206 protein-coding genes, 3 riboswitches and 1 other annotated feature (2 of these 210 cut by a window edge) are annotated in these 230,686 nt (G+C 27.1%); of the genes, 34 read left to right on the top strand and 172 right to left on the bottom strand.

Annotated elements, in window-relative coordinates; translation table 11 throughout:
* The 28 genes from ABDZ71_RS12570 to ABDZ71_RS12705 form a co-directional block, all read right to left on the bottom strand.
* Nucleotides 1-231, bottom strand: the beginning of a protein-coding gene (locus ABDZ71_RS12570) for a hypothetical protein (protein ID WP_343762004.1). Its footprint begins 693 nt before the window's first position; the window shows 231 of its 924 coding nt (coding positions 1-231); the start codon lies at nt 229-231; the stop codon falls past the left edge of the window.
* 226 nt (nt 232-457) lie between these two features.
* Nucleotides 458-907, bottom strand: coding sequence for a DUF1499 domain-containing protein (locus tag ABDZ71_RS12575; RefSeq protein WP_343762005.1), 450 nt, complete (start codon nt 905-907; stop codon nt 458-460).
* Nucleotides 908-1,033: 126 nt separating this feature from the next.
* On the bottom strand, nt 1,034-2,419 hold the full coding sequence (locus tag ABDZ71_RS12580) for a dihydrolipoyl dehydrogenase family protein (protein WP_343762006.1): 1,386 nt from the start codon (nt 2,417-2,419) through the stop codon (nt 1,034-1,036).
* 872 nt (nt 2,420-3,291) lie between these two features.
* The gene (locus ABDZ71_RS12585; RefSeq protein ID WP_343762007.1) at nt 3,292-4,548 is read right to left on the bottom strand and encodes an MFS transporter; all 1,257 of its coding nucleotides are present in this window, start codon (nt 4,546-4,548) and stop codon (nt 3,292-3,294) included.
* A gap of 593 nt (nt 4,549-5,141) precedes the next feature.
* A complete protein-coding gene (locus ABDZ71_RS12590; protein ID WP_343762008.1) occupies nt 5,142-6,317 on the bottom strand; it encodes an iron-containing alcohol dehydrogenase in 1,176 nt (391 codons plus the stop codon).
* Between the two features lie 30 nt (nt 6,318-6,347).
* Nucleotides 6,348-7,148 (bottom strand): HAD-IIA family hydrolase, encoded by an 801-nt coding sequence (locus ABDZ71_RS12595; protein WP_343762009.1) that lies wholly within the window; start codon nt 7,146-7,148, stop codon nt 6,348-6,350.
* A 5-nt stretch (nt 7,149-7,153) separates the two neighbouring features.
* Nucleotides 7,154-9,340 (bottom strand): beta-galactosidase, encoded by a 2,187-nt coding sequence (locus ABDZ71_RS12600; protein ID WP_343762010.1) that lies wholly within the window; start codon nt 9,338-9,340, stop codon nt 7,154-7,156.
* Between the two features lie 273 nt (nt 9,341-9,613).
* Nucleotides 9,614-10,957, bottom strand: coding sequence for an L-fucose/L-arabinose isomerase family protein (locus tag ABDZ71_RS12605; RefSeq protein WP_343762011.1), 1,344 nt, complete (start codon nt 10,955-10,957; stop codon nt 9,614-9,616).
* On the bottom strand, nt 10,954-11,811 hold the full coding sequence (locus ABDZ71_RS12610) for a class II fructose-bisphosphate aldolase (RefSeq protein ID WP_343762012.1): 858 nt from the start codon (nt 11,809-11,811) through the stop codon (nt 10,954-10,956). The genes ABDZ71_RS12605 and ABDZ71_RS12610 overlap by 4 nt, the downstream gene beginning before the upstream one ends.
* A gap of 13 nt (nt 11,812-11,824) precedes the next feature.
* A complete protein-coding gene (locus tag ABDZ71_RS12615) occupies nt 11,825-12,829 on the bottom strand; it encodes a dihydroxyacetone kinase subunit DhaK (RefSeq protein ID WP_343762013.1) in 1,005 nt (334 codons plus the stop codon).
* Nucleotides 12,830-12,853: 24 nt separating this feature from the next.
* Complete coding sequence (gene dhaL / locus ABDZ71_RS12620) at nt 12,854-13,489, bottom strand: dihydroxyacetone kinase subunit DhaL (protein ID WP_343762014.1); 636 nt, start codon at nt 13,487-13,489, stop codon at nt 12,854-12,856.
* Between the two features lie 3 nt (nt 13,490-13,492).
* Nucleotides 13,493-14,344 (bottom strand): sugar phosphate isomerase/epimerase family protein, encoded by an 852-nt coding sequence (locus ABDZ71_RS12625; protein ID WP_343762015.1) that lies wholly within the window; start codon nt 14,342-14,344, stop codon nt 13,493-13,495.
* A gap of 98 nt (nt 14,345-14,442) precedes the next feature.
* Complete coding sequence (ulaA, locus tag ABDZ71_RS12630; RefSeq protein ID WP_343762016.1) at nt 14,443-15,738, bottom strand: PTS ascorbate transporter subunit IIC; 1,296 nt, start codon at nt 15,736-15,738, stop codon at nt 14,443-14,445.
* 28 nt (nt 15,739-15,766) lie between these two features.
* Nucleotides 15,767-16,060 (bottom strand): PTS sugar transporter subunit IIB, encoded by a 294-nt coding sequence (locus tag ABDZ71_RS12635; RefSeq protein WP_343762018.1) that lies wholly within the window; start codon nt 16,058-16,060, stop codon nt 15,767-15,769.
* 13 nt (nt 16,061-16,073) lie between these two features.
* Entirely contained in the window at nt 16,074-18,161 is a 2,088-nt protein-coding gene (locus ABDZ71_RS12640) for a BglG family transcription antiterminator (RefSeq protein WP_343762019.1), read from the bottom strand.
* Between the two features lie 507 nt (nt 18,162-18,668).
* Entirely contained in the window at nt 18,669-19,673 is a 1,005-nt protein-coding gene (locus ABDZ71_RS12645; protein WP_343762020.1) for a sugar kinase, read from the bottom strand.
* Between the two features lies 1 nt (nt 19,674).
* Nucleotides 19,675-20,322, bottom strand: a complete 648-nt coding sequence (locus ABDZ71_RS12650) for a bifunctional 4-hydroxy-2-oxoglutarate aldolase/2-dehydro-3-deoxy-phosphogluconate aldolase (protein WP_343762021.1) — start codon at nt 20,320-20,322, stop codon at nt 19,675-19,677.
* A gap of 51 nt (nt 20,323-20,373) precedes the next feature.
* Nucleotides 20,374-22,089 (bottom strand): dihydroxy-acid dehydratase, encoded by a 1,716-nt coding sequence (gene ilvD / locus ABDZ71_RS12655; protein ID WP_343762022.1) that lies wholly within the window; start codon nt 22,087-22,089, stop codon nt 20,374-20,376.
* A 123-nt stretch (nt 22,090-22,212) separates the two neighbouring features.
* Nucleotides 22,213-22,686 carry a PTS sugar transporter subunit IIA gene (locus ABDZ71_RS12660; RefSeq protein WP_343762023.1) on the bottom strand — a complete coding sequence of 158 codons (474 nt, stop codon included), beginning with the start codon at nt 22,684-22,686 and terminating at the stop codon, nt 22,213-22,215.
* 15 nt (nt 22,687-22,701) lie between these two features.
* Nucleotides 22,702-24,036, bottom strand: coding sequence for a 6-phospho-alpha-glucosidase (locus tag ABDZ71_RS12665; RefSeq protein ID WP_343762024.1), 1,335 nt, complete (start codon nt 24,034-24,036; stop codon nt 22,702-22,704).
* A 371-nt stretch (nt 24,037-24,407) separates the two neighbouring features.
* Nucleotides 24,408-25,988, bottom strand: a complete 1,581-nt coding sequence (locus ABDZ71_RS12670; protein ID WP_343762025.1) for a PTS transporter subunit EIIC — start codon at nt 25,986-25,988, stop codon at nt 24,408-24,410.
* Between the two features lie 121 nt (nt 25,989-26,109).
* The gene (locus tag ABDZ71_RS12675; RefSeq protein WP_343762026.1) at nt 26,110-26,871 is read right to left on the bottom strand and encodes a MurR/RpiR family transcriptional regulator; all 762 of its coding nucleotides are present in this window, start codon (nt 26,869-26,871) and stop codon (nt 26,110-26,112) included.
* A gap of 76 nt (nt 26,872-26,947) precedes the next feature.
* A complete protein-coding gene (locus ABDZ71_RS12680; protein ID WP_343762027.1) occupies nt 26,948-27,829 on the bottom strand; it encodes an alpha/beta hydrolase fold domain-containing protein in 882 nt (293 codons plus the stop codon).
* 197 nt (nt 27,830-28,026) lie between these two features.
* Nucleotides 28,027-28,722: a GntR family transcriptional regulator gene (locus ABDZ71_RS12685; RefSeq protein WP_343762028.1), complete on the bottom strand. Its 696-nt coding sequence runs from the start codon at nt 28,720-28,722 to the stop codon at nt 28,027-28,029.
* 216 nt (nt 28,723-28,938) lie between these two features.
* Nucleotides 28,939-30,297, bottom strand: a complete 1,359-nt coding sequence (locus tag ABDZ71_RS12690) for an FAD-dependent oxidoreductase (RefSeq protein ID WP_343762029.1) — start codon at nt 30,295-30,297, stop codon at nt 28,939-28,941.
* Between the two features lie 16 nt (nt 30,298-30,313).
* Nucleotides 30,314-31,600, bottom strand: coding sequence for a benzoate/H(+) symporter BenE family transporter (locus tag ABDZ71_RS12695; protein ID WP_343762030.1), 1,287 nt, complete (start codon nt 31,598-31,600; stop codon nt 30,314-30,316).
* 345 nt (nt 31,601-31,945) lie between these two features.
* Nucleotides 31,946-32,833: a hypothetical protein gene (locus tag ABDZ71_RS12700; protein WP_343762031.1), complete on the bottom strand. Its 888-nt coding sequence runs from the start codon at nt 32,831-32,833 to the stop codon at nt 31,946-31,948.
* 192 nt (nt 32,834-33,025) lie between these two features.
* Nucleotides 33,026-34,045 (bottom strand): M28 family metallopeptidase, encoded by a 1,020-nt coding sequence (locus ABDZ71_RS12705; protein WP_343762032.1) that lies wholly within the window; start codon nt 34,043-34,045, stop codon nt 33,026-33,028.
* Nucleotides 34,046-34,348: 303 nt separating this feature from the next.
* On the opposite strand from ABDZ71_RS12705, the gene ABDZ71_RS12710 reads away from it, so the two are divergent.
* Nucleotides 34,349-35,152 carry an MBL fold metallo-hydrolase gene (locus tag ABDZ71_RS12710; RefSeq protein ID WP_343762033.1) on the top strand — a complete coding sequence of 268 codons (804 nt, stop codon included), beginning with the start codon at nt 34,349-34,351 and terminating at the stop codon, nt 35,150-35,152.
* Between the two features lie 13 nt (nt 35,153-35,165).
* Here ABDZ71_RS12710 and ABDZ71_RS12715 read toward each other — a convergent pair whose 3' ends face one another.
* The 3 genes from ABDZ71_RS12715 to ABDZ71_RS12725 form a co-directional block, all read right to left on the bottom strand.
* The gene (locus tag ABDZ71_RS12715) at nt 35,166-36,116 is read right to left on the bottom strand and encodes a DegV family protein (RefSeq protein WP_343762034.1); all 951 of its coding nucleotides are present in this window, start codon (nt 36,114-36,116) and stop codon (nt 35,166-35,168) included.
* Nucleotides 36,117-36,545: 429 nt separating this feature from the next.
* Entirely contained in the window at nt 36,546-40,442 is a 3,897-nt protein-coding gene (locus tag ABDZ71_RS12720) for a DUF4073 domain-containing protein (RefSeq protein WP_343762035.1), read from the bottom strand.
* Between the two features lie 397 nt (nt 40,443-40,839).
* Entirely contained in the window at nt 40,840-41,394 is a 555-nt protein-coding gene (locus ABDZ71_RS12725; protein ID WP_343762036.1) for an NUDIX hydrolase, read from the bottom strand.
* A gap of 472 nt (nt 41,395-41,866) precedes the next feature.
* Nucleotides 41,867-42,122 (top strand) — a binding site (T-box leader).
* Nucleotides 42,123-42,294: 172 nt separating this feature from the next.
* Between ABDZ71_RS12725 and asnB the strand changes: the two genes are divergently transcribed.
* Nucleotides 42,295-43,884 (top strand): asparagine synthase B, encoded by a 1,590-nt coding sequence (asnB, locus tag ABDZ71_RS12730; RefSeq protein ID WP_343762037.1) that lies wholly within the window; start codon nt 42,295-42,297, stop codon nt 43,882-43,884.
* Between the two features lie 112 nt (nt 43,885-43,996).
* Here the strand turns inward: asnB and ABDZ71_RS12735 are convergent, their stop codons facing one another.
* The gene (locus ABDZ71_RS12735) at nt 43,997-45,373 is read right to left on the bottom strand and encodes an MATE family efflux transporter (RefSeq protein WP_343762038.1); all 1,377 of its coding nucleotides are present in this window, start codon (nt 45,371-45,373) and stop codon (nt 43,997-43,999) included.
* Nucleotides 45,374-45,678: 305 nt separating this feature from the next.
* Here ABDZ71_RS12735 and ABDZ71_RS12740 point away from each other — a divergent pair, with 305 nt between their 5' ends.
* Entirely contained in the window at nt 45,679-46,665 is a 987-nt protein-coding gene (locus ABDZ71_RS12740) for a helix-turn-helix domain-containing protein (RefSeq protein ID WP_343762039.1), read from the top strand.
* Nucleotides 46,666-46,715: 50 nt separating this feature from the next.
* On the opposite strand, the gene ABDZ71_RS12745 is transcribed toward ABDZ71_RS12740, so the two are convergent.
* The 12 genes from ABDZ71_RS12745 to ade form a co-directional block, all read right to left on the bottom strand.
* Nucleotides 46,716-48,155: a sodium:solute symporter family protein gene (locus ABDZ71_RS12745; RefSeq protein ID WP_343762041.1), complete on the bottom strand. Its 1,440-nt coding sequence runs from the start codon at nt 48,153-48,155 to the stop codon at nt 46,716-46,718.
* A 189-nt stretch (nt 48,156-48,344) separates the two neighbouring features.
* Nucleotides 48,345-49,553: an aldo/keto reductase gene (locus ABDZ71_RS12750; protein ID WP_343762042.1), complete on the bottom strand. Its 1,209-nt coding sequence runs from the start codon at nt 49,551-49,553 to the stop codon at nt 48,345-48,347.
* A 294-nt stretch (nt 49,554-49,847) separates the two neighbouring features.
* The gene (locus ABDZ71_RS12755; RefSeq protein ID WP_343762043.1) at nt 49,848-50,681 is read right to left on the bottom strand and encodes a 5'-methylthioadenosine/S-adenosylhomocysteine nucleosidase; all 834 of its coding nucleotides are present in this window, start codon (nt 50,679-50,681) and stop codon (nt 49,848-49,850) included.
* Between the two features lie 122 nt (nt 50,682-50,803).
* A riboswitch (purine riboswitch) is annotated at nt 50,804-50,905 on the bottom strand.
* A 149-nt stretch (nt 50,906-51,054) separates the two neighbouring features.
* Nucleotides 51,055-52,170: a hypothetical protein gene (locus tag ABDZ71_RS12760; protein ID WP_343762044.1), complete on the bottom strand. Its 1,116-nt coding sequence runs from the start codon at nt 52,168-52,170 to the stop codon at nt 51,055-51,057.
* Between the two features lie 3 nt (nt 52,171-52,173).
* Complete coding sequence (locus tag ABDZ71_RS12765) at nt 52,174-53,400, bottom strand: ABC transporter permease subunit (protein ID WP_343762045.1); 1,227 nt, start codon at nt 53,398-53,400, stop codon at nt 52,174-52,176.
* 2 nt (nt 53,401-53,402) lie between these two features.
* Nucleotides 53,403-54,266: an ABC transporter ATP-binding protein gene (locus ABDZ71_RS12770; protein ID WP_343762047.1), complete on the bottom strand. Its 864-nt coding sequence runs from the start codon at nt 54,264-54,266 to the stop codon at nt 53,403-53,405.
* Between the two features lie 265 nt (nt 54,267-54,531).
* A complete protein-coding gene (locus ABDZ71_RS12775; RefSeq protein WP_343762048.1) occupies nt 54,532-55,644 on the bottom strand; it encodes a sensor histidine kinase in 1,113 nt (370 codons plus the stop codon).
* A complete protein-coding gene (locus ABDZ71_RS12780; RefSeq protein WP_343762049.1) occupies nt 55,634-56,326 on the bottom strand; it encodes a response regulator transcription factor in 693 nt (230 codons plus the stop codon). Before ABDZ71_RS12780 ends, ABDZ71_RS12775 begins: the two co-directional genes overlap by 11 nt.
* A gap of 86 nt (nt 56,327-56,412) precedes the next feature.
* On the bottom strand, nt 56,413-57,801 hold the full coding sequence (locus tag ABDZ71_RS12785) for a sigma-54 interaction domain-containing protein (protein ID WP_343762050.1): 1,389 nt from the start codon (nt 57,799-57,801) through the stop codon (nt 56,413-56,415).
* A gap of 105 nt (nt 57,802-57,906) precedes the next feature.
* Nucleotides 57,907-59,169, bottom strand: a complete 1,263-nt coding sequence (locus ABDZ71_RS12790; protein ID WP_343762051.1) for an MFS transporter — start codon at nt 59,167-59,169, stop codon at nt 57,907-57,909.
* 25 nt (nt 59,170-59,194) lie between these two features.
* On the bottom strand, nt 59,195-60,523 hold the full coding sequence (locus ABDZ71_RS12795) for an acetyl-CoA hydrolase/transferase family protein (protein WP_343762052.1): 1,329 nt from the start codon (nt 60,521-60,523) through the stop codon (nt 59,195-59,197).
* Nucleotides 60,524-60,872: 349 nt separating this feature from the next.
* Nucleotides 60,873-62,666 (bottom strand): adenine deaminase, encoded by a 1,794-nt coding sequence (gene ade / locus ABDZ71_RS12800; protein WP_343762053.1) that lies wholly within the window; start codon nt 62,664-62,666, stop codon nt 60,873-60,875.
* Between the two features lie 77 nt (nt 62,667-62,743).
* Nucleotides 62,744-62,845: riboswitch (purine riboswitch) on the bottom strand.
* 306 nt (nt 62,846-63,151) lie between these two features.
* On the opposite strand from ade, the gene ABDZ71_RS12805 reads away from it, so the two are divergent.
* A complete protein-coding gene (locus ABDZ71_RS12805) occupies nt 63,152-63,916 on the top strand; it encodes a PHP domain-containing protein (protein WP_343762054.1) in 765 nt (254 codons plus the stop codon).
* Nucleotides 63,917-64,429, top strand: a complete 513-nt coding sequence (locus tag ABDZ71_RS12810) for a DUF3189 family protein (RefSeq protein ID WP_343762055.1) — start codon at nt 63,917-63,919, stop codon at nt 64,427-64,429. It begins immediately after the preceding gene.
* A 241-nt stretch (nt 64,430-64,670) separates the two neighbouring features.
* On the opposite strand, the gene ABDZ71_RS12815 is transcribed toward ABDZ71_RS12810, so the two are convergent.
* The 5 genes from ABDZ71_RS12815 to ABDZ71_RS12835 all read right to left on the bottom strand — a co-directional run bounded on the left by ABDZ71_RS12815 (nt 64,671) and on the right by ABDZ71_RS12835 (nt 69,608).
* Nucleotides 64,671-65,636: a ketopantoate reductase family protein gene (locus ABDZ71_RS12815; RefSeq protein ID WP_343762056.1), complete on the bottom strand. Its 966-nt coding sequence runs from the start codon at nt 65,634-65,636 to the stop codon at nt 64,671-64,673.
* A 266-nt stretch (nt 65,637-65,902) separates the two neighbouring features.
* Entirely contained in the window at nt 65,903-67,264 is a 1,362-nt protein-coding gene (locus ABDZ71_RS12820) for an NAD(P)H-dependent oxidoreductase (protein WP_343762057.1), read from the bottom strand.
* Nucleotides 67,265-67,419: 155 nt separating this feature from the next.
* The gene (locus ABDZ71_RS12825) at nt 67,420-67,971 is read right to left on the bottom strand and encodes a TetR/AcrR family transcriptional regulator (RefSeq protein ID WP_343762059.1); all 552 of its coding nucleotides are present in this window, start codon (nt 67,969-67,971) and stop codon (nt 67,420-67,422) included.
* A gap of 228 nt (nt 67,972-68,199) precedes the next feature.
* The gene (locus tag ABDZ71_RS12830) at nt 68,200-69,030 is read right to left on the bottom strand and encodes a GNAT family N-acetyltransferase (protein ID WP_343762060.1); all 831 of its coding nucleotides are present in this window, start codon (nt 69,028-69,030) and stop codon (nt 68,200-68,202) included.
* A 317-nt stretch (nt 69,031-69,347) separates the two neighbouring features.
* Entirely contained in the window at nt 69,348-69,608 is a 261-nt protein-coding gene (locus tag ABDZ71_RS12835) for a PD-(D/E)XK nuclease domain-containing protein (protein WP_343762440.1), read from the bottom strand.
* Between the two features lie 80 nt (nt 69,609-69,688).
* On the opposite strand from ABDZ71_RS12835, the gene ABDZ71_RS12840 reads away from it, so the two are divergent.
* From ABDZ71_RS12840 to xdhC, 6 genes are all read left to right on the top strand, one after another.
* The gene (locus ABDZ71_RS12840; protein WP_343762061.1) at nt 69,689-71,464 is read left to right on the top strand and encodes a multicopper oxidase family protein; all 1,776 of its coding nucleotides are present in this window, start codon (nt 69,689-69,691) and stop codon (nt 71,462-71,464) included.
* Nucleotides 71,465-72,265: 801 nt separating this feature from the next.
* Nucleotides 72,266-72,562: a PQ-loop domain-containing transporter gene (locus ABDZ71_RS12845; RefSeq protein ID WP_343762062.1), complete on the top strand. Its 297-nt coding sequence runs from the start codon at nt 72,266-72,268 to the stop codon at nt 72,560-72,562.
* A 26-nt stretch (nt 72,563-72,588) separates the two neighbouring features.
* Nucleotides 72,589-72,885, top strand: a complete 297-nt coding sequence (locus tag ABDZ71_RS12850; RefSeq protein ID WP_343762063.1) for a hypothetical protein — start codon at nt 72,589-72,591, stop codon at nt 72,883-72,885.
* Between the two features lie 57 nt (nt 72,886-72,942).
* On the top strand, nt 72,943-75,240 hold the full coding sequence (xdhA, locus tag ABDZ71_RS12855) for a xanthine dehydrogenase molybdenum-binding subunit XdhA (RefSeq protein ID WP_343762064.1): 2,298 nt from the start codon (nt 72,943-72,945) through the stop codon (nt 75,238-75,240).
* 12 nt (nt 75,241-75,252) lie between these two features.
* Nucleotides 75,253-76,137, top strand: coding sequence for a xanthine dehydrogenase FAD-binding subunit XdhB (xdhB, locus tag ABDZ71_RS12860; RefSeq protein WP_343762065.1), 885 nt, complete (start codon nt 75,253-75,255; stop codon nt 76,135-76,137).
* A 28-nt stretch (nt 76,138-76,165) separates the two neighbouring features.
* Nucleotides 76,166-76,642 (top strand): xanthine dehydrogenase subunit XdhC, encoded by a 477-nt coding sequence (gene xdhC / locus ABDZ71_RS12865; protein WP_343762066.1) that lies wholly within the window; start codon nt 76,166-76,168, stop codon nt 76,640-76,642.
* Between the two features lie 196 nt (nt 76,643-76,838).
* Here the strand turns inward: xdhC and ABDZ71_RS12870 are convergent, their stop codons facing one another.
* The 29 genes from ABDZ71_RS12870 to ABDZ71_RS13010 all read right to left on the bottom strand — a co-directional run bounded on the left by ABDZ71_RS12870 (nt 76,839) and on the right by ABDZ71_RS13010 (nt 103,868).
* Complete coding sequence (locus ABDZ71_RS12870) at nt 76,839-77,510, bottom strand: GNAT family N-acetyltransferase (protein ID WP_343762067.1); 672 nt, start codon at nt 77,508-77,510, stop codon at nt 76,839-76,841.
* Nucleotides 77,503-78,249 (bottom strand): Bax inhibitor-1/YccA family membrane protein, encoded by a 747-nt coding sequence (locus ABDZ71_RS12875; protein ID WP_343762068.1) that lies wholly within the window; start codon nt 78,247-78,249, stop codon nt 77,503-77,505. Before ABDZ71_RS12875 ends, ABDZ71_RS12870 begins: the two co-directional genes overlap by 8 nt.
* Before the next feature lie 133 nt (nt 78,250-78,382).
* Complete coding sequence (locus ABDZ71_RS12880) at nt 78,383-79,843, bottom strand: sensor histidine kinase (protein ID WP_343762069.1); 1,461 nt, start codon at nt 79,841-79,843, stop codon at nt 78,383-78,385.
* 118 nt (nt 79,844-79,961) lie between these two features.
* The gene (locus tag ABDZ71_RS12885) at nt 79,962-80,654 is read right to left on the bottom strand and encodes a response regulator transcription factor (RefSeq protein WP_343762070.1); all 693 of its coding nucleotides are present in this window, start codon (nt 80,652-80,654) and stop codon (nt 79,962-79,964) included.
* 368 nt (nt 80,655-81,022) lie between these two features.
* Nucleotides 81,023-81,523, bottom strand: coding sequence for a nitroreductase family protein (locus ABDZ71_RS12890; RefSeq protein ID WP_343762071.1), 501 nt, complete (start codon nt 81,521-81,523; stop codon nt 81,023-81,025).
* 386 nt (nt 81,524-81,909) lie between these two features.
* Nucleotides 81,910-82,287, bottom strand: a complete 378-nt coding sequence (locus tag ABDZ71_RS12895; protein ID WP_343762072.1) for a PH domain-containing protein — start codon at nt 82,285-82,287, stop codon at nt 81,910-81,912.
* A 166-nt stretch (nt 82,288-82,453) separates the two neighbouring features.
* A complete protein-coding gene (gene eutM, locus ABDZ71_RS12900; protein ID WP_343762073.1) occupies nt 82,454-82,744 on the bottom strand; it encodes an ethanolamine utilization microcompartment protein EutM in 291 nt (96 codons plus the stop codon).
* Between the two features lie 62 nt (nt 82,745-82,806).
* Nucleotides 82,807-83,457 (bottom strand): phosphate propanoyltransferase, encoded by a 651-nt coding sequence (locus tag ABDZ71_RS12905; RefSeq protein WP_343762074.1) that lies wholly within the window; start codon nt 83,455-83,457, stop codon nt 82,807-82,809.
* Nucleotides 83,457-85,100, bottom strand: coding sequence for an acetaldehyde dehydrogenase (acetylating) (locus tag ABDZ71_RS12910; RefSeq protein WP_343762075.1), 1,644 nt, complete (start codon nt 85,098-85,100; stop codon nt 83,457-83,459). The genes ABDZ71_RS12905 and ABDZ71_RS12910 overlap by 1 nt, the downstream gene beginning before the upstream one ends.
* A 34-nt stretch (nt 85,101-85,134) precedes the next feature.
* Nucleotides 85,135-85,953: a BMC domain-containing protein gene (locus tag ABDZ71_RS12915; RefSeq protein WP_343762076.1), complete on the bottom strand. Its 819-nt coding sequence runs from the start codon at nt 85,951-85,953 to the stop codon at nt 85,135-85,137.
* A 12-nt stretch (nt 85,954-85,965) separates the two neighbouring features.
* Nucleotides 85,966-86,634 (bottom strand): cupin domain-containing protein, encoded by a 669-nt coding sequence (locus ABDZ71_RS12920; RefSeq protein ID WP_343762077.1) that lies wholly within the window; start codon nt 86,632-86,634, stop codon nt 85,966-85,968.
* A gap of 80 nt (nt 86,635-86,714) precedes the next feature.
* Nucleotides 86,715-86,978 (bottom strand): EutN/CcmL family microcompartment protein, encoded by a 264-nt coding sequence (locus ABDZ71_RS12925; RefSeq protein WP_343762078.1) that lies wholly within the window; start codon nt 86,976-86,978, stop codon nt 86,715-86,717.
* The gene (locus tag ABDZ71_RS12930; RefSeq protein ID WP_343762079.1) at nt 86,975-87,277 is read right to left on the bottom strand and encodes a BMC domain-containing protein; all 303 of its coding nucleotides are present in this window, start codon (nt 87,275-87,277) and stop codon (nt 86,975-86,977) included. The genes ABDZ71_RS12925 and ABDZ71_RS12930 overlap by 4 nt, the downstream gene beginning before the upstream one ends.
* A 13-nt stretch (nt 87,278-87,290) precedes the next feature.
* Nucleotides 87,291-88,139, bottom strand: a complete 849-nt coding sequence (gene eutJ / locus ABDZ71_RS12935) for an ethanolamine utilization protein EutJ (protein WP_343762080.1) — start codon at nt 88,137-88,139, stop codon at nt 87,291-87,293.
* Entirely contained in the window at nt 88,121-88,846 is a 726-nt protein-coding gene (locus ABDZ71_RS12940; RefSeq protein WP_343762081.1) for a cobalamin adenosyltransferase, read from the bottom strand. Before ABDZ71_RS12940 ends, eutJ begins: the two co-directional genes overlap by 19 nt.
* Before the next feature lie 6 nt (nt 88,847-88,852).
* The gene (locus ABDZ71_RS12945) at nt 88,853-89,299 is read right to left on the bottom strand and encodes a EutP/PduV family microcompartment system protein (RefSeq protein ID WP_343762082.1); all 447 of its coding nucleotides are present in this window, start codon (nt 89,297-89,299) and stop codon (nt 88,853-88,855) included.
* Nucleotides 89,296-89,649: a BMC domain-containing protein gene (locus ABDZ71_RS12950; RefSeq protein WP_343762083.1), complete on the bottom strand. Its 354-nt coding sequence runs from the start codon at nt 89,647-89,649 to the stop codon at nt 89,296-89,298. The genes ABDZ71_RS12945 and ABDZ71_RS12950 overlap by 4 nt, the downstream gene beginning before the upstream one ends.
* Before the next feature lie 39 nt (nt 89,650-89,688).
* Complete coding sequence (cutD, locus tag ABDZ71_RS12955) at nt 89,689-90,642, bottom strand: choline TMA-lyase-activating enzyme (RefSeq protein WP_343762084.1); 954 nt, start codon at nt 90,640-90,642, stop codon at nt 89,689-89,691.
* A gap of 212 nt (nt 90,643-90,854) precedes the next feature.
* Nucleotides 90,855-93,395, bottom strand: a complete 2,541-nt coding sequence (gene cutC / locus ABDZ71_RS12960) for a choline trimethylamine-lyase (RefSeq protein ID WP_343762085.1) — start codon at nt 93,393-93,395, stop codon at nt 90,855-90,857.
* A gap of 49 nt (nt 93,396-93,444) precedes the next feature.
* Nucleotides 93,445-94,941: an aldehyde dehydrogenase family protein gene (locus ABDZ71_RS12965; protein WP_343762086.1), complete on the bottom strand. Its 1,497-nt coding sequence runs from the start codon at nt 94,939-94,941 to the stop codon at nt 93,445-93,447.
* Nucleotides 94,942-94,973: 32 nt separating this feature from the next.
* Nucleotides 94,974-95,282 (bottom strand): BMC domain-containing protein, encoded by a 309-nt coding sequence (locus ABDZ71_RS12970; protein WP_343762087.1) that lies wholly within the window; start codon nt 95,280-95,282, stop codon nt 94,974-94,976.
* Nucleotides 95,283-95,431: 149 nt separating this feature from the next.
* Complete coding sequence (locus ABDZ71_RS12975; protein WP_343762088.1) at nt 95,432-95,728, bottom strand: BMC domain-containing protein; 297 nt, start codon at nt 95,726-95,728, stop codon at nt 95,432-95,434.
* Nucleotides 95,729-95,748: 20 nt separating this feature from the next.
* A complete protein-coding gene (locus ABDZ71_RS12980; RefSeq protein WP_343762089.1) occupies nt 95,749-96,015 on the bottom strand; it encodes a hypothetical protein in 267 nt (88 codons plus the stop codon).
* Nucleotides 96,002-97,117 carry a hypothetical protein gene (locus tag ABDZ71_RS12985; RefSeq protein ID WP_343762090.1) on the bottom strand — a complete coding sequence of 372 codons (1,116 nt, stop codon included), beginning with the start codon at nt 97,115-97,117 and terminating at the stop codon, nt 96,002-96,004. Before ABDZ71_RS12985 ends, ABDZ71_RS12980 begins: the two co-directional genes overlap by 14 nt.
* A gap of 473 nt (nt 97,118-97,590) precedes the next feature.
* Nucleotides 97,591-98,421 carry a MerR family transcriptional regulator gene (locus tag ABDZ71_RS12990; protein WP_343762091.1) on the bottom strand — a complete coding sequence of 277 codons (831 nt, stop codon included), beginning with the start codon at nt 98,419-98,421 and terminating at the stop codon, nt 97,591-97,593.
* Nucleotides 98,422-98,531: 110 nt separating this feature from the next.
* The gene (locus ABDZ71_RS12995; RefSeq protein ID WP_343762092.1) at nt 98,532-99,674 is read right to left on the bottom strand and encodes a 1-propanol dehydrogenase PduQ; all 1,143 of its coding nucleotides are present in this window, start codon (nt 99,672-99,674) and stop codon (nt 98,532-98,534) included.
* 209 nt (nt 99,675-99,883) lie between these two features.
* A complete protein-coding gene (locus tag ABDZ71_RS13000) occupies nt 99,884-100,612 on the bottom strand; it encodes a hypothetical protein (protein WP_343762093.1) in 729 nt (242 codons plus the stop codon).
* On the bottom strand, nt 100,599-101,435 hold the full coding sequence (locus ABDZ71_RS13005) for an ATP-binding cassette domain-containing protein (protein ID WP_343762094.1): 837 nt from the start codon (nt 101,433-101,435) through the stop codon (nt 100,599-100,601). Before ABDZ71_RS13005 ends, ABDZ71_RS13000 begins: the two co-directional genes overlap by 14 nt.
* Nucleotides 101,436-101,681: 246 nt before the next feature.
* Entirely contained in the window at nt 101,682-103,868 is a 2,187-nt protein-coding gene (locus tag ABDZ71_RS13010; RefSeq protein ID WP_343762095.1) for a type IA DNA topoisomerase, read from the bottom strand.
* Between the two features lie 580 nt (nt 103,869-104,448).
* Here ABDZ71_RS13010 and ABDZ71_RS13015 point away from each other — a divergent pair.
* Complete coding sequence (locus ABDZ71_RS13015) at nt 104,449-105,768, top strand: APC family permease (RefSeq protein WP_343762096.1); 1,320 nt, start codon at nt 104,449-104,451, stop codon at nt 105,766-105,768.
* A gap of 165 nt (nt 105,769-105,933) precedes the next feature.
* Here the strand turns inward: ABDZ71_RS13015 and ABDZ71_RS13020 are convergent, their stop codons facing one another.
* Both ABDZ71_RS13020 and ABDZ71_RS13025 read right to left on the bottom strand, forming a co-directional pair.
* Entirely contained in the window at nt 105,934-106,353 is a 420-nt protein-coding gene (locus ABDZ71_RS13020; RefSeq protein WP_343762097.1) for a hypothetical protein, read from the bottom strand.
* 177 nt (nt 106,354-106,530) lie between these two features.
* Nucleotides 106,531-107,478, bottom strand: coding sequence for an MYG1 family protein (locus ABDZ71_RS13025; RefSeq protein WP_343762099.1), 948 nt, complete (start codon nt 107,476-107,478; stop codon nt 106,531-106,533).
* A 250-nt stretch (nt 107,479-107,728) separates the two neighbouring features.
* Between ABDZ71_RS13025 and ABDZ71_RS13030 the strand changes: the two genes are divergently transcribed.
* Together ABDZ71_RS13030 and ABDZ71_RS13035 are read left to right on the top strand one after the other, a co-directional pair.
* Entirely contained in the window at nt 107,729-108,988 is a 1,260-nt protein-coding gene (locus ABDZ71_RS13030; RefSeq protein ID WP_343762101.1) for an aminotransferase class V-fold PLP-dependent enzyme, read from the top strand.
* 141 nt (nt 108,989-109,129) lie between these two features.
* Nucleotides 109,130-109,453 (top strand): hypothetical protein, encoded by a 324-nt coding sequence (locus tag ABDZ71_RS13035; RefSeq protein ID WP_343762103.1) that lies wholly within the window; start codon nt 109,130-109,132, stop codon nt 109,451-109,453.
* A 75-nt stretch (nt 109,454-109,528) separates the two neighbouring features.
* On the opposite strand, the gene recQ is transcribed toward ABDZ71_RS13035, so the two are convergent.
* The gene (recQ, locus tag ABDZ71_RS13040) at nt 109,529-111,658 is read right to left on the bottom strand and encodes a DNA helicase RecQ (protein WP_343762105.1); all 2,130 of its coding nucleotides are present in this window, start codon (nt 111,656-111,658) and stop codon (nt 109,529-109,531) included.
* A 98-nt stretch (nt 111,659-111,756) separates the two neighbouring features.
* On the bottom strand, nt 111,757-112,152 hold the full coding sequence (locus ABDZ71_RS13045) for a DUF6979 family protein (RefSeq protein ID WP_343762106.1): 396 nt from the start codon (nt 112,150-112,152) through the stop codon (nt 111,757-111,759).
* Between the two features lie 433 nt (nt 112,153-112,585).
* Between ABDZ71_RS13045 and ABDZ71_RS13050 the strand changes: the two genes are divergently transcribed.
* The gene (locus tag ABDZ71_RS13050) at nt 112,586-114,694 is read left to right on the top strand and encodes a methyl-accepting chemotaxis protein (protein ID WP_343762442.1); all 2,109 of its coding nucleotides are present in this window, start codon (nt 112,586-112,588) and stop codon (nt 114,692-114,694) included.
* A gap of 196 nt (nt 114,695-114,890) precedes the next feature.
* On the opposite strand, the gene ABDZ71_RS13055 is transcribed toward ABDZ71_RS13050, so the two are convergent.
* Complete coding sequence (locus ABDZ71_RS13055; protein WP_343762108.1) at nt 114,891-115,901, bottom strand: SPL family radical SAM protein; 1,011 nt, start codon at nt 115,899-115,901, stop codon at nt 114,891-114,893.
* Nucleotides 115,902-116,191: 290 nt separating this feature from the next.
* Between ABDZ71_RS13055 and ABDZ71_RS13060 the strand changes: the two genes are divergently transcribed.
* The gene (locus tag ABDZ71_RS13060) at nt 116,192-116,536 is read left to right on the top strand and encodes a hypothetical protein (protein ID WP_343762110.1); all 345 of its coding nucleotides are present in this window, start codon (nt 116,192-116,194) and stop codon (nt 116,534-116,536) included.
* 23 nt (nt 116,537-116,559) lie between these two features.
* Nucleotides 116,560-116,994 (top strand): hypothetical protein, encoded by a 435-nt coding sequence (locus tag ABDZ71_RS13065; RefSeq protein ID WP_343762112.1) that lies wholly within the window; start codon nt 116,560-116,562, stop codon nt 116,992-116,994.
* Between the two features lie 97 nt (nt 116,995-117,091).
* Here the strand turns inward: ABDZ71_RS13065 and ABDZ71_RS13070 are convergent, their stop codons facing one another.
* The 4 genes from ABDZ71_RS13070 to ABDZ71_RS13085 form a co-directional block, all read right to left on the bottom strand.
* On the bottom strand, nt 117,092-117,769 hold the full coding sequence (locus tag ABDZ71_RS13070; RefSeq protein ID WP_343762114.1) for a fructose-6-phosphate aldolase: 678 nt from the start codon (nt 117,767-117,769) through the stop codon (nt 117,092-117,094).
* A 121-nt stretch (nt 117,770-117,890) separates the two neighbouring features.
* Nucleotides 117,891-118,760 carry an SDR family oxidoreductase gene (locus ABDZ71_RS13075; protein WP_343762115.1) on the bottom strand — a complete coding sequence of 290 codons (870 nt, stop codon included), beginning with the start codon at nt 118,758-118,760 and terminating at the stop codon, nt 117,891-117,893.
* Between the two features lie 25 nt (nt 118,761-118,785).
* Nucleotides 118,786-119,610: a [formate-C-acetyltransferase]-activating enzyme gene (locus tag ABDZ71_RS13080; RefSeq protein ID WP_343762116.1), complete on the bottom strand. Its 825-nt coding sequence runs from the start codon at nt 119,608-119,610 to the stop codon at nt 118,786-118,788.
* Nucleotides 119,611-119,626: 16 nt separating this feature from the next.
* Complete coding sequence (locus tag ABDZ71_RS13085) at nt 119,627-121,927, bottom strand: formate C-acetyltransferase (RefSeq protein ID WP_343762117.1); 2,301 nt, start codon at nt 121,925-121,927, stop codon at nt 119,627-119,629.
* A gap of 387 nt (nt 121,928-122,314) precedes the next feature.
* Here ABDZ71_RS13085 and ABDZ71_RS13090 point away from each other — a divergent pair, with 387 nt between their 5' ends.
* Together ABDZ71_RS13090 and ABDZ71_RS13095 are read left to right on the top strand one after the other, a co-directional pair.
* Entirely contained in the window at nt 122,315-123,085 is a 771-nt protein-coding gene (locus ABDZ71_RS13090) for a DeoR/GlpR family DNA-binding transcription regulator (protein ID WP_343762118.1), read from the top strand.
* A 41-nt stretch (nt 123,086-123,126) separates the two neighbouring features.
* Entirely contained in the window at nt 123,127-124,026 is a 900-nt protein-coding gene (locus tag ABDZ71_RS13095) for an NAD(P)-dependent oxidoreductase (RefSeq protein WP_343762119.1), read from the top strand.
* Nucleotides 124,027-124,135: 109 nt separating this feature from the next.
* Here the strand turns inward: ABDZ71_RS13095 and thiM are convergent, their stop codons facing one another.
* The 13 genes from thiM to ABDZ71_RS13160 form a co-directional block, all read right to left on the bottom strand.
* Nucleotides 124,136-124,933 (bottom strand): hydroxyethylthiazole kinase, encoded by a 798-nt coding sequence (gene thiM, locus ABDZ71_RS13100; RefSeq protein ID WP_343762444.1) that lies wholly within the window; start codon nt 124,931-124,933, stop codon nt 124,136-124,138.
* Nucleotides 124,911-125,480, bottom strand: a complete 570-nt coding sequence (gene thiW / locus ABDZ71_RS13105; RefSeq protein WP_343762120.1) for an energy coupling factor transporter S component ThiW — start codon at nt 125,478-125,480, stop codon at nt 124,911-124,913. The genes thiM and thiW overlap by 23 nt, the downstream gene beginning before the upstream one ends.
* 307 nt (nt 125,481-125,787) lie before the next feature.
* Nucleotides 125,788-125,891: riboswitch (TPP riboswitch) on the bottom strand.
* A gap of 215 nt (nt 125,892-126,106) precedes the next feature.
* A complete protein-coding gene (locus ABDZ71_RS13110) occupies nt 126,107-127,174 on the bottom strand; it encodes an HD-GYP domain-containing protein (protein WP_343762121.1) in 1,068 nt (355 codons plus the stop codon).
* Nucleotides 127,175-127,389: 215 nt separating this feature from the next.
* Complete coding sequence (locus tag ABDZ71_RS13115) at nt 127,390-128,028, bottom strand: copper homeostasis protein CutC (RefSeq protein ID WP_343762122.1); 639 nt, start codon at nt 128,026-128,028, stop codon at nt 127,390-127,392.
* A gap of 261 nt (nt 128,029-128,289) precedes the next feature.
* Complete coding sequence (locus tag ABDZ71_RS13120) at nt 128,290-129,375, bottom strand: ArsR/SmtB family transcription factor (protein ID WP_343762123.1); 1,086 nt, start codon at nt 129,373-129,375, stop codon at nt 128,290-128,292.
* A 151-nt stretch (nt 129,376-129,526) separates the two neighbouring features.
* Nucleotides 129,527-130,477 carry a carbamate kinase gene (gene arcC / locus ABDZ71_RS13125; RefSeq protein ID WP_343762124.1) on the bottom strand — a complete coding sequence of 317 codons (951 nt, stop codon included), beginning with the start codon at nt 130,475-130,477 and terminating at the stop codon, nt 129,527-129,529.
* 45 nt (nt 130,478-130,522) lie between these two features.
* Entirely contained in the window at nt 130,523-131,758 is a 1,236-nt protein-coding gene (locus ABDZ71_RS13130) for an MFS transporter (protein WP_343762125.1), read from the bottom strand.
* A gap of 272 nt (nt 131,759-132,030) precedes the next feature.
* On the bottom strand, nt 132,031-133,020 hold the full coding sequence (argF, locus tag ABDZ71_RS13135) for an ornithine carbamoyltransferase (protein WP_343762127.1): 990 nt from the start codon (nt 133,018-133,020) through the stop codon (nt 132,031-132,033).
* A gap of 44 nt (nt 133,021-133,064) precedes the next feature.
* A complete protein-coding gene (gene arcA, locus ABDZ71_RS13140; RefSeq protein WP_343762128.1) occupies nt 133,065-134,291 on the bottom strand; it encodes an arginine deiminase in 1,227 nt (408 codons plus the stop codon).
* 504 nt (nt 134,292-134,795) lie between these two features.
* Nucleotides 134,796-135,911: a threonine synthase gene (gene thrC, locus ABDZ71_RS13145; protein ID WP_343762446.1), complete on the bottom strand. Its 1,116-nt coding sequence runs from the start codon at nt 135,909-135,911 to the stop codon at nt 134,796-134,798.
* A 38-nt stretch (nt 135,912-135,949) separates the two neighbouring features.
* The gene (locus tag ABDZ71_RS13150; protein ID WP_343762129.1) at nt 135,950-136,594 is read right to left on the bottom strand and encodes a helix-turn-helix transcriptional regulator; all 645 of its coding nucleotides are present in this window, start codon (nt 136,592-136,594) and stop codon (nt 135,950-135,952) included.
* A 255-nt stretch (nt 136,595-136,849) separates the two neighbouring features.
* Complete coding sequence (locus ABDZ71_RS13155) at nt 136,850-137,590, bottom strand: MEDS domain-containing protein (RefSeq protein WP_343762130.1); 741 nt, start codon at nt 137,588-137,590, stop codon at nt 136,850-136,852.
* A 177-nt stretch (nt 137,591-137,767) separates the two neighbouring features.
* A complete protein-coding gene (locus tag ABDZ71_RS13160) occupies nt 137,768-137,947 on the bottom strand; it encodes a hypothetical protein (protein ID WP_343762131.1) in 180 nt (59 codons plus the stop codon).
* A gap of 492 nt (nt 137,948-138,439) precedes the next feature.
* Here ABDZ71_RS13160 and ABDZ71_RS13165 point away from each other — a divergent pair, with 492 nt between their 5' ends.
* The 3 genes from ABDZ71_RS13165 to ABDZ71_RS13175 all read left to right on the top strand — a co-directional run bounded on the left by ABDZ71_RS13165 (nt 138,440) and on the right by ABDZ71_RS13175 (nt 141,129).
* A complete protein-coding gene (locus ABDZ71_RS13165; RefSeq protein ID WP_343762132.1) occupies nt 138,440-139,630 on the top strand; it encodes an aminotransferase-like domain-containing protein in 1,191 nt (396 codons plus the stop codon).
* A gap of 59 nt (nt 139,631-139,689) precedes the next feature.
* Nucleotides 139,690-139,851: a hypothetical protein gene (locus ABDZ71_RS13170; protein ID WP_343762134.1), complete on the top strand. Its 162-nt coding sequence runs from the start codon at nt 139,690-139,692 to the stop codon at nt 139,849-139,851.
* Between the two features lie 84 nt (nt 139,852-139,935).
* Complete coding sequence (locus ABDZ71_RS13175) at nt 139,936-141,129, top strand: pyridoxal phosphate-dependent aminotransferase (RefSeq protein ID WP_343762136.1); 1,194 nt, start codon at nt 139,936-139,938, stop codon at nt 141,127-141,129.
* A gap of 43 nt (nt 141,130-141,172) precedes the next feature.
* Here the strand turns inward: ABDZ71_RS13175 and ABDZ71_RS13180 are convergent, their stop codons facing one another.
* From ABDZ71_RS13180 to ABDZ71_RS13230, 11 genes are all read right to left on the bottom strand, one after another.
* The gene (locus ABDZ71_RS13180) at nt 141,173-142,039 is read right to left on the bottom strand and encodes a GNAT family N-acetyltransferase (protein ID WP_343762137.1); all 867 of its coding nucleotides are present in this window, start codon (nt 142,037-142,039) and stop codon (nt 141,173-141,175) included.
* An 87-nt stretch (nt 142,040-142,126) separates the two neighbouring features.
* A complete protein-coding gene (locus ABDZ71_RS13185; protein ID WP_343762139.1) occupies nt 142,127-143,182 on the bottom strand; it encodes a CotS family spore coat protein in 1,056 nt (351 codons plus the stop codon).
* Between the two features lie 99 nt (nt 143,183-143,281).
* The gene (locus tag ABDZ71_RS13190) at nt 143,282-145,192 is read right to left on the bottom strand and encodes a bifunctional 4-hydroxy-3-methylbut-2-enyl diphosphate reductase/30S ribosomal protein S1 (RefSeq protein WP_343762141.1); all 1,911 of its coding nucleotides are present in this window, start codon (nt 145,190-145,192) and stop codon (nt 143,282-143,284) included.
* Nucleotides 145,193-145,223: 31 nt separating this feature from the next.
* Nucleotides 145,224-145,874 (bottom strand): (d)CMP kinase, encoded by a 651-nt coding sequence (gene cmk / locus ABDZ71_RS13195; protein ID WP_343762143.1) that lies wholly within the window; start codon nt 145,872-145,874, stop codon nt 145,224-145,226.
* Nucleotides 145,875-145,962: 88 nt separating this feature from the next.
* The gene (locus tag ABDZ71_RS13200) at nt 145,963-147,180 is read right to left on the bottom strand and encodes a BaiN/RdsA family NAD(P)/FAD-dependent oxidoreductase (protein ID WP_343762146.1); all 1,218 of its coding nucleotides are present in this window, start codon (nt 147,178-147,180) and stop codon (nt 145,963-145,965) included.
* A gap of 250 nt (nt 147,181-147,430) precedes the next feature.
* Entirely contained in the window at nt 147,431-148,696 is a 1,266-nt protein-coding gene (locus ABDZ71_RS13205; RefSeq protein WP_343762148.1) for a Glu/Leu/Phe/Val family dehydrogenase, read from the bottom strand.
* A 287-nt stretch (nt 148,697-148,983) separates the two neighbouring features.
* Complete coding sequence (locus tag ABDZ71_RS13210; RefSeq protein WP_343762150.1) at nt 148,984-149,868, bottom strand: MurR/RpiR family transcriptional regulator; 885 nt, start codon at nt 149,866-149,868, stop codon at nt 148,984-148,986.
* A gap of 300 nt (nt 149,869-150,168) precedes the next feature.
* Nucleotides 150,169-150,879 (bottom strand): pseudouridine synthase, encoded by a 711-nt coding sequence (locus ABDZ71_RS13215; protein WP_343762153.1) that lies wholly within the window; start codon nt 150,877-150,879, stop codon nt 150,169-150,171.
* 209 nt (nt 150,880-151,088) lie between these two features.
* Complete coding sequence (locus tag ABDZ71_RS13220) at nt 151,089-152,381, bottom strand: lactate racemase domain-containing protein (protein ID WP_343762155.1); 1,293 nt, start codon at nt 152,379-152,381, stop codon at nt 151,089-151,091.
* A gap of 155 nt (nt 152,382-152,536) precedes the next feature.
* Nucleotides 152,537-153,820, bottom strand: a complete 1,284-nt coding sequence (locus ABDZ71_RS13225; protein ID WP_343762158.1) for an L-cysteine desulfidase family protein — start codon at nt 153,818-153,820, stop codon at nt 152,537-152,539.
* A 216-nt stretch (nt 153,821-154,036) separates the two neighbouring features.
* On the bottom strand, nt 154,037-155,440 hold the full coding sequence (locus ABDZ71_RS13230; protein ID WP_343762160.1) for a glycosyltransferase family 2 protein: 1,404 nt from the start codon (nt 155,438-155,440) through the stop codon (nt 154,037-154,039).
* A 327-nt stretch (nt 155,441-155,767) separates the two neighbouring features.
* On the opposite strand from ABDZ71_RS13230, the gene ABDZ71_RS13235 reads away from it, so the two are divergent.
* Nucleotides 155,768-155,941 (top strand): hypothetical protein, encoded by a 174-nt coding sequence (locus tag ABDZ71_RS13235; RefSeq protein WP_343762162.1) that lies wholly within the window; start codon nt 155,768-155,770, stop codon nt 155,939-155,941.
* A 183-nt stretch (nt 155,942-156,124) separates the two neighbouring features.
* On the opposite strand, the gene ABDZ71_RS13240 is transcribed toward ABDZ71_RS13235, so the two are convergent.
* Complete coding sequence (locus ABDZ71_RS13240) at nt 156,125-156,571, bottom strand: hypothetical protein (RefSeq protein ID WP_343762165.1); 447 nt, start codon at nt 156,569-156,571, stop codon at nt 156,125-156,127.
* Between the two features lie 32 nt (nt 156,572-156,603).
* Nucleotides 156,604-158,235 carry a thiamine pyrophosphate-binding protein gene (locus tag ABDZ71_RS13245; RefSeq protein WP_343762167.1) on the bottom strand — a complete coding sequence of 544 codons (1,632 nt, stop codon included), beginning with the start codon at nt 158,233-158,235 and terminating at the stop codon, nt 156,604-156,606.
* Nucleotides 158,236-158,485: 250 nt separating this feature from the next.
* On the opposite strand from ABDZ71_RS13245, the gene ABDZ71_RS13250 reads away from it, so the two are divergent.
* Nucleotides 158,486-159,562 (top strand): 2,3-butanediol dehydrogenase, encoded by a 1,077-nt coding sequence (locus tag ABDZ71_RS13250; RefSeq protein WP_343762169.1) that lies wholly within the window; start codon nt 158,486-158,488, stop codon nt 159,560-159,562.
* A 201-nt stretch (nt 159,563-159,763) separates the two neighbouring features.
* Here the strand turns inward: ABDZ71_RS13250 and ABDZ71_RS13255 are convergent, their stop codons facing one another.
* Nucleotides 159,764-160,585, bottom strand: coding sequence for a carbon-nitrogen hydrolase family protein (locus ABDZ71_RS13255; RefSeq protein WP_343762172.1), 822 nt, complete (start codon nt 160,583-160,585; stop codon nt 159,764-159,766).
* 30 nt (nt 160,586-160,615) lie between these two features.
* A complete protein-coding gene (locus tag ABDZ71_RS13260) occupies nt 160,616-161,173 on the bottom strand; it encodes a DUF5673 domain-containing protein (protein WP_343762175.1) in 558 nt (185 codons plus the stop codon).
* Between the two features lie 223 nt (nt 161,174-161,396).
* Between ABDZ71_RS13260 and ABDZ71_RS13265 the strand changes: the two genes are divergently transcribed.
* Nucleotides 161,397-162,833 (top strand): cation:proton antiporter, encoded by a 1,437-nt coding sequence (locus tag ABDZ71_RS13265; RefSeq protein WP_343762177.1) that lies wholly within the window; start codon nt 161,397-161,399, stop codon nt 162,831-162,833.
* Nucleotides 162,834-162,940: 107 nt separating this feature from the next.
* On the opposite strand, the gene ABDZ71_RS13270 is transcribed toward ABDZ71_RS13265, so the two are convergent.
* From ABDZ71_RS13270 to ABDZ71_RS13285, 4 genes are all read right to left on the bottom strand, one after another.
* Complete coding sequence (locus ABDZ71_RS13270; RefSeq protein WP_343762180.1) at nt 162,941-163,903, bottom strand: YbgA family protein; 963 nt, start codon at nt 163,901-163,903, stop codon at nt 162,941-162,943.
* Nucleotides 163,904-164,165: 262 nt separating this feature from the next.
* Entirely contained in the window at nt 164,166-164,453 is a 288-nt protein-coding gene (locus ABDZ71_RS13275; RefSeq protein ID WP_343762182.1) for a DUF6637 family protein, read from the bottom strand.
* Nucleotides 164,454-164,525: 72 nt separating this feature from the next.
* Complete coding sequence (locus ABDZ71_RS13280; RefSeq protein WP_343762184.1) at nt 164,526-165,023, bottom strand: GNAT family N-acetyltransferase; 498 nt, start codon at nt 165,021-165,023, stop codon at nt 164,526-164,528.
* Between the two features lie 97 nt (nt 165,024-165,120).
* The gene (locus tag ABDZ71_RS13285; protein WP_343762185.1) at nt 165,121-165,315 is read right to left on the bottom strand and encodes a hypothetical protein; all 195 of its coding nucleotides are present in this window, start codon (nt 165,313-165,315) and stop codon (nt 165,121-165,123) included.
* Between the two features lie 181 nt (nt 165,316-165,496).
* On the opposite strand from ABDZ71_RS13285, the gene ABDZ71_RS13290 reads away from it, so the two are divergent.
* From ABDZ71_RS13290 to ABDZ71_RS13305, 4 genes are read left to right on the top strand one after another with little or no spacing between them, the layout of a single operon-like run.
* Entirely contained in the window at nt 165,497-165,751 is a 255-nt protein-coding gene (locus ABDZ71_RS13290; RefSeq protein WP_343762186.1) for a (2Fe-2S) ferredoxin domain-containing protein, read from the top strand.
* Nucleotides 165,752-167,470 carry a [Fe-Fe] hydrogenase large subunit C-terminal domain-containing protein gene (locus ABDZ71_RS13295; RefSeq protein WP_343762188.1) on the top strand — a complete coding sequence of 573 codons (1,719 nt, stop codon included), beginning with the start codon at nt 165,752-165,754 and terminating at the stop codon, nt 167,468-167,470. It begins immediately after the preceding gene.
* Between the two features lies 1 nt (nt 167,471).
* A complete protein-coding gene (locus ABDZ71_RS13300; protein ID WP_343762189.1) occupies nt 167,472-168,644 on the top strand; it encodes a SpoIIE family protein phosphatase in 1,173 nt (390 codons plus the stop codon).
* Between the two features lie 37 nt (nt 168,645-168,681).
* Nucleotides 168,682-170,409 carry a [Fe-Fe] hydrogenase large subunit C-terminal domain-containing protein gene (locus tag ABDZ71_RS13305; protein WP_343762190.1) on the top strand — a complete coding sequence of 576 codons (1,728 nt, stop codon included), beginning with the start codon at nt 168,682-168,684 and terminating at the stop codon, nt 170,407-170,409.
* Between the two features lie 103 nt (nt 170,410-170,512).
* Here the strand turns inward: ABDZ71_RS13305 and ABDZ71_RS13310 are convergent, their stop codons facing one another.
* Nucleotides 170,513-171,322 (bottom strand): DUF1189 domain-containing protein, encoded by an 810-nt coding sequence (locus ABDZ71_RS13310; protein WP_343762192.1) that lies wholly within the window; start codon nt 171,320-171,322, stop codon nt 170,513-170,515.
* A gap of 306 nt (nt 171,323-171,628) precedes the next feature.
* Entirely contained in the window at nt 171,629-172,882 is a 1,254-nt protein-coding gene (locus ABDZ71_RS13315) for a dicarboxylate/amino acid:cation symporter (RefSeq protein ID WP_343762193.1), read from the bottom strand.
* 415 nt (nt 172,883-173,297) lie between these two features.
* Between ABDZ71_RS13315 and pcp the strand changes: the two genes are divergently transcribed.
* Complete coding sequence (gene pcp, locus ABDZ71_RS13320; RefSeq protein ID WP_343762194.1) at nt 173,298-173,939, top strand: pyroglutamyl-peptidase I; 642 nt, start codon at nt 173,298-173,300, stop codon at nt 173,937-173,939.
* The gene (locus tag ABDZ71_RS13325) at nt 173,939-174,373 is read left to right on the top strand and encodes a gamma-glutamylcyclotransferase family protein (RefSeq protein ID WP_343762196.1); all 435 of its coding nucleotides are present in this window, start codon (nt 173,939-173,941) and stop codon (nt 174,371-174,373) included. The genes pcp and ABDZ71_RS13325 overlap by 1 nt, the downstream gene beginning before the upstream one ends.
* A gap of 73 nt (nt 174,374-174,446) precedes the next feature.
* Here the strand turns inward: ABDZ71_RS13325 and helD are convergent, their stop codons facing one another.
* From helD to nadA, 10 genes are all read right to left on the bottom strand, one after another.
* Nucleotides 174,447-176,735 carry an RNA polymerase recycling motor HelD gene (gene helD, locus ABDZ71_RS13330; RefSeq protein ID WP_343762197.1) on the bottom strand — a complete coding sequence of 763 codons (2,289 nt, stop codon included), beginning with the start codon at nt 176,733-176,735 and terminating at the stop codon, nt 174,447-174,449.
* 345 nt (nt 176,736-177,080) lie between these two features.
* A complete protein-coding gene (locus tag ABDZ71_RS13335; protein WP_343762198.1) occupies nt 177,081-178,814 on the bottom strand; it encodes an NADH-dependent [FeFe] hydrogenase, group A6 in 1,734 nt (577 codons plus the stop codon).
* 21 nt (nt 178,815-178,835) lie between these two features.
* Nucleotides 178,836-180,734: an NADH-ubiquinone oxidoreductase-F iron-sulfur binding region domain-containing protein gene (locus ABDZ71_RS13340; RefSeq protein WP_343762200.1), complete on the bottom strand. Its 1,899-nt coding sequence runs from the start codon at nt 180,732-180,734 to the stop codon at nt 178,836-178,838.
* A 12-nt stretch (nt 180,735-180,746) separates the two neighbouring features.
* Nucleotides 180,747-181,226, bottom strand: a complete 480-nt coding sequence (nuoE, locus tag ABDZ71_RS13345) for an NADH-quinone oxidoreductase subunit NuoE (RefSeq protein WP_343762202.1) — start codon at nt 181,224-181,226, stop codon at nt 180,747-180,749.
* Nucleotides 181,227-181,535: 309 nt separating this feature from the next.
* Nucleotides 181,536-183,251, bottom strand: coding sequence for an NADH-dependent [FeFe] hydrogenase, group A6 (locus tag ABDZ71_RS13350; protein WP_343762204.1), 1,716 nt, complete (start codon nt 183,249-183,251; stop codon nt 181,536-181,538).
* Between the two features lies 1 nt (nt 183,252).
* Nucleotides 183,253-184,545, bottom strand: coding sequence for a complex I 51 kDa subunit family protein (locus ABDZ71_RS13355; RefSeq protein WP_343762206.1), 1,293 nt, complete (start codon nt 184,543-184,545; stop codon nt 183,253-183,255).
* On the bottom strand, nt 184,529-185,026 hold the full coding sequence (locus tag ABDZ71_RS13360) for an NADH-quinone oxidoreductase subunit NuoE family protein (RefSeq protein WP_343762208.1): 498 nt from the start codon (nt 185,024-185,026) through the stop codon (nt 184,529-184,531). Before ABDZ71_RS13360 ends, ABDZ71_RS13355 begins: the two co-directional genes overlap by 17 nt.
* Nucleotides 185,027-185,500: 474 nt before the next feature.
* A complete protein-coding gene (nadC, locus tag ABDZ71_RS13365; RefSeq protein WP_343762211.1) occupies nt 185,501-186,334 on the bottom strand; it encodes a carboxylating nicotinate-nucleotide diphosphorylase in 834 nt (277 codons plus the stop codon).
* The gene (locus ABDZ71_RS13370) at nt 186,312-187,619 is read right to left on the bottom strand and encodes an L-aspartate oxidase (protein ID WP_343762213.1); all 1,308 of its coding nucleotides are present in this window, start codon (nt 187,617-187,619) and stop codon (nt 186,312-186,314) included. The genes nadC and ABDZ71_RS13370 overlap by 23 nt, the downstream gene beginning before the upstream one ends.
* Nucleotides 187,620-187,634: 15 nt before the next feature.
* On the bottom strand, nt 187,635-188,540 hold the full coding sequence (gene nadA / locus ABDZ71_RS13375) for a quinolinate synthase NadA (protein WP_343762215.1): 906 nt from the start codon (nt 188,538-188,540) through the stop codon (nt 187,635-187,637).
* Nucleotides 188,541-188,835: 295 nt separating this feature from the next.
* On the opposite strand from nadA, the gene ABDZ71_RS13380 reads away from it, so the two are divergent.
* Nucleotides 188,836-189,957 (top strand): AI-2E family transporter, encoded by a 1,122-nt coding sequence (locus ABDZ71_RS13380; protein WP_343762217.1) that lies wholly within the window; start codon nt 188,836-188,838, stop codon nt 189,955-189,957.
* Between the two features lie 350 nt (nt 189,958-190,307).
* Here the strand turns inward: ABDZ71_RS13380 and ABDZ71_RS13385 are convergent, their stop codons facing one another.
* On the bottom strand, nt 190,308-191,459 hold the full coding sequence (locus ABDZ71_RS13385; RefSeq protein WP_425544712.1) for a D-alanyl-D-alanine carboxypeptidase family protein: 1,152 nt from the start codon (nt 191,457-191,459) through the stop codon (nt 190,308-190,310).
* A 158-nt stretch (nt 191,460-191,617) separates the two neighbouring features.
* Between ABDZ71_RS13385 and ABDZ71_RS13390 the strand changes: the two genes are divergently transcribed.
* Nucleotides 191,618-192,145 (top strand): DUF2953 domain-containing protein, encoded by a 528-nt coding sequence (locus ABDZ71_RS13390; protein ID WP_343762219.1) that lies wholly within the window; start codon nt 191,618-191,620, stop codon nt 192,143-192,145.
* 174 nt (nt 192,146-192,319) lie between these two features.
* The gene (gene ytfJ, locus ABDZ71_RS13395; protein WP_343762220.1) at nt 192,320-192,766 is read left to right on the top strand and encodes a GerW family sporulation protein; all 447 of its coding nucleotides are present in this window, start codon (nt 192,320-192,322) and stop codon (nt 192,764-192,766) included.
* Nucleotides 192,767-192,901: 135 nt separating this feature from the next.
* Here the strand turns inward: ytfJ and scpB are convergent, their stop codons facing one another.
* The 40 genes from scpB to ABDZ71_RS13595 all read right to left on the bottom strand — a co-directional run.
* Nucleotides 192,902-193,501: an SMC-Scp complex subunit ScpB gene (scpB, locus tag ABDZ71_RS13400; RefSeq protein WP_343762221.1), complete on the bottom strand. Its 600-nt coding sequence runs from the start codon at nt 193,499-193,501 to the stop codon at nt 192,902-192,904.
* Nucleotides 193,494-194,237: a segregation/condensation protein A gene (locus ABDZ71_RS13405; RefSeq protein WP_343762223.1), complete on the bottom strand. Its 744-nt coding sequence runs from the start codon at nt 194,235-194,237 to the stop codon at nt 193,494-193,496. Before ABDZ71_RS13405 ends, scpB begins: the two co-directional genes overlap by 8 nt.
* Nucleotides 194,238-194,524: 287 nt before the next feature.
* Nucleotides 194,525-195,739, bottom strand: a complete 1,215-nt coding sequence (locus ABDZ71_RS13410; RefSeq protein ID WP_343762224.1) for a D-alanyl-D-alanine carboxypeptidase family protein — start codon at nt 195,737-195,739, stop codon at nt 194,525-194,527.
* A 202-nt stretch (nt 195,740-195,941) separates the two neighbouring features.
* Entirely contained in the window at nt 195,942-196,922 is a 981-nt protein-coding gene (locus ABDZ71_RS13415; protein WP_343762225.1) for a YeiH family protein, read from the bottom strand.
* 208 nt (nt 196,923-197,130) lie between these two features.
* On the bottom strand, nt 197,131-198,126 hold the full coding sequence (locus tag ABDZ71_RS13420; RefSeq protein WP_343762226.1) for a polysaccharide deacetylase family protein: 996 nt from the start codon (nt 198,124-198,126) through the stop codon (nt 197,131-197,133).
* Nucleotides 198,127-198,222: 96 nt separating this feature from the next.
* Entirely contained in the window at nt 198,223-199,134 is a 912-nt protein-coding gene (locus ABDZ71_RS13425) for a LysR family transcriptional regulator (RefSeq protein WP_343762228.1), read from the bottom strand.
* A gap of 68 nt (nt 199,135-199,202) precedes the next feature.
* Nucleotides 199,203-199,895 carry a DUF5714 domain-containing protein gene (locus ABDZ71_RS13430; RefSeq protein WP_343762230.1) on the bottom strand — a complete coding sequence of 231 codons (693 nt, stop codon included), beginning with the start codon at nt 199,893-199,895 and terminating at the stop codon, nt 199,203-199,205.
* A gap of 331 nt (nt 199,896-200,226) precedes the next feature.
* The gene (gene pfkB, locus ABDZ71_RS13435; RefSeq protein ID WP_343762231.1) at nt 200,227-201,153 is read right to left on the bottom strand and encodes a 1-phosphofructokinase; all 927 of its coding nucleotides are present in this window, start codon (nt 201,151-201,153) and stop codon (nt 200,227-200,229) included.
* Nucleotides 201,150-202,001 (bottom strand): tagatose bisphosphate family class II aldolase, encoded by an 852-nt coding sequence (locus ABDZ71_RS13440; protein ID WP_343762233.1) that lies wholly within the window; start codon nt 201,999-202,001, stop codon nt 201,150-201,152. Before ABDZ71_RS13440 ends, pfkB begins: the two co-directional genes overlap by 4 nt.
* Nucleotides 202,002-202,106: 105 nt before the next feature.
* On the bottom strand, nt 202,107-203,264 hold the full coding sequence (gene nagA, locus ABDZ71_RS13445; protein ID WP_343762234.1) for an N-acetylglucosamine-6-phosphate deacetylase: 1,158 nt from the start codon (nt 203,262-203,264) through the stop codon (nt 202,107-202,109).
* 18 nt (nt 203,265-203,282) lie between these two features.
* Entirely contained in the window at nt 203,283-203,705 is a 423-nt protein-coding gene (gene agaF, locus ABDZ71_RS13450) for a PTS galactosamine/N-acetylgalactosamine transporter subunit IIA (protein WP_343762236.1), read from the bottom strand.
* 92 nt (nt 203,706-203,797) lie between these two features.
* Nucleotides 203,798-204,619, bottom strand: coding sequence for a PTS system mannose/fructose/sorbose family transporter subunit IID (locus tag ABDZ71_RS13455; protein ID WP_343762237.1), 822 nt, complete (start codon nt 204,617-204,619; stop codon nt 203,798-203,800).
* On the bottom strand, nt 204,609-205,388 hold the full coding sequence (gene agaW, locus ABDZ71_RS13460; RefSeq protein WP_343762240.1) for a PTS N-acetylgalactosamine transporter subunit IIC: 780 nt from the start codon (nt 205,386-205,388) through the stop codon (nt 204,609-204,611). Before agaW ends, ABDZ71_RS13455 begins: the two co-directional genes overlap by 11 nt.
* 88 nt (nt 205,389-205,476) lie before the next feature.
* Complete coding sequence (gene agaV / locus ABDZ71_RS13465; protein WP_343762242.1) at nt 205,477-205,953, bottom strand: PTS N-acetylgalactosamine transporter subunit IIB; 477 nt, start codon at nt 205,951-205,953, stop codon at nt 205,477-205,479.
* A 141-nt stretch (nt 205,954-206,094) separates the two neighbouring features.
* Entirely contained in the window at nt 206,095-207,273 is a 1,179-nt protein-coding gene (locus ABDZ71_RS13470; RefSeq protein ID WP_343762243.1) for an SIS domain-containing protein, read from the bottom strand.
* Nucleotides 207,274-207,477: 204 nt separating this feature from the next.
* Nucleotides 207,478-208,191, bottom strand: coding sequence for an EcsC family protein (locus ABDZ71_RS13475; protein ID WP_343762245.1), 714 nt, complete (start codon nt 208,189-208,191; stop codon nt 207,478-207,480).
* 299 nt (nt 208,192-208,490) lie between these two features.
* Nucleotides 208,491-209,219, bottom strand: coding sequence for a glucosamine-6-phosphate deaminase (nagB, locus tag ABDZ71_RS13480; protein ID WP_343762247.1), 729 nt, complete (start codon nt 209,217-209,219; stop codon nt 208,491-208,493).
* 20 nt (nt 209,220-209,239) lie between these two features.
* Nucleotides 209,240-210,382, bottom strand: a complete 1,143-nt coding sequence (gene nagA / locus ABDZ71_RS13485; protein WP_343762249.1) for an N-acetylglucosamine-6-phosphate deacetylase — start codon at nt 210,380-210,382, stop codon at nt 209,240-209,242.
* A gap of 37 nt (nt 210,383-210,419) precedes the next feature.
* Nucleotides 210,420-211,145: a GntR family transcriptional regulator gene (locus ABDZ71_RS13490; protein WP_343762251.1), complete on the bottom strand. Its 726-nt coding sequence runs from the start codon at nt 211,143-211,145 to the stop codon at nt 210,420-210,422.
* A 239-nt stretch (nt 211,146-211,384) separates the two neighbouring features.
* Nucleotides 211,385-212,479, bottom strand: coding sequence for an ABC transporter permease (locus ABDZ71_RS13495; protein ID WP_343762252.1), 1,095 nt, complete (start codon nt 212,477-212,479; stop codon nt 211,385-211,387).
* Between the two features lie 2 nt (nt 212,480-212,481).
* Entirely contained in the window at nt 212,482-213,648 is a 1,167-nt protein-coding gene (locus tag ABDZ71_RS13500) for an ABC transporter permease (protein ID WP_343762254.1), read from the bottom strand.
* Nucleotides 213,649-213,660: 12 nt separating this feature from the next.
* On the bottom strand, nt 213,661-214,599 hold the full coding sequence (locus tag ABDZ71_RS13505) for an ABC transporter ATP-binding protein (protein ID WP_343762256.1): 939 nt from the start codon (nt 214,597-214,599) through the stop codon (nt 213,661-213,663).
* Nucleotides 214,600-214,844: 245 nt separating this feature from the next.
* On the bottom strand, nt 214,845-215,495 hold the full coding sequence (locus tag ABDZ71_RS13510) for a response regulator transcription factor (protein ID WP_343762257.1): 651 nt from the start codon (nt 215,493-215,495) through the stop codon (nt 214,845-214,847).
* 38 nt (nt 215,496-215,533) lie between these two features.
* Nucleotides 215,534-216,703: a sensor histidine kinase gene (locus ABDZ71_RS13515; protein WP_343762259.1), complete on the bottom strand. Its 1,170-nt coding sequence runs from the start codon at nt 216,701-216,703 to the stop codon at nt 215,534-215,536.
* Nucleotides 216,704-216,968: 265 nt separating this feature from the next.
* A complete protein-coding gene (locus ABDZ71_RS13520; protein ID WP_343762261.1) occupies nt 216,969-217,613 on the bottom strand; it encodes an SIMPL domain-containing protein in 645 nt (214 codons plus the stop codon).
* A 113-nt stretch (nt 217,614-217,726) separates the two neighbouring features.
* A complete protein-coding gene (locus ABDZ71_RS13525) occupies nt 217,727-219,097 on the bottom strand; it encodes an MATE family efflux transporter (protein WP_343762262.1) in 1,371 nt (456 codons plus the stop codon).
* A 27-nt stretch (nt 219,098-219,124) separates the two neighbouring features.
* Entirely contained in the window at nt 219,125-219,682 is a 558-nt protein-coding gene (locus ABDZ71_RS13530; protein WP_343762264.1) for a TetR/AcrR family transcriptional regulator, read from the bottom strand.
* Between the two features lie 164 nt (nt 219,683-219,846).
* Nucleotides 219,847-220,095: a CPF_0552 family protein gene (locus tag ABDZ71_RS13535; RefSeq protein WP_343762265.1), complete on the bottom strand. Its 249-nt coding sequence runs from the start codon at nt 220,093-220,095 to the stop codon at nt 219,847-219,849.
* Nucleotides 220,096-220,285: 190 nt separating this feature from the next.
* Nucleotides 220,286-221,104, bottom strand: coding sequence for a purine-nucleoside phosphorylase (locus ABDZ71_RS13540; protein WP_343762266.1), 819 nt, complete (start codon nt 221,102-221,104; stop codon nt 220,286-220,288).
* 32 nt (nt 221,105-221,136) lie between these two features.
* Nucleotides 221,137-221,952, bottom strand: coding sequence for a purine-nucleoside phosphorylase (locus tag ABDZ71_RS13545; RefSeq protein WP_343762268.1), 816 nt, complete (start codon nt 221,950-221,952; stop codon nt 221,137-221,139).
* A gap of 97 nt (nt 221,953-222,049) precedes the next feature.
* Nucleotides 222,050-222,925, bottom strand: coding sequence for a site-specific tyrosine recombinase XerD (gene xerD, locus ABDZ71_RS13550; protein ID WP_343762271.1), 876 nt, complete (start codon nt 222,923-222,925; stop codon nt 222,050-222,052).
* A 51-nt stretch (nt 222,926-222,976) separates the two neighbouring features.
* Nucleotides 222,977-223,207 carry an endonuclease III gene (locus ABDZ71_RS13555; RefSeq protein ID WP_425544713.1) on the bottom strand — a complete coding sequence of 77 codons (231 nt, stop codon included), beginning with the start codon at nt 223,205-223,207 and terminating at the stop codon, nt 222,977-222,979.
* Complete coding sequence (gene spoIIM, locus ABDZ71_RS13560; protein ID WP_343762273.1) at nt 223,204-223,851, bottom strand: stage II sporulation protein M; 648 nt, start codon at nt 223,849-223,851, stop codon at nt 223,204-223,206. The genes ABDZ71_RS13555 and spoIIM overlap by 4 nt, the downstream gene beginning before the upstream one ends.
* A 79-nt stretch (nt 223,852-223,930) precedes the next feature.
* Nucleotides 223,931-224,461: an NUDIX hydrolase gene (locus ABDZ71_RS13565; protein ID WP_343762275.1), complete on the bottom strand. Its 531-nt coding sequence runs from the start codon at nt 224,459-224,461 to the stop codon at nt 223,931-223,933.
* Between the two features lie 383 nt (nt 224,462-224,844).
* Entirely contained in the window at nt 224,845-225,657 is an 813-nt protein-coding gene (spo0A, locus tag ABDZ71_RS13570) for a sporulation transcription factor Spo0A (protein WP_343762277.1), read from the bottom strand.
* 180 nt (nt 225,658-225,837) lie between these two features.
* On the bottom strand, nt 225,838-227,070 hold the full coding sequence (gene spoIVB, locus ABDZ71_RS13575) for a SpoIVB peptidase (RefSeq protein ID WP_343762279.1): 1,233 nt from the start codon (nt 227,068-227,070) through the stop codon (nt 225,838-225,840).
* A gap of 198 nt (nt 227,071-227,268) precedes the next feature.
* Nucleotides 227,269-228,975: a DNA repair protein RecN gene (recN, locus tag ABDZ71_RS13580; protein ID WP_343762280.1), complete on the bottom strand. Its 1,707-nt coding sequence runs from the start codon at nt 228,973-228,975 to the stop codon at nt 227,269-227,271.
* Between the two features lie 10 nt (nt 228,976-228,985).
* A complete protein-coding gene (locus tag ABDZ71_RS13585) occupies nt 228,986-229,438 on the bottom strand; it encodes an arginine repressor (RefSeq protein WP_343762281.1) in 453 nt (150 codons plus the stop codon).
* A gap of 2 nt (nt 229,439-229,440) precedes the next feature.
* On the bottom strand, nt 229,441-230,289 hold the full coding sequence (locus tag ABDZ71_RS13590; RefSeq protein ID WP_343762282.1) for an NAD(+)/NADH kinase: 849 nt from the start codon (nt 230,287-230,289) through the stop codon (nt 229,441-229,443).
* A protein-coding gene (locus tag ABDZ71_RS13595) for a TlyA family RNA methyltransferase (protein WP_343762284.1) crosses the window boundary here: on the bottom strand, nt 230,289-230,686 show its 3' portion. Its footprint extends 424 nt past the window's final position; only the last 398 of its 822 coding nucleotides appear in the window; the start codon falls outside the window, past its right edge; its stop codon occupies nt 230,289-230,291. The genes ABDZ71_RS13590 and ABDZ71_RS13595 overlap by 1 nt, the downstream gene beginning before the upstream one ends.

The following is a 230,686-nucleotide window of genomic DNA, read 5'->3' on the forward strand; positions in this document are numbered from 1 at the left end:
TGTTATTACATTAAGTTTCATTTTGTTTAAATTTGGTGATTTTCCAAAATAATCTTTAACAGCTTTTATGGCATCCTTTTTTAAATCTTCATCTGATACTTTTTGATTTTTTTCAGCATAAACTATATTCTCATTAGTACTATGTTTTATAGTATTACTATGCATATTGTAATTAGAGGCTACTAAAACACTTAAAGCTAGAACTCCTATCATAATATTTCTTTTTTTCATTTTTATTACCTCCACATTTTTTGTTTACAAGTTTATTATAGCGAAGGCATATAATCAATCTTTATTTAAATTGTCAAATAGTTGTAAAGTTAGCTCTATAGACTAACTTTACAATTATTTACTTCATAGTACATTATTTAAAACTATATACAAGTGTTTATGAACTTCTTCTATTTTGCTTTACAATATATAATTAAAATCAAAAGGTTTATTTAACTAAGAAATTTTAATTTGTATATACTTTTGAAATTTCTTTATATCTTTTTTTATTTACTCCCATATCTGAATATCCAGATCTTGAAGCTGATCTATACTGAATTTTTTTATTTTTTTCATCAAAATAAATTTCAATATCATCATGAAATTTCATTTTCCCTGTAGTATCTACTGCATAAATATAATTTCTTTTTTCTTCTTTTATCTTTATATTTCCGTATGAACTTAAAGATTTTTTCATTGCTTCTTTAGTCTTTTCTAATGTACTTTTAAAAGATAAAGGTTCTATTCTCTTATTCTCTATCTTCGTTTCTGTAGAAACTGCATTATCCTTATCAGGTATTTCTCTTAATCTACCTTCCTCTAATCCAAGCTCAATAGATGGCTTTTTATTTTGAACAAAAAGTACTACAGCAAACAATAATGCTAATCCTAATATTATAAGTAAAAACATTCTCATAATCTTTATTCTCCTTTTATTTAAAAGTTTTTCATAAAACTCCTACATTTTATTATTCAAACCATTCTTTTAGCTTTAAACTTAGTTCTATTTTAATCCAAATATTTATTAATTTTAATATACATACTATTTTCTAAAAAATTTAACAATAGGTAAATTCATTAAATTATCTACTAATACTTTTTTACCTGCCTTATTTAAAATCTCTCCATAAGTTGGATATGGATGTATTACATTTGAAAGTTTTCCAAAATTGACTCCTAGAGTTTTAACTACTTGAACTTCTGAAATAATTTCTCCTGCCCTATCTCCTAGTATAGTACATCCTAAAACCTTACCTTTTTTATTTAAAATAAGTTTTAAAGATCCCTTAAAACCTTCTTTTGTTTTAGCTCTATCAATTTTGTCATAACTATATGTATAAACTCTAATTTGATCTTTATACTTTTCCCTAGCTTCTTTTTCAGTTATTCCAAGAGTTGCAAGTTCCGGCGAAGTAAAAGTAGTCCATACTACATTTGAGTAATCCATTTTTCTATCAAAAGGTAATATTGCATTTTGAGCAGCTTTTATTCCTTGAGCATTTGCCATATGAGAAAACATATAAGGGCCTACAACATCTCCCACTGCATAAACACCTTTACATGTAGTTTCTAAGTATTTATTAACTTCTATTCCTCTTTTATTATACTTAATCCCTACCTTTTCAAGATCTAAATCATTAATGTTAGGAACTCTTCCAAGGGCTACTAATATTTCATCTCCAATAATTTTTTCTACTCCATTAACTCCTTCTACCATAAGATTAACTTTTCCATCTTCTCTTAAAACCTTAACCGCTCTTGATGAAGTATATATTTTAACTCCTTCTTTTTCTAAATTTTCTTTAAGCATTGTAGATAGGTCTATATCTTCTTTTGGTAAAATAGTGTCTGCCATTTCAACTAAATTAACTTTAACCCCTAATCTATTCATAGCTTGGGATAGCTCAACTCCAATTGCACCACCACCTAATACAACAATACTTTCAGGTAGCTTTTCTAAATTAAAAATATTTTCATTTGTTAAAAACTCAACATCCTTTAAACCATCTATAGGAGGAATCATAGGAGAGGAACCGGTTGAAATAAATATTTTTTTAGCTTCAATAATTTCTCCATCTACTTCTAATAAATTTTTACTTTTAAAATTCCCTACTCCTCTTAAAAACTCTATACCATCTTTTTCTAAAACTTCTTCACTCTCACTTTTATATACATTTTCAATCACATTTCTAACATCTTTCATTACCTTTGATGTATCCACTTTAAAATCACTATACTTTTTAGCAATATGTATTTCATTTGCTTTATTAATCAAAGCTTTACTAGGAATACATCCAGCCCAAGTACATTCACCACCAGGCTTATTCTTATCTATTAATAACACAGATTTTCCAAATCCTTTAGCAGTATATGCAACTGTTAATCCCCCAGATCCCGCACCAATAATTGCTACATCTATTTTTTTCATATTAACCCTCCTAACTTTTAAATTTATAACTCTATATTGCTATTTCATAAAAACTAACTTTTTAATAACTTTTTATCTTAATCCTTTTATCCTAAAAAATTCTATATTTATTTTCTAATAAAATTTTAGAAAGCTTTATAACATTATTTATTTTAAAGCTTTTATACTATAAATCTTTATGATAAATCTATTCCTCTTTTAATATATCTTTCACCTAACAAAACATTATTATTTTAAAACTTCTAAACCATATTTATAAGATTTATTTTAATAAAACTAAATAATTGTTTACATCTTTTTTTCTTATTTATTTCTAAATTTCCTACTTAAACATATCTTTAATCCACATATATACTCTTAGAAACTTATTTTGTTTTATAGAATTAATATAATCATATAATATTATTATAACTTTTATTTGTCAATAATAATTTTCCATTAATCTTTATTATTGTTCATATTAAATATACCTATTTTAAATTATCAATCTATTCATTTAATAAATTTATAATTTCTACATAAAAGCAAAACATATATTACTAAAAAACTAATTTACCCCTATAGAATAGACATTAAAATTTCTATCCTATAGGGGCTTTTCTTTTGTATATATTCGCTACCTTTCTACACAATTCAAATCATAACCTATAAGTATTTAAAATAAACTTTAGATACCACTCCTTATTTTAAACACACCTATCCTTCGCTATTCTTTTCAACTACTATATATAAACCATGTTATATACTAATTTAAAAGCTTTACTATATATATAATGCCATTTTATAGTATATCCATGAAAAAATATATATTATACACATATATAATCCCATACATTTAAACATACATTAATAAAAACTTATAGTTTACTTCTCTATGTTTCAATTTTTGTGTCTCCACTTTCATCTTTAAATACAGAAATAAATATTAAAGATACTAAAAGTACAAATACTGCTGCTATTAAAACTGCCTTTTCAATTTCAATTATATCAAGAACTACTCCATATATAAGTGCACCTAAGGGCATTCCCCCTTTGCTAATCATACCAACTATAGAAAACACTCTAGACATATGCCCTTCTGGCGTTACCTTTTGTATCATAGTCTGAACTGGTATATTTATAAACATAATTGATGTATATAACAAAAATAATACTGAAGCAAGAAAAACAAAATATAGACTGCTACCACTTCCTAACCTCTCTATAATATTTTTAAATGTTAAGCTAGTGAAAGCAAAAACGCTAATTACCATTGTAAATATTCCAAATGTCATTAATCCTTTTAGTTTTTTACCTTTACTTAAAATTCCTACTAAAATGCTACCTATTAAAGCCCCTAAAAGTAAAATCATCTGAAGATACCCATACTGTGTGTCTGAATAATTAAGCTTAGTTCTAAAAAGGAGTGGCAATATAACACCAAATATAGGTTGTATAAACATAAATACCAATAAAAAATATAAACTTAGTCTATAAATCATAGGGTTATCTTTAATAAAAGATGCCCCATCTTTCATATCATGAAAAACAGCTGAAATATTTATGCCTTTTGATTTTTTCTTAAAATTATATTTTATCATCATTTCACTAGTAGTCGATATTAAAAAAGATATTCCATTTATTAAAAAAAGTACTGTAATTCCAAGTTCTGTATACAATAAAACTGATACGAGAGGAGCTACAAGTCCTGCTAATATTCTTAAAGTGGCTATAATAGAATTAGTTTTAGCAAGTTTTTCTTTCTCTACAAGTTCTGGAACCATTCCTTTAGTTGCAGGATCAAAAAATCCATACATCATACCTATAATAACCTGCATTGTAAATAAAAAAGCGATATGCATTTTATTAATAGAAGATACATATGCCAAAATAAGAACTGCTATAGCACTTATAAAATCTGCTGTCACCATTATTTTCTTTCTATTAAGTCTATCTCCAATAACTCCTGCAAAAGGATAAGTTAAAAGTATAGGAACCATATAAAAAAAAGAAAATAATCCTACTAATGTAGATGATCCACCAATGTCTATAATATAAAGAGGCATAATCATCATCTGGATACTAGAACCTATGTCTGATACAACTCTTCCAAGCAACAACAAAGTTAAATTTTTATTTATTTTTTTCATCATTAGCACCATCTTTCATAAAATTAAAATCAAAACTATGATTATAAAATTTATTTTTTATTCTAAAAGAAATAGATTGTGCTCTCCTTCTCATATATGCGTCCTTAAATAGACAACTTCTGTCTATATTCAGTATATATGTACCGACAAAAGTTGTCAACTATTATTCTAAAATTTAAAAATATATTTGAAAATTCAAATTTGTACTTAAAAAATTAAAAATACTTATATATTCATCTTTAGAACTTTAATATGCAATAAATCTTATCCTATGTGCTACTAAAAGTCCTAAATTATTAGTAGCTTTTGCTATAACTGAAATCATATACTAGTTATAAATTTTAAACTTTGAGCTCTTTATTTGTTTCAATAAACCTAAACTCAAATAAATAGACTGCAAACAAGTATTTACTTGTCTGCAGTCTAAATTAATTAAACTCATTTAGACACATAAAAAAAATAAATAAGCCAGTATGCTAGTCTATTTTGCAAATTACTTCTTCCTTAGAATCTACTAATAGCAAAACTATTAGCAGAACCCAATTCATTGTATTTTAGAAAATATTCGTCGCATCTTTGACTTATTATTTATTTTAATATGCCTTAATTAAATTCATATATATCTTTTTAATTGCTTCTTTATCATTTTTCTGAGGATTTAGTGTACTACATCCATGATTAATAGCATCCTCTGTCATATTGTCAATTGTTTCATCCGTTACATTTTCTAATTTTATTACTTCTTCTACATTAATATCTTTTAAAAGATCTCTTATTTTATTAATTAACATTTCTACACTTTCTTCTGGTGAGATGCCTTTTGTAGAGCTATCTATATAATTTAAAATTTCTTTAAATTTATCTTTAGATTTATCTTTATTATTAACAATGGTAGGAATCTGCAATAATCCAACAGATAGTCCATGAGGAACATTACAATGTCCTGATAAAGGACAGCCCATAGCATGTGCAAGAGCAGCTCCACAATGGCTCATAGAAGTTCCTGCAAGCATTGCTGCAAAAGCCATATTATTTCTTCCTTCAATGGTAGGGTTATTTACACATTGCTTCAAATTTTCAAAAACTAATTTAATAGCTTCTAAAGCTAATAAATCTGTAAATTTATTTTCTATATTAGAAATATAAGACTCAATAGCATGACCTAACACATCTAATCCAGTGTATGCAGTAACTTTAGATGGTAGTTTTTCCATAAAACTTGCATCAATAACTGCTATTTTAGGATATATAAGTTCAGAACTAATTGAATCCTTTATTTTATTATTTGTTATAACTGAATACTGAGATACTTCAGATCCAGTTCCTGATGTTGTAGGAATTGCAATTATAGGAATAGGCTGCTTTAAAATTTCTTTTTTCTCTTCTCCTCTTCCATCAAGATAATCATAGGAACTATTTCCATTTGAAGCTACAACAGATATCCCCTTTGCTGAATCAATAGAGCTTCCCCCTCCTACTGCAATGATTAAATCAACACTAGATTCTCTACAAAGTTTAGAAGCTCTATCTATTAATTCACATTTAGGATCTGGTTCAACTTCATCAAATACTATATAAGAAACATTATTTTCTTTTAGTGAACTTATAATAGGATCAACAATACCTAACTTTAATAATACTTTATCTGTAACTATCATGACTTTTTTACCATTAAGTTCTTTTATATATTTACAAATATTTTTTGATTTACCTACTCCAAATTCTATTTTAGTACTAAGTAAAAATGAAAATTGTGATATATTATTCATCTTTTCACCTCTTAAGTTTAATTTATAATTTTATTGTTTTTTATTTAATTTATCATTAAGTTCTTTTATAGATAAAAACTTATAATCTGCAACTATCTCAGATTCTTTATACATTTCTTCTGTAGTTTCCCCTGACATAACTAATATTGAAGTTATACCTGCATTTTTACCTACTGCTATATCTGTATATAATCTATCTCCAACCATAGCTAATTCTTCTTTTTTTAAATCATATTTTTCAATTATAGAATCAATTATATGCTTTTCTGGTTTTCCAATAACTAAAGGAGTTTTTCCTGTAGAACCTTCTATCATCTTAATCATTGCTCCTGTATCAGGCATAAACTTATTATCTTCTAAAGGACAGTTAAAATCAGGGTGAGTAGCAATATATTCTACTCCATCTCTTATAAAGTCACAAGCTATCCATAACTTCTCATAAGTTAATGTAGTATCAAATCCTAATACAACAAAATCTGGTTTTTCTTTTCTATCTTTTAGAATTTGAAATCCGCTTTTTATAAATTCTTCTTCCAAAAGTGGTGTACCAAGCAAAAATACTTTTGCACCAGGTTTTATTTTATTTAAATAAATTGTAGTAGCTTCTCCTGATGAAAACACCTCTTCTTCACTAACCTTTATTCCAAGTGATTCTAATTTTTCTTTATATGCCAATTTGTTTTTAGATGAATTATTTGTAAGGAACAAAAATTTTTTTCCTTGGTTTTTTATAGTTTCTATAAAGTCTAATGATCCATCAATTAACTTATCTCCTAAATATATAGTTCCATCCATATCTAACAAAAAGCATTTTATATTTTCAAGTTTCACTATACTTACCCCCAAACTATTTTTAATATTTCAATTTTATCTTTAGTAACTTCAAGCTCTATTTCTATAGAATCATCTACTCTTGTCCATTCTACTTTTTCATTTTTATAATAGTTTGTTATGCTTTTTATTTCTTTATCGCTATCTATATAAATTCTTACTTTCTTTTTCCCTTTAATAAAGAAAGAACTTTGTCTTTCAGGATTAACATAGTTTGTTACAATTATCATCTCTTCATTTCCATAGCTTAAACTATGAGTTTCTATTTCTCTTTGAATTCTATTTGTGTATTCTGTTTTTATACGTGGTTTAATTGACTTTTCTTTTAAAACATCATCAAGGACATCCCACATTAAGAATGAATTATTTTCAAGGTATGCTGCATCTGCATGAGTTCCAAAATATAAAGCTTTACCTTTTCCATAATTATTTACAGTAGCTACAGGAGTATCATCATAAAATCTTGCAAGAACTTTAAGATTTTTATTTAAAATTTGAAGTTTTTCTTTGTGCCAATAACAATCATAATTTTTGCCTTTATATGTTGCTTTATATTTTCCTTTTGACCAAACTTCCACTGCATTAACTCCAAAAACATTTTGAAGATTAAAACATGGTATTTTGTGATTATACCAACCATTTTTCCCAAGCATTCCACATCTAGCAGTACCTATTAATATGCCTCCATCTTCAACATATTTACTTAAGCCTTCCGCAGTTTCTTCTGTTATCAATGCCATAAACGGCATACATATTGCTTTATAATCTTTAGCATATCCATTTTCTAAATGCTCTGGAGTTATAAAATCAACATTAAATCCTTTTTCCCAAAACATTCTATAAGCAGCTCTTGTAGCTGTTTTTAAAAATTCTTCTTGTCCAACTCCATTAACTACAATAGAATTCTCTTTTGATGTTAAAATAGCAATATCGCCTTTTTCAGTTCTAGAATTTAATAAATATTCACTATTTTCATCAAGGAATTTACCAATTAAACTACATCCTACATTTCTATCTGTTTTGTTTCCATCTAAATCTACAATTCCACCCCAGTGAAGAGGTTGAAAATCCCATTCTCTCCATCCTTGGTAAAGCATAAATTTAGCATCATGTCCTAAACATTCAAAAGCATTTCTAACTAAATCATCACTATTTGTATTTCTATCTGGTCCAAGAATCCATCCATTAATAGGTCCACTTTCCAATTCATGAATCCAATATGGTTTTCCAAGAGGTTTTGATATGCTCTTTCCATGATCAAGGAACATAGACGTAAATTCAGGTCTTTTTACTAATTTATCTCCGCTTCCTGGGTATAAATCATATCCTATATAATCTACTTGTTTTGCCATCTCAAATTGATCAAGACCCATTAGTGTTCCAAATGCATCAAAAGATTTCATATAGAAAATATTTGTTGTTGTTGGATGATCTTTATCAACAGATTTTACAATATCATTTTGCCATTTTATAAAGTTTGTGAAATTATCCATCCAAAATAATCGCCAATCAAGCCATCTTGTAATAGAACTCCATGATGTTGGTTTAACATAAGCTGGCTCTACTTGATCCCAAGTTAAGCAGGGTGCATTTGTAGCACTCCATGTCCATGCATGATTTAAATTATCTAATGTTTTATACTTTTCTTTTATCCACATTCTAAAGTTTTTCTTAGAATGCTCACAATAACAGTATATGTCTAAGCCTCCATTTTCTATAGGCATAAAAGGAAATCCTACTTCATTATGAAGCTGATAAGAATCTAGCGCCGGGTGATCCTTATATCTTTCTATTAATGTTCTCATATATCTCTCTGCTTCTTTTAAATATCCTGGATTATCTATACAAGCCCAAGTATAGGACACGTTATTAGGATATTGCTTTCCAGTATTGCTTAATATATTTACATCTGGGTATTTTTCGTGAATCCAATAAGGTGGTGATGCTGTTCCTGTTCCTAAAAGAATTTTCATATCTAATTCTTCACATAAATCAAAGAATTCATCTAAAAATTCAAAATCAAATTTTCCTTCTTCTTTTTCTATTCTATCCCAAGTATTAAAAAGCTCTGCTGTTCTTACTATGTTAATACCTGATTCTTTCATTAAAAGTAAATCTCTTTTCCATTCTCTTTTATCATGGATTAAAGGATAATATCCTCCACCATAGGGATACTTATTCATTTTACTCATTTTATTCACCTCTTAAGTTTAAATAGGTTCTATTATTAAAATATTCATCTATTCTCAAATTTAAGTAACTTTTATCATTTAAATATTTATCCATTCTAAAGTTTAAATAACTTACTTATACTATTTGAACATTTATTCAGTATTAGTTTTACATAAATTATATTATTTAACATTAACACCTTCTAAAATCTAAATAGTTTATATTATTTAAATATCCATCTATTCTAAAGCATAAGTAGCTTCAATCATTTAAATATTCATCCATTCATAGATTTAACTAGGTTCTACTATGTCAATATTCATCCATTTACATAAAATTTCTAATTTATCTTTAATATCTTCCTGAACAATAGCATAATGATGTTCAATTCCATTTTTCACGATACAATTAAGTAAATCTTCATTTGATGAATCAAATTTAATATCCATTTGATTTCCAGTAACTTTTCTATCTTCTGTAACACTTTCTCCAGAAGCTACAAAGAATTTATATTTATCTTTATCCTCTTTTAACTTACACATGGAAACTCTTCCTTTTGTCATCTCAAACTCTGTTGACATACCTATACCATTTTTAATAGTAGGATGTTCTGTTAAAGATACCTCTTTATTTTTGCAAGCTAATTTGTAAGGTGCACATCCGCAGTGCCATAATTTTGCTGTTCCATTTTCATTTATATTAACTAAATCTGCAAAGAATATTGATTTTTCAGTTAATAAATTTTCTATATACATTGTTGTAAGTCCTGGAACATCACCTTCACAAGCTACCATTACACCTTCTGAATTTAATCTTGATAAAACTACACAGGGAGCAAAATTATATATTTCTTGCATTTCTGGCCAACATTTAATTGTAAAAGCATCTACATTGTTTTCTTTCATGAAATCTTTAATTACAAGATAAACTCTTGCTGATTTTTCTATAGCTTCATTTGTTGTTTTAATTTTAAATTGGCTTTTATATACATTAATTTCATTTTCAACACGCTCTTTATCTAAATTGGAAGCATCTTTTAAAAGTGATGCTATTGAATAATATATTATTTCTGGCCCAACTTCTTTTCTATATCTCATTTCATCTACACTAGACAAATAAAACCCTGGAGCTCTCCCTCCAATTATGCAAAATTTCGAATTTTCCAACTTCTTTTTAACTTGTAATGCTTTTATATTGTTTTTAACTTTATTTATAACTTTTTCATCTGAAGGTCTTCCAAAAACATAGTTAAATGGAATTTTAAGTTTATATAAAAAGCTAGTATACATATTAAATCCTGTCATGGAATTTATTGCAATATAGTTATACTCACCTGCCTTAGGCTCTGGAAAACCCCAAAGAAGAATTGGTATGTTTTTAAATTTTTCTGTTATCTTTATAATGTGATTTCCGTCAGCAAAAGTCCCATTTTGAATTATGATTAAATCTATATCTTCTAATTTCATTTCTTTTATAAAATTATCTGTATCTTCAATGTTTGTACTTACTTCATTACTATAAATTAAATTCAAATCTAGCTCTTTTAAAATATTTACTGTTTCATCTAGATTTTCCTTAGCTATATCAACTCTAAAATTAGGATATCCTACTGAAATTAATCCTACATTTAACTTCATATTCTTCCTCCTGACATACAAACTCTAATTTTTTCTTCTATTTTTTTCATCATAGATTGTCTTGCTTTTTCTATAGCACTCATCATATAAATATTCTTATTATTAGTTACTTCTAAAGCAAACTTTTTAGTAAATTCAAAATCAATTTCTGTGAAAAAATTTATTTTAGCTATTCCCTTTTTTATAGCCTTTTGTATATCTTCGTCAGGTATTCCACTTCCACCATGTAATACCATTGGAATATTTATATTTTTTCTTAGTCTTTCTAATCTTTCAAAATCAATCTTAGGATTTTCAGAATAAAATCCATGAGCATTTCCTATAGCTACTGCAAGAGCATCTATTTTTGTTTTACTTGCAAAATCTTTTGCAAGTTCAGGGTCCGTATAAATTTGATTATCAGCATCTACTGATTCTTCCCCTTCAGCTCCTCCTACTTTTCCAAGCTCTGCTTCTACTGTAATGCCTTTTTCTTTGCAATATTCTACTACTTTTATAGTACCTTTTTTATTGTCTTCATAAGATAGTTTTGAACCATCAAACATTACAGAAGTAACTCCTCCATTTACTGCTTTTATACATTCATCTACACTCATTGAGTGATCTTGGTGTATTGCACATCTTATACTAAATCTTTTTGAAAAAATCTTTATAATCTTAACTATTTCATCATAGCTTATATTTTGATTTTGTATTTGTATAGGAGCTATTTGTAATATTATTGGAGATTTCATTTCATAGGCTTTTTCTAAAACTGCCATTACTGTTTCCATATTGCTAACATTTATTGCTGGAACTGCATATCCTTTTTCATATGCATCTTTTAATAATTCTTTCATAGGTACAATACTCATTTTCACCCTCCAATTATGGTAATAGTTTTGGGAACCCTGGTGCATCTGTTTCTTTTGACCATAATAACTTTAATTCTTCATCTACTTTACAGAATGATAAAGCTATTCCTCCCATTTCTTGTGTAGTTACAAAGTTACCGATTCCAGGTTTATATACTTTTATATTTTTAGATTTTAAGTACTTTCTAACTTCATTAAAAAATATCAAAAGTTCCATATAAGTAGTTTGTCCACATCCATTTACTATTACAGCTAACTCGTCTCCATCACTATATGGTTTATCTTCAATTAATTTATCACACATAATTTTAGCTATATTTTTAGCTGTATCCATCTTCATATTACAAGCAGCTTCTTCACCATGTACTCCCATGCCTATTTCAATTTCGTCATCTGCTATTTCAAACATTTTTTGCCCTGTAATTGGTGATGTTCCAGGAACTGTAGCTACACTTAAAGATCTAGTATTATTTCTTACTTTTTCCGCCATCTTAACTACTTCTTCAAGGGAATGCTTTTCTTCAGCATAAGTTCCTGTTATTTTGTAATTAAATAAAGTCCCTACTGTACCTCTTCTTTCTTCTTCCTCTTCTTTTTTTGCTGAAGCTATATCATCATAAAGTATTACTCCTGCTACATTAAAATCATCATCTTCTGCCATATCTAATGCCATTTTAGAATTAATAACATCTCCTGCATGATTTGATATTAAAACAACTACTCCCTCTCCATTATCTGCTTCTTCAATTGCTTCTAATAAAGTATCTGGACCTGGCGCTGCAAAAATACCACCATAAGCATTGCAATCTAACATATTTTTTCCTACAAATCCTATACATGCTGGCTCATGTCCAGAGCCATTTCCTATTATTACTCCAACTTTGCCTTTTCCTTTTTTCGCTTTTCTAGCTATTACATTAGAACCTTCTACTTTTTTTAATCTATCACTATAGGCATTTACAAAACCTTCCATAGTATCATTAACTATATTGTCTGGTTCGTTTATAAATTTTTTCATAACCATCACTCCAAAATCCTAATTTTATTTATTAACGAAATCACATATTGTCTTAATTAAATAGTAAAAAGAAGTGGCGCCTGCATCTTGATGTCCTATTGATTTTTCTTGTAAAAATTTTGATCTACCTCTTTTAGCTATTAATGGAATAGTTGACTGAACTCCTTCCTTAGCTGCATTTTTAGCTAATTTTAAAGCCTCTTCTAATGACTTTTCTTCTTCTAATGATTTTTTTAAACTCTTAACAACAGGGTCAATAGAATCAACCATTGTTTTATCTCCAACTGTTGCTCCGCCTAATTCTTCTATTTTATTTTGAGCTCTTTGGAGTCCTTTAGAAAGTTCATTTAATCCTAAATTTTCTTTACCTTTAAGTTCTTTAGAAAGTTCTGTAAAAATGCTACCAAATAAAGGTCCTATTGCTCCTCCTAATTCTGAAATTAAAGCTCTACCAAATTTTTTAAAATACCCATTTACACTTTCATCTTCTAAACTTTCTATTTTTTCTGAAGCAACTTTAAAACCTCTTGCCATAGTAACTCCATGATCTCCATCTCCAATTACAGCATCATACTGTGATAGTTCTTCCATTTTATCTTGAAATACTAAATTTAATTTTATAAGGATTTCTTTGACTTGTTTATTATTTAATGTTTTCATAATTTATACCTCCTGTTTGTCCATTAGTTGTTTTATAAATTTAAATCCTAATTCTGCAACTTTATAATTACTTTCACCGGTTTTTCTCCAAATGGACACATCATTTCCAACTTGACAATTAGGCATTGTAAAATTTTCTAATGTAATCCATCTGTCATAATTTATTTCTTTTAAAGCCTTTTTAACTTCTCTCCAATTAATTTGTCCAGTTCCTGGAGTAGACCTATTATTTTCACAAAAATGAACATGGAATATATTTTTTCCACCTTTTAAAATAGCATCTTTTAAACTTTTTTCTTCTATATGACCATGAAAAGTATCAAAATGAATTTTGACATTGTTACTATCTATTTTCTTTAATATATCTAATCCTTCTTCTACTGTATTTATAAAAAATGTTTCATATCTATTTAATACTTCTAATGCAAGAGTCACACCTCTAACTTCAGCATAACTTGCTATTTCTCTTAAACTTTCTATACTAAAATTTATATTATCCTTAGCTTCTGCTCTTGATTTTTTCATCCCCCAAGGGGCATAAAGAACTCCTCCTAAGCAATCACTTTCAAGCTCATTACAAATATCTATACATTTTTTCAAATGCTTCATACCATTATCTCTTATATTTTTATCTATAGATGATATATCTTTTTCTATATTTAATCCTGTACCACAGGTACATAGCAAATTGTTTTCTTTTAATAACTTTTTTGATTTTTTAGAATCAAAATTATTAGCATCTATAATAGGTATTTCAACGCCATCATATCCTATTTTTGATGCAACACTAAAATATTGAAAAATATCTTCTTCCCAAGACTTTGTAAAAGTTGAAAGATGAATTCCTATTTTCACCTTTATCTCTCCTTTTATAATCTAAACCCAGCATAAACTTTAATGCCAGGTTCAGATTCAAATTTTAAAAATAATTTAATTCAACAAAATTACTAACTTTAACTCATTCCAAACAATTTCATAATATTTCTTACAATTACTGGCCATATAGAAAAATCGTTTCCACCAAAAGCCTGAACAAAATCTGATACTGTATTTTGTAAAAGTGGTATTGACATTGCTTCAAATACTATGAGTAGTGCTCCACATACAATACTAGCTATTATAACTCCTCGTCTTCCTCCTGTTGCATTTGCAAATACTGCTGCCGGTCCTACATCAAAGAAACAAGCAACTGTAAGAGGTATTACTGCACTTGTTATATTACCTGTTGATGCAAGAACAACTATAGCAATAATACTTGAAATCATACTAATTATAAAACCTACTAAAACTGAATTTGGAGCATATGGGAATATCATAGGACAATCAAGGGCCGGTATAGCATTAGGAATTAATTTGTCTGCAATTCCTTTAAATGCTGGAATAATTTCACCAAGCATCAATCTAACTCCAGTAAGAAGTACTGTAAGTCCAGCTCCAAAAGTTAAGCCTTGCATTATAGCATAAACTATTAAACTAGCTGAATCTGCATTAGCAGCTCCAAAGGCTTCAACTCTAACGCTATGTCCTACCATAAATCCAACAACTATATATACTATAAACATAACAAGTCCTGTTGTTATTGTTGTTTCTCTTAAAAATTCTAATGATTGAGGTATTTTAACATCTTCCATTGATTTCTCTTTATTTCCAAACCATTTTCCTAAAAGTGCACCTATTAAACTTAATCCAACTGTTGTATGCCCTATAGTAAAAGAATCATCACCGGTAACTTGCTTTACAAATGGTCTTATAAGCGCTGGTGTTACTATTATATAAAAGGATAATAACGCTGTTGCAAAAACTATTAATTTTGTACCAGATAAGGAACCTTCTATTCCAATAGCTACAAATAAAAATGCCATCCAAAAGAATACATGTCCTGTTAAAAATATATTTTTAAATCTTGTGAATTTTGCCACTATTAAATTTATAGCAAAAGCTAAAACCATTACTAGTCCTATAGTTGATCCATATTGACCAACAAAATTTGTAAACCCTATAGGTTTTACTGCATTAGTAGACGGTATTGCATATAACTTTGTAAATGCTTTTGATAAAGGATCAATTGAGGCTACAATAATATCTACTGCCTTCATTAAAACAATAACACCTATAATTGTTTTTGAAGTTCCTTTAACAACTTCGCTACCACTTTTTTTCTGAAATAATAAACCTACTAAAGCTACTATCCCCAAAAATAGTGGTGGTTGTCTAAAAATTTGGTTAACCAAGAAATTAAGAAATGACATACTACCCCTCCTCACCTAAATTTATATACTAATCTTCTATTAAGTTTTTAATTATTTCCATTCCTTTTTCTTCTATTTCTGATTTATTCATAAAATTGTTAATTTGAATAACTGGAACAGTTACTTTTGCTTTTAATTGAGAAAAAATTTCTTTTGAAGTAAAAATAATATCACACTGAGTTGAAGGTGCTGTTCCAACATCAGCAGTAAATACTTCTGCTTTTAATCCATTACTTTTTAAAACATCATCAATTTTCATTTTCAAAATCATACTACTTCCTACACCAAAACCACATACAGCCATTATCTTTAAGTTTTTCATTAAATATTCCTCCCTATTCTTTTATTTGTTCTTCATATTTGATTATATTTTTTAATACTAATTCTTTATCTTTTGAATTAGTAATAAACTCTATGTTCTCATCTTTTTCTAAAAATCTAGCCAAATCTTGAAGTGCTGACAAATGACCATTTTGATTTACTGAACCAAAGGCAAAAACAATAGATACTGGATCCTTTTCTCCACAATTAAATTCTATCGGCTTTTCTAATGTTATAAGACTCATGCATGGTTTTTTAACATCTTCGCATGGTCTTGCATGAGCAAATGCAACTCCTGGCATAATAACTATGTAGGGACCATATTTTTCAACAGCTTCAACCATAGCTTCAACATAATTCTTAGTTACCATAGCTGTATCAACAAGTAACCCTCCTGCTCTTCTTATACAATCTTTCCAATCTGTAGCTTTTACATTTAACTCAATATTATCTAAATTTAGTATATCTTTTAGCATTGGATCCAACTCCTTGTCATATTTTTTATTTGAATTTTTATTAAACTTAACTATATTGTCATTTTTATTAAAATACATAAATTTGTTTATTTGAGAAACCTTTAATATTTGACTTCTTATTATTTTCAAATCAGATTCATTTAAAAATGGACTTACTTTTAATATAGGAACTTTATCATTTTTAAAATCTACAGTAGATATTATAAATTGTACTTTATCAATGTATCTATCTATATCCTTTATTGAACACACTCCAACTATCTGTAGCTCTGGTAATAATTTTTTAAGTCGTATGCTTAAAAGCTGAGAAGTTCCTATACCACTTGTACATACTACTAAACACTTAACAAATTGAAATGAACTATGTTTTTTCTCAAATACTGCTCCTAGATGCATAGCTATATATCCAATTTCACTTTCTGGTATTTCAATTTTTAAATAATCTTCCATAACTTTTGAACACTTATAAGCGACTTGATAAACAAAAGGATATCTTAATTTCATTTCTTCTAATAAAGGATTGTCTATTCTCATATTATTTTTAAGTCTATACACCGCAGGTTTTAAATGTAACAAAAGAGCATTTTTAAATTGGCTATCTTCTTTTAAATTTAACCCCATACACTTTTCTGCAATTTCAATCATTTCATCATTAATTTTAAAAATCTCTTTTTCAATTTCTAAATTTTCACTCTCAATTGAATCTAAATTTTCAACTTCTTTATACAATTTAGACCCCATTAAGTGTAATGCTATATTTGCAATTTCATTTTCATTAAAATCAATTTTAAATGTCTCTTCAATTCTTCTTGATATATATGTGCCTATTAAATATTCTTTTTTATTCTTTAAATATTTTATTTTGCTTTCATCTATTTCCATTTTATTTTTCTTTGACATTCTTTTAATTGCAATCAAAATATGAATTGCAAGAGAAGCATAAGCATCATCAGCTAAATTTATATCCATATACTTCATAGCTTCATCTAAAATTTTAAATATAATTTTAATATCTTCAAAATCTATTATTTTTAAGTTTTCAGATAAATAGCTTATAATCTTTAACTGATATTTTGTTTTTTCTCCTATAAACTCAAGTAAATAATTTGTATTCAAAACTTCATTGATAATATTTACTATTATTTTGCGTATAGCATTTTCATTTCCCTTTAAATAAAGACCTTTTTTATTTTTATATTCAATTGTTATACTATATTTTTCCAAGTTTTTTTCTAAATTTTTTATATCTCCACTACAGGTTTTTTTACTTATTAAAAGTTCCTTTGCTATATCTTCTATTTTTACTTTTTCTTCATTGTACAATTTTAAAAAAATTATCTTTTGTCTTTCCTCTTTAGATAAAATTCTGTTATATGGATTCAATCCTCTTAATTTTTTTTCTAAATTTTTAGCTTCTAAATTAGATTCTATTTTTATACCTTTATTAGGTTTTCTTATTAAATCCATATTATTTTCTTTTAACCAATAACTAATTTTATCTAAATCATATCGTATAGTTCTAGAACTAACAGAAAACTTTTCAGAAAGTTCTTTTATATTTATATAATCATCTAAATGCATTAGTTCTTTGACAATTTTAGACTGTCTTTTTGATAATGGATACATATTTCTTGTTCCTCCATTCAAAGCACCTTGTATTTTTATTATAGTTTGAATTATATTCATTTAAAATAGTAAACCTTTTCAAGAATTGTGGCAATTTTATTTTTGTAATATGCAATTTTTTAATTTTTCATAATTATGTATTTAATAATCTACATTATATAAAATATATTTTTTTACATCTTTTCTGTTATTTTTTATATACACTTTCTTAGTCTTTACTTAGTAGATTTCCATTATTCTTTTATATTTTTTTATAAAAAATAGATAAAACTTCTCATAAATCTCTTTTTAAAACTTCAAATCTTACTGATAAAAATACATTTATTTATCCTATTAAAAAACAAAAAAATGATACAATATATTGATTAGTTTTTATATTAAAACATCAATATATTGTATCTAAAATTCTTTTTTATTAACTTTTATTTGTTACTTATTGTCTACTATCTCTTACCTATCATTCACTATTTATTATCTATTCTTTATTAATTTTTACTTAACCTTTAACTATCTTGCTATTTTTCCTACTCCACCACTTATAAAATCTTCTACTTCCTTTGATGTTACTAAGTTTGCATCTCCACATATGCTATGCTTTAAAACTGAAGATATGGCAGCAAATTCAGAGGTATATTCAGGAGATTTCTTATTTATAATACTATAAATAACTCCTGATGTTAAAGCATCTCCTGCCCCTATTCTATCAACGATATCATCAATTACATATGTTTTTGATGAATATAATTTATTATTTGTATAATAATTACATTGAAAATTATTTACACTTACCGATTTAATCTCTCTAATCGAAGAAAAAATATGTTTTATATTAGGATAAGTTTTTGTTATTTCATTATAATAATAAGTTAATTTTTCATATTTATCTTTTAAATTGCAGTTCATATCCAAAATATTTTCTGCATCTAGTATTCCAGCAGAAAAAATATTGATATAAGGTAGTATTTCTCTTGTTGCCCTTCTTGCTTCTTTTAAACTCCACATTTTAGCTCTATAATTTGAATCATAGCTTACCAAAATATTATTATTACTACAATACTTTAATATTTTTAATGTTAATCTTCTTACTTCTTCTGAAATAGCTAATGTAATTCCTGAAAAATGAAATACATCTACATCTTTTAATGCCTCTTTTATATTAATATCCTCTTCACATGTAGATGCAAAAGCTGAATCTAATCTATCATAAATAACCTTTGAAGATCTATTTCCAGAACCTTTTTCCACAAAATATATAGGAGTTCTTTTATCTACTCTTTTAATAAAAGATGTTTCTACAGATTTTTCTTTTAAATAATTAATTATAGCTTCTCCTATTTCATTATTTGAAACCTTTGTAATCATTCTAGTTTGAACACCAAATCTAGATAGTGCTATTAATACATTTGCTTCTCCACCGCCATAATTAACATCAAATCCCTTAGAATTTATAAAACGTATTCCCTTATTAGTAGATAATCTAAGCAGTATCTCACCAAATCCAGCTACTTTCATATTATATACCTCTTGCTTTATTAAATTTATCTACATATTGGTTACATTTTTCTTCTATTTCATCAAACTTTCCTAATACTCCAAGCTTGTTTAATTCTCCACCAATGCCAACTAAATCTACAGCTGTATTTGCCCATAAATCTATATTATCTAAGTTTACTCCACCAGTTACCATCATATTAACATGTGGTAATGGCCCTTTAATAGAATTAATATGACCTTGCCCAAATACATTTCCTGGAAATATTTTAACAAAATCTACGCCACTTTCATAAGCTGTAACTATTTCAGTTATAGTCATTACTCCTGGTATATAAGGAATATTGTATCTGTTACAAAGCTTTGCTGTTTCCTTATTAAATGAAGGAGAAACTATATATTTTGCTCCAGACATTATTGCCATTCTTGCTGTTTCTGAATCTAAAACTGTACCAGCACCTATAACTACATCCTTATCTTCTGAATATTTCTCTGAAAGTTCTTTTATTATTTCACTGGCAAACTTATTTGTGTATGTAACTTCTATAGCTTTAACCTTTCCTCTAATACAGCTTTCTGATATTTTAATACCCATTTCCTTTGTTTTACCACGAACAACTGCTACTATTTTACTTTGTTTTAATGCATTTAAAACCTCTATCTTTATCACAGTAAAAACCTCCATAAACCTATCATTTTATTATTTTTCACAAAAATAAAATTACTTCATGTATCCGCCTTTCATTGGTGAAACTGCTCTTTCTGAAAATATCTTTAATATTCCTGACTCATATTTATTCTCTCTTTTTTTCCACTTAGCTCTACGTTTTTGTAAAAACTCATTTACTTTTTCTAAACTTAATCTTTCTCCATTAACACCTATTAACTGTATTAATCTTTTTTCTATATCTATTTCAATCAAATCATTTTCCTCTACTAAAGCAATCGGTCCTCCTACTGCCGCTTCTGGAGAAACATGTCCTATTGCAGGTCCTTTAGATGCCCCTGAAAATCTTCCATCTGTAATAAGCGCAATGCTCGAAGCTAACTCTTTATCAGAAGAAATTGCCTCTGTAGTATAAAACATCTCAGGCATTCCACTTCCTTTTGGCCCTTCATATCTTATAAATACAGCATCTCCTGGCTTTATCTTCTTAGACATAATAGCTGATATTGCTTCTTCTTCACTGTCAAAAGGTTTAGCTTTTAAAATACCTTTATGCATTTCTTTTGGTACTGCTGAATGTTTAACTACTGCTCCTTCCGGTGCAATATTTCCCTTCAAGATGGCAATAGCTCCATTTTCACCCATAGGATTATTTTCTGATTTTATAATATCACTTCTCTTTAATCCAACCTTTTTAAGATATTTATCACACTTTTCATAGTATCCATTTTTCTTTAAATCTTCTAAATTCTCACCTAAAGTTTTTCCTGTAACAGTCATTACATCCAAATTTAATAAATGCTTTATTTCCTCCATTATTGCTGGAACTCCACCAGCATAATAAAAATACTCTGCTGGCCACTGTCCTGCTGGACGTATATTTAAAAGATAGGGAACGTACCTATTAATATCATCAAAAATTTCTTCATCAATTTCTATTCCAAACTCATGAGCCACTGCTGGAATATGTAATAGTGAATTAGTAGAACCTGAAATTGCTGCATGAATCATAATTGCATTTTCAAAAGATTTTTTAGTAACTATATCTCTTGGTTTAAGATTCATATTAGCTAAATTCATAACTTGCTTTCCTGCTTCTACTGCAACCTCTTCTAAATCACTACAAGTTGCTGGCATTAAAGAACTTCCAGGTAACATTAATCCTAAAGCTTCTGCCATAACTTGCATTGTTGAAGCTGTTCCCATAAAAGAACAAGCACCACATGATGGACATGCATTATGTTTATAATAAGTTAATTCTTCTTCTGTAATGTCTCCACGCTGAAACATAGCACTATAAGTACCAATTTGCTCCAATGTTAAAAGATTTGGACCCGCTTCCATAACACCACCAGTAACTATAATTGATGGTATATTAATTCTTCCTATAGCCATTAAATGAGCTGGCACAGCTTTATCACAACTTGATATAAAAACTCCTCCATCAAAAGGAGTAGCATTTGCATGAATCTCAATAAGTGATGCTATAGTGTCTCTTGAAGCCAATGAATAATTAATTCCATCATGACCTTGACCCATACCATCACATATATCGGTTGCAAAATATCTTGCTGCTTTTCCTCCCATTTTTGCTACACCTTGAACTGCATTATTGGAAAATTTCATTAAATGAGCACTTCCTGGATGACTATCTCCAAAAGTACTTTCAACTATAATCTGTGGTTTAGACAAATCTTCAACGGACCATCCCATCCCTCTACGAAGTGGATCCATTTCTGGTGCAATCTTTCTGATATCTTGACTAATCATATTAAGCTTCCTTTCCAATTTATATATTCCTTAAAACATAGCCCGGATCGTGAAATATTCACTATCCGAGCCTTTTCTATTCATATTTTATAAGTTGATTTTTTTATATTTTAAAGTACATATCTACTTACTTAATTCAATTAATACTGTCTTGCTTTTTTGAGTATCTATATCTTCATATTTCTTGCTTATTTTATTTCCACAAGCTTCAGTAATAATAAGCATTATCATAGGAGAATATCCCTTTTGTACAATATAATCCTTATCAAACTTTAATAAAGGTATTCCCAATTTAACCTTTTGTCCTTCTTTAACTAATGGCTCAAAACCTTCACCTTTTAAATTTACAGTATCAATACCTACATGAATTAATAATTCAACACCATTATTCATTAATAAACCTAATGCATGATTTGAACCTTCCATTATTAATTTCACTAAGCAATCACAAGGAGCTACTATAACATCATCCGTTGGATCAATAGCTATTCCATCTCCCATCATTAGAGAAGAAAACACTTCATCTTCTACATTACCTAAAGCTATACTCTTTCCACTTACTGGAGCATATATTTTTTTCTTAAATAGATTAAACATAAAATTTGATCTCCTTTACTTTAATTCTGGCCAATACTCTTTATTAGCTTCAATTAAATCATCTAAAAGAGCTTTTGCAACTGAAGCACTTGGTACTGTTTTAGAAAGAGTAAGGGCTTGCCACAATTTTTGGTAGCTTCCTTCTATCCAAGATTGAACAACTAATTTTTCTACAGATACTTGTTGCTCCATTAATCCTTTTTCAAATTGAGGGATTTTCCCTTGAACTAACGGTTCCGGTCCATTACTTCCTACAATACAAGGTACTTCTACCATAGCTTCAGAATCAAAGTTTTCTATTGCTCCATTGTTTTCTACAATACAAAGCATTCTTTCATGAGTGTTATAAGCAATTGCTCTTGCTAAATCAACAATAAAGTATGCATGAGAATCTATATTAAATTGTCCATTTTTTGCTGTACCAGTTTTAATAATTTCTTTAGCCGCATCAAATACTGATTTTTCTCTTCCAGCCATTACTTCATTAGCTCTTGTATATTCAGCATTTGAATGCTTAACAACATAATCTGGATACAAATAATATTTTAAGTATGTATTTGGTAAGAAATTTGGTTCGATAGCTAATAAATCTTTTGCCTTTTTATGAGTTTCTTGCCAACTTGGTTCTGTATGCTGTGTATCTACTTCTACTTGATTTAAGTATCCATTTTCTGCTACATAAGCCTTTAATTTTGGCATTAAATCATTGCCTTCAGTATCTGTAACACTTGTCCACCATCCAAAGTGATTTAATCCAAAGTACTTAACTTCTAAATCTTTTGGAGTTAAACCTACTATTTGAGACATACGACGAAGTGTACCTACTGGCATATCACAAATATTTAATACTTTAGAATTTGGTTTTAAAATGCGGCATGCTTCAGCAACTATAGCAGCAGGATTTGAATAATTTAGCATCCATGCATTTGGAGAATACTTTTCCATAAGATCTATTAATTCCATCATTCCACCAATAGAACGCATTCCATATGCTATTCCTCCTGGACCACAAGTTTCTTGTCCAAGAACACCATGTTTTAAAGGAATCTTTTCATCTTTTTCACGCATTTCATATTTACCAACACGAATATGAGCCATACAAAAATCTACATCACTAAATGCTTCTTCAGCATCAGTCGTATACATAAATTCTATCTCTGGTGCATTTTCTTTTAATAATATTTCTAGCGCCTTTCCAATTGTTTCTTGACGCTTTTCATCATTGTCATATAATTTTAATTTACGTAATGGAAAACGGTGAACGCTGTCTAATAACATCATTACTATTCCTGGTGTAAATGTACTTCCTCCACCTGCAATAACAATTGAAAATCTTTTATTTTGCTTCATAAAACTAACCACCTTTTTTATACTTTATAGCACTTTACTTTTAATATTTACGTCTATATTATTTTTGTTTCTTTCATACAAGCTGATTATAGTAAAGTTGTTTTTCATAGTAAACAGTTTAGCCTACCAAAGACACAGGTTACCCTAAGTTGAAAACCTGTTTCTAAACTAATAGGATTCCATTGTAATAAGAGATTGAAAAAACTAAATATTCACTTTATAAATGAAACTTTATCAATATGAAATATCCTATTAAATATGCTTATAAAACCCAATTGGTTCTCTTCTTATTAGAAATTTTTCAATGGAACTAACTTATTATATTTACAAAGGTGACTAAATTAATAGTCACCTTATATAAAATTTTTATTTTAATTTGATTCTATGCCAAGATATTCATCTACACTTTTTCTTACACTAGTAACCTTTAAACCATAGATTACCTGTACATTCTCACCTTTAATTACAACTCCATTGGCAGCTGTTTCATCTTTTAATAATTCTTCTTTAACTAGTGAGGAATCTTTTAAAACTAATCTTAATCTAGTATAGCAATTGTCTACTTTTAATATGTTATCTTTTCCACCAAGTCCTTCTACTATAATAGGTGCAAAATTTGAATTTTCTGACTTTTTATTTCCTTTAGCTTTTTCTTTGTAATCTTTTTTAGTATATAATTTAGTATTTCCTTTTTTCTCTCTACCAGGAGTTTTAAGTTTAAATTTAGTTATTAAGAATCTAAATACAAAGTAATACACAACAAATTGTCCTATACCAACTAAAATAAACATTGGCCAGCTTGTTTTATCTATTCCAAGAGGTAAATTGTATAATAAGAAATCTATAAATCCATTTGGTCCTATGGCTCTAATTCCAAGAACATTTAAAACTACCATTCCAAGTCCACTTAAAACTGCATGTATAAAAAATAATATTGGTGCTACAAACATAAATGAAAATTCTATCGGTTCTGTTACCCCTGCTAATATTGATGTAACTGCTGCAGGAATTAAAATTGCTTTTATCTTTCTTTTATTTTCTGGTAATGCAGTATGATACATTGCTAAACAGGCACCAATCAATCCAAACATTTTTGAAAGTCCTCTAGCATCCCAAATTACTGATGCTGATAATCTAAGCACATTAGGATCAGCCATTTCTGCAAAGTATATGTTTCTTGCTCCTTCAAATACTTTTCCGCCTATTTCAGCTACTCCTCCTAAAGGACTGTATAAAAACGGAGTATATACTAAGTGATGTAATCCAGTAGGAATAAGTAATCTTTCTAAGGTACCATACATAAATACTCCAAAGTTACCTGCTCCTCTTATAAAGTTACCAAGGCTTGAAATTCCATATTGAACTGAAGGCCATAGATAACTGAATACTATTGCTAATAAAACAGCTATAGGTATTAATATTATGAATACTAATCTTGAACCACCATAAATTTGTAAAGCTCCATTAAATTCTTTTTCACAGAATCTATTATGTACATAAGCAACAACAATTCCTAAAATAATACCTAAGAAAACTCCCATATCAAGAACTTGAACACCTAAAACCATAGTTTGACCTGTTCCTCTTAAGGCATCTTTTGGTGCTAGTCTGTTAGTTATATCTAGGAAAATATTCATAGCATTTATAAATACTAAAAATACTAAAAGTGATGTAAATCCAGCTTCTGCTTTCTTTTTCTTAGAAAGTCCTACTGCAAGCCCTACACAAAATATAATTCCTAAGTTAACTAAAATTGAAACTAATGAACCAGACAGCATTTTTCCTAATCCATATATCATTGGATTTTTCAAAAAGGGAAGATATTCAGCTAGTTTTGCATTTGTTAGAATGTTTCCTATTGCAATGATTATACCTGCTATTGGTAGTATCAATACAGGAACAAACATTCCTTTAGAAAATTTTTGTAATTGGTTTAATATTTTTTCCTTCATTAATTGTGCCCCCCATCTATTTTTTGAGTAATCATTTACATTTCATATTATAATAACTGAATACCTATATGTATATAGATTTTCCCCTGTAAAAAACGTGTTACCCTTTTTAGATAACACGTTACTCAACATTAGTATTTTTCTTTTTATAATATTCATACACTAATAACTCTATTAGTACCAGTACGTTAGGAAAAAATGTATTAGGCCTTAAATTTCTATCATCTAATTTATTTGTATCTTTAATCTTAAACCTAACATCTGAAAGCTTACTTATACTATTTTCAATTTCATTTGTAAAAGATACAACCTTAATATCATGTTCTTTTGCTGTCTTAACTTTATTTAATACCATTGGCGTTTCTCCAGATTTAGATATTACTATAATTGCACTTACAAAATCCAAATTATTTTCAAAAACACCTACAGAATCTGTTCCGTTAGACATAATACATCTCTTTCCCATAACCAAAAGTTTTTTATTTACATACTCTGCTACAATACCAGAAAATCCATTTGCATATATAAAGATAAACTTATGATCATCAGTAAGTAAGATATCTATAAAATCATTAATTGCCTCTGTACTATTTTCCTCTAATAAACTATTCATATTTAAACTTTCTATAAAACTGCTATCATTAAAATTATCCTTTGATTGGTTTCTAATTAAAGACAATAAATTATACTGCATTTCTAAAAAACCTGAATAACCAAGCTTTTTAGATAATCTCATAATAGTAGATGTTGATGTAAAGTTGTTTTTTGCAACTCCCCTTACACCCATTTTAAGCACATTATCAATATTATCTATAATATAATTAAGAACCTGTAGTTCTGTATGTGTAAGCCCCTTATTTTGAATAAATTTAGATATATCCATTCCCTTTCCTCCATAAACTATTACACTTTATTATATACTTTACTATATTGAAATAAAATATATATGTCAAATCAGCCTATACTCTTATAATATCAAAAATCTGCTCTCTTGAATTCTTAGCTTCTGGCATATTTCCAATAACTATCCAGTCATGTATCATATCCTTATACTCAAAATAATTAATTTTAATTTGTTTCTCCCTAGCCTTTTCTTTTAGTCTTCTTGCATCAGAATTAAGTATATCCTTTGTTCCCGTAAAAAGATTAATTTGTCCAACTCCTTTAATAGGTCCATTTATTGGGCTTACAAGATAATTTGAAGGATCTATTCCTTTAGAATAGAAATTACCACACCTTTTAAGATCTTCACTATTTAATATTGGATCATGAGGTTGAATTGAAGTTATATAAGGATCTGTCATTGTTATATCAAGCCAAGGACTTATTAATATTATTTTACTTGGTACATCTATACCTTTATTTTTCATAAGCTGACAAAGAGAAAGTGCTAACCCGGCTCCAGCAGAATCGCCCATAATAATTAAATTTTCAGATTTAACTTTTTGTAAGTACTCTTTATATATTGGAACTATCATATTGAAAACATCTTTATATGTATATTCAGGACATAAAGGATAATCTGGAAGAATTATATTACACTTAGTATTTCGAATAATATCAGCTAAAAAAAGCCAATGTATTTTATTAATATTAGTAGTATAAGCACCACCATGAAAATATAATACATATTTACAACTTACATCTATTTTAGGCTTTATAGAAAAAACATCTCTTCCATTGTACTTCTTTTTATTAATAGAAAACTCTGAAAAAAACTTTAATGGTGGATCAACACAGGCAGTATTATCAACTCCAGTATCAAGCTTCTTAACAAAAGAATTTTTATTATTTAAAACTTTTAATGCATAATAAATTATCTTACTTTCTATGCTAGCCATCTTTATCTTCTCCACCTTTTTCTATTTACTATAGTTATTTGAAGTTTATAGAATAATTATAACATTTATTATGTAAGAAACTTTTATTTTAATATTCCCTTAAATAAAATAAAACATATAATAGTAGAAAAATACTGCCTTCACTAAAAAATTTATAATTTCTAAATAAAAAAAGAACTACCTCAATATGGTAATTCTTAATAATCTTCATCTAATTGTATCCAAGTTGAAAGACTAATGCTATTAAATTGCTTTAAATTAATAAATAATTCATCTAATTCACTTAAGGCTTGCTCAACGTCTCCATCAGCCACTGCGTCCATTAATTTAGCATGACTATAATTAACTTTCGCTGTTAATTCCTTATCTATAAAATAATTTAAATAATATTGTCTTCTTGCTAGTGCATGTTGAGGCAAAAGAATTTGACCAATAAATGGATTCTTACTGGCTTTACAAAGTAAACGGTTAAATTCATCATCAACCCTTAATGCCTCAATAGCAGGTAACCACTCATCTGTAATTTTTCTATATTCAGAAGCCAAATTTCTAAACTGTTCTCTTTCATTAGGGAAAGCGTATTTGGCAGCTCTTTTTACAACTAATTCTTCTAATACTTTTCTTGGTTCCATTTGTAGTAATAATTCATCAACAGTAACAACTCTTATCAAAATACCTTTTCTAGGTAAAAATTTAAACATATGTGTTAGTTCAAGTCGTTTTAAAGCTTCACGAACTGGTGTACGACCAATTCCTAAGTAATCACTTATTTCTTTTTCTGAAACAATTACACCTGGTTTTAACTGTGCAGTAACAATCATCTCTTCTATTTTTTTACTTGCTTCATCAACTAATAAATCAACATTCTTTTTCTGAAACTTGTCTTTTTCCATTGAAATACTCCCTTCTATTTGAATTATAACATAATTACCAATTTTAGCAACTGAAAGCTACTTAAAGCATAGGTTCAGACCTATCTTATTGAAACAAAAGAATATGTCTTAAGAAATTTTAAAAGTAACTTAAAAGACTGTTGACAAATTATTTTTATCAACAGTCTTTCTATAAATTTAACTTAATACTTTATATTTAAAATATAGTTTTAAAAATTAATCTAAACGAGTATCTTCTGAATTTAGTAATTTTCTAATGTCTTCACCTTTTATATCTCTAAATTTAATATTTTCTTTAACTACTTTATTTGCTGCAAATCCAGCTGCATGTCCATATCCAAAGCATTGAGCTACCACACGACAACTTGCTAATGCATGATGATCTGCACATAGATTTCTACCTGCTACAATCAAGTTTTCACCAACTTTAGGAACTAAAGCTCCAAAAGGAATTTCATAATAATCATTAATTAACCAAAATAAATATGGTGCTTCTCCATTATGTAATTCAATAGGCCATGGACAAGCTACAATTCCATCACTTCTTTTTCTAGCATTGGCAACATCATCATTACATATTTTATCTATACCAACAATACTTCTTGTTTGTCTTACTCCAACTTCACAAGATAAATCATTTACAAAAGACAGTTCACATCCTGGTATATTTTCTTTAAAGAATTTTGCATACTCTCTTACTTGTTTACGAGCAATTTCTTCTGCTTCTGTATGATCATCTGGATCACATACATTTAATGCTCGTCCATCTTTTCCAGTAATTAATGTAACATTCATAAATAATTCATTAGGTCTTGTTGTATCATATACCCAAACCTTTAATCTAGGAAGATTAGCTCCTTTTTCATTAGCTTTTTTCATTGCTTGTGTTACTTTATCCGGTGAAATTCTATCTTCGCCCCAATAGTCAAAGAATTTCTTTACATCAACACCACCAAGACGGAAAATCATAGTTGGGTTTTGAATTACTCCATTATCCCCCATTGTATAATCATATCCAGCACGATAAATAATATCAGCATCACCAGTTGCATCAATTATTACTTTTGATCTAATTTGAGCTAACCCACTTTTAGTATCAATAACTACTCCTTTAAATTCATCATTTTCTTTAATAACACCAACAATTGTAGAATGATATAAAATTTTTGCTCCTGAATCAAGAACCATATCTTCAGAAACTTCTTTAAATACTTGAGGATCATGAGGAACTAAAAAAGTTTTTCCATAAGGTTGTGGTCTTGTAACACCATTTCTTTTTTTCATTGCTTGATAAAATTTATTAGTCCAACCAAAAACTGCTTGTTTAGGTTCTTCTTCTGTTGGATTTTCACATCCATAATACATGCCACAAATTGTTCCTGAATATCCAGCAACTGCAGCTCCTCCTAAAAAGCCAAGTCTTTCAATAAGTAATGTTTTATTATTATGTCTTGCTGCTGTTTCAGCAGCTGCTATACCTGCAGGACCACCACCTGCAACAAGAACATCTACTTCATCATAAATTGGTAAATCACAATTTGTATCATATACAATCACTTGTTTATATTTTTTCATAATACACTCCACCTTATTAATCTTCACTTAATTCGTGAATGATTCCTTTCAAATCTGTAGTTTCTAATACTGCTGCAACAATGATTCCAACTAATAGTGCCCAAAATGCTGATCCAATTCCAAAGAATGATTTTTGTGATAAAGCCACAAAGAATGCAAAGAAAGCTGACACTTGAAATTTATTGCCTTTAAATGCTGCTTGTAATGATGATAAAATAACTCCAACCATTGCTAACCCTGCAACTAAATATATTAATTGAAGTGGCATTGTACTTAAAAAAGGTACAAATAAACTTGCAAATATTCCAATGATTGAGCACCATACACCACATACTACTGCAGCAGCATAACGATCTTCTTTATTTTCTCCTGATTCATCAGATGCAACAATTGCAGTCATAGGACCTGCAATATTAGCATTATGTCCACCAAACATTGATGTTACAATACCACCTATTCCAGACCAAATAGTCATACTTTTAACTGGCGGATCATAATTTTGACTTTTTAATACCCCTATAGCTTGGGCATTTTCAGCACCAATTACAAGTAAAGCTAAAGGAATTGATACAGAAACAAATACTCCTCCAACATTTTCAAATGAATATCCAATGAATTTAGGTCCATAAAATTTGATACCCTCTAATGCAGCTGCATCATATAATCCAAAAGCAAATACACATACAATAACAACAACTAATGCTGCTAAAATCGGTGGTACAACCTTAAGAACCGGTTTTAATTTAGTAAATATTAACCATGAAGCAATTGCAAGACAAGCAATTAATAAATACTTTCCATAATTAGGTTCATTTATTTTACTTGACCAATTAAATATATATGTAACCATATTTGTGACAAATTTAAACAAACATCCTGCAGTCATTCCCATAACTATTGGCATAGGTAAATATTTCATTATCTTACTAATTAGTCCTGTAACACCAAGCACAAATACTAAAATACCTGCCAATAAAAAGCCTGTACATAATTGTTGTAGTGAATATCCAGCTCCAGCTCCTGAAACAACAACCGCTGCTCCAGCAATTGACCATGCACCTGGAATTGGTTCTTTATATTTTAATGATAAAATGATTCCTAAAATAGGTCCAAACACCCAACATGCAAATATCCATGATGATGTTTCTTGCATTGACCACCCACAGGCATTTCCATTAGCAAATAAAATTAATGCTGTACACCAACCAAATATCCCTGCAATAATACCGGAACTGATTGTCTTAGAATTTAAATGTTTTGGTAAATCTTTAAGACCTTGTAAAATACTATTGTTTTTTTCCATGATACCCTCCTATTATTTAATTTTTTCTTAAGTAGTAAATTTAGAAATTATAAATCCTTTGCACATTAAATACACTTAATTTTAGGTTTATAATTTTATTAAAAAATTCATAATTCCCTTAAAAATAACAAATATACTATATTAATGTATTACTAGTATATTTGTAATACATCACTGATATATTACACTCTCAATTTATCATCTATTGTAATCGATGTCAATACTAAAGCACTAAAATTTTTGTAGAACTTTAAATATTTTTTAATACACACAAAAAAAACACACTAAATCTTATATCTAACATTCAGTGTGCCCTTCAAAATAAGTTACTTATAATAAATTGTTTTATTTAAAACATTTTATATTTCTAAAAAACTTCACATTTAAATATACTGCAAATAAGGCTAAAATAATAAAGGTTACTGACTTTGTTATAATAGCTCCAATTGGAAGAGAAATTCCTGCTTTTATTTGAAATACTGTTTGAATAGGAAGCATCACCCCAATAACACTACATAATGTCAATAACAATGGTAATAAAACATATCCTATTCCTTTTTGTTTCTTTAATTGAAATAAACAAATTAAAGCAGTTGGAGCAATTATACCCATGTCTAAAACATATGTTATTTGTGTTGTATATATTTCAATTAACTCCAAAGAACGATCCAAGACTAAAGATTTAATGATATCTGGAAGCCATGCTACAATAAGTGAAATTCCAGTTATAGTTAAAAATACATATATACCTTTAAGAGGTAATTTATCTCCAATATTCTTTTTAAGTTCACATTTATCTATACTATTAATTGCAATAATTAATCCAAAAAAACTAGATGAAAAAAGTGCAATATATACTAAATGTAATATATTATATGTTACTCCGAAAGCTATACTAGCAGAATAATACGTAAACACTGAAATAACTGATGTTAATAATATACGATTCTTCAGTCCTTTCCTTCTTATATCTAGTATTAATGATATTATTAAAATTGGTATAGCAACAAATATAATTGTAAAATCTGTTCCTCTAAATATAGGTGCCATAAAATATGAATCATGTGCGTATAATCCATCTCCATATATTTTAACCATATCACCATATTGATTTACAAAGTTAAATACATTTCCCTCTGTTGTATATAAAAGACCTACCAATGATGTTATAGCACTCAAAATAATAATTAATAAAGTTACTATATGCAAACCATTATCTCTATTTCTCCTCATAGTATCCCCCCATGATATTAAAAGTAGTATGATCTTCAATAAATTTATTTAGTTATAGTAAAAATATATCATATTTTCCATATAAATTCATGAATTATTATATAAATCATAATAAAACTCCTTTTATAGTAAACAGTTATATTATTTTAACTATCTACTATAAAAGGAGTCTATGAAAAGCTGAAACTTTTATTACTTATTAAATATAACAGCATCATTTTGTAATATAAAATCGCACAAAACCTTTGACAAATCTTTTAACTTATCATAATCTATTTTATCTGGAGTATCTTCAGGTCTATGAATAAATTGTGTTATATTTTCTTGACGTATAAATACATTAGCAAAACCAGCTTCTTCAAAAGATTTATTATCACTTCCTAAAAGTCTTTGCTCACCAATTGCAAGTTTAACATTGCTCTTTTTAAAGGTTTCTGTTAAAGCATTACTTAAATCTTTAGAAACTTTACTGTCACCATAAAAAGTTATATTTCCTGATTCTTTTCCTCCTACACAATCTATGTTTATGTTATACAAGTTCTTGTACATTGGTTTTACTTTTTCTACAAAAGCTTTACTTCCCTTTAGTCCTCTTTCTTCCCCATTAAAAGCAGCTATTATTATATCCATTTTAAATGGAGAATTTATAGATTTTTCTTTTAATTTTTTTGCAATATCCATTAATAAAACAGTACCAGATGCATTATCTAAAGCACCTTTAATTATTTTATTGTCTTCAATACCTAAATGATCAAAATGTGCTGACAAAACTACTGTTTTGCTACTATCTTTTCCTTTTATAACACCAACTACATTATTAGAAGCAATTTCTTTTATTTTATCTGGATTATTATTTTCAAAATCACGAACCTTTTGAGTATATTTTTGATAATAACTATCTTTAAATAAAGGTTCAAGTCTTATATCTTTAAAAATATTACTAATATACTTTTCTGCTTTTATATTTCCTTCACTACCAACTAGTCTGCCTTTAAATTCATCTGAACATAATTTTTCTAAAGACTCTTTCATTGTAGGAATTTCTTTAGGTTTTTCTTTTTTTATAGTTTTTTCAACCTTCTGTTCTTGTTCTACATTTTTGTTGTTTTGTTTGGAAGTTTCATTAACTTTAGTAGTTGAGCAAGCTGAAAACAGTAAATTGATAGAAATGATTATACTAAAAAAACTAATAGATAATTTCTTATTCTTCATAAATGTTTCTCCTTTTCAGTAATTAATAAAGATAGTATTTAATCTCAATTAATTATACAAACTAATTGTCTGAAAAATATTTGGAAGTTGTAAAAGAGTTGTAATCTAGTTTAAAGTATACATTTTCTACTACTGTATACATAGTAAATTCAGCATATTACCCTATAATTATTGTTATTGAGATTTATAAATATTATAATAGAATAGGTCATGCTTAAAAAAATGATAATTGACCTATTTATTTAAATGCACTTAAATTGATGTAAAATTTAGAAAACTAGATATAAAAGGAGCTGTCGTTTTATGGAATCTATAACTATGCTTGGTACTGGATCTGCTATGGTAACTAAATGCTATAATACATGTTTTACATTATCAAAAGGTGATGAACATTTTCTTATAGATGCTGGTGGTGGAAATACTATATTATCAAACCTTGAAAAGGTAAATATAAAAATAAACCAAATACATAATATGTTTGTATCTCATACTCATAATGATCATATCTTAGGAACTATATGGGTTATACGTTCAGTAGCCACTGATATTTTAAAAGATAAATACCAGGGTATCTTTAATATTTATGGTACTAAAAAATCAATTGATGCTATAAAATCTATTTGTTCTTATGTACTTCAAAATAAATTCACAAAATTGTTTGGAACTAAAATACTATTTAATGAAGTTGAAAACAATTCTGAAATTAATATATTAGGACGCAAAACTATTTTCTTTAATATATGTAGTACTAAAGAATTACAATTTGGCTTTAAAACCTATTTAAATAATGGAAAATCTTTAACTTTTTTAGGAGATGAACCTTATAGAGAAGCTGTAAAAGATTTTTGTTACGATGTAGACTATTTACTACATGAAGCCTTTTGCTTATATTCTCAAAAAGATATATTTAACCCTTATGAAAAACACCATGCCACTGTAAAAGATGCATGCAAAAATGCTGAAATATTAAATGTTAAAAACATACTGCTATATCATGCAGAAGATAAAGACTTATCTAACAGAAAAGAATTATACATAAAAGAAGGTAAAGAAGAATTTTCTGGAAATATATATGTTCCTAATGATTTAGATGTAATAAATTTATAAAAAAGGTACCACCTTATTTTTTCAAATAAGATGGTATTTTTTCTAATAATTCATTTTTCTTTGCAATTAATTCATTTCTTAATAAACTATCTTTTTTATGATCCTTTTCAACAAAGAACATAGAAATTGCACCTAGGCCAACATGAGTACCTACTGCAACACCCATTTGCATAATAAATATATCACCTTTAAAATCCGTTTCTTTATTAATCTTATGTTTCAAATTTTCTGCAAGCTTTATATCAGATGTATATCCAATTATAATAAAATCTGTTATATCTTTATTATTTCTCTTAGTAAACTCATCAACATAATGTCTAAGTACCCTTTTTATACCTCTTTCTTTAGCAACTATTGCTCCTTTTCCTTTTTTCATACTCATTATAGGTTTAAGTCTTAAAACTTTACCTACAAAAGCACTGGCATTTGACAATCTACCACTTTTAACCAAATGATCTAAATCGTCTACAGAAAGAAAATGCTTTACATTTATTTTGTATGCTTCATTAAAATCTACTAATTCTTCAAAAGTAACACCTTTTTCTTTTAATTTGGCACTTTTTAAAATCAACCATCCGCTACCATGACTCATACATTTTGAATCTACAATATGTATTTTAATATTTGATTTAGGATTGTCTTCGAAAAAATAATCCTTAGCAATTACAGCAGATTGATAAGAACCACTAGTACCACTAGACATACAAATACACAGAATCTCTGTATATCCTTTTTTTATTGCTTTATTTATTATATCTAAATACTCACTAGGACTTGGCATAGCTGTAGTTGGGTATTGGTCTAAATCCTCGATTACATTATAAAATTCATCTGGATCTATATCTACTCTATCTTTATATGTTTTCCCTTCTATATTAATAGTCAGCGAAGCTAAACTAATATCATATTTCTCAATACACTCTTTAGATAAATCACATGTTGAATCTCCTATAATTTTTATCATACGTCCCCTCCAAAATTAGCTTAATAGTTATTTTGCTTTAACTTTAGTATATGTAATCTTTAATTTAATATAAAATTATCTCCCATGTTATATTTCCAAAATAATTATATCATTAAACTTAACAATTTATATATATAATTTTATATTTCGACACATTTAAACAATGGAAAAATAAGAACCTACCTTAAAATGTTTTAAACAAATTTATAAGGTAAGTTCTATATATTATACTAATTTTGATTTATAAATATTTTTTGATCTTATTCTTTACACATTTTGTATACTAACTATATATTTTAAATTTATGAAATTCTTATTCTAAACTCATACATTTATTATATAAAATTAGCAAATCACTTATTTCTATAGTTTTCTGAATAAACTTAATAAATTCTACATCTTTCAGTTTACTATATATCTTTTCTCTTTTTACTTTATAAACTTAGCATCTGCCCAGTTTGCGTGGTCACTTGCATTTCCATTTCCACCGTTTTCTACAACTAATTTAATTTCTTTTGCACCTTCAACATCTACTTCAATAGACTCTGAAGCTGTATTTCTCTTCATTACTTCAGATGTGTATAAAAGTTTTCCATCTACAAAAACTTTAAATTTAACTGAACCTCTGCTATCCGCTGTTCTATTAACTCCTATGACACTTTTAAATTGTTTAAAGTCTTTTCCTTCTATATTATATATTACTTCTGAATTAGAGTGAGTTCCTATTCCTTTTTTATATGAAACTTCTTTTTCTCCATTCCATAATCTAAGTGTTCTTCTTTTAATTGATTTATCTTTTTGAACACTTCTCCATTGTGTAGTTGCTTTTGTCCAAGCTAAATCACTAGCATAAACAAATTCTTCTTTTGTTTCTTTTTCTTCTACTCTTAATTTAACTTTTTTAACTGTTTTGTTTTGATGACTATCTACAGCAGTATATACTACTTCAAATTCTCCTACTTTGTCTTTTACATAATTTGTTGTATATGTTACTTTTGAACTTATATTTCCATCTTCCTTATCTAATGCTGTAACTTTAGATAGTATAAAATCAAAGTTTATTTCATCACCTTTATAAAAACTTAGGTCAGTTGCATTTATTACAGGATTTTCTCCTTTGAATTTTTTAAGATTTGAAAGAGCAGTTTTTATATCTTCTACAGCTTTATCAATTTCACTTTGTTTTGCTTTTTCTTTAGTTAAAAGTAATTTTCCTTCAGTTATTTTTTCTTGAAGATTGTCCCAAAAAGTTTTTTCATAATCAGAAGATTTTAATCCTTCTACTTCTTTTATAACTTCTTGAAGTTTAGAAGTATCTCCAGAAACTACATCTTTATCTGGCATAATAAACTTAGCGTTTGCCCAGTTTGCATGGTCACTTGCTCTACCATTTCCACCATCTTCTACAACTAATTTAAATTCTTTTACACCTTCAATATCAAATTTAATAAATTTTGAAGCTGTATCTCTCTTCATAACTTCAGATTCATATAAAAGTTTACCATCTGCAAAAACTTTAAACTTAACTGATCCTCTACTATCAGCTGTTCTATCAACACCTATATTACTTGTAAAATATTTAAAATTTTCTTTTTCTAAATTATATATTACTTCTGAATTAGAGTGAGTTCCTAATCCTTTTTTATATGAAATCTCTTTTTCTCCATCCCATAATCTAAGTGTTCTTCTTTTAGTTGACCTATCTTTTTCCACTCTACCTACTTGTGTAGTTGCTTTTATCCAAGGTAAATCGCTAGCATAAGTATATCTTTCTTTTACTTTTAATATAACTTTCTTAGTTGTTTCATTTCCATAACTATCTGTAACTTTATATACTATTTCATAATCTCCTGCTTCACCTTTTACATAATTTGTTGTATATGTTATTTTTGAAGTTAAATCTCCATCTTCTTTATCTGTTGCTGTAACTTTAGATAATATAGAATCAAAGTTTATTTCATCACCTTTATAAAAGCTTAAATTTTCAGCATTTATTACCGGTTTTTCATCAACCTTATATAATCTTATAGATGAAGCTGCAGCATAGCCTTTTACCACTCCTGTAGCTTTTAGTTTCACATAAAGAGCATCTACAGGTTTAAAAGTTGAAGTTTTAACCCTATTGTCATTACTCCATCTTCCCCCTGAAACTCTTGTAAAATTAACACCATCTAAACTTGTATATACATTGTATTGTCTTATATTGCCTTGATTTCCACCATTTAAGTCTCTTAAATAATCTAATCTTGATATTTTAGTTACTTGGTTTAATTTTAAAGTTATAAATTTTTCCTTATTTACATTTTCAGCATTAGTTCTCCAAGCTGAAAATTGGTCATTGTCAATAACGTTTGAAGCTGGTTTGTCCGTATTTTGACTTGATACATTTGCAATTGTAATTTTAAAATTATCAATTAGTATCTTAGACGCTGTATTTTTAGTAAATTTAAATGTTCTTTTTTCTCCAGCTACAACAGTATCTTTTGCTGATTTACGAACATACATTACTAAGTCCCCACTTAAATCTGGAGCATTATGTTTTTTATATTTTGTCCATGTTTTACCCTCATCTATTGAAAACTCCATTGACTCATCTAATCCTGTAATTATATCAAGATTATCACTTCCAAACACATTCGTAACTTGTGATCCTTTTATAAGGGAAAGACGTATAAAACTCTCAGAACCCTTTACTCTTAATAAAATTCCGTTTTCAGAAGTTAAACTTTTTATTTCAGAATCTGTAAGTTTTTGATTTTCTTCTTTTACAAAATTATAAGTTTTTCCACCATCTATACTATACTCAACATCTGTTTTTGCTCCCATAAGTCTTCCTGCATTTTCACCAGTAAAAGAAAATCTTGCAAGATACATATGATCTTTATTAAATTGTTCTTTTAATTTTTTTATTACTGTTTGTTGCATTGAATCAGTACATTTTTTCAATGCATTATTATAGTTAATTATATATTCTTGAAGTGAAACTCTATCTCCAGCTATAGCTTTATCTTTAATCAGTTTTAAAAGATCATCCATAACTTTTGGGTGATTATAAAAAGTATTCATTATATCAACACTTAATTTTTCAAACTGATCTTTACTTGCATTTGAATCTTTTAATAAGGCAGATATTTTATCTTTCCATGAGAAATAATTAAGAGGTTGAACTTTTATAGCTTCATCTCTAATTGCCTTAGCTTTTGAATCTGATGATACTATATTAGAAAGCCAATATAGTTGATATGATTTTTCTAAGGCTTCTTGATCTAATGAAGCTTCTTCCATTAAGAATAAATAAGCTGCATGATTCCCCCAAGGTATTAAAGTTTCACCGTTAAATTTTGTACCTCCTAATCCTCCAATGTTATTTCCTATACGCCATGAATTTTTAGTTTGCAGATGTAAAAATGCTCTATGACCAGGCTGATCTATCATACTTGATGGTGCTCCAAAAGCTCTAACTGCTATAGAACCAAAATGTGAAAGTCTTCCACAAACCCCCGCCATTGTAAGTGTATCTTTAAGGGTCCATTTAGTAGTCCTATAACTTCTACCATCACCACGTTTTTTAGGACCATATGGTACTAAAAATGCTGCTCTTTTAATTTGATCTTGATTAACATAGGTTGGTTTTTCTTTTCTTATGTATTCTTGCATCCAATCAATATCACTGTCTGACCCAGGATTATTTACTATCATACTCAAATGAACTATGTCATATTTATCGAAATTTTCGAATAATTTTCCCTGCTTATATAAATTCTTATAATGGTTATATCTTACAACTGGATTTATAACTTCTCTTTTATAATCATATGTCCTAATTGGTTTAGAATGACCCATAGCTGTTGCTATAGCTAATTTCAAATAAAATCCACTGTGGCATTCCTTATCATCTTCCCATATGTTTTTTAAAATTTTAACTGCATTTCCCATTTCAGTGTAGTTTAAAGTTCTTCCCATTAATAAGCCATTCATAATATAGGTATTTTTAAGTAAATCATTTAAAAAGCTTTTAAGCTCAACGTTATTTTGGAAACTATTAAAATTGTTTTCTCCTAATCTAGTTAAAAACTGATATTTTACTAAATTGTTTTTAAAGTTACTATCTTGAAGCAACCCTTCAAGTTCATTTGTTCCATTAACTTTAGTATTAATTTGTGATTTTATTGATTGTAAACTTTGAGTATACTGACTGTTTGCTTGTACAATAGCACTACTTGGTAAATTCACTTTTGAGTTTTGAGCTGCATGAACATAATTAAAACTTCCTAAACTACCTGAAACAAGTGTTATTAATAAAAATACTGATGTCTTCTTTAACATATCTAATATCCCCCTAAATTTATTTTAACTAACTATAAATATAATACTTTTAGTTAGCTTCTGTAAACGTTTTCTGTAAAATTCTGTAAAACTAATAAATATTTCTTATACAAATATTAAATTATTTTCAGTATATATATGTTTATATGTGTATATTTATCCAATCCTCCTAAATTTATAGTACAATGTTTTTTTAATCTTGTAAATATTTTTTAATATATTATTTAATAAAGTTAAACTTTATATTAATGTTCGTATTTTTATCTATTAACTTTAATTTTTTTCATATAATTAAAATTTTTTCTATGAAAATAGTAGAATTTTTCTTAAATTATTATAAATTCCTTTATAAAAACAAAAACTCACAGACAAAATCTGCGAGTTACAAAATATAATACTACCTTTCCAGTTTTTCATTTAATTTTATATATATACCTTTCATCCAAGGTTCATTAGATTTATCTATTGATTTATCAATATCCACCCACATAACACCACTATTTTCATCTGGTTTTACAAATAGCTCTTCATTTTCACTAGCCTGTAATAAATATGTTACATTCATATGTAAATGTGAAGACACATACTTTCCATTTTTAATATGTCCATCAACGGTAATAGTCTCTATAGAAAAAATATCTTCTTTTATTGGTTTTATATTTTTTATTCCAGTTTCTTCTTTAACCTCTCTTAGAGCAACATTCAAAAGATCTTCTTCTCCATCTGTATGACCTCCTGTCCATGACCATGAATCATAAATATTATGATATATCATTAAAACTTTTGTTCCTTCTTTATTTAACACCCAGGATGATGCTGTAAAATGTGCAATCTCATTATTTCTTGTTAAAACATCATCAAAAGTATCTATAAATTTTATCATTACTTCTTTATCTCTTTCTTCTTGCTCATTATACGGTTTGTATTTTTTTAATTCTTCAAGTAAATTCATTCTGCTCCCCCCTTAAATTGTAACTAATAATTATACTAATCCTTAAAAAGAAAATATTTTTTATTATCTTTTAATTTTTAGCTTAACATACTCTCCCTAAATTTTACAAACAAAAAAATATTATTGTCTGTCAATTTCATATAATATAATCTTAATATTATATGAAATCAAGCAAAAAAACACTAATGGTCTTTATATAACTATAATTTTATATAAATATCTTACTACAATAATTGATTATATCGTACATAGGTCTTCTACTTACAAGAAATTATTTCTTTGGGAGAAATATGAAAATATTTAGTACACATCCATGGATTTCATGATTTTCCACTTTAATTAAATATTATGAGTTTTTTTAACTTTATGTTAAAAATAAATTTTATTTATTAAAAAATCCTTAAAACTCTTGACTAATTATAAAACATTTATTAAAATAAAATAAATTCAAAGTTAATTTTAAAGAACAAATATAAAAGCCATGATAGGAAGAGTAGTTATTTTGAGGTAGTCAAAGCGAATCAGTGATGGTGAGAGACTGATACGAAACAAATAATGAAGAACATCCTGGAGTTTCCAACCGAAATTTATTAAGAGTAGTCTTGGACGGAGCCAAACCGTTAAACATTGGACAGTATCGAATTTATATTAATTCTGTACTGATTAGAGGGAGCTTTATAAGCTAATTTAGGTGGTACCGCGAAAATACAAGTCTTTTCGTCCTATTTTTATAGGATAAAAGACTTTTTTTATTACTAAAGAAATTATAATTTTTCAAATAAACTTATTAGATTTAAAATTGGCATTTTCAATAGATAAAAAACTCATTTAAAATTCTGGCAAGTAATTTTATAATTTCTACATTTAATCTTTTTATTTATACTAAGGAGGAATACTATTATGTGTACAATTATGTGTTATACAGGAACAGACATGAAACATGAAAAATTTGCAGATGCTCTACAAAGAACTGAATCTAGAGGACCAGATATGACTGAAATTCTTACTTTACCATCTGGTATTTTGGGATTTCAAAGACTTTCTATTATGGATTTAAGTTTTAGTGGAATGCAGCCATTTACAAGGAATATAGATGCGTCAATCTGTAACGGTGAAATTTATGGATTTCGTGAAGTTAAAAAGGAACTAATAGAAAAAGGTCATAAATTTATTTCTGATAGTGATTGTGAAATATTACTTCCAATGTACTATGAATATGGATTAGATATGTTTTCAAAATTAGATGCAGAATTTGCAACTGTTATATATGATGGAAAAAAAGATAGATTTATTGCAGCAAGAGATCCTATTGGAATACGTCCTTTATTTTATGGATATTCTACATCAGGCAAAATCATATTTGCAAGTGAAGCTAAAAACTTAGTTGGACTTACAGATAAAATAATGCCATTTCCACCAGGACATTATTATGCTGATGGAGAGTTTACATGCTACTGTGATATAACAAAGGTAGAAGGTGATTACTTAAAAGATGATTTAGAAGTTATTTGTAGTAATATTCATGATAAATTAGTAGCTGGTGTAGAAAAACGTATGGATGCTGATGCTCCTGTAGGATTCCTATTAAGTGGCGGATTAGATAGCTCCTTAGTATGTTCAATTGCCCAAAAATTACATCCTCATAAACCAATTAAAACATTTGCTATAGGTATGACAGAAGATGCTATTGATTTAAAATATGCAAAAGAAGTTGCAGATTATATTAATAGTGACCACACTACTTTATATATGACAAAAGAAGAAGTACTTAAATCCCTTGATGAAGTTATTAAGCTTCTAGGAACATACGATATTACAACGATAAGAGCAAGTATGGGAATGTACTTAATCTGTAAGAAAATACATGAAACTTCTGATGTTAAAGTACTTTTAACAGGAGAAATCTCTGATGAATTATTCGGATATAAATATACTGATTTTGCTCCAAATGCAGAAGAATTCCAAAAAGAGTCTCAAAAAAGAGTAAGAGAACTTTTCATGTACGATGTACTTCGTGCAGACCGCGCAATAAGCACAAACTCTTTAGAAGCAAGAGTCCCTTTTGGTGATTTAGATTTTGTAAAATACGTTATGTCTATAGATCCCCAAAGAAAATTAAACAAATATAAAATGGGTAAATACCTTTTAAGACATTCCTTTGAAGAAGATTATCTTCCTCATAGTATCCTATATCGTCAAAAAGCAGCTTTTAGTGATGCTGTAGGTCATTCTATGGTAGACTATTTAAAAGAATATGCTGAAAACTTATATACCGATGAAGATTTTGAAAAACTATGTGAAAAATATAAATATCATTCTAAACCATTTACAAAGGAATCATTATTATATAGAGAAATTTTTGAAAAATACTATAGAGGACAGGCAGAAATGGTAGTAGACTACTGGATGCCAAACAAAGAATGGGAAGGCTGTAACGTAGACGACCCTAGCGCTAGAGTATTATCAAACTACGGTGATAGTGGTAAATAAAATCCAAAACCTATCTTGAATTTTAAAGTTCAAGATAGGTTTTATTTTCTATATTATATCCTATATATTATAAATAATTTAAATTTAAAATTTCCTACTAACTATATATACCTTATTCACTTTCCAATACTTCACCTTTATTTAATAAAACTCTTCTATTTAATTCATTTATAACTTTAATCGCTAAAGGAATTGTTATTAGTGTAGAAATAATATCTGCTACAGGTTGAGCATAAATAACTCCATCAAAAGCTAAAAATTTAGTTAAAATCATAATTATAGGTATTAGAAATAGCCCTTGTCTTCCGATATTTAGTATTCCACCAGCTAATGCTTTTCCCATAGAAAGATAAAGGGTTGCATAGGTAAACTGAAATCCAAAAGTAAAAAACATTGCTGTATTAACCTTTAAAGCTCTTGTTCCTATTCTTATAACTTCAGCATCATTAATCATTATTCTCATAATACTATTTGAAAATAATATTACAATTACCATCCATATAATGCAATAAACCGTAGACCACTTGATTGCATTTCTTGTAATATTTTTTACTCTATCATAGTTTCCCGCTCCATAATTATAACCTACAAAAGGTTGATACCCTTTCATAAATCCAAAAATAACATTGGTACCAAGAGTTACTATTCTAAGAACAATTCCCATAGCTGATACCTCGGCATCTCCATATATACTAGCATTTTTTGAAATCAAAGACATTGAAAATCCAGTAAGGGCTTGTAAAAGGAACATAGAAATACCTACTTTAATAATCTCTCTATAAATTTGAACAGTTGGTTTAAATTCTTTCAACTGCATTTTAACATAACTTTTCTTTCCGAAAAAAAACTTAAAATAAACAAGAGTTGTTACAATCTGAGAAATAAGAGTTGCAAGTCCTGCTCCTTTAACTCCCATATCCATACTTCTTATCATAATAGGATCAAGTATAATATTAAGAACTGATCCAAAAATCATAGCTTTAAGAGTAATTTTCGCCTCTCCTTGGGCAATAGCTAAATTTCCTGCACACACATTTATTGTTGAAAATAACATACTTACTATAAAAACATGTGCATATTTAAGAGCATAGGGCAGTATGGTTTCAGTTGCTCCCATAAAGATTAATATTTTTTCTACAAAAAGAAAGCAAACTATCATTAAAATAATACTTATTATTCCAGCAGTATAAAATGCTACTGATGCAACTTTATTTGCCTTTTTAAAATTCTTAGCACCCAACAATCTAGAAATATAGGATGCAGCCCCTACCCCTAAAGTCAACCCTACCCCAGAAAAATAAAAAGATAGTGGAAAAGCAACTGATACTGCAGCAGATTGTTGAGTTCCTAGATTAGATACAAAATAAGTATCCACCACATTATACAATGCAATTACAAGCATACTTACAACCATAGGTATCCCTAATTTAAAGAGAGTTTTTGTAATATCTCCTTCTTCCATCATAATCATTCTCATATTTTTTTTCATATATTTTAATCCCCTTTCACATTCTTTTAAGCAATCTATTGGTCCTTAATCATTTAAATTAATTCTCCATTCTATATACATAGTTTTTTTTATAAAACATCCTCCTTTATGTACATTTTACATATTATAGATGGATATTGAAACTGAATATCAATTACAAATTAGATTTAATACAATCCTCTATTAAGCCTTTATTTTAAGTGTTTTAATACACTTATTAATAAATAAATTTTGTTATTTTGTGATATAAATTTGGTTTATTACAACCTCTATTTGTGTTAATATATGAAAGAGGAGAGATGATAATGGCTATCAATGATATTATAAATTATTTTTTACAAGCCCCTAAAGATATGAATTTTATATCTATCCCTGAATGTTCAACAGAGTTTAAAAAATACTATTCAATGAATCCAAAGTTTGGCAAAGGTTATTTTAGCATACTTATATCTGAAGGGAAATTTCTTATTCTAAATGCTAATTACACACCAAATTACCATTTTGAAAAAATCTCAGAAATTAAACAAGATTATATAGAAATCAGTAAATTTTATACTACTTCAAGTTCCTATAAAGTTGGAAAACGTAATATAAAAAAAGTAGATAAAGGGATTATTTGTTTCATTAATACAAATAAATTAGTTCGTGTTTATTGCGATAAAAATAGGCCTATAAAATTCACTAAAATCATTCTTCTAAAAGAATATTTTGATGAATTTCTTAAAGGCCGATATGGGAGTTATAAAGATTTTAAAAATGCATTTAAATATCTATCCCATAACCCATCCTCTCCAAAACTTAATTTCATATTTGATCAAATTAGAAGTTCCAAGGCAAAAGGAATACCTCAAATAATATATATGGAAAGCAAGATTTTAGAGATACTTTCAAATGTAACTCATGATCATGAAGAAAATTTCAAAAAACAGCATATTCCTGTAAAGCTTACTAAAACAGATAAAAGACTTCTTAAGAAATGTGAAAAATATTTAAAAGATAATATAGGTAACTATCCAACCACAAATGAATTATCTAATATTGCAAAAATGAGTACTTCTAGATTCTTACTTGCTTTTAGACAATATTTTGGAACTACACCTTATAAATACCTGAAAAATTTAAGAATGAATGCATCTTTAACACTATTACTTAATACAGAAGATAGTATTTCTTTAATTGCAAAAGAACTTGGTTATAAAAATAGTGGTCATTTTTCTGGTATTTTTAAAAGTTATTATGGAATAACACCTAATAAATATAGAATTGGAAATTATACTTTCTATAAAAAATAACTATAATTATAAAAAACTTCACAGCCTACAATTTAGACTGTGAAATTTTTTTATATTTTATTAAATACCCCAGCCTTAGAAATAAATTTATCTGCTTTTTCATACTGAGGCTCTGTACATAAACTTACTATGAAATATATAATTGTAGATAAGCAAACTCCAAATATAACCTGCTCTGCAGACTGCTCTTTCCAAAATGCTGGAAGCTTTATTCCAAAACTAATTATAAGATTATAAAAAGAATAAATAAATCCTACAACCATAGATGAAAATGCTCCTTTAGAAGTTCCTCTTCTCCATACAAATCCTGCAAGTAAAGGTACAAATACTCCTGTTGTAATAATATCTGAAGCAATCCATGAGATTTTTAGTATTGAACGAAATTTAAGTGCAATTAAAAGTGCCAATATTGTAACTATAAATGTTGCAAATTGTGAAAACTTAAGTTTACTTTTATCGTCTCTTTCTTTTAGACTCAAATCAATGGTTAAAGTCATTGCACCTGTATTAATAAGTGAATCCATTGTTGACATAATAGCTGCAGAAATTCCAACGAAAACTACCGCTCCAAGAAAAGGTGGCATATAATCAGTTACTATGGCAGTTACAACACCACCCTTTGGTATTTTATTAAAAAGAACCTTTCCTGACATTCCTATAAAAACAACTATAAGATAAAGAGGTATGTATACAAAGAAACTCATAACAGTCATTTTTTTTGCATCTTTATCATCCTTTGATGCAGATATCCTCTGCCATACGTTTGCTTGTATCATCCATGAACATCCAAAGGTAATAACATAAACAAAATACTTTTTAGCTCCAGAAAAGAAACTCATATAATTTGTTTTACCTTCTGAAATAGCAACTCTTGCTATATTTTCAAATCCTCCTGAATTTTTAAAAGCAACTACAAATATAACAATAGCTGAAACTGAAAGTAAAACAAACTGGATAATATCAGTGATAACTACACCTTGAAATCCACCAAACATAGAATATATAAGTACAATTCCTGTTCCTACAAGAATAGCCATTTCATAGTTTATCCCAAGATAAGTGCCAAAAAAACTGCCTATTCCAACCATTTGGGAACTTGCAGAAAATATCATAAAAATTAAGATTAAAACAGAAAGCATTTTAGAAACATATTTTGAATATCTAGCTTCCATCATAGTACTTTGGGTTAGATACCCTACACGCCTTATAGCTTTTGAAGCAAGAATCATAAGAAAGTTAGAAAGAAGAACTGGAACACCATAATACCAAAAGGCACCTAACCCATCATCAAAGGCAAGATCCGCTGTAGAAATGGCTGAACCAGCTCCCCACCAAGAAGCTATAAACGTTATAGATAGTGCCCAGAAAGGCAAACTTCTTCCTGCAAAAAAATAATCAAAAACTGTTTGGTTTTTCTTTTCACGAGTTACAGCAAAAAGTAATACAGTAAAGTATAAAATGAGCCCAATCAAAGATATAGTTTTCAACATACTTTTTCCTCCTAATTTTGTTTCCAAATCTTTATTTATTATACCCTATTTACCTTTAAATAAATATGATTCAAAAACATTTTTTGCCACTAAAGTAAGTTTATATAAAACTTTAAGCAATAATATAAACTCAGTTTAGCATATATGAATAACGGTTAGTATGTTTTTAATAGCTCATTAATATATCTTTTACTTTCTCATAATTTTTCTAGCTACTTTAGCTACTCCTTTTACTGCTATACTTTCTAAATCTCTTTCAACATCTTTAAATTTTTCTCTTATTTTGATTCCTTGAGGGCAAGCTTTTTCACATTTACCACAATCAAGGCAAGAACTTGTCCAATGAGATTTTCCATCCTTTGTTTGAACTCCAGCATATATCATATGAGACATTTTAGCACCAAATTTTGAAAACATATGATAGTTATTTAAGCTTTTAAATGTACCTGGTATATTTATGCCTGCAGGACAAGGCATACAATAAGCACATCCTGTACATCCTACCTTCATTAGCTCATGATATTTATTTCTAACATCATTTAAAATATTTATTTCTGTATCTGTTAACCCATTTGGTAATGATTCTGAAGCTATTTTTATATTTTCTTTAATATGATCTTCATTGTTCATTCCAGACAATATAAGAGTAACTGCAGGATGATTCCATATCCACCTTAAAGCCCAATCTACAGGATTTCTTTTTATTTTTGCACTATCATATAATTTTCCCACTTCCTGTGGTATCTTACCTACCAATGATCCTCCTCTAAGTGGCTCCATTACTATAATCCCAAGTCCTTTACTATGAGCATATTCAATTCCTTCAATTCCTGCTTGAAAGTTTTCATCTAAGATATTAAATTGAACTTGAGCAAATTCCCAATTGTAACTATCTACAATCCTTTTAAAGTCATCTCTAGTTCCATGAAAAGAAAATCCCATATGACGAACCTTTCCTTCTTTTCTTATCTTGTCCATAAAATCTATAATCCCAAAGGAAACCATCTTATCCCATGTCTTACCATCTAAAGCATGAAGTAAATAATAATCTATATAATCAACTTGAAGCTTTTTTAATTGTTTATTAAAAATCTCCTCTATACTTTCTTTTTTATTTATTGTAAAGCAAGGGAGTTTAGTTGCAATATTTACTTTTTCTCTGTAACCATCTTTTAAAACATACTCTCCTAAAAAACTTTCTGATGCACCTAAATGATATGGATATGCTGTATCTAAATAGTTTACCCCATTATCTATTGCATATCTTATTTGCTTTAAGGCTTTTTGTTTATCTATTAAGCTAGAAGCTTCTCCCCCTATACGTGTTGGAAGTCTCATACAGCCATAACCTAGAACCGATAATTTTTCATTAGAATTGGGCATTGTTCTATATTGCATACACACTCATCTCCTCTTTTGTATAAATTTAAATATAACATATATATTGATAAAAAATATTCCACTTAAACAAAAACACTAATCTTTAAAAAACATAAAAGATACTCCTATGTTTAAATTATATTTATAATAGCATTCACCTTATAACTTATCAATAAGTAAATTTTGCTTTATTATAAATATAAAAAACCATCATGAAGATAATTTTAATCTCCATAATGGTTTATCTTATATCTAATACTATATAAATACTTAAACTTATATACTTTCTACTAAACTGTACTTATTAAAATTTTACTTTGAATATTCTTTGATTAATTCTTTTGTTGTTTTAAGAACGAAATCTTGACAGTATACTCCTGAATTTCTATCATAGTCTTCATTATGTACTTCACTATTAGATAATATTCTAATTCCTAAGAATGGAACATTACATGATTTAGCAACCTGAGCTGCTGAAGCTGTCTCCATCTCTTCTACTGATGTTCCATACTTTTCATTAAGCCATTTTATTCTATCTAACTCACGATTCCACTGATCAGCCGATCCAATAACCCCTTCTACAACTTTACCTTTTTTATATGAATTTGCTACACTTTTAGCTGCACTAATAAGCTTAGCATCTCCTTTAAAATCTTTAACTTCTTTCATTTCACCATTTACATTAACATTGATATCCATTGGAATCCATTTTTCAGAGTGGATACCTTTATTATATTCACTACGGTCAGATTTAAAAGATCCAAAATTAACAGATTTTTTTCCTATAACAATATCATAACGATGTAAATCAGGAGCATGTCCACCAGAAGTTCCTTGATTAATTATTGCTCTAGGATTGAATTTTTCAATAGCTAATAATGTTGATACTGCTGCATTTGTCATACCTATTTCTGTTTTAGAAACAACTACCGGAAATTCATCTATAGTTCCTTTCCAAAACTTCCAACCTCTATATTTTATTTCTTCAACATTTTTTAATTGTTTTACTAAATTTTCTGTTTCTACATCCATTGCCCCTTGAATAACAATTGGTTTAGAACTTTCTTCAGTTTTAGACTTGGAACATCCTACAAATAAAACTGTCATTAGAACTGCTAAAATTACTGCTAAAAAACTTTTTTTCATGTCAAAATCTCCTTTTGTTATGTAAAATAATATTAAATTTATAAATAAGTGTTCTTTTAATTATATAAATAAAAAACACCTTATTTACATCAATGCTATAAGGTGTTAAATTTGACATGAATCCATGACAATAAAACACTTATAGCCAAAACTATTTACGGTAGTTGGTAGAAACATTTAGCCCCTATTACTAAATTTATATAAGCGAACATTTTTATATTTTTTTATAAGATTGTTTACATTTAACATTATATACTAGACTTTCTAATATTTCAAGTCCTATTATATGAGGCTTAAAAGGTATACATAATTAAAAATCACGTACATTAGCATGTAAAACGTAATTTAAAACTATTATTAAAACTTTCTATTATTATATTTTACTTTTGTAAATTTCATAACTAAGCAACATACCAAATATAATAAATACTATGACCATACTTATCATAACTTCAAACGGCCTCCAAATCCCTATATCAAAATGAAAACCAGACACTTGAGATATAATTTGTGATGATGCCATTGGAAATGCGTTTAAAATAACATTAGAAAACTCCCCTGGTATCTTTATAAATGAATTAAATACCATATAAAAAATATTTAATCCAATTCCTATAGATATAGCCAAGTTTGTCTTTGCTGTTTTATAAGATATCCATCCCATAATAGTTGTTAAAGCTAAACATCCTAAAAATTGACTTACAAACATTAAAAGGATTCCTTGTCCTAATGTAAAGTTTCCTATAGAAAATAATGCAAATACTTTAAGACTGCTCTTTAAAGCCTGAAGACCTGTAGATAATCCAAGAATAAATATTGTTCCAAGTGTTGCTACCAGATTCAATAATAAACCATATATTATAACTGGTAAAAGTCGAACATGCATCATTCTTTTTCCTAATCTTGTTGCATAAATAATCTCCATACTTTTATCTTCTAGACTATCAGAATAGGTAGCTGCTGCAAAAAATGTTACCATAAATATAATTACTAAATAAATAGATTTAAGATTATCAATTGTTAAATTCCAAAGATAATAACCAGGATATTTTAAAAAGGGTGTTTTTACTTTTTGAATCTCTTCTAATGCTTTCTTCTGATCACTTTTAGATATTTTTTCTATAATAGCCCTAGATTTTTTCCTCCAACACTTATAAAAATTTTTAGCGTAGGAATCTGGAAAGTCTTCAATTCTATTTTCATTATAAAGAACTCCAGGATATTCCTTAACTAAACCAACCATAAGTGTTTCAGCTGGTTTATATTTTATTTTATCTGATTTTTTATTTCTAACTTCTTTTAGTGCTAACCACAATTTATTTTCAGTCATTTCACCAGAATACACAGCCTCTTCTTTTAATTCTTTAGACAAATTTTTCTCTTCCCCTATAAGTACTGCATTTAATCCGGCAGTTATAAAAAATATCCCTATTATTGAAAAAAGAACATATTTTGTGAAAAGTCTACGTTTTAATTCCTGATATATCATCTCTTATCTCCTCCTGTAGTTTAGTGCAGTAAACACTGTACTAAGTAAGAATATAATGCCACTTACTACAAGTAAAATTGATGGTATCCAGAAAACTTTTCCTAACATTGTTGTTATAGGGAATATCCCTTGTTCCATAAATTGTTGGTATGAAAATGTTATTGCTCCTGGTAGAAACATCTTAATTACATCAATAATAGGAACTTTTATATCCATAAAAGTAAATAGCATAAAAGAAACTAATATTGTAAGTATAGACATTTGAATAGCTTGTGAAGCTTTTTTAGCTAAAGATGAAATCCAAGTAGAAAAGCTTGCTATAGTTAAAACTCCTATTCCTCCAAAAAGAAATAATTTTTTAAGCAAATCCTCTAGGTTCAACGGAAGAATACTTATACCTAAAACTTGTACTGATGTATTTAATGCATTAGTAGGTAATAAATACTTTAACAGTACAATATATAAACCTACTCCACAAAAGTAAATAATAAATGCAACAATCCAAGGTATGATAATTTTCGGTAATATTAAACTTTTTCTACCATTCCTTGTCGCTTTAATAATTTCATCAATTCCATCTTCTTTATCTTTTGCTATTATGGATCCTGCAAAAACCCCTATCATAATCATAAATACAAAGGATAAAAACATTATATGTCCAATTCCTTCGTCCCATTGTTTGAATCCACTGTAATAAATATACGGTTTTTTCACTTTATTCCAAGTTGATATAGCTAACTTTTTTTCACTTTGATTATGTGCATTGTTATCAATATAATTACCATAATATAAATCTTCATTTTTATAGAAATACTTTCCTGCATCTTTAGGAATATAAGATACTCCTTTTGTAGATTTTCCCATCATTTTTCTTAAACTAAACTGCTGCATGATCAATCTATCAGCATAAACAGCATATTGTAACAAATCTTTAGTTATAACAACATCGCTTTCATCATCACTTCTTAATGCATGAAAAAATGCATCACAACCTTTTTGAAATTTATCTTCAGTCATTTTCCCAGCAGTAACATTTCTATCTTTTGCAGCTATTTCTATTGCAGCTCTACCTTTATATTCTTTATAACATTCTGACTGCATAAAATCTTCAGTAGCTCCTCCTACAATAAACCATGCCCATAGAAGTGCTAACACAATGGATATTAAAACATATATAAGTAATCTTTTAAATCTAAATTGTCTTTTCAATTCTTGAAAAAAAACATCCATTTTTACACCTCCTTAACTTTTGAAAGATAAAAGTCATTAAGAGATGGTGAAACTGGTTTACTATCTTTTAACGGAGTATCTGCAACGTAACGAATTAAAACCTGTCCCTTTGCTTCATTACGAAAATTCATAATTTTATATTCCTTTTCTAATCTTGACATATCACTTTCAGGAACTAAGACCTCAAATACCTTACCATCAAGTGCTTGAATTAAAGAATCACTTTTTCCTACTTCAATTACTTTACCATTTTCCATAAGTATAAGATAATTAGCAATAAACTCAATATCTGAAACTATATGTGTAGATAGAATAACAATTTTTTCTTTGCTTATTGTGGTCAAATACTTACGAAAATTTCTTCTCTCTTCAATATCTAAACCAGCAGTGGGCTCATCTACAATTAAAATATCAGGATTATTTAGCATAGCTTGACATATACCAACTCTACGCTTCATACCTCCAGAAAGATTATCAATTTTTTTCTTTCTAACTTGTGATAAATTAAATTCACTTAATAATTCACTTATTTTTTCATTTCTTTCCTTTTTCTTGATTCCTTTTAATGCCCCAATGTAATGAAGGAAATCCTTAACAGTTTGGTTTTTATCATATCCAAACTGTTGAGGTAAGTACCCTATTTTATCAAGATATAAACTACCTAATTCAGTAATATTTACATCATTAAGCATTATTTGCCCATAACTTGGTTTTGTATTAGACACCATCATTCTCATTAGTGTAGTTTTTCCAGCACCATTTGGTCCTAAAAGGCCCCAAATCCCTGGAGTAAATTCAATGTTTATATTATCATTAGCTTTTAAATTTTTAAATTTTTTAGAAACACCCTCAACGTGTAAGTTCATATGTTTTCCTCCTTATTTTACCAACAAATTGTAAATTGACCTATTATACTAGATAATTTTCATACTGAAATTACTTACTTTTAAAATATCAAGTTTTAAGGATAAGTTATTATATTACCAAAGTATTTTCAATTTTTCAAAAATTTAACTAACATAATAAATTAACTTATAACTTCTTTCTCAATAAAAGACCTTTATTTCATCTTCATTATAGATAAGATAAAACAAAGGTTTATTTAAAATTTATTTAGTATTTATAAAGATTTTATAAAGATTTAGGTAAACTAATGATAAATATAGTATGTCCGTTAGTACTTTGTGCTTGTAAAAATCCTCCATGTCTTTCTACAATTTTTCTTGCAATAGCAAGTCCAAGGCCTGCTCCTGATGACTGATTCCTTGACTTATCCCTTCTATAAAACTTTTCAAATATAAGTTTCAATTCTTGCTCATCTATTAAATCGCCATCATTTTCTACAAATAATTTTATATTACTTTTTCCTATTTCCCCCTTTATCTTTATAATAGAATCGTCGCAGCTATAGGCTATAGCATTCTTTAATAAATTATTTAATACTCTAGCAAAAAGTGAACCATCAACATAGAATTTCATATCAGATGGTAAACTTACATCCACCTTTAAGTTTTTCTTCTTAAGTAAAGGATATAATTCTTCAGTTAATTGTTCCAAGAAAAAATTTCCATCTAGCAAAGTTTTATTTAAAGGAATTTCTTGAAGATTAAAACGGGTTATATCAAAAAATTGATTCGTTAAATCTTCTAATCTATAAGATTTTTTTAATAATTTTTTTATATAATCCTTATGTATATTTTCAGGAACCTCCGATTCATCTAAAATTGTAAGATATCCTATAATACTTGTTAATGGTGTTTTTAAATCATGTGCTAAATAAGTTACAAGATCATTTTTTTTACCCATTTCTATTCCAATTTCCTGCTTTCTAAGTTTACTTTCCTGTATAATTTTATTTACTTGAGCATCAATAATCTTTAATTCTTCAACTTTTTCAGGTACCTCACCTTTAATTAATAAAGATATCCTTTCTTCTAACTGATTTATTATTCTTTTTCTTTCCTTGTTTTTTAAATGCTTTGATATAAAATAAACAGTAATCTCCAATAATAGAACTCCCACTATAACCATATTAGTAATCATATCTTTAACCTTTGGCCAATATAAAGTCCCTCTAGGATATTCACTACCACAAAACGTTACATTTTCTCTATCAAATAATACTTCCTTTTGAAAATATTCTGCTATAAGCCCTTCCATTTCAAAATCAATAAATACCATTATTCCTATAAATATTAAAAAAGTTAAAATATAATAATTACATTTAAAATTTTTACGCTTCAATAATATACCCCACTCCCCAAACAGTTTTAATATATTCAGGACATTCAAAAGAATCACCCATTTTTTCTCTTAAATTTCTAATATGAACTGTTATCGTATTAGTAGATTTCATATAATATTCATCCTGCCATAATAAATGAAATACTTTCTCTCCACTTAAAACTTGTCCTCTATTTATTAATAAAAGTTCAAGAATATTAAATTCTGTAGGAGTTAATTTTAATTCTTTACCATTTAAATTAACCCTTTTACTCTTTCTATCTAAAATTAATCCTTTATAATATATAGTAGGATTATCTTCCTTTGTATTTTCACTATATTCTTTATACCTTCTAAGTTGAGCTTTAATTCTAGCCATAACTTCTAAAGGATTAAAGGGTTTAGTAATATAATCGTCTGCTCCATAAGTAAGACCTATTATTTTATCCTTATCTGATGTTTTTGCAGTTAACATTATTATTGGATATTTAAATTTAGTGCGTATCTTTTTGCATACATTAATCCCACTTATATCTGGCAACATTAAATCTAGAATAACTAAGTCTGGCACTGTATTTTTAATAAATTCAAAAGCTTCCTTTCCATTTTCAGCTTCCCATATTTGAAAATGTTCTACTTTTAAATAAACTTTTAATATATCTCTAATATCTTTATCATCTTCTACAATCAAAATTTTCTCCATCTATTACCTCCATATATTCACATTTAAAAATTCATAATAGTTTTAATTCCATTTTAATATAAAAAAACTAAATAAAAACAATATAATTACTTATGGTTAAGATTATATTTTTCTAACTTTCTATACAAACTTATTCTTGGCATTTTTAATTTTCTGGCTACTAAAGATTTATTGTTATTATATTTTTCTAAGGTGTCCTTTAGGATATCTTTTTCTAAAGAATTCAAATATTTTTCTAATCCTATATTTTCTATATCATATTCTTTCATATAATTTGATTTATAAATATAATCTGGTAAATCTTTTTCTTCTATTATTCGTTCTTCTGAATTCACACATATTTTACCTATAATATTTCTCAATTCTCTTACATTACCAGGCCATTTATAATTAACAAAATCCTCCATAGCTTTAACTGAAAGCTCTCTAAAAATTCCAGATTTTTTATAAAACTCTCTTAAAAATCTTTTTGTTAACATAGTAATATCTTCTTTTCTTTCTCTTAAGGGAGGTACTTCTAAGGATAGTACATTAAGTCTATAATATAAATCATCTCTAAATTCACCTTCTGCTACCATATTTTTAAGATTTCTGTTAGTAGCACTAAATATTCTTACATCTATAGGTATATTTTTATTTCCTCCTACTCGTACTATTTCTTTTTCTTGAATAACTCTTAAAAGTTTAGATTGCATGTATAAAGGCATCTCTCCAATTTCATCAAGAAAAATACTCCCTTTATTAGCAAGTTCAAATTTTCCTATATTCCCATTCTTTTTAGCCCCTGTAAAAGCTCCTTTTTCATAACCAAACAATTCTGCTTCTATTAGATTCTCTGGTATAGCAGAACAGTTTATAGTTACAAATGGTTGATTTTTTCTTTTACTTTCATTTTGTATGGCATGTATAAATAGTTCTTTTCCCACTCCACTTTCTCCTGAAACTAAAACATTAAGATCTACTTTTGAAAATTTTTTAACTTGCTCTTTAGACTTTTTAATCCTATAACTTTCTCCAATTATGTCACTAACATGATATTTAGCTATATTAAACTTATTAACATAATTTTTATATAAACTAAGTTCCCTGTTTACAACATCAAACTTTTCTACTAGCTTTTTTACTTCTTCAATCTCACCAAAAACTATCATCCCAAATCCACCAACTACTTGTCCTTTATTATTAAATATAGGAATTCTATGAACAATAGCCTTCTTACCATTAGGAAATTTATGAGCTATGGCTATATCTGCATCTCCCTTTTTTAAAGTTTCTAAAAATTTTGAAGTAGGATTAATATCTGTAACTATTTCACCTACCATTTCTTCTTGAGGTATTTGTAAAAAGTCAGCAAAAGCATTGTTAATATAAAGCATTCTCCCTTTTTCATCTAAAAAATCTATAGTTACAGGCATATTATCAAAAGTTTTATGGCAAAAATCTAAAAATTCTTTAGAACCTATAAAGTTATCCATAATATGAACCTCCTTTGCTCTCCACTATACTAATTATACTAAATATAGCAAAAAAAGTAAGAACAAACATTTAATTTTGTTCTTACTTTTATATACTTTATAAAATTATCTTGCCACATCTATATTCTTCTTAATAGATGATTTACCTAAATATAAAGTAGCTACTATTGCTAAAATTAATCCTATAATTCCTGCATACCATATAGTATTATAACTATTGGTTATATCATAAACATATCCTCCTAAATATATAGCCACTGCACCACCTAAAGAACCAAAAGTAGCCATAACTCCATTTACAGTTCCAAGACTCTTTCTTCCAAAAATATCTGCAGCTAAAGCACTAAACAATCCATAACATCCCATATAAGATAGTCCTGCTATTATAACAAACATATATGTCATTCTAATGGAACTGGCATTTATTAATAAAAATCCACCTACTATCTGCAAAACTAATGCTATAATAACAGCCTTTTTTCTTTCTATATAATCAGAAATAGCTGGCCACATTAACATAGAAATGACATTTAAAAACATATTAGCTGCTAAAGCATTTGTAGCACTTTCACTAGTTAATCCATTGTTTATAAGATGAGGAACTTGATGTACAGATTGTGCCCATCCATTACCTGCCATAAAGAAATATCCTAAAAATAAAGCCCAAGCTTTAGGTGATTTAAATAATTTTACTAAAGTCCACTCCTCTTCATCTTCATAACTAATATTATTTCCCGAATCGTTTACAGGAGCTACTTCATCTCCATCTGGATATAATCCAATATCTTCTGGTGTATTTTTCATTAATAATACAGCTGGTATTATTACAAGAACCCAAGCTAATATAGCCATAATCTTAAAAGTTCCTCTCCAACCTAAACTATTCAACCAATCTTTAGATAATACAGTAAATACAGCTGATCCTAAAGGAGATGCTACTAAAGCTAATGACAATGCTCTTCCTCTTTTCTTTACAAACCATCTTCCTACAGCTGTAGGTCCTGGTACCATCCCCATACAAGTTCCTGCAACTCCTAATAATATTCCATAACATAAATAAAATTGTATAGGTGTTTGAATTATAGTTAGTAAATAATAAGAAAGGCCTGTTAAAGCTGCTCCTACTACTAAAATATTTTTGACTCCTATCTTATCCATAAGTTTCCCTGCAAAAGGTACTACTAAAGCATATATAAACATATTAGCAGACAAAGCTCCTGCAACTTCAGCTCTTCCCCATCCTAAATCTTTTAACATAGATAATTGAATAACCCCAAAAGCTCCTTTAGTTCCATAGGTTATACCTACAGAAAGAAAAGCTACTAATACAATCCACCAACCATAAAAAAGTTTCCCTTTATTTTTCATAGTAACCCCTCCTACCATTTAATAACTACCAAATATAGTTTTTCTTTGCCTGAAATCTCAACTCTTCTCTAAAATCCGGATGAGCTATACTTATAAGCGCCTCCACTCTATCTTTAACAGATAATCCTCTAAGATAAGCTACTCCGTTTTCAGTAACTACATAATCTAAATCATTTCTTGATAAGCTCACTATAGATCCTTGTTTCAAAAATGGAACAATCTTTGAGATGGTTTTTCTATTCCCATTTTTATCCTTAATTTGTGCAGTAGAATGCATAGCTATAATAGATTTGCCTCCTTTTGACCTTTGAGAACCTATTACTGTATCTGCTTGACCTCCAGTACCTGTATATTGAACATTACCTATAGATTCAGAACAACATTGCCCTGTTAAATCTATCTCTAAAGATGCATTTATAGATATAAATTTGTTGTTATGTCCTATTACATAAGGATCATTTACCCAAGAACCTGCTTTAAATAATACACTTGGATTATCATCTAAAAAATCATAAAGTTTCCTACTTCCAAAAGCAAAAGCACATACAGATCTTTCATCAAAAAATCCCTTTTGAGAATTATCTACAGCTCCACATTCAATAAGGTCTACCATAGATTCTGTAAACATCTCTGTATGAATTCCTAAATGTTTTTTATTTCTTAATTCTGCCGCTACTGCATTAGGGATATTACCAATACCAAGTTGTATAGTTGAACCATCCTCTACTAAATCAGCTATATAACTTCCTATTTTTTTATCAACCTTAGTATAAGGTACTAAATTTACTTCTGGAACTTTTCTATCACTTTCAACTATTACATCTATATCTTTTACACTAACTAAATTATCTCCAAAAGTTCTTGGATAGTTAGAATTTACTTCACAAAAAATCAAAGCCCCATTATCTATAAGTTCCTTTTCATAAATGTTACTAATAGATAAAGATAAATACCCATGCTTATCCATAGGTGAACATGTACAAAACACTATTTTTCTTCTTTCTTTTATAGATGATAATTTCTTCCATACAGCTATATGAGCATGCTGTGGAGTAAAAGTAGCATTACCATTTCTCTGAGCTTTTCTTAAAGCTGAAGTAAAAAACCAACCATGTGTAAATATATTTTCTTTATATGCAGGATTATTTATAAATTCATAATTTCCTATAGGTAAACAATTTTGTACTTCCACATTCTTTGTTCCATAATCTTTTAATAAGTGAAGCTTTTCTAACAATGGCATAGGTTCCGCCCCAGCTTGAGCTACAAAGATAACATCATTATCTCTTATCTTTTTTAGTGCTTCCTCTACACTTTTAACCTTATCCTTATAAATACTTATATAATCTGTCATTTATATATCCTCCTTATTTATTTTTATATCATTCAAACTGAATAGTTTTAATATATTTTTTAATGTGCTCTCCCCAAACCTAATTAATATAATATTTGTTATATTTACATATAAAGCAATAATCTTGCCAACATATAAAAAAAGCGGTAAAAGCCTTTAATTAAAGGCTCTTACCGCTTTTTATATAACTATATAATTATAAAATTGTACCAATAATATACAACTAAATTCAAATATATATGCACTATCCTTAAATATCCATATATATGTAGTATATCAATTAGATACATGTATTGTTTCTTATTGATACACATTTTAAGATTTCATCTACTAATATAAAATTTTCAATCTATTCTGCAAAAATACTGACTTTTTTAAAATTCACAGTATCGAAAAGTCCTCTATTTGTTAAACGAAGTTCTGGAAGTACAGCAAGTGATATAAGAGCCATAGTCATAAAAGGAGATTCAATATCACATCCTAATGTTTTCCATGCTTCATCTAGTCTCTTTACATTTCCTGCAACAACTTGAGCGTCTTCTTCAGACATTAAGCCTGCAATTGGTAATGGATTCAATGCAATTACTTTACCATCTTTCACAGCAACCATACCGCCACCTACTTCAGATAATGTATTGCCTGCTAATGCCATGTCAGCATCATTTGTTCCAACAATAAGTAAGTTATGACTATCATGTGCAACAGTAGAAGCTACTGCTCCTTGTTTTAATCCAAAACCTGATACATATCCTTTTCCCATTGTACCTGTCGCATTATGTCTTTCAATAACAGCAGCTTTAATAACATCTTTAGATAAATCATTTTGTACAAGACCATCTTTAATAGGAAGATAAGCTTTTCTTGAATAAGTTCCTACTTTTGCTTCTATGATTTCCATTACACGAACAAATGCCTTGTCTTTTTTATCATCTGGCGTAGCTACATGAAAGTCTTGTTCATTTAATGCTCTACCCACATTCATTGTATTTTTAGCAAAATCAGGATAAGGTGTTTTTACAATGTCTACACACAATTTTTGCTTATCAGAAACAAGTTCTCCATTGATAAGCACTTTATCAACCTGTACTCTAGCTAAATCTTTAAGTAATACAATATCTGCCCATTTCCCTGGAGATACACTTCCAAGATCACGATTCATATTAAAACAATCAGCTACATTAATTGTAACCATTTGAATTGCTGTAATTGGGTCAACACCTTCTTCAATGGCACGTTTTACAATATGATCTAAATGACCTTTTTTAATAAGTGTTTCTGGATGAGTATCATCACTTACAAGAGTTGCAAATCTAGTATCAATATGATTTTCGGTAATACTACGTACAGTTTCTTTTACATCATGCCATGCAGAACCTTCTCTTAACTGAACATACATACCTAAACGCATTTTAGCGAGAGCATCTTCTTTTCTTACTGATTCATGACAACAACGTACACCTGATGCTATATATCCATTTAACCCCATTTTTGTCTCAGGAATAGAATAATGACCAGTAATCGTTTTATTAGCATCTAAAGTTTCCATAAGTTCATCATGAATAGAACTATCTCCACTTAATACGCCAGGGAAATTCATCATCTCACCTAAACCAGCCACACTATCCCATTTCATAGATTCTGAGATATCTTCTGCATTTATAGCAGCACCATTATCCTCAAAACCTGGAGTAGCAGGAACACAAGATGGCATAGCAGTATATACTCTAAGAGGAACGTCTTGTCCATCTTCAATCATAAGCTTAATTCCTTTCATACCAAGTACATTTCCTATCTCATGAGGATCCATATATATTGCAGTTGTTCCATGAGGAATAACAGCTTTAGCATATTCTTTTACAGAAAGCATGCTACTTTCAACATGAATGTGGCCATCCATAAATCCAGGAGCAATATAAAGACCATTGGCATCAATAACTTGTGTATTTTCACCAATGGTATGCTCTGCATCACCTACTAAGGCAATTCTGCCATGAGTAATAGCTACATCTATATTTTCTAAAATTTCTCCAGTATTTACGTTGATTAAATTACCATTTTTAATAACTGTCTCTGCTTTCTTTATTCCTTGTGCAACAGCTACCAATTCTTTTGTTACTTCACTTAGCTTATATCTTTTATTCATTTAATAAATCCTCCTTGTAATAATGTTATAAACACTCTTTTACTAAAGGATTTGACACACTATAAATATATTGAAATAGTGTTATTTGACAAATTCTTAGTCGAATAATTTACGGTTATCCGGTAGAAACTTCCTAGCCATATTCTTGGAATTATAAGAGTGTATTTCTAATATTATCATTTTATGAAACTTTTTTCAACATAAAGCGATATATTACAACATATTAAAAATTAATTTAATAATAAACAACCAAATAAATTAATCTGTTCATTTTATTTACTATACCTTTAATTATTCCTTATATTGTTATTAGAAAACCATTAATTAAGAAATATGCAAAGATAATGAGTATTATTCAGTAATATAGGCAAAATAAAAATGTATGATAAACATGCCATAGGGAATTTACATATGTAATACAAGAAGCTTTTCAATTTAATAATGAAGCATCTAATTAAAAGATATAAAACCATGGAGGTGATAAAATGAGTTTTAAGGTTATCGCAGACTATCATACTCATACTAATATTGCAAAGGGGCATATTCCCTTATTTAATATTATTTTTGGGGCACATGCAAAAGGAAGTATTGAATCAAATGTTAAAGCTGGAATAAAAAGAGGATTAAAAGAAATTGCCATAACAGACCATGGTTATAAGCATGTTATCTTCGGCATGAAACTAAATCAATATAAAAAAATACGTAAAGAAATTGATGATTATAATAAGAGTTCATTATTGAAAAAGAATAACTTTAAGATTCTACTTGGCGTAGAATGTAATATTATTACTAAAAAAGGTGATATAGATATTAAAGATGAAATACTTGATTACCTGGACATAATTTGTGTAGGTTATCATCCTGGATCACTACAAAATCCATTCTTGTTGAGAAATTATACAGAAGGTGCAATCAATGCTATTAAAAAATATGACATTACAATACTTAATCATCCTTTAGAGCATGTTAATCCAGATATTATCGAAATTGGAAAGGTTGCTGTTGAAAGAAATACTGCTTTGGAAATTAACAGAAGTCATAGGAATATGGATATTGAAACAATAAAAAAGATGAAGAGTATGGGTGTTAAATTTTCATTAGGAAGTGATGCACATAAATCGAAGGATGTAGGGTGTTTTGGTAAAGCTTATGATATTGCAGTTGAAGCAGGCCTTACAGATGATGATATTGTTAATGCTAATGGAAGTGCACATAGCTCAATGAAATTATTAAGAAAGCAGGTGATTTAAATGATATACATATATAATTGTTATGGAGGTACCCACTCATCTATTTTAGGAGTTGCTTATCACTTAAAAATGTTAGATGAAACCAGGGAACCGACCAAAGATGAAATATTAAAATTACCTAACTTTAATAAGTTAATATATGGAAATCGTGGAGAACTTTTTTATTATGGAAGTGATGAAGATGGAAATCAAGTCTATGCTGTAGGCAGGGGACGTTCAAAAGTTTTAATACCAGGATTATTTAATTTAGCTACTATGTTTCACAAACAAAATGTATTAAATGAGAAAATTATATTTTCCAATACGTCACCAACTGTTCCATTACCAATGACTTTAGGTGGAATGTTTTCTAGATGGCTAAAACTTGATTTTATAGGAGTGCCCTTGCTTGTGAAAGGAGCAAAACAATCATACAAGAACATTATAAAACTGGTAAATCACACAAAGAAGGCAGCAAAGGAAGATACGTCTGGAGTTATTATTTTAGATAACAATGAATTTAAGAAAAAATGATTTTTAACTATTATATGGGTTACATCTATAAATAAGGTGGCAAAACAAATTTGCCCCTTTTTTTGCCCATTACAGGTTGAGTTAAACTGGTATTACATAGGTGAATATTAAATAAGAATCTATTGTTACTTTAAAGTTATTTAAATTGAAATGACCTATACTTATTTAATCTACATACTTTTTATAAACAAATTCTGAACCACCTACACCTAAAATAGTTCTATCATATTATATAATTCTACTATACAGAAAATTCATCTATATATTTTTTTACATTTGTGTAATTAGGCATTGATATATTAAGTTCTTGTCCCTTACTTAGAATTTTATAAAACATCTCCTTCATCTCGTCTGGCGAATGTGATATATGACCTTTTATCATTAGTTGAGTTTCTTTAGAACTAAACATTTTCTTCAATGTCTTTAGCAATAAACATGTTGGTAAATAATAAAAAACTTGGGGAAATGCCTTCCATACTGGTATACCAACTGCCCTACAAACTTTATACCCTTCTCTTACAATAAGTATTGATAATTTTATAAAATCATCCTTTTTTACATAAATTTCTCCTGAACCAGCTTTCATAACACCTGCAAGAAGCCCCACACTTTCTGCATAATGTGTATACAACCAAGTAAGTATATTCTTTGAAATCTTTGGATTAAGTCCTGCTTCATCCATCACTTCTGCCACATTTAGAAGTCTATCTGTTATTTTTCCATCTTTTTGGCCAAGCATTGTAGGTGCGTTTTTCACTCCAAATATTGTACAGTAAATAGCTTCTTCATCTTTTCCCCCTCCCATAATATGTGGTTGACCAAAAAAAACTTTTGAATCTATTAAATAGGATTCAATTTCTTTAATATTATCAATCCATAGATTCTGTAAAATTAATATATCCGATTTATCATTTATTTTTGAAATAGTTGGCAATATTGAATTTAGTTGATTAGCTTTTACAGGAACAATAATAAGCTCATAATTTTCATCTTTATTTATATCCTCAACAATTTTAGGTTTATACACTACTTCTTTATGATCTTCTTGTCCACGTCTCTTATCTAGACACCTAATACTAATACCTTGTTTTTCAATTATTTCTTTTTTACCTTTACGAACAAAATGTGTAATGTCATTACCTGATTCAAATAATTGCCATCCATAAACGCTTCCAATAACTCCTGTACCTATAATAAGAATTTTCATATGTAATATACAGCTCCTTTTTAACTTTCAACATCTAGTGTTTCTAAATAAGCTTTAAATATTTTTACTATTAAATTTAACTTTTCTATTTTATGTCACATTCTAACCCCTATATCTAACTTACAGTATAAATTTACTACAACGCATAATACGCTTATATTACTTTTTTGTCAATTTATTCATTAATAATCATATAATTTCTAAACATAAAACAAAATGCATTGGCTCAATAATTTTTATCTTATTTGCCAATGCATTTTATATTTTTAATCTTTTAGTAAAGCTTTTTTATACGGTTTTATCATTGCTTCATTCATTTTTCCTTTTGCATTCTTCTTAACTGCGGGTATAGACATGAGCATTCCAAGTAAATCTATCTTAAGTCTAGTACCTATTTTCTTTTGTGGAAAATCATAAATTCCGTGTTTTTTATAGAAACGGTGATCTTCTTTCATTAATCCACGCATAAGATAGATTAAATCTCTAAATATCTTAGTGCCACCAACACCTAAGAAATTTTGTGGCATAACTAACTTATTTTCAAGAGCATAAGAAGTTGTCTTTGCTAGTTTATTTAGGTTTTCTGAAATGCCTTCTTTGGTTTGAATTTCATCTGTAGCTACTCCCGTTAGAAAATTATGACCTACTTCACATCTTCCTTCTACTATGGTCTTTAAATTACTTTCTTTTGAATAATCTCCACTTAAAATATATCCTGCTGGCATACCCATTGTTACCGCTCTATGTCCATTACAAAACTGACGATCATCGTATCTTTTAAAAGATGCTCCTAAAGAATGATCTTTAATAGAAGCTGCATAAATAATAGCATCAGCACTTTGTATCTTTTCACGAAGAAAACTATCAAAACCATCTTTATATATGCACTTACCATCAGAGGCACAGTTAAAACATCCTAGGCACCCTCCAGCAAATTTAAAATCTAATATGTTGATTTCTCTTGTTTTATATGGATAATATTTTTTAAATCCTTCAATCATATTTTTAAGATTCTCATCCCTATCTTCACAATTAGTTACAATCACTGTATCATATTCTTCTGATTTTTTAGAATCACAAGAAGGAGCTTTATATATAATTCTCTCATAGGTCTTTGTAGCTTCTCTACTATCAAAGCAATTATTTTTTACTGAAAACTTTACATATTTCCAAAAATTCATCAAATCCGTTCTACCTTCAGGAGATAATAAATCATCCATATCTGCTGACAAACCTTTAATAACACCTAAACCCATGTCATGAGAATTATCTTCAATATATTTATGAGCAGTAACATCATAAAAATGCTTGGAGGTAGTAAGCTGTGTCATAAACTTTCCAGCTATTTCATTGTGATCTAATCTTTCTTTTAAAACTTCAACAAAACGATGTAATTGAGAAGGAGCTATAAATGTATATACTGGATAAGAAAATAACACTAAGTCTGATTTCTTTATTTTTTCAATAACTTTATCACACTCACCTTTTTGTTCATATTTTCTAATTTGTTGTCCAATGTTTAATATTTCAAATTCATCATCTTTAAAATGCTTCTTTATATATAAAACTGACTGCAATGTTACACTATACTTTCCTTTTGGGCTACCATTTAAAACTAATACTTTCATAGGATCCTCCTTATAATACCTAATTTATGTATATATTTTTACTGAATTAATTGTACTTAAACCTTAAAAACTCAATTATCCTTTATCTTTATTCCAGTTATTATTACAATCTATTCATCCTTCTATATTTACATTTTTAATAATCCTACTGCTCTTTATTTGCATAATTTTATAAGAACTTCAGTTAACATTTCTATAATTTTTTCATCAGTAATATTTAAACTTGGTGACATAACCATAGTAGCTAACCCATGAGTAAATATCCATAATTTAATCATAATATCTTTAAGCTCTGTTTCACTTAAGTGACTGAATATTGTCATGTTTTTCATCTGATCTATTCCTTCACTTAAATCAATTGTATCCTCTTTATTAAAATCAATATCTAAGTTTTCTGTTAGGTATAATGCCTTAAATAGATTAGGCTCATTTTTAGCAAAATCAATATATCCAAGACCTTTATTTAAAAATTTATTCTCAACCTTTTCATAACTATTAATATATTTTAAAAAATACTGTCTAATATCAGTAAAAAGTTCTTTCTTTAAAGCATCCATATTTTCATATGCTCTATATATAGGTTGTGTAGAACACTTTAAATTTTTAGCAATATTTCTTGCTGTTAAATTTTCTATCCCAGATGTCTTTATAATTTTAAATGCTTCTTCTTTTATATTTTCTCTGTTTACTAGTATTTTAGGTGGCATTTTTCTTTTCTCCTTTAAACAAAAATAACAAGCGTTATGTAACACTTGTTATTTTATAATTCTTTTATTATTTTGTCAATTTTCCATTTTTCATAATTATATTTTTTTAAATAACATTTTAAAATTTTTATAAAATAAAAAAGTAATACCTTATTAAAAAATTATACTTTCCTAAACAATAAAAAATTTATTTTTAGAAAAACTACTAACTTCACTAAAAATACTAATTTATTTTTTAAATGTTACTTCCATAATTCGATGATAACAATAAAATCCACTATTTTTTATCATTTTATTGGAAGATGTGTTATTTACGTCTGCTGCAAGTACTGCTGTAAGATTTTTTTCATCAGCAGTTTTTCTTAAATAAGACGTAATATATTTCCCCATTCCTATACCTCTATGATTTTTAGATACAATTATACCTAAATAAGCAGTATTTTTATATCTATAGTTAATTCTCAATTCACCTGTTCCAATAATATTTGTTCCATCTATAAACAAATATATTCCTTTTTTATTAATCCATTTAGTTAAATAATCTTTTAACCAAATTTCATTAACACCATCTAAACTATAAAAAGAAAAATTTATAATTTCTTCTAAATCATCTAATGTTGCAAGTCTAATATTTATATTTTCTATAGGTTTTTCTGGATCAACTTTTTTACATTCAGTATATAAATAACAAGATACTTTCATATCTTTTATATAATCCATACATAAAACTAAAAATCTAGTATCATAAGTTGCTACACAAGCCTTAGAAATTTTCATTTCATCAACCACAAACTTAAATATATCTTCAGAATTATAAAGATATTCTTCCTCTAAATAAAACTGATACAACCCACTATCCTCTCCTATAGCAAAAAATCCTATAACTACATCATCTTCAATATTATTTTCTCCACTATTTTCACCTAATAATAAATAATATTTGCATTTAGCCAATACTGATCCTTCCCAATAATCATCCATTGGTGCAATTAAAGACTCATAATAAGACTTCATCATTTTTTCTAGTTCTTTAATGTCAACAATCTTTACCCTATACATTACCTATCCCCTCTTTTATTACAATTTTTTATTTAAAGAAATAACTCCTCTGGCTTTTTTAAATTTTTTTATAATTGTTAAAGTCTGGAATCAATCTATATTATACCTTATACCATTATAATTTTTAACTATATTTTGTAAAAATCAATCTTTTACTTTAATTAATTTCCACTAAAAAAACGCCGCTAATGTTAGCGACATTCCTTTTATTTCATTTAATAATTAGCTTCTCTAATGTACTTATTTCTTATAATAAAGAAAAATATCATTTATAAAATTACATAACATATTAATGCTATCTTAAACTTTGGTTAAAATTAAAGTTTTTTAATCATACAATCCTTTTTATAAAATGTTATTCCATATTTTAATATATTTGTATATCCTTCATCTATCAAAGATTTATCATATCGTTTATCTTCTATTTGATTTAATGCTTCCTCACATTTTTGCTCTAATTCCCTTATGTTTTTAGCTACTTTTAATTCTATAATAATTGCTACACCACGCCTATTGGGATATCTTATTATAATATCACTTCTGCCTTTACCAGTTTCTCTATTGGATTTTATAACTATCCATCATATTCTATATATAAATATTATCACTTTAACAGCAGATGAATCATATATTATATCAGTCAAAAGGAGATGATTTTTTGATTGATTCTAAAACAATACCAAAATATACTTCTGATTTAACTATACTACCAGTTTTTAAACCAATATATAAATATGATTGTGAAACACATAGATGTATACCAAATTATAAAATAGATATATTACAAATAGAAACACAAATGTTACCAGAAGGTTATCCTAGAACTACAGCATATGGGTATGGCGGAACAGTTTATTGTGATGATAATAAAGAAAAATATGTAGCCTCTACTCCTGGCTCTACCTTTATAACCAACACAAATGAACCTATATCTGTTAAGTGGGTAAATAAAATAGATACCCCTCATATACTACCTGTAGATCCAACTCTCCACTGGGCAAACCCAAATAATTTTGTAGTACCAGAAAAACCTTGGCCACCGTTTCCTCCTGGATTTCCTGAAGCACAGTTTCCAGTTCCTACAGTTACACACCTTCATGGAGGAGAAAGTGAACCTAAATATGATGGATTTCCTGATTCTTGGTTTACCTTCAATGGTATAAAAGGGCCTTCTTATGAAACTAATGTTTATAGATATTTAAATAAACAGCAATCATCAAATTTATTTTATCATGATCATACACTAGGAATTACTAGATTAAATGTTTATGCTGGATTAACAGGACCTTATATAATAAAAGATCCTTGCAATGTATTAGATTGTAAAATATGTTCTCCACTACCTCAAGGTAAATATGATATTCCCCTTGTAATACAAGATAAATCTTTTAATGAAGATGGTAGTTTATACTTCCCATCTAATGGAATAAACCCAGACACTCATCCTTATTGGAGGCCTTCATTTTTCGGAAATACTAATGTAGTTAATGGTAAAGTTTGGCCAAATTTAAATGTTAAAAAAAGACCTTATAGATTTAGAATAGTAAATAGCTCAAACTCTAGATTTTATACTTTTAAACTATCTAATAACGAAGATTTTATAATAATAGGTACTGATTCTGGATACGTTGAAACTCCTATATATACAGATGAGATAACTTTGTCTCCAGCAGAAAGGATAGATATCATAATAGATTTTTCTACATTTAAAGATGAAAAAGTATTATTATTAAATGTAAATAAAAATTCTCCAACAGATAAAGAAACCACTGGCCAAGTAATGCAATTTAAACTAGAAAAATATAAATATAATTGTGATCCATTAAAATTGCCTTGCAAATTAAACAATATTCCAAAATTACAGCAAAATGTATCAAAAAGAGTTGTTATTTTAAATTCAGCAAGAAATGAAGGTGGACTTGAAGCACTTTTATTAAATGGTCAAGTGTGGGGCGCTCCTGTATCTGAAAAACCAATAGTTGGTTCTACTCAAGTGTGGGAAATAGTAAATATCACCGGTGGACCTCATCCTATTCATATACACCTTATAGATTTTCAAGTATTAAATAGACAAGATATAAATTCTGAATTATATGCACAGGATTTTAATGCTATAAATGGACCTTCCCCATTAAAAGAGCCTACAAAAATAATAGATCCAGACACTTATTTAATAGGTGATCCTTCTAAACCTACTCCTTCAGAACGTGGATGGAAAGATACTGTTATAGCTTATCCTGGCCAAGTTACTAGAATTATTGTACCAATGTTTCCAAGTATAACGAATCCTAAAAATGTAAAACTTGGAGAAAATCTATTTCCATTTGATCCTAGTAGTTTTCCAGGTTATGTATGGCATTGTCACCTATTAGATCATGAAGATAATGAAATGATGAGACCTATGCAGATAATAACTAAGTCTTGTGAAAAATAATATTATATCTTATAATTTACCAATAAATAATAATAAATTATAAAAATCTTAATAAACAATACCACGCTACTATATCATTATTTATAATTTATAAAATAAATAAACTGCCTTAAAATAGTAAAGTTTTATCTTAAATCTATTTTAAGGCAGCTTTTATATTTTAAATTAATTTCTAGTATATCTTATTTCAAAAATATAAATATACCACTATTAATTCAATAATTACTGTTTTTTTCTTAAAAAATTTTAAAAAAGATATTAAATATACTTTTTAAAAACAAAATCAAGTAAGTTTTTATCAAATTGATAAAACTCAATAATTTAACATCCATCTAAAAATTAAATCTAAAATTATTAAATAAAGGTTTTATTTATTCAAATCACTAACTTTCAAAGTAATTATCCTATAAAAAATTCACCATTTTTTTAATAATAAAAATTTAAATTTTATATCAAAATGATAAAGCTAATTTATCATTTTGATAAATTAATATTACTTTATAAAAAATAAACATATTTTAAGGTAAAAAAGCAGAAAAAACCTACCATTATATGGGTAAAACTCATTATTTCTCTACCATTTTTTGGTATAATTTATGCATATATAAAATATGTTGAAATATTTAGTAAATATTTCAATTAATTATAAGGGGGATTATAAAATGCCACAGACTAAGTAACTTGGTTATAAATATTAAAAAAGAATTTAAAATTTAATAAAGAAGGGAGGGACTTGTTTTAAAAATTAAAACTATAACTTCAAACAATATATAGATTTTAATTTTTATACTCAAGGGTGCTATGAGCGGTTTAATAAAATTTGGGACAATAGTAAACGTTATAGGAGGAATTTTAGTATTATCCTCTTTTTTACCACAAATCTATACTATATTTAAAACTAAAAGTTCAGGAAATAATAGTATACAATATTGGGTAATAATGACTTTTGGCATATCTTGCATATGTGTAAATCAATTTATATGCAATATACCAAAAGTGCAATTAATTATTCAATCTATAAATGTTATATTTGCTATTTTTACTACCATATTAATAATTCATTTTAGTATAAAAGGAAAAAAGCATAAAGAATTTTAATAAATTTGATGTAGGAGATGTTAATTATGTCTGATTTGCATTTTTGGGGTAACATTGCTCAAATTTTAGGAAGTTCTTCTTTAATATACTCTTTTTTTCCACAAATATACAAATTGTTAAAGTTCAAAAATTCAGAAGGTATAAATCTAAAATACTGGACTATATTAACCATTGGAATAGCCTGTATAGGCATAAACTTAACCATAAATAAAGTTAATATATTTATTCAAATAACTCAATGGTTAAATGCAGTTTTAGCATTAATAGTTTTAATTTTGTCTAATAAATATCAAATAGAAAAAAAAGAGAAAAATACCTTATAAAATAATAATTTTAAGTAGATATAATAAAAATTCAAATGCTAAAGGGGGAACTTATACATGGAAGATTCTTATACTTTAATTGGAAAAGGTATAAACAGAGTAGATGCAGTAGCTAAGGTTACAGGAAAAGCTAAATATTGTTCAGATTATTTTGAGCCTGATTTACTTGTAGGAATGGTTTTAAGAAGTCCCTATGCCCATGCAAAAATAAAAAATATAGATACCAAGGAAGCTGAAAAATTAGAAGGTGTTGAAGCAGTCTTAACATATAAAACTGTACCAAATACAAAATTTCCTACAGCAGGACATCCCTATTCACTAGATCCTAGTCATAGAGACATAGAAGATTACTCCCTTCTTACAGATAAAGCACGTTTTGTAGGAGATGCAGTTGCTGCAGTTGTTGCAACAGATGAACTTATAGCTAAAAAAGCATTAAAATTAATAAAAATAGATTATGAAGTTTTACCTTTTGTAACAGATCAAGAAGAAGCAATAAAAGAAGGTGCTCCTATTATTCATAAAGAAAGACCTAATAATATTATTAGTGATTTTGGTATAACAGTAGGAGACCCAGAAAAAGTATTTGAAAATGCAGATAAAATTTATAAAAATCAATATGAAACTCAAATAGTGCAACATTGTCAAATGGAAACTCATAATACTATAGCAAAGATTGATGAGAAAGATAGACTAGTTATTATAACATCAACACAAATACCACATATTGTACGAAGAATAGTTTCACAAGCCTGTAATTTACCTATTGGAAAAATAAGAGTAATAAAACCTTATGTTGGTGGAGGTTTTGGTGGAAAACAAGATGCTGTAATTGAGCCTCTTACAGCTGCAATGTGTCTTGCTGTTAATGGAAGACCTGTAAGATTACAATTAAGTAGAGAGGAAGCTATAATTGCAAGTAGAACAAGGCATGCAATGAGAGTAAACATTAAATTAGCTCTATCAAAAGATAATAAAATAGAAGGTTATGATATAGAAAATTTAGTAAATAATGGAGCCTATGCATCCCATGGACATTCAATTGCTATGAGTGCAGGAAGTAAAATAAGACCACTTTATGATATAAAAGCAGAAAAATACAGGCCAAAAACTATATACACGAATCTCCCAGTTGCAGGTGCAATGAGAGCATATGGTATCCCACAAATATGTTTTGTCATAGAATGTATGGTTGAAGATGTATGTACCGATTTAAATATAGATCCTATAGATTTTAGATTAAATAATTTTATAAAGGAAGGTCATATAGATAAAGCATCAAACCTTGTTGTTAGAACATTTGGATTACCAGAATGTTTAAAGAGAGGTAGAAAATTAATAGATTGGGATAGAAAAAGAAATTTATATAAAAATCAAAAGGGACCTATAAGAAAAGGTGTAGGAATGGCATGCTTTAGCTATTTTTCAGGAACTTGGCCAGTATCACTTGAAGCTGCTGGAACAAGAATAGTAATGAACCAAGATGGTTCAGTTCAAGTTCAAGTAGGCGCCACAGAAATAGGCCAAGGTAGTGATACAGTCCTTAGTCAAATGGCTGCTGAAACTATAGGAATACCTTTTGATATGGTAACTCTAGTTTCAAACCAAGATACAGATGTTACTCCTTTTGATTCTGGAGCTTATGCATCAAGACAATCTTTTATAGCAGGTCAAGCGGTAAAAAAAGCTGCCACAGAAGTAAAAAGAAAAGTATTAGAAATCGCTAGCGATAAATGCGGATTAGATAGAGAACTTTTAGATATTAAAGATGGAAAAATAATAGAAAAAGGAATCAAAAGAGAAATTTATACTTTAAAAGAAATTGCAATGGAAGCATACTATGATAAAGAAAAATATGCTCCTATAACAAGTGATCTAACTGTAAAAGTTAAAAATAATGCCATAGCTTATGGTGCAACATTTGTAGAAGTTGAAGTAGATATACGAACAGGAAAAATTAAAGTTTTAGATATTTATAATATTCATGACTCAGGGAAGATTTTAAATAAAAAATTAGCAGAAGGCCAAGTTGATGGTGGTGTTAGCATGGCTTTAGGATTTGCATTATCAGAAAAATTCATAATAGATGAAAAAACAGGGGCTGTAATAAACAATAATCTTCTCCATTACAAAATTCCAACCATTATGGACACTCCAAAGATAAATTCTGAATTTGTAGACACTTACGATCCAACATCTAGTTATGGACAAAAATCTTTAGGTGAAAACACAACAATTTCCCCAGCACCAGCTATACGTAATGCAGTATTAAATGCAACAGGAGTAGCATTTAATAAATTACCCATGGATCCACAATCTGTTTTTGAAAAATTTAAAGAAGTTGGACTTATATAGGAGGAAAATATTATGTATGATATAAATGAAATTTTAGAACCTAAAACCTTAGAAGAAGCTCTAGAAATGTTATCTGTACGTGATAACTTAACAGTTATAGCTGGTGGAACAGATGTACTTGTAAAACTACGTGAAGAAATATTAAATTCTTTAAACTTAATAAGTATTAGAAATATAGATGGTTTAAATAAAATAAAAATCTTAAAAGATGGATCAATAGAAATAGGTGCTATGACAACATTTGCAGAAATATTTAGAAATGAAATAATAAATAAAAACATTTCTATATTATCCCAAGCAGCAGTTTCTATGGGAGGACCTCAAATTAGAAATATGGCAACTATCGGTGGAAACATTTGTAATGGCGCTGTATCTGGAGATAGCGCCCCCACTTTATTTTCACTAAATAGTAAATTAAAACTCAAATCTAAAACTGATGAAAGAATAGTTAAAATAAAAGACTTTTATAAAGGTCCCGGAGAAGTTAATATAAAAAAAGATGAGCTATTAATTAGCATAATTATTGAAAAAAAAGATTATGAAAATAAATATGGAACTTATATTAAATTTGCCAATAGAAATGCAATGGATATAGCTTTAATGGGAGTTGCTGTCCTTGTAGAAGTTAAAAATAAAAAGTTTAAAGATTTAAGAATCGCTTTAGGTGTTGCAGGTCCTACTCCTATAAGATGTGAAATAGCTGAATCTAAAGGAAAACATATGGACATCACTGATGAAAATATGAAACTAATCGGAAATTTAGCTTTAAAATCTTCAAAAGCAATAGATTTTTGGAATGCATCAAAGGAATTTAAAGAAAATTTAATAGAAGAATTAACTTATAGAGCACTTGAAGAATCTGTTGAAAGAGCTGAAAACCATGGAAATATAAAATAGTGTTATAGGTGAAAGGTATGGTGACTATATGGGACTAAAAAAGAAAATAAACCTTACAGTTAATGATAAAGAATATGAAATAGAAATAGATATTAGACAATCTTTATCAGAAGTATTAAGAAGTAAACTTCATTTAACAGGTGTTAAACAAGGATGTCATGTAGGGGAATGTGGTGCCTGTACTGTTTTAATTGATGGTGTTCCAACAACTTCATGTATTTATTTAGCAGTTTGGGCTGATGGTAAAAAGATTAAAACTATTGAAGGTGTAGGGAAAAATGGAAAGCTTTCAAATGTTCAAAAGGCCTTTATAGATGAAGGTGCAGTACAATGCGGTTTTTGTACTCCTGGTTTAGTTTTAACAACAACAGCCTTAGTTGATAGTGGAAAGGATTATACTGATGAAGAAATAAAAAGAGAAATATCCGGGCACTTATGTAGATGTACTGGATATAATAAAATATTTAAAGCTACTAAGAAAGCGCTCTCTCAAAGGAATAAATAATGAATTTTTTATATTAAAATAAATCAAGCATATACTTTCTAATAAAAATACTGAAAAACAAAAGTACTCCTTAATTTGATATTCTCCTTTTATAGTAGGCAGTGAAAATAATAAAACTGCTTACTATAAAAGGAGTTTTATTACGAAAAAACTAAGATTTTATATTAAATAAAGCTTTAACATCTTTTTTATTATTTTATTTTTTTACTTTATAAGAATAGATCATTCCATTTGCTTCATTTATATTTCCATCAGTAAGAGTGTCACTATGAAAAGTACTATAAAGTTCAAAACCAAATCTCTCATAAAATGAATATGTACATCCTAAGTCAGTCCAAAGGAACACATTTTCTAAATCATTATTGAGACAAAATTCTATATATCTATTCATTAATTTATAGCCATATCCTTTTCCACGAAGTCTCTTACTTACAATAAAAAGATTAACTTCACTACTAAAATTATCTGAATAAGCTTCACCTAACTTATCATCTTCTTTTTGTCTTTTATAAACATTCATAGCAGTACTTATTGTACCAAAATCTCCCCTAAACACTCTAACTGCACGCCACAGTGCCGTTTTTATTCTTTTTATGCTTAAATCAGTATATTGAGTGATGTTTCTATTTTCAATACTTCCAAACATAATTCCATAAACAATATCCTCTCCATCAACAATCAGTTCCGTATATTCACTATAATCAACACAATCTCTTATATATAATTCATACACGCTATCAATTTTTTTGAAATTCTTATAACTTTTATGAAGATTCCAACTTTCTTGAACCAAATGACCACAACTCTTTAAATATTTTGACTCATAATTTACAAATCTATAATCCTTTTTAACTTCATTATTACTCATCATCATCATCTCCAATTAACTGTGCCAAAAATTTTAATACTCTTAAAAAGATAAATATGATTGATGTTACAATTCCAAAAGCTAGAATCCATTCATATCTTTTTGCAAAACCATCTTTAACACCTTTTGCAATATTATCAAAATCCACTACTAAATTAAGCACTGCTATCATCAATATTATAATTGCTATTCCTATGCCAACTAAACCACCATCGTTAAACACTGACGTTAATGCCTCAGTAAAAAAAGAACTCATAAATATTATTCCTCTAAAGACAACAGAAGTTAAAAGCAATGCACTTATGATAGCTCTAAACTTTTGATTCACTTTAATGATTTTTGTTCCATAAAGCACAAGCATAACTAAAACTACACTAAATGTAATAATAATTGCTAATGGAACAATTGCATTATATAATTTTGAAAACTTCACACAAAAATAACCAACAATATATCCTTCTGCTAAACAAAATATCGATCCAAATATTAAAGTAGCTTTAAGTATTAGATAACTTAAAAATGGAACGATTATAATTATTGCTACGGCTACAATTAAAACAAAACTTATATATTTTTTAGGTATTGGAATAAATAAATATGACCCAACCCCTAAAAATGTTATTAAGAAAAAATATATAATTTTGCTAATTATTCCACCATAACTACAGGCTTTTCCATCAAATACATCTAATTCATTAGAAACTTTATTAATATAGGGATTTGTTAATTCTCTTTCCATCTTTTCACCTCCTACTTAATTATGTAATCATTATAAAAAACCTAAATATATTTAACGTTAATACAACATCAAGATTTTTTGACATTAAAAAACCTCACAATTCAAAAACTGTGAGGTTTAAAACTATTATTAATTATTTAGGTAATTCTATTTCATATAAAACAGATATTTTTTTATTCTTATCCGAAGTAAGTTTAATCACACCACCATGGGCTTTAATTATTTTATATACAATAGCCATACCAAGTCCAGATCCATTACCGGTAGTTCTAGATTTATTTCCAACAGAAAAAGGTTCAAAAATTGTTTTTTCCAATTCTTCAGGAATTCCAGGACCATTATCACCTAACAATAAACGTACATTCTCTTCTGTTTCTTCTACTGAAAATGAAATTATAGTTCCCTTAGGTGCGTATTTCATGGTATTTGAAATAATATTATTGAATACTCGTTTCATTTGAAAATTATCAAAATCACAATAAATTTCATATTCAGGAATATTTATATCTAACTTATACCCTAATAATTCTAATTCACTATATTTATCAATAAAATATTTTCTAACAAATTCACTAATATTGCTTTTCTTACTTTCCAATCTAAAATCTGGACGATCAAGTTTACTATATTCACTGAAAGCATTAATCAATTCTGCCATGGAATTAGATTTTATATATATACGCTCCAAATATTTTTTCTTTTCATTATCTTCAATTTTCCCATCCATAAGTACCTTTGCGAATCCCTGAATAACAGTGATTGGTGTTTTCAAATCATGGGAAATATCTGCAATTATCTTTCTCTTTTCTTCTTCAGCTTCATATCGCATTTGTTCAGCTTCATTTAACTTTACCGCCATATCATTGAAATTTTTACATACATTTTCAAATTCATAGGGACCTTTATAACTTATTAATTTCTCTTTTTCTCCAAGAGAAAACCTTTCAATTGCAACCCCTAATAAATTCAGTGGTACTTTTACTTTTTTATCTAAATTTATTAAATAAATAAGAGCATAAACTATAAATAAAATTATAAATATAACTAAACAATATACTAAAGTACCTTCAAAGGATTTAGATATCATATTCATTGGATTATATTCTCTAAAGAAAATAATTGAATAAGATTTGCCTTCATTATTAGTAAATAATAATTTAGATACTTCATACGTATCATCATAAACCCCTCTTAATAAATCAAATTCTTCTTTTGAAAATTTCTTCCTCATTTTCGAAACATCGGAAAAGACCAAGTTAAAATTCTCATCCACAACTACAATTGTCTGATAAGTCTTTTTTAACTTTTGATAATATTCAAAAGTAAGTTCAGTATACTTTTTTGAATCAAATTCTCTATAAACCTCTTTTGTAATAATTGGACGATTATCTTCTTTTGGAATTAAATCTATTTTATCAGTAGAAAACCTAATTTGTCTGGATTTCACCTTAGGATAAATAACATTATTATTATCATCTATAACTTCAAAAAATCCTTCTTTCCCAAGAATATTTTCACTTTCCAATTTTGAATATTGTCCATTTATTATGCACTCAGGAACTTTTTCATAGGTTGATTGCAAATATTTTCGCATACTCATATCTTCAATATAATCACGAAGATATAAAATAACAAAAATTGAAATCAAAACTACAATAATAAAACACAAGAAATCCTGAACAAGTATACTAAAGTAACTTCGTTTATTATTTTTACCTTTCAATCTTATATCCCAAGCCTTTCACTGTTTTAATATATTGCTCTCCTTTATTATCTTTACCAAGTTTCTGCCTTAAATTTGAAATATGTACAGTAATAGTATGTGCATCCGATTCAAAATACTCACCGGATAAATACTCTGCTATTTGAATTTTCGAAAAAATTCTATCTGGACTTTTCATAAGTAAACTCATTATTTTATATTCTGTAGCTGTAAGCACAATTTCAGTATCCTCTCTATAAAATCTACAAGTATTATTATCTAATAATAGATCTTTCACTCTGCTACGATTTGAGTTCTCATTATTAAGTTCATTGTAGCTTCTATTTCGACGCAAATGTGCATTAACCCTTGCCACTACTTCTAAAGGATTAAAGGGTTTAGTAATATAATCATCTGCTCCAATATTTAACCCTAATATTTTATCATTATCTTCATTTTTAGCTGAAATAATAAGTATTGGCATATTGCTTATTTTTCTAATTTCTCGAGTAAGTTTGTATCCATCCATTTTGGGCATCATAATATCTAATATTGCTAAATCAAAACTCTCAGTTTTAACTGCGGATAATCCTTCTAAACCATTTTTAACAATTTTTAATTCATATCCTTCACCAGCTAAATATATTTCAATAATCTCAGATATTTCTACTTCATCTTCAGCTATTAGAATTTTTTCATTCATTTATATGTTCCTTTCCAAATGACACTTAGGTCACGTACACTTTATTTACTAATTTAATTTTGTAACTTAAATTTTAAAACCATAGCTATTGGTTTCAGCAATTACAGCATAGACAATAGAAAAATATTTCTCACCTTAGTAGAATTAAATCACTACAATAAACAACTAAGATAGTAATATTCTCCATGAATACAATTATATCATTATTATTTTGGGCAGTATAGCAAGATAAAATTCCTTGTCTTAAAGATCATATTTTATTTAATAAGAAAAAAGTGTGTCTATGAAAATACATAAAACACACCTTAATATCTCTTTTAAATTTTAAATATCTTTTTAATTTAGTTCCACTCTTTAGATTTTATAAATTACCATCTATCGTAATGTATTCTTTCTTTATTAAATCTATCTGATGGTTTTTTGTTTTCATTTGGATATCCTATAGATATTACAGATAAAGGAATTATTCCCTCTGGTAATTTTAAAATTTCTTTTATTCCATCTACTCTTTCTTTCATAGGATAAACACCTAACCATACAGCACCTAATCCTTTATCTTGTGCCTCTATCAATATATTTTCTGTAGCTGCTGAGCAATCTTGTACCCAAAAATCTTTTACTAGTTCTTTTGATTTATCTCCACAAACTACAATTGCAACATCCGCCTCTAAAAGCATCTTTGAATAATCATGTACTTTAGTTATCTTTTTCATAGTTTCTTTATCTCTTAAAACTACAAATTGCCAAGTTTGTTCATTGGCAGCAGAAGGCGCTGCCATTGCTGCTTTTAATAATTCTTCAACAATATCATCACTTATCTTTTTATCCTTATATTTTCTTATACTTCTTCTTTCTAATATAGCATTCATTTGTAAATCCTCCTAATTGTTCTTTAAATATTTTATACAATTATATGATATTTTGTATTATAATACCAAAAACTTCCTATGTAAAGTATAAACCTAATAAATATATCTACGAATCTTAAAGCAATAAAGATGTCTTAATAAAAAAACATTTAATTTCACTAAAAAGCCTAATTATTTTCTTAAAATATATACTAAAATAATATCTAACCACCTTTTAAATACATATTTTTTAATATATCATTAAAATCAAATATAAATTTCTAAAATAAAAGAACTTCTTAACTTAAGAAGTTCTTTTTTATATTTATTATGATAAAATTCACATATATTTTTAATATTATCAAATCTAAAAATTACAGCTTATCTATTTTAATAATCTTAATGCTTTATTTTAACACATAATCTGCTAATACACTTTCAATTTCATATACATTCAAACTACTATTGAAAGTTTTTTCTATTGGCTCTTTTGTACTTGATATCCATATTTTAAGTTCAGCTTCTAAATCAAAGTGTCCTGCAGTTTCTATGCTAAAATGTGTTATGCTTTTATAAGGAATTGAGTGGTATTCTGTTTTTTTACCTGTAACTCCTTGTTTATCTACTAAAATAAGTCTCTTATTAGTAAATATAAACATATCTCTAATTAATTTATATGCTTTTTCAATATTCTCACTTGAGGCTAAAATTTTCTCATATTCTTTTCTTATTTTATTAATATCAACTTCTGAAGCATTTCCTATTAGTCCATTAAATAGTCCCATTATTTATTCCTCCTAAGATTATATTCCATAAATTTAAGATTCCACATATTATTAAATATTCCTTTTATAAAATTTATAACAAATCTTTAATTTTTTATGAAGATATAAATATAAAAAACGCCGCTAATCTTAGCGACGTTTTCTATATTTATAATGTAGTTAAATTCTATTTTTCAGTTTCTTTAGCTTTTGGAAGAACTGCTTCAACTTCTGAATGTGGACGTGGTATAACGTGAACTGATACTAATTCTCCAACACGTTGTGCAGCAGCAGCTCCAGCATCTGTAGCAGCTTTAACAGCTCCAACATCTCCTCTTACCATAACAGTTACAAGTCCGCCTCCTATATATTCTTTACCTATTAAATATACATTTGCAGCTTTAACCATAGCATCTGCAGCCTCTATTGATCCTACTAAACCTTTTGTTTCTATCATTCCTAATGCATCATATTTCATTTTAAAATCCTCCTAAATATCTTTTTTAATTTATTTTAATTTTTATTTATATACTTAATTTTTTATTTTACTATTGTTACTTTTGATTTTGAGTTAATACCCATTGCGTTTGCTTCTTCAATATCAAGATGACATTCAAGTGTTGAAATATCGTTAGCTCTAATAGCTACATTATTATATATTCCGCCTCTTAAGTCATCAAACTTTATTGACACTATTTCTCCATCATGTACCCCTAAATTTTTAGCATCTTCAGGATTCATATGAATATGTCTTTGTGCAACTATTAATCCTTCTTCAATTTGAACTGAACCTTTTGGACCAACTAATGTTATTCCAGGTGTTTTAGTTAAATCTCCAGATAATCTTACATGAGGTGCTACCCCAAGTTTAACGCAATCTCCAGCTAATACTTCAACTTGAGTTTTACTTCTTACAGGGCCTAATATTCTAACCTTTGCAATAGGACCTCTTGCTCCACAAATTGTCACTGTTTCCTTGCAAGCATATTGCCCAACTTGAGATAAATCTTTAAGTTTTGTAAGAGTATAATCTTTGCCAAACAATATCTCTAAGTCCTTTTGTGAAAGATGTATATGTCTATTTGAAATTCCTACTTTAATTTCAGATGAATTTTTATTGCTTGTACTATTTATTTCTTTACTTTTAACAGCTTCTAATAAAAGCTTCAGTACTTTTTCATAGTTTTCCATTAGTTTGCTCCTTTCATAGCAGAAACTATTTGGTTAACTAAATCTAAAAGTTCTTCATTTTTTTCTGTTTCACTTGTGCACTGATTTTTTGTATTTTCATTACTGCATTTACTACTGCTTTGACTATTTTCAGTACAACTATTAACTTTATTTAAAACTTCTGCAGCTTTAGCTATTTGATCTGGACTCATATTCATAAAGGCCTTTTGAGCTGTATTACAACTTTGTGCAGTATTACAGTTTTCAGCAGTTTTTATACAGTTAAAAGTTGGATCATTAGATGCAAGTGTTGCGCAATCTTTTAAACCAAAAGCAACTCTTTTTATGTTTATAAGATGTTTTGGCGTAACATTTTCAGATACCGAACTTCCTCCCCATGTACCACAACCTAAAGTAAATGAAGGATTAAGTCCTGTACTTGCCCCTGTTCCACCTTGTGATCCTCCAGTATTTACAAGAATACGTGAAGCTGGTTTTGCCGCAAATTTCATAGCCATTTCTCTATTTTGAGTATGGATGCTCATTGTATGACCAATTCCATTTTGAAGAAGTTCAATACTTAAATCGCAAGCTTCATTCCAGTCTTTTACTGTATAAAAGGCAAGAACTGTTGTAAGTTTTTCAAAAGATAACGGATTACCTACTCCTACTCCATCTTGTTTTCCTATAAGTACTTTAGTTCCCATTGGAATTTTAAATCCAGCAGCACTTGCAATAACTTGTGGGCTTCTTCCAACAAATTTAGCATTCATAGCATTTCCTTTTTTGAATAATAACTTACATACTTTATCAGTTTCTTCTTCTGTCATAAAGTATCCACCTTGTTTTTTAAACTCAGCTATAACTGCATCTTTATTACATTCTTCACATACTATTGATTGTTCTGAAGCACAAATTGTACCATTATCAAAAGTTTTACTTGCAATAATATCTCTAACAGCTTTTTTAACATCAGCAGTTTTTTCAATATATGCTGGAGAGTTTCCTGCCCCAACACCAAGAGCTGGTTTTCCTGAGCTGTAAGCTGCTTTAACCATTCCTGGTCCACCGGTAGCTATTATAATTGAAACTTCTTTGCTTTTCATTAATTCATTTGTAGCTCCAATTGTTGGAGTATTTATACAACTTATAATATTCTCTGGTGCACCAGCTGAAACTGCTGCATCTCTCATTAATTCAACTGCTTTAATTGTACATTTAGCAGCAGCTGGATGAGGTGAAAATACTATAGCATTACGAGATTTTATTGAAATCATAGCTTTGAAAATTGCAGTAGAAGTTGGGTTTGTTGAAGGCACTATTCCCATAACTAAACCAACAGGTTCAGCAATTTCTATAACCTCATTTGTCTTATCTTCTTTAACTATACCTATAGTTTTCATGTCTTTGATTGAATCATATAATACAGTAGCTGCTAAATGATTTTTGAAAGTTTTATCTTCAACCTTACCAAAACCTGTTTCTTCTACTGCCATCTGTGCTAGACAAACAACATTTTCTTCTGCAACTTTTACCATATTACATAAAATCTTATCAATTTGCTCTTCATTATAGTCAGCAATTTTATCAGCTGCTACTTTCCCAAGTCTAGCAAGATCTCTTGCCTCTTGTATTGAACGCAAATCCTTATCAAATTTTTCCATAATCCCTTACTTCCTTTCATAAATCTTACAGTAGCTAATTTTTTTCATAATATAATTTAAATTTTGCAATTAATGAATTCTTGCCTGCTTTTGAAATTGTTCTTCCTGTAATTACAAAATCTTTATATTCACGAGCTAGATTTCTAAGCTTAACAACCTTTAGTTTCGCTAATATTAAAATAGTTTTTTCTAAACCATTTTTTCTTACTAGTTTGTCTACATCTTCTTTAGATAAATTTTCTAAATTTAACTTATGTAATTTATCTATATCAGTCTTTAAATCATCTTTATTTTTTTTAATATGATTTTCAGTTTCTTTTAAATCTTTTGTCTTAACTGTATTTTTTAAAGTTTTAACATCTTCTTTATCTTGTAAACTCTCTATATCTTCAGAAGTTTCAATGCTTTCTGTGTTTTTTATATTAGGTATATCTTTTATATCTTCTTCAGTTTGAAACTTTTCCCTATTATCTAAAGAATCTATTTTTTCTTCATCATCTTCTTTATTTGCTTCTTTTAAAACTTCTTCTTTGTGCTCAATATTTTTATTATCATTAGAAGATGGATTTTCCGGCGGAGTATTAGGTCCAATTATATTTTCAAGTTCTTCATGGGGACGTGGAATTACATGGTCTGAAACTAAAAACTTTTCATCAAGTTTTCTAACAGCAGAAGTTGCTGCTTCTATAGATGCTTTTACCGCTCCTACATCCCCTGTAACTGAAATTGTAACAAGACCGCCACCTACATAAGTTTTTTCAATGATACTTACATCTGCTGATTTAACCATTGTATCAGCTGCTTCAATAGCTGCAAGTAATCCTTTTGTTTCTATTAAACCAAGAGCTTCCATAGGTTATTCCTCCTAATTTTCTAAAAGATCTGGCCAATTTGCTGGATATGTTGTATAAAATATTCTAGCCTTTTCTTTAGAACTCCAAACTACCTTAGAACCAGATGGTACAAACAATACATCTCCAGCATAAGCTGTATATTCTTTTCCATCAATTTTAACAGTTACACTACCTTCAATAACATAATCAATCTCTTCATAAGTTAATTCCCAATCAAATTTTGAGTTATCAATTATTAAAAAACCAGCACTCATTTTTGATTCTTCTTTACTTACCAATTCTTGAAAATAAACTTTTGAATCTGGATTCCCAGTGTCAAATATATCCATTTTTACTGAACTTCCTCTAACAACTTTAAGTCCATTAGGAGCACTTTCAACTTCAAAAGGAAGATTTTTTTTATTTAAGCAATTAATCATTTCTTCCATCAGACCTTTATCCATCATTTTTCTAAAGAAATTAAGCATCATTTCAGCATCAATGTTATCTAGGCTTGTCACTTTTTTATGATCTAAACATTCTACTTTGTCTTTGCAATTTTCTTTTGTAAATATAATTCCATTATTTTTTGCAATGTCTTTAGCTGATGGTGTAATTATTTCACTGCCATCTACATAAAATACTTTTTCACCTTTTGACATTAATGATTCAACATCTTTTGCACAAATTAATTTTTTCATATTTTCACATCCTTTCAAATAATATTTAGTATCTATTAATAGTTATAAAACTTCATGATTATTTTAAGAAAGAGTGTGTTTTACTGAAACTTGCAGTCATCGTCAATTATTCCAATAACAACTGCATCTACAGGGATATCATCATTACCAAGCATTTTTCTAGCTGATGATCCAGTACTTACAATAACTCTATCACCTATACCCGCACTTATAATATCAACTACAATGAATCTACGACCTTCATCTACTCCACCAATTTCCTCAGCAAGCATAAATTTAAGTCCGCTAAGAGATTCTGCTTTTCTAGTGGCCCATACATTATCAATAAGTCTTGCTACTATCATACTTTTTTTACCTCTTTCATTTTTACTTTAATCTCATTTAATGCAGATTCAACTGATGATGTATCTCCAAAAATCCCTAGTAAAACCATGTGCTGTGGGCATGTACCTCGAATATCTTCAACGCTAACTCCAACAGCTTTTTCAGCAATATCAGAAGCATATACCATATCAATAAGTTTGCCTTGAATAAGTCCTATTGCATCAGCATTTTCTAAATCAGTTTTACACTTTCCATTCATTCGTCTTTTAAGAATATCTTTAGTGCCACTAGAAGGTGATTTTATAATTCTAAAATCCACTTTTAAACACTCCTTATTCTTCTATAATATCTTGACTGCAACTTAGTGCTATTCCAAGTGGTGTAGCAAACATAGGATTTTTAGGCTTATGAGTATACACTCCAGTTTGATTTTGAATAATTTTTTCAATTCCTGTCAAACAACAAGTACCACCTACTAAAGAGATTTCATTAACATCATAATTTTTAATGTGATTATTAACAATTGAAGATACCTTTTCAACTACCGGCTTTAATACTGGTAAAATTTCCTTATGGTTTCTATTATCTCTTTTAAATTTATCTGCCTCTTTAAAAGGCATTTCATATGCACCGGAAATAACTAATGAAAAATGTGTTCCACCTGTAGGTTCATCAACAACATGAATAACCTTGCCATCTTTTAAGATAGATATTCCAGTTGTTCCACCACCAATATCTACAACGGCACCATCTTTTATTTTAAGCAATTCATTTGCAGCAGTTGGTTCATCTAAAAGAGAAGTCAATTCAAATCCTGCTGCTTGAACTACATTTTTAATTGCTCCAGAATCTAGTGCATCTGTTCCTGGAGGAATTGCAGCAGCAGCATAAACAAGTTCTGTATTTAGTTTTTCCTCTATTTCTGCCTTTAATTCTCTAACAATTCTTACGGCTCCAATATAATCAACAACCATACCATCACGAACTACATCAGCATATCTATAGCTACCTGCTACAGGGTTATAATTTTCATCTAAAACAGCTAATACAATACAAGCAGTACCTAAATCTACGCCAGTATAATAAACAGAAGACTTGCTGTTAATTGGTTTTTCTATAACATCTTCAAACTTTTGAATCATATCATCACAATACTGAAAAGTTAATTTTTTCTCTGACATTCTTTTCCTCCTACTGCTAAACAAATTAATTGAGATATTGAATTAATTATTAAATTCATGCTTTCTATAATCTTAATTTTTAAATCTTCATCACCATTTTTGTATATCTCAATTATTTCAAATTGCAATTCTCTAAGGGCACAACGTAATGTGTGCATTTTTAAAATTGAACTACTTTTTTCAAGTTGCATATAAAATTCTGTTATTTCAAAGCAATCGTCAAGCTCAGCTTTTAAATTTGATGAATTCATTCCTCTACATTCTTTTAAATAAGTAGACTTAAAACTCTCTTTCCCATTTAAAGCATTTCTAATCTTTGATATTTCTTTACTCAAACTCATAATATTTTGTGCTATAATAATATCTTCTTTTACTATTTCACTACTTATAACAAGAAATTTAGCCTCCATAGACTTAAGTTTAAAACAAAGCTTCTTATTCAAATTTAAATCACTATTTCCCCTATCTTTTATTGTTTTTTCAGCTGTTTCTTCTAGGCTTATTTCTAAGTTTTTTGGGGAAAGATTCTTAGTTACTTTAGAAGACTTATTTGCTTTTAAATCATTATCTGTAAATTTTATTCTTTTATCAGATAAATACTCAATTGCTCCAGGGGTAAGGCGTTGTCCTTGTTCTAGCTTATAGGTACTAAAAGGTTCTTTTCTATATAAATCTCTCAAATACTCTTCAGTAATAAATTTCATCATTAACCTTTACTCCTCACCTTTTTCAAATAAATACTTCTTTAAAGCATTAATACCTGTTCCCACTTTAAAGCTAATATGAAAATATGGCTCTGATACTCCTATTTTTTTTAGCTGCCTTACGCATTTATCTTTATTTTCAGGCATCAAGTCACATTTTGTTATAACTCCAATTACTTTACATCTAAAAGATTTTGCAAATCCATGGGAATATATTTCAGTACAATTAGACTGATCGACTAATATAAGTACATAAGCTGCATCCTGGGAGGCTGCAATTATATGTTTGTACATCCATGCATTTTCTACATAAGACCCTGGAACATCAATAGTATTTTTACCATAAATTAAATCTGGGGTTCTCCTTAATGGACCATCATAATCATTTAATGCATTAACTATTGTAGTTTTTCCAGCTCTTGAAGGACCGATTACCATTATGCGTTTTTTCTTCATGTTCTTGTAATGGGAGCGGTCGTAAATCCAAGCATATCCTTTAACGTATTATTTACTGCACTAAGTGCTGTTTCAACACTTTGAACATCACCATTTATTACAACAGACCCTGTAAAACGATCAAGGAATCCAATTTCAACATCTGAAGCTTTTGTAGCAATATCAGCTGCAATAATTGAAGTTTCAAAGGGGGACAAAGTTAGAATACCTATTGCTCCTTTTTCATCAATTCCAAGACGTTCATATATGTCAGCCATTGGTGATGCAATAACATGGGCTATAGTAATCTGTTTCCCTGGCACTGATTCTTGTATAACACGCTGTATATTTCTATCAGAAAAATCTCCCATAAACCTTACCTTCCATCTTATTATCTATTTGAAAATTATTTAATGACGGATTACTTTTACAGGCAAATCGTATTTTTTAATCCATCCTTCTATCTTATCTAAATCCTCACTATTTAAGCTTGGATCTCCTTCTATAGGATATTCAATTCCTAATTGGTTATATTTATTTACACCCATTTTATGATATGGAAGTAAATCAATTCCTTTAAAGTTTTTATAATCTTTGTAGGGTAATAAAAACTCCATAGTTTTTTCTATTTCATCTTGTGATTCATTTATACCTTTAAGTAAAGGCATACGAATCTTAACATTATATTTTTTGCGAAGTAATTCTGTAAGATTTTCTAAAATTCTTTCATTTCTCACTCCAGTTAATTTAAAATGTTTATCAGAATCAATATGTTTAATATCAAATAGGAATAAGTCTACGAATTCAGCAACCTTAAGTATTGTTTCAAGTTTTGTATATCCACAAGTTTCAATTGCAGTATTTATACCTTCTTGCTTACATCCCATAAGTAAACTTGTTGCAGCTTCTGGTTGCATTAAAACTTCACCACCGCCTAATGTAACTCCACCACCGGACATTTCATAAAAAGTTCTGTCTTCTTCTACAATTTCTAAAAGTTCAGATATAGTTTTAACTTCTCCAACTATTGATAATGCAGATTTAAGACAAGCTTCCTTACACTTACCACATCCAATACAGTCGATATCACGGTTAACTTCATGCTTTAAAGTTTTATTAGAAATAGTATGTATACCTACAGGACAAACAGAAACACAGGCACCGCAATTAATGCATAAATCACGTTTAAACATAATTCTATTCTTTTTTATCATTCCTTCAGGATTTGCACACCATTTGCAACGAAGAGGACAACCTTGGAAAAATACTAAAGTTCTTATTCCATCTCCATCATACATATTGTACTTTTGTATGTTAAAAATTCTAGCTTTTCGCTGGATTACACCTAAATTTCCATTACTCATATTTTTATTCTCCAGTTTCATTTACTTTGATTTTTAATATATATTTTAAGATTTAATCTAAAAATTATTGTTATATTTTTCAATCTACGTATCACTCTTAATCTGAAATGAAAAATCAAATTCAAACTATAAATGAAATATTAGAGTGATACGTAAATTTTATAAAAACTAAACTAAGGGTTTTTTAAGATATCTATCTTTAAATCTTTTTATTAAAAATGTGTAAGCATAGTTCTACTTATAATTTCATCTTGAACATCTTTACATAACTCAACAAAGAATGCACTATATCCAGCAACACGAACTATTAAATCACGATATTGATCTGGGTGTTTTTGTGCTTCTATTAAAGTCTTATTATCTAAGTAGTTAAATTGTACTTCTCCAAGTTGAAGAGCACATGCACTACGTAGTAATGTAATAATTCCTTGTTCTCCTTCTTTTGTATCAAGAAGACCAGATATTAGTTTAAAGTTATGAACCATACCTATATTCATGTTTTCACAAGACATTTTAGAAACAGATTTTATTATAGCTGTAGGTCCTTTAAAGTCAGATCCTTGTGATGGACTTATACCATCAGATAATGGCATCCATGCTCTACGTCCATTTGCTGTAGCTCCAGTTAATTGTCCAAATGGAGTATTATTTGATATTGATAAAGTACCATGACTAAGTACTGAATATAATGTCTTATATTTACGGTGTTCTTTTTCAGTAAAGTTAATTAAATCAGCAGCTATATAATCTGCATAATCATCATCGTTACCATATTTAGGTGCTTCTAAGCAATCTTTTCTTAATTTATCATATCCAACAAAATCAGCCTTTAAAGCTTCATTTATTTCTTGTAGAGTATATTTCTTTTCTTCAAATACTAATTTTTTTATAGCTGCCATAGAATCTGTATATGTAGCTAGACCACTCCATACTACTCCAGGTCCAAAGTTATACATTGCTCCTCCAGCTTCTACTCCTCTACCTTTTTCCATACAACCTTCATACATCATAGACATAAGAGGTTTTGGTGCAAGCTCTTTATGAACACGTTGAGAAATTACTGTAGCAACACTTGTCCATTTAGTAACAAATTTTATTTGTTCTTTAACAGCTTTTTCAAACTGATCATAAGTTTTAAACTGAGTTAAATCTCCCATATCTGGGCATACTTGTTTACCATACCATAGTGGTACACCATGATTTAATGCAAGTTCTATACATATAGGCCATTGAGTATATCCTGTAGAAGTCCATTGATATAATCTTCCTGCTTTTTGTGGTTCAACGCATCCCATTAAGCAATAATCTCTTGCATCTTCTATAGAAACACCTTTTGCAAGCATTATTTTTATATGAACATCATCAAAATGACATGCTGGGAATCCCATACCTGCACGAATAACATCAACTATCTTTTTAAGATATTTTTGTGGCGATGATTTGTGTATACGACAAGCTAATGATGGTTGATATATCTTAACATGACGAACTGCATCCATTAAAAGATAAGTTAAATCATTTGTAGCATCTCGTCCTTCTCTTGTAACACCACCTACACACATGTTTACAAATGGTTGATAACCTGCAAAGAATTTAGAACCACCTTCACTTGTTATCCACATCATTTCAGACATTTTTATAAGCATACAACCTGCTAATTCAAATGCTTCAAAATCATTCATACGACCAGATTCTATATCATTTTTATAGAATTCATACATATATTGGTCAACACGTCCTATAGACATACCTGTTTGATTTTCTTCAACTACAAGTAATGATTCTATAGTCCAAACTGCTTGAATTGCTTCCCAAAAAGTACTTGGTTTATGTGCTGGAACTCTAGCATTTATTTCAGAAATTTTTTCAAGTTCTTTCTTACGCTTAGGATTAGTTTCTTTTTCTGCTAACTCTTTAGCATATTCTGACATACGTTTAGCGTATATCATAACACCTCCAGCAGTATCAATTATTGATTTATAGTAATAAATTTTATCTATATCTTCTGGATTTTCATAACTTAAATTTGCTAAATGATCTTCTGCTTCTCTTTTTATATCAAGCATGCCTTTTTTCATTAAAATAACATCGTATCCTGGGTTAGAGTCTCCTCCACCGTTTACTGCATGGTATGAACAATCGGAAACAAATGATTCTCCTGAAAGCTCCCATACTCCAGCTTCCCTGTATTGATCTTCGCAATATTCATCAACTGATTTGCCTTTCCAATATGGGAATAACTCTTCACGCATGATTTTCTTATCTTCTTCTGAAATATAAAATGGATCCTGTGGACGATTTTCTATTGTATCTATCTCATCAACCATCCATCTCCAAGCTATATCAGGAGAAAATGCTCCTGCACGTGGTTTTCCATTTGGTGCTCCAACTATAAGCTCATTATCTTGAATCAAAAGTGGTGCAGTTTCACAACAATGTTTAAAACATTTACCACGTAAAACTGATTTAGGAATTCCTGGGTTTTCTTTAGCTATTTTAGTTATAGCTCTTGCTCTATGAGTTGTTATTGATGGAACATGTTTTAGATAAGTTTCTTTTAACTTAACTAAACGCTCTGTTATTCCATCTGGTATTTCTCCATTATTGTCACATACAATATTTGAAGCAGCTGGTTCTTCTTTTGTTATTTCCTTAGAAACGCTTGAAAACATCTTCATTAAACTAGCACGTTCTTCATCAGACATATTTTGAGTAGCTTCCATAAATTTATTTGAAAATTCTTTAATATCCAATTTATTCCCTCACATTCTTTAATGTATTTCATATGTTAAATATGATTTTTTATTTTAAGTTTTCTAAAACTTTTTTTAAAATGCTTTCTAATACTTTATAGTTATCTATTTTATTTAGACTTAATGTATCTTTTGAAAGATCGAAATTATCATGTTCCCCACTTTTACTTACTTCTTTAACAACTTCATCTACACTTTTAACTCCATATCCCACTTTACGAATATATACTAAATTCATAGGTGAAACATTATCAGATGTCATACCTTTGCCACAAGATCCACTACCTAAAGTCATTGAAGGAAATAAATTTGTAGTAGCTCCCATACTTCCAAAGGTTCCTGGAGTATTTACAAGTACTCTTCCAACAGGCTTTTTAAGTGCAAATTGACGAATAACTTCTTCATCTTTTGAATGTATTATAAGTGTATGTCCATATCTTTCAGTAAGTAATAATTCTATACACTTTTCACAAGCATGAATCCAATCTTCTTCTATATAAAAAGCTAAAACAGGACAAAGTTTTTCTCTTGAATAAGGATTCTTTTTAGAAACATATTTTTGTTTAGAAATAAGAACCTTTACATCTTCTGAAACATTAAAACCAGCTTTTTTAGCTAAGAATTGTGGTGATTTACCAATCATCTCTAAATCAATACTTCCATCTTTGTTAAAAAGAATTGATCCAAGTTTTAAAGCTTCCTCTTCTGTCATAAAGTATCCACCATTTTTAATAAGTTCTTCTTTTACTTCAGCTGCAATTAAGCTATCAGCAACAATTGATTGCTCTGCTGAAGATACAACTCCATAATCAAAATTCTTGCTATCTATAATATCTTTAACAGCCTTTTTTATATCTGCTGTACGTTCTATAAAAGCTGGTCCATTACCATTTCCTCCATAAATTACTGCCTTACCTGATTTATATGCATCCTGGAGCATTTCTGTAACTCCTGTATTCATTACAAGAGATGTATCTTTATGATTCATAAGTTCTAATGACCCACTTTTAGTTACTGTATGCAAATATGCAAGAGCCCCTTCTGGAAGTCCTACTCCTTCTGCTGCTCTAATTAAAATATCAACTGTTTTAAAAATTACATTTTTAGCTTTTTGATTAGGTGAAAATATAATAGCATTTCCTGATTTAATTGCAATTAATGCCTTATATATAGTTGTAGATACAGGACTTGTTGATGGCGGAAAGGCTATAATAACACCTTTTGGCACTCCAACATCCATTGTTTTTTTTATTTTATCTTCATGGATTATACCTACACATTTCATACCTTTAAGTCTATTTTTTAGATACTTACATACAAAGTGATTCTTGATATATTTATCTTCCCACTTTCCATATTCAGTTTCTTCATTAGATAACTTTGCAAGTTCTTTTAAATGTTTTTCAATTTCTTCAGTCATTCGCTCAACTATCTCATCAAGTTTACCCTGGGGAAAGGTTGCTAATTTTTTTTGTGCCTCGCGAGCATTTTCAACAAGAATTCTAGCTTCTTGCATGGAGAGTAAATCACTATCAATAATATTCATTTTTCTCTCTCCTTTTCTTTAAAAAGTTTCTTTTATTCTGGTAGAAGATTTGTAAGTTCATAACGTTTTATTATTTTTTCAAGATCTTCATGGGGTCTTGGAATAACTATTGAACTGTAAAGATTTGCACCTTCCATTTCATTAACTGCACAAACACCAGCTTCCACTGCAGTTTTACAAGCTCCAACATCACCACGAACTAATACAGATATATAACCTGATGCAACGTTTTCATATCCTATAAGTTCAACATCTGCTGATTTGCACATAGCATCTGCTGCTTCTAAAGCGAAAACTAAACCAAAAGTTTCGATTGATCCTATAGCTTCATATCTTGCCATATGTATTTCACTTCCTTTCTCACTTATGTATTAACCTTCTAAACTAGAGAACGTTTTAATTTTAAATGTACTAATATAGTACATTTAAACATATTCTTAGACTATTTATAATTTAGTACTCTATATTAAAAGAGCAAATTAAACTTTTTTTATGCATCAACATCGTGTACCGAAACAATATCTCCAACTTCTCTGATAGGACGTGGCATAACATTATGTGCTGTTAATTTACCAATAGATCTAGCAGCTTCTGCACCTGCTTCTACTGCAGATTTTACTGCTCCAACATCTCCTTTTACCATAATAGTTACAAGAGTGGAACCAATATTTTCATAGGAAATCAATTCAACATTAGCTGCTTTAAGCATTTTATCTGCAGCATGAAGTGCAGGAACTAATCCTATTGTTTCTACAAGACCTAAAGCTTCATCTCCATAGTATCTCATCTTTAATTCCTCCTTTTAATTTAGTCCTCAATATATTTATTAATTGTCTCAGCACCTTCTTTATGTGCATGGTAATAAACTCTTAATTCTTTATTTTCATCTAAATCAAATCTTGTTTCTTCAATAAGACCATTAGCTTCTGCTGTCATTAAAGCATTAATTACAGCATCCAGTTTTAAAGCTTTAAAATTTCCGTATTCCCCTTTTAGAGCCTCTATAACATCTTTAGCAGAAGCTTCAGGCACTTTAGTAAAATGCTTCAAAATAGCATAATTAAGCGGTTTCATTTATATCTACCTCCTTATTTTTTCCTTTAAATAAGTCAAGAGGATTCATAGATACTGTAAGAATACCAATCATCATAACTCCAGCTCCGATCCAAGCAACAGGAGGTAATGACCATCCGTCCATTCCACCATATACACCTAATACTAATAAGCAAAACAATGGTCCAAAGAAAGAATATGTACCATTACATGCAGTACCAAGACCTGCTCCACACATACTATTTCCAGCATACCATGTCATAAATGTCATAAATGTTAAACAACCACTTAAGATAAACCAAACCATTGCAGGACCACTTGTAAAGGCTTGAGATGCAAGTTCAAAAGAAATACCTACTCTGCCAGCCATTACTCCTAGTATAGGAAGTAAAATAAATAAGTCTGCTATGCCAGCTGTTACTTGACGAATACAAATACCAATTTCAGGATCAATCATTGCTGTACCATATCCAGCTACACAACCTTCAAATCCCCAGCCTAAAGCTGCTAAAATAGCTATTAATATTCCTAAGAATGTATCCTTTGAAATACTACCACCAACAAAACTTGTACTACCAATTAAAAAACTTGCACATACACATATAAAAATACCAACTGCCATACGTTTATTTAATTCTTGTTTATATAAAACTTTACCTAATATAGCAGCAATTGCAGGACAAAGTGCTGATATAGGAACAACTATTGAACCTGCCATTTGAATTGATATTACATAAGCTGTACTAGCTATAGGTCCTCCAATAAGTGCAGCTAATATCATAATACGACCTGGCTTTGTGTTAACACATCTTAAGAAATCTCCAAATTTCCCTTTAACTATTGAATATAAGATTGCCCATACAGCACTACAAGTATCATTTATTGCATTACCTAGGGCTGCAAGTAAGTATACTACAACAAATGTTGATAAAGCAGCAGTATTTTTACCATACCAATCACCCCAAACTCCTTTTGTCATACCCATAGTTAAAAATGCAGTGTACACTCCATAGGCAAGTCCTGAAAATAAAGCTAAGGATATACCTTTTTTAAAGAAACTACTTGATAATTTCTTTTTTGCAGCAATTGCTTCTAAACTTACTGCTTTTGAATTTTGACTCATTAAATAAAACTCCTTTCCCTTATAAAACTAATAATAATTAAATTTATATTATTAAATAAAAATTTATAATATATAAGATGTGATTGTTATAATTGGGTATATTTTACTTTAAATCATTGAATACATTTTCATTTTCTATCTTGTAGGTGTTTTTCTTAAGTAAATTATATTCCTTTCCCTATAGGGTAAAGTCAATATATATTTTATAAGAATATTTGAATAATACTTGAAAATTTCTAATTATACTTATAATTAAAACTTAATAAGCACTTGAAAACACTGCATTAAGTTAGTATTACATTTTGGTCTTATAAGTATTAAATATAAGAATATATAAATACATTTTAGTAAAATTTAAAGTTTTAAAAGGGATAAATAGATTTTTATTTAAAGAAATTGTGTTTTTTTTAACAAAAAAAGTAACGTTACTCCCTTTGACCTTAACCTAGGGGTAACGTTTTCAAAGAAAAGATTTATTTTTTTCGACTAATTCTGATTAAAATTTCTGTTACAAATTTATCTTCATTTTTAGTGGTCCAGTAATCTGTTACATATCTTTCATAGGATTCTTCAGAACATATATATCCATGTTCTTCTGTCCATTTTTTTATTTTCTTATATGTTTCATTAATTGTTTCATGAGAACCTATATGATAACAAGCCGCTGCCATCCATCCTCCAAATTCAATACTTAATTCTTCTTTACATTTTAATATTGTCTCCTGCATTATCTTCATTTTATTGCATTTACCATTCATTTTATCCTTAAAGGAAGGAAAACATATAATTACAGGTCCTGTTATAGCATTATTTATACTATCTATATAATTTGTAAATCCTATATTAATTATAGAGTCCATATAATCATATTTAAAATCTTGACATAAAAAAGTTAAAGTACGGTTATCTATATATTTTATAGCCACATCTGAAACATTATTTTCAATTACCATCTGTGCTTCAACTATAAGGTCATCCCAATCTTTAACGGATCTTATTTTTAAATTTATTTCTCTTTCAAGTGCTTTTAATTCATCAATTTTTCTTGTAAAGCTCTTATGAAAAAAATCATAGGTTGTCCCTTTCAAAAAAGCTCTCATTTCCTCAAGCTTAAATCCACTCTGTTTATAATATTTAATCATTGGTACAGATAATAAAGTTTTTTTGCTATAGTACCTATAGCCACTTTCATTAGCTACTTTATCAGGAGATAATATATCTTTCTTGTCATAATATCTTAGTGCCTTTTTAGTTATTTTGCATATTTCCTCAACTTTACCTATTGAATATAAATTATCTTCCATATTAAGATTAAGCTCCTTTACATATATATTTTACCTGTATAATTTTGGCAATCTTCTGAAAAATCAGCACAAATACCACTCAATATACGAGTGGTATTTAATTAAATATTTTATTCTAAAATTTTATCTAAAATTTGGGATAAATTCTCTGTTTTGGTTTCTCTAGGATTTGCTATTGTACAGATATCCTTAAGAGCTGCATTAATAATCTCTTCTCTTGATGCTTTAGCTAAATCCATATCAGTTCCTTGCTGTTTTAATGTCTTTGGAATCATCAATGTATTTTGAAGTTTTTTAATACTTCTAATTAAATTATTAACACCAATATTCACATTAGAGGCATGTAAATTTAATAATTTAGCAAGCCTTTGATATTTTTTCGCTGCTATACTATATTTATCATTAAAAGCATCCTTATTTAAGTCAGCATTATACTCTATTACATGGGGAAGTATTATTGCATTACTTCTTCCATGAGAAACATGCAATTTTCCTCCTATGGCATGAGCTAAGCTGTGAGTAATTCCAAGTCCAGCTTCATTAAAAGCCATACCAGCAAGACAAGACGCATTATGAAGTTTTTCTCTTGCTATTACATCATTTCCATCAGCATAAGCTTGTGGTAAAAATCTAAAAGCTAGAGTAAAAGCTTTTTCTGCAAGAGCATCTGAAAAATCAGTAGCATTCTTTGAAACATAAGCTTCTATAGCATGTGTGATTACATCCATTCCTGTATCAGCAGTTATAGCTTTAGGGACAGATTTCACCAATTCAGGATCAAGAATAGCAACCATTGGAAGAAGAGATTTATCTGAAAGGGCATGCTTTAATCCTTCTTGCTTATTTGTGATTACTGCATATTGAGTTACTTCAGAGCCTGTACCACTTGTAGTAGGAATGGCATAAAACTCTTCTATAAAATAACTTCCTGCAGTTATTGTTTTAGCATATTCTCTCATAGCCTTGGCTCCATCAATTGATGAACCTCCACCAAGAGCTATCATAACTTCTGCATTAAAATTTTTCAACTTTTGAATACCAGCTGCAATAACCTCTACAGATGGATCAGGTATAATATCACTATATATATCTACTTGACAGTTAGTAAGTTTTTCTTTAACTTTTAAAGCCATACCTGAAGTTTCCATAAATTTATCACATACAATAAGTACTCTTTTATTTTTAATTTCATTAAGTCTATCTAAAGACCCTTTTCCAAAATACACTTTTGTATTAATACTAAATTCTTTCATATACATTTTCTCCCATTTCAAAAGTATCAAGATATGAATGAATTAGTTATTCTTTAGTTTTAAAATAAAATCACCCTACAATTATAACAATCGAAATAAATTTATAATAAACTTATTCGATTGTATTATACCAATATTATGTTGATATTACAATATTGTTATTGTATTAATTTAAAAATATTTTATTATTATAGATTTACAATTAAAAATTAAAATAATCTTTTTTTAAGTATGTGAATATTAATAGTGTTATAAGCAAATATGTATACACTACCATATATTATAGACTTTACAATATCTCCAATATAAAAGAAATTCTTATCACCTAGAACCTTTAATATCTCACATATAGGTGGTAAAACCCAAGTAACATATTTAATTAAAGGTAGCTTTTGTATTATTGCAATTTTAATAATAGATACTACTAAAGCTAATATAAGCATCTCAATTGCTATTTTTCTATTTTTAATACATCTTGCTTGAAACAAAATACATAATGAACACCCTAAGGCTGCAAAAATAATATGTAATAATAACGATGAAAAAATATCTCCTACAGTAATACTTCTGTTAAAGAATTCAAATCTATCTAATGCATTTCTGATAATTGGAAAAGCAACCCCTATAATACTCATAAATAATCCTATAATAATCAAGAATACATTTTTACTTAAATAATATATTGTTTTATTTCTAGATTTTAATAAAATCAATTCTTCTGACACAATATCTATATCCTCTAAATATGAAAAACTAATCCATGCCATTATAAGAAATAAAACTCCCATTGAAACTAATGCACTTGAAACAAAATCTTGAGGTTTTACTGAATATGAAACAGCCATAAACCCCATCCACAAAACCATTGGCATTATAAATTTATTAGTTTTTAAATATAAACTTAGATGATATTTTAATAGGTAATTAAAAGTTTTCATTATACATCCTCCTGATTTCATAACCATAATCTAGCATTTCTTTAACTACTAAATTACTATTATCACAAGAAACAACCATCTTAATTTTCTTTTCATCAATTTCAATTTTTTCAATCTTTTCTTTTATATTCTTATACTTTTCTTCTAATTTCATATTTTTTCTAAAAACTAAAATATCGTAACTCTTATTTTCTCTTTTTATATTCTTTACCTTTTCAATATTCCTATCTTTAATTTTATAAACTAAATTGGCCAAGCTATCAATCAATATATTATCATGACAAGACATCACAACTGTAACTCCTTCTCCTATTAGCTTGTTTACTAATTTTATAAATACTCTTTGTGAATCAACATCTTGTCCTGATAAAGGTTCATCTAAAAGCAATATATCTGGCTTTGTTAATAAAGCTTGTACAACACTTACTTTCTGAATAGATCCTTTTGAAAGATACTTTATAGGTATGTCTATCATGTTTTCCATAAAAAAATTTTTAAATAATTCATATCCTCTACTTTTAATTTCATCTTTAGTCAACCCTTCAATTAATCCAGTCCTAAGGATATATTGATTAGGTGTAATTAATAATTTAGGAAATCTTTCAGGTACATAATTAAACTTCAAATCTTTATGATATTTAATTTCTCCTTCTTTTATTGAAACCAAACCAGAAATTATTTTTAAAAGTGTACTTTTACCACATCCATTATGACCAACTATTGCAATTGAATCACCTTTATTAATTGTCATATTAAGATTTTGTAATATAACTTCCTTACCAAAATTCTTTGTAATATTTTTCATTTCAATTAATTTATCCATAATACTCCTCCCATTAATACAACTACAATTATATTAAATTCACAATACCAAACTATGTATAATATTATACTATTATGTAAATTTTATAATATATTTCAATAAACTAGCATAATTGTACTAGTTGATATATTGAAGTAAACATATAAGTTTCAATAAAAATGAAACTATTAAAATTAATTTATTAACTCCATTTTAAAAAATCAAAAAAACTAGCTCATTACATATAAATATAATAAGCTAGCTTTTTTATATAAATTCCATTTTCCAATTTAAGTATCCTGTTTCTTTATTTAATTCATATCTAAAATAAGCACTAAATAAATTTCCTCTTTTACTCTTTAAATTTCTAAAACCAACTTTTCCATTTTTAAGAAGCAATCTAACCATCTCTTTAGAAACTTTCTTTCCAAAAGAAGCTATGTATTTGTCGTCTTTCCAAATAGTATATTTACAACCATTTTTCCAATTTATACATCCAAAGGCTTTATTTCCTTCTATTACCGGATTACCACATATAGGGCATTTCCCTATTTCTTCTGCTCCTTCTGGAAGCTTTACTTTAAATTTGTGGAGAAGTGATGTATCTTTTTTTATCTTTTCTACTGCTCCTTTAGTAAATTGAAAAATAAGATTTAAAAACTCACTTTTTTCGAATTTCCCTTTTTCAATATCAGAAAGAGTTTTCTCTAATTTCCCTGTATATTCTAAGTCTAAAAGCTCTTTTGCTGGAAATATTTCAACTATGGTTTTACCAAGATCTGTACATACTAAACTTTTCCCTTTTGCCTTTATATAACCTATATACTGGAGTTTTTTTATGGTTTCAGCTCTAGTTGCTGGTGTTCCTATACTAAATCCACTAAGTATAGCATTCATCATCTTTTCTGTATTTTCTTCGCTTTCTTCACCATCAGTTTTATCACTATTATCATCTTTATAACTTTTGCCACAGGTTTCCATAACTCTAAGAAGTGTTTTTTCAGTATGATGTTTAGGAGGCTTTTTAGTAACTTTATTAACTTTACCATCTGTAACATCTAATAATTCTTCTTTTTCAATTAATGGAAGTATTGTATCTTTGCTCTTCATTTTTTCAACAACTTTCCAGCCTTCAACCAGCTGTACTTTACCATTTTTTCTAAATTCACCTTTTGCTTTTTCATCATCTACTTTTATTATTATTTTAGTTTCTTCATATTCGGCTACAGGCATAAACTGCATTATAAATCTATTTTTAATTGCCTCATAAACAATTCTTTCATCAGGAGTAAGTTTTGAAGGTCTTACATAAGTTGGTGTTATAGCACTATGGCTTTCTACTTTAGCATTATTAAATACTCTCTTTGATTTAACAAACTTAATTTGATCCTCATATGGAAGTCCTACTTTTATTTTTTCTAGCACATTTTTTGCCCTATCAACTAAACTTTCCTCAAGGGCTATACTTCCCGTTCTAGGATAGGTTGTAAACTTCTTTTCATAAAGAGATTGTGCTACTTTTAAAACTTTATCTGAAGTCCATCCTTTATATTTACTTGTAATATGACCTTGTAAATTTGAAAGATTAAAAAGGGGACCTGGATACTCTCTTTTTTTCTCAACTTCTTTATTAACTATTTTTCCCTTTTTGTCTTTTATAGCTTTCTTTATTTCATTTAAGTATTCTTTACTTTCAAATTTTTCATTTTCTTCATAGTATAAAGTATCAAATTCATCGTTGTTTTTTGTTTTGAAATTTTGAACAAATTTATAGTAACTAGTTTTTTTAAAATTTTCTATTTCCTTATCTCTATCGTAAATAATTTTAAGTGTAGGCAGAAGTACTCTTCCTATGTTTATTATTTTGTTATCTTCAAATCCATACCTAAGTGTTGCAACAGAAGTTAAGTTTATACCAATAATCCAATCTGCAATTTGTCTTCCTACTCCTGCATCTTGAAGAGATTTCATTTCTGAATTTAATTTTAATTTTTCTATACCTTTTTTAACTTCCTTTTCTGTCCATTCATTTAATAAAAGCCTATATATAGGCTTTTTAACATCATAATATATAAAAAGTTCATCTGAGATAACTTGCCCTTCACGATCATAATCAGTTGCAGATATAATTGATTCAACATCTTCTCTATCTATAAGACTCTTTATTATATTTAATTGTTTAGTTGCTCCTTTATCTTGAACACTTTTGTTTTTACTGTCTGATTTTATTTTATATTTAAAATCTTCCGGTATAAAGGGAAACTTTTCAAGCCTCCAGCCTTTCATATTTTCATCATAATCTTTTGCATCATATAGCTGCAACAGATGACCAAATGCCCAAGTAATTATATATTTATCACCTTCAAAATATCCATCTTTTCTACCTTTAATTTTAAAAGCATCAGCAATGTTTTTTGCAACAGAGGGCTTTTCCGCAATAATAACTTTTTTCATTCTCTATATACTCCCCTCTAAGTTATAATTGATCTGTCAATGCTAGTTGTTCCAATAATTCTTTGCATTATTTCACATAAATATTATAGCATATCAATTTTTAATTCATAGACTTTATTATTATATAGTATAAAGTAGATTCAAACAAATAACCAATCTGTATTCTAATCTGTTTTTTCTTGTTATTTATTTTCATATCCCTAAATCTCTTAAAGACAAAAACATATATTAAAAAATTTCTTTTTTAATTAATAAATATTTACTTTTTTTACTTAACATATATTATAAAAAACATCAGTTAACTCTCAATAAAACAAAAATTTAATATATTAATATTTTATCCTAATCTAGTCTTTTAAAAATTTAAGTAATATGTATAATAAAATATATTTTCTCTTATTTTTCCATATTAAAACGTTATCATTAAAATCATTATAATAATTATATTAAAAAACTTTAAAAATTATTGACGAATTATGTATACCTCTATATAATGATTTTTAACGAAGGAATAATTCTATTATTATAATTATCAAAAAATTCCCAACAATTTGAAGAAACATACCAAGGAGGAAATAATATGTTAGAAAAGAAATTTGGTCTTTGGACCACAATTGCCATGGTTATTGGCATAGTAATTGGTTCAGGTGTATTTTTTAAAGCAGATGACGTTCTTAAAGCTTCTGGTGGAAGTGTAAACCTAGCTTTACTTGCATGGGTTGTAGGTGCAATTTCTATGATTTTTGGAGCTTTAGTTTTTGCAGAATGTTCTAATAGATTTGAAAAATCTAATGGAATTGTGGATTACGGTGAAGCTATAATTTCAGAAAGATTTGGATATTTAATAGGATGGTTTAATGGTATCATATACTATCCAGCACTAGCTGCAGTACTATCATGGGTAGCTGCTAATTATACTGGTATTTTACTTAACAAAGAAGGTAATTTTGTATGGATTATGGCTATAATATATATGTTAGCAATATATCTTTTAAATTATCTTTCACCAATACTATCAGGAAAATTTCAAGTTACTTCAACAGTAATTAAATTAATTCCTTTAATTATTATAGCTGTATTTGGAATATTTTTAGGAATTAATAATGGAACATTATCTCATAATTTTGCTACAGTAACAAGCACAGTTTCTGGTGGAAATGGTTTTGCAGCAGCAGTACTTGCAACAGCCTTTGCCTATGAAGGATGGATTATTGCTACAACAATTAATAGTGAAATAAAAGATTCTAAAAAAACTTTACCTAAAGCTCTTATGTTTGGTAGTATCGTAATAGTAATTATATATGTTGTTTATTTCCTTGGTATAGTAGGAATTATACCATCTGAAACTATTTTAAAAGAAGGAGATAAAGCTGTTAGCATTGCAGCTCAAACTATTTTTGGAAATGTTGGAGCATCTATTCTTACAGTGTTTGTAATAGTTTCTTGTCTTGGAACTTTAAATGGCCTTATACTTGGAGGATCCCGTTCTTTTTATTCTTTAGCTATTCGTGGACAAGGAATTAAACCAAAAGTTTTTTCTAAAGTAGATAAAAAAACTGATACTCCTACTAATTCTACTATAGCAAACTTTGTTCTAATTTGTATTTACTTGAGCATTTGGTATATGAACTTTCAAGGATTATTCCCTAATAAAATGTTCATAGATATCTCTGAGCTACCTATAGCTTTAATATACGGATTTTACATTATAATTTATATTGTATTTATGGCAAAAATGAAAGATTTATCCTTTATGAAAAGATATATTATTCCTATTCTTGCCATGATAGGAGCTGCAATAGTTGTATATGGTGGTCTTACTAAACCTTCTGTAAAAGTTGATTTAGGTATTTCTATTTTTGTATTTCTTTCAGGATTATTATTTTACAGGAAAAAATAGCATACAAATAATTTATATCTAAATAAAAATTAAGCACACTATATTGATATCTAATCAATATAGTGTGCTTTTATTATAACTTCACATTTATTTTAAATATTAACTTTTAACATTTAAAATAAATTACAAAATTTATTAGTAAACCTTAAAAATCTAATAAATCTTTTAATTATTATCTTTAGGTGTAATTCCTTTTATAATTAAAGTTGACCAATCTCTATTTTCATTTTCAATCCACTCACACTGAACTTGAAGAAATTTAAACCATGCATTAAGACCATAACTCTTTTTAGTTACATTTGGTGATTTTCTTCCATATATTTTTCTTATATCTTCTAGTAATTCTATTTGATCTTCTTTAACTAATTCTTTATCCATTAGTTCTTCTATAATTTCCATAAGTTCTGTATAAGCTTTTCCATCACCTAAATAAAGTTCATCTGCATATACTTGTCTTTCCTTATTTAAGGTATCACTGATTTCATTTATTTCGTCTTTGTTTGATAAATAATGTTTAACTCTTCTTAAAGCTTCAATATCCTTATCTAACCTATTTATTTTCTTTTCTAAATTTTCAAATTCCATTTATATTTCTCACTTTACATATTTATTTGGTCACTATTTTCTGATTATATATTTTATTTTAAAGTCTTTTTATATTGTATTTCTAGTAACCATTTGTTTATTATAACACTAATTGTGAACATATATCTACAAATAAAGCTAACATACAGCTATTTAGCATAAAATTTATTAGGCAATTTATTTCTTTATAAATAATTTTCTTACACTTTTTATAATTTTATTCATAATACTTTCATGTTCATAGGGTTCTTTTATTGCAAGCTCAGCTAATTTCTTAATTCCTTCTAATGAACCTGCTACTGCAATAAATCTTCCTGTATGACAAAATATTGAATCACTAACTCCCGTAACGTTTGCAAGTTCCTGATCTCTTTTACCAAGCCAAGCTTTAGGTAGTTTCTTTCTATCTTCACCATCTTTTCCTCTTACAGTTTGCATAATATAATTAGTTTTAGTTTTAAAAATTACAAACAATATTCTCTCATCTTTATCAACTTCTTTAAGGGCTTCTATATAAGGACAATATGTATCAAGTATAACAACTTCAGGCATTTCCCTACTTTCATAGGCTCTCATCACTTTCCCTTTAGCCTTAAGTACAGATATTTTAAAATTTATTTTATTATTTAAAATTGATGATGCAAATTCAACTGCCCTATTAAAATTCTCATTCTCATTACTTTTCTCATACCACACTGGATTAAATCCTGATAAAATTGAAGAAATATTCATTAAAGGGACCTCTGATTTGTCTATCCATATACCATTATCTAAAGCGTCTATTCCTTCCATTACCCCTCTATCTATAAAATTAAAAATATCATCAATTTCTTCTTCATTTAAATTTTTGTCTTTAAAAGCTATTACATCTTTTCCAAACTTATTCCATACAAGGCCACAAGATGAATAGGGTATTTTATCTTCTCTAAGTACTTTATTAACACCATGATGATCTAATTCTCCACCATTCACATCATAAACTATATCTAGTCCATCTAGTGTTTTTTTATCTCTTGTTCTTGTTATATCTATTATGAAAATCTCTTTTAGTATAGCTGTTGCCATAACTTCATCAGCATGAAATTTCCCATCATGAGTTCCGACTTTTTTAAATTCTTTTTTCACTTCTATATCAACTACCTTTTTTATTGTGATTTTTAGACAAATGCAATTGTAACACTTTTCAAAAGGAAAGTACACTATTTATATTAAGATGCATTTAAATAAACAAGTAGGCAATATATTATTGATCGTTTGTTTATTTATTTACATATGTTTAACACCTACTATCCTTCTTTGCATAGTATAAATGGACAGGCTTTTTATTAAAAATTATATTTAGAAAGTCTTTTTTAATTGGAAGGAGGAAAAATAATTGTTTAATCCTTTATCTCACTGTATTGAAGGTGCAAATATTCCAGTAGAAACTACTACTGGCCTAACTAAAAGAGTATATTTTAATAATGCTGCTACAACTCTAGCTTTAAAACCTGTAATGCATAAGGTAGATTGTAATGTTCCTCTTCTAACCTATACTGACGCTCCTGGTCCATTAGGAGAAAGAACTACCATAAATTATGATGATGTACGTGATGTTGTCCTCAATTTTGTAGAAGGAGATGAAAATAAAGATACAGTTATATATGTAAAAAATTCAACAGAAGGTATTAATTTAATAAGTAATTTATTGTGTCAAGAAGACCCAGATCAGATAGTTATAACAACAGCTATGGAGCATATGGCTAATTATCTACCTTTTGTAACAAGATTTAAAACAAAAGTAGTAAAAGTTACAAAAAAAGGAGAATTAGATTTGCTTGATCTTGAAAGAAAATTAAAAATGTATAAAGGAAAAGTAAAATTAGTTACAGTAACAGGAGCTAGCAACGTAACTGGTATTACTCCGCCAATTTATGATATTGCAAAATTAGTTCATAAATACGGAGCAAAAATATTAGTTGACGCAGTTCAATTAGTTCAACACAAACCCTTCACTATGAAACCTCATTCCATGGACGAGCATATAGATTTTGTAGTATTTAGTGCGCACAAATGCTATACTCCCTTTGATGGAGGTGTACTAATAGGTCCTAATGATTTTTTTTCAAAATATAGGCCCTATTTAGAAGGAGCAGGAATCACAAAATTTGTTAGTAGCAAAAGGATAATTTACTCTGATCCACCTACACGTTTTGAAGCTGGATTTCCAGATATATTTGGGATTATGGCATTAGGACAAACTATCAAATTTCTTGAAAATCTAGGTATGAATAATATTTTTGAATATGAAAAAGCTTTATATGACTATATGAAAATGAGATTAAAAACTATTCCTAAAGTAAAAATATATGCTGAAAATTCAAATCAAATAAATATACCTTATATTTCTTTTAATATAAAAGGAATGTATCATACAGATGTTGCAGACTACCTTGCATATAATCATGGAATAGAAGTAGCCGCTGGCAGCGCCGGAGCAGATATATATGTTCAGTCACTCCTTGGAGTTAGTGCTGAAGACGCTTATGCAAAATATCTAACTGGCAAACCTTATGGCATAATAAGAGTAAGTTTAGGAATGTATAACAGTTTTAGTGAAGTTGACAGTTTTATTAATGCTCTTAAAAAACTATAGTTTCTTTAATTTAATAATAGATAAAAGGTTTATAAAGACTAATATTTTATAGACCTTTTGTCTTTAGTTTTTATCTATTGCACTTTAAATAACAATTCATCATATAATAAAATGAAAGTATACTAGTTTTAAGAGGTATATATGAAAAAATCAAAAGTAATTTCGCCAAACCAACTAGTTTTGTTATCTTCACTAATAGGAATATTACTTTCTAAAGACCTAACCTTAAACCAACAAAACGTTCTTGGTAACTTTTTAGAAACATTAGGTCAAGCAATATTAACAATAAACGCACAAGCTCAAAATATTAATTCTAAAAAGAGCTGTAATAATTCTAATTCTTCCACTTGTAATTATGAAAATAAGAAAAAATCAACTTCTGATTTAAATGACTTAAAAAAAGAAATCAAAGAACTAAAAAAACATATAGACATGCTAGAAAATAAGTTAGATAAATCTCTTTAATTCCTTAACTTATATATACTAACTTATCTTCTAGCACATTTTATTTATTATTTTAAAATTAAAACTGTAAAAATATTAAACTGCTTTATGCTTACATATAACTGCTTTAATAGTAGAATAATCAATATCCTCAGGTAATTTTTCTTTTATCTCTTTTAATCTATAACTATTAATTTCTTTTATTGTATCTAAAATAATCTTTTCTTTTTCTTCTGGTATAAGCATATCCCAGTCAATTTCAAGTCCTTCAAGTCCACATTTTAAAAGATGTTCTTTAACAGTACTATCTTTTAAATCTCTTTCACTACATATATCTTCTATAGAAGACCCTTTAGAAAACATATTATAGGTTACAACATGACTTGGAGTTTTTTTCTTTTTGTCTTTTTCTTTAGACTTATCAGAATCTAAAGCAGCTTCTTCTAGATTTCTAATATTATTTTCATCATTGTATTCTATAATTTTCTCTAAAAATTCTTCTCCATATTTTTCAAATTTCTTTTCACCTACACCTTTTATCTCTAACATTTCAACTTTATTTAAAGGTATTTTCTTACTCATTTCTCTTAATGAAAGATCTGTAAATATAATATATGGTGGAATTGATTCTCTCTTTGCTATTTCTTTTCTTATATTTCTAAGTATATCAAATAATGAATTATCAACTTTAACAGCTTTCTTTTTCTTGTGAACCTTTTGCATTACTTTTTCATTATTTTTAAGCACATTTATAGCTTTATTTGTAAGTTTTACAACAGCAAATTCCTCTTCTGTCTGAAGTAAATATCTTTCCGCTACCAAAACATTAACTAAATCTTTTATTTCTTTTATAGTATAATTTTTCATTATTCCATAGGTAGATAACTTATCGAATGCTAGATTTAATACCTTCTTATTTTTTGACCCTCTTAAAACCTCGGCTATCATTGTAACTCCATATCTTTCTCTTATTCTATAAACACAAGAAAATATTTTTTGAGCATCTATGGTTATATCTACAACTTCGCTACTATCTTTACAGTTGCTACAATTGTCACATTTATCTTTTACATCTTCTTCTCCAAAGTACTCTAATATATACTTTCTTAAACATTTAGTTGTATAACAATAATCAACCATAGATTGAAGTTTTCTATACTCAGAAATTTTTCTATCGGTAGAAAAAACTGTCTGCTCTATAAAATATTTTTGAAGTACTACATCTCTAGGACTAAATAATAGTATACATTCACCATCTTCTCCATCTCTACCAGCTCTTCCTGCCTCTTGGTAGTATGCTTCTATATTTTTAGGCATATTATAATGTATTACATATCTAACATTTGACTTATCTATACCCATTCCAAAAGCATTAGTAGCTACCATCACCTTTATATCATCATACAAGAACTTCTCTTGATTTTCTTTTCTCTCTAAATCATCCATACCTGCATGGTATTTTCCTACTGAAATATCTTTCTTTGATAATAATGTATATATATTTTCAACTTCTTTTCTTGTTGCTGCATATATTATACCTGATTTATCTTTATTATTATTTAAATAATCCAATATAAAATCTCTTTTATTTTCATTTTTATAAGTTATAAATTCTAAATTTTGTCTATCAAAACCTGTAACAAAAACCTCTGGAGATCTAAGTTCTAAAATATTTGTTATATCATTTTTAACCTCTATTGTAGCTGTTGCAGTAAAAGCAGATATCACAGGTCTTGGTTTTAATCTTTTTATAAAAGGTGATATTTTTCTATAACTTGGTCTAAAATCATGTCCCCACTGAGATGCACAGTGTGCCTCATCTATTGCAACTTGTGAAACCTCTAGTGTTTGAAGAAGCATAAAAAAAGCTTCTGAATCTAATCTTTCTGGGGCAACATATAATAACTTTAATTCACCATTTGAAGCTTTATACATAGTTTCTCTTACTTTTTCAGTACTTTGAGTACTATTTATTACCCCTGCATTAATACCTAAACTATTTAAAGAATCTACTTGATCTTTCATAAGAGATATTAAAGGAGAAATAACTAAGGTTATCCCCTCCATAACTAATGCAGGTATTTGATAACATATAGATTTTCCACCACCTGTTGGCATAATAGCAAATGTATCTTTTTTATCTAATATGTTATTTATTATTTCTTCCTGTCCTTTTCTAAACTCATCATATCCATAATACTTTTTTAATAAATTATGTATATCCATTGCTCCTCCTTTTAAATTCATGTAACACAATCTAAAATATTTACTACATTTATAAGTCTTACCTAATTTATTATTAATAGAACTGTTTACTATTTATTTTATAAATCCATATCATTTATAAATCCATTATTCCACAAATCTAATACTACATTCATTTGAGAATTATGACTTTTCTTTTCTCCAGCCATAACTAAATTCCATAGCTGTTTTGCTGTAACTTTATCATCATATTTTTTATTTTCTAAAATGCTAATTGCTTTAATTGCATAACTTTTATTCTTTACTGAAGTAGTATACCTTCCTTCTTTAACAAACTTAACTAATCCTTCTTCACATAATCCTAAAAAAGTATTTTTAGGGCACTCTTTTTTTATAGATGTCTCTTTATCTTTAAAAACTTCTATTGCAGCTATATTCCAAGCCTCTTTTGGATTTAAATTTTCCTTTTTTATAAATTCCACTGCTTTTAAAGCTATAATACCATAATTGTTCATAGTAATTCACCTCTTTTTATATGAAACTCAGACTCATTCTTCCTCTGAGTAAGTGATTCACTCCAAATTACAAATTTGGGTTCTCTACTTATGAAACTCAGATTCATTCTTCCTCTGAGTAAATGATTCACCTCAAATTACAAATTTGGGTTCTCTACTTATGAAACTCAGACTCATTCTTCCTCTGAGTAAGTGATTCACTCCAAATTACAAATTTGGGTTCTCTACTTACATAAAAATTATAACATAACTTGGTATTATATTATTTTTTTAATCCAGTTCATTTTAAGGAATTTATTTGTAAACATTTTCAATTAATTTAATTTGTTTTTTAAATTAAATTTAAAGAATATTGTTAAAGTTTTCTCTAAGTATTCCGAAAATATTTACAATAGATACATTTTGATAGAGGAGTTGTATAAATTTGAAACTTATGAAAAAATTAAATTCTAGTATACGATATAAGATAATGTTAGCAATAACTATTTGTTGTTTGCTTACATCTTTTTTAATTGGAAGTATATCTATACTAAAAAGTAAATCTGTTATACAAAAAGAAGCTGAAGCAAGATTAACCGATATTTCTCAAAACAAATCCAATAATATTAATGAGTTACTTTTAAATACTGAAAATACTGCAAAAAATGTTGAAAGCCTGTTAGTTTCTGGCTTTAATATTGATAAAGCAATATCATCTCCAAAATATATGAAATCATACTACAATTCTGTAGACCCTTTTATTAAAAATATAGCCAAAAGAGAGAATAAAACTTTAGGTATCTGTTTAATATTTAACCCTCAAATAACTAAAAATTTATATCAAGTTTGTTATGAAGGAACAAGTAAAAATAGAGATTTTAAAAAACTTAATAAATTTAAAATAGATGATTTCAAAGAAACTAATGAATATATGAGCTGGTATTATAATCCTTCAAAAAGTAAAAAAGCTATATGGAGTGATCCTCATGAAGACGCTAAAGAAAAAAATAATTCTCTCAAAAAAGATATGAGAATAGCTTATACTAAACCTATATATAAAAATAATAAGTTAATAGCAGTTCTAGCAATTGATTTATATTTTAATGATTATGTAAAAATGATTAATAACGTAAAAGTATATAATAACGGTTATGCATTTTTGTTAAACAAAAACTTTGAATTTTTAGTCTATAAAAATTCAAAATCTAAGGATAATTTAAAAAACTTTAAAGATAGTAAATTAAAGTCCATTACAAAAGATATGGTGAAAAATAAAACTGGAATAGGATATTATACTCTTAACGGGAATAAAAATATTTTAGGATATTCAAGACTCTCAAATGGTAATATTATGGTAGTCACTGCTAAAACTTCTGATATTTTTAAAAGCCTTACAAAACTTCAAATATTTATAATTACTTTTGTAATATTTTTAATTATATTATTCTCAATAATAGCCTGGTTTATAGGTAAAAAGCTAAGTGATCCTATTACTCTTACAACTAAACTTATAAAAAAAACAGGAGATTTAGATTTATCTTATGATAAAAATTTTGATATTCTTTTAAAATACAAAGACGAGTGTGGAATCATATCTAAAGAAGTATTTAATTTAAGAAATATCTTATCAGAAATAATAAAAGTATTAAAAAATAATTCTGAAGAAACTTCTAAATATTCAACTGTACTTTCTTCATCTACAAATGAAATTTCTAAATCATCACAGCAAATATCTACTACAGTTATAGAACTTGCAAAAGGCGCTCAAGAACAAGCATGTTCTGCTGAAAAAAGCGTTGATAAACTTGAACATTTTTCTAAAGAACTAGATACTATAATAAAATCAATAAAAGTAATCCAAGATTACTCCACTACTACAAATAATATAAATAATAACAGTATAAATTCTTTTAATGAATTACTCCAAAGAATTAAACTTAATGATACATTAGGACAAAAAACTTCTAAAAGTGTTGATGTTTTATCCGAAAAATCAAAAACTATAGTAGGTATAATAGATACTATTCATTCTATTGCAAAACAAACTAATTTACTTGCATTAAATGCAGCAATAGAAGCACAAAGAGCTGGTGAAGCTGGAAAAGGTTTTTCAGTTGTAGCTGAAGAAATAAGAAAGCTTTCTAATGAAACTACTGATTCAACAAAAAAGATAGAAAATATAATATATGAAATTCAAAATGAAGTAAATACTACCAAGTACAACATGGATCAAGTTATAAATGCTTCAAATAAAGCTTCAGAAGCTATGGAAATTTCTAAAGAAGATTTCAAAAAAATCAATTCAGTAATACTTAAATCTTTAGATAAAATAAATAACTTAGCTAATAATGTAACCTCTATAAATAAAGATAAAAATGAGATACTAAATTCTATACATGAAATATCTGCTGTATCAGAAGAATCTGCCGCTTGTACAGAAGAAATTTCATCTTCTATAGACGAACAATCTATGAATTCACAAGAAATATCTAAAACAGCTAACAATTTAGAGGACCTTGTTAATAAACTAAAAGAAATTATAATGAAATTTAATATCGATTAAATCATAAATTAAAACTTCTATGAAAATGAAAATTCCATGAAAATATAATATTATAAATAAGCTTCTAAATTTTAAATTTACTATATATCTTTATATCTTTTTTAATTTAGAAGCTATATATAATAATTTAAACTGTAAAAACTTTAATTGCATTTTAAGTTAACATAAACTAAATCAATAGCATTTATATTACAAGTTAAACAATATAGCTAATAGTTGCATCTGGTAAATATTTTTCAATATATCCTTTTATAATTTTTTCAGCAGGCCTTCTATACTCATTACGATATGTATATTTTCCAGGTCCTTTAGGTCTCATTTTACTTTTATCTAATAGATTAATAGCTTTAGGCATACTTTCCCCATTAATATAAAAATTAGCTGATCCATAGGTCATAAATATTACCTCAATAAAAAGCTGGCTTTTAAGCTTTGGAAGTAAATAATTTGAAACTTCTTTAAACATATTTTCATAGATTATTTCAAAGTCTTTTTCTAAAATTATAGGAGCAATATTTAATCCTATTTTATATCCTGCTTCAAACATTTTATTAGCTGCAGTTAATCTTTCTTTTAAACTACTTGTTCCAAATTCTACTTTATTTATAATTTCTTTTGGATTAATAGAAATACGCATTTGTGTATGACCATTATGTTTAGCATCTAATAAATCATCTACAGCATCAAACTTTGTTGCAAAAGTAGCTGTTGCATTTTCTAATTTGCCAAACTCTTCAATTGCCCATTTTAAATTACCTGTAATAGTGTTTTCAAGAACCATATCTGAATTACATCCTAGTTCATAAACTTTGTGTTCTCCTACTTTTTTTATTGTTTTCTTTACTTTTTCTATCATCTCATCTCTATTCATAAATATTCTAAGATAAGAATTAGTATTAAAATGACAAACTAAATAACAATAAAGACACAAAGCAGTACATCCACTAGATGTAAATGGTACAATAAAATCTGCACTTTTATCATTAGGAGTTAATCTAACTGTCTTTCTTGTACCTAGTATTAAATATTTCTTCATTTTAGTAAATTCTTTATTAGGCCTTTTTCTTAACTCTTCAATTCTATGGTGAGCTTTTATAGGAATGATCGGTATATTCATTTTTTCATATTTATCTAATAGCTCTTTTCCTTGAGCATATTCTTTTACTATCTCTTCAAAATAAACTCTTGTTGGTACAAAAGGTTTCATAATAATTACAGTCCTTCCTTATAAAATAAAACTGAATTTATTTTAGTATTTTACTAATATCCAAATATTTATTCTATAAGATAAAAAACACATATCTATATTCGTAAACAAAATTTATAAATATAATATATCTCCTAAACTATTTATAACAATACATTGTATTTTTTACTTAATAAATTAAATTCTAATAATTAATTTTCTATTTATAGCATTTACAAAAATGGTATATTATACTATAATTAATGCTAATGATTATTATTATCAACTTATAAAAAGAAGGTGAAATATCCATGACAAATTTACTTATTTCTAGTATTGCTTTTGGTCTATTTATTGTGTGTCCTAGAATGGCTGGGATGATGCATGTAATTAATAAACATTCAAAAGTTTCTATACTAAGAACAGTAATTACAGGTACTATTTTATCCATACCACTATTACTTGGAATGGTTTTTGTTTTTTCTCATTTTGGTGTATGGGGAGCTATTATAGTTTGTGTAGGAACAGATTTTGCGGCTACATTTATTATGAAAGAAATTAGTAAAAAAGCAGCACTAGAAACACTAATCATTGCATTATTCGTAATTATAGGTGTTAAAATCGCACCACTTATATCAGGACTTATAGTAGGATAATAAATATTTAGAAGGTGATAAAAATGAAAAAAACTTTAGGTTTTACAAAAGAAAGTATCATTGCAAGTTTTGCTTTTGCTTTTTTTGTTGTATGCCCTAGAATGGCTGGAATGATGCATGTTATAAATAATTACTCAAAGGTCTCAATGTTATACACTGTTTTACTTGGAATTGTTATATCCATACCATTATTAATGCTAATGGTATTTGTTTTTGATAAAGGTGGTATATGGGGTGCTCTGGCCTTTTGCATTTCTACAGATTTAGTTTCTGCTTTAGTAATGAAAGGGGTAGATATAAGAGCTTCAATTGAAACTTTTATTATATCTATATTTGTTGTTATCGGTGTTAAAATTGCTCCTTACATTTCAAAAATTATCTTTGATAAATGGATACATACAGAAAGTGACCCTGTAAATAGTAAAAAAGCTATTGAAGTATCTGCTGATGAAAAATAATTAAAGATTTTTCATTTATCAAATTAAAAATTAAGACTGTAGAAGGCTAACCTAGTCTACAGTCTTAAAATTTGCAAAAGTAATCTTTTTCTTTAATTTAAAGGTTATTTGTTACTTTTCCTTTTCCATATACAGTTTCCCAATCTTTTATAAACTGTTCTACGCTCCAATCAGTTAGTGGATGCTCTAATAATTTATCCATTATTTGTGCATTTACTGTTACTGATTGTGCTCCTGTAAGAGCAACTTCATGTACTTGTTGAACATTTTTAAAAGATGCTGCAAGTACTTTTGCATCTACATTGTGTAATTCAAACAACTCCATTATTTCATCTACTACATTTACTCCGCTTCCAGTTATATTATCTATTCTATTAACATATGGTGCTACAAACTCTGCACCACTAACAGCTGCCATAAGAGCTTGCTCTGCTGTAAATATGGCAGTAGCTGTAACTTTTATGCCTTTATTTTTTAATATCTTCATAGCCTTTATTCCTTCAGCTATAACAGGAACTTTTATATATAAATTTCCTCCTATTACTTCATTTAAGTACTCAGCTTCTTTAACAATTTCTTCTGCCTTTGTACTAACTGCTTGCACATGAAGCATTTTATCTTTACCTATTACACTTCTTATTCCTTTTAAAATTTCTATAAAATTTCTATTTTCTTTAGAAATAATAGTAGGATTTGTAGTAACTCCACTCATTGGATATAAATCAAAAGCTCTCTTTATTTGTTCTAAATTTGCAGTATCTAATAAGTACATCATAATTAATCACCTTTCACTTAATTTATTTAAAATAAATATTATTAAATTTAAACACAAATATAATAAAAATATACATTTCCTTAAAACGTTCATTTCACTAAAAGTACTTACTTCTTAATTATTATTTATTATATAGTTTATAGTCTTTAAGACATTGTGTTATTCCTTCTTCTGTTGTTGTAAAATTTAAACCGCTAGCAATAATTTTATCAGTATTTAATCTTATATCTCTCTTATTTTGTGCATATTTTTCTTCATCTTTTTCTAAAATTTCTTCTATTCTATGTTCTAGTCCCATTTCTTTCAAAATAAGTTTTACTACTTCAAAACGATTTAAATCATTTTTGCTTCCTAAATTATAAGTACCATAAGGTATTTCAAAAATCTTATCAAATTCTTCTATAACCTGCTGAACATATGTCATTCCTCTATATTCATTTACTGGCCCTTTTATTTTTTCTCCTTTTAAAATACTTGATACTGTATTCCACATTATGTTTGAGTTTATATTTAGCCCTCTTTCTGGAAGTCCAAATAACCAAGTAAATCTTAAAATCCATAGTTCATCTAATATATTTTTAAGTAATCCTTCTGCTTCAAGTTTATTTTCACCATATACAGTATTTGGAACCGCTTTATGCTCTTCATCATATGGTCCACTTTCTAAATTTCCATTAAAGACTTGTTCAGAACTAATAAAAATCATTTTAGCTCCTACTTCTTTACATGCTTTTGCTACATTTACTGCTCCATCCACATTAATTTTATGTGCTACTTCTGGATGTTCATTGCAAAAATCAGTTACTGCAATAGCCGCTGCATGAATAACATAATCTGGTTTAATTTTTCTTAAACTTTCAAAAACGTCCTCTTCTTTTGTAACATCTAACTCTTTTCTACTAAGTGAAAATATATTATATTTGTCCTTATAATATTTTGAGAATCTTGTACAAAAGAAACCATTTCCTCCTGTAAGTAACACTTTTTTCATATAAAACCCCTCTTTTCTAATTTATTTACATTCCACCTATACTAACCTTTAAACCTTCTTTTTCTAATTTCTCTTTTATATTATTAACCTCTTCTTTAGAAGATGGATTAATATTTTTCATAGTATACTTTTTATTTAAATATTCATATTTATTACTTCCATATTGATGAAAGGGTAATATATGAATCTCTTTTAAAAAAAGCCCTTTTACCAAATTTATAATTTCATTTATATTTTTTTCATCCATAGTATATCCTGGTATTAAAGGAACCCTAGGTATAACTTTTTTTTCCTTTTTAACTAAAGTAGTAATATTGTGTTTAATTAGATTAAGGTCTGCCCCAATAACCTCTCTGGCTTTTTTATCATCCATTATTTTTAAATCAAATAAAATTAAATCTAAATACTTTGACATTTCTAACAGCTTTTCACTTTCACCTTGTCCACTAGTTTCAATAGCTGTATTTATACCTAATTTCTTTAATTCCTTTAATAATTCTATTACAAAATCACTTTGTCCTAATACTTCTCCTCCAGATAAAGTAACTCCTCCTTTTGAAGTGTTATAAAAGACCCTATCCTTTTCCACTTCATTTATAACCTCTTTAACAGTCATATATTGACCAAACTCACTAATAGCACCGGTTGGACATTCATCTACACTATGAGAACAAACTTTACAATGTATGCACTTACTTTCTATCTTACTTAATTCTATTTTAAAGCTTTGAGATTCTGGGTTACAACACCAGGGACAATGTAGTGGACATCCTTTAAAAAATATTACTGTTCTAATTCCTTCACCATCATGAATAGAGTATCTTTGTATATTAAATATGAGACCTTTCATTTAATAAACACTTCCTTTAAAGACTATGTTCTGTTCTAGCAATTATATCATCTTGAATTTCTTTACTAAGTTCTACAAAGAAAGCACTGTATCCAGCAACTCTAACCACTAATCCTTTATACTTTTCTGGGTGTTTTTGGGCTTGTCTTAAAGTTTCATGAGATACTACATTAAATTGTATATGTTGTATTTTAAGTTTCATAAATGCTAACAAATAATCTGCCATCTTGTTTATTCCCTTTTGTCCTTCTAAGGTTTTTGGATTAAATTTCACATTAAGTAAACTACCATTTGTTGTTAAATAGTTATCCAATTTACTTACACTTTTAAGTACAGCTGTTGGACCTAATCTATCTTTACCAACCATTGGAGATAATCCCCCATCTGCAAGTTGTTCTCCATCCTGCCTTCCATCTGGGGTTGCTGAAACTTTAGCTCCTAAAGGAATATGAGCAGATACTGTATATGCTCCAGGAGTAAAAATCCCACCTCTAACATTTTTATATGTTTCAAGCTTCTTTGCATAATAACTTAAAATATCTGAACCTATATTATCTAATTCATCGTTATCATTTCCATATTTATCATACCTATTTATTAATCTTACTCTTAATTTTTCGTACTCTTCTCCTTGAAAATTGCTTTCTAATGCAGAAACTATTTCTTTTAATGTAACTCTTTTTTCTTCATACACTATCTTTTTAAGAGCATACAATGAATCACTTAAATTAGCTATTCCTATTCCTTGAACTCCTGAAAAATTATATTTTGCTCCTCCTTCTGTTATATCTTCCCCTTTTTCTATACAATTTTCTATTAAACAAGATAAAAAAGGTACTGGAGCATATTGTCTATGTCCTTTATCAACTATATTTGATCCTACAACTACTAGTTTTATATACTTATCTATATTTTCTTTTATCTTACTTATTATATCTTCAAATAAAACATTCTTTTCGTTTTTTAACTGCTTTAAGGATATTTCCATTATCTTTAGAAGATTAAACAATGCTATATCATGAAGTCCATAAGTTTTCCCTGGAATTGAAAGTTCAACACAACCTACTATTCCATAGTCTCTCGCATCTTCTAATGTAACAGATCTATTTAAGAAACCTGGAACAATTACTTCATCATTAAATATTTGAGGAACACCTGTACCAAAGCGTATTGTCTCCACCGTTTTATTTAAAAACCCTCTTTCTATAAGTTCATTAACTCTTACAGCTAAATTAGGCTGAGGAAGTAATATATCTTGATAAGTTTCTAAGCATAAATAAGATAACTCATTTACTGCTGAATGACCTCTTTCTGTAAGTCCCCCTAAAGCAATAGTATATCCTGTAGGAAAACCTGCAAAATACTTTGCACTTTCAGCACTTCTTATTAAAACAACATCATTAGTTTTTATCCAAAGACATTGTAATAATTCACTTATTTTCTCATTTGATTCTCCTCTATTAATATCATTTTTATAAAATTTATACATATATTGATCAAATCTACCTAATGATAATGAACTTGCATTAGATTCATACTGGGCTATAATACTTATATACCAAAGTAGTTGACAAGCTTCATAAAAAGTTTCTGGCTTTTTACTAGCAACTTTTTTAGATATTCTCCCTATTTCTAAAAGCTCTTTTTTTCTCTTTTCATTGTTTTCATCTCTTGCATAATCTAATGCTAAAGATTCGTATCTTAAGATATGTCTCTTGGCAGCTTTTAATACTATTAAGGCTGCTTTATAATAATCATTTTCTTTATTTTTTTCTAATCTATCATTAACTGTATTTATTATTTTATCTAGACCATTTTCTAATACTAGCTGAAAATTCATTATAATATGGCCTTGACCTTTATCTGTTTGATTTAACTTAAATATATCTTTTGAAACACATTCTCTTACTTCTCTACTAATTTTATTATTAATAAAATCTTTCATAGATCTATCTTTCCAATAAGAATAAAGGTTTTCTCTATATATTTTTTTATCTTTTTCTGATATAAAAAATTGATCTTGATCTCTATTTTCTATAGTATCTAACTCATTATATATCCAATAAGGGTCCATTTCTGGTGATACTATTCCACTTCTTGGTTTTATTGTTCTATTTCCTGCTATAATTTCTCCTGGTCTAATAGATATATTTACATTTTCTAAAATATTACTTGTGGCTTTTGCCCTTCTTATAATTGTAGCTTCATTTTCTGTTTTTTTATAACTTTCAGTATAAAGTAGGGCTCTTTCTAAGGATATTTCTCTTTTATTTTCGAATAATTGTTCTTTTAATTTTTTTACCCTTTTGGTTATCATTTATAATCCCCCACAATATTATTAATTATTATTTTTTATTACTTTTTATTGTTTAATCTTATTTTAAACTAATTTTAATAAAAATTCAATAAAAAACAATTAAACTTTCTTTAAATTTATGATATATTTATACTGTACTAAAATTTAAATTAATTCTTATTTTATATTTAAGTTTTAAATTTAATAATTAATTAGGTTTTTAGGTTTTTTATTTTATACAAAAGGCTAAATATTAAATTAAATCTTATTGTAGATAACCTTCCTATTAAAATAATTTAAAAATTATAAACCTTAAAAATATGTGTTTGTTTAAACTTTTATAGTCTTTAAGATATTTAACTATGAAAATAAGTTAAACTAATAATTATATATATAACTATAGAGGTGGTGATATTTTTGTTTGCACAAGAACGATTAGATACAATATTAAATATTTTAAACAAAGAAGGTAAAGTTGTAGTAAAAGACTTAAGTTCTAAATTTAAAGTAACAGAAGATTGTATTAGAAAAGATTTAAAGAATCTTGAAAATCAAAATCTTATAAAAAGAACATATGGTGGTGCTGTTCCTATCCGTGAATCAGCTCATAATGAAAAAATAGAAAATAGAATTAATATAAATGTTGAATCAAAAAAAATAATAGCCCAAAAAGCCTTTAATCTTATAAATGAAAATGAAACAATTTTTCTTGATATCTCTACAACTAACATACTTCTTGCTGATATGCTAGCAAAAAGCAATAAAAAAATTACCGTAATAACCAATATGATAGACATTGTAAAAACTTTCTCTATAAATAATAATATAAAGGTAGTATGTACTGGGGGAACTTTTAGCAATGAATTAGATGGATTTACTGGTTCAATGACTATTGAAAATATTTTAAAATATAGAGTAAATAAAGCTTTTATAGGAAGCTGTGGTGTTAATATTTTCGATAAAAGCATTACAACTTTTGATGTTGAAGATGGAAATACAAAAAAATCTATTATAAATATAGGTAACCATGTGTACTTAGTTATGGAAAATAAAAAATTCTACTTTGATGGTGTTTATAATTTTGCCAATCTCTTTAATATAAATACAATAATTACTGAAAATACTCCAGATGAAAGCATTCTTGAAGTATTAAAAGAAACTAATACTAAAATACTATAGTTAATATAATATTTAAAAAAATAATTATAAAAGGAGAAAATATGAAATTTAAAAAAATAGTATCTATAGACTATACAGGAATAGATGAATTTGTCCATGAAAAACTTAAATCATTATGTAATACCTTAGAAATTTATAATGATTTCCCAAAATCAGAAGCTGAAATTATTAAAAGAGCTAAGAATGCTGATGTATTGTTAGTATCATGGAATACTCCTATAACAGCAAATATAATAAAAAATCTTCCTACACTAAAATACATTGGAATGTGTTGTAGTTTATATGATGAAAAATCTTCAAATGTTGATATTATACAAGCAAAAAAACAAGGAATTATTGTAAAAGGCGTAAAACATTACGGAGATGATGGAGTAGTTGAATACTTTTATAGCGAACTTATAAGATTATTTAAAGGACTTGGTAATGTTCAGTTTAAAGAAGAACAAATAGAATTAAGCGGTATAAATCTTGGTATAATTGGATTAGGAACTTTAGGAAAAATGATAGCAGATGCTGGTAATTTTTTCTCTATGAATATATACTACCACAATAGAAATAAAAGAAATGATGTTGATTATAAATATCTTTCAATAGATGTCCTTTTAAAAACTTGTGATGTTATAACAACTCATTTACCACGTAATACTGTTGTTATTGGTGATAAAGAATTTTCAGAATTTGGAAATGGTAAAATACTTGTAAATACAGGTCTGTCACCCTCTTTTGAACTTAGAGCTTTTGACAAATGGATAAAATGTAAAGGTAACTTTGCATTATTTGATATAAGTTCAACAACAGAAGAATTTAGAACTAAATATAAAGATTATCCTAATGTAATAATAAGTAATACTGTTTCTGGTTTTACTAAAAATGCACGAGAAAGATTAGCTCATAAGGTTATTTACAATTTAGAAAATGTTATTAAGTCAATTTCAGATTAAACTTTTAATAAATGCCTTACTAAAACCAATTAAATATATATTTTCCTATAAAAATAGTTTACCATCATACATTAATGGTAAACTATTATTCTGTAACTATATTTAAAAATTATCTTAATCTAAATTTTATTTTTTCCATTATTATATCATCAGAAATATTAAACATATTATCTAAAAGATCACATCTAAAACTTCCAGTACCTTTAGCATTCTTTGAAAGTTCACCACATATACCCATAAGAGCTACAGCTAAAACTGTACCTTGTAATATATCTAATGAAGAAATATAAGTAGCTATAAGGGATGTAAGCATACAACCTGTCCCTGTTATCATTGAAAGCATTTCACAGCCATTTTTTATTAAATATGTATAAGTTCCATCTGTTATTATATCTACTACTCCTGTTACTGCAATAACAGCTCCTGTTTCTATAGAAAATTTCTTTATCATTTCTATATTCTCATCAAAATTTTCCTCTGTTACAATATCTTTTTCTCCAACATCAATTCCTTTTGAATCATTTTTTATCCCACATATTGCTTTTATTTCGGACATATTTCCTTTTATAACAGTTGGATGACACTTTAAAATATACTTTTTTGCATATTGAAGTCTAAGTGTACTGCATCCAACACCTACAAGATCAATTACTTGTGGAATATTGTTTTCATAAGCTATTTTCCCAGAAATAAGCATAGATTCCATTCTAGTATCTGTTATATTTCCAAGATTAACTCCAAGCCCACTAGATTTAGAAGTAATTTCTGAAACTTCTAAAGGATGCTGGGCCATAATCGGTTTCCCCCCAACTGAAAGAACTATATTTGCACAATCATTTATTGATATAGGATTAGTTATACAATGTATTAATGGTTTTTTAGATTTAACACTCTCTTTTATTTCCAATAATTTGCTTATTATTGTTTTTTGGTCTATCATAAATTTTTGCCCCCAAACTCTTTTGAATTTTTTGAAGCATACCTATTCTACTTAAAGAACCTAGAAAAATAAATGCAATTGTTCCCCCTATAAGGGTAGCCATAATAAATGAAGGAACGTAAAACATCCATGTAAGTCCAGTTCTTCCCATTAATATAGCCATAACAGGGTATGAAACTATAGATCCTATTATACCAGTTCCTATAACTTCACCTATAACAGCAAAAATTATCTTTCCTTTAGATGCTCTATACAAAACTCCAGATAAAAATGCTCCAAAAACCGCTCCTGTTAGTGCAAGTGGTGGAATTCCCATAAAAAACATTCTTATAACACCAATTAATGTAGCACAAAGCAATGAATACCAAGGTCCAAGGATAACTGAACATACAATGTTTATAAGATGCGCCATAGGACATAGCCCTTCTACTCTAAGTATTGGAGAAATTATAACTCCCATAGCCACAAGCATTGCTAACATAAGTTTTTTTAATAAATTTGAATTTTGCCTCATAAAAAAATACCTCCTTAATAATATTTAAAATTCTACAAATCACATAGGAAATAAATACCATTAATAAGATATAGTTTTAGTACAATAAAATAGCAATTTCCTATATGAAATATCATATCAGACGGTCGAAGCTCAAAAGCTTCCTCTCACCTTGAAACACAAGTTCCCTCGCTATTTAATTGTGTTTTGCCATAAAAACTCAAGGCGCTCCCCTTTAGTTTTTAATATATAAAGTTTTAAAGCATAAAAAATAGGATACACGGAATAATGCGTATCCTATATATACTCTAAAACTTTATAAGCTGCTAGTATAAATATATTATTTCCTTACGCCGGCATTATCCGAATCAAGTTATGGGTCGAAGCATAAACTTCCTCTCAGCCTTAAATAAAGCTCCCCTTTTAAAAAATTATACCATATAAAAAATTTTTATACAATATTTCCTTAAATGCTGAATTTCCTAATACTATATTAATTTATTTTCAACTTATAATATAACTTGCATGAGTTAATTTATCATACTATTAAAATTAATTTAAACTAAATATATTTAATTGGTTAGTTTTAAAAATTTAACAAATTCCTTTTAAATAATCTAAATATAAGGTTAAAATAGCATAATACTTTATACTACATCTGTTATATTTATATTCTTTGTAGTCTTTAAATCAATAAAGTCAGAACCTATTGTTAATAAAGGCCTATCTATATTGTCTATATCAATTTTTATTATTTTTGCAATTTTACCATTACTTAGCTTAACTTTTTCTCCTATATAACAATTAATAATTCCTTCAATAAATTTATTTACATACTTATAATCTAATTTGTTTACACTTTGATTTTTTATTATTTTAAGTGCTTCAAAAGAAGTCCTTGTTTTTTTATAAACTAAACTTGATGTCATGGTATCAAATTCATCTGCAATAGCAACTATTTTAGCAAAATCATGGATTTTTTCACCTTTAATTTTTAAAGGATATCCTGTTCCATCACATCTTTCATGATGCATAAGTATTCCCATCAAAATCGATTCATCTATATTATGTATATTTTTTGCTATTTCATATCCAACAACTGCATGAGTTTTAACTTCACTAAACTCATCATCTGTTAATATTCTTCTTTTATTTAAAACTTCCTTATCTATTTTTATTTTACCTATGTCATGGAGAAATCCAGTATAACTTAAATATAATAATTGTTCTTTAGAAAAGCCTAACCATTTTCCTAACATGTAGCTTAATATTCCTACATTTACACAATGTTTATATAAACATTCATCTTCTTTTCTATAATCCATAATACTTTTAAGAATAATACTATAATCTTTCATCTCTTCCAAAACATATTCTTGAATATTTTTAAATTCTAATATACTTATTTTTGAATTTGAATCAAGCTTTTCATATATGTTTTTAAGATTTTTATGAACTTGTAACAATATTTCTTTTTTTCTACTAAATTTTTCTTCAGATTTTTTTATAACAGATTGAATTTGCTCTTCTAATTCACTATCGTCATATACCTCTATTTTCATATCTAAGTCCATTTTTTTAATCTTTTCAATATAATTACTAGTTAAAATAACATTTTTCCCTAATAACTTTATTCCATTTTTCTCAATAGCTTTTGCTAAAATCATTCCTGGTATTAATCTACTAAGTTCTATCTTTTTTGTCTTATTTTCCATATTCCCTCCAAATATATTAAAAATAAACTTATTTTAGATTATACAATGATTTTATTGCAATTTCCACATGATTTTATCCATTTTTCTTAACTAATCCCATTTAGTACAAAACTTATATATTAATATTTTACAATTCAAAAATAAGTAATATACCATATACCTTTTATTTACACACTATATATTAATTTAAATTTATATATATATATTTAAATTAATTAAAGTGCTTCCTTCCTCTTTAATACTCCTACTATTTTCGTTCCATGAACTTCTTTTACTTTTGTATAGTTTATAATATCTAAATAATTTTCTTTAGTAATACCACCTCCAGGAAGTATTATTATTTTATCTTTACTTTTACTTGTTAATTTTCTTATTATTTCCTTTCCATCAAAAGCATTAGTTTTACAACCTTTTGTTAATATCCTATCTACCTTAAGTTCAATTAATTCTTCTATTGCTTCCTCTTTGTCTTTTATTTCATCAAATGCCATATGAAAAGTTACATCTAAAGGCTTAGCTAAATCAACAAGTTCTTTCATTACATTTTTATTAATTAATTTATTTTCATCTAGCACACCAAAAACTACACCATCTACCCCTAATCCTTTACACAATTCTATATCCTTTTTCATTATTTCAATTTCATATTTTGAATATACAAAGTCCCCGCCTCTTGGTCTTATTATTACCATTATAGGTATATCTAAATAACTTTTAGTCTGAATTATAGTACCATAACTTGGAGTTGTTCCTCCTTCTTTTAAATTGTCACATAACTCTATTCTGCTAGCACCTAATTCTTGTGCTTTTTTAGCTTCTTTAAAAGATCCTACACAAGCTTCCTTTATATACATATTTCACCTCTTAATTTAAAGTAAATTATAATAATACTAATTTTTTAATAAGTTTATATTTATTTTTTTATTCTATAACTACTAAATCTATCTCTTGAAGTAGAATTTAAGATAATCTCATATCTCCATATACAATAGACTTTTCATTCAATTCATATACCCTAATAAAAAATAATACAATATATTGATTAATTTAATTCAAAAATATCAATATACTGTACTATACTATTCTTTTAATGTTTTTATCTAACATTAATATCTTTATTTATTTTCTATATAAGAAACTATAGCCTGAAAATTCTTATTTAGGTTATCAGGTATAAAATAATAATACACACTTTTTTTCATTCTCCTAGAAAATATTAAATCAGTTTCTTTTAAAATTTTTAGGTGTTCAGATATAGTTCCTTTTGAAAACCCAAAATCATCTGATAGCTCTTTAGTTGTCTTTGGAGATATAAGTAAAGATCTTATTATTTTTAACCTTAATTCACAATTAATAGCCTTAGTAAATTTCTTAACGGATTTAGGTACTTCATCCATTTCTATATTTCTAAAATTAAGATTAATGTATATGCAAAATATATTTTCAACTATACTAATCATCAAATGTGGTGAAGTAAATACAGAAGGCAAAAGTACAATTTTATCTATTCCATCAATATCAATTTGAAAATCTGTTTGTTTTTTTAATAATATTTTTCCATTAAGGTATTTTAAATCACCATGTAAATTAAGAATATAATCTATAGTATCTGAATTTGATAAAATAGATTTTTGCAAATCTATATTTTCCTTTTCATATTTTTCTATTCTAGGCCATTCAGCAGAAAAAATTTCTTTCCAATAACATCTTAATGTTTCTACTACTTTAGTTCTAATATTTTCATAATTGTGAAGGTAAGACCTTATACTAGAAACCGGAAGATAATTCAATAGCTCAGGAACATACTCTGAATCAAATAATGGTGGATTATCCATCCAATCTTTTAACTTATCTTTATGAACTAACCCTGCCCCTAAAAATAAATATGAAAATAAGTATATATCCATTTTTTCTATTTCATCAATTAAATAATGGATATCTTTAATGTTTGAATTTCTATTTTGTATCTCACTAGCTATATCCATAATAAATGACCATTGATTATATTGCTCAGAAAAAAAATATATATCCCTTTTTAACTTTAAACTTAACTTATTATTTATCTTTTCTACCCATCCTTCACAATTTTTATGATGACTTGGATCAGACAAAACATGCAAACTAGCAGCCATTTCAACTAAAGGACTACATATAAATTCTATTTTATTTTTAACATCTTCTCTTCTATTTATAATTGGCATCCTATTCACCTCATACATAACCTATGCTGCTAAATTTCAAGTAAATTCTATCATCAAATGAAATATAAATCAATTATAAGGAGGCTATTTACTAAATTCCTTATAATAACCTCCTTAGTAAATTTAAATAACAAATAAATCTTTCATTTGATTATTTACTTATTACTGTTCCAGTTTTCCCCATTAAAGCTTCTTCAACTTTATCTAAAGCTGTTATTATAGTTTTTCTCCCATTAAGTGAATCTGCAAACTTAACGGCTGCTTTAACTTTGGGAAGCATTGAGCCTGGTGCAAAATGACCTTCTTTTATATACTTTTCTGCTTCTTTTATTGTCATAAAACTAAGATCTTCTCTATTAGGTTGATTATAATTTATAGCAACTTTTTCAACAGCAGTTAATATTAATAATTTATCTGCATCCATAATTTCTGCAATTTTTTCTGCTGCAAAGTCTTTATCTATAACTGCTGAAACACCTTCAATATCTCCATTTTCTTTTTCAATTACAGGAACTCCGCCACCTCCAGCTGTTATAACTATATGACCATCATTAATAAGTGTTCTTACAATATCTTCTTCTACAACTGATTTTGGCTTTGGAGAAGGTACAACTCTTCTCCATCCTCTTCCTGAATCTTCTTTCATAATATAACCTTTTTCATCTATAATTTTTTTTGCTTCATCTTCATTGAAAAAAGAACCTACAGGTTTAGTAGGATTATTAAATGCTGGATCATTTTTATCTACTACTACCTGAGTTACAATTGATGCAACTTGTTTATTTATATCTCTTTTTTTAAGCTCCTGCCTTATTGATTGCTGAAGATGATAACCTATATAACCTTGACTCATAGCACCACATTCTGGAAAAGGCATGACTAAATTTGATTTATCTACAGCATTCATACCTTCATATGTTGAAACTATTTGTCCTACTTGTGGACCATTTCCATGAACTACTATAACTTCATTATTATTTTCAATAAGATTTACTATTGCTTTTGCTGTATTTTTGCAATTTTTAAGTTGAGCTTTAGCTGATACATCTTTAGAACTTTTTTGAAGTGCATTCCCTCCAAGGGCTACTACTATTCTTGACATATTATTTCCTCCATATATTTTGTTTTATAAACATATAATTATTTATTATGCATTAGATTTATTCTTTTTTATATTCTTAAGTAATAATCCACATGCAATAAATCCAATTACACTTACTATAATCATAAATGTAAACATTATTTTATATCCATCTATTCCTGGGTTTTTATCTAACCAGTTTCCAACTAAAGTATACACAAAAGCTTCTGGCAAAAATCCTATAAAAGATGCAAACCCTATAGCTGCACCAGCATATTTAATAGGTACATTTATTTCATCTATAGCAGCAAAATATATTCCTCTAGTAATAAATACCCCTGTACCTAAAACTACCATTGAAACTATTACTACCCATATAAGATTTGGATCTCCAGGTATAATTAAAAATGGGACTAATGACGCTACAATCATTACAAAAGCTCCAAATAATACTTTAGTTGAAGATCCAATTTTATCTGCCATAAATCCAGCAAAAGGTCCTGCCCCTATTGCTAAAGCATAAATACGTATTAATCCTAATGCCGCTGCAAGTGAAACTGATGCTTTAAATATTTCTGTAAAATAAGGAGTTATATACCCCATTGCAATATACTGAACATAAGAAGAAAATATAATAATTGCAAGTAACCATACTTGTGGCATTTTTATAACTGCAACTATATCACTTAACAAAGGATTAGAATCTTCTGTATTTTTACTATCTTTAAAGAAAAGTAATGTTATTATACCTCCAGCAACAGAAATGATAGCATAAACATTTATTACTGTTTTAAGTGCTACTTGTGATGCTCCCATTTTATTAAATAAAGCTAAAATCATAAATCCATAAATTATTGGTAAAAGTCCACGTCCACCTTCAAATATTCCATATAATCTACCTTGTTCTTTACTATCTCCAAGTTGACTTACAGCTTTTATCATTGCAGACCAATATGTCAAACTAGTTGTAATTGCCCATATAACATGTATTAAAATTAACATTTTATAACTTGGATAAGTTCCAAAATAAAATCCTACTAAACCTGTAACAATTAATGAAAAAGCTAAAAGTTTTCTAATGGAATAACGATCTGCAAGCCATCCACTAGGAAAATAGCCTAACATAGCTACAATCCCATAAACAGTCATTAAAAACCCCATTTGAGTATTATTTAAATTTAAAGCTTCTCTAAGAACATCATAATAATTATATCTAAGATATGGCAATTCATATATAACACAACCAGCTATCATAAGAATAAACAGCATCAAAGCCCGTTCCAATTTAATATTTTTTTTCATAAGCACCTCTACCCCTTAATAATAATTTTTTTATAGCATATAAGAGTATTAATCTTTTGATTTTTTAAATTAAATAAATATTAATCATACAATCTTTATAAACATTTAAAATATAAACTTATTCCTAATAAATCAGTATATTTCTACTTTTAGTACTACCTAACTATTCAGTTAATCCTATTGGAATAACTTATTTTAAATAAAACAGTATATTAAACTATTATTTTTTAGTCTAATATACTGCATAGTCATTTAAATATCTTATTTTATTACTATAGTGTTGCAACCATTACAGATTTTATTGTATGCATTCTATTTTCTGCTTCATCAAATACTACAGAATGTTTACTTCTAAACACTCCATCTGTAACTTCTCTTATATCAAGTCCCATTTCATCTTTTGCTTTTTTAGCCGCTCCAGTTTCAAAATCATGAAATGCTGGTAAACAATGCATAAAAATGCAATCTTCTGTTCCTATTTCTTTTAACATATCCATTGTTACTGTATAAGGTGCTAATAATTCTACTCTTTCTTTTAACTTATCTTCTTCTCCCATACCAGCCCAAACATCTGTATAAATAACATCTGCATTTTTGATTTCACTTGCCTCGCTACAAAATTCTATAGTAGCTCCGCTCTTTTTACAAGCTTCCAATAATCCTTCTTCTTTATCAATATCAGGATGTAACTCTTTAGGTCCAAAGCCTACAAAATTCATTCCCATTTTTGCACAACCATACATCCATGCATAAGCCATATTATTTCTTGTATCACCAACAAAAGCAATTTTTATATCTTTAAGTGGTTTTGAAATGTGTTCTTCTATTGTCATCATATCTGCAAGTATTTGTGTAGGATGATCAACATCAGTTAGTCCGTTCCATACTGGTACTCCTGCATGCTTCGCTAAATTTTCTACAACTGATTGCTCATAACCTCTATATTCAATCCCATCATAAAATCTACCTAAAACTTTTGCTGTATCTTCAAGAGATTCTTTCTTATTCATTTGTGAACTATTAGAATCTAAAAAAGTAACATGTGCACCTTCATCAAGAGCTGCAACTTCAAAAGCACATCTAGTTCTAGTTGATGATTTTTCAAATAAAAGAACAATATTTTTTCCTTTTAATGATTCATTTCTTATTCCTAGTCTTTTTTTAGATTTAAGATCATGAGCTAAATCAAGCATGTATCTTATCTCTTTTTGTGTAAAATCCATCAGTGTTAAAAAATTTCTTCCTCTTAAATTAATTGCCATTTTTCCATCCCCTTAATTATTATTTTATCTTTAGTATATAAAAATCAATCAATGTTATCTCTGTGAATTGGCATACTCATACATCTTGGGCCACCTCTACCTCTTGAAAGTTCAGAGCTTGGCATTGTAAGTACTTTTACTCCTCTTTTATCTAAAAGTTCATTTGTTACATAATTTCTATCATAAGTAATTACAGTACCAGGGGCAATTGCAAGAGTATTAGATCCATCATTCCATTGTTCACGAGGAGCTGCAAGTTCATCTCCTCCTCCACATCTTATAAGTTCAACAGAATCTAGTTTTAATTCTTTTTTAAGAACATTCTCTAAACTATCTGAAACATTATTAAATTTTAAATTAAATGATTTATCCATAACGATTTCATAAATGTTTAGAGGTCCCTCTATTTCAGGGTGAATTGTAAATTTATCATAATCTACCATAGTAAAAACCGTATCTAAGTGCATAAAAGCTCTACATTTAGGTATTTCAAACACAAGAACTTTTTCAAATGTGTTATCCCACTTTAATAGTTTTTCAGCTAACTTTTGAATAGCCTCTGGTGATGTTCTTTCACTACATCCTATACATACAACATTTTTTGAAAGAACTAAAATATCTCCACCTTCTATACTATTAGTATTTTCATACTCATACCAAAGTTTTGAACTATCATCTTTAAAATCCTTATTATATGAATATATATACTTAAGAAACAAAGATTCTCTTCTTCTTGCTCTTCTTGACATAACATTTATGCTTAATCCATTACCAATACATGCACCTGGATCTCTAGTAAAATACTCAGCTGGCGCTGGATCTACATAAAAAAGATTGTCATCTTGCATAATTTCAGCTAATGAAGATATCCCTTTATTACAAAGTTCTTTCTTTCTTATACCTGACATTATATTATTTATCATGCCTTTAGTATCTTTTTCCATCAAGTAATTTGAAAGGGTATTTTTTAAAGAAATATCTATTATTTTAGATTCTTTAAGATACTCATCAACGAACTGTTTTCTTATTTTTTCATTACTAATAGCTTTTTCTAATTCTTCAATTGCATATAAAACTTCTACCCCATTTTCTTTAAGTATATTAGCAAAATAATCATGTTCTTGCTGAGCAACTTTAACATAGGGAATATCATCAAATAATAACCTTTGCAAATTGTTAGGAATTAACCCTTCTAATTCTGGACCAGGCCTGTGTAAAAAAACTTTATTAAGTTTTCCTATTTCAGAAAAGACATTAATTTTAGAACACATGATTCTTCTCTCCTTTTCATTTTTAAATTTAAAATAAATCTAGATATTTGAAAGTTTAAATTATTCTTAATCTTGTTTATATAATATTAATATAGTTATGATTCGTCAAACACCGAATACTATTTTATGTCTGATAATTCAGATAGTTTTTTTGTGATATTTACCCTTAGTCATGAAATTTAATAATATTCGACATTTTATTACAAAATATATTTATTTAAATAATACACATAGTACTTTCAAAATTTAACAAAAATTAACTACAAATTCTATATATTATTATTTCACATAAAATGTTTATATATTAAATTCATTTAATTTTAATGATAAAAGCTTAATTATACTTTTTTAATTTAATTGACTTAATAAAAAGATCTCTAATTTTCTTAATAATAAAAAGCAACTATAGATTTATATCTATAATTGCTTCTTCATTTAGTACAAAATAATACTAATAATCTTTTTATTTTTAATTTATAGTAATTTTAATTAATAAAGCTAATACTAATCTTTTTTTAATCCTGCTCCACATAAAGGAATTATTATTTTACCTTTTATGGAACTTTTATTTTCATTGTAGTATTTGAAAAAACCTGCAAAAGTTGCAGCAGTAGTAGGTTCCACATAAAATCCTTTTTCAGCTAAATATTTTCTAGTTTCTTCTATTTTATTCTCTGGTGCTATAATAATTTCTCCATCTGTTTTTCTGACAGCTTCTAATATTTGCTTTCCTCTCATTGGATTTGCAATTGCTATTCCATCTGCTGAAGTTCCAGTGTTTATAACTTCATCTACAAAATCTTTTCCTTCTTTAAAAGCTTTATATATAGGAGCACACCCCTTAGCTTGAACTGCAATAATTTTAGGCATCTTCTCTATTAATTTTAAATCAAATAATTCTTTAAATCCATAATAGCACCCTAATAAAAGAGTACCATTACCTACTGGAATCACTACATTTTCAGGTATTTTTCCATTTAACTGTTCATATATTTCATAGGCATAAGTTTTTGTTCCCTGATAAAAAAATGGATTATAAACATGACTTGCATAAAATCCTTCTTTATTTTCTGCTGCCTTTAATGCAGCTTTTGCCGTATCTTCTCTAGTACCTTTAACTACATAAACTTTTGCACCATGGGAAGATATCTGTTTGATTTTTTTTAAAGAAGTTCCTTCTGGAACATAGATATCACAATCAATTCCTGCCCTACTTGCATAAGCTGCTATAGAATTTCCTGCATTACCACTACTATCTTGAATAACTTTTTTTATACCAAGTTCTTTAACTTTAGATATTAATACAGCGGCCCCTCTATCTTTAAAAGATAATGTAGGCATGGCATAATCAACCTTCACTAACAAATTAGGATTGTCTTTTTCAAGGGTAACTATTGGAGTTAATCCTTCACCCATAGTAATATCTTTCCACAAATTAAACTTTCTATCAAAAGGTAATGCTTTTAAATATCTAAATAAACTCCACTCATTTTTCAATATATCTTTTTTAGAAAATGTAAAATCAAACTTTTCAAGGTCTAACATACCTCCACAATCACATCTAAATACTAATGTTTTAGGATCATATATCTTACCACAATGGCTACATTTGTATTTCACCAATATAATATCCTCCTTTGATAAATAAATTTATATAATTAAATTTCTTCATTTTTTCTTATTTCATCTAAATAACTATAAACTGTTACCTTAGAAATATTTAGTTTATTGGCGATCTTTTCTATGGCTCCTTTTATTAAAAATATCCCTTTACTATCCATAAATTTTATTAATTCTATTTTATCTTTTCTTTTTAAATTATTTATATCTTGATTTCCTACAATTCTATCTACTAAATCATCAACTATTTCCATAACATGTTCAAAAGGTTCTATATCATCTTCTATACTTTCTTTTTCTACAATAAAAAAATCATCTAAAAAATCCTTCATATTTTTCATACACTCTAAATCATAATTTATGCATAAAGCCCCAATAACTTTATCTTTAGAATTTCTAATAAGTACCGTAGAAGACTTTATTTCTTTTCCCTCTTCTGTAACAGTCATATAATTTGCTGCACAATCTCCTTTAAAATTTTTTGATAACAAAACTTGTTTAACTAAATGATCAAATGCATCTCCAACTTTTCTTCCTGTAACATGGTTATTAATAGTATAAACTACAGAATTTTGAGGAATTGATAAATCATGAATTACAACTTCGCAATTTTTTCCAAAAGTTTTTGCAATTAAGTTTGCTATAGGGATATATCTTTTTAATTCTTCACCAATGCTTATCAAAAAATCACTCCTGTATACAATCTTATAATTAAAATCTATATTTATATAAAAAATTATATAAAATCAGTATTTTTAACTATATATACTTATAATTATATAAAAAATTATACAAAAGTCAATTTTTCATAATTTTTTCTAAGTATTTTTTTAAAATAATATTATATCTTAGTAAAGACACTTTTCCCTTCACTAAAAAATTATAAATAAAAAAAAGCCCTTTTAAGGCTAAATAATTTTCAAATATATTTGATAATATTAATTTATTTTTTCTAGATATGAATTCTTTAAAATATAAGAATGGGTGTGTAAAGATTTATTTATAACTTCTTTATTTATAAATTTTTCTTCATGCATATAATCATAGGCATCATATATGCATATTAAAGATACATTTGTATTATTTAGAGCTTTGCTTAGGTTAATTTCCCAATCTAAAAAATCTTTTTGTGAGGTAGTTTGAATAGCATAGGTAGGTTGACCAATCCATCTTATTCCATTATAATTTTTAACTTTGTTTTCTAAAGAAATTTCATTGATTTTCTTTTTTAATTCTTTTAAGTCACCAGATTTATTGCTTATAATTAACTCTTTTACTGGTCTAAATTTTATATGCTGAGCAGGAACATTGTTTGTAATAAGAAACTCTAGTAATTTACTATAAATACTTTCTTCCATAGAAATATAAACCATTTCATTATTTTTGATACCCTCTAATATATATGAATACATACTAGTAAAAAGATGCTCATTCCCATAATAATAAAAAGTTGAATGGGTTCCAAATATATTTTTTAATCCTAATTCTAAACTTGGTATAACTTTTAATTTGTTTTTACAAAAGACACATTTGTACACTAATTCATCTATTAGCTCACTTAGTCTAATTACTTCATCATCTAATAAATTTTGTTTTTTATCAATTATAAGATTATTTAGTTTTTCTTTATAACTTTCAATACTATAGTTCAAATCGCAATTATTACATGAAAAATTCATTATGCCACATCCTTACTTTATCACTTATTATATTTTTTCACTAGAATTGTATCATGTTTAAAGAGAAATATATGTATTAATTTGTCAAATGATAAAAATTAATTGATTATTCATAAAAATAAATAGAAGTAACAATAGCTTTTTCTATTGTTACTTCTATTTTATTACTTATTTATATTATAAATCATCTACATCTTGTTCTTCACCATATCTAACTGTTCCTTCTGAACTAAAGCTATCTTTAGGATCTTTTTCAATAAAGTATCCATCGTTAGGTTCTTTTGAAGGTTTAGCACAATTTGTACAAGAATGTGATTTAACACTTTTTAAATCTTTAATTTTTTTCATTTTGTCCATAACCTAAAATTACTCCCTTCTTAATGTACTAATCTTAGTATTCCCTATTAGTTTCAATTTATATAAATATAAAAAATACATAATATATATTAAACTAAATAAAATATTAATAAAAATAAAAACCTTACATATATATATATTATAAAATTTCATTTTACAATTTATAATATTTCTCTGATAAACTTATAACATTGTAATTTCCTATATTTAACATTCAAACTTATTATATTTTTCAAATATTTTTAATTTTAAATCAAAAGCGACTATTTTGCATATTAAGAAATAGTTAAATTATACTTTTTCTTTTAAAAATGAACACTTTTTCTCAATTTTCAACAAAATTATTGATAACGTTTTAACAAAATTTAAAAAATTTTTAAATTTTTAAATTTTTTTATAAAGAAAAGAAGGATATTCTATATATTTGTAGAATAGGTATATAGAGTAGATGAGAGTAGAGTATTAATTAAATGTTTATGGAGGGATTTTTAAATGAATGTACGTTTTTCAGAAAGAGCTCAAGGCTTAAAAGCTTCAGAAATAAGGGAATTACTTAAATTGACAGAAATGCCTGAAATAATTTCTTTCGCCGGTGGACTTCCAGCACCAGAATTATTCCCAGTTGAAGAAATGGAAGGAATCGTTCAAGAAGTTATGAGAGAGCAAGGAAGAGCAGCTCTTCAATATAGTTCAACAGAAGGATTCAAACCTTTAAGAGAAATCATTGCTAAAGAAAGAATGGCTCCAGCGGGTGTAAACGTTACCTGTGATGATGTTGCTGTAACTAGTGGTTCTCAACAAGGTATAGAATTTTCAGCTAAGATATTCTTAAATGAAGGAGATATAGTAGTTTGTGAAAGCCCTAGTTACTTAGGTGCCATAAACGCTTTTAAAGCATATAGACCTCAATTTGTTGAAATACCAATGGATGATCATGGAATGATAATTGAAGAATTAGAAAAAGCTTTAAAAGAACATGGAAATAAAGTTAAAATGATATATACTATTCCTGATTTCCAAAATCCAACTGGTAGAACTATGCCAGATGACAGAAGAAAGAGAGTTGCAGAACTTGCAGCTGAATACGAAATTCCTGTAATAGAAGATAATCCTTATGGAGATCTTATATATGAAGGTGAAAGACATCCTTCAATAAAAAGTTTTGATAAAGAAGGTTGGGTAATTTACCTTGGAACTTTCTCTAAAAACTTCTGCCCTGGTTTAAGACTTGGTTGGGTTTGCGCTTCTGAACAAATACTTGAAAAATATGTAGTTGTAAAACAAGGTGTTGATTTACAATGTAGTACTTTTGACCAAAGAGCAGCTGCATTATTTATGCAAAAATACGATTTAAATAAACACATTGAAAAAATAAAAGTTGTTTATAAAAAACGTAGAAACTTAATGTTAGATAGTATGACAAAATATTTCCCAGAAGGTGTTAAATTCACTCATCCAATTGGTGGATTATTCACTTGGGTTGAACTTAGAGAAGATTTAGATGCTAAAGAATTAATGAAAGATGCTTTAGCTGAAAACGTAGCTTACGTACCAGGCGGACCATTCTTCCCTAATGGAGGACATCACAATTATTTCAGATTAAACTACTCTTGCATGAGTGATGAAAAAATAGTTGAAGGTGTTAAAAGATTAGGAAAAGTTTTAGATAAGCATTATAAATAATTGATAATACATCTTTTTTCTCCTTTTAGGTTAAACTAACCTAAAAGGAGATGATTCATATGTATGATGCAAAAGAAATTGATGATAATGGATTTGAAGAATTAAATGAATTGAATTCTAATTGTTTATGTGATAGAAGTTACTATAATAAAATAGTAAATGATAATTCTATAGTAAAGTTAAAGTCGTCTTATATTCCTATTGAAAATATATTAGATTAAACCTTAGCTTTAAAATTACTATTCTTGCTTAAAATAAAATTTATTATAAACAAATGTTTATTATTATTATGGGGGGTAAAATAAATGAAAGTATCAACTAGAATATCAAATATGCAATTTTCACCGATAAGAAAGCTAGCACCTTATGCAAATGAATCTAAAAGTAAAGGTATTCATGTTTATCATCTAAACATAGGACAACCTGATATCAAAACTCCTGACTGTTTCTTAGATGGAGTAAATTCTTATAAAGAATCAGTTTTAAAATATACTGCTTCTCAAGGTATGGACTGTTTATTAGATAGTTTCATAAAATATTATAAGAGTTGGAATATAAACTTTGAAAAAGATGAATTACTAATAACTAATGGCGGAAGTGAAGCTATTCAATTTGCTTTAATGGCTACTTGTGATGTTGGGGACGAAGTTATAATTCCAGAACCATTTTACACTAACTATAACGGATTTTCAGAAGTAGCTGGAGTTAATGTTGTTTCTTTCTCTACTAAAGCAGAAGAAGGATTCCATCTACCTAAAAAAGAAGAAATAGTAAGCAAAATAACACCAAAAACTAAAGCATTATTAGTATCAAATCCTGGAAATCCTACAGGCGTTGTTTACACATACGAAGAAATGAGAATGCTTGCAGATATTGCTAAAGAAAATAACCTATTCTTAATTGCTGATGAAGTATATAGAGAATTTGTATATGATAATCTTAAATATACATCTGCTATGTATCTAGAAGATGTAAAAGATAGAGTTATTTTAATAGATAGTATATCTAAAAGATATAGCGCTTGTGGTGCTAGAATAGGATTAGTAGCTTCTAAAAACAAAGAATTAATACATGAAATACTAAAATTATGCCAATCTAGATTGTGTGTACCTACAGTAGAACAAATAGCTGCAGCTAATTTAATAAATACTCCAGAATCTTATTTTAAAGAAGTAAAAGCTGAATATGAAAACAGAAGAAACATATTATTTGAAGGTCTTGAAAATATACCTGGAGTTATATGTAAAAAACCTACTGGTGCATTTTATATAGTAGTAAAACTACCTGTAGACAATGCTGAGAAATTTGCTAAATGGATGCTACAAGACTTCAACTATGAAAACAAAACAGTTATGGTGGCTCCTGCTGAAGGATTTTATGCTACAGACGGATTAGGTAAAAATGAAATAAGAATTTCTTATTGTTTAAAAGATGAAGATTTAAAAGAAGCTATGAAAATATTAAAAATAGCAATTGAAAAATATAACAGTGTTAATTAAAACATTTAAAATAAAAATAAAACCTACATATAATTTGTAGGTTTTATTTTTTTAACTGCCAATTACAAGTTTCAACTACTCTTTTAAATCCTATTGATTCATATAAGTTTAAGGCCTTATAGTTATTAGAATCAACTTTAATCATTACCTTTTCATACCCTTTCTCTCTTGAAATCCTTAAAAGATAATATAAAAGATCTCTAGCATACCCTTTTCTTCTATACCCTTCTAATATTCCAAAATTAACGATTAAAGGATAATCTTTTTCTTTTATAATTTGACCATAGCCTATATATTTGTGGTTTTTTACTAATATTATAGATCCACCTTCTATATAATAATCTTGCTTTTCATCATAGTATATGTCATTTAAGTTTAATGGAACTCTGTTATTACTTTTAAATATTTCGTTTTGAAGATAACACCTTGCTTCTTCGTGCTTATTTAATTGTAATTTTTTAAATTCCAACTCCTTGTTATATTTAAAATCAATATCCTTATAGGATAAATTCAATTTTAATTCTATAGTTCCACTTTCTTTTCTAAATCCAATTTTTTTTAATATATTATAATTATAGTTATTACTTTCACATAAGTAATTTATAGTACTATTGTTATTTATAGAATTTATCAAATATTTATAGGCTAATTCTAAGTTTTTATCACCTATTATATTTAATGCATTTATGTCACATCTATCTTTATCTAAATTAGTCCAAATATACCCTATATAATTATTCTCATCTACAAGTAATCTAACTTTACTTTTAAGCATAAACTTTTGTATAAAATTAGCTTTATTATATAAATCAAAAAAATCTTTATTTAAAGAATTAAATTCATTTTTCCTTTTATTTAATTTTTTAAATAAATTAAAGTTAGTTTTATTTAATTTAACACACTTATACATAATAATCCTCTTAAAAACATTATTTTAATAAATATTACTAATATAGTATAAAACTAAATTTTTTTCTAGTCAATTCATATTGTTTAATTAATAATCTTTTAAGCATTCTAAGTAATCATTAAGAAATTTTTTTTCTAATTCATCATATTTTATTACTTTATTTAATTCATTTATATATTTGCTTTCTGACCATTTTTTATGTTTTATATATCTTCTTTTTCCTAATTTCCAAAATTTATATGGGAATATAATCAAAGATAGCATCATTTCCAAATCAATTTTTTCTAATTTTTCTACTGAATCATATGAATCTATTATTTTTTTTGCCTTATCAAAATCCCATTGAAAATTTTTTTTAGCCATTAATCTTCTTATATACTTACTTAAATCATTTACTTTCACATTAATACTTAAATTATTTAAATCGATTAAAAAATACTGACCATCTTTATTTATTATATTTTTATAATAAAATCCATCATGACATATGGTTTTATTCGATTCTAATTTTTTATATAACTTATAATATTCTGAATTATTAAGGTAAGTTAATGCCACCATACCTCTAGTATAAAAATTTTCTAAATGCTCCATATAGTTAATATCAAATTCATTTTGTACTTTTTTATTTTTAATAACTTTTTCAAATTTATTTAAATCATTAAGTCTTTTATTATATACCTTAGGTAATTTTTTAGAACGATTTTTTAATTTTAATTTAGACATATCTATTTTTTTAATGTGTAGATGAAAATCTGCTAAAAGTTTTGCACAATCCATAGCTTCTTCAATATCATTTAAATTGCACTCTTCTCCTTCTATCCATTCTGTGATATAAAAAGTCCATTTTTTATATTTCACATAACTATGGCCTTCTTTTGATGTATAATATATAGGAATATTATTAAACTCTGTATTTTTTAGTTCTTTTGATACTATTTGTCCATTTTTTATTTTATATTTATTATGTTTAACTCTTTTAAGGCATATCTCTCCTTTCTCTGTATTTATTTTATATACATTCCCAAATTTGGAGATATCTATAACATCAAATTTATACTTGTTTAATACTTTATTTAACATAGATTTTTCTTTTTTAGATATATAATTCTCGCTATAATCTACTACTCTTCTATCTCCCATATAAAATCCTCCCTTAAAGGCATATACTAAATTATATTAATAATAGTAAAGAGATTATTACAAAAAATAGAAAAGACCACAATAAACTGTGGCCTTTTTTTAAAATTGTTCTAAATCTTTAATACTAAGAGAAATCCTTCTTTCTTTTTCATTTACATTTAATATTTTAGCTTTCACATCTTCCCCTATATTTAATACCTCATGTACATTTTCAACCTTTTTATTACTAAGTTTAGATATATGAACTAGTCCATCTACTCCTGGCTCTAATTCTATAAAAGCCCCAAAATCCATAATACTTACTACTTTTCCTAAAACAATACTACCTTCTGGATATTTTTCTTCTACATTATTCCATGGATTTTCTTTAAGTTTTTTAAGACTTAAAGCTAACTTTTCTTTTTCTTTATCTACACTTAGTACATAAACTTTTATTTTATCTCCTATATTTAAAGCCTCACTAGGATGCTTTATTTTTTTCCATGATATTTCTGAAATATGTAAAAGTCCATCTATTCCATTTATATCTACAAAAGCTCCAAAACTAGTTAATCTTTTAACTTCTCCTTCTACTGTATCTCCTTCTTTTATTAAATCCCAAGCTTCAGCTTTTTTCTTATCTTGCTCTATTTTTAATAACGCTCTCCTAGATCCAACTATTTTTGTCTTATTTCTTTGTTTTATAAATTCTATTATATTTACTTCTACTTTCATACCTTCATATTTGCTTAAATCATCTACATGGAAAAGCTCTATATGAGATGCAGGTATAAATACTCTAACCCCTTTATGTGTAGCTACTAGTCCACCTTTTACACTTTCTTTTATAGTAACTTCTATAGTTTTTTTGTCCTCAAAAACTTCTTTTAATTCATTATAAGCTTTTTCTCTTTTAAGTTCTGTACGTGATAAAACTACATAACCATCTTCATTTTTAACTTTTATTACTTTAGCTGTTATTTCATCTCCTACATTATATATATCTTTAATATTTGAAGATTCTTCTTTTGTTTCTAATATTACTTCTGTTAAAGGTAGTACCCCTTCAGATTTATAATTTAAATCTATATAAGCTTCATTTTCATTTAAAGATATAACTGTTCCCTTTATGATTTTTCCTGTTCTTATATTATTATCATTTTTATTCATATAATCTAATATTTCATTATTTTCTTCATTTTTCATTTTTAATATAGCCTCCTTTATAATCCAATCTGGAGTAGATGCACCTGCTGTAACTCCTATTTTTATATCACCTTTATCAATTATATTACAAGGTATTTCAGATGCATTTTCTACGTGGAAAGTGTTATTACAATATTCTTTACATATTTCATATAATTTTGTAGTATTAGAACTATTTTTACCTCCAATAACTATCATTACATCTGAGTCTTCAGCAAGTTTTCTCGCCGCTTCTTGTCTTACAGATGTAGCATTACATATTGTATTAAATGCTATAACATCTTCAGTTTTCTTATGTACCGCTTTTAAAACTTTTTCCCAATTTTCTTGTTTTTCAGTAGTTTGACACAATACACAAGTTTTTCCTTTAAGATTTTCTAAATTTAATCCATCCTTTGATATAATTGCAGAATTATTACACCATCCATTTATTCCAATAACTTCTGGATGATTTTCGTCCCCTACTATAACTATACTATATCCTAATTTATAATACTTTCTAGCTTTATTTTGTATATTAGATACATGAGGACATGTATTATTTATTATATTAAATTCTTGATCTTTTAATGTGGTTATAGTATTTAATGGTACTCCATGAGATCTTATTATAATTGTATCTCCTTTTTTCAAAGTATGTACCTTTTCCATATCTATAGGACTTATTCCTTTATTTTTCAAAGAATTTACCACATCATTATTATGAATTAAAGGTCCTAAAGTATATATAACATCTTTATAATCTTTTTTGGTTTTCAAACTTTCTTCTACTGCTCTTTTTACGCCAAAACAAAACCCTGCCTTATCTGCTAAAGTTACACTCATATTAACAATCTCCTAACTAATAACATTATCTCTAATTACTTTTTATGTAACTGCAAATTGTATCTACCACTTCATCTATATTCAAATTAGAAGTATCTACTAAAATAGCATCCTCACTTTTTCTTAAAGGATTTACTTCTCTATTCTCATCTATATAATCTCTCTTATTTATTTCACTTAAAACATCATCATAGCTTATATTTATGCCTTTTTTATTTAATTCATCATATCTTCTTTGGGCTCTAACTTTAGCACTAGCTGTAACAAAAAACTTATAAGGTGCATTTTTAAGTACAACAGTACCTATATCTCTTCCATCCATTATAACCTTATATTTACTAGCTATATTTTGTTGAATAGATACTAAAAGTCTTCTTACTTCTTTTACAGATGCAAATTTAGAAACATTTTGGTTTATTATAGGCATTCTTATTTCTTCACTTATATCTTCACCATTAACTAAAATATTATCTCCTTCAAATTTAATATCTAAAGATAATATCATTTTCTTTAAACCTTCTATATCATCTTCACTTATATTATTTTTTAAAGCTTTTAATGTTACAGCTCTATACATAGATCCTGTATTTATGTACATAAGATTTAATTTCTCAGCTATAATCTTTGCTATAGTACTTTTGCCAGCACCTGCTGGACCATCTATTGCTACAGATATATTCATTTTTATCAGCCTTTCTATTCTCTTTTAATATATATTATTCTATAATTTACAAATAAAATCCTTTTGGAATATTTCTCATACTTTTATATTATTCTATACTCATTCCAGCTAAATATCCTGTAGATAGAGCTATTTGTATATTAAATCCACCAGTGAATCCATCAACATCTATTACTTCCCCTGCAAAATATAAATTATTAATTTTTTTAGATTTCATAGTTGAAGGATCTATTTCTAAAACATCTACTCCTCCAGATGTTACTATAGCTTCACTTAAAGGCCTTTTGCCTTTTATATTAAAAGTTAGATTTTGTAAAATATATCCGAGATGTTTTCTTTCTTTTTTTGTAATTGAATTAACCTTCTTATCAGGATTAATACCACTTAATTCTATTATCTTACCTATCAATTTCTTAGGTAAAAGGTCATTTAAAGAATTTTTAAAATCCTTATTACAATATTTTGAGAAATCCTTTTGTAATCTATTATCTAATTGTTCTTCTGTAAGTGCAGGTTTTAAATTTATAACTGCCTTAAAATTATCTTTATTAAGTAAACTACTAGCACTTAATACAATCGGTCCTGATATTCCAAAATGAGTAAAAAGCATTTCTCCTAATTTTTTATATACAGTTTTGTTTTTTTCATTAACTATATTTAACTCTATATTTTTAAGAGATAAGCCTTGAAGTTCTTTAATCCAATCTTCCTTCATTTCTAAGGGCACTAAAGAAGGTTTTATATCTTTTATAGTATGGCCTAGCTTTTTAGCAAAATTAAATCCTGCACCAGTAGAACCTGTTTGAGGATAGGATGCTCCTCCTGTACATAATACAAAATAATCTCCATTTATTTTAGTGTCATCTTCTAATTGTATACACTCTATATTTTTATCTTTGCTGTGAATTTTCTTTACTTTATTATTAAGTATAATTTTCACCTTTTGCTTTAATAGCTTACTTTTCATAGCAGCTATTATATCTGAAGATTTATTAGAGTTTGGAAAAACTCTATCTCCTCTTTCTACCTTTAATTTTACTCCTAAATTCTCGAAAAAATTTATAGTATCATCATTTGTAAAAGTATATAATGAGCTATATAAAAATTGCGGATTTGTAGGTATATAGTCAAAAAAATCACTTATATCTTTAGCATTAGTTACATTACAACGCCCTTTTCCTGTTATAAATAATTTTTTACCTAATTTTTCATTTCCATCTACTAATATTACTTGGTGTTTTTCCGAAGCTTTTATTGCAGCCATCATTCCTGCAGGGCCTCCACCAATTACTATAACTTTTGCCATAATCTCACCTCATAAAATTATATAATACTATTATTTTAAATTCAGTATTATACTATACTAACTATACTATAATATCATTACTTAGTTATATAATCTAGCAATGATATTATTAAGGATATGAAAATAAAGAATTTTTAAACTCTAAACACTCTATAGTATAAGTTAATATAAAAATTCCGAACTCTACATAGTAAAAAAGCGGGCTTGAATAAATTCAAACCCGACTTTTTATATAATCTTGAAACTTAGATTAATACCAACCTCTTGCTTTCATAGCACCTGCAACTTTTTTAATTGAGTGCATGTAAGCTGCTTCTCTCATTGTAACTTTGTATAATTCTTTTATGTCCCAAAGAGCGTTGAAAGCTTTAACCATAGCTTCTTCTTCTTTCTTTTCTACTTCTTCTTCTGACCAATAATATCCATATAAGTTTTGTACCCATTCGAAGTAAGAAACAGTAACACCACCAGCATTAGTTAATATGTCTGGAGTAACTGTTATTCCTTTTTCGTTTAAGATAGCATCTGCTTCTGGAGTTATAGGACCATTAGCAGCTTCACAAACTAATTTTGCATTGATTAATGGAGCATTTTCTTTAGTTACAGCATTTTCTAATGCAGCTGGAATTAATATATCTACGTTTAATCCCCAGAATTCTTCCATTGATATTTCTTTAGCACCTGGGAAACCTATTAAGCTTCTATTTTTTTGGAAATATTCTTCTAAATCTTTTCCGCAGAATCCATCTTCTTTATATACAGCATATGTTCCTTTTTCTTTGCACCATTCTGCAACTGCAACTACTGTTCCGCCTAATTTTTCACAGTTTAATATTGTATGAGAACCAACATTACCCATACCTTGAACTGCTAATTTAGCTTTCTTTAAGTCTATTCCAAGTTTTGCAGCAGCTTCTCTTGCTGTTACTGCAACACCATATCCTGTAGCTGCATTTCTTCCAAGTGAACCACCAAATTCTAATGGTTTACCAGTTATAACACCTATAGAACTACGTCCCATTAATTTATTATATTCATCAACCATCCAAGCCATTATTTTACCGTTAGTATTTACGTCTGGAGCTGGAACGTCAACTTTTTCTCCTATTAATTTATATATAGCATCGATATATCCTCTGCTTAATCTTTCAAGTTCTCCTTCTGATAAAGTTCTAGGATCTACTATGATTCCGCCTTTACCACCACCATATGGAATTCCTGTTACAGAACATTTAAATGTCATCCATATAGATAAAGCTCTTACTTCATCTAATGAAACATTTGGATGGAATCTAACTCCACCTTTAGTTGGTCCTACAGCGTCGTTATGTTGAGCTCTGTATCCTGTGAAAACCTTTACTGTACCATCGTCCATTTTTACTGGAATTGAAACTTCTAATACTTTTAAAGGTTGTTTTAACAATTCATAAACAGCAGGTTCCATACCTAATTTATCACAAGCTGTTTTTACTTGTTTTTGAGCATTTACAAATGGATTTAAATTTTCTTTTGTCATGATTACTACCTCCCAATAGTGAATCAATAAGGCAATAAGATTGCTTTATTAATTTAAATATTTTATATATATCTCTTTATATTATAAGTATTCTATACGTTTTCAAAAATTCCTTCCCAAAATTTTAAAAAAAATATAATTTTTTTTAAAATTTATTCTATTTTGAATGCAAACGTTTAAATATCAATGTTTCTAGGCTATAAAAATTTTTTTAAATATTTTATTATTAAGAAGGAAAAAGACCAGCATAAAAAGTCATGCTAGTCTTTTTCCTTCATTTTTTAACTTTAATAACTTTTTTCTTTACTTTCTCTATAAGAATACACTGCATATTCCTGCCAAATATCTTCCAAATTACTAAAAGTAGAAGATATTTTTTCTTTTTCTCTTAATCCAACAGATACTATCAATGCATTAATAACGCTAAGAGGTGCTACTAATGAATCTACAAATGATGCCATATTACTTTGGGCTATTAATGTATAATCTGCTTTTGAAGCTAAAGGTGAAAGTAAGCTATCTGTTATAGATACAACTTTTGCTCCTCTTTTTTGAGCAAAAGATAAAGCTTCAATAGTCCTAGCTGCATATCTTGGGAAACCTATACCTATAACTAAATCATCAGAACTCATATTTATCATCTGTTCAAAAATATCACTTATACCATAAGTTATTACATGAACATTATCTAATATTAAATTTAAATAAAATCCTAAAAATTCAGCTAAAGCAGTAGTACTTCTTAAACCTACTATGTATATCTTCTTTGCTTTAAAAATATTATTAACTACTGCTTCGAAAGTTTCATTATTTATTTTTTCAAGAGTAGCTCTTATATTTTCCATATCAGATTTTAGTACACCTTTTAAAGCAGTTTCTTCACTAACATAATCATTTGAAAGTTCTATTCTTTGAACTGTAGTAAGTTTATTTTTTATAAGTTCTTGTAATGATTTCTGTAATTTAGGATATCCAGCAAATCCAAGTTCGTTTGCAAATCTAACAACAGTAGATTCACTAACTCCTACACTTCCACCTAATTTAGCAGCAGTCATAAATGCCGCTTTATCATAATGCTTTAATATAAACTCCGCTATTAATTTTTGACCTTTACTTAATCTTGGAAATTTCACTTGGATTATACGCATTAAATCTAATTTGTTTTCTTTCATATCTATTTCAACCCTTTCTTACAGTTTATTTTTTTTATGAATTATATATTTCAGTTTACCATTTATTGAAAAAAGTTTCAATGCAAAATTCAATTGTTTGTTAATTGATTTATCATATATGTTAATACTTATACATATAAATGCATATTTTTTCCATTGTTTTTTTACTCAAATATTAATATTACTCTTATATGATAACAATTGTATTATTTTAGCAAACTTCTTTATGAATTATATAATATAAAAAAAATTATTTCTATGGTATTAAATTTAATTTTTCTTTCATCTAAACATATTTTATTATTTAAAATTTTTCAAATATTCAATTTCTGACTTTGTTAAATCTCTATATTTGCCTAAACTCAAGTTTCCTTTTTTAATTTTACCTATAGATATTCTATCTAACTCTAAAACATCATGACCTATAGCTTCGCACATTCTTCGTATTTGTCTATTTTTCCCTTCATGTATCTTTATTGTAACTTCCGTTGTATTTAAATTAACCTTGTCTACTATTATATCTGAAGGAGCTGTTATATATCCGCCTATATCAATTCCTGATTTAAATTTTTCAATATCTATTGAACTTATTTTACCTTTTACCTTTGCTTTATAAGCTTTTATTTTTTCCTCTCTTGGATGAATTATATTATTATATATTTCTCCATCATTAGTTAAAATTATAATTCCTGAAGTATCTTTATCTAATCTACCTATAGGGTAGACTCTCTCTTTAACATTAATTAAATCTAATATAGTTTTTCTATTTCTTTCATCTTTAACTGTAGATATATATCCTTTAGGTTTATTAAGCAATATATATACTTTATTGTTTTCTTTTTGAAGTAAGTTACCATCAAGTAAAATTTCATCTTCCTCATCTACTTTTACTCCAAGTTCTCCTACAATAGTTCCATTAACTTTAACTCTTTGATTAAGTATTATCTTTTCGCACTTTCTTCTTGATGCTACTCCACAAGAAGCCATATATTTTTGAAGTCTCTCTTTCATATATTCTCACCTTTTACTATTATTTAATTTACACAACTACTATTTTATAATTTTTATGATAAAATTTAAAGTGATTTATACTTATAATATACAAATATAATCCATAAATAAGCAAAAACTTCATATAAAATATAAAAATATATAATTTTACACAAATAAAAACAACTTTTCCTTATAAATAAAGAAAAGTTGCTTTTATTTAACCATATCTATTTAATAAGATTTGGTAATGTATTTGCAGCGTGAGGCATAACGTAAGTTTTTAAATTCTCACCTTTTTCTTTTCTAACCAAATTCAAAGCTTCATCAATAGTTTTAACTACTCTAACTTTTGTATTTTTCATTAAACTAGGATCTATATTACTTACTAAAATCATATTAAATCTTTCTGCTGTATCACAAGCTAGATAACTTGTATGTTTTGAAATAGTATATCTATCTCTAAGCTCTTTTTCTCTATCTAACATATTATTAAAATCAGTAAGAAGCTTTTTAACACCTTCATCTCCACCAAGGCCCTCACTACATTCACTAAGTATTATTATACTTCCTCCTTCTTTAACTGCTTCCCTTGTATTTGAAATAGTCTTAGAAGTTTGATAGAAATTTATATCTTTAGGATAACCACCAGCAGTAGCTATAGCTAAATCTGCTTTTTCTTCTATATCTACACCATCTATCATATCAACATATTTTCTACCAGCATCATGTGCTTTTAAATAATTCCCTGATACTGCAGCTGCAATATTACCATCTGATCCCATAACTACATTAAACATATATGTTGGTTTTACAAAGCTAGCAGCCTGTATCATATCATCATGAATAGGATTACAGTCTATATTTCCAGCCTTTACATAAGAATTTTCTCCATCGCCTAGCTTTCCCCAAAATGACAATGAATGATTATGAGTTATTGTTTCATATGAAGATATTCCTGGAAGTATTGATTTTTTTCCTCCTGAATATCCTACAAGAAAATGATATATTATAGCACCAGTTAATATAATATGATCACATTCTAAAGCTAATTTATTAACCCAAACTGGAGTGTTGTATGAGGTCATACCAGTGTAAACTAAATTTTCTTTATCTTTGCAATCATGGTCTATAACTTTGTATTTAGAATACAATTCTTCCCCTAAAAGTATTTTATGTTCTTCTTCAGTTTGTTTTCTATGAGTTCCTGTAGAACTTATAAACACTATATCTTTATCTTCTACTCCACCTTTTTTTATTTCTTCTACTACATAAGGTAAGTATTTGCTAATTTTTTGCCATGCACGAGTTATGTCTGATATCACTATGCAAACCTTTTCCCCCTTGTGTACAAGTTCCTTAAGTGGAGCACTACAAATAGGATTCTCTATAGCATCTTTAATAATTTCATCTTCATTTTTATCAGTTTTTAAAGCTTTATTATTTATAACACCTAAAACATTTTTTTCCGGTAATGAAAACTTAACTTTTCCTCTCCCATATTTTAATTCAAATTCTTTCATTTCTAAATTCCTCCCATCCAATATATATAGGTCCACTTATATTTTATCAATTATAAAAAAAATATACAAAGTTAGTTATCATATAAAAAACCACATATGCTTTACAATATAGTTTTTATACCATATTAACCTTGTATATTCTAGTATTTAAATCTTTAGCTATTATTAACCATAATATTTAATATTTCTTTATCAGTTTCCACCATTCCTGGATATGCTATCTTGCCTACATTTGCCATCATATTTTCTACACTATCTGAAGCTATTCCACAAGAGCTCGGAACAGCAATATTTGAAAGAGCCATTTTTGAACTTAAAAATGCAGATTTCACTCCACTATTTGCTTTTAAAGAACAAGCTTCGTTACCACCAGTACATATTATACCTGTTATATTAGAAAGCATATTTTTTATACTATCTTCTATTTGTTTTAAATTTCCTCCTAAAATATAAGTTATTCCAGCACTTGCTCCAGTTCCTGCTGCTACTGCGCATCCACAAAATGCAGACAGTTTACCTGAATATTCTTTTATATACATATTCACCAAATAACTAAGAGCTATAGATTTAGCTAACTTCTCTTTTGATAATTTTTCCTTTTCGTAAACGGCTAATATAGGCATAGTTGATATTATGCCATGATTTCCACTTCCTGTTATAGTCATAGCTGGAAGTTTTACTCCTCCTACTCTAGCATCCACTGCTGAAGCTGTAAGTATTTCACCATAAACTTCTGGATTTTCTAAAGTACCATTAGATTTTGCATTATCTATAAGAAGCTTTCCAAGTCCAATACCTTTACCTTTAAACCCTTCAAATGCTAATTTTTTATTCATATCTGCCCCTTTAAGAAGAAAATCTATATCTTTTAAATCTACAGATTCTACGAATTCTAGCATATCTTTTACAGTCATAGTAGTTATACTTCCCAGCTTAGAACACTCTTTATCTTTTGTCTCTTTTCTTTCTTTTCTAAATATAGTTTTATTATTTTTCTCAATTAAAACTATATTGTCATGACTACCTTCTATAATTACTTTTGAATATCCTTTGTCAGTATTAACAATGCATTCTATGTATAACCCTTCTGAATGTTCTTTAATACTGAATTTTACTATATCTTCCTTTGAAAGTTTCTTAGCTTTATCTATATCTTCTTTTGTTATATCATTTAATACTTTTAAACCTAAATTTGAATTTCCGCCAGTTATTCCAAGTAAAATAGACATTTTGTTTCCCTTTTCTAAAGTTCCAGGTATAGAACAGGAAAATCCATTTTTAAATAATCCTCTATCGGTTATAACTTTTATACTGATTATATTTCCTCCTATAGTTTCATAGGCTTTTGAAGAAGCTAAAGAAAGTGCTGCAGGTTCTGTAACTCCAAGTCCAGGAGCCATTTCTCTTTTTAATATATCTATAATCACATTTTTTCTCATACTTTTACCTCCTTATTCACTCCTATTAATATTCTATATTTATGATTTTTACCCTTTAAAATATATAGTTTTTAAATATATAGACTTATAAAATAACATATAATAATATTTTAAGTTGTTATATATTAGAAAACATCACTTTTTTAATATTACTTGTAATTATAAAAAAATAAGATATACCAAAATCTTAATTACAATTTTGATATATCTTATTTTTTATTCTAATTCTTGTATACTCATTTTTCTTACGTGCTTAGTATGACTCCACTCTTTATTATTTTTATCTAATATACCTTGTATAGTTATAGGAATCCATGTTACTGTATATATTCCATATAATAAATACCATGCGAATATCTTAAGAGAATGTTTTTTATCAAATATATATAAAAGCAACACAAAAATTAACAAATAACAAGTTGTGTATGTAGCTACTTGATAAAACTCTGGAGAATCAGATAATATAAACCCACCAATTAATACATTCAAAGAATAAAGAGAAAAAACACCAAACATAACTTTAGAAAGTTTGTTTTCTAAAAGCATTATTAAAGGAGTAAATAAAAATTGAAGTATACTAAATGTTTTCCAAACCCAAGGATTAAACAAATAGTTTATTACAAATATATTAGCTCCTTGCTGCATATTATTTTGCACAAGTGTAAGCAGTGCTGATATACCTAATAAAACCGTAACAAAAGGTTGTACTGTATAAAATGCGCAATCTAATGATACAAAATCTTTTTCTTTAAAAGCTTTTTTTATAAGTTTTCCAAAAAACCTACAAGATACATCAGTAAATCCTTGCATCCATCTTTTTCTCTGATTCCAAGACTGTTTTAATGTTAGAGGTTTCTCATCATATACTAAAGCATTATGGGCCCAGCCAACTTTATGTCCATTCAACACTAATTTACAAGTAAATTCTAAATCCTCTGTTAAACAAGTGGCTCCCCATCCTAATTTTCTTAATATTTCTGTATCCATGCAAAAACCTGTTCCACCAATTTGATTAGACAAACCAACATTTGCTCTAGCTAATTGAAACAATCTATTAGCTGTCCAAAAAGCTATAGAATAAGATCCTGTTATCCAGGAATCGTTAGGGTTTTTACTATCTATGTATCCTTGAACTACCTTATAACCTTGTAATAATTTATAATTCATTTCTGTAAGAAAATTCTTAGAAACTAAGTTATCTGCATCAAATATAGCTATGGAATCATATTTTTTGTCCATTGCAAATATCTTTGCAAACATCCATTCTAAAGCATAACCTTTTCCTCTTTTTTCTGGTACATTTCTCTCAAAAACAGATACATCGTCATATTGATTTGCTATCTTAGCAGTATTATCTGTACAATTATCTGCAATTATAAAAATATCATATAATTTCTTAGGATAATCTAACTCCTTTAAACTTTCTATTATTTCACTTATAACTGTTTCTTCGTTGTGAGCAGCAACTATTAGTGCAAATCTTTTTTCTGGTTTACACTTGCTACTACCGTTATCTTTCTTCCTATATAATCCAAATAAAGAAAGACCTAAATAGTACAACGTTATAGTAAAAACAAACAACTGAAATACAACAGTTAAATTAAAAACAAAATTTTTCATCAGTCTAGATCCTTTCTATAAAAAAATACTTATCATATTTATTTTCTATATATCGTATTCAATAATAACACATTTTTCCCCTTCTTACACATTAGTTAAAATATTTTATATTTTCTAAAAACATATTTAACATTATTATATATATAGTTTATTTTTTTACCATTATATATATAATACACTTATTAAAATATTAAGCATATTATATATTGATTTTTAAATTTCATTATGTTATACTATATATTGTAAAGAAGATTTAAACACATTATGTAAATGTATACATAATATATTTGCATATACTATATATTATTAATTAAGGGGTGTTGTTATATGAATAAAACTTATAATAAACTTTCTAAAAATATGATTAATAAAATAGATTGTCTTATAGACGATTCTGGAATGTCTAAAGAAGATTTCATAAAAAGCTTAAATGAAGTTTATTCTTCAGACAATAATTCTATAAATGACTTTGATATCTATTGCGACAGTTTTACAGCTTAATTTGTAATCGAGTTGTACCTAATTTTAAAAAATATATATTATAAATACAGAAAAGCCAGTAATTGAAATATACTGGCTTTTTTCTGTATTTAATCTCTTTACTTACTATACCTAGGTATATTTAAAATATTCAATAACTAATATTATATTATTAGTTATTGAATATTTTTAAAGCATAATTATTTATAAAATTGTTCCAACTATTACATCATTATATTTTTTTATGATATCATTACATTTTTCAATTTTTTCTTTTGTAAATTCATAATAATCATTCAATACAGCTATAACTATAATAGCTACTACTGTATTATCTTTTTCTATAGGACCTCCATATATAGATTTTATATTAAATGTTTTAAAACATGGATAATTTCTTCCGTCCTCATCAAGATTACTTATTCCTATACTCTTATTTTCACTTATAATTTCTGTAAGTATTTCATCATTTTTTATATATACAGGATTCTGAGCATGAAATTCTTTCCATCTACATAACCCTACTTCAGTTGTATCATTTTTATATACTGGACATATTCTTCCTTCACTCACCTTGTGACAAGCAAATTCTGCATCTAAATCTAATACCTCTTTTAATTCACTAAATAACTTATCAAATATCTTATACACTTTAACGCCTCCCTCTTTAAACCTATTTAAACTTACATTTTAGAATCATCACTTATTACACCTAGCCTATCTGGATCAATCATTATTTCAGATCCATCAGTTATAATTTCTACAACTAAAGGCTTATGTCTATTTAACATTTTATCTTTAATTAAATCAAAATCTTCATATTTATTTACTCTAACTGAATCAATTCCTAAAGACTCAGCTACAGATGCTATACTATTCTTTGAAAATTTAACTTTACCTTTGCATCCTCTACCAAAACAGTATGTTTGTCCATTATTAACAAGACCAAGCATAGAATTATTTACTACAAAATATATAATTGGCATATTGTATTCTTTAGCTGTAAGTATTTCTAAACCATTCATATAAAAACAACCATCACCTAATATAGCTGCATATGTTCTATTAGGATTTGATAAATAAGATCCCATACTACCAGCTACTGCATTTCCCATAGATGCATAGTTTATACTAGTTTGACAATCCATGTCTTCTCTCATAGGCATATATTTAAATATATAGTTGCAAAAATCCCCAATATCTCCAATAACACAAGAATCCTTAGGAAGAATTTCAGATATTTTTTCCATTACTAATCTTAATGACATTCCAGTATGATTTCTTACATAAGGTTTGTTCATCTCAGGTTTTTTAAATTCACCTGTTTTCTTAGTAATTTTTGAATTTATTATCTTTATTGCTTCTTTCAAATCATATTCAACAGATATATCTTCATTAAATACTTTATTAAATTCATTTTTATCCCAATCTATTCTTATTACTTTTTTATTAGCTACAAGCTCTTCATTGTAGTCTCTTGTAGCTGCTTGTCCTAATGAAGTTCCAAGAATAAGAACACAATCCATTTTTGTATTTCTTACATATTCTATGGCACCATCTGCAGTACAAAATCCATAATTCCCTAAATAATACTTAAAATCTGTGTTAACTATTGATTTTGCATTTGGTGTAGAAATCACTGGCCATTTAAGTTTTTCACTTAAGCTTTTAACTTCTTTTCCAAGACCTCTAGTACCTCTTCCAACTAAAATTATTCCTTTTTTTGATTTATCTATTTCTTTTATAGCTTTATCTAACATATTTTCATCATATTCTTTAGGTTCAATATGAAGTTTTTTAAGAGGCAATTGTCCTTTAAACTCACTCTTTTGAATATCTAAAGGTATTGATAAAGAAACTGGTCCATATGGTGGTGTTAAAGCAATCTTAATAGCTTTTTCAACTTCATTAAGTGCTTCATTACCATCAACAATATTTTTTGAGTATTTTGTTATAGTTCCAAGAGTTTTAGAATTATCAAATTCTTGAATTCCTCCTTTACCTTTATAAAATGAATTTACATCTCCGCTAATTATTAATAAAGGTAATTTGTTTCTTTTAGCATCTGCAATTCCATTTATAGCATTGTTTACACCAACACCCCCTGCTAATAAACAAACACCTATTTTTTTTGATAAATCAGCATATTTTGTAGCAGAATAAGAAGCTCCTGCTTCATTCTTTGTTACAATGTATCCTATATCTGTATCATTTAGTGCATCATCAATTCCTGAAAATGTACTTGCAGGTATCCCAAAAACGTATTTTACCTCATTTAATTCTAAATATTTAACTATAGCGTCTGCTATTCTCATATTATAAATTCCTCCTTTATCTGATAACTCTATTATATACAAAATATTTACTAATATCAAAAAATTTTACATTATTTAAAAAAATTACACTTAAAAGTACTTTTTGTGATTATATTAGCTAAATAATATATATTTTTATTGATGTAATATATCTTAATTTGTATAATAATATAGTAATAACAAAATTAAACATATAAGTATTTTTATGTATCACAATACTTATTTAAACCTATATAAAGGAGAGATTTTTATGAAAGCAGCTTTATGGTATAAAAAAAATGATATAAGAATAGAAGAAACTAAAGAACCAAAACTAAATAAAGGACAAGTTAAAATAAAAGTTAAATGGGCTGGGATATGCGGTTCTGACGTACATGAATATACATCAGGTCCTTTTGTTATTCCAACTAAAACTCCTCATCCTTTAACTAAAGATATAGCACCAGTAGTTATGGGTCATGAGTTTTCAGGAGAAGTTGTAGAAATTGGTGAAGGAGTAACTAAATTTAAAATTGGTGATAGAGTTGTAGGAGAACCTCAAATAGTTTGCGGAAAATGTAACTCTTGCAAAAGCGGAAAATATAATTTATGCCCTTCAATAGCTTGTATAGGGTTTTCTGGAAATTCCGGAGGAGGTTTTTCAGAATATGCTGTGGTAAATGAAGATTTTACTTATAAAATCCCACAATCTGTATCTTATGAAGAAGCAGCTTTAACAGAACCATTAACAGTAGCACTTCATTCTACTAGAAGAGCTAATTTTAAAGCAGGACAAACAGCTCTAGTTTTAGGTGCTGGCCCTATAGGACTTGCAACTATAGATTGTTTAAAAGCATCTGGAGCAAAACTTGTTATTGTTCTACAAAGAAAATCAATAAGACAAGAATATGCTAAAAAAGCAGGAGCAGATTACGTTTTTGATCCAAATGAAGTTAATATACCTTTTGAAGTAAGAAAACTTACAGAAAGTATAGGTGTAGATGTAGCTTTTGAAACAACTGGAGCTCAAATAGGCTTTGATACTGGTATTGATAGTATAAAACCTGATGGTACTTTAGTTATAACAAGCCTTTGGGAATCTCCTATTAAATTCAATCCTAATTCTATTCTCTTCACAGAAAAAACTATTTTAGGAACATTAGGATATAGACACGAGTTTCCAATGACTCTTGCTCTTTTAAAAGACGGAAGAATTGAAGGAAGTAAATATATAACTAAAAAAATCTTTCTAGATGATATAGTTGAAGAAGGTTTTAAAACTTTAATTGGTCCTCATAGAAAAAAACATTTAAAAATACTTGTAACACCTGACAAATCACTTATTTAGAAAAACAAATACCTTATTATTAATTAAGTCTATTTGTTTTAAATTAATGAGCTCATTAAAAAAATTATAGTATTATAATTAAAATGCTAGCTTTATAATAACTAAAGCTAGCATTTTCAAACTATAAAATTATAGACCTTAAAATAAACATTCTATAATATAAATTCATCCATTTTTAAAAGAAAATATTATAATTACAACCTAAAGGTTATATACCTCTTCTCTTCTGTGCTTTAAAACTGGTATTTGTTCTCTTACTTCTTTTTCATATTCCAAAGATACATCTACTAATAATATATTTTCTTTTTCCTCTAATTTACTTATTATTTTTCCCCAAGGATTTGTAACTAAAGAATTACCATAAGCTACATAAGTACTATTTTCATCTCTTGCAGGCGATACTCCAACCATATAAACTTGGTTATCTAAGGCTCTACTTTTAAAAAGAGTTTCCCAATGAGAAGGACCTGTTGTCATATTAAAAGCTGCTGGTGTAAAAATAATCTTTGCTCCTTTTAAAGCCATTTTTCTAGATAATTCTGGGAACCTAATATCATAGCAAATCATAAGTCCAATTTTACCCCATTTAGTGTCCACTACAGTACATTTATTCCCAGCAGTTAAGGTATCTGATTCTTTAAATCTAACTCCACCTTTAACATCTATATCAAAAAGATGAACTTTTCTATGTTTATCTAACACATTTCCTTTATCATCAATGATCACAGAAGTATTAAAAATTCTGTCCTTTTCATCTATTTCTGGTATAGACCCTGCTATAATATATACTTTATTTTTTAAAGCACATTGTTTTAATGTAGAAATAGTTCTTCCCATTTTATTTTCTTCTATTTTTTCACTATATTCTCTAAAGTATTTGTTATCATATGGACAATTAAACATTTCAGGCAATATTACTATTTCTGCGCCTTTTTTAATGCACTTTTCTATCATATCAATAGCATGTAATACATTAGTCTTTTTATCTTTACAAACCTTCATTTGACATAACCCTATTTTCAATTATAGATACCTCCCTTTTAACTTATTATTTTAATTTTCAGTAGTATCTTTTTCTTTATCCTCTTCTTCTAATGTATGTTCTACATAAGTATTTCCTATATATTTTTTTAATAATTCATCAACTTTTTCTTTATCTGTAGGTAGTATACTCCAATCTCTTCTATCCTTTTTATTTTTAACTTTCACCGTAAAAAATAATAAATTAGGATTTTTAGGATGCCACTCCCATTCTAATATATCATCCCACTTTGCAAAATCATATACTACTTTAGAATATAAACTCTTATTTCCTAAACCCTTTTCTGTTATAATCTTTAGTTTACTAAAATCATACACACAAAGTAATAAATATATAACTATAAGCATCCCTAAAACAGAATCACTAGATTTCACCAAAGAATAAACTGAATAAGAAATAATTCCTATTATAAGAAGCAATAAAAAATTTTGTTTAATCATACTTCTTTTTAAATTTAAAACAATTTCTCCTATATGTTTACTAGAACTTCTCCCTTTTATAAATGATAATACAAATTGAACTACTATAGCTAATACAAGCATATACTGAAGTGCTAAGTCAAATTTCAAAAGCTTACCTCCTTAAATTCTATATTTTTTTATTTCTATAAAAAACTTTTAAAATCCTTTACTTAAACATTATAAAATATTTTTAGCCATAATGGTAAAAAATATTTTAAATAAAGTTAATAGATTATAACAATTTAGTAATATATACTATTGTAATTTTATGTTATAATTTTCTAAAACCTATTTAAAATATTAATCATAAATTTGAGAGGTGACTTAATTAATGGAAAACATAAATTATGATTCGGTACTAATTTTAGCTTTATTTGCATTTATAACCCCTTTATTCATAAGTGCTTTTAAAAAATACAAAATTCCTTTTGTAGTAGGAGAACTTTTTATAGGAATAATTATAGGAAAAAGTTTTTTAAACTTAATCCATGTAGACCCTTGGATTGATTTTTTATCAAATCTAGGTCTTGCATATTTAATGTTTTTAAGCGGATTAGAAATTGATGTTCATAGCATAAAGGTAGGAAAGTCTAAAAAAGCTACAGGATATAATTATGTACTTTTATGTGTAATTATGTGTTTAATTTCAATTGGAATATCTTTTGTTATATGTAAAATCCTTTATTCTTTTGGCCTTATAAAAAGCGTGTGGTTTATGACATTTTTACTTTCTGCCTCTGCTCCAGGATTTTTAGTTCCTTTTTTAAAGGAAAAAGGTATACTTAAAACCCAATATGGTCAAATACTTTTAATATATTCTTTACTTGCAGAGTTTACAAGCTTGATTGCTATGACTGTTATTTCTTCAAAAATTAGTTATGGTTTAAGTTATAAAAGCTTTCTTTTCTTAGTAATTATACTAAGTTCATTTTTAATATATATAATATTAAAAAGGTTTCAAAACAAATATGACTTTAGTGTTTTCCTGGGAAATGATATGCATATAGAAGTTAGGGCAGCTTTTGCATTAATGCTTATACTTGTTACTATTTCTCATAAAGTAGGAACTGAAATAGCTTTAGGTTCTTTCTTAGCTGGAGTAATTTTCACATTTTTAACTGACAAAAGTAGAGAAGAAGACTTAAAATACAAATTAGATATAATAGGCTATGGCTTCTTAATTCCTATATTTTTTATAATGGTAGGTGTAAAATTAGATATATCTTCTATACTTACTAGTCCTAAATATTTATTAAGTATACCTATTATATTAATAATTATATATGTTATTAAACTTATACCTTCTTTACTTTTAAAATATAAATATGGATTAAACAAAACAATATCAGCTTCTTTTATTTTGTCTAGTCAACTTAGTGTAATGATAGTAGGAGATCAAATTGCCTTTAATTTAAAACTTATAAATACTGAATTATATTCTACTTTAATACTTACTACTGTTATTTCTTGCTTATTATTTCCTTTAATCTTTAATAAAATTTTAAAAACAGATAATTTTAAAGAGTTAAATAAATTTGATGTTAAAAAAATATATATAAGAGAAGTGGTACCTCTTAACAAAGATATATTTAATAAACCTTTAATGGATGTAAAATTCCCCTTTGGCTGCAGAATACTTTTAATATTAAGGGATACAGAAAAGATTATACCTAATGGTAACTCTACTATATTAGAAGGTGATGTTCTGGTCATTGCAGGATTTGGAGAAGAATCATCTAAATTTATAAGTATGCTACAAAGTAGTTAATCTAATAGGAACTTTTTCAAATAAAGTTTTAGTTAACTTATAAATTTACTAAAAAAACTTATAATTCCCTTAATAATAAAAAAGACTTCTAATTGAAGTCTTTTTTATTATATGGATTTTCCTGAATCTCTAACTTCCATAATATTATCAGGATATGGCTTGAAAAAAGTCTGATTTATTAAATATTCTATATTAAATCTTACAGCATAGGATTTAATTAAATATAAGGGAGTTGAAAATGGCAAATTACCATTTTTATATTTATCTATAGAATCTAGTATATAAATCTCCTCTTCTTTATTTATATCTTTTTTAAAAAAATTTAATGCATATTTTAATATCTTTATCCTAGATGTATATTTAGCACTTATTTTTATGCATTTTTTTAAATGTTTTTCGTATTCATTAATAACCTTATAATTTGAATAAATATCATCTTTTTTTAAAATATTATTTAAAATAATATATTCTTTAGTATTACAACACATAAGGAGTAACTCATTTTTATAATGAAATTCCTCTAGTTTTTTAATTGAATATTCACTCTTTACCTTCTTAAATCTATATAATGTATATACTCTAGTTAAAAAGTTTTCTCTTATTTTATAGTTTGTAAGTCTACCTTCATCTTCTATTATAAATTCTGGATATTCCTCTTTTATAATCTCTGCAAATATACCTGTACCTTTAGAAAAAGCCGATCCTCTATCCGCCCCTTTATATACTTTAACATCTTTTATACCGCAAGATGGAGATCTACTTTTTAAAATGAATCCATCAATATCATCATAAACTGATAAAAATTCCTTAGAAAATTCGCACATTGATGCAGTCAAATCCATTTTAGTAGAAGGTTGTAATATTTTTGTATTCCCTTCTCTATTAACTAGCCTAAGAGTATCCCTTGGAGTACTTAACCCTATAGATGTTTCTGGACACACAGTAACAAATTTTACAAAGGGCTCTAACTTTTCTATAAAAGAGCTTTTAGACATTTGTCCATTATATCTACAATTTTCAAATCCTAAACATTTACTTACACATATTATAGGTTTTTCTAATTTATCCATACAATCTCTCCAAATAGTATATTTAATATTTATATTAAATTTAGTATTTCTCTTAACAATATTAAATATTCTAATAGATAAAACTTAAAATTTTTCATAAAATATGTCCTTTTTAAAAATCTAAATGCAAAAATTAGAAATTAATTATAATTAGTTTTATATAAGTCTATTATTAATAGATTTATTGAAAAATTTATATATTTTATACAAAGCAAAAAAAGATAGGACTTAAAATAGCCTATCTTTTTATATGTTAAATTTTCTATTTAATAATTACTAATGAAATTATTAAAAGAGCTAACATAACTGCTCCTATCATAAAATAAAAATACCCTTTTGCTTTATCTTTTTTAAATTTAAATTCATTAATTCCACTTAATACATTAAGTACCACTAATAAAACTAATATTATATTATTAAATTTAAATTTTCCTATGTAATTTATAGAGTTATTAAATATTATTGCAAAAGCCATTACTAATATTAACACACCTAAAATAATCTGAAAAAGCTGTAAATAGCTTTGAGTAGATTTTTTATTATTTTTCATACAATCAATTCTCCCTTTAACTCCCATTTTTACACAATTCATAGAATATTCTGGATATTCCCTATAAAGACATTATTTTAATATCTTTTCAAAACATTTAAAAGGTAAATGCTTACCCTCAAAATTAACTTCTCCTATTATATTATAACCACATTTTTCATAAAAATTTATTGCTATTTCATTTTCACAATATGTATCTAATCTTACAGATTTATATCCATTACTTAAACCATGTTCTTCTACAAATTCCATAATCTTTTTTCCTAAACCTTTCCCTTGATGTATGGGGTTTATTGCTAACCTATGGACTACTAGAGCATTTTCATCATTTAACTCCCATTTTAATTTTTTATATTCAGGAGATTGATCCTCATTTAAACAAATCATAGCAATGCATTCTTCTTTATCCATAATCACATATAGATTTTCTTTTTTTATATCTTCTATTAAAGTTTTTTTATCTGGATAATCAGCATCCCACTGACTATTTCCTTTGATTAACATGTCCTTCTTACAAAGCTTAAGCATTTTCATAATTGAATCTATATAATTTTCTGCGGCTATAATCATATACCTATACCCCTCTCTAAAGCAATATAAGTATAATTATACTATAATAATATATATTATGTAAAACAATAAATAATGCGTAGTTTATATACAAATATTAACTTTTTGTATTCTTATATAGAGCAGTATATAATATAGCTATAGTTATAAATACTAAGATTAACATGGCTGCAATCATAAAAAATTTAGGAATCTTATTACTCATAGTAGCTAATATTATATTATATCCGGAAAATATAAAAATAGATGCTATCACAATTATTGAAACAACAGTAATTACTATCTTATTCATAAAATATCCCCTTTATAATCCTTTAATTAAATAATACCCTATTTCTAATGTTAAAATCTATACAAATTAGTTACAAAATTCTTAATAATATCTTAAATTAAAATTCATTATATTAATTTTCAAGCTTTTATTGTAAAATTATTATAAACATATAAAAAAAATTAGAAGGTGATTATATCAAATGATTACAATTAATGTATGTGTCGGGAGTGCTTGTCATTTAAAAGGTTCTTATAAAGTAATCTCTAGTTTTAAAAAAATGATTTCTGATAAAGATTTAGAAAATAAAATAGAAATTAAAGGAGCCTTTTGTTTAGGTCATTGTACAGAAGCTGTTTCTGTTAAGGTTGAAGATAAAATCTATTCTGTAAACGAGTCCAATGTTGATAAATTTTTCCATGATGTAATATTAGGTAAGTTAAAGGAGAATGAATAGATGAACTATATAGATATATCCGGTTCCAATTGTAGAAACTGTTATAAATGCCTAAGATCATGTCCTGTTAAAGCTATTAAATTTCAAAATGAAAAAGCAGAAATAGTAGAAGAACGTTGTATATCCTGCGGAAATTGCCTAGTAATTTGTCCTCAAAACGCAAAAAAAGATGTCCAAGATATAAATAAAATAAAAAAGGCCATCTCTTCTGGAAAAAAAGTAGTAGCTAGTATTTCCTCGGTTTTCCCTGGATTTTTCAGCATAGATGAAGGTAAAGTTATATCCGCTCTTAGATCCTTAGGTTTTTCAAATATAGAAGAAACTGCCTTAGGAGGAGAAATTGTTTCAGAATTATATAAAAACTATATAGAAAAAACAAAATTAAATAATTATATTTCTTCAACATGTCCTTCTGTTGTAAGTTTAATAGAAAAATATTTTCCAGATCTTATAAAATATCTAATGCCTATTTCTTCTTCCATGACAGCACATGGTAAAATGTTAAAAAATCTTTATGGACAAAATAGCTTTGTAGTTTTTATAGGACCTTGTATTGCTAAAAAAACAGAATCAGATATATACAAAAAAGATAAAGCTATTGATGCAGTAATTAATTTTGATGAATTAAAAAATTGGATAAAAATTTCTAATATTGATATAAAAAACTTACCCTTAGGAGATTTTGATAAAAATACCTATAAAAAAATTAGAACTTTTGCAATGAAAAACGGTATAATAGATTCTATTAAAGATACTCTTTGTAATAAAAACTTAAATTCAATTGCAGTAACGGGAGTAAAAGACTGTATAGAGGCTTTAAAAAGTATGGAAAAGGGATATATTAAAAATACATTTTTAGAAATAAGCAGCTGTGAAGGTAGTTGCATCGGTGGTCCTAATATGTGCAAAAGTAAATCTTTATACTATTATAGATTAAATAAAGTTAAAAATTATATACAAAACAGAAATAAAAACACCCTTACAAAGCTTCCTACTATTCCAAGTTCTATAGATTTTTCAGTAAAATTTCATGATAAAAGCTTTAAAAAAAAGAAAGCACCTAAAGAAGAACTTTTAAAGATAATGAAAAGTTTAGGTAAATACAGTAAAAAAGATGAACTTAACTGTGGGGTTTGTGGGTACAATACTTGCCTTGAGAAAGCTCAAGCTATATACGAAGGTATGGCAGAAACTAATATGTGCCTTCATTATATGAGAAATAAAGCAGAAAATTTAACTAATGCTATCTTTGAAAATACTGTTAATTCCATATTCTTACTAGATGAAAATATGCATGTAAAAGCAATGAATCCTGCTGCTGAAAAAACTTTTTTAGTAAAAGCTAAAGATATAAAAGACAAGCCTATATCTCTTCTTATAAATGACGAAGATTTTATATATGTAAAAGAAACTCAAAAAAACATCATAGGAAAAAAGCTATCCTATCCTCAATATAATGTTGTATTCATAAAAACTATAGTATATATGCCTAAACAACGTATGATTATGGTTTCTATGTTCAATGTTACTGAAGAGGAAAAAAATAAAAAGGAGCTTTTAAAGGTAAAAGAAGAAACTATAGATGCTGCTCATAAGGTTATTGAAAAACAAATGAGAGTAGCTCAAGAAATTGCTAGTTTGCTCGGTGAAACTACTGCTGAAACAAAAACTACATTAACTAAATTAAAAAAAGTAGTGGAAGGAGATAAAAAGATATAAAATGGATTTATTTGTTGAAGTTGCTTTTGATAGTTTAAATAAATTTCAAGAAGAACTATGTGGAGATATGGTAAATGTAATAAGACTTAAAGATTGTACTATACTTGTTTTATCAGATGGATTAGGTAGTGGAGTTAAAGCAAATATTTTATCTACACTTACTTCTAAAATTGCAGGAACTATGCTTAAAGAAGGGGCCGATATATATGAAACTGTAGATACTATAGTAAATACTCTACCTATTTGTAAAGTAAGAAATATCGCCTACTCTACTTTTACCATAATAAAAATATATAAGGATGGTAAAACATATATTGCAGAATATGATAATCCTCCTTTACTTATAATAAGAAATAATAAATTTTTAGAAATACCTAAAAAAGAAATAAAGATAAAAGATAAAACAGTTTATGAAAGTAATATAAATCTTCAAGATGGAGATTTAATAACAATAGTAAGCGACGGAGTAATTCATGCTGGTTTAGGAGAAATTCTTAATTTAGGATGGGAATGGAGTAATGTACGAGACTATTTAGAAAGAAGAAGCTTACAAAATGCTACAGCACAATTTATTACCAAAGATCTTTTAGAAGTCTGTTTTAACTTATATGATGGTAAACCTGGAGATGATACTACAGTAGTATCCATGAAAGTAAAAAGCCCCCAGTATGTTGATTTATTCACAGGCCCTCCTAAAGAGGATTGTAATGATAAATTAGCTATATCTGAATTTATGAAAGGAAAAGGTAAAAAGGTTATTTGTGGTGGTACTGCTGCAAATATTGCTGAAAGAGAACTTAACAAAACCTTAGAAGTAAATTTAGATTTTGAAAATACAGATTTACCACCAACTGCTACTATGGAAGGTATTGACTTAATTACAGAAGGAGTACTTACTTTAAACAAAGCTGTAGAATTAATAAAAAATTACTCTAATCCTTTTTATGAAAAAAATAATATTCCTGATATCTCAGGAAATGATGCAGCATCAAAGCTTGTAAAACTTTTAATAGAAGACTGTACCCATCTTAACATATGGGCTGGTAGTGCAGTTAATCCTGCTCACCAAAATCCTGATTTACCTTTAGATTTAACCATAAAACTAAAGTTAATAAAACAGCTTTGTGATCATATGAAAAAATTAGGTAAACATGTTGACCTATACTATATATAATTATACTTACAAATTTATTTAGTTAGGAGGAAGGAAAATGGATTATATAAAATTTACTAAAGCTAATTGTAAGAATTGCTATAAATGCCTTCGCTCTTGTCCTGTTAAAGCCATTCAATTTAAAAATGAGCAAGCAAAAATAATAAATGATAGATGTATACTATGTAGTCGCTGCGTACTTATTTGTCCTCAAAACGCAAGAAAAGTTAACACCCATATAAATAAATTAAAAAATGCTTTAAAAAATAATAAAAAAATAATTGTATCCTTAGCACCATCTTTTGCAGGAAATTTTAATTTTTCTTATAAAAAATTAATAGGAGCTTTAAAAACTTTAGGTATAAGCTATGTAGAAGAAACTGCTTTAGGCGCAGATATAACAAGTAGACTATACGAAAAATTTATAAACAATAATAAAATGCCCTACTATATCTCAACAGCCTGCCCCTCTTCTAATATGCTAATAGAAAAATATTACCCAGAATTAATAAAATATATGCTTCCAATTTTATCTCCAATGGCATGTCACTGCAAAACCTTAAAAGAAGTGTATGGTAAAGACGCCTTTGTAATATTTATAGGCCCTTGTTCTGCTAAAAAAACTGAATATGAACTTCATAATAAAGATAACATTTTAGATGCTGTAATAACTTATGAAGAATGCATTAAATTATTAGATGATTTTAATATTAATATAGAATCTTCTCCTGATATAGATTTTGACTGTAATTCTTTTAATTCAGGACCTCACTATCCTATTCCTGGTGGTATCTGTAATAATATAAAAGATAGTTTGAAATTTAACAATATAAAACCTATAGCAGTAGACGGCGTTTATGACTGTATTGATGTTTTTGAAAATATTAAAAAGGGCTATATGAAAAACTCATTCATTGAAGTAAGCATATGTAAAGGAAGTTGTATTGGTGGTCCTGATATGATACAAAACAAACATATATACTATAATAAATTAGAAAAAGTTGAAAACTATATAAAAAACAGAACATTAATATCTAATGAAAAACTAAATAAAAAAGAAAAGGACCTATCTATAAAAAACTTTTCTAAAAACTTTATAGATAAAAGTTTGGAAGATATAATCTTTTCAGAAAAAGAAATGGAAGATACTTTAAAATCTATGGGCAAATATAGTGAAGAAGATGAACTTAATTGTGGTGTATGTGGATATAATACCTGTCGTGAAAAAGCAAAAGCAATTCTTAAAGGTATGGCAGAGCCTACTATGTGCCTTCATTATATGAGAAATAAAGCTGAAAGTATTTCTAATATAATATTTGAAAATACTGCTAGCTGTGTAATATTACTAGATAAGAATTTAAATATATTAGAAATTAATCCTGCTGTAGAAACAGCCTTCTGCGTTGAAAAAAACGCCATAAAAAACAAGCATATAAGTATCCTTATGGATGAAACAGATTTTGAATATGTTAAAAATACTAATAAAAATTTATTAGGTAAAAAAGTTCATTGCAATAACTATAATTTAGTCTTTATAGAAAATATTATATATATACCTAAGCAAAATATTTTCATGGCTTCTATGATAAATATAACTGAACTTGAAAAAAACAAACAAAATATGAAAGAACTTAAAAAGACTTCATTTACTGCTGCACAAGAGGTTATTGAAAAACAAATGAGAGTAGCTCAAGAAATCGCAAGTTTACTAGGTGAAACCACCGCTGAAACTAAAATAACTCTTTCTAATCTTAAAAAATTTGTTAATACTGATGATGAAAATTAAAACTCTATTTAAAATAAAAAAGATTAAACTACATTAAATATATAAAGAAGAGATAGTTTAAATTTAAACTATCTCTTCTTTAGCTCATTAAAGACTATAGATTTTATTGAAAAAACTCTTCTTCGTCCTCTTCTTCTTTTATTTTTATAGCTCTGATTGCTAATAATAAATATACTAATGATATCATAGAAAAAAGCAATGTTGAAAATTCAAAGGAAAATACTATTGCTAAACTTCTCAAAATGATTGCTGGGGTTAATGCATATAATGTTAATTTATAAATATCTTTAAATCTTAAACTTACATCTAATATAGTTTTTATTATAATTCCTATAATTGATATTAAAATTGCTTTAAACAGATCTCCTATTAAAAAACATATTCCTATTAATATAGGTATAGCAATTTTGCCTTTTGAAACTAATCCTTTCATTTTATCAAATAATTGGTTTTTTGAAACATTTAATCCTGGTATACTTGTATAATTTAAATTAACTACCTTTCCACTTTTATATTTAAAAGCAAATCTACTATCAAACATAAAAATCCCTGAATCATATTTATCTAAAACTTCTTTCCCATAAGTTGTATCATCCATAACAAATCTATGAATTTTTTCACCATCAATTTTTAAATCCTCACTATCTAAATTATCTAATTTAAATTTATCTCCATTTTTTATATCTAATTTACCATTTTTAATAGTAAATTCAGGAATCTTGTTTTTATATTCTATATTAAAATTATCTACAGAATTTGCTACTTTAAATATAGGTTTCATAAAAGCTAAAGTTGTAAATAAAACAGAAACTAATATTACATATATAAGTGCTTTTCCTCCAGATTGTTTTTTAAATTCAATATAAGCTTTAAAATCATAAAAGCTTTTTATAAATTTTTGAAATATGTTCATTTATTCACTCCCTTAATGTTTCTTATTAAACTATAGTCTATTTACAAAATTAAATTTGTACTATAATTATAATCTTTATTCCATAGAAATTCCATTTATTAATCTTACAAACTAAAACTGATATCTTACATTAGTGTAAGATGAATTTATAGACTATAGCTGCTTCATATTATGAATTAATAAGAAATTATAAATTCAGTTACAACATATTTCAATATATTTCAATAAAAAAATATCCTTAAAAAGAATTAGAATTCATTTTAAAGATATTTTTACTTTAATTAGTATTTAAAATATATATAAATTTTAAGAATTATACACATCTAAATCCAGTTCATTTTCTGATTTTGACATTATAACAGTTGCAGATGCATCCCCTGTTATATTAACTGCTGTCCTTATCATGTCTAATATTCTATCTACACCTAGAACTAAAGATATTCCTTCAACAGGAAGACCTACTTGTTGAAGTACCATAGATAACGTTATAAGACCTACTCCTGGTACTCCTGCTGTACCTACTGATGCTAATGTTGCTGTTAAAACAACCATTAAAAGTTGAGTAAAAGTAAGAGGTATACCATAAACTTGAGAAATAAATATAGTAGCAACACCTTGCATAATAGCTGTTCCATCCATATTCATAGTTGCACCTAAAGGTATGGTAAAACTAGTTATAGACTGAGATGTACCTAATTTTTTCTCACAAGTTTCCATATTCATAGGTATACTAGCATTACTACTTGATGTACTAAATCCTAAAACCATAACTGGCCAAAACTTTTTATAAAACTTAACTGGATTTACTTTTCCTAAAAATTTCAAAGCTAATCCATATACAACTACAGCTTGTATAGCTAATACCAATATTATAGTTAAAGCATATTTTATAAGTTTAGTTAAAACATCTACCCCTTGAAGCATAATTACTTTTGATATAAGAGCAAATACACCTACTGGAGCAAATAACATTACTATTCCAATAATTTTTAATAAAACTTCATTTATTTGTTCAACTACATCTAATAGTGGTTTTGCTTTTTTACCTATTAAGGTAATAGAAATTCCAAATATTATTGCAAAAACTATGATTTGAAGCATCTCACCTTTTACTAAAGATTCTATAGGATTAGTAGGCACCATATTTACAAATACATCCATTATAAATGGAGCCTTAGAAGATTTAAATTCAGTAGCTCCAGCTATTAAACTTTGTCCACCAACTCCTGGGCTTATAACTTTAGTAACAACCATTGCTATTGTTATAGCTATTGCAGTTGTAAAAGTATAATATAATAAAGTTTTAATTCCTACTCTACCTAATTTTTTAATATCCCCTACACTGGCTGTACCACATATAAGAGAACAAAGAACAAGTGGAACTACAATCATCTTTATTCCTCTAAGAAATACATTACCTAAAGGATCTAAAACCCATCTAACAATTTCTTTATTTAATTGAGGTTCAAGTACTATATTACTTAATATACCAAAACCTACCCCTAAAAATAATCCTAATAAAACTTTAATAGTTAACGACATTTTTTTCTTTTGTTTCATATTATCCCTCCAAAATGACATTTGACCCTAAAATTATTCATGTCTTACATAATTATACGACTTTTCAAGACATTTTTCAATATTTTATGAATAATTTCTTTTCTTTAAATTCATTTGTTGCACAAAATTTAAAAGTTTGCAAATCAACTGGTCATTATTCTTAATATTCTGTTAATAATAGCCTATACTGAATTAATAATATAATATTATCTACTAACCTATACCTTTTTTTAAAAAGATTAAATTTCCAAAAATTTAAAATAAAGTAATTTGACCATAGAACAAAAATATTATATAATTTTTGTTAAAAGCATATATTTTTTTATATATTTTAATATTATTAAAATTATATAAAAATTAGAAAATAAGTAAATAATAACTATATATTAACTTTAATTTTAGGAGGAATTACATAATGAAAGTATTAATAACAGGATTTGATCCCTTTGGAGGAGAAAAAATAAACCCTGCATTAGAAGCAGTAAAAAAAATAAAAGATAGAATTAATGGAGCAGAAATAATAAAATGTGAAATACCTACTGTATTTAAAAAATCTGTAGAAAAATTAGAAGAATGTATAGAAAAGCATAACCCTGATTTAGTTTTTTGCATTGGGCAAGCTGGTGGAAGATATGATATGACAATAGAAAGAGTAGCTATAAATGTAGATGACTTTAGAATAAAAGACAATGAAGGAAATCAACCTATAGATACACCTATATTTGAAGATGGTAAAAATGCATATTTTTCAAATTTGCCTATAAAAGCAATAGTAAAAGAAATACAATCTAATAATATACCTGCTTCAGTTTCAAACACTGCTGGTACTTTTGTATGTAATCATTTAATGTATGGTTTACTTTATTTAATAGATAAAAAATACTCAAATATAAGAGGTGGATTTATCCACGTTCCATTTATACCTGCTCAAGTAATAGAAAAAAGAAATACTCCTAGTATGGCTGTAGAAAATATAACTAAAGCTTTAGAACTTGCTATAAAAGCTTCTTTAGAAAATGAAAAAGACATAAAATCAGTAGGGGGTAAAATTTTCTAATGATACAAAAGTTATTTGTCTACGGAACTTTAATGGAAGACTTCTATAATTATGATAAATATTTAAAAGATCAAGTAATAACTCTTGAAAAAGCAACTTTCAAAGGTAAACTATATCATATGCCTAAAAAAGGATATCCTGCTTTACTTCCAGGAAATGATGATATATTAGGTGAAATAATTACTATAAAAAATTGGGATGAAAATTTAAATTTAATGGACAAAATGGAGCATTTCTTTGGAGAAAATGATAGCTCTAATGAGTATAATAGAAAAGTAATAGAAGTAAAAATATCTAAAGATAATGAAATAATTACTGAAAAAGCTTATAGCTATTTATACAATCTTAGTGAAAAAGACAAAGAAAATTTTAAAGATGAATTTATATATATTCCAAGTGGAAATTGGAGAGACTACATGGAAAATAAAAAATAAATTTAAACCCCTCTATAAGATTTGATTTCAATCTTATGAGGGGTTTATAAATTTATTATAATAAATTACTTTTTTAAAATATCAAAGGAGATATATCTTTATTATGGAAGATATATTCCATATGAAGTGCTCTTGTAAGTATTACATATAAAAGTCTCTTATCAAGTTCGTTATCTTTATAGTTTTCCTTATCGCAATCAAATATAATACTACAATCAAACTCTAACCCTTTAGTCATATAAGAAGGTAATATCATATAATTACTTTCAAACTTTTTATCAGAATCTTCTATAAGTTCCCATTGATTTTCACTATTTGAAAGTATTTTTTCTATATCTCTACATTGTTTTATATTCTTACCTATTACAGCAACAGTAGTTTTTCCTTCTTCACATACTTTTTTAACTATATCATCAACTTTTTTTACAAAATCTAATTCTTTTTCATATTCTACAATCTGTGGCTCTAACCCATGTCTTAATACTGGTTTACCTAAATCAATATTATTATTTTGCTTTTCTAAAACTTTATTTGCAAAATTCACAATCTCTACTGTAGATCTATAACTTTGACTTAAAGGTATATACTTTATATCTTCATCATATACATCTTTTATAAACTTATTCCAATTATCAATACCTTTATAATAGTATATGCTCTGTCCTACATCTCCTACTATTGTAAAACAGTCATTATCACTCATATATTTTAATACATACATTTGGAAAGGACTATAATCTTGAGCTTCATCTACAACTATATGTTTAAACAATTGATCTTTTTCACCTTTAATTTTAAAATTCAAATAGAGCATAGCTGCAATGTCATCACTATCAACAATATTTTTTTCCATATTACTTTTTATTTCATCTATCATATAATCTCTTAAAGCTTTTGGTACGCTTCCTCCAGTAACTTTATCAAATATTTCTTCATCCTTAAATAAACTTAAATATATCTCTTTTATATTGTCATATTTCCAATTCTTAAAATAACTATCTATTACTTCTAAACTTTTCTCCTTTATTTTTTCCTTTTTATCATCTCTTTTATCATAAAAATTTATTATCTCTTCTCTTCTTTTCTTTGAATCTTCAATCTTTGATTTTACACTTTCTATTATAAAATAGTATTCTCTATCAATCCTACTATTTATTTTCTCTAATTTTTCTTTTAGCTTTCTCTTAAAATATCTTTTTATTTCATCTTTTCTTTTATTTATAGGAAGATGTTTTAAATCTTTTATAAATAATCTTTTTATCTCCTCTGCATCAAATAAGGTATAATGAGAAACTTTTATATTATCACTACTTAATCCTTCATGTTCTAAATATTTTATATATCTATCCATCATAGTTTTATATATCATGCTACTTTTTATTTTACTTGTATTTATTATAAACTTACTTTTAATCTTATCATTACATTCCATAATTTTAGCTAGTTTTTCATCTTTACTGTAAATATTACTTTTTAAATTTAAAAATTCTATTGAAAGTTCTTTAAAAGTTTTCTGCTTTACTTTTTCAACTCCAAGCCCTGGAAGTATTTCTGATATATAATCTAAAAAGAGGGTATTAGGCGCTACAACTAATATATCTTCTCCACTTAAAGTACCTTTATATTTGTACAATAAATAGGCTAATCTATGAAGAGCTACTGTAGTTTTACCCGATCCTGCTGATCCTTGAACTATTATAGATTTCCCTCTATCACATCTTATTATGTCATTTTGTTCTTTTTGTATAGTTGCAACAATATCTTTAAGTTTACTACCTGAACTAAACTCTAGATTTTCTTTTAAAAATTCATCTATAAGCTCATTTTCTCCATCAGCTTTATCTGATTTTATTATTACTTTGTTTATCCCTTCATCAAATGCATCTTTTAGTTTTCCGTTATTTATTATAAATTTTCTTTTAAGTGAAAGTTTACCTTCTATTCTTCCTTGAGGAGCATTATAAAAAGTTTCTCCCTCTGTCCCTGAGTAATATAGATCAGCTATAGGCGCTCTCCAATCTACAACTAGTTCTTCACTTTCATCAACATTATTTAATCCTATTTTTCCTATATAAATCTTTTCTAAATCCCTTAATTTTTCTGTAAAATCTATTCTTGAAAAATAAGGTGTTTTTTTAGATTCTTTATACTCCGCTAATTTTTTATTTATATTTTCATGATTTTTATTTAAGACCTGCAAATCATTATTATATTTTCCTTTTGTTTCTTTTTTCATTTTACTTATACTATCTTTAATATCTTTCTTATCTTCTTTTAAAGACTTTATAGTCTCTTTTATCCATATATTTGTTTTATTTAAATTTTGTTTTTCTAACTTAAATTGCTCTTCATTTATAGCCAACTTTATATCCTCCATAACTTAAACTTTATCAAACAAAATGACTCCTAACTAATATTTATAGTAGGAATCACCACTCTGTCGTTTTTTTTCATATAATTATTCACTAATATACGTTATAATAATATATCTATTTTGTCAATATAAAGAAGAAGTATATATTAAACTTTTTATTTTTATAAAAAATTAGTATAAAAATATAATTTTTTATGATTTTAAGAATTTAGATTAAAAAGTGAAAGGCTTAACTCTGATTAAATATCAGAATTAAACCTTATTAGTTAATCTTTTTAATTTAAATTTAATACTTATCTACTTATTAAAATACTAATTTTATAAATGTTATTTTTATCTTCCGTGATATTTAGTATGCAAAAGTTCATGAGCTTTTTCGCCACCGGCTTTACCTAAATAATCATTATATAACTTTTTAATATATGGATTTTCATGAGATTTTCTTATTTCTTTTCCTTTATCTTCTTTATATAAAGCTTCGCTTCTCTTTTTAAGTATTTCTGTATTACCATGTATATACGGTTGTCCCCCTCCGTCTATACATCCTGATGGACATGCCATTATTTCTATCATATGGTATTTTGATTTTCCAGATCTTATATCATTTAAAAGTTTTCTAGCATTTCCAAGACCACTTGCAATAGCTACATTAACATCTATATCTTTTACTTTAATTGTAGCTTCCCTTACTCCATTTCCTTCTCTCACTTCATTGAAATCTACATTTTCAAGTGTTTCTCCTGTTACCCATTCATAAGCAGTTCTAAGAGCAGCTTCCATAACCCCTCCTGTGGTACCAAATATAACACCAGCACCTGTAGATTCTCCAAGAGGTCTATCAAAATCTTCATCTTTTAATGATTTAAAATCAATTCCTGCTTCTTTTATCATCTTAGAAAGCTCTCTAGTACTTATAACAACATCTACATCTGGAACTCCATCTTTAGTCATTTCTGGTCTTGCAGCTTCATATTTTTTAGCTAAACATGGCATTACAGATACTACTATTAAATCTTTAGGATCAATATTTAATTTTTCTGCAAAATAACTCTTTGCTATAGATCCAAACATTTGTTGTGGTGATTTACAAGTAGATGGTATATCTAAAAGATCACTAAAATTGTGTTCAAAGAATTTTATCCACCCAGGACAACAACTAGTAAGCATAGGAAGTTTACCACCATTGTTTAATCTGTTTATAAATTCACTTGCTTCTTCCATTATAGTTAAATCTGCTGCAAAATCTGTATCAAACACTTTATTAAATCCAAGGGATCTTAAAGCTGCTACCATTTTCCCTGTAACAGGAGTTCCAGCCTCTAATCCAAATTCTTCACCTAAAGCCGCTCTTATAGCAGGAGCTGTTTGTACTATAACAGTTTTATCTTTATCATTTAAAAGATTCCATACTTTTGAAGTATTATTTACTTCAGTTAATGCACCAGTAGGACATACAGAAACACATTGTCCACAGAAAGTACAATTAGTATCTAAAATAGAATTTTCAAAAGCTGGTGATACAATTGTATTAAATCCTCTATTTACAGCTGACAGTGCTCCAACAGTTTGTATTTCATTACACACAGTAACACATCTTCTACAAAGTATGCATTTGTCCATATCTCTAACTATGGAACTACTTGAAATATCTATAGGATAACTAGATGTTTCTCCTTTATATTTCATTCTTCTTATTCCCATATCTGCAGCCAATTTCTGTAGTTCACAATTTGTATTTTTTTCACAAAGCAAACAGTCTTTTGGATGGTCAGATAACAACAATTCTACAACAGTTCTACGTGCTTTTATAGCTTTTATAGAATTTGTCTTTACAACCATTCCTTCTGATACAGGTGTACAGCAAGAAGGTGCAAGATTAGGTCTTCCTTCAACTTCTACAACACATACTCTACAAGATCCTGGAGTATTTATAGTTGTACCATCATTTAATTTAGAATGACATAATGTAGGTATATTTATATTTAATAATTTAGCTGCTTCTAGTATAGTAGTACCTTTTTCTACAGCTACACTTTTTCCATTTATAATTAAATTAATTAAACTCACTTAACTCACCTCTTTTATAAATTATTTCTTTATGATTGCACCTACTGGACATGCACTATAACAATTACCACATCTTATACATTTTTCTTGATCTATAACATGTTTTTCTTTTACATTTCCTTTTATACAAGACACTGGACATTCTCTAGCACACTTTGTACATCCTATACATTTATCTGTAATTTCAAAGCGAAGTAAATTTTTACATGTTCCTGATGGACAAACTTTATCAACTACATGAGAAATATACTCATCTTTAAAATATTTCATTGTACTTAAAACAGGGTTAGGCGCAGTTTGTCCAAGTCCACATAAAGAAGTATCTTTTATAACATGGGATAGTTCATCTAAAGTATTTAAATCTTCTTCTGTTCCATCTCCATTAGTTATTTTAGTAAGTATCTCAAGCAATCTTTTATTACCAATTCTACAAGGTGTGCATTTCCCACAAGATTCATCAACTGTAAATTCTAAATAAAATTTAGCTATATCAACCATACAATTATCTTCATCCATAACTATCATTCCACCGGATCCCATCATTGAACCTATAGATTTTAATGATTCATAATCTATTTCTATATCTAAAAGTGACGCAGGAATACATCCTCCTGAAGGTCCACCGGTTTGAACAGCTTTAAATTTTCGTCCATTTTTTATTCCTCCACCAATGTCATAAATTATTTCTCTTAAAGTGGTACCCATAGGTACTTCTACTAATCCAACATTATTTATTTTTCCAGCTAAAGCAAAAACTTTAGTTCCTTTAGATGTTTCCGTTCCTATTGAACTATACCATTTAGCACCATTATTTATTATTGCAGGAATATTAGCTAAAGTTTCTACATTATTAACTATAGTAGGCTTATTCCAAAGACCGCTTTGTGCTGGAAATGGCGGCTTAAATGTAGGTTCTCCTCTTTCACCTTCTATAGAATGAATTAACGCAGTTTCTTCTCCACATACAAAAGCTCCTGCTCCATATTTTAATTCAATATTAAAACTAAAATCTGTTCCTAGTATATTTTCACCTAAAAGACCTAGTTCTTTTGCCTCATCTATGGCTATTTTTAATCTACTTACAGCTAATGGATACTCAGCTCTTATATATATACGTCCTTCATTTGCTCCTATTGCATAACCTGCTATAGCCATAGCTTCTAATACACTATGTGGATCTCCTTCTAATATAGAACGATCCATAAATGCTCCCGGATCCCCTTCATCAGCGTTACAAACTATATATTTTGTATCAGCTTCATACATTCTACCAAAGCTCCATTTTTTACCTGTAGGGAATCCTCCACCGCCTCTTCCTCTAAGACCTGAATCTAATATTAAATCTATAACATCTTGGGGCTTCATTTCTGATAAACATTTACCTAAAGCTAAATATCCTTTTGAAGCTATAGATTCTTCTATATCTTCTGGATTTATAAGTCCACAATTTCTAAGGGCAATTCTTTTTTGCTTTTTGTAAAAGGACATTTCATCTTGTCTTTTAACTTTTTTGCTTACAGATGGTTCTTCATATAATAACCTATCTACAATTTTACCTTCTAACAAATGCTCTTTTGCTATTTCTTTTGCATCTTCTGGCTTTACTTTCACATAAAAAACATTATCTGGATTTATTTTTACTATAGGACCTTTTTCACAAAATCCAAAACAACCAGTAAGAGATACTTTAACCTCATCTTCTAATCCTAATTTAGATATTTCATCTCTTAAATTTTCTACTATTTTATCACTGTCAGCAGACTTACATCCTGTTCCTCCACATACTAATATCAAACGTTCACACTCTTTATTTTCTACTGCCACTTCTTCTTCATGGGTAGTTTGTCTTAATTTTAATATTTTTTTATAATCTTTATATAAAACCTTTAAGCTTTCAAAATCTTTAATTTTTTTAGGCATACAAAATCCCTCCTACTCCTTATACTCTTCTAACACGTTTTCAACATCTTTTTTAGTAAAATGCCCATAAACTTTATCATTTATTGTAACTACAGGAGCAAGTCCACAAGCTCCAACACATCTTAATACTTCAAGAGTAAATTTACCATCTTCAGTAGTTTCTCCAACTTTTATACCTAATTTATCTTCAAATTGTTTTAATACATCTCCTGCTCCCTTAACAAAGCAAGCAGTACCCATACAGACATTTATTGAATATTTTCCTTTTGGTTTTGTAGTAAAATAAGAGTAAAAAGTTATAACTCCGTAAACTTTAGATACAGGTATCTCTAATTTTTTAGCTACAAATACTTGTACACTTTCTGAAAGATATCCAAATATACTTTGTGCTTTATGAAGCACTTGTATTAATGTTCCTTTTTTATTTTCTATACTATCAATATACTTTTCTAGTTCATCAAACTTTTCTTTAGCTAATTTATTACAGCACATATAAGAATCCCTCCTTTTATTTTCTAGTAATACTTTGAGCATGATATTATTATACTAAAAAAGCAGCAGAAAATTAATACTTTTCAGAAAAATAATCACAAATTTAAAATATAATTCAAAAATCTATATTTTTTTTGCAAAAAACCGCGTATTTAGTATTTTTTTAACAATAATCAATTTGAATATTGCATTTGTATTTATTTTATGATATTTTTTTAACAAAATCAAGTTATAATTTTTTAGTTTTAATCCAATTTTTTGAAAAATTAAAACCATGTGTATTTTAAATCTACACATGGTTTTAATTTACTATTTCCTATTTATATATTTTGTATGCAAAAGCTTATGAGATATATGACTTAAAGGTTCTTCTAAAAATTCATCATAAATTTTAATTATATCTGGATTCTCATGAGATTTTCTAAGTGTTTTATTTTTATCTATTTCATATAAGGAATTAAGTCTATCCTTTATGTTATCATTTTTAATAGGTGGTTGACCTCCCCCATTTACACATCCACCAGGACATGTCATAACTTCTACAAAATGATAGTTACATTGATTACTATTTATTTTTTCTTCTAATTTTTTAGCATTTTTAATACCATTTACTACGGCAATATTTAATGTAACATCATTTAATTTAACAGATGCTTCTTTTATTCCATCCATTCCTCTAACAGCTTTAAAATCTAATTCACAAAGCACCTTACCTGTAACAGCTTCATAAGCAGTTCTAAGTGCTGCTTCCATTACTCCTCCAGTTGAACCAAATATATTTCCAGCTCCAGTAGATTCTCCAAGAGGTGAATCAAATTCTTCAGATTCAATTTCTTTTAAATCTATTCCAGATTCTTTTAACATTCTACCTAATTCTCTAGTTGTAAGAACTGCATCTACATCTTTTAAAAGATCATTTGACAGCTCTTCTCTTGCTGATTCATATTTTTTAGCAGTACAAGGCATAACAGATACCATAAATATTTTTGAAGGATCTACATTAAATACTTTTGCATAATAAGTTTTTGTTATAGAACCTAGCATTTCATGAGGAGATTTACATGTAGATAGATTAGGAATTAAATCAGGAGCATTTTTTTCTACAAAATTTATCCAGCCTGGGCAACATGATGTCATCATAGGCAGCACTCCATCATTTTTTATTCTATATATTAATTCATTAGCTTCTTCCATTATTGTAAGATCTGCTGCAAAATTAGTATCAAATACTTTATCAAATCCTAATTTTTTTAATGCAGCTACCATTTTGTTAGTAACTATAGTACCTTTATCTAAGCCAAATTCTTCTCCAAGTGCAACTCTAACTGCAGGAGCTGTCTGTACAATTACATGTTTTTCATCATCATATATAGCATCCCATACTCTATCACTATCCTCTTTTTCATATAAAGCTCCAACAGGACAGGCAAGAACACATTGACCACAAAGTAAACACTTTGTTTGATCTAAAGTTTTATTAAAAGCAGTAGTTACAGTATAATCATGGGATCTAAAAGCAAAATTTATTATTCCCATATCTTGAACCTTATGGCATGCTTCTATACATCTACCACATTTTATACATTTATTAGGATCACGTACTATAGCTGGATTATTATTATCTATTGGAACCCATTTATTAGTATGTTCAAAAGGAATATTTCTTATATTATATTCATAAGCTAAAGTTTGAAGTTCACAATCTCCATTTTTTATACATGTTAAACAATCCTTAGGATGGTTTGAAAGCATAAGTTCTAATATAGTTTTTCTTATTTCACGTAATCTTTTGTTAGTTGTTATTACTTCCATCCCCTCATAAACAGGAGTTGCACAAGAAGGTACTAATTTATTTCTGCCTTTAATCTCTACAACACACAAACGGCAGTTTCCTTTAACTTCTTGACATTCTAAATAACATAAAGTAGGTATTTTAATTCCTGCCTTTTTTGCCGCTTTTAATATGGTTGTATTTTCTTCTACAGTTACTTTTTTATTATCTATTATAAGATTCACCATATTCATCTTAGTTTTGTACCTCCTTTAAAAAACATACATTTGCTTTACATTCATTGTTAATATGCTGATCAAATTCATCCTTAAAATGTTTAAGACAAGTTTCAATTGCTGTAGGGGCTGCCTTACCTAATCCACAAAAGGAAGCATATTTCATTGTAGTTATTAATTTATCTATAAGACCATAATCTTTAGAAGTAGCAACTCCTTTTTCAAATTTTTCTATTAATTTTATAAGCTGTCTATTCCCTTCTCTACAAGGAACACATTTTCCACAGGATTCATGAATAAAAAATTCCGAAATAGTTTTAACAAAATCAACTACACAATTAGAATCATCTAAAACTAATATAGCACCGGAACCTATACTTAAATTATTTTCTTTAAATGATTTATAACAAAATGGAATATCTAGCATTTCTTCTGTTATACAAGAACCGGATGCTCCTCCTATTTGTACAAATTTAAGATTTTTATTTCCTTCAATTCCTCCACCAATATCATAAATTATTTCTCTTAAAGTTAATCCAAAAGGGATTTCAAAAACTCCTCTGTTTACTACATTACCAGATAAACAAATAAGTTTTGTACCACCGCTATATTCTGTACCAACTTTAGCATAATTTTCTCCACCATGACTTAATATATAAGATATAGTAGCAAAGGTTTCTACATTGTTTACTAAAGTAGGTTTTTTATAAAGACCACAGACCTTTATATATGGCGGTTTAAGTCTAGGACGTCCAACATTTCCTTCAGAAGATTCAACTAAAGCTGAGTTTTCTCCAACTACATATCCTCCTGCACCACTAAGTATTTCTATGTCAAAACTATAATCTGAATCTAAGATATTTTCTCCTAAAAATCCAGCTTTTCTAGCATTTTCAATAGCTTTTTGAACTATATTTTGAGATTTTGGATACTCACCTCTTATATATATAAACCCTTTTTTAGCATTTAAAATATACCCTGCTATTATCATTCCTTCTATCAATCTTAATGGATCTTTATCTAATATAACCTTATCTTTAAAAGTTCCAGGTTCTCCTTCATCTGCATTACATACAATATATTTAGGGTCTCCTTTAACATTATAAGCTTGTTCCCATTTTACTCCTGTTGGGTAACCTGCTCCTCCTCTTCCCATTAATTTAGATTTTTTTATTTCTTCTATAGAATCAAATATTGAATTTTCAAAGGCCTTTTTAAGAGCTTTGAATCCACCTAATTTAACGTATTCTTCAACACTACAAGGAGACATTTTATCACAATTTGAAGTTATGATATTAATTGTTTTTTTCATAATTACCCTCCTTATAACTTTCTATAATATTTTTAATTTTATCTTCTGTAAGATTTCCATATATATCATGTCCTATTTTCATAGCTGGGGATATATCACAAGCTCCTATGCAACTTGTATATTTTAAAGTAAACAAATTATCACTTGTTGTTTCTCCAACTTTTATATTTAATACTCTTTCAAGTACACTAGTTATTTGTCTTGCATTTCTCACTCTGCAAGGAGCATTATTACAAACTTCTATTATATATTTTCCCTTTGGAGTACATTCAAACATAGAGTGAAAAGTCATAACATCATAAACTTTTGAAATAGGCATATTAAGTTCTTTTGCAACATAACATGCATTCTCCTCAGAAATGTAATTTTCTCCACTATTATTTTGTATATCATGTAATATAGATATTAATTTTTGTTTTGAATAATTGTATTTTTCTAATATAGATTTTATATTACTTATTTTTAAATTAGTATATTCCATAATAAATCCTCCCAAAATTCATATTAAGTATAATTCAAAGTAAAGTTCATCCCATAAGTGTTTAAAATTATAATAATAGTATTTTTTATAACCCTTCAGTATAAGCTTCAGAAATCGCACTTTCTTGAATATTCTGAAAATATAATCATGATTATAAAAATGTTTACATGAATTATTATAAAATATGTGTCTCTTCTTGTCAAAAAATATATTTTTAACAATATATTATGTATAATTATAGAAATCGGTCTTATTTTTTTATAATTTTATTTAAATCTATTTTATAATATTCTGATATTTAATATATATATTTCATTTTCCCTTTCCAGTCTTTCATTTTTTCTTAAATATAACAAAATATTTTATTCTAGCATCTTATATTATTTAATATAAAGTACAATTAAAAATAAGTCTCAAAATATTTATTTAAACATTTTGAGACTTTATCATCATTAATTTTAAAACTATTCATATTTATTTAATTTTTAAATTTTTTAAACTTATATCCAAAGACTTAAAAGAATGGGTAAGAGATCCTACAGATATAAAATCCACTCCAGTTTTTGCTATAAATTTTATATTTTCTAAAGATACATTTCCTGAAGCTTCTATTAATGCTTTAGAATCTATAATACTCACCGCTTCTTTCATATCTTCTATACTCATGTTATCAAGCATTATTATATTAACCTTTGAATTTAATGCTTCTCTTACTCCTTTTATATCTTCTACTTCCACTTCTATTGTTCTTGTAGGAAAACTCTTTCTTACACTATTTACAGCATTTTCAATGCTGCCTGCTACATCAATATGGTTATCTTTTATAAGGACAGCTTCTGATAAATTATATCTATGATTATATCCTCCACCTATTTTAACAGCATATTTTTCTAGATATCTAAAGTTAGGAGTAGTTTTCCTTGTATCTAATACTTTTGCCTTAGTTTTTTCAACCTCTTTTGCAAATTTATTGGTCTTTGTTGCTATTCCACTAAGTCTTTGAAGTATATTTAAAGCTATTCTTTCTCCCTTTAAAACATTTTGAGCATTACCTTTTAAAATTCCTATAAGCTGTCCTTTTTTAACTTTTGCTCCTTCTTTTACTATAAAATCAACTTCTACAGAACCTAATATATGAAAAACTCTTTTAAATATAGGTAATCCTGCTATTATTCCTTCTTCCTTTGCTAAAAGACTTGCAAAACATTCACTATTTTCACCTACAATAGATTCTGTTGTTATATCCCCATAAGGAATATCTTCTCTAAAAGCCAAATCTATAATTTTATCTATCAAAAACCAGTTCATCTTTTACATCCTTTCTATACTTCAATATCATATCTAATAATCTCTTTTTATTTTTTAACTGAAATTCCTTCAAATCATTATTTACTATGGCAGTATTATTTTTAACATAATCTAAATATTTTATATTTTTATTTATTTTAATTGCAGCTCTTTTTGAAAATACTAAAGCCTCAAGCAAAGAATTACTTGCAAGCCTATTAGCTCCATGTACCCCTGTACAAGAAGTTTCCCCACAGGCATACAAATTTTTCATAGAAGTTTGGCTATATAAATCTACCTCTATTCCTCCCATAAAATAATGTTGTGCTGGAGTTATTGGAATTAAATCTTTAGATATATCAATCCCCTTTTCTAAACATTTATTGTATATAGTAGGAAATCTAGTTTCTAAAAATCTCTTTTCAAAAAAAGTAACATCTAAATATACATGATCACTTTTAGTTTTTCGCTCCTCTTCATATATCCTATATGAAACAATATCTCTTGGTAAAAGTTCATCCACAAATCTTTCACCTTTTGTATTTAAAATTTTTCCGCCTTCTCCTCTTACAGACTCTGATATTAGGAATCTTCTTTCTCTTATATTCTTTTCATATAATGCTGTAGGATGAAACTGTATATAATTTATATTCTTTAATTTAACATTATTTTTCATAGCTACTGATATTCCATCACCAACTATACTTCTATGATTAGTAGAATTTTTAAAAATCCCACCAATGCCTCCCGTTGCTAAAACTGTAATTTTAGAATTTATATTAATAGGCTTGTCCTTAATAAAAGCTTTTATCCCTAAACACATATTATTATAAGTTATTAAATCTACCATATTAGAATATTCAAAAACAGTTATATTTTTTCTAGATTTCAAAATATTTATAAGAGCATTTTCTACTTCTTCTCCTGTATTATCTTTATGATGTACTATACGATTTAAACTATGTGCTCCCTCTCTTGTATACTGAAACTTTCCTTTTTCAGTATCAAATTTAACACCTAATTCTTTTAACTCTTTTATATTTTCTATAGATTCTTTTGCTAAAATTTCTATAGAACTTTTACTTCCTTTAAATTTACCTGCTTTTAATGTATCTTGTATAAAAGAATTAACGTCTGATTCATCTTTAGCTGTTGAAATACCGCCCTGAGCAAGATTACTATTACAACAATTAATTTTATCTTTAGATAAAACCAATATATCTAAATCTTTATCTAAATTTATAGCAGTATATAAACCAGCTACTCCAGAACCTACTATTACCACATCAACTTTTATACTATTCATAAGTACTCCTTCTTCCTATTTTGATAATATATGCATGTTATTTAAGGATTTATATGCTTTATTCATAATATCTTCTTCTAACTTCACATCATGCTTTCCATAAAGTAAACTTTCATATACATCATTTAAAGTTACTTTTTTCATATTAGAACATGTAATATTTGAATCCAATGTATAGAAATTTTTATCTGGATTATTCTTATTCAAAGTATGAAGTATTCCTTCTTCTGTAAGAACTAAAAAGTCTTTATTTAAACTCTTTGATATATAATCTATCATTTGTCCAGTACTACCTATAAAATCAGCTTCTTCTCTTATTTCTTTTTCACATTCTGGATGGGCTAAAGTAATTAAATTTTCTACAGAATTTTTTACTTTTAAAACTTCTTTTTTATCTATTCTACTGTGACTTACGCAAAAACCCTTCCATAGTATTATTTCTTTATCTTTAACTTTTTCTTGAATGTAACTTCCTAAATTCTTATCTGGCAAAAATAATATTCTATCACAATCCAATTTGTTTATTATTTTAATAGCATTAGAAGATGTACAACATACATCACTTAAAGCTTTAACTTCAGAAGATGAATTTACATAACAGACAATCTTGACATTAGGATTTTCTTTTTTAAATTCTTTAACCTGTTTAAGTGTTGCCATATCTGCCATGGGACATCCTGCATTTATATTAGGAAACAGTATACTCTTTTGGGGAGAAAGTATTTTTGCACTTTCTGCCATAAATTTGACCCCGCAAAATACTATAGTATTTTCCATAGATTCTTTCCCAATTTTACTTAAATAATAGGAATCCCCTATATAATCTGCAACTTCTTGAATTTCTGGCCTTTGATAATAATGACAAAGTATAACTGCATTTTTTTCTTTTTTTAATTTTTGTATTTTTTCTTTTAAATTCATAAACTTTCCTCCATGTATAGTCAAGTGTATATACACTTATTTATATAATAATATAACACTTTAATTTACATATTACAACTTTTCATCAAATTATTAAGATTCTCTTAAAACTAGTGATTATGTAATACTTTAGTTATAGGTAAATGAGTTTTAAAATCAACGGTTCAATACATTATTCTTTCATTTATGTAACTTGTAAAATACCTATTTATATAGTAAAATTTATAAGAAATATATAAGTTTTTTCATATTTTAGACTTAATATAAAATAAAATAACTTTGGAGGTAACGCTTGGTGACTAAAAACAAAAATATTCCCTATATTAAATATATTCCTATAATAATAATAGGTTTGTTATTATTCAAATTTATAGATAATATTGATTCTGTATTTTCACTTATAAAATCCTTTTTCTCTATAATAACACCTTTTATATGGGCACTGGGAATAGCTTATTTATTGAATCCTTTGATGAAATACTTTGAAACAAAATTAAGACTTAAAAGATGGTTTAGCTTACTTATTACATACGTATTAGTTATTGGATTTATAACCATATTTTTAAATACATTACTGCCAAAAATAATAAAAAATATTGGTGATTTACTTAACAATGCACCTAACTATATAGATGAAACTATGGATTGGTTTAATAATACTGTTAAGCACACTAAAATTTATGATACTTTAATTGGCGCTTCAAAAAGTAATGATACTGTTTCTAATTTATTAGATAAAGTTTCATCATTTACAAATGTATTTATAAATGGATTTGTAAATAAAACTATTAAGTTTACATCTTCTATGCTAAAATTCTTATTTGGTTTAATAATATCTATATATTTACTTTTAGATAAAGAAAGTCTTATAAATAATATTAAAAAAGCACTAAAAGCTTTGACTAGTAAAGATACTTATAATAATTTAATAAGCTTTTTTAAAGAAGTAGATTTAGTTTTTTCTAACTACATAGTTGGTAAATTTATAGATTCTTTAATAATAGGATTAATATGCCTTGTAGGTCTTAATATAATGAATATCCCTTATGCAGCTTTAATAGCCTTTATAGTTGGAGTAACTAATATGATTCCTTACTTTGGACCTTTTATAGGAATGATACCTGCAGTTATAATCACTATATTCTATAGTTATATAAAAGCTATTTGGGTATTAATATTTATAATAATTCTTCAACAATTTGACGGATTATTCCTAGGTCCAAAAATTTTAGGAAATCAAGTAGGATTAGGTCCTATATGGATAATATTAGCTATAACTATAGGTGGAGGAACCTTTGGAATTTTAGGAATGTTTTTAGCTGTTCCTATAGGAGCTATAGTTAAAATTTATTTAGATAAATATATAAACAAAAAACTTAATAAAAAATACGGATCAACTAATGTAAAAAATGATTAATATTTAGAATAAAATTATAAACTAAATTCTAAAAAATTATCTTCCATTTAAATTTGAATTATTAATCAGCCTAAATAATATTTAAATTTATAACTTATAAAATAATACCTTATTTAAACATTTATATAATAAAAGCATATATTATTGAATACATTTTATAATTAAAAGTGTATTTATGTAATATATGCTTTTATCCTTATGAAAATAAAAAATGCTCTTTTTATTTTTTTAATACAATAATTTAAGCTCTTGTAATAAATTCCTATGGTAAATTCTAAAAAAAGATACCTTTACAAAACAAACCATATTATTACTAGTTATTTATTTGAATCTCTCTTATTATAATTAACCTAACTACTTTTACTCATATCAAAGAACCATTTTTTTATATTATTTTTATTTAGAGAATTACCAGCTTTTAATTCTAATTTATATATCAATTTATCATTTTCAAATACACATAATGTTCCAAATTTATCTCCCTTTTCAACTTTCCATTTTAAAGATTTAGGTTTAAATACCTTAACAGAATAATTTCCACCTTTTTTAAAAGGAACAATGACATCTTTATCAGCTACTATTTTAACTGTACCTTCCTCAAATATACTTTCCCCTAAAACTTGATTTTTTGAACACACTTTTTTAAAGTCATAATTTTTTTCTAAATATTTATAAATTTTTTCTGTTTCTTTCCACCTAGGAGTACAATTTAATACAACTATTATTACTTCACTTTCTTTAAATTTTGAAGAAGTTACAAGACACTTTCCAGCTTTTCCTGTATATCCAGTCTTTACTCCATTGGCTCCAGGAATTTTCCATAATATCTTATTTATATTATGATAGCTTCTAGTAAAATTGTATTCACCTTTATCTATATCTTTAGTACCTACAATCTTATTAAACCATTTATTTTGTTTAGCTATAGCTGTGGCTCTTGCTAAATCATAAGCTGTAGAATAATGCTGATCTTTATCTAGTCCATGCGGTGTTTGAAAATGACTATTTAAAAGGCCTATTTCTGCACTATATTCATTCATAAGTTTTGCAAACTCATCTACACTTCCAGCTACTCCTTCTGCTATGGCTATAGCAGCATCATTACCTGATCTTAACATAAGACCAAATAGTAGTTCTCTTAATGTAACAATTTCACCTTTTTTATATCCTACTGTTGAACCTTTTATTTTAGCTGCATTTTCTGAAATTTTAACTTCTTTATCTAAATTACCATATTTAAGAGTAACTAAAGTAGTTATAATTTTGGTAGTACTTGCAATAGGCACTAATTCATTAGAATTTTTTTCATATAAAACAGCACCGGTATTAGCATCTATCGCAATAGCATTTTTAGCATCAATATAAATTGGCTGTTTTTCAGTTTTAACATAACTACTTATGTAATCATTTGTTTTACCCATTACTTTAAAAGGTACTATACAATTAATTACTAAACTTATTATAAGAAAAATAATAATATTATTTTTTTTCAAATCAACCACTCCTGTATTATTTAATTAGTATTATTTTTAGCAAATATTTAATAAAAATACTGATTAGTTTACTTTTATTTTTATGTACATAACTATATTTATGTAATGTTATATAATAAGGCATTTTTGGTTATAATTTATAATGTTCTAACTAGGAGGATTTATAAATGTATGTATTTTTAATATTTGTGATAATTTTAATCTTAATTTTATTCTTTCCTATTCCAATAAAAATAACTATAAAGATATCAAATAGTAAAATTTCTGTTTTTATTTTTAAAAAGAAGCTTGGTCTTATTAAACTAAAGAAAAAATCTAAAAAGAAAATTATAATAAAAACTAAAGTTAGAAATAAAATAACATTATCTAAAGCTAAATTATTTTTAAAAATATTAAAAAAATCAACATTCAAACCTAAAATAAATTTTGATTTAAACGCAAAATATGGTTTAGAAGATGCAGCTTTTACTGCTATAATATCTGGATTTTTATATAATATATATCCTTTAATTTATATTAATTTAAAAAATCTATTTAAAATTAAACACTTTAAAATTAACATGTCCCCTGTATTTAAAAACACTAATTACATAAATTTAAAATTAAGCAGTATATTTTATATAAATTTAGCTAAAGTTATTTATATAGGAATTATTTTTCTTGTAAATCTTAGGCATACTAAAATAAATAACTAATCTACTTTAATGTTTAAACTATGGTTTTTAACCTCCTTTTAATAAAAAACTATTAGAAAGAGTAAATAACTATATTTAACAAAATCTATTATGCTATTTAAACTATTAGTTATTTTCATGTGCCTTAAAGAACATAAGTTATACTTATAACAATAAAACTTAGGAGGTTATAAAATGGACTCAAATCATCCTATAGAAAATTTAATGAAAAACACAATGGAAAACATAAAAGATATGATAGATGTTAATACAATCGTTGGAGACGCTTTTACCACTCCTGATGGAAATACTATCATACCTATTTCAAAAGTATCCTTTGGATTTGCTTCTGGTGGAACTGAATTCGAACTAAATTCTACTGCAGAAGAAGGAAAAGATGATTATCCTTTTGGTGGAGGCTCAGGTGCAGGTGTTACTGTTAAACCAGTAGCTTTTCTTGTAACTAAAAATGATACTGTTAGACTTTTATCTGTAGATCATAAAACAACTTATGATAAACTAATAGATAATGTTCCACAAATAATGGATATAGTAAAGGGAATGATAAAAAAGAAATCCCCTGAAGAATCTAATTGTTGCAAAGAAGAAAATGAAACTAATTCCGAAAACAGTAACATATAAAGGAAAAAGATATAGGAGAAATTTACTTTCACCTATATCTTTTTTATTTTTATTTATAATTTATTTGTTTGATTTTACATTAAATAATCTAAAATAATTACCACTAATATATCTTACAATAGAGTGATGTAAACATTATTCACTCTTTAAATTTTTAGACATTTCTCCAAAATTATTTAATATATCTTCTAAGCTTGGTATACTCTCCATACTATCTAACCCAAAATATTTTATAAACTCTTCCGTAGTAGAATATAGTATTGGCCTTCCGGGTACTTCCAATCTCCCACATTCTTTTATTATACTTTTTTCTAATAAAGTATATATAGCTCTATCACTTTTAACCCCTCTTATCTCATCAATTGCTACTCTAGTTATAGGTTGCTTATAAGCTATTATAGACAAAGTTTCTAATGCTGCTTGAGACAAGGATTGTCTAACATTTGTTTTTAAAAGCCTTTGTACATACTCACTGTTATTAGGTTTAGTAACTAATTGCAGCATTTTATTAGAAGAAATAAGCTTTATACCTCTAGATCTATTTTTATAGTCTTTTTCCATTTCCTTTACTATTTCTAAAGTTTCTCTTTCATTACATCTTATTATAGTTCCTATTTCCCTTATGCTAAGGGGCTCTCCTGTTACAAATAGCAATGATTCTATAATAGATTTATAAGTATCTATTTTAGATACTTCTGCAATTTCTGTTTGATCTATTCTTCTTTTATTATTCATTTTTTTCGGTCCTCTCTAGATAAATTTTATCAAAATTATAGGATTGATGTACTTCTATAATTCTTGATTTAACAAGTTCTAATATAGCTAAAAAAGTTATAACTACTTCTAATTTAGATTCACATTCATCTATAAAATTTGAAAACTCATACTTAGAGTTATTTTTAATATTATCCATTATCAATTTTATTTTATCTTCTATTTTATATTTTTCTAAATATATTTCACCTTTAAAATCTGTTGAAACATTCATTTTATTAATATAATTGTTTATAAGTTTATTATAAGTATTATATAAATCTAACATAGTTATATTTTGAAATAATTCCTTTATAGATGGATCTTTTTTCTTTTCTTCTATAATTTCTGGTTTTTTACTAAAACACACTCCACTTACTTCTTGCTTACTTTTTAAAAATTCTGCTACTGCCTTAAATTTTTTGTACTCCAAAAGCTTGTCCACTAATTCTTTTCTTGGATCTTTTTCTTCATCATCTTCTTTTTCTTGTTTAGGAAGTAAGTATTTAGACTTTATCTCTATTAATCTAGATGCCATCACTATAAATTCTGAAGTAACTTCTAAATCTAAATCCTCCATTTGATTTAAATATTCCAAATACTGATTTGTTATTTCATATATCTGTATATCGTAAATATCCATCTTATTTTTTTTAATAAGATGAAGTAATAAATCAAAAGGCCCATTAAAATTATGTATTTTTATATTTAAGCTCATCTATTTATCTCTCCTGAATAATATATAATTATATAAATATAGTAATATTTTATCACAAAGATAGTAATAACCTAAAGCTTTATTTATGTATTTAGATACTTCTTGCTTTTTTATATAAATTTAAAAATATTCTTCTATTTATTTTAAACTAGCTTAATATTATTAATTGTAAAATCTAAAAGACTGTTAAATAAATATATTACTTAACAGTCTTTATAATAATTAGGAATATATAGTCTTTGTAATTAATTATAAAGTATATACTTTGTAACTAATATAGCTCTATATTACACTCCTCTATCTATTAATCTTTCAAATCCATTTTTTAAATTATTAAATAAACTAGAAGTTCTTATATTTCTATCACTTTTAATGTTAACTTTTCCTACTAGTTTACCATTCATATAAAACTCACATTTACCTACTATTTCATTAGCTTTATATTCTTTTTTGCTTTTATCAATTATGCATTTTTTAGTTATTTTACTTTCTTTGCCTTTTTCTACAATTGTATTAAAATCTTCGCAAGATTTAGCTATAAAGTATTTATCTCCTTTTGAATTTAAAGGTACTTTAGCAACAGCTTCTCCTTTTTTAACAACTTTTTTATTTCCAAATTTAGAAAAACCATAATTCATTAAATTACTTGCATCTTTATTTCTTACCTTGTAAGTTGGAGAGCCCATTATTACACAAAGCATTCTTACTCCATCTCTTTTAGCTGTGGCAGATATACAATATTTAGCTTCTTCTGTAAAACCAGTTTTTAATCCATCACAACCTTTAAAAAATCTTACTAGTTTATTATGGTTTACAAGTCCTATAGGACTTTTTCTTCCTTCAGATATAGTTTCCATATATGTTCCTGTATATTTTAATATCTTTTTATGTTTTAAAAGTTCTCTTGACATTAATGAAATATCATAAGCTGTAGTTACATGACCTTCTGCATTAAGACCTGTGCAGTTTTTAAAAGAAGTATCTTTCATATTTAAACTTTTAGCTTTTTCATTCATCATCTTAACAAAGTTTTCTTGGCTTCCTCCTATATATTCGGCCATTGCAACAGCTGCATCATTTCCTGAAGCTATTCCTATTCCTTTTATGAGCTCTTCTACAGTTCTTACTTCTCCAGTATCTAAAAGCATACTGCTACCACCCATTTTCTTTGCATTTTCACTAACTGTTACTTTATCTGATAACTTCATTTTACCAGAATCTATACGTTCCATAGTTAAAAGCATTGTCATTACTTTAGTAACAGAAGCTGGTGCTAGCTTTTCATGTGAATTTTTTTCATAAAGGACTTTACCTGTAGTAGGTTCAATAAGTAGTGCTGATTTTGCATCTACATTCAAAGAATCTGTTTTTGACTCTTCTTTATTTTCTTCTTTACTATTTATATTCATTCTACTTGCTGCTGTAACTGTACTTACAAACATTCCAAATACAAAAACAATAGTAGTTATAAAACTGAATACATGATTAAATTTTTTCTTCATGTTTATATATCCCTCCTTCAGAAATATTTTCTCCAATTTTTCATAATATTATCACGGAAAAATTTTCTTAATTTTCAAAGGAAGTTTTAAACTTATAAATAACCTTGTATTTTAAAAATAAAATTTTGTTTTTTTTTATCTAAAATATATAAACTTTTATTTATATATTAACTGATTTATGTTTTTATAAAATTTATTAATATTACATAAATGTTGTAACAATCATATATGTAGAAGTTGATGTTATTAAAAATAATATACATCCTATAAGTAGTGCTTTCATTCCTTTATCTCTTATACTTTTAAAGTCTACAGAAAGACCCATTGCAACCATTGCCATTAATATGAATATTGAACTTAACTTAGTTAATATACTTATTATAGAAACTGGAATAATACCAATTGAACTTACTATTCCTGCAATAATAAAATATAAAACATACATAGGAAATTTAGCTTTTTTACTATTGCCATTACCTTTATTAAACATAAAACCTAGCACTAAAGATACAGGTACTAGCATTAAAACTCTAGCCATTTTAACAAAAGTTCCTATTTCTCCTGCTGAATCACCTCTAGCAAAAGCTGCTGCAATAGCATGAGCAACTCCATGAAGAGAAACTCCAGACCAAATTCCATATTGAACATTTGTCATACTACTAGTTACAGCTATAGCTGAATATACCAAAACTCCAACAGCACCTAAAAAACTAACTATAGATACTGCTACAACAGAATCCTCATCTTCTGCATTTATTGTAGGAGCTAATGCAACTACTGCTGAAGCTCCGCATATGCAAGATCCAACTCCAATTAAAGTAGCTAATTTATTTTGAGCCTTAAATACCTTTCCTAAAACAGTTGCGATAATCAAAACACTTGGTACAAATATTAAAACCATTAAAATAACTTTAGGTCCTAATTTTAATATAGCATTAAAATTAAGTTTAAAACCTAAAAGTACTATTCCAACTTTTAATAGTCTTTTAAGAGAAAACTTTACTCCCTCTTTAAATACAGCTTGGGTTTTTATAGTATTATTATAGATTATTCCTATAATTATTCCTATAGTTAAAGCTTCTAGATTTATTACATCTTTTATAGAGTCATTTATATACATAGATATAATAGCAATAAAAAGTGTAAATATAATTCCTGGAACTAGTTTTTTAAATTTTGTCATAATAATCACCTCTTTATGAATTATACCAAAGGTTTTATATAAATAAAAATTATAATTTGTTATAGTTTTATAAGCTATACTTATACATCTTTAAATAAACTTATTTTAAAAACTTCTATTTTTTCATACCCTTAAAATAAAAACTATCATCTAATATTCTAATTAAATGATAGTTTTTATATAATTTAAGAATTAATTTTTAATATTATTATCTTATAGTTCCAAATTCATACCCCTGTGATTTTAGATAGTCTATTATAAGAGGAAGTGCCTTAAAAGAACTTTCTTTTCCATAAGTATCATGAGTTAATATAACTATTTGTTTTTTACTTCCTATAGAATCCTTTAAAAACTGTAATAACTCGTCCTTATTTTTATGTCCTCCTTCTGCATCTCCACTTAAAGCATTCCAATCTATTGAATGCATTTTTCTTTCTTTTAATTTTTTATTAAACTCAGGAAGATTTGGATCATTGTAATACTTTCTAGACATATATCCTCCTGGCATTCTAATTATTTTACTATAAAAATCTTTTCCTAAAGCTTTTTTTATAGATTCGTTAGTTTTATTAACTTCATTCATAAAATTTTCTATATTTAATTTATTATGAGGATAAAGTTTTTTCATATTATGAGTATATGAATGATTACCTATAGCATGTCCTTCATTATAAATCCTTTTAACCAAATTTTGAGAAATTTTATTTTGGTCTATAGTTTCTCCTACTAAAAAAAATGTAGCTTTTACTCCCTTTTCCTTAAGTACATCTAAAATCTTTGGAGTAACTGTTGTAGAGGGCCCATCATCCATTGTCAAAAAAGCAATCTTTTTATCCTTTGGAATTGTTTTTCTAGGTTTATTATTTGGTAACTTTTTATTTTTCCCCTTAGATTTACTTTCAGTTTTATTTTTTGAATCCTCTTCGCTTTTACTAGAATTTTCATATGATCTAGCAACTATTTTCTCTACTTCTGAAGCTGGATATTCATAGGATTTCAATCTATTTTTCTTCTCTTCTTCTCTTTTTTTAGCTAACTCTTTGTCTTTAACTGCTTGAAGCATTTTTTGATGTTTTTTAGTTTTTATGTTAGATAATACAGTAGTTGTTATAAAAAACCCTCCTATAATCACTGAAATTATCGTAAGTAAGCTAATCATTATATGCTTCTTTTTTTTATTTTTCCTATCCATTCTTCTTCTCATATAAATACCTACTTTCTTTTGTAACTTTATAATTTAATTATAAAATTACAAAAGCATATATATACAACTAAATTGTAATAAACTTGTAAAATTCTATTACAGATTCATTACATCTCTTTTCAAACAAAAATCCATAATATTTTTTAAATATTTATCTATACTTTTTTCCAAATAAACAAAATTAAATTCCCTTCGAAATCTTACTTCTTTCAATTCTTTGTTTTTCATAGGCAATGTTTTTATAACTCCAAGCTTTAGTTCCCTTTCTATAGCAGCTTTTGATATTATTGTGTATCCTAAATTTGCCTCTACTAAAGCTTTTATAGCATCTATACTTCCTACTTCCATATATATATTTAGGTCACTAGGTTTATATCCTTGCTTAATTAATATATTTTCAAAATATTTTCTAGTTCCAGAACCTTCTTCTCTTAATATTAGTTTTCCTCCAAGTATTGTATCTATATTAGCATAATCTTCTTTTGAAAATTCATGCTTAGGTGAAAAAGCTAATACAAGTTCATCATCTTTAAATTTTTTATATTTAAATTTATTTTTATCAAAAGGTCCTTCTACTAAGCCTAAATCTATTTCTTCTTTTATTATCTTTTTTAATATTTCTTCTGTATTATTTACAGTTAGTATTACTTCTATTTTTGAATGATTTTCTTTATATTCACCTAAAATATTAGGGAGAACATATCCTCCTATTGTTAAAGTTGCACCAATATTACAAGTTTTTTCTATAAAGGATTTATTTCTAAATCTCCTATAAATATTTTTTTCTAATATTTCTACTTTTTTAGCATACTGAAAAAATTCTTTTCCTTCTAAAGTAAGTTCAATATTTCTTCCACTTTTTTTTATAAGTTTAACTCCATAATATTGTTCTAAATATTTTATATGTTGAGATACTGCTGGTTGAGTTAAATTAAGAATTTGTGCAGATTTTGTATAATTTTTTATCTTACCTACTGTAAGAAAAGTTAATAATTTAGTTTCTAACATTATAAATTGCCCCATTTTTAAATAGTTTTATTAATACCTGCTATTAAATAATACATATAATTTTAAAATTAATGAAATTTACATTCTTCTTTTAAACATTGCTTATTAATATTACTAAAATTACATTTAACATCTTGTTTTTCTAAAGTTACATTTAAATTTTCCTCTATAAAATCAACTGCTTCCTCTATAGATAAAAATGTATCTCTCTTACAACATCTAGGGCCTCCAAATTCTGAAATTGAAAGAAGACTTTTAGATGTCATTAAATTAGACATTTTCCATTCTTTTTTTGAAAGAGGTGTAGCTCCAGTAATTACACTCATGAATATTCCTGTGCCTACTGCTGCTCCACAATTTCCATAAAACCCGCAAAACCCTCCTAATATATTTTTAGCTCTTTTTTCTACTTCTTCTAATTTATCTTTTATGTTTTCCCTTTTATTAATAGTATTATAATAAGCAGCTGTTAAAACTGCTGGTACTAGAAAATGATGCTCCGGTCCATGCATTTTTATAGAAGGATGTTTCATCAAATCTATAGCTATTTTCAAAGGATTCTTTGAAACGGTTTCATTACAATATTTCTTTATTATTTCATATGCACCTAATGAATGACAACTATCACATACAAAGTGTCCATTTTTACATTTAGCATTGGAAGAAAACTCCTTTTTGCAATAAAAACATTTTAATTTTTCTGACTGTTCACTATAAACAATCTCTTCTCCACATACTAAACAATTATATTTATTTTCCATAAAACATTTCCCCTTTTCCTTTGTCCTTTATTTCCTTAAATAATTTTATTTAGTTATATTAAATTAAAAAATAAACTGTTTAATAACAAATTTTTCATAATATATTATACTATAACTATAGTTTTAAATATATATTATTACAATATATATTTAAAATTTTCATTATATTTAAATCACAAAAGCCGTTGATAAATTATATATTTTATCAACAGCTTTTAGTTGCACTTATTAAAAAGCACTTTTTTTATAATAGAATTGTTTTGTTAGTTAATAAAATAATACGGTCATAGAATTTTATTATACTACTTTATATATAAATATAATTTAAAAATTAAATTACACTTATTTTAATATCTTTTACTATTTCATCTACTACTTCTTTTCTAACAAATCCTGTTTCTTCCTCTATTGCATTAGCTGTACCACAAGCTGCAGCTAGTGCTATTGTATCTTTTATGTTATATCCTCTTTCAAGACCTACAGCAAATCCTCCTACAAATGAATCTCCTGATCCTACTGGATTTATTGCTTTTATCTTTGGAACTTCTACTTTATATATCTTATCTTTATATCCAACTAAAGATCCATCTTTTCCTAAAGATACTGTAACGCACTCTATTCCCATTTCTCTTAATTTCTTTATTTCTTTTATTATTTCTTTTTCATTTGAAACTTTATTTCCTGTTATCATTTCTATTTCATCTTGGTTAGGTTTTATAAAAAAGGGCTTTGCTTCTATACCTTTTAATAAAAGCTCTCCACTTGTATCTAATAAAAACTTTTTGCCTTCTTTTCTTGCTTTTTCTATTAATGTTTTATATATATCTTTTGGTACTTTTTTAGGTACGCTTCCTGAAGCTGAAATTATACTGCTTTTTTTAAGAAGGTCATCGTATTTTATCAAAAATTCTTTTAACTCTTCTTCTTTTATACAAGGACCAGGCTCTAATACTTCTGTTTGCTCTAAATCATCTGTTATAAAAGCTAGGCATTCTCTTGTAGACCCTTCCACCTTACTAAAATCACCTCTTATACCCATATCTTTAAGCTTGTCTTCTATAAATTCTCCAGTTTTTCCACCTAAGAATCCTGTAGCAAGTACATCTTCTCCAAGTATAGTGGCTACATTAGCTACGTGTATTCCCTTGCCTCCTGCAGTATTTTCTACAGATCTTGCTCTCATAACTTTTCCTTTTTCTATATCTTTTATTTCATATCTTTTGTCTATTGATGCGTTTAAGTTTAATACAGTTATCATGCTCTATTCTCACTTCCACACATTTTTATTTTATCTACTACTATTTCTTTCATCGCTTCTTTTCCTGGTGTCATATATTTTCTTGGATCATTTGCATCTGGATTTTCTTTAAAATATTCTTTTACTGCCTTTGCAAATGGTATTTTTAAATCTGTTGCTATATTTACTTTACATATTCCAAGTTCTATTGTATTTTTAACTGATTCTTCTGGTACATCAGATGCTCCGTGAAGTACTAAAGGAACTTCTACTTCTTTTCTTATTTCTTTTAATCTATCATAATCTAATTTAGGTTCACCTTTATAAAGTCCATGAGCTGTTCCTATTGCTACTGCTAAGGAATCTATTCCTGTCTTTTCTACAAACTCTTTTGCTTGATCTGGGTTTGTATACATTGCATCTTTTTCATCTACTACTAAGTCATCTTCTTGTCCACCTAATTTACCAAGTTCTGCTTCAACTACTACTCCTCTTTCATGAGCATAGTCAACAACTTCTTTAACTGTTTTTATATTTTCTTCATAGGATTTTTTAGATGCATCTATCATTGCAGATGTAAATCCTTCATCTATATATTTTTTTATTTCTTCTACATCTTCAAAGTGATCTAAATGTAGCGCTATTGGAATATTGTGTTTTTTAGATGCAGCTTCAAGTATTGCTACTAAATATTCTCCTCCAGCATATTTAATTGTTCCTGGTGTTCCTGCTATTATTACTGGTGATTTCATTTCTGCAGCTGTCTCTACTACTACTCTTATTGTTTCTAAGTTATGAATATTAAAAGCTGGTACTGCATACTTTCCTTCTTGAGCTTTTTTTAATATTTCTTTTGTTGTTACTAACATTATTAATCACTCCTAAGTTTTAATGTATTTGAATGTGTCTAATCTAATATAAATAACAGGTATTTATAGCTTTATATTTAATAAAATTTAAAACTATAAGTCCTTCTAATTTTCATATACAATTTTTCCATTCACCAATGTTTTTATTACCTTAAAATCATCATCTACAACTACTAAATTAGCTTTTTTGCCTTCTTTTATACTTCCTATTTCTTTATCTAATTTTAAAAGTTTAGCTGGATTTAATGAAGCCATATTTATAGCCTCTATATCTTTAAGCGGAAGATTTTCTAACATATTTTTTATTGAATACATTAAGTTTGTAGTACTGCCTGCTAAAGATCCGCTTTCAGTTCTTGCAACCCCATCTTTAACTATAACCTTTAATGTTCCAAGCATATATTCTCCATCTTTTAGTCCTCCAGCTCTCATAGCATCACTGATTAAAACTACTTTATCTTTACCCTTACATCTTAATACTATATCTATAGCTGCTGGATGAACATGTATCATATCTGCTATAAGTTCACAATAAACATCATCTCTTGTTAATGCAGCACCTATAAAATTTGGTTCTCTATGTTTTAAACCTCTCATCCCATTATAAATATGAACTGCAATTTTAGCGCCTGCATCTATAGCCTCTATTGCTCTATTATAATTTGAACTAGTATGACCCATAGATACATTCACATTTTTCTCTGTAATATATTTTATAGATTCTATTGAATTTTCTTTTTCTGGAGCAATTGTAATAGTTTTTACTGTTCCTTCTCCTACTTTAAGTATTTCTTTTATTTCTTCTATATCTATATGTTTTAATAATTTTTCTGGATGAGCACCTTTATGCTCTTTAGTTAAATAAGGTCCTTCTACATAAGAACCAAGTATTTCAGCACCTTCAACTTTTCCTATAGATTTTTTTACATTTTCTACAGCTATTTTTATATTTGAAACATCATCTGTTACTGTAGTTGGAACAAAGGATGTTACCCCTCTAGTTGATAAATATTTTGATATCTCATTAATAGATTCAAAATCTCCATCCATAGTATCAAAACTAGCACCACCATGTATGTGTGTATCTATTAACCCTGGCATCAAATTATAATTTTCCATATTTAAAATTTTATCTAAATCTAAATTTTTTTCATCTTTAGAATTTAAAATTGATTTTATTAAACCATCTTCAAGTATTACTATTGAATTTTCTAAAACTCTATCTTCTAAATATACCTTCTTAACTTTTATACCTAATTTCAAAGTTAATCATCTCCAATATTAAATTCCGCCACAAGAATTTTGTTTTTTCTTTTTATTTTCATAAACTTTCATAGCTTCTTTTCCAGATCTAAGTAAAGTGTCTTTAAGTTCTTCCATTGTTAATCCTTCTCTACACAAAGATCCTTCTAAAAGCATTCCTAAATTAGTTCCAGAGATAACTAGCATATCCTCTTTACCCATTCCTAAAAGAGCTGCTGTCTTAAAAGGTGACCCTCCTACAATATCAGTAAGAAAAGCTATTCCTTCACATTCTTTTAATTTTTCCATAGCTTTTTCCATTTTTTCTTTTAAAGTATCTGTAGTATCATCCATAGTAAAATCTACAGCAATTAAATCTTTTTGTTCACCAGCTATAAGTTTTAAAGAACTTGTAAGTCCTGTTGCAAAATTTCCGTGACCACTAACTATTATTCCTATCATGTTAATCATCCTCTCTTTTAAATAAAAATTAAAAACATGAATCAAAATGAATGTTTAAAATCATTCATTTTGATTCATTAACTTGTAATATATTATAATACGTTGAAGAATCTACCTACTAAACCTATTGCAACTGTTAACATAACAAGTTTAAGTGGTGACCAACCTTTTTTAACTAATCTATACATTAATAATGCATATAAAAGAGGTAATAAATTTATTAAAACTTTATCTAAAACATCTTTTTGTAATGCAATTTTTGCTTTACCAGCTGTAATTACAGCTGTTGTTTCTAATTTAATGTAAGAAGATATTAAAGCTCCTAAAACAGTTATACCAAGTATTGATGCTGCTCTTGATACTTTTTTAGTACCTTCTTTTAGTTTAGATATTGCTTTAACTCCAGTTTTATAACCATAATGCATTAATCCAAATCTTAATGATAAATGAACTACATTAAATAAAACTAAGAATATAACAGCTCCAAGGGCACTTCCTGTTTTACCAAAAGATGCTCCTATACCTACACATATTGGAAGTAATGTAAGCCAAAATAGTGCATCTCCTATTCCTCCAAGAGGTCCCATTGTAGCAACTTTTATACTTCTAATAGTATCTCTGTCAGCTTTGTTCTCTTCCATTGCAGTAACTATTCCCATTATGAAAGTTACTAAAAATGGATGTGTATTAAAGAATTCCATATGATCTTTCATTGAATCCGATAAATCTTTTTTGTTTTTGTGTATTTTTTTAAGTCCTGGAAGCAAACTATATAGCCATCCTGCAGCTTGCATTCTTTCATAGTTAAAAGACGCTTGAAGTAACATTGATCTCCATGCCATTTTATTTAAATCTTTTTTAGTTATAACCTTTTCAACACTTTTATCTTCATAACCTTTTACATTAGATTCCACGTGAAGGCACCTCCTTCTTAGTAACATTTCCTTTTTTCTCATTTAAGAAATAATCATATGCAGCTATAGCTCCCCCTATTAAAGCTATTGGTAATATATCTAATTTTCCGTAAGCTGAAAGCATAAAACCTATTATTAGGAATGCTGCATATTGTTTTTTAAGCATTATTTTAAGTAAAGTAGCAAAACCTACTGCTGGCATCATTGCTCCAGCTACTCCTAATCCACCAATTATAAGTTTTCCTGCTGCTGTTGAATTCAATACGTCTACAAGACCTTTAGCTGAATCTGCACCTAAATATATTGGTAAAAATGCAACTACAAAATAAAATGAAAATAATGACAACAATGCAATGTAATTAACTTTAGCAATTCCTTTTGGATCTGCTTCTTCTGCTGCTTTATCTGCTTTTTTCATGAATCCTGAAAAAATAGTGAATAAGAACGTAATAGCAGCTTGTACCGCTAATCCAAATGGAAGGGCTACCCCTAAAGAGACTTCAGCACTTTGCTTAGTTATTATTGCAAAAGCTGTTCCTATAATCCCTGCTATAACTACATTTGGAGGCTGTGCTCCTGCTAAAGGAACCATGCCTGCAAAGAATAACTCAAAAGTAGCACCTGCTATAATTCCTGTTTGAACATCTCCTAATATGACACCTACTATAATTCCTGCAAATATAGGCCTATGAAAATGGAATAATCCGTTAAACATTTCCATTCCAAGTATACCGGCCCAAAGACCAATTAATAATGCTTGAACTAACATTAGTTTATTTCCCCCTTTATACTTTTCTTATGTTACATTTTTTTACTTTATATACAAAAATTTATTAACGTTTACATGTAGATTAAACTTATATAAATTTTAATATATCAACTTCAATTTTTTCATCTGGTACTCTTCTAATTTCTAATTCCACTCCAAGTTCATGTAATCTTTTAAAAGTTTTTCTATCATCTTCATCAACTGAAACTGTACTAGAAATTTGCTCTTTTCCTTCACTAAAATGCATATTTCCTATATTAACTTTTTTTATAGGAACTCCACCTTCTACAAGTCTTAATACATCTTGAGGTGTATCACAAACTACAAATATTAATTGATCATCTGCAGCCATATGAATAACATCTATAGTTTTTTGTATTGAAAAATATCTTGTTCCTATAACATCTGGTACAACCATATCCATTAAGTTTTGTCTAACTTCATCAGTAGATACTTCGTCATTTGCAACAACTATCAAATTAGCTCCTAAATAATTAACCCATGTTACTCCTACTTGACCATGTACTAATCTGTTGTCAATTCTTGTCATTAAAATATTTGCCATCTTACTACCTCCTATTATTAAATAATAATTATTATTGCTATAGGTTATTATCATACCATTAATTCATAAAAATTAATACAGAAAATTAATGGTATGATTCACTTTACTTGTAATTATTAAATTATATTTTCTAAATATTTGTTATTTATCGTATTGATGAATAATTACACCTTTAACAACTCTATTTACAGTTCCATCTGGTCTTGGGTTGTCGGGGCTTATTCCAAGTTCCTTTGAATATAAGAATGCAAAAACTTGAGCATATATTATATAATCTAAAGCTAAATAAGCTTCTTTTATATTATTTTTTTCATCACTTAAACTAAACATTTTATATGAATTTTCTTTAACTTCTTCTTCATATTCAGGAGTTATAGCAATTATTTTATGCTGTCCCTTATCATTATTTATTTCTTTTAATAAATCCATTTCATACTTTCTTGCATGCTTATCATTTGACATAAACATAAATACTAATGTTTTATCATTTATTATAGATTTAGGACCATGTCTAAAAGCTAAAACTGAATCATAAGATGTTACAACTTTTCCACTTGCAAGTTCTAAACCCTTTAAAGCGGATTCTCTTGCTAATCCTTTTAAAGAAGATGATCCTAAATAGATTACTCTATCATATTTTAGGTTTACAAGATCTAAAATTTCTTTAGATTCATTATTAATTATTTTAGAAGCACCCTTTATTATTTTGCCCATAGTATCAATATTTTTATCTAAATTATCAATATCAAATATAGTCAATGTAGTTAAAAGCATTGATGTAAAACTACTTGTCATGGCAAAACCTTTGTCATTAGATTTTTCTGGCATTAAAACCACTAGATTTTTTTCATCATCTTTAGCCTTTTGTGCTAATGCTCCTTCTTTATTACAAGTAATAACAAGTTGTCCAACATGGTCTATTAATTTCTCCGCTAAATTATAAGTAGCTACACTTTCTGGACTATTACCTGAACGAGCAAATGATACTAAAACTGTTGGTGTTTCTTTTTCTAAATAATCTTCTGGGTTACTAACAATATCTGTTGTATGAATTGCTTCTACTCTTTTACCTAAAAGTCTCCCTAAATAAGGAGCTGCTACTTCCCCAACAAAAGCTGAAGTTCCTGCTCCTGTTAAAATTATTCTTAAATCCTTTTTATTTAATTGCTTTTTTATATATTTTGATATTTTTTCTTTATTATTTTTTACTATCTCTAAAGTTTCACTCCAAATTTCAGGCTGTTGTTGTATTTCCTTAGCTGTATTAAAGCCTCCTAGGTTTTGAAGTTCTTCTTCTTCAATATTAAAAATTTTACCCATTATTTCACCTTCCTACATTGTTTGTTGTACTGATGTAATTACCACTATATATACTTTAAAAAAACCTATACTTTTGAATCATATAATATACTAAGTAATCTTAGGAACCACTTGGTAATGAGGTTATTACCAGTTGGTATATTTATATAATATATTAAAATTTAAACCTTGTCAATATATTTTTTAAATTTTATAAAGTAAGTTTTATAATATTCTAACTCTATATGAATTCATAGCAGTTTCTCCTAATTTACTAACTAATTTATAATTAGCATAAGCCCCTACTACAGCACCTATTCCTGGTACTAATTGAAGCATTTTTGCTATATCCATATAGTCTCTATATTCCTGTTGAAATTCTCTCCAATTAAAATCATCTTTATTTATGGGAAGAGTTTTTACATAGCTATCCCAGTTTAATATCTTATAATAAATTTCATTTCTTTTTTCCTGACTTGAAAATGCTAATTGAAAAATATAGAGTATATATAATCTTTCTCTATAATCTTTTACATCAAATCCATATATACTAGCAACATCAAATAAAAATTTAATTTTTATAGATAATAATATAGGGAAATCTGCCATTCCTAAAACTATTCCTCCAAATCCAGTTCCAGCTCCTGTTGTTGCCGCAGTCTTTCTATATGAATCTATCTTATCTCTTACTAAATCCTCTCTATATTTAAGATTAACCATTTTTAAGGGAGGTTTGGATACAAATTCTGAACCTAATATAACAACTTTTGTCATACTTTTAATAGAAGCAGTTATTATCCTGTGAGCTTTTTCTGGAATAAAACTATTAAACTTTCCTTGCATACTTTTAGTTGTTTTATCAATAATAGAAGGCTTCTTGCTCATTTTTTTCTGCCAACTTTTTAGCTCTCTCATTGCTTCAATTTCGTAAATATCCATTAATCTTACCTCCAATAAAATTATACACTAAACTAACATTATATTTTAAATAATCCTTATATTTAATAATTATATCATATACTTATTATAATTATTCCAAATTATTTCTTTTGAGAAAAAATATGTATTATTGTATTTTTACTTTTTTAATTTAAACCCTTTATTAAAGCTACAAGAACATTTCTTATTCCTTACCAAATATTAAGATTACTAAAAAAGTTTAAAATTTACTTATATTATATAAAAACACATATAGTTTAAATAAAAAACCATATGTGTATAAAAAATTTATAATACTTTTATTGAATTTTAGATGCTGCATTCTTATCTAATATTATAGTAACATCATTATGAAGTTGAAGTATAGACGCTGGAGTATTAGGATTTATTTTTCCTTTTACAGTTTCATATATAGCCTCTGCTTTTCCTTCTCCATTAGCTAAAAGTATTATTTTTTTTGACTGCATTATGGTTTTTATACCCATACTTATAGCTTTTACTGGTACATCCTCTTTAGAATTAAAAAATCTTGAATTTGCTTTTATAGTTTCCTCATCTAAATTAACTAAATGAGTTTCAGCTTCAAAATTAATGTCTGGTTCATTAAATCCTATATGTCCATTTGAACCTATACCTAAAACTTGTATATCTATGCCACCAGCTTTTTTTATTCTTTCTTCATATTCTTCACACTCTTTTTCTATACTTTCAGCGGATCCGTTAGGTATATTAGTTTTTTGTAAATCTATGTTTATATGTTTAAATAAATTGTTTCTCATATAATAATAATAACTTTGAGTATTTTCCCTTGTAATTCCATAATACTCATCTAAATTAAAAGTTGTAACCTTTGAAAAATCTAATCCTTCTTTTTCATATCTATCTACTAACTCCTTATACATACCTAAAGGAGTACTTCCTGTAGCTAATCCTAGTACACTATCTGGTTTTAATATAACTTGACTTGCCATCATATCTGCTGCTTTTCTACTCATTTCTTCATAATTATTTACAACAATTATTCTCATCTTAAACACCTCTATTAAAATTAAATTTTAAATACAATTCTACCTTCTACAATAGTACAATTAACATTAAATTTTTCATCAAAGACAATTATATCCGAGTCTTTTCCTATACTTAAACTTCCTTTTTTATTATATATATTTATATCCTTTGCTGGATTTTTAGTAACCATGGAAACTGCTTCCCAAATTTTTATATCAGTATTTTCAAAAACATTTTTCACCGCTTTATCTAAAGTTAAAATACTTCCTGCTAAAGTACCATCTTCTAGCCTTGCGGAACCATCTTTAACTGTAACATTTTGTCCCCCTAAATCCCATTTACCATCTTTCATACAACCTGCTCTCATAGAATCAGTTATAAGAATTACTTTATCTTTACCTTTCAGCTTTATTAGAGGAGTAAAAATAGCTTCATGAACATGGATTTTATCTGCTATTAATTCACTATATATATCACTATTAAAAATAGCTCCAACAATTCCTGGTTTTCTATGATGTAGCGGCGTCATGGCATTAAAAGTATGAGTTCCATGACTTATACCTTCATCTATTGACTCCATAGCTTCTTCATAAGTAGCATTAGAATGTCCTATAGATAAAATTATATCTGTATTATTTTTAACTTTTCTTATAAATTCAAAATTCTCATCTTTTTCTGGCGCAAGAGTTATTATTTTTATTACATCTTTATAATCTTTTATAAAATCATAACTAGGTTTTAATATATAATCTGCTCTTTGTGCTCCTTTATAATTTTCATTTATAAAAGGTCCTTCTAGATGGCATCCTAAAACCTTAGCTCCTTCTAATTCTATATTCATACACTTTTTAATTATATCTAAAGCTTTATATATCTCTTCTTTACTAACAGTCATAGTTGTAGGTAAAAAAGCTGTAACACCTCTTTTAGCTATAGTATTACTTATAGTTTTTATAGAATCAACCTTTCCATCCATAGTATCTTTACCGCCAGATCCATGTATATGTAAATCTATAAAACCTGGAGAAATATAATTTCCTTTTGCATCTATAACTTCATCCACATCACTATAATTTATATCTTTAAACTTAACTATGTCTACAATCTTTTCATTAAACAGAATTGCTCCATCATATATTATAGAATTTTCTTTAATTATTTTCCCATTAACTATTGCTTTCATAAAATACACATCCTTTTAAAAGCTTTATTATCTACTTTTACTTTAAAGTCATTTCAAACTTATATATATCACTTCTATAAATAGCTTTTGTATATTCTATAGGAATACTATTTTCTATATAAGTTGTTCTTTCAACCATTAAAGACAAAGCATTTTCTTCTTGATTTAAATATTCACTTTGATAATCATTTAGCATTATAGGTTCTATAGTTTGTTTAGCTTTTGTTAAATTATATCCATATTTTTCTTTAAATGTTTTATACAAAGACTCTCCATCTATACTATCTCTAGTCATATTTTTACACAAATTATAAGGAATCCATACAATTTCTAAAGATATAGGTGATTTTTCTGTTTTTCTTAATCTTTCTATTTCAATAACTTTAGTATCTTTCATACAAAGTACATCTTTGATCTTTCTAGTTGCTTCTTTTATATCAAAGGATAAAATTTCAGTACTAGTTTTAAACCCTTTTTCTTTCATTTCTTCTGAGAAGCCTTTTAAACCAGTAAATTCTTGCTTTTGTTTAGGCTTTGCTACAAAAGTACCTTTCCCTTGTTCTCTATATAATAACCCTTCATTAACCAAAGACATTATAGCTTTATTTATGGTCATCCTACTTACACCTTGAATTTCACAAAGCTCTCTTTCTGTAGGTATTAAATCTCCTGGATTTAATTCTTCATTTTCTATCATTTCCTGTAATATTTCTTTTATTTGATAGTGAAGAGGAAGTGGACTTTGTTTTGAAACTTTTCTCATTACATCTCTTCCTTTCTTACATCTCACTTTTATTCTATGTCATTTTCAATATTATTATATCATCATATTGTTATGTTGTATATACCAATTTAGTTTAATTATTAAATTCTATAAAAAAATTATATTAGTATCTTTTATAAAACCCTTAATAAGAAAATTTCTTATTTAATTATAACCTATATCTTTTCAACTTATAAATAATAAAGAAAGTGAAACTTTTAAATTCCACTTTCTTTATTTTAATCATTAACAAAATTCCTAAGTTTGATATTTCCTGCTGTAAAAAATACTAAGGCTATTAAAATTAGAATTATAGCATTAGGAAACAACTTTAAATTTTTTATAGAATCAAAAGACCAATAAAAAGGAGAAAGCTTCGTTAAACTATTTAGAACTATTGAACCTTGAGAATTATTTCCTAAAGTTTTAAATCCTAAAAATACATTAGCTGTACCAACCATAGATACAATCATGCTTGTTAACCCTTCATTTTTAGAAATCCTTGTTAAAAACACTCCTACACTCATAGCAATAAGTGTGATTAAAACTACATTGATAATAACCATAGGTAAATATTCTATAGGATAATATACAATTTTTCTACCAACTAAAGCTATAATGCTATATATTAATGATATTGTAAAAAACATCCCTATATAAATTCCTCCAATAATTTTCCATGGTCTATTAGGAGTAGTTATAGCCCTTTTTAATATATTTTGTTTTCTTAAACTTAACACTTCACTAACTACATAATTGGCAGTAAAAAAAATATATGAAATTAAAATAAAACTTGTCATCATACTGTTATCTGAAACAATTTTATTTCTTTTTATTTCTACTTTAACTTTATAATTATATAATTCACTATTATTTTTAATAATTTTATTTTTTAATAACAAATTAACTTTTAACATCTTGTTAATTTCTTCATTTATTCTTTTTTCTATTAAATCTGTGCCATTACCTTTTTCTCTTTTATAAGTATTTATTATAGGTTTTTCACCTTTTCGTATTTTTTCTGTAAAGTTTTTAGGTATTTCATAAATAGCTATTATATCATTATTTTTTAAAGATTCTAAAACTTTTTCAGAATTTTTTTCATGATGTACATCATCCTCTATTTTTAAATCCTTTATTAATTTATCTCCATAATATCCTTTATCTAAAACATTAAATGCTACATTAATCCCTACACTACTACTATTAATTTTTTTAGAAATAAACCCAACAACCCCTATAATTATAAGAGATCCTAACACCATAAGCACCAATACTTTTTTATCTTTTAGCATTCTCTTAAATTGTATAAATCCAAATCTTATTACATCCATAGCTATTCCCCCCACTTAATCTTAATTTTTAAAATACTTATAAAATAAAATACAATTGATGTTAATAAAAACATCATCAAATAAAACTCTATACTATGAAAAGAATTGAATAAAACATAATTTTTATAAGTTTTCATTATTAATACATTAGGAGAATAATTACTTAAATAATTTATAACTGAGTTTTCTTTAGCTACTTTATATAAGGGATAAAATACTCCTCCTATAACTATAGAAAGCATAAGAAAAAACTTTAAAAACATTCCCGCCACTCTCTTACTTTTAAAAAATGCTATTATGATTCCTACTATTGAAGCTTCTAATAAACTTTTAAAAATTATAATTAAAATTAAAAGTAATAAAGATCCTTCAAATGATAAATAAAGTAATCTAAAAGCCATCACATATATAAAATTAAATGCAAGGGCAACTAACATACTATTTATTATTTGACAATTAAAATATTGAAATTTACTTATAGGTGTAGAAATTATTCTATTAAATATTCCTTTTTTCTTTTGATTATAATAACTTGATGTAACTGATATTATTAGTATAATAGACATAAAACTTGATATAGATATAGAATAATACTCATAAGAATTTAATTCTTTATAAGAAGATACTATTTTATTTTTTATAACATTTTGTTTGTATAGTCTATTAATATCTATTTCTACTTTATTTAAAAGTAACAATTTCTCTTCATTAGATAAATTTAATTTTTTTATATTATTATTTATAACAAATTTCTCATATAAGTTTTTATTGTACTTATCTAATATATCTTTTAAAATATACAAATTTGAACTCTGACTATTTGATTTAGCCTCTATAACTACTTTTAAATCTTTGTTATAAAGTAATTTTTCCCCATACCCTTTAGGTATTACTATTTTTTCTTCTAACCCATCTTTTATTTCTAATAAATCTTTTAAATTATCACTTTTTAAAAAACTAATTAAATTTTTTGATATCGTTGTCTTGTCCCTATCTTCTATAGAAATACTTATTTTAGAAATGCTATTTGGCTTTTCAAACATATCTTTTTGAAAATACCCATATAATACACTTATAATTACAGGAAATATAGCAAAAGTAATAAGCATTATATGAACATTTTTTATAAGTCCTTTAAATGAAATTTTTATAAATGCTTTTAATTTCATACTTATTTCCCCCTAATCTCTAAGTTTTTTACCTGTTAAACTTAGAAATACTTCTTCTAAGCTTGAATCTTCAAAATTTATACTTTTTATCTTACACTTATGATTATTTATAACTGTCATAAGCTTATTTAAATCAAACTTTTTCTCCTCTACTAATAAATTTATTAATCCTTTCTCTTCACTACATTCTTTAACTCCATCTACATTTCTAAAATCTAATATAATTTCCCCTGTATAATTATCTAAATTTAAAGTAACTTTATTTCTATCTAAAATCATAGATTTTATACTTTTTTTACTTCCATAAGCTATTTCTTTTCCTAGATCCATTATAAAAATATTTTTACAAAGCATCTCTACTTCTTCCATATAATGAGATGTATATATTACTGTAGTTTTATTTTCTTTGTTTATTTTCTTTATAAATTCAAATATATGATTTCTAGATTGAGGATCTACTCCTACAGTAGGTTCATCCATAATTAATATTTTAGGATTATGCATTATTGCAGCTGCTATATTTAATCTTCTTTTCATACCTCCTGAAAATTTCTTTACTTTTTCTTTTTTCTTATTTTCAAGACCTATAAGTTCTAATGCTTTATTTATTTTATTTTTCAAATCTTTTCCTTTAAGTCCATATAAACTACCAAAAAACTCTAGATTATCATAAGCAGACACAGATTCCATTAAAGCTATCTCCTGAGGAACTAACCCTATATAGGATTTAACTTTTAAAAGATTTTTATTTATTGAATATCCATCTACTGTAATATCTCCTCCATTACTTTTTAGAATACCTGTCATAATATTAATTAAAGTAGATTTACCTGCACCATTAGGTCCTATAAGTCCAAATATATCACCTTTATCTATTTTAAAAGATATATCATCTAACACTAATTTATCATTAAACCTTTTGGTTATATTATTTACCTTTATTAGTTCCATAAAAAAACCTCCTTAAATCTTCTAATTATATAATAGAAAATTTAAGGAGGTTTTACCATTACCTTAAGTAACAAATAAAAGTGACTAAAGTCACTTTTATTTATATCAATTGAATATACCTTATTAAAATTGTACTTTAAATAAATTTTTATATTAAAGCATTACTTTATAATCTCTGTAACTAATAATATTTATTTCTTATCTTACCATTTACAAAGTTTAAATATAATTCTTAACTCCAACTTTTATACTATATTATTTTTAAATGCAAAAATAGCAATTTGAGTTCTATCTCTAAGATCTAACTTATTTAAAACAACTGTTATATTATTTTTTATAGTCCCTTCAGAAAGATACAATCTTTCTGATATTTCTTTATTTGAAAGTCCATTAGCGATTTCTTTAATTATGGTAACTTCCCTATCTGTAATTTTATATTTTGAAACCACATCATTAAAATTACTTTTATAATTAAGATTTGTATTATCTATCATTTTAGTTGCTACATCAGGATGTACTACTACATTCCCTTTTAGTGAAGCTTTTATTCCTTCATAAATAAGCTCATAAGAACTATCTTTTAGAAGATATCCGGATGCTCCAACTTTAAGAGCTTCATGTATATATTCTGTATCATTAAAAGTAGTTAATATTAATACTCTTATATCTTTAAACTCTTCTTTTATAATTCTTGTTCCTAAAACCCCATCACACTCAGGCATTCTAATATCCATAAGAACTACATCTACTTTACTTTTTCTACAATAATTTAAAACTTCTTTACCATTACTACAAAGAGAAACTACCTCAATATCACTAAAATTAGAAAGTATTATTTTAAGTCCTTCTCTTATTAATTTTTCATCATCTGCTATTACAACTTTTATTTTTTCCATAAACCATCCCTCTTAGAAACTTAAATCATATTTTATTTTCACAGCATATTTTCTAATTTATTTTTATTATAAAATATAGCTTTAAGTAAAAATCCTTCACCTTTTTTACTACTGCAATAGGCCTCTCCACCAAGCTCTGATACTCTTTCAAAAATACCTTTAAGTCCCATACCCCTTGTTATATTATCTGTACCTATTCCATCATCTTTAAGAGTAATAACTATTCTATCAAAATCACTAAAATTCATAAATATATTTACATTTTTAGCTTTTCCATGCCTTAATGAATTAGATAAAAATTCTTGTACTATTCTATAAATTACAAAAGATCTATCTGAATTTAAAGTCACTCTTTCTTTTGTAAATCCTAAACTAACTTTTATTTCAGTTAACTTTTCAAAATTTTTAATAAGGTTTTCTATAGCAAGTATACCCTCATATTTTTCAAATTCTCTAGGTTTTAAAGATTGTACTGCCATTCTTACTTCTTTAAGGCTCTCTTTAGAAAACTCACATAAATTATTACACATAATACTAGCCTTTTTACCATCTTTACATGCTACCTTTTCTATAGCGCCTAATTGTATAATCATAGTAGATAAACTATGTCCTACGCTATCATGTATTTCCCTAGATATCCTATTTCTTTCTCTTAAAATAGTTAGCTCTTCTATAGATTTTGAATAACTTTCCAAATCCTTATTAGCTCTTTTTAACTTTTCTTCTGAAATCCTTAATTCATCATATAACTTTTGAGCTTCTTTTTTTCTCTTATTCTCTTCTTTTATATATATTGCTAATATAAAAAGTATTATAAAACAACATATACTAATTAATATTTCTCCTATATTTTCGTATTTACCTTGTAGAACCATAATACTTATAGACAATCCTAAAGGTATATATGAGCTTTTGCCCCCTAATAAAAAAGCACTATCTAAGCTAATAGTTGAAAAATAGAAAAATGTGATTCCTCCATAATTTATATAAATAAAATAGGAAATAACACACTCTATAACAAGGGACACAGTTACTATATTTTTATTTTCATTTAAAATAAAAAATCTCACTTGATTATTTATTATAAATAAAAGTATAAGTATTACTGCATATGTATCAATTACTGTCTTTTCTAAAAATATAATACTACATATAATTAGTATTATTGATATATACCTAAAAACAACTAGACTTTTCTTATTCTTCATAATCTCTATCCTTTAATTTTATATCTTCATTAAATCTCCACTAAAAATTATACCATTTTAGTTATATTAATAGAATATTTTTACTTTATATAGTTGTAATTTACTTTTATTAAATTAATATAAATCTATTCATATAGTATTATATTTTTAAACCTTTAATGTGTAAATATTTTAAAATATGATTTTCTTCTCTATACAAAAAGAGTCAGTAAAAAATGCTGACTCTTAAATAATATTATAATCAATACTTATAAAGTTTATTGTTTTAATATCTAAATATACACTTAACAACAGCATTTATAGAAACATTACTTGGTAATATTTCTGTTGATGCACTATATGATTTGATTAAAGCTGTATTTTGAATTTGTGAATCATTAAGTTCTTCTTTTATTATTATAGGTATCTTATTTACTGAAACATTTAATGTTTTTCCTATACTCATTGCCTTACTTATAGCATTTTTAATTGCTAAATTAAGTGCTTTTTCATAATATTTTTGTTTATCTGATACAGTAAATCTTATACTACCTACACTATTTGCTCCTGCCTTTACAGAACTATCTATTATTTTTCCTAAATCGCTTATATTTCTTACTGTTACATCTAAGATATTTGTTACTTTATAACCTCTAAATATCTTTTTGCCATCTACGTAATCATATTGAGCTTGTATGCTATAATTTGAAGTACTTATATCTTTCATTTCAACCCCTAGGTTTGTAAGATTTCTTATTACAGCATTAGTTCTTTCAATATTTTCTTTTTGTGCTTTTTCAAGACTTTTATCTTCAGTTATTACACCTAAACTTACTATAGCCTTATCAGGCATTAAACTCAAAGTGCCTACCCCTTTTATTTCCATCTGTCCTCCATATCTAAAACAAGGGTTACAAGTATAATTCATCATAAAATTAATATACCTCTTCTAAAATTTATCACTTTATATACTATGATTTACCTACTAATAATAGTATATAATTATAAACTTCAATATTAAATTACACTTGTAATTATAGTAGATTAAGCTAACTCCAATTCTTTATTTGAATTTCCTAGTTTCTTTAACTCTTTTGAAATCTTAATTGACAAAAACAAAGTAACTACTATTGTAAAAAAATCTGCTACAGTATTTGAAAACATTACTCCTTCTAATCCAAATATTCTAGGCAATATTAAAACTGAGGGTATTAAAAATATTCCTTGCTTTGATGTAGATAAAACTATCGATTCTTTTCCTCTACCTAAAGCTTGAAATAAAGATGCATATACTTGCTGAAATCCAAAAGAAGGTAGTAGTATACTCATTATCCTTAGTGTTTTACTGCCTATTTCTATTACTTTTAAATCATCACTAAAAGCACTAATTATAAATGTAGAAAAGAAAACAAATATAATAGCACATATAGAGCAAAATATAGTAGTTCTTTTTAAAGAGATTTTTATAGCATCTATTACTCTATCATATCTTTTAGCTCCATAATTATATCCTACTACTGGTTGAAATCCTTGATTGTATCCAAAGATAACAAACATAGCTATAGATATTACTCTTAAAACAATTCCCATAGAAGCAACTGCTGCATCTCCATAAGGTTTAGCTGCTATATTCATAAGTGCCATAGATAAACTTGAAAGAGATTGTCTTCCTAAAGTTGCAACGCCAATTTTTAAAATCTCTTTATATATAGAAAGAGATGGTCTAAATCTTTTTAAGGATATCTTAACATAACTTTTCCCCCTTATATAGTACATTATAAGAAAGAAAGTTGATATCCCCTGAGCTACTACTGTAGCTAAAGAGGCACCATTTATTCCCAATTTAAATGTAAACATAAAAATTGGATCTAAAACAATATTTAATATAGCCCCTAAACTTATGGCTATCATACTATATTTAGCATTTCCTTCTGCTCTTATCATATTGTTTAAAGTCATATTTAATATTGTAAAAATAGATCCAGACACTAGTATAAATCCATATCCTTTAGCATAAGGCATTATAGTACTACTAGCTCCAAATATTTTTAAAATTTCTTCTATAAATATCATACCAAAGGCTGTAAAAAAAACTGATGTAATTATTGCTGTAAAAAAAGTTACTGAAGCTGTTTTATTAGCTTTTTCCCTGTTTTTTTCTCCTAATAACCTTGATATATAAGAAGCTGATCCTACTCCAAACATCTGGCCAAAAGCACTTACTAATATAAAGAGTGGAAATACTATTGATACTGCACCAATTGCACTAGTATTATTTAACATAGATACAAATAAAGTATCTACTATATTATAAACAGCACTAATTAACATAGCTATAATACTTGGTACTGCAAGTTTCATCAAAACTTTCGATATATTTCCTTCTTCTATAAATTTACTTTTATCATTTACCATAAATTATCCTCTTTCCATATATTATATTTATTTAAAATTACAATCTATAATGTAATTAATAAATTTAATATTATTTTCTTTTTCTTTAGCATACTTATCTAACATATCTATCACTGATAAAAAAAATACTCTTATTAATCTTTCTTCTATTTCTTTATCTATATCAATTTTTTCTTCTTTTTTTAACTCTTCAACTAAATTTCTTATTATACCGTCTAACCTATCTTTTATTCCATCTAAAGATTCTTTTTTTATTACATTAGCTTTTGTAAGTTCTTTTCCTAATCCTTTTCTATTTTCAATCTCATCATATAGTATTTTTATTGAATACTTCAATTTTTTTCTAGAAGAATAATTAGTTTCTTTAACTTTATCTAATTTAAAAAATGTTTGCTGCCAGCTTTTTTTTAACACTGTAAAAAAAAGATCTTGTTTATTAGGATAATAATTATATAATGTTCCTACTGCTATATCTAGTTCTTTAGCTATTCTTTTCATGTTAACCTCATTGTATCCATACTCTCCAAATAACTTTAGAGAACATTCAAATATCTTTTCATGAAGGTTATCTATAATCTTAGGCATAATATATTTCTCCTTTATGAATCATTATTCATTTAAAATGAATTTAAGTTCATTTTAAAATATAAAAGGATTTAAATCAATATAATTATTTATTATTAACTAAAAGTTCAAATTTAGTATTTTCTGAATCTAAAAAATCCTTTAAATAAATTTAAAGGATTTTTTTATATTTCTAATAATTTAGCCTTAACAGCTTCTAAAGAGTTTAATTCATTTGTTAAATCATTTATTTTTTCTTTATCATCACCTATTAAATCTAAAAGAATTAGACCTGAAGTAGAACAATTTTTTATAGATGCTTCATGCAAACCTAATCTAGTTTTTATTATACATCCATGTTTAGTTAAAATCTCTTGAACTTTAGGTGCAGTTTTATTTCTTGGTGAAATTTTAATTGCTACAATATAAAACATCTTATTACCTCCTAGGAGCGTTATATTTTATATTGTAACCATCTATAAAGTATTTATATTAATTTTTAAAAAATATATCATTACTTATTAAAAATAAATAATAATATATTTAGAATTTTTCATAACCTTTTAATTTTATATTTTCATATAAAAATAGAGAAAAGAAATTTACTCTTTTCTCTATTTATTACTATATATCTTTTACTACTTCTTTAATTAATGACACAAACTTAATCATTGACTTATTAGCAACTTCTATAACCTTTTCATGATCTAAAGGCTCTAGCTTATCTGGAATTGCCATATCAGTAATACAAGAAATTCCTAAAACTTTCATCCCCATATGATTGGCTACTATAACTTCTGGTACTGTAGACATTCCTACTGCATCTGCTCCAATGTTTATAAGCATATTAAGTTCAGCTTTAGTCTCATAATTAGGTCCTGATACTGCTACATAAACCCCTTCTTGAACTTTCACATGGAGCTCATTTGCTTTCTCTTTAGCTAATTTTATTAAATCTTTATTATAGCATTCAGACATATCTGGAAACCTAGGTCCTAACTTGTCTACATTTTTACCTATCAATGGGTTATCTCCAGTTAAATTTATTTGATCTTTTATTATCATAAGATCTCCAGCTTTAAAGTCTTTGTTCATTCCTCCAGCTGCATTAGATACTATTAGTTTATTTATACCTAAACTTTTTATTACTCTTACGGGAAAAGTAACCGCTTCCATATTATGCCCCTCATAATAATGGAATCTACCGTTTAAAACTAATACTTTCTTTTTATTTAAGTTACCAATTATAAGTTCTCCAGCATGACCTACAACTGTAGATACAGGAAATCCTGGTATATCACTATATTTTATGACTGTCTTATCTTTTATATCGTTTACTATACTTGAAAGACCTGATCCTAATATTATAGCTACATCAATTTCTGTGGAATATATGTTTTGTATGTACTTTTTAGCTTTATTTATTTTATCTAAAATACACATTAAAACGCCCCCTTTATTTATTAAAGCAACTATTAAATTTCTTTAATTATAGATCTTACTAACGAAATAAATTTACTTCTTACCTTATTTGATGTTTCTATAACTTCTTTATGATTTAATGGTTGTGCTAATATTCCTGCTGCCATATTAGTTATACAAGAAATACCTAGAACCTTTATTCCCGCATGATTTGCAGCAATAACTTCTGGTACTGTAGACATTCCTACTGCATCTGCTCCTAATACTCTAAGCATTCTTATCTCTGCTGGTGTTTCATAAGTTGGACCTGTCATCATTGCATAAACACCTTTTTTAACTCTTATGTCCAATTTACTTGCTTCATTTTCTGCAAGTTTTATTAAATCTTTATTATAAGCTTCAGACATATCTGGGAATCTAGGTCCTATTTCATCATTATTTTTTCCCATTAATGGATTGTCAAATGCAAAGTTTATGTGATCGTTTATTATCATTAAATCTCCTGGCTCAAAATTTTCATTTACTCCACCTGCAGCATTAGTAACTATTATTTTTGAAACCCCTAAAGATCTCATTATATGTAAGGGTAAAACTACATCTTGCATTTTATTTCCTTCATAATAATGAACTCTTCCTTGCATCATAACTACATCTTTTCCGTTTAACTTACCAAAAACAAATTGTCCTGCATGACCTTTTACTGTAGATACAGGCATATTGGGTATATCTGAGTATTTAACTATAGTTTTTTCTTCTATTTCATTTGCTAAATCCCCTAGACCTGAACCTAATATTGCTCCTATTTCAGGTTGTTTTTTTATTTTGCTTTTAACAAAGTCTGCACTTTCTTTTAGTTTTTCTAAGTACATAATTATACCTCCTTATGTTTTTTTATATTTTATCATAGCAATATTATTTTAATATAAAATACCAAAATAATCTATACTAAAAATATCTTTAATTAATTTATGCCCTTGGATGAGCATTTTTATATATTTCAGCAATCTTACTTTTTTTAGATATTGAAGAATATATCTGAGTAGCTGCTAAATCAGTATGACCTAATAACTCTTGTACAGATTTTATATCTGCTCCGTTTTGAAGAAGATGTACTGCAAAGGAATGCCTAAGGGTGTAAGAGTTTATACTTTTATTTATTCCTGATTCTTTAGCATAAAACTTTATTATCTTCCAAAAGCCTTGCCTTGTCATTTGAGTACCTTTTAGATTCAAAAATAAATAATCTAAATTATATATATTTATACTAGGTCTTACCTTAAAATATTTTTCTAAACAATTCACTGAATAGGATCCTATTGGTATTATTCTTTCTCTTTTTTTAGTACCTCTACACTTTATATAATTGAGTTTTAAATTGACATCATATATAGTTAAATTCAAAAGCTCAGTTACCTTAACTCCTGTAGCATACATTACCTCAAGCATAGCTCTATCTCTTATACCTTTTTCTGATAAATCTGGAGACTGTAAAAGTCTATCCACTTCTATAACTGATAATATTTCAGGAATATTTCTTTTTACTTTAGGTATTTCGTAACCTACTGTAGGATCTTCTAAAACCATTCCTTTTTTTATTAGAAACTTATAAAAATTTCTTATGGATACTATATTTCTAACTATAGATGAATTAGCTCGTCCAACTTTTTGTAAATATTGAACATAGGCCATTACGGTAACTATGCCTATGTCTTCTACATTTTCTCTTCTAGTTTTAACAAACTCTTTAAATCTACTTATATCTCTACTATATGCATCTAAAGTATTTTTACTTAAATTTCTTCTTTTTAAATCTTTTATATAAGATTCTACAACGCTATTCATATATCATTCCCCTAATATAGTAAGTTTAGTTATTATATTCAACAAAAATATTTAAAAACCTCTAAAAAATCCTGTAAAAACTTTTATATAGTTATAAATAATTCTTATCTTTAAACTGATAGCTTTAAATACTAATGTACTATTTTCATAATAATCATTTTTCATAAAAAAATTATAAAGGACTAAATCTAATATTTTAGGTAATATACAACCAAAGAAAAATAAAATCAAAAAACATTTTATCATAGTTATTATACTATCTTTATATTCCCAAAATATCATACTAATAAACTACCAGTCCTTTCTACTACTAATTTTATCATATTTGGTGTTACATAAGACTCTAACACAAATCCTATAAACATGATACAAACTACAAATACAAAGGAAAAAGAGTAAGAACTTATCTTTACCCATATACTGTTTTTAACACGGATATTGCCTTTATCATTTAAAAGATGAATAGAAAATTCCATAGCTAAAACTGATGCAAACATTATACAAGGAATATATATTATATTCTGTGGTAATACTCCAAGTAGAGTAACCCACAAACCTTTTACACCCATTCCATTAACTACAAAACAAGTGGTAAACCCTATTGTAAAACCTTTTATAATGTCTATAATTAAAATAGCTGGTATTCCTATCATAGTTAAACCTAAAAACCATACTCCTATTATAAGAAGCATATTATTTTTTATAGTTTCAAACAATATAGCCTTTGAATTAATACCTTCTTTGTTTATCACATTAGTAAAATTATTTATGTAACTAAGCAAATCACTTTTTTCAAAAGACCCCATATACCTAACTGCATATATACCTAATACTATGCCTGTACAAATACATAAAAGACTTATTATATAGAGCCAAAAATTATTTTCTATATGTTTATTCATTCCTGTAATTAGTTTGCTTACCATTAATTAATCCCCCTTTGTTAAAACTCATCTTTTTTATATTTATGAGTGATTAAAGAGGGATATTACTTTTTATAAAATATCAATAAATTTTTTCCATAGCCATTGCACAGATACTTTTTGCATCTATGATTTTACCTTTTTTTATCAATTCTCTTATCTCATCTACTTTTACTTCTATTATATCTATAAATTCATCTTCATCATTTAATCCATCTTCACCTTTATACAAATTTTCTGCTTTATAAAGATATATATATTCATCACAAAAACCTGGCGAGGTAACCACTTTACCCATATATGTCCATTTTTTAGCTTTATAGCCTATTTCTTCTTCTAATTCTCTCTCTGCACATATCTTTTTATCTTCACCTTTTTCTATTTTACCTGCTGGTATTTCTAATATTTCCATATCTATAGGTTTTCTAAACTGTTTAACCATAAATATTTCTTTTTCATTTTTATATGCAATTACTGCTACTCCACCTTGATGTCTAACTATCTCCCTTTTTGACTCTTTTCCATTTGGTAATTTCACCTTTTGAACTTTTACATCTATTATTTTACCTTTGTAAATATCTTTTTCTTCTAAAGTTTTTTCAAAAAAATCCATATTATTCCTCCAAACATATAACATTTTTAATATATTATATATTATTTACTAATATTTTAAAATATATCTATATAATATTTATTAATATTTTAAAATGTATATACAGATTATTAAATAATCTTTTAGTTTTTATTTATATACTGTGAATATGGTGGTTTTAGTCTAATATAATTTTAAGATTAAAATATTTGTTATATTATATTCTTCGTATAAAAAATATAATTTTTTATAATTTTTTCCATAATAAAATAGATCTCTCCATTACTTATGAATGGAAAAGATCTATTATACTTTTAGAAAATAATATACATTTGTATTAAAAACTGTATTTTTGATTAGATTTTCAAACAAAACACGAATTGAAATTATTTAAGTAAAATATTTTAGCTTACTCTATTTTTAAGTCTTAATTTATCTGCTACCATAGCAATAAATTCAGAATTTGTTGGTTTACCTTTGTCGTTATGAATTGTATATCCAAATATTCTATTAATAGTATCTACTTGTCCTCTAGACCATGCTACTTCTATAGCATGTCTTATAGCTCTTTCCACTCTACTTGCAGTAGTATTGTACTTTTTAGCTATAGATGGGTATAACTCTTTAGTAACTGCTGATAAAAGCTCCATATCGTTTACTACCATAGTTATTGCTTCTCTTAAATACATATATCCCTTTATGTGAGCTGGAACTCCAATTTCATGTATAATATTTGTTATCTCTTGTTCTAAATCTGCTGGTTCATTTCTTGTAACCTTAACTTGAGATATGTCAGCTAATGGCACTGCTCTTTTAATCTCTTCACTACTTATAGTGTTATTAAACATTTGTCTGATTCTTTTTGTAAATACATCCATGTCAAATGGTTTTACAACATAGTAGTCAGCACCTAAACTTATAGCTCTTTGAGTAATTTTGTCTTGTCCCACTGCAGATAACACAATAACTCTTGGCATAGAATCCATATCCATTCCGTTTAATTTTTCTAAAACTCCAAGACCATCTAAGTGAGGCATTATTATATCTAGTACTACTAAATCAGGTTTCTTTTCTTCGATAAGTTTTATTGCTTCTACACCATCATTCGCTATACCTGTAACTACTATATCTCTTTGGTTTAATAAATAATCACTTAAAATATTGCAAAATTCCTTATTATCATCTGCAATGATAACATTAATTTTTGTTTCTTCCATAAGAATTACTCCCCTTTTCAATTAATTACCATTTATTAACAAATTATTTATTCGACAAAAGTATAACAAATCCTTCTTAGTTAATAAAATTTTATTATAAAAATATAAGATAGTACTTTTATACCACCTTATATTTTTATAATAACATATATATACAATTTTGTCATAAAAAATATCACATTATTTGCCATTTAATATATTAGCATCTTTAAGCATCCACTCAATATATATTCCATATCCTACATCTGGCTTATTTATAAGCACATGGGTAACTGCTCCTACTATTTTATTGTTTTGTATTATAGGACTACCACTCATTCCTTGAACTATTCCTCCACTTTTCTTTAGTAGTTCTTTATCTGTAACCTTAATAACCATGCTCTTTGGACCTGGTTTTTCTTGTTGAAGAACCTTTTGTATTTCTATATCATATTCTTTTGGTTCTCCACCTTCTAAGGTTGTAAGTATTTTTGCTGGCCCTTCTTTTATTTCATTTCTTAATCCTATTTTCATTGGTTTTTTATAAATTTTGTTAGTCATTTTTAAATTTGATCCACCAAAAATTCCACATTCTGTATTTTTATATATTTGACCTAATACTAAATCTTCATCCATAAATATTCCTTTTAACTCTCCAGGACTTCCTTTTACACCTTTTTTAACTGATACAATAGAAGATGAAACTATTTCTCCTCTATCTATAGTTAGTATAGTACCTGTATCCACATCTGTTATTGGATGACCTAAAGCTGCAAATTTTTTTGTTTTAGGATCATAAAATGTTAACGTTCCAACACCTGCAGTGGAATCTCTAACCCAAAGTCCTATTTTATAATTAGTATCTTTTTTACTTTTTTTAGGTTTAACTTTTTTAGTAATTTTTTCACCTTTTCTAGATATTAATACTTTTAAGTCTTCACCTTCACATCTTCTTATTATTTTTTCAACATCCTCTGAATTATTTACTTCTTGATTATTTATTTTTATGATACTATCTCCTATTTCAATACCAGAAGTGGCTGCTGGACTATTTATCTTTCCTTCTTTGCTCTCTATGTCGGATAAGGCGATCACTAAAGCTCCTTTTGTATTTAACTTAACTCCTACAGGCCTACCACCTGGATAAAGCTCTATGTCCTTAGAAACGGATTTTAAGGATACTGACTTTACAGGAAACATACCTAAAATTTTTACATCCATTTTTTTATCCTGATTATTATACAAAACATCAGAATTAGCATATTTTGCGCCACTATTTTCAGTCATTCTTATTAAATTTCCTGATTTAAATTTTTGTCCCTCTCTTACAAAAATAGTACTTGGAATATTTCTTACATCATTATAAATCAGTCCACTCATTAACAGGATAGTAGCGAAAAAAAAGATTAACAATTTTTTTGATTTTTTACCCATGATTTTACCTCCTGTCTAAAAAACTTGTTTAATTTTAAAATTCCCTTTTTAGATTTTTATTATCCTATTATAAACTTTCATATAAAGTAAATACTTTCAACTATAGGAGATTTATTTTAATTTGAAATTATTTTTTTAAATTAAAACCTAATATATATATTCCCCAAAAAGCAAATAAAAAATAACTAATGACGAGCATTAGTTATTTTTTATTTGCTTTATATTATTTTTCTTTTTATCTGCCATACTTATTATTTCTCTTGAATTTTCAAGAGTTATATCTGTAACAACACTTCCACCTATCAATCTAGCTATTTCTTTTTCCTTATCATTATTATTGAGTTTATCAACTCTTGTATATGTTTTATTATTATTTACTTCTTTGTATATGTAATAATGATTATCTGACATACATGCTATCTGAGATAAGTGAGTCACACAAAAGACTTGGTGATTTTGCGATATAGAATAAATTTTCTCTCCAACGCTTTGAGCAACTCTTCCACTTATTCCTGTATCTATTTCATCAAATATTACTGAAGGAACTTCATCTTTATCTACAAAAACAGTTTTTAAAGCTAACATTATTCTTGATAGTTCTCCTCCAGATACTACTTTATCTAAAGATTTTAAAGGTTGACCTGGGTTAGTTGATATATAAAACTCTACTTTATCTAACCCATTTTTTAGTATTTTATCTGTTACATCTACTTTTATCTTAAATGTACTTTTTTCTAATCCTACATAATCTAATTCTTTTTTTATTCTTTTCTCTAAAACTTCTGCCCACTGACATCTAATAGAATGAATTTTCATTCCAATATCTTTTAATTTATTTATAATATTTTCCTTTTGCATCTTTAGTTTTTCTATTATTTCTGAACTATTTACCATTTCTTCATATTGATTATTTATCTTATCTCTATAAATTAAAACCTTTTCTATAGAATTTCCATACTTTTTCTTAAAACCATCAATTTCAAATAATCTACTATTTATAGAATCTAATTCTTCTTTATCATAGTATATATTCCCTTTTATATCAGATATACTTCTTATATTCTCTTCTATAATATAATAAGCATCTTTTAATGAATCTTCTATTTTTTTTATTTTTTCTATAGATTTTATAGACTGCATTTCTTTTATAATGTATCCTAAAGAATCATACATAGAATTTTCTCCATCTATTCCTCCATAGAGTAAACTATAAGCACCGGTTAAAACTTTATTTATTTTTTCTGCATTAGATAACTCTTTAAACTTAGATTCTAATTCTTTTTCTTCTTCCTCTTTCAAATGAGCATTATCTATTTCTTCTACTTGATATTTTAAAAAATCTATTAATTTTTCTCTATCTGATTCATTACCGGAAAGATCATTTATCTTTTTGTCAATATAGATTAATTTATCATATTCCTCTTTATAGGTATCTTTAACTTTAATTAAACTGTCTTCCCCAAAAGAATCTAAATAATATATATGAACATCATTATTTAATAAATTTTGATTTTCATGTTGACCATGTATGTCTAAAAGCATAGAACCTATTTCTTTTAATTTAGAAATAAGAACACTTTTTCCATTTAACTTAGCAATACTCTTACCATATTGAAAAGTTTCTCTACTTACTATAAGCATATCATCTATTTCTATTCCTACAGTTTTTAGCTTATTTATAATATTCTGATTTTCTATTATAAAAACAGCCTCTACATAGGTCTTATTTTCACCAACTCTTATTAAACCTCTATTAAATTTTCCTCCTAGCACATAACTTATTGCATCTATAAGTATGGATTTACCAGCTCCTGTCTCTCCAGTAAATACATTAAAGCCTTTTTGGAAAGATATAGTAAGTTCTTCTATTAATGCAAAATTTTTAATATTAAGTTGAAGGAGCATAATAATCCTCCTATTCTTTAAGTATCTTCTTCATTTTTTGAACAATCTCTTGTGCCTTTTCATTACTTCTAGCAACAGCAAATATTGTATTATCTCCAGCTATTGTACCTGCAAGTCCTTCTAGATTTAAAGAATCAATAGCTTCAGCTGCAGCTGATCCTGAACCAGACAATGTCTTTACAATAACAAATTTATCTACACATTCTACATTAACTACTGTTTGGGAAAATATATTAATTAGTTTATTAGATATTTGGCCTTCTGTATGATTTATAGTTGCATACTTATATTTTCCTGAACTAGCTAAAACTTTTATAAGTTTTAATTCTTTTATATCTCTTGAAACTGTAGCCTGAGTAACATTCATTCCACTTTTTCTTAATTCTTCTGCTAACTCTTCTTGAGTATCAATATCTTTAGAATTTATGATTTCCAAAATTTTAGCATGTCTTGTAAGTTTCATAATTATTCACCTTCGCATTCTCTCAATCTATATGTTATTTTTTTTCTCAAAGTCTTAAAATAATTATCATGTTGAAATTTTATTAATCTACATCTAAATTTAGACTTACTTACTGATACCCTCTCCATAGTAATTTCTCTACATTTTTGACCATCAATAGTAAGTATTGGATCATCATGTCTTTTTTCTATTTGTATGTCAACTTTACTATTACCATTTAATATTATTGGTCTTATGCCTAATGAATGAGGACATATTGGTGTAACTTCTATTACATCTAAATTTGGATATAGAATTGGACCTCCTGAGGATAGAGAATAAGCAGTTGATCCTGTAGGAGTAGAAACTATAACACCATCTGCTACAAAATTAGTATAGAATATACCATCTATATATATGCTGTATTTAACTATCCTTGATAAATTTCCTTTTGTAACAACTATATCATTTAAAGCTAAAAAATTTTCTTCCTTATAATTTTCATCTGGAAATTTAGATTTTAACATTATTCTCTCTTCTATAGTATACTTGCCACTAAATAATTTTTTTATAGCTTCTTCACACTCACATAATTCTACTTCTGCTAAAAACCCTAAATGTCCTCTATTTATACCAAATATGGGAACATCATATTTAGCCACAGATCTTGCTGTTCCAAGTATTGTTCCATCTCCACCTAAAACTATAATAGCATCTAGTTTTCTTGTATCTTCATCATTTAGTTTTTGACAATCTTTAAATATTTTTATTTTAGCATCTTTATTATATTTATATATACAATTAAATATAAAATTTAAAGTATCTTCATCTACATTTTTACTCGTATTTATGTTTATCCCTATATTTCTCATCATACACCACCATTTAAATGTTTATGAGCCTCATTTACTGTATATTTTATATAATCGTCTTTAATATTAGATTTTAAACTTAAATCCTTGCTAAGATGTATAAGATATTCTATATTGCCTTCCGGCCCAGTTATTGGAGAGTACTCCAAATTAAGTATGTTTAAGTTATTGTTTTTTACAAATTCAGTTATCTTAGTTATAACTTCTTCATGAGTAGATTTTTCCCTTACCACACCCTTTTTACCAACTTTTTCTCTACCAGCTTCAAACTGAGGTTTTATTAGAGCAATTATTTGACCATTATCATTTAAAAGATTACATACCACAGGTACCACTAATCTTAAAGATATAAAAGATACATCTATACTTGCAAAATCTCCTAACTCATCTAAATCTT

The organism is Clostridium oceanicum (genome assembly GCF_039521385.1).
Lineage (GTDB): Bacteria > Bacillota > Clostridia > Clostridiales > Clostridiaceae > Clostridium_F > Clostridium_F oceanicum.

What these genes read in the sequence shown, in the direction of transcription:
- argF (WP_343762127.1), bottom strand. Translation starts at nt 133,020, where the DNA reads ATGGCAATTAATTTAAGAGGAAGAAATTTTTTAACACTGATGGATTTT.
- ABDZ71_RS13360 (WP_343762208.1), bottom strand. Translation starts at nt 185,026, where the DNA reads ATGGAATATACTAATTTAAAAATAAGTAATATAAAATCTATATTAGAA.
- ABDZ71_RS12870 (WP_343762067.1), bottom strand. Translation starts at nt 77,510, where the DNA reads ATGAGTAATAATGAAGTTAAAAAGGATTATAGATTTGTAAATTATGAG.
- ABDZ71_RS13115 (WP_343762122.1), bottom strand. Translation starts at nt 128,028, where the DNA reads ATGTATATAAAGGAAGCTTGTGTAGGATCTTTTAAAGAAGCTAAAAAA.
- ABDZ71_RS12945 (WP_343762082.1), bottom strand. Translation starts at nt 89,299, where the DNA reads ATGAAGAAAAAACGCATAATGGTAATCGGTCCTTCAAGAGCTGGAAAA.
- ABDZ71_RS12830 (WP_343762060.1), bottom strand. Translation starts at nt 69,030, where the DNA reads ATGTATAGGGTAAAGATTGTTGACATTAAAGAACTAGAAAAAATGATG.
- ABDZ71_RS13235 (WP_343762162.1), top strand. Translation starts at nt 155,768, where the DNA reads ATGAATAAAACTTATAATAAACTTTCTAAAAATATGATTAATAAAATA.
- ABDZ71_RS12940 (WP_343762081.1), bottom strand. Translation starts at nt 88,846, where the DNA reads ATGATGAAATTTATTACTGAAGAGTATTTGAGAGATTTATATAGAAAA.
- ABDZ71_RS13020 (WP_343762097.1), bottom strand. Translation starts at nt 106,353, where the DNA reads ATGGAATTTGAAAATTTAGAAAAGAAAATAAATAGGTTAGATAAGGAT.
- ABDZ71_RS13085 (WP_343762117.1), bottom strand. Translation starts at nt 121,927, where the DNA reads ATGATAACCAAAAGGGTAAAAAAATTAAAAGAACAATTATTCGAAAAT.
- ABDZ71_RS13005 (WP_343762094.1), bottom strand. Translation starts at nt 101,435, where the DNA reads ATGGATAAATTAATTGAAATGAAAAATATTACAAAGAATTTTGGTAAG.
- ABDZ71_RS13035 (WP_343762103.1), top strand. Translation starts at nt 109,130, where the DNA reads ATGAAAAAATCAAAAGTAATTTCGCCAAACCAACTAGTTTTGTTATCT.
- ABDZ71_RS13275 (WP_343762182.1), bottom strand. Translation starts at nt 164,453, where the DNA reads ATGAAAAATAATAAAAAATCTACTCAAAGCTATTTACAGCTTTTTCAG.
- pfkB (WP_343762231.1), bottom strand. Translation starts at nt 201,153, where the DNA reads ATGATAACTGTATTAAACTTAAACGCATCAATAGACAAAAGATATGAA.
- ABDZ71_RS12780 (WP_343762049.1), bottom strand. Translation starts at nt 56,326, where the DNA reads ATGGAGAAAATTTTGATTGTAGAAGATGATAAAGATATTAGAGATATA.
- spo0A (WP_343762277.1), bottom strand. Translation starts at nt 225,657, where the DNA reads ATGGAAGAAACAAAAATTAATGTTATCATTGCAGATGATAATAAGGAA.
- ABDZ71_RS13110 (WP_343762121.1), bottom strand. Translation starts at nt 127,174, where the DNA reads ATGGAAAATAAGACAAAAAAGATAGAACTTAGTAGATTAATACCAGGA.
- ABDZ71_RS12645 (WP_343762020.1), bottom strand. Translation starts at nt 19,673, where the DNA reads ATGAAAGTAGCTGGATTTGGTGAGATACTGCTTAGATTATCTACTAAT.
- ABDZ71_RS12695 (WP_343762030.1), bottom strand. Translation starts at nt 31,600, where the DNA reads ATGGAAAAAAACAATAGTATTTTACAAGGTCTTAAAGATTTACCAAAA.
- ABDZ71_RS13505 (WP_343762256.1), bottom strand. Translation starts at nt 214,599, where the DNA reads ATGGAACTAATAAAGGTAAATAATATAACCAAAAGGTTTAATGATAAA.
- ABDZ71_RS13075 (WP_343762115.1), bottom strand. Translation starts at nt 118,760, where the DNA reads ATGAAAAAAGTGTTACTTACAGGAGGAAATGGTTTCTTTTGTACAAGA.
- ABDZ71_RS12705 (WP_343762032.1), bottom strand. Translation starts at nt 34,045, where the DNA reads ATGAAGAATAAGAAATTATCTATTAGTTTTTTTAGTATAATCATTTCT.
- ABDZ71_RS13175 (WP_343762136.1), top strand. Translation starts at nt 139,936, where the DNA reads ATGAAAGTATCAACTAGAATATCAAATATGCAATTTTCACCGATAAGA.
- ABDZ71_RS12710 (WP_343762033.1), top strand. Translation starts at nt 34,349, where the DNA reads ATGGAATCTATAACTATGCTTGGTACTGGATCTGCTATGGTAACTAAA.
- ABDZ71_RS12720 (WP_343762035.1), bottom strand. Translation starts at nt 40,442, where the DNA reads ATGTTAAAGAAGACATCAGTATTTTTATTAATAACACTTGTTTCAGGT.
- ABDZ71_RS13415 (WP_343762225.1), bottom strand. Translation starts at nt 196,922, where the DNA reads ATGACAAAATTTAAAAAACTAGTTCCAGGAATTATATTTACACTTTTT.
- ABDZ71_RS13210 (WP_343762150.1), bottom strand. Translation starts at nt 149,868, where the DNA reads ATGAAAGAAAACAAATTAGATTTAATGCGTATAATCCAAGTGAAATTT.
- xdhA (WP_343762064.1), top strand. Translation starts at nt 72,943, where the DNA reads ATGGAAGATTCTTATACTTTAATTGGAAAAGGTATAAACAGAGTAGAT.
- ABDZ71_RS13200 (WP_343762146.1), bottom strand. Translation starts at nt 147,180, where the DNA reads ATGGCAAAAGTTATAGTAATTGGTGGAGGCCCTGCAGGAATGATGGCT.
- eutM (WP_343762073.1), bottom strand. Translation starts at nt 82,744, where the DNA reads ATGAAATATGATGCATTAGGAATGATAGAAACAAAAGGTTTAGTAGGA.
- ABDZ71_RS12585 (WP_343762007.1), bottom strand. Translation starts at nt 4,548, where the DNA reads ATGAAAAAAATAAATAAAAATTTAACTTTGTTGTTGCTTGGAAGAGTT.
- pcp (WP_343762194.1), top strand. Translation starts at nt 173,298, where the DNA reads ATGAAAGTATTAATAACAGGATTTGATCCCTTTGGAGGAGAAAAAATA.
- nagA (WP_343762249.1), bottom strand. Translation starts at nt 210,382, where the DNA reads ATGAAAGCAATAGTTAATGGGAAAATAATTAAAGAAAATTCTATAATA.
- ABDZ71_RS12615 (WP_343762013.1), bottom strand. Translation starts at nt 12,829, where the DNA reads ATGAAAAAATTTATAAACGAACCAGACAATATAGTTAATGATACTATG.
- ABDZ71_RS13495 (WP_343762252.1), bottom strand. Translation starts at nt 212,479, where the DNA reads ATGGATGTAATAAGATTTGGATTTATACAATTTAAGAGAATGCTAAAA.
- ABDZ71_RS13510 (WP_343762257.1), bottom strand. Translation starts at nt 215,495, where the DNA reads ATGGAAAAAATAAAAGTTGTAATAGCAGATGATGAAAAATTAATAAGA.
- ABDZ71_RS12750 (WP_343762042.1), bottom strand. Translation starts at nt 49,553, where the DNA reads ATGCAATATAGAACAATGCCCAATTCTAATGAAAAATTATCGGTTCTA.
- ABDZ71_RS12890 (WP_343762071.1), bottom strand. Translation starts at nt 81,523, where the DNA reads ATGAATGCTATATTAGAAAGAAGAAGTATAAGAAAATATAAGGATAAA.
- ABDZ71_RS12745 (WP_343762041.1), bottom strand. Translation starts at nt 48,155, where the DNA reads ATGTTGAAAACTATATCTTTGATTGGGCTCATTTTATACTTTACTGTA.
- ABDZ71_RS12575 (WP_343762005.1), bottom strand. Translation starts at nt 907, where the DNA reads ATGAGAATGTTTTTACTTATAATATTAGGATTAGCATTATTGTTTGCT.
- ABDZ71_RS12760 (WP_343762044.1), bottom strand. Translation starts at nt 52,170, where the DNA reads ATGATATATCAGGAATTAAAACGTAGACTTTTCACAAAATATGTTCTT.
- ABDZ71_RS13080 (WP_343762116.1), bottom strand. Translation starts at nt 119,610, where the DNA reads ATGAAAGGTCTCATATTTAATATACAAAGATACTCTATTCATGATGGT.
- ABDZ71_RS13520 (WP_343762261.1), bottom strand. Translation starts at nt 217,613, where the DNA reads ATGATGAATTATACTTGTAACCCTTGTTTTAGATATGGAGGACAGATG.
- ABDZ71_RS12725 (WP_343762036.1), bottom strand. Translation starts at nt 41,394, where the DNA reads ATGAATTTACTTGAAGAATTAAAAAAATACAAACCGTATAATGAGCAA.
- ABDZ71_RS13155 (WP_343762130.1), bottom strand. Translation starts at nt 137,590, where the DNA reads ATGAATTTTTCATGTAATAATTGCGATTTGAACTATAGTATTGAAAGT.
- dhaL (WP_343762014.1), bottom strand. Translation starts at nt 13,489, where the DNA reads ATGAAAACATTAAATAATAAACAAGTCAAAGAAATCCTTATAAAATTA.
- ABDZ71_RS13000 (WP_343762093.1), bottom strand. Translation starts at nt 100,612, where the DNA reads ATGAAAACTTTTAATTACCTATTAAAATATCATCTAAGTTTATATTTA.
- ABDZ71_RS12965 (WP_343762086.1), bottom strand. Translation starts at nt 94,941, where the DNA reads ATGAATATTATTGATAGTGATTTACTCTCCATGCAAGAAGCTAGAATT.
- ABDZ71_RS12590 (WP_343762008.1), bottom strand. Translation starts at nt 6,317, where the DNA reads ATGAATAATATATCACAATTTTCATTTTTACTTAGTACTAAAATAGAA.
- ABDZ71_RS12895 (WP_343762072.1), bottom strand. Translation starts at nt 82,287, where the DNA reads ATGGGACTATTTAATGGACTAATAGGAAATGCTTCAGAAGTTGATATT.
- ABDZ71_RS13565 (WP_343762275.1), bottom strand. Translation starts at nt 224,461, where the DNA reads ATGGATTTTTTTGAAAAAACTTTAGAAGAAAAAGATATTTACAAAGGT.
- ABDZ71_RS12810 (WP_343762055.1), top strand. Translation starts at nt 63,917, where the DNA reads ATGATATACATATATAATTGTTATGGAGGTACCCACTCATCTATTTTA.
- ABDZ71_RS12605 (WP_343762011.1), bottom strand. Translation starts at nt 10,957, where the DNA reads ATGAAGTTAAATGTAGGATTAATTTCAGTAGGATATCCTAATTTTAGA.
- ABDZ71_RS13470 (WP_343762243.1), bottom strand. Translation starts at nt 207,273, where the DNA reads ATGGGTAAAATTTTTAATATTGAAGAAGAAGAACTTCAAAACCTAGGA.
- ABDZ71_RS12740 (WP_343762039.1), top strand. Translation starts at nt 45,679, where the DNA reads ATGGCTATCAATGATATTATAAATTATTTTTTACAAGCCCCTAAAGAT.
- ABDZ71_RS12715 (WP_343762034.1), bottom strand. Translation starts at nt 36,116, where the DNA reads ATGATAAAAATTATAGGAGATTCAACATGTGATTTATCTAAAGAGTGT.
- ABDZ71_RS13280 (WP_343762184.1), bottom strand. Translation starts at nt 165,023, where the DNA reads ATGATTATAGCCGCAGAAAATTATATAGATTCAATTATGAAAATGCTT.
- ABDZ71_RS12640 (WP_343762019.1), bottom strand. Translation starts at nt 18,161, where the DNA reads ATGTATCCATTATCAAAAAGACAGTCTAAAATTGTCAAAGAACTAATG.
- ABDZ71_RS12925 (WP_343762078.1), bottom strand. Translation starts at nt 86,978, where the DNA reads ATGATAGTAGCAAGACTTATTGATAATGTATGGGCCACTAGAAAAGCA.
- spoIVB (WP_343762279.1), bottom strand. Translation starts at nt 227,070, where the DNA reads ATGGGTAAAAAATCAAAAAAATTGTTAATCTTTTTTTTCGCTACTATC.
- nadC (WP_343762211.1), bottom strand. Translation starts at nt 186,334, where the DNA reads ATGAACTGGTTTTTGATAGATAAAATTATAGATTTGGCTTTTAGAGAA.
- ABDZ71_RS13165 (WP_343762132.1), top strand. Translation starts at nt 138,440, where the DNA reads ATGAATGTACGTTTTTCAGAAAGAGCTCAAGGCTTAAAAGCTTCAGAA.
- ABDZ71_RS12665 (WP_343762024.1), bottom strand. Translation starts at nt 24,036, where the DNA reads ATGAAGCAAAATAAAAGATTTTCAATTGTTATTGCAGGTGGAGGAAGT.
- ABDZ71_RS13250 (WP_343762169.1), top strand. Translation starts at nt 158,486, where the DNA reads ATGAAAGCAGCTTTATGGTATAAAAAAAATGATATAAGAATAGAAGAA.
- ABDZ71_RS12755 (WP_343762043.1), bottom strand. Translation starts at nt 50,681, where the DNA reads ATGAAAAAAAGTTTTTTAGCAGTAATTTTAGCAGTTCTAATGACAGTT.
- ABDZ71_RS13070 (WP_343762114.1), bottom strand. Translation starts at nt 117,769, where the DNA reads ATGATGTACTTATTAGATACTGCAAATTTAGAACAAATAAAGAGAGCT.
- ABDZ71_RS13265 (WP_343762177.1), top strand. Translation starts at nt 161,397, where the DNA reads ATGGAAAACATAAATTATGATTCGGTACTAATTTTAGCTTTATTTGCA.
- ABDZ71_RS12990 (WP_343762091.1), bottom strand. Translation starts at nt 98,421, where the DNA reads ATGGAAGATAATTTATATTCAATAGGTAAAGTTGAGGAAATATGCAAA.
- ABDZ71_RS13425 (WP_343762228.1), bottom strand. Translation starts at nt 199,134, where the DNA reads ATGTTAGAAACTAAATTATTAACTTTTCTTACAGTAGGTAAGATAAAA.
- ABDZ71_RS12610 (WP_343762012.1), bottom strand. Translation starts at nt 11,811, where the DNA reads ATGAGTATTGTACCTATGAAAGAATTATTAAAAGATGCATATGAAAAA.
- nuoE (WP_343762202.1), bottom strand. Translation starts at nt 181,226, where the DNA reads ATGTGCTGTAATAAATTAGCTAAAGAAAAGTTTGATGAACTAGAAAAG.
- ABDZ71_RS12970 (WP_343762087.1), bottom strand. Translation starts at nt 95,282, where the DNA reads ATGGCAAGATATGAAGCTATAGGATCAATCGAAACTTTTGGTTTAGTT.
- ABDZ71_RS13590 (WP_343762282.1), bottom strand. Translation starts at nt 230,289, where the DNA reads ATGAGAAATATAGGGATAAACATAAATACGAGTAAAAATGTAGATGAA.
- spoIIM (WP_343762273.1), bottom strand. Translation starts at nt 223,851, where the DNA reads ATGGTAAGCAAACTAATTACAGGAATGAATAAACATATAGAAAATAAT.
- ABDZ71_RS13270 (WP_343762180.1), bottom strand. Translation starts at nt 163,903, where the DNA reads ATGGATAAATTAGAAAAACCTATAATATGTGTAAGTAAATGTTTAGGA.
- ABDZ71_RS12820 (WP_343762057.1), bottom strand. Translation starts at nt 67,264, where the DNA reads ATGAAAGTATTAGTTTTAAATGGTAGCCCAAAAGGAAAGTATAGTGTA.
- ABDZ71_RS13060 (WP_343762110.1), top strand. Translation starts at nt 116,192, where the DNA reads ATGACAAATTTACTTATTTCTAGTATTGCTTTTGGTCTATTTATTGTG.
- ABDZ71_RS12660 (WP_343762023.1), bottom strand. Translation starts at nt 22,686, where the DNA reads ATGTTTAATCTATTTAAGAAAAAAATATATGCTCCAGTAAGTGGAAAG.
- ABDZ71_RS13215 (WP_343762153.1), bottom strand. Translation starts at nt 150,879, where the DNA reads ATGAAAGAGAGACTTCAAAAATATATGGCTTCTTGTGGAGTAGCATCA.
- ABDZ71_RS13555 (WP_425544713.1), bottom strand. Translation starts at nt 223,207, where the DNA reads ATGATATTTTGGGAATATAAAGATAGTATAATAACTATGATAAAATGT.
- ABDZ71_RS13300 (WP_343762189.1), top strand. Translation starts at nt 167,472, where the DNA reads ATGGATTTATTTGTTGAAGTTGCTTTTGATAGTTTAAATAAATTTCAA.
- ABDZ71_RS13205 (WP_343762148.1), bottom strand. Translation starts at nt 148,696, where the DNA reads ATGACAAAAGAAAATTTAAATCCATTTGTAAATGCTCAAAAACAAGTA.
- ABDZ71_RS13055 (WP_343762108.1), bottom strand. Translation starts at nt 115,901, where the DNA reads ATGAAACCTTTTGTACCAACAAGAGTTTATTTTGAAGAGATAGTAAAA.
- ilvD (WP_343762022.1), bottom strand. Translation starts at nt 22,089, where the DNA reads ATGATTAGTCAAGATATCAGAAAGATTGCACCAGAAATGGATCCACTT.
- ABDZ71_RS13325 (WP_343762196.1), top strand. Translation starts at nt 173,939, where the DNA reads ATGATACAAAAGTTATTTGTCTACGGAACTTTAATGGAAGACTTCTAT.
- xdhB (WP_343762065.1), top strand. Translation starts at nt 75,253, where the DNA reads ATGTATGATATAAATGAAATTTTAGAACCTAAAACCTTAGAAGAAGCT.
- ABDZ71_RS12995 (WP_343762092.1), bottom strand. Translation starts at nt 99,674, where the DNA reads ATGAAAGAATTTAGTATTAATACAAAAGTGTATTTTGGAAAAGGGTCT.
- scpB (WP_343762221.1), bottom strand. Translation starts at nt 193,501, where the DNA reads ATGAATAATAAAAGAAGAATAGATCAAACAGAAATTGCAGAAGTATCT.
- ABDZ71_RS13245 (WP_343762167.1), bottom strand. Translation starts at nt 158,235, where the DNA reads ATGAGAATAGCAGACGCTATAGTTAAATATTTAGAATTAAATGAGGTA.
- ade (WP_343762053.1), bottom strand. Translation starts at nt 62,666, where the DNA reads ATGAATAAAAGATATAAGCTAAGTGAAGTAACAAAAGAATTGGTAGCT.
- ABDZ71_RS12975 (WP_343762088.1), bottom strand. Translation starts at nt 95,728, where the DNA reads ATGAGATACTATGGAGATGAAGCTTTAGGTCTTGTAGAAACAATAGGA.
- ABDZ71_RS12685 (WP_343762028.1), bottom strand. Translation starts at nt 28,722, where the DNA reads ATGGAAAAAGACAAGTTTCAGAAAAAGAATGTTGATTTATTAGTTGAT.
- ABDZ71_RS13585 (WP_343762281.1), bottom strand. Translation starts at nt 229,438, where the DNA reads ATGAAACTTACAAGACATGCTAAAATTTTGGAAATCATAAATTCTAAA.
- thiW (WP_343762120.1), bottom strand. Translation starts at nt 125,480, where the DNA reads ATGAGGCAAAATTCAAATTTATTAAAAAAACTTATGTTAGCAATGCTT.
- ABDZ71_RS13340 (WP_343762200.1), bottom strand. Translation starts at nt 180,734, where the DNA reads ATGCCTAAAAAAATTAAAGATTTTGAAAGCTTAAAGGTTTTATATAAA.
- ABDZ71_RS13230 (WP_343762160.1), bottom strand. Translation starts at nt 155,440, where the DNA reads ATGAAAAATTTTGTTTTTAATTTAACTGTTGTATTTCAGTTGTTTGTT.
- ABDZ71_RS13295 (WP_343762188.1), top strand. Translation starts at nt 165,752, where the DNA reads ATGAACTATATAGATATATCCGGTTCCAATTGTAGAAACTGTTATAAA.
- ABDZ71_RS12915 (WP_343762076.1), bottom strand. Translation starts at nt 85,953, where the DNA reads ATGGAAGCTCTTGGTTTAATAGAAACAAAAGGATTACTTGCAGCTATT.
- ABDZ71_RS12600 (WP_343762010.1), bottom strand. Translation starts at nt 9,340, where the DNA reads ATGAGTAAAATGAATAAGTATCCCTATGGTGGAGGATATTATCCTTTA.
- ABDZ71_RS13355 (WP_343762206.1), bottom strand. Translation starts at nt 184,545, where the DNA reads ATGAAAAAAACAATTAATATCATAACTTCAAATTGTGATAAAATGTCT.
- recQ (WP_343762105.1), bottom strand. Translation starts at nt 111,658, where the DNA reads ATGGATATACATAATTTATTAAAAAAGTATTATGGATATGATGAGTTT.
- ABDZ71_RS13120 (WP_343762123.1), bottom strand. Translation starts at nt 129,375, where the DNA reads ATGCCAATTATAAATAGAAGAGAAGATGTTAAAAATAAAATAGAATTT.
- ABDZ71_RS12880 (WP_343762069.1), bottom strand. Translation starts at nt 79,843, where the DNA reads ATGCGAAAATATTTGCAATCAACCTATGAAAAAGTTCCTGAGTGCATA.
- ABDZ71_RS12815 (WP_343762056.1), bottom strand. Translation starts at nt 65,636, where the DNA reads ATGAAAATTCTTATTATAGGTACAGGAGTTATTGGAAGCGTTTATGGA.
- agaW (WP_343762240.1), bottom strand. Translation starts at nt 205,388, where the DNA reads ATGTTAGTTCAAGCATTATTAATTGGTCTTTGGGCCGGTATACTTGGA.
- ABDZ71_RS13220 (WP_343762155.1), bottom strand. Translation starts at nt 152,381, where the DNA reads ATGAAAGAATTTGAATTAAAATATGGGAGAGGAAAAGTTAAGTTTTCA.
- ABDZ71_RS13500 (WP_343762254.1), bottom strand. Translation starts at nt 213,648, where the DNA reads ATGAAATTAAAAGCATTTATAAAAATTTCATTTAAAGGACTTATAAAA.
- ABDZ71_RS13310 (WP_343762192.1), bottom strand. Translation starts at nt 171,322, where the DNA reads ATGAACATATTTCAAAAATTTATAAAAAGCTTTTATGATTTTAAAGCT.
- ABDZ71_RS13525 (WP_343762262.1), bottom strand. Translation starts at nt 219,097, where the DNA reads ATGGTAAATGATAAAAGTAAATTTATAGAAGAAGGAAATATATCGAAA.
- ABDZ71_RS12795 (WP_343762052.1), bottom strand. Translation starts at nt 60,523, where the DNA reads ATGACAGATTATATAAGTATTTATAAGGATAAGGTTAAAAGTGTAGAG.
- ABDZ71_RS12950 (WP_343762083.1), bottom strand. Translation starts at nt 89,649, where the DNA reads ATGGGAGATTTTTCTGATAGAAATATACAGCGTGTTATACAAGAATCA.
- ABDZ71_RS13185 (WP_343762139.1), bottom strand. Translation starts at nt 143,182, where the DNA reads ATGGGAGATAGAAGAGTAGTAGATTATAGCGAGAATTATATATCTAAA.
- ABDZ71_RS13180 (WP_343762137.1), bottom strand. Translation starts at nt 142,039, where the DNA reads ATGTATAAGTGTGTTAAATTAAATAAAACTAACTTTAATTTATTTAAA.
- ABDZ71_RS13225 (WP_343762158.1), bottom strand. Translation starts at nt 153,820, where the DNA reads ATGAGAAAAAATGTGATTATAGATATATTAAAAAGAGAAATGGCTCCT.
- ABDZ71_RS13490 (WP_343762251.1), bottom strand. Translation starts at nt 211,145, where the DNA reads ATGAGAAAAGTTTCAAAACAAAGTCCACTTCCTCTTCACTATCAAATA.
- ytfJ (WP_343762220.1), top strand. Translation starts at nt 192,320, where the DNA reads ATGGACTCAAATCATCCTATAGAAAATTTAATGAAAAACACAATGGAA.
- ABDZ71_RS12910 (WP_343762075.1), bottom strand. Translation starts at nt 85,100, where the DNA reads ATGGAAAAATTTGATAAGGATTTGCGTTCAATACAAGAGGCAAGAGAT.
- ABDZ71_RS12770 (WP_343762047.1), bottom strand. Translation starts at nt 54,266, where the DNA reads ATGAACTTACACGTTGAGGGTGTTTCTAAAAAATTTAAAAATTTAAAA.
- ABDZ71_RS13095 (WP_343762119.1), top strand. Translation starts at nt 123,127, where the DNA reads ATGAAATTTAAAAAAATAGTATCTATAGACTATACAGGAATAGATGAA.
- agaF (WP_343762236.1), bottom strand. Translation starts at nt 203,705, where the DNA reads ATGATAGGAATAATAGTTAGTGGTCACGGAAATTTTGCAACAGGACTT.
- ABDZ71_RS13370 (WP_343762213.1), bottom strand. Translation starts at nt 187,619, where the DNA reads ATGAATAGTATAAAAGTTGATGTGGTAATAGTAGGTTCTGGAGTAGCT.
- ABDZ71_RS13350 (WP_343762204.1), bottom strand. Translation starts at nt 183,251, where the DNA reads ATGAATATGGTGAATCTTATAATAGATAATAAAAAAGTAACTGTAGAA.
- ABDZ71_RS13530 (WP_343762264.1), bottom strand. Translation starts at nt 219,682, where the DNA reads ATGCCTAAGATTATAGATAACCTTCATGAAAAGATATTTGAATGTTCT.
- ABDZ71_RS13390 (WP_343762219.1), top strand. Translation starts at nt 191,618, where the DNA reads ATGTATGTATTTTTAATATTTGTGATAATTTTAATCTTAATTTTATTC.
- ABDZ71_RS13015 (WP_343762096.1), top strand. Translation starts at nt 104,449, where the DNA reads ATGTTAGAAAAGAAATTTGGTCTTTGGACCACAATTGCCATGGTTATT.
- ABDZ71_RS12905 (WP_343762074.1), bottom strand. Translation starts at nt 83,457, where the DNA reads ATGGAAAACTATGAAAAAGTACTGAAGCTTTTATTAGAAGCTGTTAAA.
- ABDZ71_RS12635 (WP_343762018.1), bottom strand. Translation starts at nt 16,060, where the DNA reads ATGAAAAACTTAAAGATAATGGCTGTATGTGGTTTTGGTGTAGGAAGT.
- ABDZ71_RS12825 (WP_343762059.1), bottom strand. Translation starts at nt 67,971, where the DNA reads ATGCCACCTAAAATACTAGTAAACAGAGAAAATATAAAAGAAGAAGCA.
- ABDZ71_RS13440 (WP_343762233.1), bottom strand. Translation starts at nt 202,001, where the DNA reads ATGTTAGTAACAACAAAAGAAATATTAAAAAAAGCTCAAGAAGGAAAG.
- arcA (WP_343762128.1), bottom strand. Translation starts at nt 134,291, where the DNA reads ATGTGTTCTAAAATTAATGTCTTTTCTGAAATAGGAAAACTTAATAAA.
- agaV (WP_343762242.1), bottom strand. Translation starts at nt 205,953, where the DNA reads ATGGCAAATATTTTAATGACAAGAATTGACAACAGATTAGTACATGGT.
- ABDZ71_RS12735 (WP_343762038.1), bottom strand. Translation starts at nt 45,373, where the DNA reads ATGAAAAAAAATATGAGAATGATTATGATGGAAGAAGGAGATATTACA.
- ABDZ71_RS12875 (WP_343762068.1), bottom strand. Translation starts at nt 78,249, where the DNA reads ATGGAAAGAGAATTAACAAATCCCTATATTAATAAAGTTTCTAATGAA.
- ABDZ71_RS12765 (WP_343762045.1), bottom strand. Translation starts at nt 53,400, where the DNA reads ATGGATGTTTTTTTTCAAGAATTGAAAAGACAATTTAGATTTAAAAGA.
- ABDZ71_RS13410 (WP_343762224.1), bottom strand. Translation starts at nt 195,739, where the DNA reads ATGAAGAAAAAATTTAATCATGTATTCAGTTTTATAACTACTATTGTT.
- ABDZ71_RS13190 (WP_343762141.1), bottom strand. Translation starts at nt 145,192, where the DNA reads ATGAGTGTAACTTTAGCAGATAAGGCAGGGTTTTGTTTTGGCGTAAAA.
- ABDZ71_RS12985 (WP_343762090.1), bottom strand. Translation starts at nt 97,117, where the DNA reads ATGAGTCAAAATTCAAAAGCAGTAAGTTTAGAAGCAATTGCTGCAAAA.
- ulaA (WP_343762016.1), bottom strand. Translation starts at nt 15,738, where the DNA reads ATGTCATTTCTTAATTTCTTGGTTAACCAAATTTTTAGACAACCACCA.
- ABDZ71_RS12785 (WP_343762050.1), bottom strand. Translation starts at nt 57,801, where the DNA reads ATGGATAACTTTATAGGTTCTAAAGAATTTTTAGATTTTTGCCATAAA.
- ABDZ71_RS13045 (WP_343762106.1), bottom strand. Translation starts at nt 112,152, where the DNA reads ATGAACAATTATGGTATTATAGCTTTAAAAGCAGTGGAATTTATAAAA.
- eutJ (WP_343762080.1), bottom strand. Translation starts at nt 88,139, where the DNA reads ATGTCAGAGAAAAAATTAACTTTTCAGTATTGTGATGATATGATTCAA.
- ABDZ71_RS13475 (WP_343762245.1), bottom strand. Translation starts at nt 208,191, where the DNA reads ATGGATATTTACGAAATTGAAGCAATGAGAGAGCTAAAAAGTTGGCAG.
- ABDZ71_RS12980 (WP_343762089.1), bottom strand. Translation starts at nt 96,015, where the DNA reads ATGAAACCGCTTAATTATGCTATTTTGAAGCATTTTACTAAAGTGCCT.
- ABDZ71_RS12700 (WP_343762031.1), bottom strand. Translation starts at nt 32,833, where the DNA reads ATGAGGAGAAATAGAGATAATGGTTTGCATATAGTAACTTTATTAATT.
- ABDZ71_RS12790 (WP_343762051.1), bottom strand. Translation starts at nt 59,169, where the DNA reads ATGAAAAATAAAGGGAAACTTTTTTATGGTTGGTGGATTGTATTAGTA.
- ABDZ71_RS12675 (WP_343762026.1), bottom strand. Translation starts at nt 26,871, where the DNA reads ATGGATATATCTAAATTTATTCAAAATAAGGGGCTTACACATACAGAA.
- ABDZ71_RS13160 (WP_343762131.1), bottom strand. Translation starts at nt 137,947, where the DNA reads ATGGACAAAATGAAAAAAATTAAAGATTTAAAAAGTGTTAAATCACAT.
- ABDZ71_RS13050 (WP_343762442.1), top strand. Translation starts at nt 112,586, where the DNA reads ATGAAAAAATTAAATTCTAGTATACGATATAAGATAATGTTAGCAATA.
- asnB (WP_343762037.1), top strand. Translation starts at nt 42,295, where the DNA reads ATGTGTACAATTATGTGTTATACAGGAACAGACATGAAACATGAAAAA.
- ABDZ71_RS12885 (WP_343762070.1), bottom strand. Translation starts at nt 80,654, where the DNA reads ATGAATGAAAAAATTCTAATAGCTGAAGATGAAGTAGAAATATCTGAG.
- recN (WP_343762280.1), bottom strand. Translation starts at nt 228,975, where the DNA reads ATGCTCCTTCAACTTAATATTAAAAATTTTGCATTAATAGAAGAACTT.
- cutD (WP_343762084.1), bottom strand. Translation starts at nt 90,642, where the DNA reads ATGAGTAATGGAAATTTAGGTGTAATCCAGCGAAAAGCTAGAATTTTT.
- cmk (WP_343762143.1), bottom strand. Translation starts at nt 145,874, where the DNA reads ATGAATATATCTGTAGCAATAGATGGTCCAGCAGGTGCTGGCAAAAGT.
- xerD (WP_343762271.1), bottom strand. Translation starts at nt 222,925, where the DNA reads ATGAATAGCGTTGTAGAATCTTATATAAAAGATTTAAAAAGAAGAAAT.
- arcC (WP_343762124.1), bottom strand. Translation starts at nt 130,477, where the DNA reads ATGTCAAGAATAGTAGTAGCCCTTGGAGGGAATGCACTTCAAAAAAGT.
- nagB (WP_343762247.1), bottom strand. Translation starts at nt 209,219, where the DNA reads ATGAGAATAATTGTTGTAAATAATTATGAAGAAATGAGTAGAAAAGCA.
- ABDZ71_RS12805 (WP_343762054.1), top strand. Translation starts at nt 63,152, where the DNA reads ATGAGTTTTAAGGTTATCGCAGACTATCATACTCATACTAATATTGCA.
- ABDZ71_RS13010 (WP_343762095.1), bottom strand. Translation starts at nt 103,868, where the DNA reads ATGAAAAAAGTTATTATTGCGGAAAAGCCCTCTGTTGCAAAAAACATT.
- ABDZ71_RS12580 (WP_343762006.1), bottom strand. Translation starts at nt 2,419, where the DNA reads ATGAAAAAAATAGATGTAGCAATTATTGGTGCGGGATCTGGGGGATTA.
- ABDZ71_RS12845 (WP_343762062.1), top strand. Translation starts at nt 72,266, where the DNA reads ATGAGCGGTTTAATAAAATTTGGGACAATAGTAAACGTTATAGGAGGA.
- ABDZ71_RS12920 (WP_343762077.1), bottom strand. Translation starts at nt 86,634, where the DNA reads ATGAAAAAATTAATTTGTGCAAAAGATGTTGAATCATTAATGTCAAAA.
- ABDZ71_RS13545 (WP_343762268.1), bottom strand. Translation starts at nt 221,952, where the DNA reads ATGTACTTAGAAAAACTAAAAGAAAGTGCAGACTTTGTTAAAAGCAAA.
- ABDZ71_RS12670 (WP_343762025.1), bottom strand. Translation starts at nt 25,988, where the DNA reads ATGAAGGAAAAAATATTAAACCAATTACAAAAATTTTCTAAAGGAATG.
- ABDZ71_RS13535 (WP_343762265.1), bottom strand. Translation starts at nt 220,095, where the DNA reads ATGTTTTATATTGTAGCAATTAAAATTTCACCAAGAAATAAAACTGCA.
- ABDZ71_RS13290 (WP_343762186.1), top strand. Translation starts at nt 165,497, where the DNA reads ATGATTACAATTAATGTATGTGTCGGGAGTGCTTGTCATTTAAAAGGT.
- ABDZ71_RS13540 (WP_343762266.1), bottom strand. Translation starts at nt 221,104, where the DNA reads ATGTGTATTTTAGATAAAATAAATAAAGCTAAAAAGTACATACAAAAC.
- ABDZ71_RS13305 (WP_343762190.1), top strand. Translation starts at nt 168,682, where the DNA reads ATGGATTATATAAAATTTACTAAAGCTAATTGTAAGAATTGCTATAAA.
- ABDZ71_RS13065 (WP_343762112.1), top strand. Translation starts at nt 116,560, where the DNA reads ATGAAAAAAACTTTAGGTTTTACAAAAGAAAGTATCATTGCAAGTTTT.
- ABDZ71_RS13515 (WP_343762259.1), bottom strand. Translation starts at nt 216,703, where the DNA reads ATGAAGAATAAGAAAAGTCTAGTTGTTTTTAGGTATATATCAATAATA.
- ABDZ71_RS12850 (WP_343762063.1), top strand. Translation starts at nt 72,589, where the DNA reads ATGTCTGATTTGCATTTTTGGGGTAACATTGCTCAAATTTTAGGAAGT.
- nadA (WP_343762215.1), bottom strand. Translation starts at nt 188,540, where the DNA reads ATGAATTTAAAAGAAAAAATACAAAAATTAAAAAAAGAAAAAAATGCA.
- ABDZ71_RS13420 (WP_343762226.1), bottom strand. Translation starts at nt 198,126, where the DNA reads ATGAGAAGAAGAATGGATAGGAAAAATAAAAAAAAGAAGCATATAATG.
- ABDZ71_RS13430 (WP_343762230.1), bottom strand. Translation starts at nt 199,895, where the DNA reads ATGGAAAATAAATATAATTGTTTAGTATGTGGAGAAGAGATTGTTTAT.
- ABDZ71_RS13130 (WP_343762125.1), bottom strand. Translation starts at nt 131,758, where the DNA reads ATGAAAAAAAATATTAAATTGGAACGGGCTTTGATGCTGTTTATTCTT.
- ABDZ71_RS13405 (WP_343762223.1), bottom strand. Translation starts at nt 194,237, where the DNA reads ATGAGCTTAAATATAAAAATACATAATTTTAATGGGCCTTTTGATTTA.
- ABDZ71_RS13285 (WP_343762185.1), bottom strand. Translation starts at nt 165,315, where the DNA reads ATGAATAAGATAGTAATTACTGTTGTTTCAATAATTGTGATAGCATCT.
- ABDZ71_RS12680 (WP_343762027.1), bottom strand. Translation starts at nt 27,829, where the DNA reads ATGGCTAGCATAGAAAGTAAGATAATTTATTATGCATTAAAAGTTTTA.
- ABDZ71_RS12690 (WP_343762029.1), bottom strand. Translation starts at nt 30,297, where the DNA reads ATGAAAAAATATAAACAAGTGATTGTATATGATACAAATTGTGATTTA.
- xdhC (WP_343762066.1), top strand. Translation starts at nt 76,166, where the DNA reads ATGGGACTAAAAAAGAAAATAAACCTTACAGTTAATGATAAAGAATAT.
- ABDZ71_RS13170 (WP_343762134.1), top strand. Translation starts at nt 139,690, where the DNA reads ATGTATGATGCAAAAGAAATTGATGATAATGGATTTGAAGAATTAAAT.
- ABDZ71_RS13315 (WP_343762193.1), bottom strand. Translation starts at nt 172,882, where the DNA reads ATGAAACAAAAGAAAAAAATGTCGTTAACTATTAAAGTTTTATTAGGA.